The sequence below is a fragment of the Glutamicibacter sp. St.4D3 genome, from assembly GCF_059728615.1.
Genome location: NZ_AP039380.1, coordinates 1,543,578 through 1,770,204 on the forward strand (window position 1 = coordinate 1,543,578; position 226,627 = coordinate 1,770,204).

213 protein-coding genes, 2 tRNA genes, 1 other RNA gene and 2 pseudogenes (2 of these 218 only partly in view) are annotated in these 226,627 nt (G+C 66.6%); 99 read left to right on the forward strand and 119 right to left on the reverse strand.

The window, feature by feature from the left end; all coding sequences use genetic code 11:
- Nucleotides 1-301, reverse strand: partial view of a PAQR family membrane homeostasis protein TrhA gene (gene trhA, locus AC6I21_RS07030; RefSeq protein WP_346922073.1) — the beginning only. Its footprint begins 395 nt before the window's first position; 301 of the gene's 696 nt are visible here — the first part of the coding sequence; its start codon is at nt 299-301; the stop codon falls past the left edge of the window.
- Nucleotides 302-573: 272 nt separating this feature from the next.
- Between trhA and AC6I21_RS07035 the strand changes: the two genes are divergently transcribed.
- Entirely contained in the window at nt 574-1,227 is a 654-nt protein-coding gene (locus tag AC6I21_RS07035) for a hypothetical protein (RefSeq protein ID WP_346922074.1), read from the forward strand.
- Nucleotides 1,220-1,516 (forward strand): transcriptional regulator, encoded by a 297-nt coding sequence (locus tag AC6I21_RS07040; RefSeq protein WP_346922075.1) that lies wholly within the window; start codon nt 1,220-1,222, stop codon nt 1,514-1,516. The genes AC6I21_RS07035 and AC6I21_RS07040 overlap by 8 nt, the downstream gene beginning before the upstream one ends.
- Nucleotides 1,517-1,533: 17 nt before the next feature.
- Here the strand turns inward: AC6I21_RS07040 and AC6I21_RS07045 are convergent, their stop codons facing one another.
- Nucleotides 1,534-2,910 carry an RBBP9/YdeN family alpha/beta hydrolase gene (locus tag AC6I21_RS07045; RefSeq protein WP_346922076.1) on the reverse strand — a complete coding sequence of 459 codons (1,377 nt, stop codon included), beginning with the start codon at nt 2,908-2,910 and terminating at the stop codon, nt 1,534-1,536.
- Between the two features lie 242 nt (nt 2,911-3,152).
- Nucleotides 3,153-3,413, reverse strand: a complete 261-nt coding sequence (locus AC6I21_RS07050; protein WP_346922077.1) for a GlsB/YeaQ/YmgE family stress response membrane protein — start codon at nt 3,411-3,413, stop codon at nt 3,153-3,155.
- A 366-nt stretch (nt 3,414-3,779) separates the two neighbouring features.
- On the opposite strand from AC6I21_RS07050, the gene AC6I21_RS07055 reads away from it, so the two are divergent.
- From AC6I21_RS07055 to AC6I21_RS07075, 5 genes are all read left to right on the forward strand, one after another.
- Nucleotides 3,780-4,298 (forward strand): gluconokinase, encoded by a 519-nt coding sequence (locus tag AC6I21_RS07055; RefSeq protein WP_346922078.1) that lies wholly within the window; start codon nt 3,780-3,782, stop codon nt 4,296-4,298.
- Between the two features lie 190 nt (nt 4,299-4,488).
- Nucleotides 4,489-5,388, forward strand: coding sequence for an IS982 family transposase (locus tag AC6I21_RS07060; protein ID WP_396276687.1), 900 nt, complete (start codon nt 4,489-4,491; stop codon nt 5,386-5,388).
- Complete coding sequence (locus AC6I21_RS07065) at nt 5,378-6,820, forward strand: GntP family permease (RefSeq protein WP_497763333.1); 1,443 nt, start codon at nt 5,378-5,380, stop codon at nt 6,818-6,820. The genes AC6I21_RS07060 and AC6I21_RS07065 overlap by 11 nt, the downstream gene beginning before the upstream one ends.
- A 146-nt stretch (nt 6,821-6,966) precedes the next feature.
- Entirely contained in the window at nt 6,967-7,098 is a 132-nt protein-coding gene (locus AC6I21_RS07070; RefSeq protein WP_497763334.1) for a hypothetical protein, read from the forward strand.
- 46 nt (nt 7,099-7,144) lie between these two features.
- On the forward strand, nt 7,145-7,819 hold the full coding sequence (locus AC6I21_RS07075) for a phosphatase PAP2 family protein (RefSeq protein WP_497763335.1): 675 nt from the start codon (nt 7,145-7,147) through the stop codon (nt 7,817-7,819).
- Nucleotides 7,820-7,829: 10 nt separating this feature from the next.
- Here the strand turns inward: AC6I21_RS07075 and AC6I21_RS07080 are convergent, their stop codons facing one another.
- Nucleotides 7,830-8,561, reverse strand: a complete 732-nt coding sequence (locus tag AC6I21_RS07080; protein ID WP_497763336.1) for a FadR/GntR family transcriptional regulator — start codon at nt 8,559-8,561, stop codon at nt 7,830-7,832.
- Between the two features lie 203 nt (nt 8,562-8,764).
- On the opposite strand from AC6I21_RS07080, the gene gnd reads away from it, so the two are divergent.
- Nucleotides 8,765-10,204 carry an NADP-dependent phosphogluconate dehydrogenase gene (gnd, locus tag AC6I21_RS07085; protein WP_346922082.1) on the forward strand — a complete coding sequence of 480 codons (1,440 nt, stop codon included), beginning with the start codon at nt 8,765-8,767 and terminating at the stop codon, nt 10,202-10,204.
- 120 nt (nt 10,205-10,324) lie between these two features.
- Here the strand turns inward: gnd and AC6I21_RS07090 are convergent, their stop codons facing one another.
- A complete protein-coding gene (locus tag AC6I21_RS07090; protein WP_138173838.1) occupies nt 10,325-10,903 on the reverse strand; it encodes a TetR/AcrR family transcriptional regulator in 579 nt (192 codons plus the stop codon).
- A 168-nt stretch (nt 10,904-11,071) separates the two neighbouring features.
- Here AC6I21_RS07090 and AC6I21_RS07095 point away from each other — a divergent pair, with 168 nt between their 5' ends.
- On the forward strand, nt 11,072-12,082 hold the full coding sequence (locus AC6I21_RS07095; RefSeq protein ID WP_497763337.1) for an NADP-dependent oxidoreductase: 1,011 nt from the start codon (nt 11,072-11,074) through the stop codon (nt 12,080-12,082).
- Between the two features lie 92 nt (nt 12,083-12,174).
- Here AC6I21_RS07095 and AC6I21_RS07100 read toward each other — a convergent pair whose 3' ends face one another.
- The 5 genes from AC6I21_RS07100 to msrA all read right to left on the reverse strand — a co-directional run bounded on the left by AC6I21_RS07100 (nt 12,175) and on the right by msrA (nt 17,438).
- Entirely contained in the window at nt 12,175-12,669 is a 495-nt protein-coding gene (locus tag AC6I21_RS07100; RefSeq protein WP_497763338.1) for a GNAT family N-acetyltransferase, read from the reverse strand.
- Between the two features lie 2 nt (nt 12,670-12,671).
- On the reverse strand, nt 12,672-14,933 hold the full coding sequence (locus AC6I21_RS07105; protein ID WP_497763339.1) for an ATP-binding cassette domain-containing protein: 2,262 nt from the start codon (nt 14,931-14,933) through the stop codon (nt 12,672-12,674).
- A 144-nt stretch (nt 14,934-15,077) separates the two neighbouring features.
- Nucleotides 15,078-15,662, reverse strand: a complete 585-nt coding sequence (epsC, locus tag AC6I21_RS07110; protein WP_138173846.1) for a serine O-acetyltransferase EpsC — start codon at nt 15,660-15,662, stop codon at nt 15,078-15,080.
- Between the two features lie 150 nt (nt 15,663-15,812).
- Nucleotides 15,813-16,748, reverse strand: a complete 936-nt coding sequence (gene cysK, locus AC6I21_RS07115) for a cysteine synthase A (protein WP_138926182.1) — start codon at nt 16,746-16,748, stop codon at nt 15,813-15,815.
- A 159-nt stretch (nt 16,749-16,907) separates the two neighbouring features.
- A complete protein-coding gene (gene msrA, locus AC6I21_RS07120; protein ID WP_497763407.1) occupies nt 16,908-17,438 on the reverse strand; it encodes a peptide-methionine (S)-S-oxide reductase MsrA in 531 nt (176 codons plus the stop codon).
- A gap of 132 nt (nt 17,439-17,570) precedes the next feature.
- Between msrA and AC6I21_RS07125 the strand changes: the two genes are divergently transcribed.
- From AC6I21_RS07125 to AC6I21_RS07135, 3 genes are all read left to right on the forward strand, one after another.
- Entirely contained in the window at nt 17,571-18,533 is a 963-nt protein-coding gene (locus AC6I21_RS07125; RefSeq protein ID WP_497763340.1) for a Nif3-like dinuclear metal center hexameric protein, read from the forward strand.
- 58 nt (nt 18,534-18,591) lie between these two features.
- Nucleotides 18,592-18,978: a VOC family protein gene (locus AC6I21_RS07130; protein ID WP_497763341.1), complete on the forward strand. Its 387-nt coding sequence runs from the start codon at nt 18,592-18,594 to the stop codon at nt 18,976-18,978.
- Between the two features lie 161 nt (nt 18,979-19,139).
- Complete coding sequence (locus AC6I21_RS07135) at nt 19,140-19,481, forward strand: hypothetical protein (RefSeq protein ID WP_346922090.1); 342 nt, start codon at nt 19,140-19,142, stop codon at nt 19,479-19,481.
- Between the two features lie 10 nt (nt 19,482-19,491).
- Here the strand turns inward: AC6I21_RS07135 and AC6I21_RS07140 are convergent, their stop codons facing one another.
- On the reverse strand, nt 19,492-20,277 hold the full coding sequence (locus tag AC6I21_RS07140) for a YaaA family protein (protein ID WP_497763342.1): 786 nt from the start codon (nt 20,275-20,277) through the stop codon (nt 19,492-19,494).
- A gap of 142 nt (nt 20,278-20,419) precedes the next feature.
- Here AC6I21_RS07140 and rnpB point away from each other — a divergent pair.
- The 4 genes from rnpB (at nt 20,420) to pstS (ending at nt 24,575) form a co-directional block, all read left to right on the forward strand.
- Nucleotides 20,420-20,780, forward strand: an RNA gene (gene rnpB / locus AC6I21_RS07145) — RNase P RNA component class A.
- Nucleotides 20,781-21,011: 231 nt separating this feature from the next.
- Nucleotides 21,012-22,472 (forward strand): glyceraldehyde-3-phosphate dehydrogenase, encoded by a 1,461-nt coding sequence (locus tag AC6I21_RS07150; RefSeq protein ID WP_138173856.1) that lies wholly within the window; start codon nt 21,012-21,014, stop codon nt 22,470-22,472.
- A gap of 124 nt (nt 22,473-22,596) precedes the next feature.
- Nucleotides 22,597-23,187 carry a hypothetical protein gene (locus AC6I21_RS07155; RefSeq protein ID WP_497763343.1) on the forward strand — a complete coding sequence of 197 codons (591 nt, stop codon included), beginning with the start codon at nt 22,597-22,599 and terminating at the stop codon, nt 23,185-23,187.
- A gap of 239 nt (nt 23,188-23,426) precedes the next feature.
- Entirely contained in the window at nt 23,427-24,575 is a 1,149-nt protein-coding gene (gene pstS / locus AC6I21_RS07160) for a phosphate ABC transporter substrate-binding protein PstS (RefSeq protein WP_497763344.1), read from the forward strand.
- Nucleotides 24,576-24,677: 102 nt separating this feature from the next.
- Here the strand turns inward: pstS and def are convergent, their stop codons facing one another.
- The 4 genes from def to AC6I21_RS07180 all read right to left on the reverse strand — a co-directional run bounded on the left by def (nt 24,678) and on the right by AC6I21_RS07180 (nt 29,698).
- Nucleotides 24,678-25,250: a peptide deformylase gene (gene def / locus AC6I21_RS07165; RefSeq protein WP_343832981.1), complete on the reverse strand. Its 573-nt coding sequence runs from the start codon at nt 25,248-25,250 to the stop codon at nt 24,678-24,680.
- Between the two features lie 122 nt (nt 25,251-25,372).
- Nucleotides 25,373-25,759 carry a VOC family protein gene (locus tag AC6I21_RS07170; RefSeq protein ID WP_497763345.1) on the reverse strand — a complete coding sequence of 129 codons (387 nt, stop codon included), beginning with the start codon at nt 25,757-25,759 and terminating at the stop codon, nt 25,373-25,375.
- A gap of 9 nt (nt 25,760-25,768) precedes the next feature.
- Entirely contained in the window at nt 25,769-26,602 is an 834-nt protein-coding gene (locus AC6I21_RS07175) for an aldo/keto reductase (protein ID WP_497763346.1), read from the reverse strand.
- Between the two features lie 468 nt (nt 26,603-27,070).
- Complete coding sequence (locus AC6I21_RS07180; protein WP_497763347.1) at nt 27,071-29,698, reverse strand: LuxR C-terminal-related transcriptional regulator; 2,628 nt, start codon at nt 29,696-29,698, stop codon at nt 27,071-27,073.
- A gap of 492 nt (nt 29,699-30,190) precedes the next feature.
- Between AC6I21_RS07180 and AC6I21_RS07185 the strand changes: the two genes are divergently transcribed.
- Nucleotides 30,191-30,406, forward strand: a complete 216-nt coding sequence (locus tag AC6I21_RS07185; protein WP_054820942.1) for an HVA1 family protein — start codon at nt 30,191-30,193, stop codon at nt 30,404-30,406.
- A 10-nt stretch (nt 30,407-30,416) separates the two neighbouring features.
- Nucleotides 30,417-30,965 (forward strand): DUF488 domain-containing protein, encoded by a 549-nt coding sequence (locus AC6I21_RS07190; RefSeq protein WP_346922039.1) that lies wholly within the window; start codon nt 30,417-30,419, stop codon nt 30,963-30,965.
- Nucleotides 30,966-31,066: 101 nt separating this feature from the next.
- Here AC6I21_RS07190 and AC6I21_RS07195 read toward each other — a convergent pair.
- Nucleotides 31,067-31,510 (reverse strand): annotated as a pseudogene (locus tag AC6I21_RS07195) (YdhK family protein); the annotation flags it as partial.
- 423 nt (nt 31,511-31,933) lie between these two features.
- Here AC6I21_RS07195 and AC6I21_RS07200 point away from each other — a divergent pair.
- From AC6I21_RS07200 to AC6I21_RS07210, 3 genes are all read left to right on the forward strand, one after another.
- Nucleotides 31,934-32,509 (forward strand): dihydrofolate reductase family protein, encoded by a 576-nt coding sequence (locus AC6I21_RS07200; RefSeq protein WP_497763348.1) that lies wholly within the window; start codon nt 31,934-31,936, stop codon nt 32,507-32,509.
- Between the two features lie 120 nt (nt 32,510-32,629).
- Nucleotides 32,630-33,043 carry a nuclear transport factor 2 family protein gene (locus tag AC6I21_RS07205; RefSeq protein ID WP_497763349.1) on the forward strand — a complete coding sequence of 138 codons (414 nt, stop codon included), beginning with the start codon at nt 32,630-32,632 and terminating at the stop codon, nt 33,041-33,043.
- A gap of 65 nt (nt 33,044-33,108) precedes the next feature.
- Nucleotides 33,109-33,273, forward strand: a complete 165-nt coding sequence (locus tag AC6I21_RS07210; protein WP_497763350.1) for a hypothetical protein — start codon at nt 33,109-33,111, stop codon at nt 33,271-33,273.
- Between the two features lie 31 nt (nt 33,274-33,304).
- Here AC6I21_RS07210 and AC6I21_RS07215 read toward each other — a convergent pair whose 3' ends face one another.
- Both AC6I21_RS07215 and AC6I21_RS07220 read right to left on the reverse strand, forming a co-directional pair.
- A complete protein-coding gene (locus tag AC6I21_RS07215; protein ID WP_497763351.1) occupies nt 33,305-33,742 on the reverse strand; it encodes a winged helix-turn-helix transcriptional regulator in 438 nt (145 codons plus the stop codon).
- A gap of 3 nt (nt 33,743-33,745) precedes the next feature.
- Nucleotides 33,746-34,489 carry an alpha/beta hydrolase gene (locus tag AC6I21_RS07220; RefSeq protein ID WP_497763352.1) on the reverse strand — a complete coding sequence of 248 codons (744 nt, stop codon included), beginning with the start codon at nt 34,487-34,489 and terminating at the stop codon, nt 33,746-33,748.
- A gap of 285 nt (nt 34,490-34,774) precedes the next feature.
- Here AC6I21_RS07220 and AC6I21_RS07225 point away from each other — a divergent pair, with 285 nt between their 5' ends.
- Together AC6I21_RS07225 and AC6I21_RS07230 are read left to right on the forward strand one after the other, a co-directional pair.
- Nucleotides 34,775-35,167 carry an MmcQ/YjbR family DNA-binding protein gene (locus tag AC6I21_RS07225; protein WP_497763353.1) on the forward strand — a complete coding sequence of 131 codons (393 nt, stop codon included), beginning with the start codon at nt 34,775-34,777 and terminating at the stop codon, nt 35,165-35,167.
- Nucleotides 35,164-35,538: an MmcQ/YjbR family DNA-binding protein gene (locus AC6I21_RS07230; protein WP_497763354.1), complete on the forward strand. Its 375-nt coding sequence runs from the start codon at nt 35,164-35,166 to the stop codon at nt 35,536-35,538. Before AC6I21_RS07225 ends, AC6I21_RS07230 begins: the two co-directional genes overlap by 4 nt.
- Nucleotides 35,539-35,762: 224 nt before the next feature.
- Here AC6I21_RS07230 and AC6I21_RS07235 read toward each other — a convergent pair.
- Both AC6I21_RS07235 and orn read right to left on the reverse strand, forming a co-directional pair.
- Nucleotides 35,763-35,838: transfer RNA gene (locus AC6I21_RS07235), tRNA-His, on the reverse strand.
- 158 nt (nt 35,839-35,996) lie between these two features.
- On the reverse strand, nt 35,997-36,599 hold the full coding sequence (gene orn / locus AC6I21_RS07240) for an oligoribonuclease (RefSeq protein WP_497763355.1): 603 nt from the start codon (nt 36,597-36,599) through the stop codon (nt 35,997-35,999).
- A 216-nt stretch (nt 36,600-36,815) separates the two neighbouring features.
- Between orn and mptB (AC6I21_RS07245) the strand changes: the two genes are divergently transcribed.
- The 6 genes from mptB (AC6I21_RS07245) to AC6I21_RS07270 all read left to right on the forward strand — a co-directional run bounded on the left by mptB (AC6I21_RS07245) (nt 36,816) and on the right by AC6I21_RS07270 (nt 45,006).
- Nucleotides 36,816-38,345, forward strand: coding sequence for a polyprenol phosphomannose-dependent alpha 1,6 mannosyltransferase MptB (gene mptB, locus AC6I21_RS07245; RefSeq protein WP_497763356.1), 1,530 nt, complete (start codon nt 36,816-36,818; stop codon nt 38,343-38,345).
- Nucleotides 38,315-39,838, forward strand: a complete 1,524-nt coding sequence (gene mptB / locus AC6I21_RS07250; RefSeq protein ID WP_497763357.1) for a polyprenol phosphomannose-dependent alpha 1,6 mannosyltransferase MptB — start codon at nt 38,315-38,317, stop codon at nt 39,836-39,838. Before mptB (AC6I21_RS07245) ends, mptB (AC6I21_RS07250) begins: the two co-directional genes overlap by 31 nt.
- Nucleotides 39,839-39,935: 97 nt before the next feature.
- Complete coding sequence (locus AC6I21_RS07255) at nt 39,936-41,030, forward strand: VanZ family protein (protein WP_497763358.1); 1,095 nt, start codon at nt 39,936-39,938, stop codon at nt 41,028-41,030.
- A gap of 183 nt (nt 41,031-41,213) precedes the next feature.
- Nucleotides 41,214-42,002 carry a DUF2637 domain-containing protein gene (locus AC6I21_RS07260; protein WP_138926188.1) on the forward strand — a complete coding sequence of 263 codons (789 nt, stop codon included), beginning with the start codon at nt 41,214-41,216 and terminating at the stop codon, nt 42,000-42,002.
- Nucleotides 42,003-42,147: 145 nt separating this feature from the next.
- Nucleotides 42,148-43,239 (forward strand): GTP pyrophosphokinase, encoded by a 1,092-nt coding sequence (locus AC6I21_RS07265; protein WP_138173900.1) that lies wholly within the window; start codon nt 42,148-42,150, stop codon nt 43,237-43,239.
- Nucleotides 43,240-43,404: 165 nt separating this feature from the next.
- Complete coding sequence (locus AC6I21_RS07270) at nt 43,405-45,006, forward strand: ABC-F family ATP-binding cassette domain-containing protein (protein ID WP_138173902.1); 1,602 nt, start codon at nt 43,405-43,407, stop codon at nt 45,004-45,006.
- Nucleotides 45,007-45,396: 390 nt separating this feature from the next.
- Here AC6I21_RS07270 and AC6I21_RS07275 read toward each other — a convergent pair whose 3' ends face one another.
- The 3 genes from AC6I21_RS07275 to AC6I21_RS07285 are packed head-to-tail and all read right to left on the reverse strand — an operon-like array spanning nt 45,397 to nt 47,041.
- Complete coding sequence (locus AC6I21_RS07275; protein ID WP_138173904.1) at nt 45,397-46,317, reverse strand: SURF1 family cytochrome oxidase biogenesis protein; 921 nt, start codon at nt 46,315-46,317, stop codon at nt 45,397-45,399.
- A gap of 10 nt (nt 46,318-46,327) precedes the next feature.
- Complete coding sequence (locus AC6I21_RS07280) at nt 46,328-46,567, reverse strand: acetone carboxylase (protein WP_138173906.1); 240 nt, start codon at nt 46,565-46,567, stop codon at nt 46,328-46,330.
- Nucleotides 46,568-47,041 (reverse strand): DUF3099 domain-containing protein, encoded by a 474-nt coding sequence (locus AC6I21_RS07285; protein WP_138173908.1) that lies wholly within the window; start codon nt 47,039-47,041, stop codon nt 46,568-46,570.
- 217 nt (nt 47,042-47,258) lie between these two features.
- Between AC6I21_RS07285 and fabG the strand changes: the two genes are divergently transcribed.
- The gene (gene fabG, locus AC6I21_RS07290; RefSeq protein ID WP_249354241.1) at nt 47,259-47,981 is read left to right on the forward strand and encodes a 3-oxoacyl-ACP reductase FabG; all 723 of its coding nucleotides are present in this window, start codon (nt 47,259-47,261) and stop codon (nt 47,979-47,981) included.
- An 86-nt stretch (nt 47,982-48,067) separates the two neighbouring features.
- A complete protein-coding gene (locus AC6I21_RS07295) occupies nt 48,068-48,817 on the forward strand; it encodes an SDR family oxidoreductase (RefSeq protein ID WP_138173911.1) in 750 nt (249 codons plus the stop codon).
- 156 nt (nt 48,818-48,973) lie between these two features.
- Here the strand turns inward: AC6I21_RS07295 and AC6I21_RS07300 are convergent, their stop codons facing one another.
- Nucleotides 48,974-50,689 (reverse strand): VanW family protein, encoded by a 1,716-nt coding sequence (locus tag AC6I21_RS07300; RefSeq protein ID WP_497763359.1) that lies wholly within the window; start codon nt 50,687-50,689, stop codon nt 48,974-48,976.
- 213 nt (nt 50,690-50,902) lie between these two features.
- On the reverse strand, nt 50,903-51,877 hold the full coding sequence (gene serB, locus AC6I21_RS07305) for a phosphoserine phosphatase SerB (RefSeq protein ID WP_497763360.1): 975 nt from the start codon (nt 51,875-51,877) through the stop codon (nt 50,903-50,905).
- Nucleotides 51,878-51,988: 111 nt separating this feature from the next.
- Here serB and AC6I21_RS07310 point away from each other — a divergent pair, with 111 nt between their 5' ends.
- The 8 genes from AC6I21_RS07310 to AC6I21_RS07345 all read left to right on the forward strand — a co-directional run bounded on the left by AC6I21_RS07310 (nt 51,989) and on the right by AC6I21_RS07345 (nt 58,540).
- Nucleotides 51,989-52,774, forward strand: a complete 786-nt coding sequence (locus AC6I21_RS07310) for an ABC transporter ATP-binding protein (protein ID WP_346922057.1) — start codon at nt 51,989-51,991, stop codon at nt 52,772-52,774.
- 15 nt (nt 52,775-52,789) lie between these two features.
- Nucleotides 52,790-53,599: a sulfite exporter TauE/SafE family protein gene (locus AC6I21_RS07315; RefSeq protein WP_171021110.1), complete on the forward strand. Its 810-nt coding sequence runs from the start codon at nt 52,790-52,792 to the stop codon at nt 53,597-53,599.
- A complete protein-coding gene (locus AC6I21_RS07320; protein WP_446754620.1) occupies nt 53,592-54,428 on the forward strand; it encodes a TrmH family RNA methyltransferase in 837 nt (278 codons plus the stop codon). The genes AC6I21_RS07315 and AC6I21_RS07320 overlap by 8 nt, the downstream gene beginning before the upstream one ends.
- Before the next feature lie 131 nt (nt 54,429-54,559).
- Nucleotides 54,560-54,817: a type B 50S ribosomal protein L31 gene (locus AC6I21_RS07325; RefSeq protein ID WP_138173919.1), complete on the forward strand. Its 258-nt coding sequence runs from the start codon at nt 54,560-54,562 to the stop codon at nt 54,815-54,817.
- A gap of 169 nt (nt 54,818-54,986) precedes the next feature.
- A complete protein-coding gene (lplAB, locus tag AC6I21_RS07330) occupies nt 54,987-56,096 on the forward strand; it encodes a lipoate-protein ligase LplAB (RefSeq protein WP_396278517.1) in 1,110 nt (369 codons plus the stop codon).
- Nucleotides 56,096-56,416: a hypothetical protein gene (locus AC6I21_RS07335; protein WP_497763361.1), complete on the forward strand. Its 321-nt coding sequence runs from the start codon at nt 56,096-56,098 to the stop codon at nt 56,414-56,416. The genes lplAB and AC6I21_RS07335 overlap by 1 nt, the downstream gene beginning before the upstream one ends.
- Nucleotides 56,413-56,742, forward strand: a complete 330-nt coding sequence (locus AC6I21_RS07340) for a hypothetical protein (RefSeq protein ID WP_497763362.1) — start codon at nt 56,413-56,415, stop codon at nt 56,740-56,742. Before AC6I21_RS07335 ends, AC6I21_RS07340 begins: the two co-directional genes overlap by 4 nt.
- A 109-nt stretch (nt 56,743-56,851) precedes the next feature.
- Nucleotides 56,852-58,540 (forward strand): HNH endonuclease, encoded by a 1,689-nt coding sequence (locus AC6I21_RS07345; RefSeq protein WP_497763363.1) that lies wholly within the window; start codon nt 56,852-56,854, stop codon nt 58,538-58,540.
- Nucleotides 58,541-58,622: 82 nt separating this feature from the next.
- Here the strand turns inward: AC6I21_RS07345 and pepN are convergent, their stop codons facing one another.
- The gene (gene pepN / locus AC6I21_RS07350; protein ID WP_497763364.1) at nt 58,623-61,268 is read right to left on the reverse strand and encodes an aminopeptidase N; all 2,646 of its coding nucleotides are present in this window, start codon (nt 61,266-61,268) and stop codon (nt 58,623-58,625) included.
- Nucleotides 61,269-61,427: 159 nt separating this feature from the next.
- On the opposite strand from pepN, the gene AC6I21_RS07355 reads away from it, so the two are divergent.
- Entirely contained in the window at nt 61,428-61,871 is a 444-nt protein-coding gene (locus AC6I21_RS07355) for a VOC family protein (RefSeq protein ID WP_138173931.1), read from the forward strand.
- 130 nt (nt 61,872-62,001) lie between these two features.
- Here the strand turns inward: AC6I21_RS07355 and AC6I21_RS07360 are convergent, their stop codons facing one another.
- Together AC6I21_RS07360 and AC6I21_RS07365 are read right to left on the reverse strand one after the other, a co-directional pair.
- Nucleotides 62,002-64,068, reverse strand: coding sequence for an acyl-CoA dehydrogenase family protein (locus tag AC6I21_RS07360; RefSeq protein WP_497763365.1), 2,067 nt, complete (start codon nt 64,066-64,068; stop codon nt 62,002-62,004).
- Nucleotides 64,037-64,726, reverse strand: a complete 690-nt coding sequence (locus AC6I21_RS07365) for a TetR/AcrR family transcriptional regulator (protein ID WP_346922549.1) — start codon at nt 64,724-64,726, stop codon at nt 64,037-64,039. The genes AC6I21_RS07360 and AC6I21_RS07365 overlap by 32 nt, the downstream gene beginning before the upstream one ends.
- Nucleotides 64,727-64,799: 73 nt before the next feature.
- Here AC6I21_RS07365 and AC6I21_RS07370 point away from each other — a divergent pair, with 73 nt between their 5' ends.
- Genes AC6I21_RS07370 through AC6I21_RS07380 form a run of 3 tightly spaced genes read left to right on the forward strand, consistent with a single transcriptional unit; the run spans nt 64,800 to nt 68,291 of the window.
- Nucleotides 64,800-66,095 (forward strand): acetyl-CoA C-acetyltransferase, encoded by a 1,296-nt coding sequence (locus tag AC6I21_RS07370; RefSeq protein ID WP_497763366.1) that lies wholly within the window; start codon nt 64,800-64,802, stop codon nt 66,093-66,095.
- Entirely contained in the window at nt 66,095-67,432 is a 1,338-nt protein-coding gene (locus AC6I21_RS07375; protein WP_497763367.1) for a 3-oxoacyl-ACP reductase, read from the forward strand. Before AC6I21_RS07370 ends, AC6I21_RS07375 begins: the two co-directional genes overlap by 1 nt.
- Before the next feature lies 1 nt (nt 67,433).
- A complete protein-coding gene (locus AC6I21_RS07380) occupies nt 67,434-68,291 on the forward strand; it encodes a MaoC family dehydratase (RefSeq protein ID WP_497763368.1) in 858 nt (285 codons plus the stop codon).
- 89 nt (nt 68,292-68,380) lie between these two features.
- Here the strand turns inward: AC6I21_RS07380 and AC6I21_RS07385 are convergent, their stop codons facing one another.
- Nucleotides 68,381-69,589, reverse strand: a complete 1,209-nt coding sequence (locus AC6I21_RS07385; protein ID WP_497763369.1) for a glycosyltransferase — start codon at nt 69,587-69,589, stop codon at nt 68,381-68,383.
- Between the two features lie 157 nt (nt 69,590-69,746).
- On the opposite strand from AC6I21_RS07385, the gene AC6I21_RS07390 reads away from it, so the two are divergent.
- Nucleotides 69,747-70,946: an IS1249 family transposase gene (locus tag AC6I21_RS07390; RefSeq protein ID WP_497762869.1), complete on the forward strand. Its 1,200-nt coding sequence runs from the start codon at nt 69,747-69,749 to the stop codon at nt 70,944-70,946.
- 108 nt (nt 70,947-71,054) lie between these two features.
- Here AC6I21_RS07390 and AC6I21_RS07395 read toward each other — a convergent pair.
- From AC6I21_RS07395 to AC6I21_RS07405, 3 genes are all read right to left on the reverse strand, one after another.
- Nucleotides 71,055-71,139: transfer RNA gene (locus AC6I21_RS07395), tRNA-Leu, on the reverse strand.
- Nucleotides 71,140-71,354: 215 nt separating this feature from the next.
- Nucleotides 71,355-72,023 (reverse strand): NADPH-dependent F420 reductase, encoded by a 669-nt coding sequence (locus AC6I21_RS07400; RefSeq protein WP_497763370.1) that lies wholly within the window; start codon nt 72,021-72,023, stop codon nt 71,355-71,357.
- Nucleotides 72,024-72,191: 168 nt separating this feature from the next.
- Entirely contained in the window at nt 72,192-73,493 is a 1,302-nt protein-coding gene (locus AC6I21_RS07405; RefSeq protein WP_497763371.1) for an Nramp family divalent metal transporter, read from the reverse strand.
- Between the two features lie 421 nt (nt 73,494-73,914).
- Here AC6I21_RS07405 and nrdF point away from each other — a divergent pair, with 421 nt between their 5' ends.
- From nrdF to AC6I21_RS07420, 3 genes are all read left to right on the forward strand, one after another.
- A complete protein-coding gene (nrdF, locus tag AC6I21_RS07410) occupies nt 73,915-75,021 on the forward strand; it encodes a class 1b ribonucleoside-diphosphate reductase subunit beta (RefSeq protein WP_497763372.1) in 1,107 nt (368 codons plus the stop codon).
- A gap of 202 nt (nt 75,022-75,223) precedes the next feature.
- Nucleotides 75,224-76,540, forward strand: a complete 1,317-nt coding sequence (locus tag AC6I21_RS07415; RefSeq protein ID WP_360029147.1) for a M20/M25/M40 family metallo-hydrolase — start codon at nt 75,224-75,226, stop codon at nt 76,538-76,540.
- Between the two features lie 29 nt (nt 76,541-76,569).
- Nucleotides 76,570-77,706 (forward strand): acyl-CoA dehydrogenase family protein, encoded by a 1,137-nt coding sequence (locus AC6I21_RS07420; protein WP_497763373.1) that lies wholly within the window; start codon nt 76,570-76,572, stop codon nt 77,704-77,706.
- Here the strand turns inward: AC6I21_RS07420 and AC6I21_RS07425 are convergent.
- A complete protein-coding gene (locus tag AC6I21_RS07425) occupies nt 77,683-77,937 on the reverse strand; it encodes a DUF5703 family protein (RefSeq protein ID WP_343830686.1) in 255 nt (84 codons plus the stop codon). The genes AC6I21_RS07420 and AC6I21_RS07425 overlap by 24 nt on opposite strands.
- Before the next feature lie 45 nt (nt 77,938-77,982).
- On the opposite strand from AC6I21_RS07425, the gene AC6I21_RS07430 reads away from it, so the two are divergent.
- The 3 genes from AC6I21_RS07430 to mshC all read left to right on the forward strand — a co-directional run bounded on the left by AC6I21_RS07430 (nt 77,983) and on the right by mshC (nt 80,545).
- Nucleotides 77,983-78,192, forward strand: a complete 210-nt coding sequence (locus tag AC6I21_RS07430; protein WP_054821622.1) for a hypothetical protein — start codon at nt 77,983-77,985, stop codon at nt 78,190-78,192.
- A 79-nt stretch (nt 78,193-78,271) separates the two neighbouring features.
- Nucleotides 78,272-79,096: an undecaprenyl-diphosphate phosphatase gene (locus AC6I21_RS07435; RefSeq protein WP_138926200.1), complete on the forward strand. Its 825-nt coding sequence runs from the start codon at nt 78,272-78,274 to the stop codon at nt 79,094-79,096.
- A gap of 186 nt (nt 79,097-79,282) precedes the next feature.
- Nucleotides 79,283-80,545, forward strand: coding sequence for a cysteine--1-D-myo-inosityl 2-amino-2-deoxy-alpha-D-glucopyranoside ligase (gene mshC / locus AC6I21_RS07440; protein ID WP_497763374.1), 1,263 nt, complete (start codon nt 79,283-79,285; stop codon nt 80,543-80,545).
- A 21-nt stretch (nt 80,546-80,566) separates the two neighbouring features.
- Here mshC and AC6I21_RS07445 read toward each other — a convergent pair whose 3' ends face one another.
- Nucleotides 80,567-81,472, reverse strand: a complete 906-nt coding sequence (locus tag AC6I21_RS07445; protein ID WP_346921581.1) for a proteasome assembly chaperone family protein — start codon at nt 81,470-81,472, stop codon at nt 80,567-80,569.
- A 256-nt stretch (nt 81,473-81,728) separates the two neighbouring features.
- On the opposite strand from AC6I21_RS07445, the gene AC6I21_RS07450 reads away from it, so the two are divergent.
- From AC6I21_RS07450 to AC6I21_RS07525, 16 genes are all read left to right on the forward strand, one after another.
- Nucleotides 81,729-82,442: an HAD family hydrolase gene (locus AC6I21_RS07450; protein WP_497763375.1), complete on the forward strand. Its 714-nt coding sequence runs from the start codon at nt 81,729-81,731 to the stop codon at nt 82,440-82,442.
- Nucleotides 82,439-83,560 (forward strand): site-2 protease family protein, encoded by a 1,122-nt coding sequence (locus AC6I21_RS07455; RefSeq protein ID WP_343830678.1) that lies wholly within the window; start codon nt 82,439-82,441, stop codon nt 83,558-83,560. Before AC6I21_RS07450 ends, AC6I21_RS07455 begins: the two co-directional genes overlap by 4 nt.
- Nucleotides 83,561-83,661: 101 nt before the next feature.
- Nucleotides 83,662-84,672 carry a tRNA (adenine-N1)-methyltransferase gene (locus AC6I21_RS07460; protein ID WP_138174265.1) on the forward strand — a complete coding sequence of 337 codons (1,011 nt, stop codon included), beginning with the start codon at nt 83,662-83,664 and terminating at the stop codon, nt 84,670-84,672.
- A gap of 127 nt (nt 84,673-84,799) precedes the next feature.
- On the forward strand, nt 84,800-86,479 hold the full coding sequence (gene arc / locus AC6I21_RS07465; RefSeq protein ID WP_421015501.1) for a proteasome ATPase: 1,680 nt from the start codon (nt 84,800-84,802) through the stop codon (nt 86,477-86,479).
- Complete coding sequence (dop, locus tag AC6I21_RS07470) at nt 86,476-88,101, forward strand: depupylase/deamidase Dop (protein WP_497763376.1); 1,626 nt, start codon at nt 86,476-86,478, stop codon at nt 88,099-88,101. Before arc ends, dop begins: the two co-directional genes overlap by 4 nt.
- A gap of 119 nt (nt 88,102-88,220) precedes the next feature.
- The gene (locus tag AC6I21_RS07475; protein WP_138173967.1) at nt 88,221-88,406 is read left to right on the forward strand and encodes a ubiquitin-like protein Pup; all 186 of its coding nucleotides are present in this window, start codon (nt 88,221-88,223) and stop codon (nt 88,404-88,406) included.
- 91 nt (nt 88,407-88,497) lie between these two features.
- Nucleotides 88,498-89,871: a Pup--protein ligase gene (gene pafA / locus AC6I21_RS07480; RefSeq protein ID WP_497763377.1), complete on the forward strand. Its 1,374-nt coding sequence runs from the start codon at nt 88,498-88,500 to the stop codon at nt 89,869-89,871.
- A gap of 138 nt (nt 89,872-90,009) precedes the next feature.
- Nucleotides 90,010-90,939, forward strand: a complete 930-nt coding sequence (locus tag AC6I21_RS07485) for an FKBP-type peptidyl-prolyl cis-trans isomerase (RefSeq protein WP_497763378.1) — start codon at nt 90,010-90,012, stop codon at nt 90,937-90,939.
- A 36-nt stretch (nt 90,940-90,975) separates the two neighbouring features.
- Nucleotides 90,976-91,371, forward strand: coding sequence for an FKBP-type peptidyl-prolyl cis-trans isomerase (locus AC6I21_RS07490; protein ID WP_138173973.1), 396 nt, complete (start codon nt 90,976-90,978; stop codon nt 91,369-91,371).
- 95 nt (nt 91,372-91,466) lie between these two features.
- Nucleotides 91,467-93,479: a helix-turn-helix transcriptional regulator gene (locus tag AC6I21_RS07495; RefSeq protein WP_497763379.1), complete on the forward strand. Its 2,013-nt coding sequence runs from the start codon at nt 91,467-91,469 to the stop codon at nt 93,477-93,479.
- A complete protein-coding gene (locus AC6I21_RS07500) occupies nt 93,480-93,839 on the forward strand; it encodes a hypothetical protein (protein ID WP_138173977.1) in 360 nt (119 codons plus the stop codon).
- A 35-nt stretch (nt 93,840-93,874) separates the two neighbouring features.
- Nucleotides 93,875-94,093 carry a Sec-independent protein translocase subunit TatA gene (tatA, locus tag AC6I21_RS07505; protein ID WP_054821780.1) on the forward strand — a complete coding sequence of 73 codons (219 nt, stop codon included), beginning with the start codon at nt 93,875-93,877 and terminating at the stop codon, nt 94,091-94,093.
- A gap of 74 nt (nt 94,094-94,167) precedes the next feature.
- Entirely contained in the window at nt 94,168-94,926 is a 759-nt protein-coding gene (gene tatC / locus AC6I21_RS07510; protein WP_497763408.1) for a twin-arginine translocase subunit TatC, read from the forward strand.
- Nucleotides 94,927-94,964: 38 nt separating this feature from the next.
- Nucleotides 94,965-97,742 (forward strand): DEAD/DEAH box helicase, encoded by a 2,778-nt coding sequence (locus AC6I21_RS07515; protein WP_246049828.1) that lies wholly within the window; start codon nt 94,965-94,967, stop codon nt 97,740-97,742.
- 33 nt (nt 97,743-97,775) lie between these two features.
- The gene (locus AC6I21_RS07520; RefSeq protein WP_497763380.1) at nt 97,776-99,377 is read left to right on the forward strand and encodes an amidohydrolase; all 1,602 of its coding nucleotides are present in this window, start codon (nt 97,776-97,778) and stop codon (nt 99,375-99,377) included.
- Nucleotides 99,378-99,746: 369 nt separating this feature from the next.
- The gene (locus AC6I21_RS07525) at nt 99,747-100,481 is read left to right on the forward strand and encodes a polyprenol monophosphomannose synthase (RefSeq protein WP_497763381.1); all 735 of its coding nucleotides are present in this window, start codon (nt 99,747-99,749) and stop codon (nt 100,479-100,481) included.
- Between the two features lie 192 nt (nt 100,482-100,673).
- Here the strand turns inward: AC6I21_RS07525 and AC6I21_RS07530 are convergent, their stop codons facing one another.
- From AC6I21_RS07530 to zapE, 6 genes are all read right to left on the reverse strand, one after another.
- Entirely contained in the window at nt 100,674-101,021 is a 348-nt protein-coding gene (locus AC6I21_RS07530) for an RNA polymerase-binding protein RbpA (RefSeq protein ID WP_054821413.1), read from the reverse strand.
- 171 nt (nt 101,022-101,192) lie between these two features.
- Entirely contained in the window at nt 101,193-102,116 is a 924-nt protein-coding gene (locus tag AC6I21_RS07535) for an SPFH domain-containing protein (RefSeq protein ID WP_138926210.1), read from the reverse strand.
- Between the two features lie 114 nt (nt 102,117-102,230).
- On the reverse strand, nt 102,231-102,701 hold the full coding sequence (locus AC6I21_RS07540; protein WP_054821414.1) for an NfeD family protein: 471 nt from the start codon (nt 102,699-102,701) through the stop codon (nt 102,231-102,233).
- Nucleotides 102,702-102,819: 118 nt separating this feature from the next.
- Complete coding sequence (locus AC6I21_RS07545; protein WP_497763382.1) at nt 102,820-103,656, reverse strand: putative RNA methyltransferase; 837 nt, start codon at nt 103,654-103,656, stop codon at nt 102,820-102,822.
- Entirely contained in the window at nt 103,656-104,297 is a 642-nt protein-coding gene (locus AC6I21_RS07550) for a peptide deformylase (RefSeq protein ID WP_497763383.1), read from the reverse strand. Before AC6I21_RS07550 ends, AC6I21_RS07545 begins: the two co-directional genes overlap by 1 nt.
- Before the next feature lie 5 nt (nt 104,298-104,302).
- A complete protein-coding gene (gene zapE, locus AC6I21_RS07555; protein ID WP_497763384.1) occupies nt 104,303-105,301 on the reverse strand; it encodes a cell division protein ZapE in 999 nt (332 codons plus the stop codon).
- 375 nt (nt 105,302-105,676) lie between these two features.
- Between zapE and AC6I21_RS07560 the strand changes: the two genes are divergently transcribed.
- From AC6I21_RS07560 to AC6I21_RS07570, 3 genes are all read left to right on the forward strand, one after another.
- The gene (locus AC6I21_RS07560; RefSeq protein WP_497763409.1) at nt 105,677-106,036 is read left to right on the forward strand and encodes an ArsR/SmtB family transcription factor; all 360 of its coding nucleotides are present in this window, start codon (nt 105,677-105,679) and stop codon (nt 106,034-106,036) included.
- A 599-nt stretch (nt 106,037-106,635) separates the two neighbouring features.
- Complete coding sequence (locus tag AC6I21_RS07565; RefSeq protein WP_497763385.1) at nt 106,636-107,514, forward strand: class II glutamine amidotransferase; 879 nt, start codon at nt 106,636-106,638, stop codon at nt 107,512-107,514.
- 192 nt (nt 107,515-107,706) lie between these two features.
- A complete protein-coding gene (locus AC6I21_RS07570) occupies nt 107,707-108,087 on the forward strand; it encodes a DUF3054 domain-containing protein (RefSeq protein WP_343830652.1) in 381 nt (126 codons plus the stop codon).
- Here the strand turns inward: AC6I21_RS07570 and AC6I21_RS07575 are convergent.
- Together AC6I21_RS07575 and AC6I21_RS07580 are read right to left on the reverse strand one after the other, a co-directional pair.
- A complete protein-coding gene (locus AC6I21_RS07575; RefSeq protein ID WP_497763386.1) occupies nt 108,070-108,612 on the reverse strand; it encodes a hypothetical protein in 543 nt (180 codons plus the stop codon). The two genes, AC6I21_RS07570 and AC6I21_RS07575, sit on opposite strands and share 18 nt — an antisense overlap.
- The gene (locus AC6I21_RS07580) at nt 108,609-109,145 is read right to left on the reverse strand and encodes a hypothetical protein (protein ID WP_497763387.1); all 537 of its coding nucleotides are present in this window, start codon (nt 109,143-109,145) and stop codon (nt 108,609-108,611) included. The genes AC6I21_RS07575 and AC6I21_RS07580 overlap by 4 nt, the downstream gene beginning before the upstream one ends.
- A 222-nt stretch (nt 109,146-109,367) precedes the next feature.
- Between AC6I21_RS07580 and AC6I21_RS07585 the strand changes: the two genes are divergently transcribed.
- Complete coding sequence (locus tag AC6I21_RS07585) at nt 109,368-109,649, forward strand: Lrp/AsnC family transcriptional regulator (RefSeq protein WP_054820817.1); 282 nt, start codon at nt 109,368-109,370, stop codon at nt 109,647-109,649.
- Between the two features lie 97 nt (nt 109,650-109,746).
- Here AC6I21_RS07585 and trpD read toward each other — a convergent pair whose 3' ends face one another.
- On the reverse strand, nt 109,747-110,820 hold the full coding sequence (gene trpD / locus AC6I21_RS07590) for an anthranilate phosphoribosyltransferase (RefSeq protein ID WP_497763388.1): 1,074 nt from the start codon (nt 110,818-110,820) through the stop codon (nt 109,747-109,749).
- A gap of 288 nt (nt 110,821-111,108) precedes the next feature.
- Here trpD and ctaE point away from each other — a divergent pair, with 288 nt between their 5' ends.
- The 4 genes from ctaE to qcrB all read left to right on the forward strand — a co-directional run bounded on the left by ctaE (nt 111,109) and on the right by qcrB (nt 115,409).
- On the forward strand, nt 111,109-111,747 hold the full coding sequence (ctaE, locus tag AC6I21_RS07595; protein WP_138174001.1) for an aa3-type cytochrome oxidase subunit III: 639 nt from the start codon (nt 111,109-111,111) through the stop codon (nt 111,745-111,747).
- Between the two features lie 75 nt (nt 111,748-111,822).
- Nucleotides 111,823-112,614, forward strand: coding sequence for a cytochrome bc1 complex diheme cytochrome c subunit (qcrC, locus tag AC6I21_RS07600; protein ID WP_138174003.1), 792 nt, complete (start codon nt 111,823-111,825; stop codon nt 112,612-112,614).
- Nucleotides 112,615-112,683: 69 nt separating this feature from the next.
- On the forward strand, nt 112,684-113,733 hold the full coding sequence (gene qcrA, locus AC6I21_RS07605) for a cytochrome bc1 complex Rieske iron-sulfur subunit (RefSeq protein WP_138174005.1): 1,050 nt from the start codon (nt 112,684-112,686) through the stop codon (nt 113,731-113,733).
- Between the two features lie 2 nt (nt 113,734-113,735).
- A complete protein-coding gene (qcrB, locus tag AC6I21_RS07610) occupies nt 113,736-115,409 on the forward strand; it encodes a cytochrome bc1 complex cytochrome b subunit (RefSeq protein WP_138926220.1) in 1,674 nt (557 codons plus the stop codon).
- Nucleotides 115,410-115,653: 244 nt separating this feature from the next.
- Here qcrB and AC6I21_RS07615 read toward each other — a convergent pair whose 3' ends face one another.
- The 7 genes from AC6I21_RS07615 to AC6I21_RS07645 form a co-directional block, all read right to left on the reverse strand.
- Nucleotides 115,654-116,373 carry a hypothetical protein gene (locus tag AC6I21_RS07615; RefSeq protein WP_497763389.1) on the reverse strand — a complete coding sequence of 240 codons (720 nt, stop codon included), beginning with the start codon at nt 116,371-116,373 and terminating at the stop codon, nt 115,654-115,656.
- A gap of 105 nt (nt 116,374-116,478) precedes the next feature.
- A complete protein-coding gene (locus AC6I21_RS07620) occupies nt 116,479-117,261 on the reverse strand; it encodes a GntR family transcriptional regulator (protein ID WP_138174011.1) in 783 nt (260 codons plus the stop codon).
- A gap of 129 nt (nt 117,262-117,390) precedes the next feature.
- Nucleotides 117,391-117,792, reverse strand: a complete 402-nt coding sequence (locus tag AC6I21_RS07625) for a cytochrome c oxidase subunit 4 (protein ID WP_054820881.1) — start codon at nt 117,790-117,792, stop codon at nt 117,391-117,393.
- A 2-nt stretch (nt 117,793-117,794) separates the two neighbouring features.
- A complete protein-coding gene (gene ctaD / locus AC6I21_RS07630) occupies nt 117,795-119,513 on the reverse strand; it encodes an aa3-type cytochrome oxidase subunit I (RefSeq protein WP_054820880.1) in 1,719 nt (572 codons plus the stop codon).
- 6 nt (nt 119,514-119,519) lie between these two features.
- Nucleotides 119,520-120,410, reverse strand: coding sequence for an aa3-type cytochrome oxidase subunit II (ctaC, locus tag AC6I21_RS07635; protein ID WP_138174273.1), 891 nt, complete (start codon nt 120,408-120,410; stop codon nt 119,520-119,522).
- A gap of 213 nt (nt 120,411-120,623) precedes the next feature.
- Nucleotides 120,624-120,998 carry a HesB/IscA family protein gene (locus AC6I21_RS07640; protein ID WP_054820879.1) on the reverse strand — a complete coding sequence of 125 codons (375 nt, stop codon included), beginning with the start codon at nt 120,996-120,998 and terminating at the stop codon, nt 120,624-120,626.
- 150 nt (nt 120,999-121,148) lie between these two features.
- Nucleotides 121,149-122,558, reverse strand: coding sequence for a dipeptidase (locus AC6I21_RS07645; protein WP_497763390.1), 1,410 nt, complete (start codon nt 122,556-122,558; stop codon nt 121,149-121,151).
- A gap of 72 nt (nt 122,559-122,630) precedes the next feature.
- Between AC6I21_RS07645 and AC6I21_RS07650 the strand changes: the two genes are divergently transcribed.
- Nucleotides 122,631-123,218 (forward strand): DUF3043 domain-containing protein, encoded by a 588-nt coding sequence (locus AC6I21_RS07650; protein WP_138174015.1) that lies wholly within the window; start codon nt 122,631-122,633, stop codon nt 123,216-123,218.
- A gap of 340 nt (nt 123,219-123,558) precedes the next feature.
- Here the strand turns inward: AC6I21_RS07650 and AC6I21_RS07655 are convergent, their stop codons facing one another.
- Nucleotides 123,559-124,623: a quinone-dependent dihydroorotate dehydrogenase gene (locus AC6I21_RS07655; RefSeq protein ID WP_396278554.1), complete on the reverse strand. Its 1,065-nt coding sequence runs from the start codon at nt 124,621-124,623 to the stop codon at nt 123,559-123,561.
- Between the two features lie 62 nt (nt 124,624-124,685).
- Between AC6I21_RS07655 and AC6I21_RS07660 the strand changes: the two genes are divergently transcribed.
- Complete coding sequence (locus tag AC6I21_RS07660) at nt 124,686-125,720, forward strand: alpha/beta hydrolase (protein WP_497763391.1); 1,035 nt, start codon at nt 124,686-124,688, stop codon at nt 125,718-125,720.
- 36 nt (nt 125,721-125,756) lie between these two features.
- On the opposite strand, the gene AC6I21_RS07665 is transcribed toward AC6I21_RS07660, so the two are convergent.
- The 7 genes from AC6I21_RS07665 to AC6I21_RS07695 form a co-directional block, all read right to left on the reverse strand.
- Nucleotides 125,757-126,584 (reverse strand): isoprenyl transferase, encoded by an 828-nt coding sequence (locus AC6I21_RS07665; RefSeq protein ID WP_497763392.1) that lies wholly within the window; start codon nt 126,582-126,584, stop codon nt 125,757-125,759.
- Complete coding sequence (gene recO, locus AC6I21_RS07670) at nt 126,581-127,330, reverse strand: DNA repair protein RecO (RefSeq protein WP_138174023.1); 750 nt, start codon at nt 127,328-127,330, stop codon at nt 126,581-126,583. Before recO ends, AC6I21_RS07665 begins: the two co-directional genes overlap by 4 nt.
- 139 nt (nt 127,331-127,469) lie before the next feature.
- Nucleotides 127,470-129,212 (reverse strand): 2-isopropylmalate synthase, encoded by a 1,743-nt coding sequence (gene leuA, locus AC6I21_RS07675; protein ID WP_497763393.1) that lies wholly within the window; start codon nt 129,210-129,212, stop codon nt 127,470-127,472.
- A gap of 307 nt (nt 129,213-129,519) precedes the next feature.
- On the reverse strand, nt 129,520-130,482 hold the full coding sequence (era, locus tag AC6I21_RS07680) for a GTPase Era (RefSeq protein WP_138174027.1): 963 nt from the start codon (nt 130,480-130,482) through the stop codon (nt 129,520-129,522).
- Nucleotides 130,469-131,764 (reverse strand): hemolysin family protein, encoded by a 1,296-nt coding sequence (locus AC6I21_RS07685; RefSeq protein WP_138174029.1) that lies wholly within the window; start codon nt 131,762-131,764, stop codon nt 130,469-130,471. Before AC6I21_RS07685 ends, era begins: the two co-directional genes overlap by 14 nt.
- A 3-nt stretch (nt 131,765-131,767) precedes the next feature.
- On the reverse strand, nt 131,768-132,241 hold the full coding sequence (gene ybeY, locus AC6I21_RS07690; RefSeq protein ID WP_054821529.1) for an rRNA maturation RNase YbeY: 474 nt from the start codon (nt 132,239-132,241) through the stop codon (nt 131,768-131,770).
- 46 nt (nt 132,242-132,287) lie between these two features.
- Complete coding sequence (locus tag AC6I21_RS07695; protein ID WP_249354253.1) at nt 132,288-133,292, reverse strand: PhoH family protein; 1,005 nt, start codon at nt 133,290-133,292, stop codon at nt 132,288-132,290.
- 293 nt (nt 133,293-133,585) lie between these two features.
- Between AC6I21_RS07695 and AC6I21_RS07700 the strand changes: the two genes are divergently transcribed.
- Nucleotides 133,586-134,503, forward strand: a complete 918-nt coding sequence (locus AC6I21_RS07700) for a GerMN domain-containing protein (RefSeq protein ID WP_138174035.1) — start codon at nt 133,586-133,588, stop codon at nt 134,501-134,503.
- Nucleotides 134,504-134,628: 125 nt separating this feature from the next.
- Here AC6I21_RS07700 and AC6I21_RS07705 read toward each other — a convergent pair whose 3' ends face one another.
- The 3 genes from AC6I21_RS07705 to hrcA are packed head-to-tail and all read right to left on the reverse strand — an operon-like array spanning nt 134,629 to nt 137,608.
- Entirely contained in the window at nt 134,629-135,414 is a 786-nt protein-coding gene (locus AC6I21_RS07705; RefSeq protein WP_497762106.1) for a 16S rRNA (uracil(1498)-N(3))-methyltransferase, read from the reverse strand.
- A 3-nt stretch (nt 135,415-135,417) separates the two neighbouring features.
- Entirely contained in the window at nt 135,418-136,542 is a 1,125-nt protein-coding gene (gene dnaJ, locus AC6I21_RS07710) for a molecular chaperone DnaJ (RefSeq protein WP_138926232.1), read from the reverse strand.
- Nucleotides 136,543-136,594: 52 nt separating this feature from the next.
- Nucleotides 136,595-137,608, reverse strand: coding sequence for a heat-inducible transcriptional repressor HrcA (hrcA, locus tag AC6I21_RS07715; RefSeq protein ID WP_138926233.1), 1,014 nt, complete (start codon nt 137,606-137,608; stop codon nt 136,595-136,597).
- A 129-nt stretch (nt 137,609-137,737) separates the two neighbouring features.
- On the opposite strand from hrcA, the gene AC6I21_RS07720 reads away from it, so the two are divergent.
- Complete coding sequence (locus AC6I21_RS07720; RefSeq protein ID WP_497762107.1) at nt 137,738-138,619, forward strand: DUF3097 domain-containing protein; 882 nt, start codon at nt 137,738-137,740, stop codon at nt 138,617-138,619.
- Nucleotides 138,620-138,761: 142 nt separating this feature from the next.
- Nucleotides 138,762-139,109: a DUF4870 domain-containing protein gene (locus AC6I21_RS07725; RefSeq protein ID WP_246049456.1), complete on the forward strand. Its 348-nt coding sequence runs from the start codon at nt 138,762-138,764 to the stop codon at nt 139,107-139,109.
- A 119-nt stretch (nt 139,110-139,228) separates the two neighbouring features.
- Here the strand turns inward: AC6I21_RS07725 and hemW are convergent, their stop codons facing one another.
- Entirely contained in the window at nt 139,229-140,458 is a 1,230-nt protein-coding gene (gene hemW, locus AC6I21_RS07730) for a radical SAM family heme chaperone HemW (protein ID WP_497762108.1), read from the reverse strand.
- On the reverse strand, nt 140,459-142,303 hold the full coding sequence (gene lepA, locus AC6I21_RS07735) for a translation elongation factor 4 (RefSeq protein ID WP_138174045.1): 1,845 nt from the start codon (nt 142,301-142,303) through the stop codon (nt 140,459-140,461).
- Between the two features lie 112 nt (nt 142,304-142,415).
- On the opposite strand from lepA, the gene AC6I21_RS07740 reads away from it, so the two are divergent.
- Both AC6I21_RS07740 and rpsT read left to right on the forward strand, forming a co-directional pair.
- On the forward strand, nt 142,416-142,973 hold the full coding sequence (locus AC6I21_RS07740) for a type II toxin-antitoxin system PemK/MazF family toxin (protein ID WP_497762109.1): 558 nt from the start codon (nt 142,416-142,418) through the stop codon (nt 142,971-142,973).
- Nucleotides 142,974-143,142: 169 nt separating this feature from the next.
- The gene (gene rpsT, locus AC6I21_RS07745; RefSeq protein ID WP_054821409.1) at nt 143,143-143,403 is read left to right on the forward strand and encodes a 30S ribosomal protein S20; all 261 of its coding nucleotides are present in this window, start codon (nt 143,143-143,145) and stop codon (nt 143,401-143,403) included.
- A 142-nt stretch (nt 143,404-143,545) separates the two neighbouring features.
- Here rpsT and holA read toward each other — a convergent pair whose 3' ends face one another.
- From holA to AC6I21_RS07785, 8 genes are all read right to left on the reverse strand, one after another.
- Complete coding sequence (holA, locus tag AC6I21_RS07750) at nt 143,546-144,532, reverse strand: DNA polymerase III subunit delta (RefSeq protein WP_138174049.1); 987 nt, start codon at nt 144,530-144,532, stop codon at nt 143,546-143,548.
- A gap of 37 nt (nt 144,533-144,569) precedes the next feature.
- Nucleotides 144,570-146,834, reverse strand: coding sequence for a ComEC/Rec2 family competence protein (locus AC6I21_RS07755; RefSeq protein ID WP_497762110.1), 2,265 nt, complete (start codon nt 146,832-146,834; stop codon nt 144,570-144,572).
- Nucleotides 146,831-147,619, reverse strand: a complete 789-nt coding sequence (locus AC6I21_RS07760; protein WP_497762111.1) for a ComEA family DNA-binding protein — start codon at nt 147,617-147,619, stop codon at nt 146,831-146,833. Before AC6I21_RS07760 ends, AC6I21_RS07755 begins: the two co-directional genes overlap by 4 nt.
- Before the next feature lie 33 nt (nt 147,620-147,652).
- The gene (locus AC6I21_RS07765) at nt 147,653-148,597 is read right to left on the reverse strand and encodes a DegV family protein (protein ID WP_138926238.1); all 945 of its coding nucleotides are present in this window, start codon (nt 148,595-148,597) and stop codon (nt 147,653-147,655) included.
- Between the two features lie 10 nt (nt 148,598-148,607).
- A complete protein-coding gene (leuS, locus tag AC6I21_RS07770; protein WP_497762112.1) occupies nt 148,608-151,097 on the reverse strand; it encodes a leucine--tRNA ligase in 2,490 nt (829 codons plus the stop codon).
- Nucleotides 151,098-151,398: 301 nt separating this feature from the next.
- Nucleotides 151,399-152,922, reverse strand: a complete 1,524-nt coding sequence (glpK, locus tag AC6I21_RS07775) for a glycerol kinase GlpK (RefSeq protein ID WP_497762113.1) — start codon at nt 152,920-152,922, stop codon at nt 151,399-151,401.
- Nucleotides 152,923-153,076: 154 nt separating this feature from the next.
- Entirely contained in the window at nt 153,077-153,808 is a 732-nt protein-coding gene (locus AC6I21_RS07780; protein ID WP_497762114.1) for an MIP/aquaporin family protein, read from the reverse strand.
- Between the two features lie 48 nt (nt 153,809-153,856).
- Nucleotides 153,857-155,536, reverse strand: coding sequence for a glycerol-3-phosphate dehydrogenase/oxidase (locus AC6I21_RS07785; RefSeq protein ID WP_138927203.1), 1,680 nt, complete (start codon nt 155,534-155,536; stop codon nt 153,857-153,859).
- A 109-nt stretch (nt 155,537-155,645) separates the two neighbouring features.
- Here AC6I21_RS07785 and AC6I21_RS07790 point away from each other — a divergent pair, with 109 nt between their 5' ends.
- A complete protein-coding gene (locus tag AC6I21_RS07790; RefSeq protein ID WP_497762115.1) occupies nt 155,646-156,653 on the forward strand; it encodes a sugar-binding transcriptional regulator in 1,008 nt (335 codons plus the stop codon).
- A gap of 9 nt (nt 156,654-156,662) precedes the next feature.
- Nucleotides 156,663-157,529: an alpha/beta fold hydrolase gene (locus AC6I21_RS07795; RefSeq protein WP_497762116.1), complete on the forward strand. Its 867-nt coding sequence runs from the start codon at nt 156,663-156,665 to the stop codon at nt 157,527-157,529.
- 28 nt (nt 157,530-157,557) lie between these two features.
- Here the strand turns inward: AC6I21_RS07795 and AC6I21_RS07800 are convergent, their stop codons facing one another.
- The 27 genes from AC6I21_RS07800 to AC6I21_RS07930 form a co-directional block, all read right to left on the reverse strand.
- Entirely contained in the window at nt 157,558-159,522 is a 1,965-nt protein-coding gene (locus AC6I21_RS07800) for a primosomal protein N' family DNA-binding protein (protein ID WP_497762117.1), read from the reverse strand.
- 12 nt (nt 159,523-159,534) lie between these two features.
- Nucleotides 159,535-160,740, reverse strand: coding sequence for a methionine adenosyltransferase (gene metK / locus AC6I21_RS07805; RefSeq protein ID WP_138926242.1), 1,206 nt, complete (start codon nt 160,738-160,740; stop codon nt 159,535-159,537).
- 101 nt (nt 160,741-160,841) lie between these two features.
- Entirely contained in the window at nt 160,842-162,044 is a 1,203-nt protein-coding gene (gene coaBC, locus AC6I21_RS07810; protein ID WP_497762118.1) for a bifunctional phosphopantothenoylcysteine decarboxylase/phosphopantothenate--cysteine ligase CoaBC, read from the reverse strand.
- Between the two features lie 99 nt (nt 162,045-162,143).
- Nucleotides 162,144-162,401: a DNA-directed RNA polymerase subunit omega gene (gene rpoZ, locus AC6I21_RS07815; protein WP_054821784.1), complete on the reverse strand. Its 258-nt coding sequence runs from the start codon at nt 162,399-162,401 to the stop codon at nt 162,144-162,146.
- A 10-nt stretch (nt 162,402-162,411) separates the two neighbouring features.
- Nucleotides 162,412-162,975 carry a guanylate kinase gene (gene gmk, locus AC6I21_RS07820; protein ID WP_054821783.1) on the reverse strand — a complete coding sequence of 188 codons (564 nt, stop codon included), beginning with the start codon at nt 162,973-162,975 and terminating at the stop codon, nt 162,412-162,414.
- A gap of 3 nt (nt 162,976-162,978) precedes the next feature.
- Complete coding sequence (gene mihF, locus AC6I21_RS07825; protein ID WP_054821782.1) at nt 162,979-163,314, reverse strand: integration host factor, actinobacterial type; 336 nt, start codon at nt 163,312-163,314, stop codon at nt 162,979-162,981.
- A gap of 133 nt (nt 163,315-163,447) precedes the next feature.
- The gene (gene pyrF, locus AC6I21_RS07830; RefSeq protein WP_497762119.1) at nt 163,448-164,281 is read right to left on the reverse strand and encodes an orotidine-5'-phosphate decarboxylase; all 834 of its coding nucleotides are present in this window, start codon (nt 164,279-164,281) and stop codon (nt 163,448-163,450) included.
- A 37-nt stretch (nt 164,282-164,318) separates the two neighbouring features.
- Complete coding sequence (carB, locus tag AC6I21_RS07835; RefSeq protein ID WP_497762120.1) at nt 164,319-167,597, reverse strand: carbamoyl-phosphate synthase large subunit; 3,279 nt, start codon at nt 167,595-167,597, stop codon at nt 164,319-164,321.
- Nucleotides 167,597-168,766 (reverse strand): glutamine-hydrolyzing carbamoyl-phosphate synthase small subunit, encoded by a 1,170-nt coding sequence (gene carA / locus AC6I21_RS07840; RefSeq protein ID WP_343830588.1) that lies wholly within the window; start codon nt 168,764-168,766, stop codon nt 167,597-167,599. The genes carB and carA overlap by 1 nt, the downstream gene beginning before the upstream one ends.
- Nucleotides 168,766-169,278 (reverse strand): PH-like domain-containing protein, encoded by a 513-nt coding sequence (locus AC6I21_RS07845; protein ID WP_249354255.1) that lies wholly within the window; start codon nt 169,276-169,278, stop codon nt 168,766-168,768. Before AC6I21_RS07845 ends, carA begins: the two co-directional genes overlap by 1 nt.
- A complete protein-coding gene (locus AC6I21_RS07850) occupies nt 169,275-170,576 on the reverse strand; it encodes a dihydroorotase (protein ID WP_497762121.1) in 1,302 nt (433 codons plus the stop codon). Before AC6I21_RS07850 ends, AC6I21_RS07845 begins: the two co-directional genes overlap by 4 nt.
- Nucleotides 170,577-170,580: 4 nt before the next feature.
- Complete coding sequence (locus AC6I21_RS07855) at nt 170,581-171,552, reverse strand: aspartate carbamoyltransferase catalytic subunit (protein ID WP_138174073.1); 972 nt, start codon at nt 171,550-171,552, stop codon at nt 170,581-170,583.
- Entirely contained in the window at nt 171,549-172,121 is a 573-nt protein-coding gene (gene pyrR / locus AC6I21_RS07860; protein WP_138174075.1) for a bifunctional pyr operon transcriptional regulator/uracil phosphoribosyltransferase PyrR, read from the reverse strand. The genes AC6I21_RS07855 and pyrR overlap by 4 nt, the downstream gene beginning before the upstream one ends.
- Before the next feature lie 379 nt (nt 172,122-172,500).
- A complete protein-coding gene (gene nusB, locus AC6I21_RS07865) occupies nt 172,501-172,911 on the reverse strand; it encodes a transcription antitermination factor NusB (RefSeq protein ID WP_138926247.1) in 411 nt (136 codons plus the stop codon).
- Nucleotides 172,911-173,471 (reverse strand): elongation factor P, encoded by a 561-nt coding sequence (efp, locus tag AC6I21_RS07870; RefSeq protein ID WP_138174079.1) that lies wholly within the window; start codon nt 173,469-173,471, stop codon nt 172,911-172,913. The genes nusB and efp overlap by 1 nt, the downstream gene beginning before the upstream one ends.
- Nucleotides 173,472-173,562: 91 nt before the next feature.
- Entirely contained in the window at nt 173,563-174,105 is a 543-nt protein-coding gene (locus tag AC6I21_RS07875) for a tetratricopeptide repeat protein (RefSeq protein WP_138926248.1), read from the reverse strand.
- A gap of 3 nt (nt 174,106-174,108) precedes the next feature.
- A complete protein-coding gene (gene aroB, locus AC6I21_RS07880) occupies nt 174,109-175,200 on the reverse strand; it encodes a 3-dehydroquinate synthase (protein ID WP_138926249.1) in 1,092 nt (363 codons plus the stop codon).
- Nucleotides 175,201-175,261: 61 nt separating this feature from the next.
- Complete coding sequence (locus AC6I21_RS07885; protein WP_346922489.1) at nt 175,262-175,759, reverse strand: shikimate kinase; 498 nt, start codon at nt 175,757-175,759, stop codon at nt 175,262-175,264.
- Nucleotides 175,760-176,959, reverse strand: a complete 1,200-nt coding sequence (gene aroC, locus AC6I21_RS07890; RefSeq protein ID WP_497762122.1) for a chorismate synthase — start codon at nt 176,957-176,959, stop codon at nt 175,760-175,762.
- 29 nt (nt 176,960-176,988) lie between these two features.
- On the reverse strand, nt 176,989-177,801 hold the full coding sequence (locus tag AC6I21_RS07895; protein WP_497762123.1) for a shikimate dehydrogenase family protein: 813 nt from the start codon (nt 177,799-177,801) through the stop codon (nt 176,989-176,991).
- Nucleotides 177,802-177,852: 51 nt separating this feature from the next.
- Nucleotides 177,853-179,277, reverse strand: a complete 1,425-nt coding sequence (gene mltG / locus AC6I21_RS07900) for an endolytic transglycosylase MltG (RefSeq protein ID WP_497762124.1) — start codon at nt 179,275-179,277, stop codon at nt 177,853-177,855.
- Between the two features lie 35 nt (nt 179,278-179,312).
- Nucleotides 179,313-179,864, reverse strand: a complete 552-nt coding sequence (ruvX, locus tag AC6I21_RS07905) for a Holliday junction resolvase RuvX (protein WP_497762125.1) — start codon at nt 179,862-179,864, stop codon at nt 179,313-179,315.
- On the reverse strand, nt 179,857-182,547 hold the full coding sequence (alaS, locus tag AC6I21_RS07910; protein ID WP_497762126.1) for an alanine--tRNA ligase: 2,691 nt from the start codon (nt 182,545-182,547) through the stop codon (nt 179,857-179,859). Before alaS ends, ruvX begins: the two co-directional genes overlap by 8 nt.
- Nucleotides 182,544-182,777, reverse strand: coding sequence for a hypothetical protein (locus AC6I21_RS07915; RefSeq protein WP_054821640.1), 234 nt, complete (start codon nt 182,775-182,777; stop codon nt 182,544-182,546). The genes alaS and AC6I21_RS07915 overlap by 4 nt, the downstream gene beginning before the upstream one ends.
- Nucleotides 182,778-182,786: 9 nt before the next feature.
- On the reverse strand, nt 182,787-183,158 hold the full coding sequence (locus tag AC6I21_RS07920; RefSeq protein ID WP_054821639.1) for a DUF948 domain-containing protein: 372 nt from the start codon (nt 183,156-183,158) through the stop codon (nt 182,787-182,789).
- Between the two features lie 133 nt (nt 183,159-183,291).
- Nucleotides 183,292-183,915 (reverse strand): 30S ribosomal protein S4, encoded by a 624-nt coding sequence (rpsD, locus tag AC6I21_RS07925; protein WP_138174096.1) that lies wholly within the window; start codon nt 183,913-183,915, stop codon nt 183,292-183,294.
- 257 nt (nt 183,916-184,172) lie between these two features.
- The gene (locus tag AC6I21_RS07930) at nt 184,173-185,465 is read right to left on the reverse strand and encodes a replication-associated recombination protein A (RefSeq protein ID WP_425545594.1); all 1,293 of its coding nucleotides are present in this window, start codon (nt 185,463-185,465) and stop codon (nt 184,173-184,175) included.
- A gap of 219 nt (nt 185,466-185,684) precedes the next feature.
- On the opposite strand from AC6I21_RS07930, the gene dtd reads away from it, so the two are divergent.
- Nucleotides 185,685-186,122 carry a D-aminoacyl-tRNA deacylase gene (gene dtd / locus AC6I21_RS07935; RefSeq protein ID WP_346922284.1) on the forward strand — a complete coding sequence of 146 codons (438 nt, stop codon included), beginning with the start codon at nt 185,685-185,687 and terminating at the stop codon, nt 186,120-186,122.
- 241 nt (nt 186,123-186,363) lie between these two features.
- Nucleotides 186,364-188,178, forward strand: a complete 1,815-nt coding sequence (locus tag AC6I21_RS07940) for an HNH endonuclease signature motif containing protein (protein ID WP_497762127.1) — start codon at nt 186,364-186,366, stop codon at nt 188,176-188,178.
- Between the two features lie 72 nt (nt 188,179-188,250).
- Here the strand turns inward: AC6I21_RS07940 and AC6I21_RS07945 are convergent, their stop codons facing one another.
- The 4 genes from AC6I21_RS07945 to hisS form a co-directional block, all read right to left on the reverse strand.
- A complete protein-coding gene (locus tag AC6I21_RS07945) occupies nt 188,251-188,619 on the reverse strand; it encodes a PadR family transcriptional regulator (protein WP_497762128.1) in 369 nt (122 codons plus the stop codon).
- Nucleotides 188,612-189,769: a hypothetical protein gene (locus AC6I21_RS07950; protein ID WP_497762129.1), complete on the reverse strand. Its 1,158-nt coding sequence runs from the start codon at nt 189,767-189,769 to the stop codon at nt 188,612-188,614. The genes AC6I21_RS07945 and AC6I21_RS07950 overlap by 8 nt, the downstream gene beginning before the upstream one ends.
- Before the next feature lie 168 nt (nt 189,770-189,937).
- The gene (gene aspS / locus AC6I21_RS07955) at nt 189,938-191,740 is read right to left on the reverse strand and encodes an aspartate--tRNA ligase (protein WP_497762130.1); all 1,803 of its coding nucleotides are present in this window, start codon (nt 191,738-191,740) and stop codon (nt 189,938-189,940) included.
- 110 nt (nt 191,741-191,850) lie between these two features.
- The gene (hisS, locus tag AC6I21_RS07960) at nt 191,851-193,179 is read right to left on the reverse strand and encodes a histidine--tRNA ligase (protein WP_497762131.1); all 1,329 of its coding nucleotides are present in this window, start codon (nt 193,177-193,179) and stop codon (nt 191,851-191,853) included.
- Between the two features lie 142 nt (nt 193,180-193,321).
- Here hisS and AC6I21_RS07965 point away from each other — a divergent pair, with 142 nt between their 5' ends.
- On the forward strand, nt 193,322-194,764 hold the full coding sequence (locus AC6I21_RS07965) for a DUF349 domain-containing protein (RefSeq protein WP_497762132.1): 1,443 nt from the start codon (nt 193,322-193,324) through the stop codon (nt 194,762-194,764).
- 162 nt (nt 194,765-194,926) lie between these two features.
- Entirely contained in the window at nt 194,927-195,532 is a 606-nt protein-coding gene (locus AC6I21_RS07970) for a hypothetical protein (RefSeq protein WP_497762133.1), read from the forward strand.
- Nucleotides 195,533-195,572: 40 nt separating this feature from the next.
- On the opposite strand, the gene AC6I21_RS07975 is transcribed toward AC6I21_RS07970, so the two are convergent.
- From AC6I21_RS07975 to pdxT, 9 genes are all read right to left on the reverse strand, one after another.
- Nucleotides 195,573-197,837 carry a RelA/SpoT family protein gene (locus AC6I21_RS07975; protein WP_497762134.1) on the reverse strand — a complete coding sequence of 755 codons (2,265 nt, stop codon included), beginning with the start codon at nt 197,835-197,837 and terminating at the stop codon, nt 195,573-195,575.
- Nucleotides 197,838-198,064: 227 nt separating this feature from the next.
- Nucleotides 198,065-199,036, reverse strand: a complete 972-nt coding sequence (secF, locus tag AC6I21_RS07980; protein ID WP_343830545.1) for a protein translocase subunit SecF — start codon at nt 199,034-199,036, stop codon at nt 198,065-198,067.
- Nucleotides 199,029-200,726: a protein translocase subunit SecD gene (gene secD / locus AC6I21_RS07985; protein WP_421013656.1), complete on the reverse strand. Its 1,698-nt coding sequence runs from the start codon at nt 200,724-200,726 to the stop codon at nt 199,029-199,031. The genes secF and secD overlap by 8 nt, the downstream gene beginning before the upstream one ends.
- Before the next feature lie 58 nt (nt 200,727-200,784).
- The gene (yajC, locus tag AC6I21_RS07990) at nt 200,785-201,165 is read right to left on the reverse strand and encodes a preprotein translocase subunit YajC (RefSeq protein ID WP_175419361.1); all 381 of its coding nucleotides are present in this window, start codon (nt 201,163-201,165) and stop codon (nt 200,785-200,787) included.
- Nucleotides 201,166-201,304: 139 nt separating this feature from the next.
- Nucleotides 201,305-202,354 carry a Holliday junction branch migration DNA helicase RuvB gene (ruvB, locus tag AC6I21_RS07995; RefSeq protein WP_497762135.1) on the reverse strand — a complete coding sequence of 350 codons (1,050 nt, stop codon included), beginning with the start codon at nt 202,352-202,354 and terminating at the stop codon, nt 201,305-201,307.
- A gap of 21 nt (nt 202,355-202,375) precedes the next feature.
- Nucleotides 202,376-202,996 (reverse strand): Holliday junction branch migration protein RuvA, encoded by a 621-nt coding sequence (ruvA, locus tag AC6I21_RS08000; RefSeq protein WP_138174128.1) that lies wholly within the window; start codon nt 202,994-202,996, stop codon nt 202,376-202,378.
- Between the two features lie 61 nt (nt 202,997-203,057).
- Nucleotides 203,058-203,654: a crossover junction endodeoxyribonuclease RuvC gene (gene ruvC / locus AC6I21_RS08005; protein ID WP_138174130.1), complete on the reverse strand. Its 597-nt coding sequence runs from the start codon at nt 203,652-203,654 to the stop codon at nt 203,058-203,060.
- A gap of 14 nt (nt 203,655-203,668) precedes the next feature.
- Nucleotides 203,669-204,427: a YebC/PmpR family DNA-binding transcriptional regulator gene (locus tag AC6I21_RS08010; protein WP_138174132.1), complete on the reverse strand. Its 759-nt coding sequence runs from the start codon at nt 204,425-204,427 to the stop codon at nt 203,669-203,671.
- A gap of 4 nt (nt 204,428-204,431) precedes the next feature.
- Entirely contained in the window at nt 204,432-205,043 is a 612-nt protein-coding gene (gene pdxT, locus AC6I21_RS08015) for a pyridoxal 5'-phosphate synthase glutaminase subunit PdxT (protein WP_138174134.1), read from the reverse strand.
- Between the two features lie 239 nt (nt 205,044-205,282).
- Between pdxT and AC6I21_RS08020 the strand changes: the two genes are divergently transcribed.
- On the forward strand, nt 205,283-206,125 hold the full coding sequence (locus AC6I21_RS08020) for an aldo/keto reductase (protein WP_343830538.1): 843 nt from the start codon (nt 205,283-205,285) through the stop codon (nt 206,123-206,125).
- Between the two features lie 132 nt (nt 206,126-206,257).
- Here the strand turns inward: AC6I21_RS08020 and AC6I21_RS08025 are convergent, their stop codons facing one another.
- Nucleotides 206,258-207,427, reverse strand: a complete 1,170-nt coding sequence (locus AC6I21_RS08025) for a CapA family protein (RefSeq protein WP_497762136.1) — start codon at nt 207,425-207,427, stop codon at nt 206,258-206,260.
- A gap of 104 nt (nt 207,428-207,531) precedes the next feature.
- Here AC6I21_RS08025 and AC6I21_RS08030 point away from each other — a divergent pair, with 104 nt between their 5' ends.
- Together AC6I21_RS08030 and AC6I21_RS08035 are read left to right on the forward strand one after the other, a co-directional pair.
- Nucleotides 207,532-209,529, forward strand: a complete 1,998-nt coding sequence (locus AC6I21_RS08030; RefSeq protein ID WP_497762137.1) for a M3 family metallopeptidase — start codon at nt 207,532-207,534, stop codon at nt 209,527-209,529.
- 2 nt (nt 209,530-209,531) lie between these two features.
- A complete protein-coding gene (locus AC6I21_RS08035) occupies nt 209,532-210,293 on the forward strand; it encodes a GNAT family N-acetyltransferase (protein ID WP_054820871.1) in 762 nt (253 codons plus the stop codon).
- Between the two features lie 54 nt (nt 210,294-210,347).
- Here the strand turns inward: AC6I21_RS08035 and AC6I21_RS08040 are convergent, their stop codons facing one another.
- Nucleotides 210,348-210,905 (reverse strand): dihydrofolate reductase family protein, encoded by a 558-nt coding sequence (locus AC6I21_RS08040; protein ID WP_497762138.1) that lies wholly within the window; start codon nt 210,903-210,905, stop codon nt 210,348-210,350.
- A gap of 182 nt (nt 210,906-211,087) precedes the next feature.
- Here AC6I21_RS08040 and AC6I21_RS08045 point away from each other — a divergent pair, with 182 nt between their 5' ends.
- From AC6I21_RS08045 to AC6I21_RS08055, 3 genes are all read left to right on the forward strand, one after another.
- Nucleotides 211,088-211,984 (forward strand): alpha/beta fold hydrolase, encoded by an 897-nt coding sequence (locus AC6I21_RS08045; RefSeq protein ID WP_497762139.1) that lies wholly within the window; start codon nt 211,088-211,090, stop codon nt 211,982-211,984.
- An 832-nt stretch (nt 211,985-212,816) separates the two neighbouring features.
- Nucleotides 212,817-213,050: a DUF2188 domain-containing protein gene (locus tag AC6I21_RS08050; RefSeq protein ID WP_497762140.1), complete on the forward strand. Its 234-nt coding sequence runs from the start codon at nt 212,817-212,819 to the stop codon at nt 213,048-213,050.
- On the forward strand, nt 213,047-213,784 hold the full coding sequence (locus tag AC6I21_RS08055) for an 8-oxoguanine DNA glycosylase OGG fold protein (RefSeq protein WP_497762141.1): 738 nt from the start codon (nt 213,047-213,049) through the stop codon (nt 213,782-213,784). Before AC6I21_RS08050 ends, AC6I21_RS08055 begins: the two co-directional genes overlap by 4 nt.
- A gap of 107 nt (nt 213,785-213,891) precedes the next feature.
- Here AC6I21_RS08055 and pdxS read toward each other — a convergent pair whose 3' ends face one another.
- From pdxS to AC6I21_RS08075, 4 genes are all read right to left on the reverse strand, one after another.
- Entirely contained in the window at nt 213,892-214,800 is a 909-nt protein-coding gene (pdxS, locus tag AC6I21_RS08060; RefSeq protein ID WP_138174148.1) for a pyridoxal 5'-phosphate synthase lyase subunit PdxS, read from the reverse strand.
- Nucleotides 214,801-215,154: 354 nt separating this feature from the next.
- On the reverse strand, nt 215,155-215,712 hold the full coding sequence (locus AC6I21_RS08065) for an HIT family protein (protein ID WP_138926276.1): 558 nt from the start codon (nt 215,710-215,712) through the stop codon (nt 215,155-215,157).
- Nucleotides 215,713-215,829: 117 nt separating this feature from the next.
- A complete protein-coding gene (gene thrS, locus AC6I21_RS08070; RefSeq protein ID WP_497762142.1) occupies nt 215,830-217,842 on the reverse strand; it encodes a threonine--tRNA ligase in 2,013 nt (670 codons plus the stop codon).
- A 108-nt stretch (nt 217,843-217,950) separates the two neighbouring features.
- Nucleotides 217,951-218,598, reverse strand: a complete 648-nt coding sequence (locus tag AC6I21_RS08075) for an ArsR/SmtB family transcription factor (RefSeq protein ID WP_343830527.1) — start codon at nt 218,596-218,598, stop codon at nt 217,951-217,953.
- Nucleotides 218,599-218,677: 79 nt separating this feature from the next.
- Here AC6I21_RS08075 and AC6I21_RS08080 point away from each other — a divergent pair.
- The 4 genes and pseudogenes from AC6I21_RS08080 to AC6I21_RS08095 form a co-directional block, all read left to right on the forward strand.
- Nucleotides 218,678-219,295 (forward strand): annotated as a pseudogene (locus AC6I21_RS08080) (hypothetical protein); the annotation flags it as partial.
- A 175-nt stretch (nt 219,296-219,470) separates the two neighbouring features.
- Nucleotides 219,471-220,157, forward strand: coding sequence for an MFS transporter (locus tag AC6I21_RS08085; protein WP_497762143.1), 687 nt, complete (start codon nt 219,471-219,473; stop codon nt 220,155-220,157).
- A gap of 192 nt (nt 220,158-220,349) precedes the next feature.
- Nucleotides 220,350-220,790 (forward strand): VOC family protein, encoded by a 441-nt coding sequence (locus tag AC6I21_RS08090; RefSeq protein ID WP_497762144.1) that lies wholly within the window; start codon nt 220,350-220,352, stop codon nt 220,788-220,790.
- A gap of 111 nt (nt 220,791-220,901) precedes the next feature.
- Entirely contained in the window at nt 220,902-221,588 is a 687-nt protein-coding gene (locus AC6I21_RS08095; RefSeq protein ID WP_346922159.1) for an HAD family hydrolase, read from the forward strand.
- 42 nt (nt 221,589-221,630) lie between these two features.
- On the opposite strand, the gene AC6I21_RS08100 is transcribed toward AC6I21_RS08095, so the two are convergent.
- Both AC6I21_RS08100 and AC6I21_RS08105 read right to left on the reverse strand, forming a co-directional pair.
- Nucleotides 221,631-225,074 (reverse strand): DNA polymerase III subunit alpha, encoded by a 3,444-nt coding sequence (locus AC6I21_RS08100; protein ID WP_497762145.1) that lies wholly within the window; start codon nt 225,072-225,074, stop codon nt 221,631-221,633.
- Nucleotides 225,075-225,183: 109 nt separating this feature from the next.
- A complete protein-coding gene (locus tag AC6I21_RS08105) occupies nt 225,184-225,498 on the reverse strand; it encodes a hypothetical protein (protein ID WP_497762146.1) in 315 nt (104 codons plus the stop codon).
- 183 nt (nt 225,499-225,681) lie between these two features.
- On the opposite strand from AC6I21_RS08105, the gene AC6I21_RS08110 reads away from it, so the two are divergent.
- Both AC6I21_RS08110 and AC6I21_RS08115 read left to right on the forward strand, forming a co-directional pair.
- The gene (locus AC6I21_RS08110) at nt 225,682-226,122 is read left to right on the forward strand and encodes a hypothetical protein (RefSeq protein WP_497762147.1); all 441 of its coding nucleotides are present in this window, start codon (nt 225,682-225,684) and stop codon (nt 226,120-226,122) included.
- Nucleotides 226,123-226,301: 179 nt separating this feature from the next.
- A protein-coding gene (locus AC6I21_RS08115; protein WP_497762148.1) for an S-(hydroxymethyl)mycothiol dehydrogenase crosses the window boundary here: on the forward strand, nt 226,302-226,627 show its start. Its footprint extends 760 nt past the window's final position; only the first 326 of its 1,086 coding nucleotides appear in the window; the start codon lies at nt 226,302-226,304; its stop codon lies off the right edge, out of view.

Here is a 226,627-nt window from a genome sequence, read left to right on the forward strand (position 1 = left end):
AGATGTTCGCGTGGTCCGCCCGGCGCAGCCACGCGGTCTGCCGGGCACTCCAGTTCCCGCGGTGGTAGATCGCCGAGGTGCCAAAGAGCAGGATCGAGGTCAGGGCGAAGACCGCGGCGGTCCATTCCGCCGCCGTCCCATTGGCCAGCAACACCAGCAGCAGCCCCATGATGATGGACAGCGGCGTGGTCCAGGCGTGCAGGGTGCCCCGCCACCGGGTGCGTTCGGTGCCGAAGACCGGTCGTGGGATGCCAGAGGGCGTGGGAAGTGGGTGGTTGGCATGCGAGGACTGGGCGCTCATGATCACTCCTTGACGGGCCGGGGCGGAAGGCCGAAACCCTACGGTTGAGTATATTTCACCGGTCTGTGAGCGCACAGTGTGCGTCTTTGACGAACGCCGGGCGGCAAGCCGTGGGGCAGCGCCTGCCCACCCCTTCCGCCGGGAACGCTTCGGTGCTATCTTTAACTTTGTAATGCAAAGTGCTTGCCACTGGAAAGTCAGAAGTTTGTGAAAGGGACTCCGGCTTGGCAGCGCGCCGCGTATTTCGACACCCAGCAAGGGAATGGTTCACCATGGACGCCAACGAGAGCCACCTGGAACCCGCCGCCATCCTGCGCGGCATTGATGAACTAAGCGCCAGTACCCAACGGGCCATGGGCCCGAACACCAGCCTGCTCTACCTGTTGTGGGGAGCGGTGTGGCTGCTGGGGTTTCTGGCCTTCTACCTGGCCTTCATCCCGGGCGCCGAGCCGTTGTTGCCGCTGTGGCTGGCGGCCCTGGTCACCGGGATCCTGGTGGCCGGCGCCATCGTGTTCTCCGCGGTCCACTCCGCCCGCAGGGCCCAGGGCACCCGCGGACCGAGCATGATCCAGGGCGCCGTCTACGGCAACTGCTTCGCCCTGAGCTTTATCCTGGCTGGTCTGCTGGGATGGCGCCTGGCGGCCGCGGGGCTGGATGCGGCGGGGCTGGCCTCCTACGCCCTGGCCGCCGCCTGCCTGGTGATCGGTTCACTGGCCGCGGTCGGGGCGTTGATCTGGAACGACAGGGCGCAGCTGGTCACCGGTGGCTGGATTCTGCTGGTGGGTTTGCTCTCCCTGGCCCTGCCGTCCCCGCACCACCTGTTGGTCGGTGCCCTCGGCGGGCTGGGCATGATGCTGATCGGCGTGCTCCTGGCCGCCCGTCCGGCACTGGTGTCTGGTCCGGTGCTGCGGGTGGGCCATGTCTGAGCTGGACCCGGTGATCCACGCCCAGGCGCGACTGCGCACCATGACGGTGTTGAACACGCTGGGCGTGGGGGACACCATCGCCTTTCCCCGCCTGCAGGAACTGCTGCAGATGACCTCCGGCAACCTGGCCACCCACCTGCGCAAGCTGGAAGGCAGCGGTTATGTGAGCGTGGAGAAGGTCCTGGAGGGGCGAAGCCCGGTGACGTACATCGGGTTGAGCCAGGAGGGCCGCAGTGCGTTCGCCACCTACAAGCGGCAACTGCGCAAGCTCCTGGGATCCACCGGCTGATGCGTTCGGGGGAACGTTCAGTCCCTGAGGCCGGTGAGGGGGAGCAGGTCCTGGAGCAGGGCATAGAACTGGTCGTTGTTGAAGTAGGCGCCGTGGCTGCGGGGAAACGCCACCCCGTTATCCACCTGGTGGTCGCTGGCCTTCGCGCCGAACAGCCCGGCACTGCGGTAGGCCAGGAAGTCTCGATCGTCGTAGATGAAATGGGTGGGCGGGAAATCCGCGGGCAGCTGGTAGTCGGGGGCAAAACGCCCGGCAGGCAGCGCATCGAGCTCAAAAAGCAGCCCCGATGCCGAGCCCACCGCGATGAGTTGTTTCACCTGGGGCAGGGGTTCGCCCAGGAGCAGGTCCATTACTGCCACGGCGCCCAGACTGTGGGCAATGATGATGAGGTCCTGGTCCCCGATGTCCAAGATTTGCCGGCGGATGAATTGACGCAGGTCCTCGCCGCGCGCCAGGTATTTCAGTACGTCTCCCACGGCGGGAGCCGCCTCCTGGGTCAGCTGCACTCGACGCTTGGCCGCCCACCGGGTGGCGAAGCCCAGCACCAATTCCAGCAGGGCGCTGGTCACGGTGGACTCGCTGTGCTCGGCCAGTTCCCGGGCCAGCAGTACCGCTGCTGCCTGCCCCTCAATGGCCCGGCGGTGCTCCCCGTCCACCGCCGCATAGCTGCCCAGCTGCCCATCGCGGTGCCGCAGGGCCAGTGCGGTGAATGCTCGGGCCAGCCCCTGGGCGTGTTCGGCGGCCGAGAGCGCGGCCCGGCCAAAACGGCTGAAGGAGTCACTGGCCACCAGTTCGGTGGCTGCCGCCAGTGCCGTGGACTCCAAACCGGCATCGCGCAGCGATCGGCTTAGCTCGGTATCCGGTTCCAGCCCGGCACCCAGCAGCCGCGCCAAGTCACCTGGGTCCCGGGATTCGCCGCGGCGCGATCCCGTACCGGGTTCTGGTGAGGTGCCGGGTTGCGTGCCGTCCTGGTGGCGGTGGGAGAGCGCCTCCAGCTCCAGCAGGGGATCGGAGTCCAACAGCTCCCACAACTGGACATGCAATTGCCGCGGATCATGGACCACCCCGTCCTGGTCTGCCAGGGCTTGCGCCGTCGCCGACTTCCGCTGCGCCAACGCCTGAACCAGCAGTGAGCCAAACGCCGGTTCCATTCGCGTCGAGGCGTTCGTCAGGCTCTCGGAGGTGGCTGTTTCCAGGGATGGAGTATCGGGTTCGGCTCCGGGCACGGATATCCCGCCGGCCAGGAGGTTGGCGCCCACGGCATCGCCCCAACGGCAGGCATGCAGCGTGTACCCCGGACGCATCCGGTTCAAGTGGGCAGAGAGCTTGGCGAAGTAGTCATCGATTCCGGCGCAGCGCACGCCCATGCCGGGGATAAACAGAACGCTGGTCATCTCACCGCCCCTTCACCTGCGCGATGGTGGCGCAGGAGTGCGCCGTCTGCCCATTCTAGGAGCTGGGCCGAGGGTGGTGAAGGGTCGCGGTGTCCGAGCGTCGAGGGTCGGGAAGGGGCGGTCTCGTCTGCCGGGAAAGGCCGCGCTTAACGCGCGAGACCCGCCGCTTCCGAAAAGTATCCGGAAACGGCGGGCCAGCGGACCTAGGACCCTAACGGGCCGAGGCCAAGCAAGTGAGGCGGTTAGGCCCTCTTGCGGGTCAGTAGACCCCAGATGACCAAGACGACCAGGGCACCGCCAATGGCGAGTAGCCACGTGGACAACGACCAGAATTCGTTGATGCCCACTCCGAAAACGGCAGAGCCGATCCAGCCGCCGACGATGGCGCCTACGACGCCGAGCAGCAGCGTGACGAGCCAGCCGCCACCTTGTTCACCTGGCTTGATCGCCTTGGCGATGGCGCCGGCAATCAATCCCAATACGATCCATCCAAGAAATCCCATGGTTCACCCCACTGGTCTGAATGTTTGTAGTGGTCGGTTTTGATCCAGTTAGTGGTGAGACTACGTGCTCATTCTCCGAAGTCAAAGCACTTCTTGGGAAACGTTCAGCATCTTTTTGTGCCGCGCCGGATCCTTCAAATCTTGAACCTGTAGTTGAAGGTTAATAATCAGTTCTCCGGCCATTCAAACCCCTAGTGAAACTCGGGTTAGACCATAAAGTCCGTAGTTGCTGAAAACCAGCTGGTCTCCGTCACTGCCGGTGATGCTTGACACCCCTGCGGGCCGGGCCTAGTCTGAATAAATCAGATTTAAGACGTGAGTTTTTGACTTAAGTCTGACATTAGTGGAACACAACGGAGTGAAGAGATGACACAGCAGGTCATGCCCATGGTCATTATGGGCGTATCCGGATGCGGCAAGTCGACCATCGGCGAACTTCTGGCCCAGCGACTGGGCGTGGAATTCATCGACGGGGACGGCCTGCACCCCAAGTCCAACAAGGACAAAATGGGTGCCGGGATCCCGCTGACCGACACCGACCGCGCACCCTGGCTGGAAATCATCGGCCAGCGCCTGGCCGAACGCGACGCCAACGGCCAGCCGGTCATCATCGCCTGCTCGGCGTTGAAGCGCTCCTACCGGGACGCGATCCGCGCGCACGAGCCGGAAACCCGTTTCATTCACCTGGTCGGGGGCAAGGAACTGATCCGCGGGCGCATGGACGCGCGCGACCATGAATTCATGCCCTCCTCGCTGCTGACCAGCCAGCTGACCACGCTGGAAGTTCCCAACCCCGATGAACACGCCATCAGCGTGGACATCAACCAAACCCCCCAGCAAATCGTTGCCTACATCCTGGGCGAACTGGGCCTGGATAACCGCTAGCCGGCGCTGGCCCACCCTGCGGGGTCGACGAGTCGACCCCTTTTTACCAACCATTGATCAAGGACGACAATGAACACTGACCTAGATGAGTAAGTCCTAAATCCGTATAGGTACGAAAAGGCCTCCTGAACAGAAAGAATCTGTTCAGGAGGCCTTTTAATGCTTAGCGGAGAGTGTTAAGAGTTATGGTGTGAACAAAAACCTAAACACTCTCCTGACAACACTCTACGTGTTCATCACTGACCATGTCATCCCGAACCTGCCCACCGGACCACGGCGGGGACGACCCCAGCTACTCAGCGACGCGGAGCTGCTCTGCCTGGCCGTGGCCCAGCACCTGCTTCATGCAGACTCCTCAGAGACCCGGTGGATCCGGTACGCCCGCACCCACCTGAAGTCGATGTTCCCAAATATCCCGCAGCAATCCGGATACAACAAGCGCATCCGCGCCGCTGCCCCGCTGATCGCCCACACCCTGACAACGCTGGCTCAAGACGTTCCCACCTGGCATGATGTTCTGCGACTTTTGGACTCCACCCCGGTACCGTGTGGTCAGTCCCGCGAAACAGTCAAACGCTCAGACCTGGCCGGGCAGGCCGGGTACGGGTACTGCGCTTCGCACTCCAGGTACTTCTGGGGCTTACGGCTCTACCTACTCTGCACGCCCGAGGGAATGCCAGTGGTCTGGGGCCTGGCCAACCCGAAAATCGGCGAACGCGAAGCCATCGCAGCGATGTTGGAAGCCAGCAGTGACCTGGTCGCCGATGGGCAGGTAATCCTGGCGGACAAGGGCTTCGCCGGCAAGGAGTTTGAAACATTCATCACCGCAGATCTCAAAGCTCACCTGCTACGCCCGGACCGGAAGGACGAGACACCCCGATTCGGGGACTTCGGAGGGATTCGTCAGTGGGTTGAGTCCGTCTTTGACACCCTCAAAGGCCAACTCGGCCTGGAACGTCATGGGGCGCGTACTCTGGGCGGTGTCATGGCCCGTGTTGCGTCCAAGCTACTAGCCATGGCGGCCGGGATCTGGCACAACTGGAAAATAGACGCACCCCGCAAACGCTCATTGACCGCGTATGACCACTGAACACACGGGACAACCATTAGGAATTAATCATCTAGTCCTGAATTGGACGCTGAGTACCCCGGCGCTGCTGGGTCTGGCGGTGGCGGCCATCGCCCTGCTGCTGGTGCTGATCATCCGCTTCCGCGTCCACGCGTTCATCGCGCTGGTGCTCACCAGCCTGCTGACCGCCGTGGCCGCAGGCATCCCGGCCGGTGAAATCATCGGCACACTGACCTCCGGCTTCGGCGGCACCCTGGCCAGTGTGGCCCTGCTGGTGGGCCTGGGCGCGATGCTCGGGCGCATGCTGGAAACCAGTGGCGGCGCCCAGATCATGACCACCTGGCTGATCGACCGCTTCGGTGAGAAGCGCGCCCCGCTGGCGTTGTCGGTCGCCTCGCTGCTGTTCGGCTTCCCGATCTTCTTCGACGCCGGCCTGGTCGTCATGTTGCCGATCATCTTCACCGTCGCCCGCCGTCTGGGCGGCTCGCTGCTGTTCTACGCGGTGCCCGCGGCGACCGCGTTCTCGGTCATGCACATCTTCGTGCCCCCGCACCCGGGCCCGGTGGCCGCCTCCGGCCTGCTGAACGCGAACGTCGGGCTGGTGCTGCTGCTCGGCCTGCTCGTGGCGATCCCGACCTGGTTCTTCGCCGGTCACCTGTACGGCAAGTTCGTGGGCAAGCGCTTCAACGTGGCCGTGCCGGACATCCTGAACGCGGCGCTGGGTGCGCAGGACAAGGACGACTTCAAGTCCTCCCCGTCGGTGGGCACCGTCTTCAGCCTGCTGCTGCTGCCGCTGGTGCTGATCTTCCTGAACACCGGGCTGAACATGCTGGGCACCGCCGGCGTGGTGGACCCCGAGGCGATGTGGGTGCAGTGGCTGCGCCTGCTGGGTGAAACCCCGGTCGCGCTGATGATCTCGGTGCTGCTGGCCATGTACCTGCTGGGCTTCCGCAAGAAAAAGGACAAGACCCTGATCGAGACCGTCGTGGACTCGGCGTTGGGCCCGGTGTGCTCGATCATCCTGATCACCGGCGCCGGCGGCATGTTCGGCGGCGTGCTGCGCGCCAGCGGCATCGGCAACGCGATCGCCGACTCGCTGGAGCAGGTGGGCATGCCGCTGATCGTGGCCGGCTTCCTGATCGCCGCCGTGGTGCGCCTGGCCCAGGGTTCGGCCACCGTGGCCTTGACCACCGCCGCGGCCATCGTGCAGCCGGCCGTGCTGGACAGCGCGGACCTGAGCGCCTTCCAGGTCGCCACCATCGTGCTGGCGCTGGCCGCCGGCTCGGTGTTCGCCGGCCACGTGAACGACTCCGGCTTCTGGCTGGTCTCGCGCTTCTTCCAGATGGACGTGCCCACCACCTTGAAGGTGTGGACCGTGGGCCAGGCCCTGGTCGGTGGCGTAGGCTTCATCTTCGCGATGGTGCTCTACGGCGTGGCGACCATGCTCGCCTAGCAACACCACGCCCCGTTTCTGACGGCCGGTTCCAGCGCAACAGCGGTTGCACCGGGACCGGCCGCCGGCGTTAAGGCCCCGCGCCGGGTTTTCTACCGGATGCTGGCGCTGGGCATCCTGCTCGGGCACTGCCCGGAATGCTGGCCTTGGGATTGATGCTCGTGCCGCTGGTGTTCGCCGGGCTGCTTGGCGCCACCTGCGCCATGGGGCCAATCGTCGCGCCCACGATCGCCCGGATCCTGCAGCGGGAGTGGCGTGCCGTCTGCCCGCACTGCTGACCGGCGGGCCGCCCGGGGCAGGCCCGACTCCGTATACTCGTGATCCATGAGTTCGAAGCATCCCCACCTGTCACTGCCGGCCCTGAAGCCAACCCTGCTGATGCTGCTCCTGCTGGCGACGGCCGGCTTCGCCTCCTATGTCTTCAGGGAACCCATCTACCGTGGCGTCTCCGGGGCGGCCGCGCAGTTTCCGGCGCTGGGGCAGGTGGCCGCGGTGATCACCGAGCCGGGGCTGGTGGCCCTGGTGGTGCTCACCGGTTCGGTGGCGCTCTGGGGCTGGGCAAGGGATCGGGCGGCCTTCTGGCGCCTGGCCGGATCCGGGATTGGGGTCATCCTGGCCTATGCGGCCAGTGAGGGGATCAAGCTGCTGGTGGCCGAGGAGCGCCCCTGCCGGACCCTGGAAGTGGTCACGGTGCTGGCGTGCCCGGAGGCCGGTTCCTGGTCCTGGCCCTCAAACCATTCGGTGATCGCCGCGGCCTTCGCCACCGCCTGCGTGATGGCGGTGCCGCGCCTCTTGTGGATCGTGGCCCCGGCCGCGGGGCTGATTGCGCTCTCCCGGGTCGCGGTCGGCGCCCACTACCTGCATGACGTGCTGGCCGGACTGGCGCTCGGGGTGCTGGTGGTGCTGGTGTGCCTGGTGCTGCTGCGGCCACTGATCGAACGCGTCGCGCCACCGGCCGAACTGCGCGAAACCCAACCCGTCGCGGTGGCCGAGCGCTAGGGCAGTACAGCTAGCGGGGACCGGACGGGTCGATGAACAGCCGTTCCTGCCCGGCCCAGATCCCGCAGATCTCGCTGTGGGTGCGGCGCATGATGTTCTCCATGTTCTGGCGCGCGGCCAGCGCATCGTGGTTGGACACCGCGTCGGCGACCGCCTGGTGCCAGGCCAGGGCCTCCTCGTGCGGGCGTTCGGGCATCAGGCCCAGGTCGGTGCGCCCGCGCAGGGTCTCACCGATCGGGATGGCCAGGTTCGCGAACATTTCATTTCCGGAGGCGGCCAGCAGCACCGCGTGGAAGCGGATGTCCAGTTCCAAAAAGCGGCGCAGGTCCCCGATCCGGCCGTAGTGGTTCATCTGCGCCGAAAGCGTCATCAGCTCCTCGCGGAACTCGGCCGGGGAGTACTGGGCGGCCAGCTCGGCGGCCATCGGCTCCACGGAGATGCGCAGCTCGGTCAGCGAGCGCAGCTGCACGCCCTGCTGGTTGCTGGCCAGGCGCCAGCGGATCACCAGTGAATCAAACGGGTTCCACTTGCTCGGGCCCTGCACCCGGATGCCCACCCGCTTGGTGCTGGTCACCAAACCGCACTGGGCGAGCACGCGCACGGCCTCGCGGATCACCGAGCGTGAAACCTTCAGCTGCTGCTCCAGGTCGGCGGCAAGCAGGATCGTGTCCGCGGGGATGAAGCCGCTGACAATTCGTGAGCCGAGGTGCTCCACCACGTGGGCATGCAGACTGGTAGCCATTGCCTCATCATATCCAAGCGATGCCCCCAAAACGCCCACCTCAGGACACCCCAAGGCAAATAAATCAGATTTAAGTGGGCGTTGCCTCTGGGTATTGACCCGCCCGAGCGGTAGAATCAAAAACGTCACGAAGCCGTGCGGGCACGGAAGGTGCCCGGCGATGACGGCGCACCTTTCCGGTTACATATTGGAGAAATGATTTTATGCCTGCACAGATTGGCGTCACAGGTCTGGCCGTGATGGGCGCAAACCTCGCCCGGAACTTCGCCCGCAACGGATACACCGTTGCCCTGCACAACCGCTCGATCGGCAAGACCGATGCGCTGCTGGAGGCGCACGGTGACGAAGGCCAGTTCATCCGCACCGAAACCCTCGAAGAGCTGGTGGCCAATCTGGAAACCCCTCGCCGGGTGATGATCATGGTCAAGGCCGGCGCCCCGGTCGACTCGGTCATCGACCAGCTGGTGCCGCTGCTGGATGAGGATGACATCATCATCGACGGCGGCAACTCCCACTACACCGACACCCGCCGCCGCGAAGCCGCGCTGGCCGAAAAGGGCCTGCACTTCGTGGGCGTTGGCGTCTCCGGCGGTGAGGAAGGCGCCCTGCTGGGCCCCTCGATCATGCCCGGCGGCTCCAAGCAGTCCTACCAGGCCCTGGGCCCGATGCTGGAGAAGATCGCGGCCAAGGCCGATGACGGCACCCCGTGCTGCGCCTGGATCTCCACCGACGGTGCCGGGCACTTCGTGAAGATGGTGCACAACGGCATCGAATACGCCGACATGCAGGTCATCGGCGAAGCCTACGACCTGATGCGCCACGCCGCTGGCATCGAACCGGCCGAGCAGGCCAAGATCTTCGCCGACTGGAACCAGGGCGAGCTTTCCAGCTTCCTGATTGAAATCACTGCCGAGGTCCTCGGGCACACCGATGCCGCCACCGGCAAGCCGCTGGTGGATGTCATCCAGGACTCCGCCGGGCAGAAGGGCACCGGACGCTGGACCGTGCAGTCCGGCCTGGACATGGGCTCCCCGGTCTCGGCCATCGCCGAATCCGTCTTCGCCCGCTCGCTGTCCTCGCAGCGCGAAATCCGCGCCGTGGGCCAGGAAGTGCTCCAGGGGCACACCGCCGAGGTGAACCTGCCGGAGAACTTCGTCGAGGACGTGCGCCAGGCGCTGTTCGCCTCCAAGCTGGTCTCCTACGCCCAGGGCCTGGACATGCTCACCTCCGCCGCCGGCGAATACGGCTGGGAGCTGAAGCTGGACGAGATCGCCGGGCTGTGGCGTGAAGGCTGCATCATCCGCGCCGCCCTGCTCAAGGACATCATGGCCGCCTACAAGGGCGAAACCAGCCCGGCGAACCTGCTGTTCACCCCGGCCTTCACCGAGGCGATCGGCAAGGCCGTTCCGGCCTGGCGCCGCGTGGTGGCCGTGGCCGCCCAGCTGGGTATCCCGGCCCCGGTGTTCTCCTCCTCGCTGGCCTACTACGACGGCCTGCGCCGCGACCGCCTGCCGGCCGCGTTGACCCAGGGCCTGCGTGACTTCTTCGGTGCGCACACCTACCGCCGCACCGACAAGGAAGGCACCTTCCACACCCTGTGGAGCGGGGACCGCACCGAGATCTCCGCCGAGGACACCCACTAGGAAGCCTCTGCCGCACCCGTGCGGGAAACGGAATCGGCCGTGGCCTGGAAAGTCGAGCGATTTTCCAGGCCACGGCCTTTTTCATGTCCACGGGTGGGGGTGCCCCCGGGCGCCGGAGGGTCAGGAGTCGAGCAATTCCACCCCGTTGCGCAGCAGCTGCGCCGCTTCGCCCGGAACAATCCGGGCCAGGGCGAAGGCGGCCACCACCAGGCCGGTGAGCGTCTCGGCGAGCACCTCCTGGCGGTGCGCCGCGGCGGCGGGCAGGGCCGCCTGCACGCCGCGGGCCAGCGCCGCATGCAATTCACTGCGGTAGCTGGCAATGATTTCGGCGACCTGTTCATCGCTGGCGATCGGGGCGTTGGCCGAATTAATCAGCAGGCACCCATTCGCCGCGGTAACCGAGCCCGGGTTGGCGAAGGTCTCGGCTAGGTCCCCAAGGTAGGTCCTCAGCGCGCTTGGCTGCACGCTGGGTTCACGCAGCGGACGCAGGCGTGGGCGCACAATCTCCTCCAGATAGCTGTCCACGGCGGCGGCGAACAACCCGCGCTTGGAGCCAAAGGAGTTGTAGATGCTGGAGCGGCTGAGTCCGGTGGCCTGCTCAAGCTCGGGAATGGAGGCCGCCTCATAGCCGCGCGACCAGAACACGGCGCGGGCCTGCTGCGCCACCCGGGTCCGGTCAAAGGCTAGTGTTCTGGCCATCACGTTCCTCCAGTCTTTTCGTAACGACCATTCCAGTATATATTGGAATGACCGTTACAAATAGTGGTGGCGGGTGTGACGAGCAAGCTCACCTTGGCTCCGAGTCATCCGCCGGTTGATAAACCGCCACTCGACCTGCAATCTCCGCGACGAAAGGTTCACCATCCCATGACCGACTTCAAGACCACCGAAATCCGTCTTGCCTCCCGCCCCACCGGCTGGCCCAGTGAAGAGAACTTTGACTTCGCCACCGTCGAGAATCCGCCCCTGGGGGAGAACCAGGTGCGCGTGCGCAACGAGTTCATCTCCGTGGACCCCTATATGCGTGGGCGCATGAGCAATGCCCGCTCCTACGTGGCCCCCTACGAGGTGGGCGAGCGCATCACCGGCGGGGCCGTGGGCCGGGTCGTTGAATCCACCTCCGATGAACTGCCCGAGGGCAGCCTGGTCACCCACCAGCACGGCTGGTCCGACGGCATCCAGGCCGACGCGAAGACCTTCAAGAAGGTGCCCGAGATCGACGGGGTGCCGAACTCGGTGCGACTGCACATCCTGGGCATGACCGGGATGACCGCCTTCGTGGGCCTGAAGGAGATCGCCGGGCTGAAGGAAGGCGAGACCGTATTCATCTCCGGCGCCGCCGGCGCGGTGGGCACCGCCGCCGGACAAATCGCCAAGCTGATGGGCGCCAAGCGGGTCATCGGTTCGGCCGGCAGCCCCGAGAAGATCAAGCTGCTGACCGAAAAGTACGGCTACGACGCGGCCTTCAACTACAAGGACGGGGATGTCCGCGGCCAGCTGGCCGAGGCCGCCCCGGAAGGCATCGACGTGTTCTACGACAACGTCGGGGGCGAGCACCTGGAGGCGGCACTGGCCCAATTCAACGACGGGGGACGGGCCGCGCTGTGCGGCGCGATTTCCAGCTACAACTCCACCGAGGCGCCCGCGGGACCGAAGAACATGTCAAACATGGTCACCCGCGGACTGAAGATGCAGGGCTTCACCCTGGGCAACTACCTGTACGCCGCCGGTGACTTCAACGAACAGATGAGCCAGTGGTTCGCCGACGGGAAGATCGTCTACGACGAGACCATCGTGGACGACATCGAGAACACCGTGGATGCCTTCGTGAACATGATGAAGGGCGCGAACATCGGCAAGATGCTGGTGCGCATCTAGCCACCCCTCCCGCCAGCGTTCGGGCGCCGAGCAAAGGTGGGGGAGCCGGGTCTCTTAGGCCGGTTCCCCCACCTTTGGTGGTTAACCGTTTTCTAGCGCACCATCCGCAGATCGGTGATCCCCGGGATGTGGGGATCCTGGATCCCCACGCCGTCCAGTTCGAAGCCGTGCTTGCGATAGAACGCGATCGCCCGCGCGTTCTCATCGGCCACCCACAACAGGGCCGGTTCGCTGCCCAGGGCCGCCTCGAGCAGCTCCCGGCCCACACCCTGCCGGTATTCGCTGGCCAGCACATAGAGGCTGAACAATTGCAGCCCCCGCACGGGATCGGACCCCTCGGCCGGCAGCGGGGTCCCGGCGAGCGCGAATCCCACAATGCGTCCCTGGCGTTCGGCCACCACGCGGCGCAGGGCGGGGTCCTCATCGGCGAGCAGGCGGTCCCACAGGGCGCGCCGCCCCTCGGCGTGGGCCTGGGTGAAGAAGCCGCTGGGCAGCAGGTGCCCGTAGGCCTGTTTCCAGGTGGTCACGTGCAGTGCCGCCAGCTCGGCCGCATCGTCAGGGGCCGGGGTGCGCAGCGTGAAGTCCATGCTCAGCTGCCCACGTAGCGGGCCAGGTGCTCACCGGTGAGGGTTTCCGCTTCGGTCAGCTGGCGCGGGGTGCCTTCAAAGACAATGCTTCCGCCCTCGTGCCCGGCGCCGGGGCCCAGGTCGATGACCCAGTCGGCGTGGGCGATGACGGCCAGGTGGTGTTCGATCACGATGACCGTGTTGCCCTCGTCCACCATCTGATCCAGCAGGGCCAGCAGCTTGTCCACGTCCGCCATGTGCAGCCCGGTGGTGGGTTCATCCAGCACATAGGTGCCGGCCCCCTTGCCCAGGTTGATGGCCAGCTTCAGGCGTTGGCGTTCCCCGCCGGAGAGCGTGTTCAGCGGCTGGCCGAGCTTCAGGTAGCCCAAGCCCACCTGTTTCAGCCGTTGCAGCATGGCCTTGGCCTTGGGGACCTTCAGCTGCTGATGGGCCTGTTCGATGCTCAGCTCGAGCACCTCGGTGATGTTCAGCCCGTCCAGCCGGTAGTCCAGCACCTGGGCGGTGTAGCGCTTGCCCTCGCAGACCTCGCACAGCAGCGGCACCCCGGCCATGGAGACCAGGTCGGTGTAGGTGTAGCCCACCCCGTTGCAGTTCGGGCAGGCGCCCTCGGAGTTCGCGCTGAACAGCGCGGCCTTGACGTCGTTGGCCTTGGCGAATGCGGCACGGATCGGATCCAGCACCCCGGTGTAGGTGGCCGGGTTCGAACGCCGGGAGCCGCGGATCGCTGACTGGTCCACCACCGCCACGTCCTCGCGCTTGGAAATCGTGGTGTGGATCAATGTGGACTTGCCGGACCCGGCGACCCCGGTCACCGCGCACAGCACCCCGCGGGGGATGTCCACGTCCACGTTCTTCAGGTTGTGGGTGTTCGCCCCGCGGATCTGCAGCGGGTCCCGGCCCGGGCGCACCTGCTGCTTCAGCGGCACGGTGGCGGAGAAGTGCTGGCCGGTGAGGGTGTCGCTGGCCAGCAGCCCGGGCACATCCCCGGCGTAGGTGACCTGCCCGCCGTGGATGCCGGCCCCCGGGCCCAGGTCGATGACGTGGTCGGCGATCTTGATGACCTCCGGCTTGTGCTCCACCACCAGCACCGTGTTGCCCTTGTCGCGCAGGTCCGCCAGCAGGTGGTTCATCCGCTGGATGTCGTGCGGGTGCAGGCCCACCGTGGGTTCATCAAAGACGTAGGTGACATCGGACAGGGCACTGCCCAGATGGCGGATCATCTTCACCCGCTGCGCCTCCCCGCCGGACAGGGTGCCGGCGGGACGGTCCAGGGAGATGTAGCCCAACCCGATCTGCACCATGGATTGCAGCACGGCCTTCAGGTTGCCCAGCAGGGGAGCGGCGTCGGGGATCTGCAGCTGATCCAGGACCGGGATCAAATCCGAGACCTGCAGGGCGCTTAGCTGCGCGATCCCGTACCCGTCGATCTTCGAGGCCCGGGCCTTTTCACCCAGCCGGGCACCGCCGCAGACACTGCACGCGGCGGTGGTGGAGATCCGCGCGATCCAATCGCGGATGTGCGCCTGCTTGATCTCCCGCCCGGAGTGGATGTAGTTGTTCTTGATCCGGGTGATCAGCCCGGAGTAGCTCATGTTCGCCCCGTTCAGCTTCACCTTGCCCGGCTCCTCGTAGAGCAGCCGCTCCAGCATCGGTGCGGGCATGTCCTTGAGCTTCACATCCAGGTCCGCCTCGGTGCCGGCGGTCAGGGTCTGCCACAGCCAGGCGCCGGGGGCGAAGTTCGGGGCGTTGATCGCCCCCTCGTTCAGGGTCTTGTCCCAGTCCAGCAGCTCGTCCAGGTCAATGCTCGCCTCGGTGCCGAACCCCTCGCAGGCGCTGCACGCCCCCTCGCCCAGGTTGAAGGAGTACGCCCCGGCCCCGCCGGCGCTGGGAGTGGAGTAGCGGGAGTAGAGCACGCGCAGCAGCGAGTAGGCGTCGGTGGCGGTGCCCACCGTGGAGCGGGAGTTGGCGCCCATGCGTTCCTGGTCCACCACGATCGCCGCGGTCAGGTTCTGCAGCACCTCCACGTCCGGGCGGGGCATGGAGGGCATGAACGTCTGGATGAACGCGGTATAGGTTTCGTTGATCAGCCGCTGCGATTCGGCGGCGATGGTGCCGAAGACCAGGGAGGACTTGCCCGAGCCGGAGACCCCGGTGAAGGCGGTGATCCGGCGCTTGGGAATGTCGGCGTCCACGCCCTGCAGGTTGTTCTCCCGCGCCTGGCGCACACGGATCATGTCATGGGTGTCTGCTGCATGCTGGCTCATGGACTTCAGCTTACTGAATCGTCGGGCCCGTCGACTTCTTGATTCCTGCCCGTCTGCCACCGGTGTTGCTGACCAGGGGCCGTAACGCAGGCAGGGGCCCGCGGCACCGGGACGGTGCTGCGGGCCCCTGGGGCGGGTAGGGAGCTAAATCCACATGGCAGGGTCAATGTACTCGGCCGGGTCCACCGCCGGCTTGCGCTCCTCCGGGGAACGCGGGCGGTTGCGCGCCGGGATGCCGGTGACAATCGAACCGGCCGGGGCGTCCTTGACCACCACGGCGTTGGCGCCCACCGCCGAATCGTCCCCGATCACGATCGGGCCCAGGATCTTCGCCCCGGCCCCGACCACCACCCGGTTGCCGATGGTCGGGTGGCGCTTGACCTTGGCCAGTGAACGCCCGCCCAGGGTCACCCCGTGGTAGAGCATCACATCGTCGCCCACCTCGGCGGTTTCACCGATCACCACCCCCATGCCGTGGTCGATGAAGAAGCGCCGCCCGATCGTGGCTCCGGGGTGGATCTCAATGCCGGTGACTGCCCGGTTCAGCTGCGAGAGCATCCGCGCGGCAAAGCGCAGGGACGGGTTCTGCCACATCCGGTGCGCGATCCGGTGCATCCAGATCGCGTGCAGCCCCGAGGCGGCGAAGAAGTTCTCGGTGTCGCTGCGCGTGGCCGGGTCGTGGGTGCGGGCAGTGGCCAGGTCTTCCCGTAGCCGGGAGATAAAACTCATGTGTTCACCTTAGGGGTCAAGGGCTGGCGACGTGCCATCGTGGGTCCCATTACGGGAGGTCACACGACAAATCGGCGCGCCGGGGCGGGTCTATCCAGTCCAACCGCACGGCACGCCGATTTATTCGCCAGCCATCACAATCCGCGGAAACTAGCCGCGGATGTCGTCAAAGAGCAGGGTCGAGATGTAGCGTTCGCCGAAGTCCGGGACCACCGCCACGATCAGCTTGCCGGCGTTCTCCTCACGGGCGGCCACCTGCAGGGCGCCCCACACGGCGGCGCCGGCGGAGATGCCGCCCAGGATCCCTTCCTTCACGCCCAGCGCGCGGGCCACGGAGACCGATTCCTCGATCGGGGCGTCCAGCACCTCGTCGTACAGTTCGGTGTCCAGCACCTCGGGGATGAAGTTTGCGCCCAGGCCCTGGATCTTGTGCGGGCCGGGCTTGCCGCCGTTGAGGATCGGGGAGTCCTTGGGCTCCACCGCCACGATCTTCACCTCGGCGTTCTTTTCCTTCAGGTAGCGTCCGGCGCCGGTGATGGTGCCGCCGGTGCCGATGCCGGAAACCAGCACGTCCACCTTGCCCTCGGTGTCTTCCCAGATTTCCGGGCCGGTGGTGTCGTGGTGGATCTTCGGGTTGGCCTCATTGGCGAACTGCTGGGCCCAGATCGCGTTCTCGGTGGTGGCCACGATCTCCTTGGCCTTCTCCACCGCGCCGCGCATGCCGTCGGCGCCCGGGGTGAGCACGATCTCGGCGCCGAAGGCGCGCAGCATCACGCGGCGCTCGGTGCTCATGGTCTCGGGCATGGTCAGCACCACCTTGTAGCCGCGGGCCGCGCCGACCATGGCCAGGGCGATGCCGGTGTTCCCGGAGGTGCCCTCCACGATGGTGCCCCCGGGCTTCAGCGCGCCCGAGGCCTCGGCGGCGTCCACAATCGCCACACCGATGCGGTCCTTGACCGAGTTGGCCGGGTTGTAGAACTCCAGCTTCACCGCAACGTTGCCCGGCAGCCCCTCATCCAGCCGGTTGAGCTTCACCAGCGGGGTTCCGCCGACGACCTCGGTGACGTTGTTGTAGATTTTGCCCATCGTGTTGGTTCCTTCACTGTATCGGTTGGCTGTGATCGCTAGCTTGCTCCGGGCCCGCGCACGGATCCGGAAGAACGAGTTGTGCTTCGGCCCGCCCCTTGCGCTCAAGGGCACGGTGCCGAGAAAAGCTTTCCCTCTCTAGGGTAGTTCTCGCGCCAATTACGACTCGTTGTTAAGCCACGAACCGTAATATTTCTTTACCTTTGCCAGCTTTGGGTCGATTATGACCCGGCAATACCCGGCCTGCGAGTACTGGGTGTAATAGTCCTGGTGGATGTCCTCGGCCACCCAGAAGTCGGCCGGCTGCTCCATGGTGGTCACGATAGGATCCGGGTAGAGCTCGGCGAACTTCGCGATCGCCCGCTCATAGTCCTGGCGCTGGGCGTCATCCAGCGGGAACATGGCGCTGCGGTACTGGGTGCCCACATCGTAGCCCTGCCGATTCAGGGTGGTCGGGTCGTGCAGGGTGAAGAACATGTCCAGGATGACCTCGGCCGGCACCACGGACTCGTCGAAGGTCACCGCCACGGCCTCGGCGTGACCGGTCATCCCGGTGCACACCTGGTGGTAGTCCGGGTGGGAGGTGTTCCCGCCGGTGTAGCCGGAGATCACCGAATGCACCCCGCGGGTGCGCTGGTAGACGGCGTCAAGACACCAGAAGCAGCCGCCGGCCAGCACGAAGGTGCGCAGCGTACGGCCATCAATCTCACTGGTCGGCTCGAAATGATGGGCTTGGGTTTTGGTTTGTGAACTCACATCCATAGCCAACACCACGGCGTTGCATTCTGTTCCCGTTCCCGGCCCACCGCGTAGGCTAGAGGTATGCAGAGCAAGGTGAACAACCCGGTCGGCGATGCGCGCAAGACCGAGGCAACAAAGCAGGATCAGGCTGCGAAGAACCCCGAATCCCCGGCCGTGGCCGGCGGTGCGGCAGCCGCGGGCGCCGAGTCTGCCGTGCCCAGCGTGGGCACCGTGCTGGAGGCCGCCGAGGAGCTGTGGCCGCAGTCGCTGGCCGAGGACTGGGACGCCGTGGGCCTGGTCGCCGGGCGCACCACCGCCAGCGTCAAGAAGGTCGTCTTCGCGGTGGATCCCACCCTTCAGGTCATCGAGGACGCGATCGAGCGCGGCGCGGACCTGCTGATCACCCACCACCCGCTGCTGCTCAAGCCGGTCAACCAGGTCGCCGGCACCAGCTTCAAGGGCGAGGCCATCACCCGGCTGATCGAATCCGGGTGTGCGCTGCTGACCGCCCACACCAACGCGGACAGCGCCATCGGGGGAGTGAACGACGCCCTGGCCGACGCGTTTGGGCTCAGCGACTGCGTGCCGCTGGTCGTCTCGAAGGACGGGCTGCCCGAGGAGGGCCTCGGCCGGGTCGGCTACCTGGAAAAGACCATGACCCTGCAGGACTTCGCCGAACGGGTCTACACCGTGCTGCCGGCCGTGGCCGGCGGGGTGCGGGTGGCCGGGGACCGCAACGCCATCGTGCGCAAGATCGCGCTGTGCGGCGGAGCCGGGGACTCGCTGTTCGAAGCGGTGCGCTCCCATGACGCCGACGTGTACGTCACCGCCGATTTGCGTCACCACCCGGCCAGCGAGGCCCGCGAAGCGGCCGGGGATTCGCATCCCTACCTGGTTGACGTCTCCCACTTCGCCTCGGAGTGGGTGTGGCTCTCCGCCGCGGCCCGCGCCTTGCAGAACGTGTTACGGGACCTGGGCTTTGCCATCGAGGTGGAAGTCTCCCAAATCAACACCGACCCGTGGGACTTCGTGCTCACGCCGTAGGGTGTGGCAAGCTTTTCGAAACCCCTGATTCCCTTTCCCTCGACGAGCTGGAGCACCCGTGCTGCATCACCTGGAGTTGTGGGTCGCGGACCTTCAGCAGTCAACGGCCAGCCTGGGATGGCTGCTGCAGCGACTGGGCTGCACCGTGCTGGACGAGTGGGCGCACGGGGTGAGCTACGGCCGGGACGGGTTCTACATCGTGGTGGAGTCCGGGCCGGACGTGCTTCCCGGCCGGCACCAGCGGTGCGCTGCGGGGATGAACCATCTGGCGTTGAGCGTTTCGGCCGCCGAGTTCGATCAGGTCACCGAGGATGCGCTGAAACACGGATTCACGCTGCTCTTCGCCGACCGGCACCCGTTCGCCGGTGGCAGCGAGCACCGCGCCGCCTATCTGGAGGACGCGGAGGGCTTCGAAGTCGAACTCGTGGCACAGGACCCGCAGTAGATGCCCGCTGGGCGGCGGCATGGCCATGGAAGCCAAACAGCGCCCGAACAGGGAAACATCCCTTGTCAGACGGCGCCAAGTGGCCTAGGTTGAAGGTCAACGAAATTCGGCGCCGCACGCAGGCGGTGCCGAATGAACGCACCGGCAGGGGGCATTCAACGATGAAGGCAATCCACAAGAAGCTCATCGTCGTGGGACTGGGGGCCGTGGTGCTCGGGATCCTGCTTAGCGTCATTGCCCCGGTCATCTTCCAGCCGGTTGCGCTTAACATTGGCCCGAACAGCAATGACCCGCTGATCACCTACACGTTGGGCGCGATCCTCTTGTTCGCCCAGTCGTTCCTGACCCCGTTTGGCGCCACGCTGACCGCGATCGGAGTGGCGCTGCACTGGATGGGGCGCCAGGAGGCCACCGACAAGCAGTCGACTCATGAGGCGGGTGCGGAGCCTGAACCCATTCGGCGGGATGCCGTGCGTCCCAGCGATTCCGACGAGCTGCAGTAGTTCGGCCGGGCTACACCCCGGCGGTCGCCTTCGCCGGGGACGTGAACTGGTGGTCCTCGGCCAGCACGATGTTCAGGGCCAGCCCCTTCTTGTCCTCCGATAGGGTCGCGTCCCACCGGGTGTTCGCCAAATCCAGCAGCTCCTGCGCGTTGGCCGGCTCGCTTTCCTGTTCCACCAGGAAGCGGGCGACCTCACCGCGGGTGTGCTTGGCGAAGTGCGACACTACCTTCGGCGTCCCGTTGCGCAGCTGGAAAACGTTGACCGCCACGCTGTTGCCGTTGGACGGCTTATAGGCGGCAGCGTAGGTGCTCGAGCGCGCATCCACGATCAGCTGATCCCCAGCGTGCGCGTCCAGCACCGGGGTCAGGCGCTTTTTCCACCAGCTGGCCAGCTTGCCCACCGGCTCGAGCTTCACGCCCATCGAGAGCCGGTAGGGCGGGATCCGGTCGGCGAAACCCACGGCACCCCACAGCGCAGAGACCACCACGATGGACTCATCGGCCCGCCGCTGCGCGGCGGCATCCAGCGTGGAATACCCCAGGGCCTCGAAGAGCACGCCGGAGTACACGTCATGGGCCTGCGCCGCCGGTTCACGGTGCAGGGTGATGTTGCGTGCCACTTCCTCGGCCAGCGATGCCCCGACGCCCAGCACCTGCATGGCGTCCTCGGCGGCCGACACCGTGCGCAGCGCCGCCAGCACCTCACCGCGCGCCTCGCCCAGCTGGGGGAAGGAGAGCGCGGACATCTCAAATGGGTCACCGCTCGCGTGGGCGGTCTTACCTTCGGAAGGGGGCAACAGAATCAGCACGCCTTCCAGCGTACTAGCAGTCCACGCCCCAACGCCCATCGGGTGAAGGCATCCTGCAAGCGCCATGATCCCTTTCGGCAACCGGCTGATTGCCGTCGTTGCCGGGGCAGCGCGTAGAATGAAGGGCGAATGGGATGACCAGGCGACCGCGTGCCGCATCAGCGGCCCGAGGAACGTCCGGGCTCCACAGAACAGGGTGGTGGGTAACGCCCACTCGGGGTAACCCGCAGGCCAGTGCCACAGAAAGTAAACCGCCAGGTCTTCCTGGTAAGGGTGAAAGGGTGGTGTAAGAGACCACCAGCGTCCCGGGTGACCGGGACGGCTAGGTAAACCCCACTCGGAGCAAGGTCAGACAGACTGCGTCATGAGGGCTGTTCGCCCCAGCAGTTGGGTGGACCGCTAGAGGCTGTCGGCAACGGCAGCCGTAGATAGATGGTCGTCGCCGCCTCATGCAGGCGGAACAGAACCCGGCGTATCGGTCATCCCATTCACCATCCTCCTGCCTCCACCCTGATGCGGTTTTTTCCGAGCGCTGCCCTCCGGCTGGGTGACAGGTCTCACAGGGTCACATTCCGCACCGGTTCACCAAACGTTTATGATGGATGTGTATTCAACGGGGAATGATCCTGAAACCCCGTGCCACCGTAAATGCAATGGTGCTTCTCACGGTGCCAACCGACTTTGAGGATCCGGAAGTCGGCTGAAATTGGAAGGGATTTTCTGTGACCCAGCAGTCTGTCGTTGCCCAGGAAGATTGGAGCGGGCGCGAAGAGCTCGCCGAGGCCATGATTCCGTTGATCGGACGTCTTTACCGCAAGAACAATGTGGTGACCTCCATCTACGGCCGCAAGCTGATCAACCAGTCCGCCATTGACATCATCAAGGCCCACCGCCTGGTGCGTCGCATTGATGGCGAAGAGCTGGCTCTGACCGCGACCATGCCGATCCTCGAAGCCATTGATGAGCTGAACGTGGGGGCCGTGTCCGTTGACCTGGGCCGCCTGAACAAGAAGTTCACCGAATCCGGCGCCACCGACCTGAAGTCCTTCCTGAGCGAGGAACTAGGCGAGAAGGTCGGCCAGGCCGGCGCCACCGACGCCGAGCCGCAGGACGTCGTCCTCTACGGCTTTGGCCGCATCGGCCGCCTGCTGGCCCGCATCCTGATTGAACGCGGCGGCTACGGGCTGCGCCTGCGCGCCATCGTGGTGCGCAAGGGCGCCGAGAACGACCTGCAGAAGCGCGCCAGCCTGCTGCGCCGCGACTCGGTGCACGGCAAGTTCGACGGCTCGATCACCGTGGACGAGGAAAACAACACCATCCTGGCCAACGGCACCCTGATCCAGGTCATCTACTCGAATGACCCGGCCTCGGTGGACTACACCGAGTACGGCATCGACAACGCCATCGTGGTGGACAACACCGGCCGCTGGCGCGACGAGGAGGGCCTGGGCCAGCACCTGAAGGCCAAGGGCGTCTCCCGCGTGCTGCTCACCGCCCCGGGCAAGGGCGATGTGAAGAACATCGTGCACGGCATCAACGATTCGTGGATCGGCGCCGAGGACACCATCCTCTCGGCCGCCTCCTGCACCACCAACGCCATCACCCCGGTGCTCAAGGCCCTGAACGACAAGTTCGGCGTCGAGCACGGCCACGTCGAAACCGTTCACTCGTTCACCAACGACCAGAACCTGATCGACAACTTCCACAAGGGAGAGCGCCGCGGCCGCTCCGCAGCGCTGAACATGGTCATCACCGAGACCGGGGCCGCCAAGGCCGTGGCCAAGGCGCTGCCGGAGTTCGCCGGCAAGCTGACCGGCAACGCCATCCGCGTCCCCACCCCGGATGTGTCCATGGCAATCCTGAACCTGAACCTGGAGCAGGAGACCACCAAGGACGAGCTGAACGCGTACCTGCGTGAGACCTCGCTGACCAGCGACCTGCACAAGCAGATCGACTACATCGACTCCCCGGAAGTGGTGTCCACCGACTTCGTCGGCTCCCGCCGCGCCGGCATTGTCGACGGGCTGGCCACCATCGTCTCGGGCAAGAACGCCGTCGTCTACGTCTGGTACGACAACGAGTTCGGCTACTCCTGCCAGGTGGTGCGCGTGATCGAGAGCATCGCCGGCACCCACCCGGTCGCCGTTCCGGCGCTGAAGGCCGAGGCCGTCGCCGCCCAGTAGCACCGGCAGCAAACCCAACCACCGGGCGCCAGGAACGCATTGTTGCGTACTTGGCGCCCGGTGGTGCGTTTAATCACCAGTGATCAGCGACAATTTTTTGACGGTACTTGTTAGGCTCGGAAATATGAAAGCAGTTGCCGCAGACACCCGAAAGCGTATCCTTCCCCTGGTGGCAGTGCTCGCGTTGAGCCTGGCCGGCATGACCGCCTGCTCCGCGCAGCCCAACGACGCCAGCGCGTCCCAGGCTCCCTCCAGCCCGGCAGCCAGCAGCGAAGCGGCGCCGAGCACCCAGGCCGAGTCGACCCCCAGCACCGAAGCCAGCGCCAGCACTAAGACCAGCGCCCCGGCCAGCGAAACCGCTGCCGCTGCCGATGAGGCGAAGCTGAGCCTGACCAAGGAGAAGCCGCGCGGGGTCATCGCCGACACCGACTTCAAGGATGTGAAGGCCTCCGAGCAGAGCGGCAAGCTGATTGTCGCCGACGGCGGCTGCCTGCACCTGAAGGACAAGGGCGAGCCGACCCTGCTGCTCCTGCCGGAACAGGCCGAGGTCCTGAACCGCCAGCGCCCCGGCGTTGAGCTGGATGGCACCACCCACTACGTGGGCCAGCCGGTGACCATTACCGGTGAACTGGCCGAACTGACCGACGCCCAGGAAAAGGCCGTTCAGCAGTGCCACCCGCACGGCAAGGTGCTGCAGGTCCAGTCCATGAAGTAGGCGCCAAAAACAGCGCATCCACCGCGACCGCCGGAACCGGGCCGAAAAAGCCTGGTTCCGGCGGTCGCTGTCATTGACCCCAAAACGCTGCCGTACAGGTCACTGCGGGAACAGGGGTGGCGTGCATCTCCCCGGCGCTGTAGGGGCCGTGGCTAAGTGGCCGACGCCCAGCAGGGTTGCCTAGGATTGAGGATGGCCACAGTGAGGGCCGACTTTCCCCCAACCCAGGAGTTCCACCCATGCCAGGTACGTCCGCACCTGACCCGGTCCGCACCCACCGCCGCCCCGCACTGGCCGTAACCAGTGTGCTCGCGCTGAGCACGCTGGTGCTCACCGGCTGCGGGAATGACTACCCGCTGGGTGAAGAACAGCGCAAGGCCGCCGAGCAGAACACCTCCTCCCTGGCCGGAACCATCACCGGGGGCGGCTCCACCGCACAGAACGCGGCCATGAACGCCTGGACCACCGGGTTCTCCACCCTGCACCCCAAGGTGCAGGTGCAGTACGCCTCGGTGGGCTCCGGCGCCGGGCGCGCCGGCCTGCTGGCCGGCGGCACCGAATTCGCCGGCTCGGACGCGTACCTGAAGGATGAGGAGGAAGCCGAGTCGCGGGCCACCTGCGGCCCGCAGGGCGCCATCAACATCCCGGCCTACATTTCCCCGATCACCGTGGCCTTCAACCTGCCCGGGGTGCAGAGCCTGAACCTGGACGCGCCCACGGTGGCACGGATCTTCAACGGGCAGATCACCAGCTGGCAGGATGAGGCCATCGCCAAGCTGAACCCGGGGGTGAAGATCCCGGACGTGCCGATGACCGTGGTGGTGCGTTCGGATGACTCGGGCACCACCGAGAACTTCACCGAGTACCTGCACGAGGCCTCACCCCAGCAGTGGAAGAGCGACCCGAGCGGATCCTGGCCCTCGGGCACCCGGGTGGAACAGGCCCAGGGCAACTCCGGGGTGGTCACCACGGTGACCCGCACCGAGGGCGCCATCACCTACGCGGATGACTCGCTGGTCGATGATTCGCTGGGCAAGGCGGCCATCGGCTCGGGGGACACGTTTGTTGAGGTCAGCGGCGAGGCGGCCGCCCGTGCCGTGGAGGAGGCCGAACGGGTCGAGGGCCGCGGCGAGCACGACATCTCCCTGGCACTGGACCGCACCACCACTGCGCAGGGCGCCTACCCGCTGGTGATGGTCTCCTACTTCATCCTGTGCTCCAGCTACACCGACGCCAAGCAGCTGGAACTGGTCAAGACGTTCGCCGACTACGTGGTCAGCGACGAGGGCCAGCAGGTGGCGGCGGAGTCGGCCAAGAGCGCCCCGATGCCCAAGAACCTGGCCGGCCAGGCCCGCGACGCGGTCGCCTCGATCACGCTGCGCGACTAGACCTGCCGGACGGCGCCCAGGCACCACCGCAATGACAAGGACCGGGGTCCGTGAAGCACGAACTTCACGGACCCCGGTCCTTGCCGGGTTTGCCTGGTGGGCCTAGTGGCCGAACGGGTCCGCGTCGGTGCCCGGCAGCCAGGTGATGCCCGGGGTGCCCCAGCCCAGCGACTTCTTCGCCTTCAGCCAGCGCTTGTCCCACTTGGGAACCAGCTTGTCCACGTACAGCAGCCCGTCCAGGTGGTCGAACTCGTGCTGCATGATGCGGGCAAACCAGCCGTGGGCCTCGAAGGAGACCGGCTTGCCGAACTCGTCCACGCCCTCCACCTTCGCGTAGTCCGCGCGCTTGAGCGGGAAGGAGAGCCCGGGCACCGACAGGCATCCCTCGGACTCCTCATCCACATCCGGGGCCGCCTGGGAAACCTTGGACAGGGTCAGCTTCGGGTTGATCAGCACCCCGCGCTCCGGGGCGGTGTCCTGGTCCGCGTAGATGTAGGTGAAGATCCGCAGCCCGATGCCGATCTGCGGGGCGGCCAGGCCTACCCCGTGGGCGGCGTCCATGGTGGTGTGCATGTCGGCCACGAGCTCGCGCAACTCGTCGTCGAAGACGGTCACTTCCGCGGCGCGCTGATGAAGTACGGGTTCCCCGTAGACGGTGATTTGCCGGATGGGCACTGGTTCGGGTCCTTCCAAGATCCAGTCATTGACTTCTCCATAATTCCACGCCTGCCCCGCCCAGGCCACTTGGGTGGCGGCGCCGGCGGGCAAATGTGAGCGGGACGTCACCCCCGGTGGCACTACAGGTAGGCCGGGGCCAGCAGCTCCAGGTGGTTGCCGAACGGGTCCTGGACGAAGAAGCGCTCGTAGCCTTCGAAGCTGTGCCGTTCGGACCAGTCCACCTGGACCTCGGCCTGCTCCAGGGTGTGGGCCAGCAGCGCCAGCTCCTCCCGGTCTGCCAGGCGCAGCCCGGTGTGTCCGCTGCCTTCGGGCACCGGGGCGCCGACCTCCAGGTGGATTTCGGCGGTGATCAACCCCTGGTCGTCGAAGCAGCAGAACCACAGCTGCCCGTCACGGGCCCGGGCGGGGCGTTCGACTTCCTCCAGCCCCAGCAGCTCGGCGTAAAAATGGCGGGCGGTGTCTTCCAACCCGGCGGGCATGGCCAGCTGGATATGGTGCAGTCTCATGTATGGTCCCTAGATGACTTCCAGCGGCACCGGTGAGGTCGGGGCCGGGAAGGCGGCGTCGATGCGGGCCAGGTGCTCGTCGTTCAGCCGCAGGCTGCCGGCCTCCGCGTTTTGCCGCACATGCTCGATGCTGCTGGCCTTGGGCAGCGCGATCACGCTGCCCGAACGGATCGCCCAGGCGATCAGCACCTGGGCGACGCTAGCCCCCAGTTCCTGGGCAATGGCGTTCAGTGTGGGGTCGGACAGCATCTCGCCCTGCTCCAGGGGCGAGTAGGCCATGACCGGCACCGGCGGCTTCATGGACAGCTGCTGCGGGATCAGGTCGAATTCGATGCCGCGGCGGGAGGGGTTGTACAGCACCTGGTTTACCGCCGGGTGCCCGGGCAGGTAGGACAGTTCCTCCGGGTCAAAGTTGCTCACGCCCCAGGCCCCGATCAGTCCGCGGTCCTTGAGCTGTTCAAAGGCCTCCACGGTGTCTTCCAGCGGGTGCGCCCCGGGCCAGTGCAGCAGGTAGAGATCGATCCAGTCGGTGCCCAGGCGCTCCAGCGAGCGCTCGCAGGCGGTGATGGTGCCCTGCCGCGAGGCGTTGGAGGGCAGGACCTTGTCGACGAGGAAGACTTCATCGCGCACCGGCGCAATCGCTTCCCCGACCAGGTCCTCACTGCGCCCATCGCCGTACATTTCCGCGGTGTCCACCAGTGACAGGCCCAGTTCAATGCCGGTGCGCAGCGTGGCGATTTCCTTCTCCCGTGCCGCGGGATCATCTCCCATGAACCACGTGCCCTGGCCAATGGCCGGAACCGCATCCCCATGAGCGAGTTGTACCAAAGTATGGTGTTCCATGTCATACACCCTAGGCGAGGAGTCGTGTCCTGCCCGGTATTTGTTGGCCTCATCAACGGCGTTGGCGGCGAATTCCTAGCAAAATCGGCGTTTGTTAACAACAGCGCGCTGCCGCGTGCGGGTCGGCGCAGAACAGGGATCCGGGGGTAAAGTCGGCGCAACGAGAAAAGCCAGCATCTGTGAATGCTGGCTTTTCCCGGTATCGGCCGAAGTCGTTCTGCGCGTCATCGACGCGAGCGAGAAGACCGTGGCTAACTTACTCAATTGACCAAATGGCACGCCCCCCAAAGCGTCCAAGTGCCCCGTTGGCCAATTGACCATAGCTTATTGAGTGCCAAGGACATTTGGAGGGGTACTAAGTAGTGCTTTCGGAATTTTTAGGTAGTACTGCGTAGACGAATACCTGGCCTGTCCGACAGGGTTTGGACGAAAACCGGCCAACGGCGCGGATACTGCGCCAGGCACCGCTCAGGTGGCGCTATCCCAGTAGCTCGTGACAGCCTGCGAGGCCCGGTTCGGCTGGGCCGGTTGCGCCGCACCATGTTGGAAGCCGTCGGGGTTGCTGCCGTCATGGTCAATGAGCTGGCGCCGGTCGCGGATTCCCAGCTTGGCGTAGGCCCGCTGCAGGTGGCCCTCCACGGTGCGCGGGGAGAGGTACAGTGCGGTGGCGATTTGCGTGTTGCTTTCACCCTGGGCGGCTCGCACGCAGGCGGCGTACTCGCGTTCGCTTAGCAGGGCGGAATCCACCCGGGCCCGTCCCAGACGCGGGGAGTTCACATTGGCCAGCGGTCCGGCGATCTCGGCGCAGCGGCTGAGCAGGTGGGAGGCCCGCGCCCGTTTCCCGGCGGCCCGGGCCAGTTCGGAGCCGTGGTTGGCCAGCTCCGCGGCGTACAGCAGGCGCCCTTGCCGCACGTGGTTGTCAATCAGCTCATCCAGCTGCGGGCCCAGGTTCTCCAGTGCGGTGCCGTAACCGGCCAGTGTGGTGGCCAACGTACCTTCCACGGTGGCGGCCAGGGAACTGAACTGTTCGGTCTGCTCGGTCAGCCGCAACCGCCAGGCGTCATGCAGCAGCCGCACCTGCTGCATTTTCAGCCCGCGTTCCTCGGCCTGGGTGAGCAGCCGTGAGAGGTAGTACCGGGCCGCAGCGGTGCCCTCGCTGCGCAGTACTGCCGCCAGTAGTGCCCGTTCAGCCTCCAGGCGCAGTGGCTGTCCATCAAAACGGGCTGCGCGGGCCTGTTGCAGGAAGTGCCGTGCCTGTTCGGTGTTCCCCAGCAGGGAGGCGGCCCGGGAGCGCAATGCCCAGACAATTGAGGCGGCGTTCAGCGGGTCGTTGAGCTCGGCCAGGGACAGCGCCTGGTCCAGTGCCACCGCGGCGACCTGCGCGTTGCCGGTCTCCAGGTTCCAGGCACCCTTCCAAATCAGCTGGTCCAGGTGGTGGGCGGAGCTGGAGTCGTCCTGGATCCGGGTGATGCGCGAACGCAGCTGCTGGGACCCGTTGCCTTCGGCCAACAGGACCGGGTGCAGCGCCGAGAACATGGTGCGCCGGCCACAGGCGCCGGTGTGTGCCCACACCGGCGAGGCGAATACCTGGGTGAACAGCTCTCGGGCCCGTACCGCCTGCCCCTGATAGGCCAGCAGGAGTCCGTAGCGGGCGAGGCAGGCCAGGCGAAGATCCGCGTGGATCCGCTGGTCCTCGAATGCCGCCAACAGGCTGACCGGGTCCACCGGCTGGTCCTGCAGGCTCAGCAGCACCAGACGCTGGGCCTCCACATCCGGCGGATCCCCGGGGCGCGGCTGCAGCAGGTCTAACGCCAGCTGCGGGGTGGGGCCATGGTGGTGAATGTAGGCGGCCGCCTGACGGATTGGCGCCGCATGCTGATCCAACCAGGGGGATAGGGTCTCCAGGCCCTGATTTGCCGTACCGGTCTCGAACTGGGCCACGGCCCGGGCGGCGGCCAACAGGGTGCGGGTCTCCGCGCCCACCTGCTCCTGGGAACCCAGTTGCTCGGTCAGCGCCACCACGATGTCATACCGGTAATTCGCCCCAGCCCGCAGTACGGGCCGCAACAGCTCATCTGCCGGCAGCGGACATCCGACCCGCTGACGCAGCAGGGCCAGGTTGATTTCCAGCTCCCCGGTATGCGCCCCATTCGAGATCACCGGGCCCAGCGCCTGCAGATGCTGGCCCAGCCGGTGACGGCCCAGCAGGCCAACAACGGCCTCGGCCGGGATCCCGGCAGTCAAGTCGACCAAGGGGGTGGCGGGTGAGTCGTCATGGGAAGGCTCGGCATCCAGGACCCGCGCGAGTCCGGTATCGATGGCCCGGTCCAGCACCTCGGTGCCCAGCACCTCCCCGGCCCACTGCAGCGGCAATTGACCGGTAATGGCCAGGCGCTCCACCAGTTCGCGCATGGGAGGGGACTCGGCACCCAGCCGGGCGTGGACCAGATCGCTGATCCGCGTCCCATTGGGTTTCCACTCCGGGTGCAGGCTCCAGTACCCGCCTACAAAGCGCACCGCGTGCTCGTCCTGCGCGTCATAGAGCAACTCACGCAGCTGCAGGGGCTTGCCGCCAGAGACATGCAGTAAGGTGCACACGGTACTTTCGTTGACCGGGCCGCCAAGCACCTCCTCGGTGAGGAACCGTGCGTCCTCACGATTCATTGGTGCCATCTCCAGCCGCCAGGAGCTGTGCATGCTGGCCAATTGGGCCAGGCAAATGGGCAGCTGACGCAGTTGGGTGGTCGCCACCACCAGGTGCACCTGACCCGAGAGGGCCAGTTGTGCAAGGACGGCGGCGCTTTGCTCATCGACCTGCTCGGCTCGATCCAGCAGGATCCACATGGGTGAGTGGGAAGAGAACCCGGTGATGGCGGCAATCATTCGCATCGGATGCCCCGCCGCTTCCCGCGTCTGCGGGATCTGCGAACACAGGCTGGACAGGACAGCGAACTCAACATGGGCCAAGCCAGAAGCGCCGGTAATCCAATAGAACTTCTGTCCCAGCGCCCGCAGCAGACGCAAGGCGAAAGTGGTGCGCCCACTGCCGGGCTTGCCGATCACAAAGACCGTTTTGCCCTCCTGCAGTCTTTGCACGCCTTCGCGCATCGCAGTGTGACGGGATGGCAATAGAGCCGGCAGGGGAGCGGAGGGGCCAGTCATGGGCGCAAGGACTTTCAGTGCGGAGCGGGTAAAGGGGGCTGGGGAAGAGAGCTAATCCGGCACTCGCCGCGCATCACGCAGCACGGCCCAAGAGGGGCTGGGGCAATGCGCGGTGTCCATAACCCCAGTGTCGCACCGTGCGCGTTTTTGCGATAGCCCCGCGTCAGGGCGAACAGATGGCGCAGATATTCGAAATACGCTCTTGGAAGGACGGGGAATGCAACAACACCAAAACACCGATTCGAATACGTGTTCTAATCGAAGGATCCCCCCTGCTCCCGCTGGCCTAAATCGCACACGGTAACGCAGCGCTCGCCGAGAGCCGTCAAGACCAGTGATCCATCTAGCGGACGCCCAGTCGCTGGAACCGCAGGCCGCACGGCGTTACGCTACGGTCAGAAGCACGATCTTTAGAAAGGAAGCGTCATGAGCCACAAATTCTCCGTCGGAGACCACGTGTCCTGGAACTCCGAGGCGGGACGCGTCACCGGCAAGATCACCAAGGTCCACACCAGCGACTTCACCTACAAGGGGCACAACCGCCGCGCCAGTGACGACGAGCCCCAGTATGAAATCAAGAGCGACAAAACAGACCACATTGCCGCGCACAAGGGCAGCGCCCTACGCAAGCTGGAGAAGTGAGTAGCGGGCAGTGAGTAAGGCAACGGTCTACACCATCGGTCACTCAACCCACGACATCGACGAATTCCTGGCAATGCTCAAGGAACAACACGTCACAGTCCTCGTGGACGTGCGCCGCCTGCCCGGCTCCAACCGCTACCCGCAATACAACCAAGATGAACTGCAGTCCGCGCTCGCCGACGCCGGAATCGACTATCGCTGGATGCAGTCGCTCACCGGCCGCCGACCCGTGAGCCGGACTGTGCCATTTGAAACCAACGCCTGGTGGCAGAACCGCAGTTTCCACAATTACGCCGATTACGCGTTGGGTGAGGACTTTAACCAAGGCCTGGGGGAGTTGGCTGAACTGTCCAAGGAGCAGATCCCGGCGGTGATGTGTTCCGAAGCCGTCTGGTGGCGCTGCCATCGGCGCATCATCGCGGACCACCTGCTGGCCCGCAAGTTCCCGGTGCACCACATCATGGGACCTGGCGAGGTGAAGGACGCCGAACTCAGTTCCGGCGCGCGCATTGAAGGCAGGGAGCCCGAGGTGACATATCCCGCCACTGCCGCCGAATAGGGGCCGAGGGCAAAGCCGCGTCGGCCGCCCAAAGGGGCGGCCGACGCAGCTGCGCTGATGTGTGACACGCGGCGTCTTTAAGCCAATTCACGAGGTTGCGCCTACTGGGCAGGTTGGATCTCACTTTCCGTGACCCACTTGTGGTTCGTCATGTTCATTCCGTCTGCTTCGTAATCCACCATGTAAACCGTCTCGTCGCTCGAATGAGCGATGGTGGCTTTCGCACCGCGCATTCCGTTCATGTGCTCAGCCAGCAGGGTTACTTCGCTGCCGTCCGCGAAGCGGCCGGATCCTGCATTCTCCAGCTCTTCCTGCACTACCCAGCGGTGGTCTTCGACCTCGTCGCCACCGTCGAGTGGCGTGTAGTTCACCGAATACGTAAACGTCTCGAAGGCGCCAGAGATGGTTGCCTGCGCGCCGCTCATGCCCATCATGTGGTCCGCCGTCAGGGTGACCTCTGTCCCGACCGGGTAGGTCGGGTTCCGCGCTTCCTTGATGCCCACCGGGGCCGGTCCGCCGTCCATCGGGTGTTCCATCTGTGAGTGGTCCATAGTCCACACCTTTCTCTGGTTGTTCCCTCTGTCAATGCCGACGCTATACCCCTAGGGGGTATGGATCAAGTTTGGTGATCTGCGCCCAGGAGCCGATGGAGAAGGTGAGAAGTTCCAGGAAGTCCCTGTCGGCCGAACTGAGATTCGCGGAGAAGGCGAGAGCCGACCCCGCTGAAGCCGTCACGGAATTCTAGGGGCCGTGTTGCCCGGGGTCGCAGCCAGAGTGAATCGCGTCTGGAAGCTGTTGACCAACCGGAGCGGTGGCTGGAAACTCCCGTGAATTGTCACCCCGCTATGGACACGGTGCAGGGGTGATGGGATTCTTTTGCCGTTCAATAGCCGTCCGGGTGTTCCAGCTTTGAGGATTATCTGTGCGCCAAGCGGTTCCGTTCACAGGCCAGTCAAGAGGCATCCGTCATGAGCGAACAGACAGCCGGGCAGCCGCTGCGCTATTCCATCAACCTCACCCTAGACGGGTGCATTGACCACCGAGTGGGGGTGCCGGACGAGGAACTACACGCGCACTCGGCCCAAACCATTGCCAAGGCAGACGCGCTGATCTTCGGCCGGGTTACCTACCAACTCATGGAGAGTACTTGGCGGGCCTCGCCGACGGCACCACAAATGCCACTGTGGACGAAACCTTTCGCGCAAACCATTGATCAGGCCAAAAAGTACGTGGTCTCCAGCACGCTGGAACACGTGGACTGGAACGCGGAACTGCTCGCCGGGGACCTTCAAATAGCAATCAGGGGGCTAAAGCGTCAGCCCGGCAGGGGCCTCTACGTTGGGGGAGTGCAGTTGCCACTGGCTCTGGCCGAATTTGGGCTGATTGACGAATATGAATTCATAATTCAGCCGCGGGTGGTCGGGCACGGGCCCGCGCTGTTTGCAGGGCTCTCGCAGCACGTGGAACTGGAGCTGGTGGGCCACAAGGAGTTTTCCTCGGGTGCCATCGCGTTGCAGTATGTTCCCCGGTCCGCGGCCGTTTAGCGGCGTCGAATTCCAAGAGCGCTGTGCAACGTCTGCAGGTCCAAAAACGACGGAGCGCGAACCAAGTACAAGCTGACGGCTTGCGCGTTAACGAGCCATGGCTAAGAGGGAAGGAGATTAATGATGGATAGCGGACATAGGGAGGAGACTCCAGGGGTCGATCGTGAACTGACGAGCTTCATCCATCGATGGGCGGAAGCAATAGTCACCAATGACGTGAGTCGAATGGAATCATTCACAACGGCGAACTGGATTCTCATCGACCGGCCAGGAGTGATTTCCCGCGATTCTTTTCATAATGCCGTGGCAACCGGCCGCCTTCGCCACGACAGCATGAGTCATGAAGTCCTGGGCATTGACCGGTATGGATCAATCGCCGTGATTCGAACTCGTGGCCGGAATTCAGGGCTGTTCCAGGGCCATCCGATTAAGGCAGATGAGTGGACCACCAATATTGTGCTCAAGGAAGCAGGAGGATGGAAGTGTTTCTTGACGCAACTGACGCCCACAGGCACCGGGGCGGCCGAGGAATGAGATACCGAAAAATCTGCTGCAGACGAAGTGGGCTGGCCCATTGATGCTGCAGAACAACGATTGTCGTGAACCTCAGCGTGGACAAAATGCCGACGCTGAACAAGTTTGCGCCCGAGCTGGTGTCACTGGGCGAACTGCGCAAAACTCGTGGGCATGCAGGCCAACCTTTGCGAAGCGACGAAGCATTCTTGGGCGATGCCGTTATCGCAGGGGTTCCTGCCGTCCTCTAGTAGAACGTTCGCACGTCTTGCGGGTTGACACTCAGGTTCTGGCCTTTTTCTCTGTCCGATGTTCAGCTCGCAGGGAGTCCATGACGTTCCGCCATGACGCCGGCAGGTCGTAGGCGAGCTCCCGGACGACGTCGGTTTTCTCCTCGTCCGCAGGACAATGCTGCGCCCCCCACTGCCCGACGGTGGCGATGATCGGAACGAGGTCGATGCCCTTTTCCGTCAATGTGTATTTGGCTTTTTGCCGGTGAGTTGGATCGTCGACGCGGATGAGGCCCCCCGTCGCTGTGAGTCGTTCAAGGCGATCGGCGAGGATGCTACTGGTGATTTTCTCTTCCGATCCGCGCAGAAGTTCGCGGAAGTGCCGGCGCCCAGCGAAGATGATGTCGCGCAGGATGAGCAGCGTCCACCGGTCGCCGAGGACTTCTACTGCGAGATTGATGGGGCAGCCGGAACGGTCCGTTGTCGCCATGATCTACCTTTCTTCCTGGCTGTAGTGCTCGACTTCTTCAGCGATAAGGTCAACGACCTCGTTCGGCCGTGACAGCATGGGCCAGCGCCCACTCACGAAGTGCTTATAGCGCCATCGGCCTTGGGAGTGGTCGATGGCCTGACTCGACGTCTGGCTCTTCTCCTGTGAAAGGACCACAGAGGTCGTTGGTTGTCCTGCAGTGTCCTTCGTCAGCCGTGCAGGGTCGATGACGGTGTACCCCGGATGCGGCGTGAAGCTCTCGGCCAGACGGTTTCGGTCGGTGGCCGTGAGGTCTCGCTCATAGTCCAGCATGTGCCGTTCGGGAGGCAACCACAGGTTTCCCGCCTCGATGATCGCCTGGCGCTCCTGGTTGCGCGCCGACTCCGAGTCGCCCCAGCCATCGAGCAGTGAACGTCCGTCCGTTGGCATGAAGCCGCCGAAGTGAACAAGCCCGGCTACCTGGTCACCAAGCCGGTCAGCGACCTGGGCCGTAACCATTGACGAATAGGAGTGAGACACCAGCACCACCGGTGCGCCCATCCGCTGGATGTGGGTGGTGAGCTGATTGACGTGATCTTCCAGGTGGACCTCGGCGATGGAGGCGTGCGCCTGACCCGCTTCGAGTCCAAGCAGGGTCACGGCTTGCGCTTCAAGGCCCCTGCGACGCAGAAAGCTGGCCGTCGGTTCCCAGGCCGAGGCTCCACTCCACGCGCCGGGCACCAGGACTATTGCGGGATGAGTTTTCATCTCAAACCCGCGCTATCTGATCGGCTTTTGCGAGCAGTTTAAGGCTAGGGGATCCGATCGTGAAACACAACCAGAATTTTCACTAGTTTTCTCAGGAGCGCTTCGCCAGCTAGTGCGCACCGAGTTAGGCCGCTATCTCGGGCCGCTGTTGCCCGTCCGCGCGGGTGGAGTCATCGGGAGGAGTGCCATTTTTCGGGTTCAGATCCGCATGAACAACGCCACGCCGTGCGCGTTTCTCCGCTCTGGATAGAGTGGAATCGTCGTCGATCGGCAAGGAGGAAGCACATGGACGGTGAGATGATCCAGCGGTTGGCCGCAGCGCGTACCGAGGAATTGCCGGGGACCGGTGTCAGCTGGCCGTTCGGCCCGGACTGGGATGTATTCAAGGTGCGCGATCGGGTATTCATGCTGCAGACGAGGATCACGGGCGAGCCGATCGTGATCCTCAAGGCCTGGCCAGCGGACGGTGCAGCGCTGCGCGAGGCCTACCAGGAGATCACGCCGGGCTATCACATGAACAAGAAGCACTGGATCACCCTGAATCCCGGTGAGAAGATTGACGCCCAGCTGGTCGAGGATCTGGTCACGGAGTCCTACCTGCTGGTGCTGGAGCAGAATGTGCCGAAGAGCCGGTGGCCGGTAGACCCCTCTACGTTCGGAAAGGGCACAGGACAATGAGCCTGAGCGGAAAACAGATCCAGCACATCGCGGCCGAGGTCGCCAAGCGGCTGCCGGGTACGAGCAGCGGGTATCCGTTCACCGAGCATCTGGAGGTGTGGAAGGTTGCCGGAAAGGTCTTCATGATCATCACCGAAGATGAGCCGGAGCTTGAAATCATCACCGTCAAGACCGCCCCGGATCACGGGGACAAGCTGCGGCGAGATCATGCTTCGATCGGTCGCGGTCACTACCTCAACAAGCAGCATTGGATTTCCGTTGCCAGTGGCGAGACCATCACCCGCTCGCTGGTGGAACAGCTCGTGGAGGACTCCTATGACCTCGCGAAACATCAAGCGCCGGTGAAAGACCGGCCCAAGGATGACGTATAGCAGCCGGCATCACGAGGGGAAGCGGGTTGCATCGACGTGAGCCGACGCCTGGGCAGCCCGACGTTCCATGGCGTGACAACAGCAATCTGGGAACGTGGCGTTCAGTGTGATCGTCCACCGGGAGCTGTCGACGACCAGGGTGACCTGGGTAGAGATCGACTTGAATGAGAACGAGGTGCGAACCTCGATTGCTTTCACAATCTGAAGTTCACACCTCGGCTACTTGGGGTGAGTAACGGGGCTTGAACCCGCGACCTTCTGGACCACAACCAGACGCTCTACCAACTGAGCTATACCCACCATATTCATTTTTTGTTTCCAGACTAGTCAGAAGGCTTTTGCTTCCTGATTTCGTACCGGGCAACGAGAATTATCATACACACAATCGGCTGGTGAATGCCAACTCGGAAAGCATCGGTTTCGCTGTGTTGTCGATCACCAGCCGATCGGGGGAGCCGCTACCTGCCCTGCGCGGCCGATCCGCTCACCTGGCGGGCCACCTTCGCGGCTTCGACCGAGGTCGGGCCGGGGGAGGGGACCATGATGGTGCCGCGGTAGTACTTCAGCTCGTCGATGGAGTCCTGGATGTCACCCAGCGCCCGGTGGTTGCCGGTCTTCACCGGGGCGTTGTAGTGCGCCTTGATGTACCAGCGCCGGGCGAGCTCCTTGATGGTGGACACGTCGATGACCCGGTAGTGCAGGTGGTCGATGACCGCGGGCATGTCCCGGGCCAGGAAGTTCTTGTCCATGCCCACCGAGTTGCCGCCCAGTAGGGCCTTCTTCGGTTCGGGCACCCGGGCGGTGATGTACTCCAGCACCAGCTTCTGGGCTTCGTCCATGTCCATCCCGCCGGCCAGCTCCGGCAGCAGACCGCTGGCGATGTGCATGTCGCGCACGAAGTCGTCCATCTGCTCCAGGGCCGCGTCATCCGGCTTGATCACCACGCTCATGCCCTCATCAAGCACGTTCAGTTCCGCGTCGGTGATCAGCACCGCCACCTCGATCAGCGCGTCGGTTTCCAGGTTCAGCCCGGTCATCTCGCAGTCGATCCATACAATCATTTCTGAGTTACTAGCCACGGGATCCAATCTACCGCCGTTGTGCGGTGAACATCGCACACGCGGGGCGGGTTGCCGCGGTGTCACGCCCGGAATTTGGCGGCCCCGGTGCTAAAATCGACAGAGATTTTCCAGCTCTGCACTAGGTTCGCCCCGGGCCTGCAACGGCGGCCCGATGCCGCGGCAGGGCGTCGCCCTGTCATGAACCCACGAGGTGTAATGGTGTCCACTAACCAGCCAGAGGTCCTGGAGCACAAGCCGGCCACCGGCGTGCCGCGCACCCTGGTCAGCGGCCTGATCGGCTCCACCCTGGTGCTCTTCGGCTCCTTTGGGGTCGGCTGGCTGGCCAGCGTCTCGCCGCTGAACCAGGACCCGTTCTTCATCATGATGCGCACCGAGACGTTCTGGGTGATCACCTCCGTGATCCTGTTGACCCTGGGCTGCTGGGTGCTGGTGCGCGCCTGGTGGCGGCTGGGGCAGAAGCTTGCGGGCTGGCACGAGGGCTCGCTGGCCGTGGTGCGCAAGGCCGTGCTGCTGTGGAGCGCCCCGCTGCTGGTGAGCATCCCGATCATGTCCCGCGACGTGTTCGCCTACATCGGCCAGGGCCGGCTGGTGATGGCCGGGCAGGACCCGTACAGCGACGGGATCTCCTCGGTGAGCAACTGGTTCCAGCTGGGCACCGACACCATGTGGGCGGAGGACGGCACCCCGTACGGGCCGCTGTACCTGTTGATCGAATACCTGGTGGTCGCCGCCGTGGGGCATTCCACGGACCTGTCGATCCTGGCCTTCAGGCTGATCGCGTTCCTCGGGGTCATCCTGTGCCTGTACTACCTGCCGAAGCTGGCCCGGCTGCACAAGGTCGACGGCGCGAAGGCGACCTGGGTGACCGTGGCCAACCCGCTGTTCCTGCTGAACTTCGTGGCCAGCGCGCACAACGACTCGCTGATGGTGGGCCTGGCCGTCATGGCCGTCTACCTGGCCTGCCAACGCAGGGGCGTGCTGGCGGTCATCGTGCTGACCGCCTCGATCGGGGTCAAGCCGATCACCCTGGTGCTGCTGCCGTTCATCGGCCTGCTGTGGGCCGGGCCGGAGGCGAAGTGGCCCAAGCGGATCCTGTACTGGTTCTACTCCGGCATGCTGCTGCTGGCGCTGATGACGCTGCTCGGCTTCCTCAACGGCTACTGGTTCGGCTGGCTGAAGGTCATGCTGTTCACCGGTACCGGGTATTCGATCTTCTCCCCGCTGGGCATCGTGATCATGCTGCTAAGCGGCGCGGTCTCCGCGTTCGGGCTGTCCACCGAGTGGATCCTGCCGGTGATCAAGCTGCTGGGCCGGCTGCTGGGGGTGGCGCTGGCGATGGTGGTGATCTTCCGCGGCAAGTACAGCCACCTGGTCCAGCGCCTGGCCATCGGCTTCTCCGCCATCGTGGTGCTCTCCCCGGTGATCCACCCCTGGTACCTGTTGTGGCTGCTGCCGTTCTTCGCGGCCACCGGGATCCGGGATGACTGGCAGATGCTGTGGGTGCACCTGACGGTGCTGTACTTCATCGCCTACCAGGCCGCCGACCAGCTGTTCATCTGGCAGTTCCTGGCCGAGGAGCTGGTGCCCGGGGTCCGGTTCATCTCCTGGGGCGTGTCCATCGCCGCGATCGCCTGGCTGCTGCTGGTGGACCGGCACACCCGCACGATCCTGCCCGGGCTGCTGAAGCAGACCCCGTGGCTGGCCAAGTTCACCCGTACCGCATGAGCGCCCCGGTGGTCCGCGCCCCGGCCCCGCCCAGCCTGCGCGCGCTGCGCTGGCACGGGGTGGGCGCCTCGGTGCTGATCACCGTGGCCAGCTGGGGGATCGGCTGGTTCCCGCGCAACCAGCATTCGCCGCTGGCCCGCACCGGCTTCTTCATCCAGTTCCGCACCGAGCTGATCGGGGTGCTGGCCTGCATGCTCATCATGGCGGTGGGGCTGGTGTGGCTCACCCGCTGCTGGCTGCTGCTGCGTCCCAGGGTGGAAAACCAGGGGCAGCTGCCCGGGCGATCGCTGGCCGGGCTGGTGGCCAGCTGGGGTGCCCCGCTGCTGGCCAGCTTCCCGATCCTCTCCCGGGATGTGTACTCCTATCTGGCCCAGGGCCGGATGCTGCAGGCGGGCAAGTCCCCGTACTCCGAGGGGATCTCGGCGCTGCCGGGCTGGTTTGACGGCGGCTCGGACGGCCTGTGGGCCCAGTCGCCCTCACCCTACGGGGTGCTGTTCCTGGTGGTGGCCCGGCTGATCTACGTCATCTCCGGCGGCATCCCGGAAATCGGGGTGGGGCTGCTGCGCCTGCTGGCGGTGGCCGGGGTGGCCGGCTGCTATTGGGCGACCGGGTGGCTGGCGCGCAGGCTCGGGGTGAACCCGCACTGGGCGCTGTGGGTGATCGTGGCCAACCCGCTGTTCCTGCTGACCATGATCGGCGGGGTGCACAATGATGCGCTGATGATCGCCGCGACCTTCTGGGCGTTCGGCCTGGCCCAGGGCCGGCGGATCATCGCCTCCACGTTCGCGCTGGCGGTGGCGGTGAGCATCAAGCCGATCGTGCTGGTGCTGCTGCCCTTCCTGGGACTGATGATGCTCGGGCGCAGCGCCGGGCTGCGCGAACGGATCGCGGTGTGGTGGCGCACCACGCTGGCCATTGCCGGGTGGCTCACGCTCTTCGGGGCGCTGACCGGACTCTGGTTCGGCTGGCTGCCGGCGATGCTGACCTCCGGTGCCGCCGCGTTCCCCTACGCCCCGGTGGGCCTGCTGGGCACCCTGTTCGGGCTGCTGGCCTCGCTGTTTGGCGCGGACGCCTCGGTGGTGGCCCAGGTGGTGTTCACCCTGGCCCGGCTGTTCTCCGTCTACCTGGTCGCGCGCCTGGCCCTAGCCAGGAACATCAGCGACCCGCTGCGCCTGGGCGCCTGGGCGCTGTCCGCGGTGGTGCTGCTGGCCCCGATCATCCAGCCCTGGTACATCCTGTGGCTCTTTGCCCTGTTCTTCATTTCCCAGCAGGTGTCCTGGACCAGCGAGAAGCTGATGATCGGGCTGAGCATGCTGATCACCCTGGCCGTGTTCGTCGACCAGATCTCCATCGAGCAATGGCATCCGGTGTGGCTGCTGCGGATCCTGGCCGCGCTGCTGGGGGTGGGCCTGCTGGCCTCGATGCTGCGCTGGGACCGCCAGGTGCGCCAGGTCGGGCAGCAGCTGGACGCCTGCCGCATCCCGCGCAGCTAAGAGAACCGGCGCCCGTGGACTAAAGAGCGCCAATTCACACCGGGTTTTGCTCCCGCCCCGACGGCAAATCGTTTTACCCTTGGGTATGCAAAGGATTATGGACCTGTTGTGGCCCGGGGCGATGGCACTGCTGATAGCGGGGCTGTTCGTGGCGACCGCAGGCATCTTCCTGTTGGCGCTGCAGTACCACAAGCACGGGCGCCTGTCCTGGCGCAGAACCATCACCAGCTCGGTGGTGGTGCTCTACGTCTTCGGGCTGCTGAGCTACACCATGCTGCCGATGCCCGAGACCCGCGACGCGTTCTGCCGGCCCGGGGTCGCCCAAACCCAGCTCGAGCCGTTCCACTTCTTCCAGGACTTCAACCTGGCCTGGGAGGGCGGACGCCGCGCGTTCCTGACCAGTTTTGAACTGTGGCAGGTGCTGTTCAATGTCCTGCTGTTCATCCCGGTGGGGATCCTGGCGATCCGCTGGGCGCGGCAGAACGTGTTCACCGGCACCCTGATCGGCTTCACCCTCTCCCTGGCCATCGAGGCCACCCAGTACACCGGCATCTGGGGGATCTACACCTGCGCCTACCGGGTGGCGGATGTCGATGACCTGATCGTGAACACCTTTGGGGCGTTCCTTGGCACGCTGCTGGCCTACCTGCCGGTCTTTGCCTTCCTCTCCGGGCCGAGCGAACGCGACGGGCAGTACGCCCCGGCCCGGGCGGTCACCCGCTCCCGCCGGGCGCTGGCGAACCTGTTCGACCTGGCGTTCATGTCAGCCCTGGTGATGGCCGTGTCCCTGGTGCTGGAGGTCGCCGAACGCCTGGGGGTGCACACCGCGCGCATCGACTACCTGCAGGACCTGCTCTCCATTGCCGCGGTGCTGCTGGTGGTGATCATCCCGTCCCTGGCGCCGGGGCGGGCCACCCTGGGACAACGCTGCGCCTGGTTCGAAGTGCGTGCCCTGAGCGGAGGGCCGGCCGGCACCGGGCGGGCGCTGGCCCGGGTGCTGCTGGGCCTGGGCGGGATCTACCTGTTCCAGTCGATCATGGCCATCGTGCCCGAGGGGAACCTGTTCCAGCTGCTTGCCCTGCCGCTGGTGCCCTACATCTGGTTCTCGGTGATCTGGCTGGCCTTTGACCGTTCGGCCCGCGGCGTCTCCGCCCGGGCCTCGGGCACCCGCTTCACCGACCGCCGCGCCTGATCCGCCCACTGCTGCGCGGCCGGGTGCCGGAGCGCTAAAATGGCTGGTGGCGCCGCCAACTCGCAAACCCTGGCGCCACCATTTTTCCCCATCTCATCCCCATGCAGCTCACTCACCCCGCCACGCGGTGTTCCCCCGGCGAGCTGCCGAGCACAGTTAGGCCTGCCATCCCGCATGGATCCCATGGATAACCAGCCCGAAATCCCCAACGAGCCGCACCGTGCCGTCTTGCGCACCGCTGTGGGCGCCACGGTGCTCATCGCGGTGGGCGCGTTCGTGCTCTCCTTCGCCGCCCTGACCGACCTGGCCACCCGTTCGGGCATCGACCCGAAGCTGTCCTGGATCTGGCCGATCATCATCGACGGCATGATCGTGGCCGCCACCGTGGCGATCGTTGCGCTGAACGGCTTCCCGCGCAAGGCCATGATCTACCCGTGGGCGCTGCTGTTCTTCGGCGCCATCGTCTCCACCGCGGCGAACTCCACCCACGCGATCCTGACCGTGGACTCGATCTCCAACGGCGTGCCGCCGCTGGTTTCCGCGCTGGTCGCCGCGATGCCGCCGGTGGTGCTGCTGGCCATCACCCACCTGACCGTGCACATGTACCAGAAGAAGTCCGAGGCGGCGAAGCTGCGCGAGGCCTACGAGCGTGACGTGGAGGCCGAGAACGCCGAGAAGTACGGGGTGGCCTACGATGATGGCTACCAGGCGGCGATGAGCGATGCGCAGAACGCCGAGGCCGAGCGCCTGGGCGAGCTGGAGCAGGAGCACCAGGACGCGCTGGCCCGCGCCCGGGCCGAGGCGATCGCCGAAGCCAAACGCAACCAGGCCAAGGCCGCCGCCGCGCAGGCCAAGACCGCCCAGGCCTCGGCCAACGGCAAGCCTGCGCCGGGTTCGGTGGCCACCGCGACCGCCGTGGATGAAAAGGCTCCGCTGTACGACGACCTGGCCCAGCGCCTGAACCGTTCCTAGCGCACCGGTGCCGGTGTCATCCGCCCGGCATCCGGCGTCATCGGATTCGCTGAAGTGTCCACCTGGCCAAGTAGACTCGCACCAGCACCACCGCGCGCACTACGGCGCCGTGGTGTGCAGTGACGGAACGACAGGGGAGCAGCCAATGAGCGAACAGGAGCCAGCCGCCAACGATTTCGCTGAACAGATCGACGAGTCGGTGCGGCGCTATGCCAAGGTGCGCCCGGCACTGCAGCAGGTGCTGGACACCATGCTCGGACGCATCCGCAACCTGTTCGAGGCCTCGGAGGAGGCCCAGCCGCTGTTCATCACCGGGCGGGTGAAATCGGTGCCCTCCTTCCGCGCCAAGGCCTCCCGCCAGCTGCAGGAGGACGCCGAGAGCGATCCGGTGCTGGAGTTCCCCAACCCGCTGCGTGAGATCCACGACATGGTCGGCATCCGCATCATCGTGAAGCTGCCCCACGAAATCCAGCAGGTCGCGAACATGATCAAGGCCCAGCGCGCCGCCTTTGACTGCCGCAGCGACCGGGAGAAGGACATCGGCTCGGTGGAGTCCGGCACCTACGGATACTCCTCCCGCCACCTGCTGCTCAAGACCCGCAACGAACCCAGCGTCCGCCGCTTCCAGGAGCAGCTGGGCAAGCCGGTGGTCCCCAGCGGCAACTTCACCTTCGAGGTGCAGATCCGCACCATCCTGCAGCACGCCTGGAGCGAGGTGGAACACGACATCCGCTTCAAGAACTCCGGCCAGGGGGTGTGGAGCCCGCAGCTGGACCGCCAATTCACCGCCACCGCCGCCATGCTGGAAACCGTGGAGAACTACTTCACCGACATCGACGAGCTGTACAACACGCTCAACGCCTACCAGGACCGGGACGGGCTGGGCGGCCAGGAGCTGAACAGCGACCGGATCGGGCAGATCTGGCAGACCCTGCTGCCGCACGTGGACCGCAAGCGCGATGACGACTGGTCCTGGGCGGCCGAGCTGCTCGGGGCGCACGGCATCACCCGGACCTGGCAGCTGGCCGAGCTGCTGGACCCGAACGTGGTCACCGAGGTGCGTTCGGCCCTGGACCACCGCTACTCGCCGGGGCCGGACCGGTTGCTGGATGACATGCTGCTGTGGCGCTTCGGTGCGGCGCACATCGACAAGACCAGCGGCAACGACGAACGCCGCGAATCCTCGCTGCGCCGGCGCCTGGTGCAGATGAACGACTACCGCAACCAGCGCAGCTAGGCCGAACACCACCCTGCCAACACCCGTCCCGAAACCTTCGGGGCGGGTGTTAGCTTATGCACTTTGGCACCACTGGCGGGCCCGAACCCCGGTAGACTGGATAAGTTGCCCGAAATCTGCTCGCCGGGCAACAGAACCAGGCAACCTTCGAAAGGGGTTCACCAGATGATTTCCGTGGCCAACCTTGAGCTGCGCGTCGGCGCCAGGCTGCTGATGGACGAGGTGAACTTCCGCATCGACAAGGGCGACAAGATCGGTCTGGTAGGCCGCAACGGCGCCGGGAAGACCACCATGACCAAGGTGCTGGCCGGTGAATCCCAGCCCACCGCCGGGGAAGTGAGCTCCCGCGGCTCCATCGGCTACCTGCCCCAGGACCCGCGCACCCCGGACATGGAGCAGCTGGCCCGCGACCGCATCCTCTCGGCCCGCGGCCTGGACAAGATCATCAACAAGCTGGCCCGCACCCGCGCCGAAATGGCCAGCGAGGATCCGAACATCGCCGCGAAGGCGATGCGCCGCTACGACCGGCTGGACGCCGAGTTCATTGCCGGGGGCGGGTACGCGGCCGAATCCGAGGCCGCGGCGATCTGTTCGAACCTCGATCTGCCCGACCGCATCCTGGACCAGCCGCTGCGCACCCTCTCCGGCGGCCAGCGCCGCCGTGTCGAGCTGGCCCGGATCCTGTACTCGGATGCCGAAACCCTGCTGCTGGACGAGCCGACCAACCACCTGGACGCCGACTCGATCAGCTGGCTGCGCGACTTTTTGAAGAACTACTCCGGCGGCGTGCTGATGATCTCCCACGACACCGGGCTGCTGGAAGCCACCGTGAACAAGGTGCTCTACCTGGATGCGAACCGCGGCACCGTAGACGTGTACAACATGGGCTGGAAGCGCTACCTGGTGCAGCGCGAAACCGATGAGCACACCCGCCGCCGGGAACGGGCCAACGTGGAGAAGAAGGCCAGCGCGCTGCTGGCCCAGGCCAACAAGATGAAGGCCCGCGCCTCGGGCGCCTCCGCCGCCCAGTCCATGCTCAAGCGCGTGGACCGCATGCTTTCGGGGCTGGAGGAGGAGCGCGCCGCCGACAAGGTCGCCGCCCTGCGCTTCCCGGACCCGGCCCCGTGCGGCAAGACCCCGCTGATGGCCGAGGGCCTGTCCAAGTCCTACGGCTCGCTGGAAATCTTCACCGACGTTTCCCTCGCCATCGACCGCGGCTCCAAGGTCGTGATCCTGGGGCTGAACGGTGCCGGCAAGACCACCCTGCTGCGCATGCTGGCCGGGGTCTCCGAACCGGACACCGGCGAAATCCAGCCCGGCCACGGCCTGAAGATCGGCTACTTTGCCCAGGAACACGACACCCTGGATCCGGAGAAGACGGTGCTGGAGAACATGCGCCGCACCGCGCCGAGTGAACTGGGGGACGCGGACGTGCGTTCAATCCTCGGTTCCTTCCTGTTCGTGGGCGATGACGTGCACAAGCCGGCCGGGGTGCTCTCCGGTGGTGAGAAGACCCGCCTGGCCCTGGCCACCATCGTGGCCTCCAGCGCGAACGTGCTGCTGCTCGATGAGCCGACGAACAACCTGGACCCGGCCTCGCGCGCCGAGGTGCTCGGCGCGCTGTCGAATTTCTCCGGCGCGGTGGTCATGGTCTCCCACGACGAGGGGGCGGTGGCGGCGCTGAACCCCGAGCGCGTGGTCATCCTGCCCGATGGGGATGAGGACCTGTACAGCGAGGACTACCTGGAACTGGTCTCGCTGACCTAGGCTCCAGCACAGTCAGGTTTTTCCCGGCCATCCGGGTACGAGAAAACCGCCCGATCCACCGGTGTGGGTCGGGCGGTTTTCTGCCTGCCCGCCGGGTCTGTGGCGGGGGAAAGATTGGTGTCGGGACCGGCGCTGCTCAGTTTATCGTGGGTTACCGGCCGCAGATATCCGGGGCTCCTCACATCAGATAAACGGAGCGCCGTAGGCCTTGAGAGCCACCTGTGAGATCTGGACGATCCCGACACCTTCAGCATACGAGAGATCCGGGAAAAGTCCATAGCAACCGGTATCTTGTATCGCGCCTAGAGTTGGGCGAGCCCCTACGAACGCCGCCGGTCCGTTTGTGATGTTCACGAACAGACCGGCGGCGGTCGGTAGGCAGGGGCGGATCTAGCCGCGCTGCCCGGCGTCCTGGTTGTGGGCCGGGTCCTGGCCCTGGTCCAGCATCGCGTCCTCCACCGCCTCATCGGTCAGCGAACCGTCACGGCGATACTTCTTGGTCTGCTTGGCACGGATCTTGCGCACCTTGTGGATCGGCTCATCAAAGCCGGCGGCGCGGGCCTCGGCCAGTTCCTCGGCGTCCTCCCGGTTCAGCTTCTTCTGCTGGCGGGCGGCGTACCAGAAGCCGACGAATGCCAGCACGCCGAAGGCGAACCACTGGTAGGAGTAGGACAGGTGCGGGCCCTCATCGGTGTCCGGCGGATCCAGCTGCATGGGCGCGGTGGCCGGGGCCGGGTCCTCGGTGTACATGATCCCGTAGGCGCCCTCGGCGATCGGGTAGCCCAGCTGCTGGGCGTAGTTCGGCAGGTTCACGGTGGCCAGCTGGCCCTCGGGGGCCGTGCGGTCCAGGGTCGGCTCGCCGGGCTTCAGGCGCACCTGGACCGAGACGGTGCCGGTCGGGGGAGCGGGCACCTCATCGGGCCACCCGCCGCGCTCATCGCCAATGGGAAGGAACCCGCGGTCCACGATCACCGTCTTGCCCTGCGTGGTGCGGAAGGGGACCAGCACCTCGTAGCCCGGGCGTCCGGACTTGATGCGATTGCGCACAATCCGGGTGTCATCGCTCAGGTACTGGCCTTGCAGGGCCACGGTGGTCCACTTCTTGTCCTCGGGCAGCTGATCGAACAGCGCCATGGCCTCCTTGGAGCCGCTGGCCGGGGCGAAGTAGTTCTCGTTCACGTGGGAGATCTCGGTGAGCACCTCGGCGCGGCGATCCATCTGCCAGCGCCCCAGGAACACGCAGGCGGTCGCGAACACGCACACCAGCAGCAACCAGCCGATCCAGCGGGTACTGGCCAAAAAACGATACATGGGGTGCGATCTACTCCTTCACCGGATCCACCGGCTGGGTTTCCTTGTACAAGAGCCGCTGGCGCAGGTAGTCCTCCAGCCAGTCGCGGTGCTGGGGGCAGGCCAACCAGACCTTGCGGCGTTCGGGGGTGTGGATCTTGGGGTTGTTCCACAGGATCTTGAATTCGGCCGGCTGCCGGCAGCCCTTGCGGCTGCAGATCAGTTCCCGTGGTCCTTCAGGTCCACCGCCAAGCGAGGACAGCAGATCCATCTAGTTCCCTTCCCGTTGCTCGTTTTCTGGTTTTCCCGCGGCGCCCTTATCCGGCTCCTCGGAGTCATCGGCCGCGTCCGCCCAGGTGCCCTCGATGGTTTCCCCGGCGGCGCTGGGCTCCGGCGGTTCGGGCTGCGCCTGTTCCTCATCCGGCTGCTGCCAAACCCCGGCGGGAAGCTGGCTGGCGTCCCGGTCGGTGAAGAACTCGGCCGGCGGCTGGCGCTTGGTCACGTCCGCGCCCCGGTTGGCGATCACCACCGCAATATAGGGAAGCACCACCGCCCCCACCAGCAGGATCCACTGCAGCGGACCGTGGGTGAAGAACGCGGCAATGAAGCACAGCACGCGGATGGTCATGGAGATCGTGTACTTGCGCACGCGCGAATTATGGTCCACGGTGTGCGACTCGTGGGCCTCGGTAATCCGGTGAACAGGCACCGCATTGTTGGGGCGATGCGGGTGGGTGTGCGTCATGACCTCAGGTTTAGCTTCCTGCAGAATATTCCGTAGCCATTGTCTCACCGAAACGGGGCTTAAGCGTAATTTCTACCCTGCGTCGAACTAAGAATACCCACTGGTAGGCAATAGGATGACAGGTGAGAGAATTTTCGTCGCCACGTGCGCGCCGCCAACCCCCACCGCAGCCCGGTGGAGTGCCGTGCGCCGTCGAGCCAAGGAATTGGAGAGAAGATTGAGCACTGAGACCCCGACCGGGCGCAGCGTCCTGGTCACCGGTGGAAACCGCGGCATCGGCCTGCAGATCGCCCGCGCCTTTGAGGCCAACGGCGACAAGGTGGCCATCACCTACCGCAGCGGCCAGGTGCCCGAGGGCCTGCTGGGCGTGAAGGCCGACGTGACCGACGCCGCGTCCATCGACGCCGCGTTCACCGAGGTGGAGGCCGCCCACGGCCCGGTTCAGGTGCTGATCGCCAACGCCGGGGTCACCAAGGACACCCTGCTGCTGCGCATGGGCGAGGAGGAATTCACCTCGGTCATCGACACCAACCTCACCGGTGCCTTCCGGGTCATCAAGCGCGCCTCCAAGGGCATGCTGCGCAAGAAGTACGGGCGCATCGTGCTGATCTCCTCCGTGGTGGGCCTCTACGGCTCCCCGGGCCAGATCAATTACGCCGCCTCCAAGGCCGGGCTGGTGGGCATCGCCCGCTCGCTGACCCGCGAACTGGGATCGCGCAACATCACCGCGAACGTGGTCGCCCCCGGGTTCATCAACACCGACATGACCGCCGCGCTGCCCGAGGCCACCCAGAAGGACTATCTCTCCTCCATCCCGGCCGGACGCTTCGCCGAGGCCGAGGAGGTGGCCAAGGTGGTGCGCTGGGTCGCCAGCGATGAGGCCGCCTACATTTCCGGGGCGGTCATCCCGGTCGACGGCGGCCTGGGCATGGGCCACTAGCCACCGCCCCAGAAGAACTTGGCGGCCGGCGCCCTGCCGGCGGCGGCCGCCACCCACAGATTCAGCAACATCAAGGAGTAAAGACTTTGAGCGACTACAAGGGCGCAATCGTCACCGGTTCCTCGCGCGGCATCGGATCGGTCACCGCACAGATCCTGGCCGAGAAGGGGATCGGCGTGGTGGTCAACTACCGTTCCAAAGCCCCGCGGGCGAACAAGATCGTCGCCGGCATCCAGGAGAAGGGCGGCCGCGCGGTCGCCGTGGGCGCCGACCTGACCACCGTGGAGGGTCCGGCTGCGCTGGTGGACGCCGCGGTGGAGAACTTCGGCTCGCTGGACGTGCTGGTGCTCAACGCCTCGGGCGGCATGGAAACGAACATGGGGGAGAACTACGCGCTGCGCCTGAACCGCGACGCGCAGGTGGCCATGCTCACCGCCGCCCTGCCCAAGATGTCCGCCGGCGCCCGCGTCGTGTTCGTCACCAGCCACCAGGCGCACTTCATCCACGAGGTCTCCACCATGGACGCCTACGACGCGGTGGCCAAGTCCAAGCGCGCCGGTGAGGATGCGCTGCGCGAGATGATCCCGCAGCTGAGCGAGAAGGGCATCAGCCTGGTGGTGGTCTCCGGGGACATGATCGAGGGCACCATCACCGCCACCCTGCTCAACCGCATGGAGCCCGGCGCCATCGACGCGCGCCGCGAGGCCGCCGGCAAGCTGTACTCCGTGGAGGAGTTCGGCGCGGAGGTGGCCAAGATGGTCTTCGCAGACGTGGAAACCGGGCACACCGAACTGGTCGGCGGCGCCGGGGACTTCTTGAAGGCCTCGGGCCAGTAGGCGCCGTCCAACGCGTTCACCCCGGTCCCGCCAGCTGGCGGGGCCGGGGTGAACACTGTAACCGGCAGGTCCAATCCCGGTCCGGAGATTAACGGCCGCGGGCCCGGAAGGAAGCGTGAAGGCTTCCTTCCGGGCCCGCGGTGCGCCGGCAGGTGGTTACGGCTTCTTGCCGCACACCACCTTGTGCCAGGGCGCGTAGGTCCAGCTGGTCACATCCGGCGGCAGAGTCTTCGAGCCGTCAATGCTGGTGCGGTTGCGGGTGATCGAGATGCTGAAGCCCTTCTTGCCCCCGCTTTCGGAGACGCACTTTTCCGCATCGTTGTACTTGGTCTCCGGGTTGGTGAAGCTGTGCTTGCCCGAGCTGGACTCGCTCACCTTCCAGTACTTGGTGCTCCACAGCCGGGTGTGCACCGCGTCGGGGGAGACCCAGGCCTCGATCATCACGCCGTAGGGGGTGTTGTTCTTCCACTTCATGTCCACCTGGCCCTCCCACAGGGTGGCCTCGCGGCCGGCCGGGTAGCGTTCAAACCAGCGCGAGTGCGGCTTGTGGGTGATGTCGTCGTAGCCGGCCAGGAAGCCGACGTTGTACATCTGGGTGGAGATCTGCGACAGCCCGCCGCCCACCGCCTCGGTGGAGAAGCCGTTTTCCACCACGCCGGAGCTGTAGTATCCGTTGGCCACGGTGATCGGGCCCAGCGCCTCCAGCAACGAGAAGGTCTCACCGGGCTTGACCACCACGCCGGTCAGCCGCTTCGCGCCGGCCTTCAGGTTCTTGGTGCGCACCGTGTCGCTGGCCGGGTACGGGGTGGAGAATTCAACGATCTCCTCCTTGATGCCCAGCTTCTTGGCATCCTCCGTGGTGAAGTCCGCCTCCTTGGTTTCCATCCGCACCTCGGCGGTGCGCGAATCCCCGGTCCCGGCGGCGAGCACCTTGGCGCCCAGATCCTTGGTTTCCAGGGCCATTCCCGGCGTGGATTCGATGATTTTCGGCTTGCCGCCGGAGAAGACAATCTTCGCGTCCTTCGCGGTGCTGCTCAGCTCCGAGTTCTTCGTCGCGGCCTTGTACAGCGCCTGGTCATCAAGCACCAGCTGCGGCTGCTGCTCGTCGTTGACGGAGTACTTCGCGGCGGAGGCGATCGAGGCCGGGGAGAGCTCGACCTGCTTCTCCCCGTTGCTCAGCGTCACCGGGGCGGAGAGCAGCTTGGCCACGGTCTCATCGTGGAAGGCCTGCAGCTGCTCAGCCGAGACGGCCGGTTCGGTGACCTCGGCCGAAAGCGGGATCTCTTCCCCGTCCAGCTTCCACTCATCCTGCACGGTGTGCGCCGAATCCTCCACGTCCAGCTGCACGCCGCTGACCGGGGAGACGACCTTCGCCTTGGCGCCCTCGAACTCGATGGTGCCCTCGGCAACCTCGGCATCCGCCTTCTTGGCCAGCTGCTCCAGTTCACCGGTCAGCTTCGCCTCATCGACGGTGGTCACCGGTTCGGCCTGGTAGGAGCCGGTCAGCCGCTGCCAGAGCTTGCCCGGGTTCAGCTCGTATCCGGTCAGCTGCGCCACGGTGGCGTCCACGTCCAGCCCGAGCCCGGCCGCGGCCGGGTCCAGCTGGTAGTCCTTGGCGTTCACGGTGACGTCGATGGGCTCCTCGGCCCGCGGGGCCAGCTGCTCCTGCAGGGTGGCCCGGGCCTCGTCCTGGCTCAGGGAGCCGATCGCGATCCCGGAGACCGTGGTGTTGGCCGGGATCTGCGAGCTGATCCACGCGGCCCCGCCGAAGTAGGCTCCGGCCACGGCCACCACCGCGCACCCGCTGATGATCCATGGCTTGGCGCTGGATTTGCGCTGCTTGGCTGAATCGCCGGAATCCGGTTCGCTCATCTGCACTGGTCTTAGACTCTTTCGCACGACATTGGGTCAGGCGCCGCCGCCGGGTTGCCTCCCGCCGTCGGGGAGGGTGCCGGTGCGCGCCACCAGAAATCCTATCGGTTAGACCAACACGAAAACGTGCTAAGGCCCGCTTGCCAGCGAATCGTTATCTAGTTGTTGGATTTGGGTGAAGATGCGCTTAACATTTCCCCGGTTGGCCTTGAGCTACTCGGCGGCGGCCGGGGTATCCAGGGCCGGGTGGTCGAACACCGAGCCCTCTTCCACCGCACTGCCCAGCAACAGGTCCGCGATGACCTCCAGGTCCGGGAAGTCCAGCTTCACCGCCGCGTGCTCGCGCAGCGCCGGCTTGGCGTTGAACGCCACCCCGAGCCCGGCCGCGCCCAGCAGGTCCAGGTCGTTGGCCCCGTCCCCGGCGGCGATGGTGGCCGTGAGCGGGATCTGGTTGCGTTCGGCCCATTCGCGCAGCATCGCCTCCTTGGTGGAGCGGTCCACGATCTGCCCGTGCACCGTGCCATCCAGCACCCCGTCGACGATGCCCAGCGTGTTGGCCAGCGCGTAGTCCAGGTTCAAGTCCTTGGCCAGCGGATCCAGGATCTGCTGGAACCCTCCGGAGACCACCCCTACCAGGTGCCCGGCCGCGTGGAAGCGCTCGATCAGGTGCCGCGCCCCGCGCGAGTACTCGATGCGCGCCCCGACCTCCTCCAGTACGCTTTCGGGCAGGCCCTTCAGGGTCGCCACGCGCTGGATGAGGGAGGCGGCGAAATCCAGTTCGCCGCGCATCGCCGCCTCGGTGACGGCGGCCACCTCCGCCTCCCGTCCGGCGTGGGCGGCCAGCAGCTCGATGACCTCCTGGCGGATCAGGGTGGAATCCACGTCCATCACCAGCAGCAGGCGTTCGGCCTGGACCAGCTGATCCGGCGCGACGGCCAGGCACGCGTCCTGCGCCTGCAGGGCGCCGGTGGCCAGGTATCCGGCGAAGAACCGCTCCACCTTCTGCCGGAAGCCGGCCGCCTCCTGCTCCACGTGGGTGCGCACGATCAAACGCTGGTTGTTGGAGAACACCGGCAGCTCTTCCGGCGGGGCGCTGAGCAGCCCGGCGGCGCCGGCGGCGGCAAGCAGCGCCTCAAAACGCTGGCGGGGCAGGGCGGGACGGGAAATCAGGGCAAAGGTTGCAGGCATGGCACCATTTTCGGCCCCGCAACGCCCCGGTGCCAAAAATGACGGGACGTATTGCGCGGCACCGGGCCGATGATTTAGGCAAAACGCACGGAAAAGTTTAGGGTTTTATCCATGAGCCAAGTCCTATCTTTCAACGATGTCAGCGTGGTGCGCGGACGCAAGGAACTGCTGTCGGGCATCAACTGGAAAGTTTCCGAAGGCCAGCGCTGGGTCGTATTGGGACCCAACGGCGCGGGCAAGTCCACGCTGATGAACCTCGCCGCGGCGCGCATGCACCCGACCCGCGGCACCGTGGGGATCCTGGATGAAACCCTGGGGCGGGTGGACGTGTTCGAGCTGCGCCCGCGCATCGGGCTGAGCTCCACCCTGATCGCCAACCAGATCCCGGCCCACGAGACCGCGTTGAACGTCGTGCTCACCGCCGCCTACGGCTACACCGGGCGCTGGCGGGAGCGGTACGAGAAGATGGATGAGCGCCGCGCCTTCGCCCTGCTGCACGAGTGGGGGATGAGCACGTTCATGAACCAGCCCTTCGGCAAGCTCTCCGAGGGGGAGCGCAAGCGGGTGCTGATCGCCCGCGCGCTGATGACCGACCCGGAGCTGCTGATCCTGGATGAGCCCTCGGCCGGGCTGGACGTGGCCGGGCGCGAGGACCTGGTGTACCGGATGAGCCAGCTGGCCGCCGACGAGGAGGCCCCCACCCTGGTGCTGGTCACCCACCACCTGGAGGAAATCCCGCCGGGCTTCACCCATGCGCTGCTGATGAACTCGGGCAAGATCGTCGCCGCCGGCACCATGGCCGAGACGATGACCGAGGAAAAGCTCTCGGCCGCCTACGGGATGGAGCTGGCCGTACGGGTGGAGGGCGGACGCTACAGCGCGTTCGCCCGCCGCTAGGATCCGCGGGGGCTGATGTTGCTCGATTTCTGGCAGGAGATCCTTGTCTTTTTGGGCGGGCTGTGGGCCGGGACCATCAACACGGTGGTCGGCTCCGGCACCCTGGTGACCTTCCCGATCCTGGTCGCCCTGGGCGTCGCCCCGGTCAACGCGGTGGTCTCCAACGCGATGGGCCTGGTCGCCGGCGGGTTCTCCGGGGCCTGGGGGTACCGCCGGGAGGCGGCCACCGTCAAGCGCACGCTGCTGAAGTTGGTGCCGCTGTCCATCATCGGCGGGCTGATCGGCTCCCTGCTGCTGCTGAACCTGCCCGAATCGGTGTTCGGGGTCGTCGCCCCGGTGCTGCTGGCCGCGGCCCTGGTGCTGGTGATCTTCCAGCCAAAGCTGGCCGCCTGGGCCAAGACCCGCCAGGCCGCCCGCGGCGGTACCGACCCGGACGCCGCCGACCAGGCGCGCATCCCGGCGATCCTGTACGTGCTGGTGTTCCTGATCGGCGTGTACGGCGGGTACTTCACCGCCGCGCAGGGCGTGCTGCTGATGGCCGTGTTCGGCGTGTTCCTGCAGGCCTCGCTGCAGCAGTCCAACGCCATCAAGGTGATCCTCTCCCTGCTGGTGAACATCATCGCCGCCTGCATGTATCTGATCATCGCCCCCGAACGCATCCAGTGGATCGTGGTGCTGCTGATCGCCGTCGGCTCGCTGATCGGCGGGTTCATCGGCGCGAAGATCGGACGCAAGCTCTCCCCGCTGTGGCTTCGCGCGGTGATCGTGGTGCTGGGGCTCATCGCCCTGGCCAACATGCTGCTCAAGCTGGTCAACGGTGGCTGAGCCGCACTACGCCCACCGGGTGATCGAGATCCGCGACCTGCACGGGGACCGGCGCCTGGATGACTACCTGAAGCTGAGCGAGGCGAACCTGCGGATGCGCAGCGACATCGCCAACGGGATCTACATCGCCGAAAGCACCATGGTGGTCCAGCGCGCGATCTCGGTGGGGCATGTGCCGCGCAGCTTCCTGCTGGCCCGCAAATACCTGCCCCAGCTGGAGGCCGAGTTCGCCCGCTACCCCGACGCCCCGATCTTTGTGGGCGAGGACGCCGAACTGGAGGCGCTGACCGGCTTCCACCTGCACCGCGGCGCCCTGGCCGCCATGCAGCGCCCGGCCCCGCTGGAACTGGATGCGGTGCTGGAAAAGTCCTCGCGGATCGCGATCCTGGAGGACATCGCCGATCACTCCAACCTCGGCGCCATGCTGCGTTCGGCGGCCGGGCTCGGCGTGGATGCGGTGCTGCTGACCCCAAACTGCGTGGACCCGCTCTACCGGCGCAGCGTGCGCGTGTCCATGGGCACGGCGCTGACCATCGACTGGGTGCGCCTTGGCACCTGGCCGGCGGACCTGGAGCGGGTGCGTGAGCACGGCTACCGCATCCTGGCGATGGAGTTGACCGAGGACGCGACCCCGCTGGATGAGCTGGTGCCGCAGCCGGGGGAGAAGATCGCGATGATCCTGGGCAACGAGGGCCGCGGAGTGCGTCCCGAAACCCTGCAGGCGGTGGACCAGAGCGTGATCATCCCGATGGCCCGGCAGGTCGCCTCCCTGAATGTGGCCGCCGCCAGCGCCGTCGCGTTCTGGCAATTGTGCCGCGGACCACGCTAGGCGGTTCGCCGAACACGCTCCCGGTGCGATAGGATGGACTGTCTGTGTGCGCACGCGTGCGTGGACACCATTTTTCCGAGTACGTTGCCGCTGGCAAAATCCAGGGGCAGATAACCAAAGGGTATAAAAGCATGAAGGCTGACATCCATCCGAAGTACAACTACGTTGTGTTCAACGACCTCGCATCGGGCGAGAAGTTCCTGACCCGTTCGACCGTTGGCAGCTCCAAGACCATCACCTGGGAGGACGGCAACGAGTACCCGGTCATCGACGTCGAAATCTCGGCCGCTTCGCACCCGTTCTACACCGGCAAGCAGCGCATCATGGACACCGCTGGCCGCGTCGAGCGCTTCAACGCCCGCTTCAAGGGCTTCGGCGGCAAGAAGTAGGCTGCAACGCCCACACCGCTTCAACCACGGCGGGCAGCCCCGGTTTATTACCGGGACTGCCCGCCGCGGCATTTAACGCCCCACCGGCCTTCCCGCTTCCGGCCCGGTGTGCCGAACCAGTCGCCGACGGCCACGGAAGAGGGCCCGGCGCAGCGGATAGGATGAAGTCATGACGCAACAAGGGCACGAAACGCAGCACGCAGATTCCACCGAAGCGCTCCAGTACCAGCACCACGGCGAGTACAAGGTCGTGGGCGGCAAGCTGGTCATCGCCGACCTGGACAGCGCCGACGGGGTCATCACCGCCTCCAACATCAACGGGGACTTCTTCCTGGAACCCGACGAGGCGCTGGAGGACCTGAACCGGGCGCTGATCGGGCTGCCCACCGACGCCACGCACTCCACCATCCGCGAGGCCGTGGTCAGCGGACTGCGCGAGGGCGCCGAAATGATTGGCTTCGACGCCGAGGCCGTGGCCCGCGTGGTGCGCCGCGCCCTGGGCCACGCCACCACCTGGGCGGACCACGACTGGCAGGTCATCGCCCCCACCACCATCCCGATCACCGAGCAGGTCGCCCTGGATGAGGTGCTCGCCCGCCAGGTCGCCGCCGGCACCCGCCCGCCGACCCTGCGCTTCTGGGACTGGAACGAGGCCGCGGTGGTCATCGGCTCCTTCCAGTCCCTGTCCAACGAGGTCGACGCGCAGGCCGCCGCCCACCACGGGGTGAAGGTGGTGCGCCGCATCTCCGGCGGCGGGGCGATGTTCATGGAGGCCGGCAACTGCATCACCTACTCGCTCTACGCCCCCGAATCCCTGGTCGACGGGATGAGCTTCGCCGACTCCTACCCGTACCTGGACCAGTGGGTCATGGACGCGCTGCAGAAGCTGGGCGTGCAGGCCTACTACAAGCCGCTGAATGACATCGCCACCGACCAGGGCAAGATCGGCGGCGCCGCGCAGAAGCGCCTGGCCCGCGGCGGCATGCTGCACCACGTGACCATGAGCTACGACATCGACGCGCAGAAGATGGTCGAGGTGCTGCGCATCGGCCGGGAGAAGATCTCCGACAAGGGCATCACCAGCGCCGTCAAGCGCGTGGACCCGCTCAAGAGTCAAACCCAGCTGGCCCGCGATGAGGTCATCCGCACCATGATGGAGACCTTCACCGGCCACTACCAGGCCACCGAGGCCGCCTTGGATGAGGACAGCCGCCAGGCCGCACGCGAGCTGGCCGCCGCGAAGTTCGCCACCGACGCCTGGACCGCCCGGGTGCCCTAATGCCCACGACCCAGCCCACCGGTCCGGACGAAACCAACCTGCTGCTGCACGGCAGCGGGGTGGTCCGCCGTCTCGGGCTGGGGGAGCGGCCACCCTACCTTGAGGTGGATGCCGGTGCCTCGGGCTACCGGGTGGTTCCGGGTACCCAGGAGCTCTTTGAGGCGCTGTGCCAGCTGCCGGCCAGCGCCCTGCTCGGCCGCCGCCTGGTCTTCGGCGGCTACCTGCGCCAGGATTCGACGCCGCCACAGGTCACGGCCCTGCAGCTGGGAATCACGCCGCAATTACCCACCGACAATGATCCCGCACCGGAGAAGCCATGATCAGTGACGTGGGCCGGGTGACCGGCTGCCGGGTGCAAGGGCACAACAACATCACCGAACTGCTGCTGCAGGCGCCGGTGCCCAAACCAGATGTCCATCTTGACGCGGTCCGGCACTACGTGCTGCAGTTCTTCACCGATCAGCCCGATGAGCTGGTGGAGCTGTTCGACCAGCTGCGGGGCCTGGATGCCTACTTCCACGGCCACGCCTCGTTCGCCCACGTACCCCAGGCCGGGACCGTTGTTGAAGTAGCGGTCCTGGACTGGGGCCTGACCCCGGCCAGCCTGCTCACATTCCACCAAACTGCCGCCAGGAGCGTGCCGTAAGGGCCACGAGCCCGACCTGAGCGTCGAACCGACTCGAAAATCTTTTCGAACTTTCCCCATCTGGTTGTGGTCGGGGTCATAGTGTCGGTGGGGGTTGGGATGATGGGGTATGGGCAGAAAAGAGATCTTCGATTCCGGGGATGACGTCCACCGGTTACCGATCCTGCCCAGCGGTTTTCGGGACCACTGGGGCATCGACGGGGTGCTGCACGCCGGGATCGATTACAAGATTGCGTGCCAGCCCCTGTCTTCGGCCGTGACCGATGAGTTGCTGGCGGCCGCGCCGGGGTCTCCCGGTGAGGTGTTGGAGCGGTTGGGAACGGTGGGGCGGCTGCGTTCGATGCTCGATGCCGTTGAGGCGGTGTTGCTGGCCGAGGGGCTGGAGTTGTCGTATTTGCAGGACCGGCAGAAGGACATTACTGATCCGCTGCAGTTGGCCAGTATCCAGAAGTATGGGGTGAAGCCGGGCTCGGAGCAGGTGATCCGGCAGAATTTCGTGGCCGAGGCGTCCTTGGCCACCCGCACCACCGAGTACTCGACCAATGCCCGCCTGTTGGTGGCCGAGGGGTTGCGCCAGTTGTGTCCGCGCACCTTGGAGGCGTTGCTGCAGGGGCAGATCACTACCCGCAGCGCGATCACGGTGATTCGTTCCAGTCAGGATCTGCAGCCGGAGCAGGTGGGGCAGTTGGAGCAGAACCTGTTGCCGGTGGCCCGGCGGGATACTGATGCGCAGGTGAGTAAGCGGGCGAAGAAGCTGCGCACCCGGATGTTGCCCGAGGCCCCGGCCATCCGGCGTGAACGTCGGGTGGAGGAGCGCTATGTGCGGTGGTGGGCCGAGCCTGATGGGATGGCCGCGTTGCAGGCGTGCCTGCCGGCGGAGGACATCATGGCGATCATGAAGAACATCACCGCACACGCCAATGAGCACCGGGAGCCGGATGAGCAGCGCAGCGACGCGCAGCTGCATGCCGATGTTTTCCGGGACGTGTTGATCCAGGGGTGGCCGGAGAAGCCCGGGCCGGGGGTGCGGGTGAAGCTGCACGTGTTGTTGCCGGCCGTGGAGTTGTTGGCCGCCCCGGGGACCGCGTTGGCCGAGTTGCAGGGGTACGGGCCGATTCCGGCTCCGGTGGCGTTGGCGTTGGCCCGGCACGCCCCGTCCTTTGCCCGGGTACTTACCGATCCGTGGGACGGGGCACCGATCGATGTGGGCCGTACCCGGTACCGGCCCCCGGCGGCGTTGCAGGAGTTGGTGCAGTTGCGTGATGAGCATTGCCAGTTCCCTGGTTGCCGGCGCCCGGCGGAGCGGTGCGAGATCGATCATGTCAAGGACTGGGCCAAGGGCGGGGCGACCACCCGGGATAACACCAAATTGTTGTGTACCCGGCATCAGATGTTCAAACACGCGTTGCGGTGGCAGAGCCAGTTCCTGCCGGATGGGTCGGTGCGGTGGGAATCCCCGAACGGGTTGGTGCACTTTTCTGATCCGGGCAGTCTGACCACCGTGAATGGTCGCTCCAACTACACGATGAGCGCTCCTTCGCGGGAGGCGGTGTATGTGGATGAGAAGCTGCGTGAGGTGTTGGCGTTGCATGAGATACCGCCGGGCGCCCCGGGGTATTGGCATGATCCCAGCGACCCGGATCTGACCTCGCAGATCCCCGGGGACCCGCCACCGGGGGCCGTGAACCGGGCACCACACGGCCCACCGGGCAACGCCCCCGACCGGCCGGGCGATGACCCGGAACCGCCGGATGCCACCTTGCCCTGGCATGGCGGGGATGAGCTGGAACCTGGCTAATCCCATCGGTCCATGGTGCGCCTTCGGCCTGTGGCCGCCCCACCCCCGGGACGGCCACAGGCTCCGGCACTAGCCGTTCGCGTTACTTGGTCTGACGCGAAAGCTTCTGGGCATCCAGTGAACGCTGCAGCTCGGCACGCTCCTCGAGCAGGATCCGGCGCAGGGCCCGTGGTGCTTCGGTATTCTTCTCCAGCCATTCGGTGACCGCCTTGAGGGCCGGGTTGTCGTCCGGCTCCTCGCTCAACTCCTGAGAGCGGGGGAACAGCCCGCGGATCACCCGGGTGGAGAACTCCATGCTCATGGAATCGAACACCTCGGAGATCTGCGGCCAGTAGCGTTCCTCAAACCCGGCCAGCAGCTCACGCGAACCGATCGTAAAGCCCTCGGCCGTGGCGCTGAGTGCATCGTTGGACAACTCGCCGTCCTGGTCACGGGCTTGGAGCACTTGGGCGAAGGCCTGCTCCTTGACTTCGGAAACGGGGCGGGCCGCCAGTGCGGTACGCACCGCGTTCTGGGCGACCGAGGTCGCGTTGGCGTCCAGTGCGGCGCGCATGCGCACCTCGTCGGACTCGTCCAGGCCCCGGGCCGCAGCCAGCGCCTGCCAGCTCAACCACTGCAGCTGCTCATCGACCTTGACCCCGTACTGGTTCGGCTCGGAGGCCAGGAATGCGTCGACAACATCCTCAGCCACCCCGGCGCGGGCCAACCGGGCCAGGGTGCGGGCCGTGGTGGTCTGGTTGTCGCTGCCCGCCTCCAGCTGGGTCAGCCAGCCGGTGAGTGCGGTCGCCGCCTTCTGGCGGGCGTCCTCACGCAGGGGCGGGGCCAGGTAGCGGTTGACCGAGGTGAGCAGCTGGTCCATCAGCACCGCGAACACCCCGGCATCCTCGACGGTCGCCGCATGCTGCAGCAGCGCGGCGACGTAGTCCTGCGCGGCCAGGCGGGCACCGCGCACCGCATCCCACAGCGAGGCCCAGCAGGTGGCGCGCGGCAGTGAGGCGTTTAGGCCGCCCAGGTGCTGGAGCAGGTTCTGCTGGGAGCGCTCATCAAATTCGATGATGGCGTAGGTTTCATCCCCGTCATTGGGCAACAGCACCGCAGGGGCCGGGCGGCCGACCAGGAACTCCAGCTCCACCCGTTCACCGTTCAGTTCCACGCGCTGGCTGTCCTGGCGCACCAGCCGGCCCTCTTCCAGTTCATAGCTGCCCACGGTGAGCACGTGCGGGCGCAGGATCGGCTCCCCGGAGACCGGGTCGGTGCCCCGCTGGACAAGCGCGGCCGAACGGACCACGTTCTGGGCGTCCAGCTCTAGCTCGACCCCGAGGTGTGGCACGCCGCTGGTGCGCAGCCAGGCGTCGGCCCAGTCGCCCATGTTCCGGCCACTGGCCTGCTCGAGCGCGGCCAGGAAGTCATCCAGGGAGGTGTTGGCGTACTCGTGCTTCACGAAGTAGGCGCGGGCGGCGTCACGGAACGCCTCATCGCCAACGAACGCGGCCAGCTGCTTGAGCACGCTGGCGCCCTTGGCGTAGGTGATGCCGTCGAAGTTCTGGTCCGCCGCCTGCAGATCGGTGATGTCCGCAACGATCGGGTGCGTGGTGGGCATCTGGTCGGCCACGTACGCCCAGGCCTTGCGACGGGCGGCGAAGGTGGTCCAGGCGGTGGCGAAGTCGGTGGCCTGGTCGTTGGCCAGGGTGCCGATGTAGTCGGCGAAGGATTCCTTCAGCCACAGATCGTCCCACCACTTCATGGTGACCAGGTCGCCGAACCACATGTGCGCCATCTCGTGCATGATCGTGTTCGCGCGCTGTTCGTGCTGCGCCTCGGTGGCGTGGGAGGTGAAGACGCAGCGTTCGGTGAAGGTGACCAGGCCCGGGTTCTCCATGGCTCCCAGATTGTATTCGGGCACGAACGCCGAGTCGTACTTGCCCCACGGGTAGGGGTAGTCGAACAGTTCGTGGAAGTAGGTCAAGCCCTGCTTGGTGACCTTGAGGATCTCTTCGGCGTCGAAGTCCTCGGCCAGGGAGGCGCGGCAGCTGGCGGCCAGTTCGATCCGCAGCGGTTCGCCGGAGGAGAGCATCACGGTGTGCTCGTCACGCACCACGTGGTAGGGCCCGGCCAGCACGGTGGTGATGTAGCTGGAAATCGGGGGAGTGGGGGCGAAGGTAACGGTCTTGGTGCCGTCCTCGTGCAGGTTCTGCGATTCGGCCGGCTGGTTGCTGGCCAGGTGCCAGTCCTCCGGCCCGCGCACGATGAAGCGGTAGGAGGTCTTCAAGTCAGGCTGCTCAAAGCAGGCGAAGACGCGGCGGGCGTCGGCCGGCTCGAACTGGGTATACAGGTAGGTCTGCCCGTCCTGCGGATCCACGAAGCGGTGCATGCCCTCACCGGAGCGCGAGTACAGTGCGCGTCCGGTGATTACCACGGTGTTCACGGCCTGGATGTCCAGGTCCTGAAGATAGATCCGCGCGTCCACAACGGCCTCGTCCACGGCGATCATGGTGCCGTTGACGTTGATCTCCTCCACGGTGTCGTGGATGAAGTCGATGAAGGTCTGCGGGTGCTTGGAGGTGAAGCGCAGCGTGGTCACCGACCGGTAGCTGCCCTGGTTGGGATCGGTGGCGTTGCTGACATCCAGTTCGACGTCGGCGGAGTGCCAGATGATGTTCTGGGCCCGCCAGGCGGCTTCGTCCCGGGTCAGGTTTTCATTCGGTGCATAGCGTTCAAGAGTGTCCACCACCCCAGCTTAGCTGTGAAACGTTTCCTTGATAATGTGCGGGCCGTGATTATGTCCGCCGTTTTCCGCGGCCGCGGATCGGGTGGCTGTGAAGCCAGTGCAAAGGCACGGGAACCTGCATAGCATGGGCCTGCACCACCAACAGTCAGGAGCCCAGACATGCCACGCATCCTCAAGCTCGACCATGTGGGAATCACCGTCGCCGACCTGGAGACGGCCACTGATTTCTTCCTAGGACTCGGCCTGGAAGTGGCCGGACGCCATGACGGGCTGGAGGGCGAATTCCTGGATACGGTGTGCGGACTGCACAATGCCCGCACCCGCATCGTGATGCTGAACGTGCCCGGCACGGAGCAGCAGATCGAGCTCTCCAGCTTCATCCGCCCCGGCCACGGACCCGGGCAGCCGGAGGCGATGGCCACCGAAGTCGGGCTGCGCAGCCTGGCGTTCGTGGTCGATGACCTGCCGGCCCTGGTCGACCAGCTGCGCTCCGCTGGCTACGGCCTGGTCGGCGGGATCGGCGAATACGAGGGGGTGTGGCGCATGGCCTACGTGCGCGGCCCGGAAGGCATCATCGTCGCCCTGGCCCAGCGCCTGGACTGAACGGTACCCCTGCGGCAGCCGGCCTGGACACACTTTTTGGGGTACAGCCCAGCCCCGGACCGCCGGTATTCAGACAGCTGCCGCGGCCCGGGGCTGGGCGTGTGGGGCGGAACGGGTCCGCCCCGTCGAGTTAGGCCTTGACCTTCTTCAGCGACTTCTCGCTGACCGGCGCGTCATTGCTGGCGCGCAGCTTGCGGAAGTAGTCGCGGGCCTCGTCCTGGCGTTCGGCCTCCACGCCGGAGGCGATCTCCGCGCGCAGGTGCTCCTGGGTGTAGCCAAACGCGTCGACCAGGTCCTGGGCGTGCGGGCGCAGGCGGGCCAGCAGGCGGTTGATGTACTCCGGCAGGGTGCGGGCCCGCTGCATCGACAGGCGGCCGTGGGCCAGGTACCAGCCCAGGTCATCCTCGACGACGGTCAGGGCGAACACGTCGCGCAACCAGGTGAGCACCTCGCGGGTGTTCTCGTCCTTGGTCTTCTCCAGCGCCCGGGTGAAGGCCTCCCAGCGCAGCAGCTCGGCGTGGGCGCGGGCCGCCTGGATCAGCATGTCCTGGTTCTCGTTGAACTTGGCCGCGGTGCGGGCCTTGTCCTTCCCGGCGCTGCGCAGGTTCCCGGCCACCTCGGCGACCATGGCGTTGACCCGGTCGGCCAGCAGCTCGCGCTGGTTGGCCGGGTCCTTGAAGAAGTTCGCGCTCTTGCGTTCGTCGCTGACGTCGGCGAAGGCCTGGGCCACCGAACGCAGCCCGGTGCGGTGGTAGGCGGTGGAGCCGACCTGCTTGGCGACGTAGCGGGCGACGGCGCCGGTGTCCAGCTTGCGGAACTCGGCGGCGTAGTCGGTCAGCAGGCGCTTGCCGACCAGCTGCAGCAGCACGTTGTTGTCGCCCTCGAAGGTGACGTAGACATCCAGGTCGCTGTATAGCTGGTTGAAGCGGTTCTTGGCCATGTAGCCCGAGCCGCCGCAGGCCTCGCGGGCCTCCTGGATGGTGTCCAGCGCATCCCAGGTGCTCAGGGACTTCAGCCCGGCGGCCAGGGTTTCCAGGTCCTGGCGGTCCTCGTCGCTGTCCGCGCGCCCGGAGAAGACCTCGTCGAACTTGGTCAGCAGCTCATCGTGGGCGAAGGATGCGGCGTAGGTGCGGGCCAGGCGCGGCAGCAGGCGGCGCTGGTGGCGCTGGTAGTCCAGGATGGTGGTTTCCTCGGTGTCCGAGGTGCTGGTGAACTGGCGGCGCTGGTTCGCGTAGGTGATGGCGATCTGCAGGGCGATCTTCGCCGCGCTGGTTGCGGCCCCGTCCAGCGAGACCCGGCCCTGGACCAGGGTGCCGAGCATGGTGAAGAAGCGTCGGCCCGGGGAGGCGATCGGGGAGCTGTAGGTGCCGTCGGCGGCCACATCCCCGTAGCGGTTAAGCAGGTTGGTGCGCGGGACGCGCACGTGGGTGAAGTGCAGGCGGCCGTTGTCGATGCCGTTCAGTCCGCCCTTCAACCCGTCGTCCTCACCGCCCACGCCTTCCAGGAAGTTGCCCTGCTCGTCGCGGATCGGCACGTAGAAGCAGTGCACCCCGTGGTTCACGCCCTTGGTGATCAGCTGCGCGAAGACGGTGGCGTCCTTGCCGTGCAGCGCGGCGTTGCCCAGGAATTCCTTCCAGGCGGCCTTGAACGGGGTGTGGATGACGAATTCCTCGGTCTGCGGGTCATAGGTGGCGGTGGTGGCCACGTTGGCCACATCCGATCCGTGGCCGATCTCGGTCATCGCGAAGGCGCCCGGGACGCTGAAGTCCAGGATGCCCGGCAGCCACTTCTTGTGGTGCTCCTCGGTGCCCAGGTGCAGCACCGCCCCGCCGAACAGGCCCCACTGCACGCCCGCCTTGATCTGCAGCGAGGGGTCGGCCGCGACCAGTTCCTCGAAGGCGGCCAGCGAGCCGCCGTGGTCGTCGTTGCCCCCGAACTCGGCGGGGAAGGCGCGCTGCACGGCGCGTTCATTGGTCAGCACGTGCAGCTGGGAGAGCACGCGTTCGCGGTGCTCGTCCATGCCCAGCGAGGGGTCGCGCTGCAGCTCGGGGCGTGCGGCGCGGGCTCGCGAGTCCTTGCGGACCTGTGCCCAGGTTCCCAGCAGCTGCTCGGAAAGGGCGGTGACATCAATGCGGTTCGGGTTCATGGTGTACCTTTCTGGCAGCCTAGGCGCCGGTGTGGGGTGATGCGATTCCATGGGTGAGCCAGGTGCACAGGGCATCGGCAAGTTCTTCCAGGGTGGGTCGGTGTTCGTCGCGCGGCTGGCGCAGCCACAGTTCCCCGGCGGAGCGGACCATGCCCAGCGCCGCGCGTGGCCACAGTGCCACGGGGCTGCCGCTCGGTCCGGGGTCCGGGGAGTGCTTGGCGTAGTAGTCGGCCACGCGTTCGGTCATGATCCGGGTGATTTCCTCGAAGAAGGCGTTGAGCACCCCGGTGGATCCGGGGGCCTGCTCGTTCGGGGCGGTGAGCACGTCGGTGGACTGGGCGGTGACGAAGAAGTAGAGGTTCGGGCTGGATTCGGCCAGCTGCAGGTAGGCGGTGACCATGGCGTGCAGGGCACCGAGTTCGGCCTCCTGCGCCAATCCCGCGGCGAGCACCTTGGCGTGGAAGTCGCCGATGATGACTTCGCTCAAGGCCTGGCGCAGCCCCTCCTTGTCACCGAAGTACCGGTAGTACACCGGCTTGCTGGTGTTCCCGTGCGCGGCGATGTCATCCATCGAGGCCTGCGGGCCCAGGTGGTGGATCGCCTTGCGGGCCATGCTCAGCAGTTCCAGGCGGCGTTCGGTGCGGTGGCGTTCCCACCGCGCCGCGCGGCCGTCCTGGGTGGTGCTGGTGCTCCCTGAGATGTTGTTCACGTTACTTACAGTATCATGTACTCTTGGTTATAGTAATACCTGTCACAGCAGTCAGATCTCCAGGAGAATCTCAATGGCTTCAGAATCCGTCCGCCCGGCCGTGATCATTGGCGGCAACCGCATCCCCTTCGCCCGCTCGAACACCAAGTACGCGCAAGCCTCCAACCAGGACATGTTCACCGCCGCCCTTGACGGGCTGGTGGCCCGCTTCGGGCTGCAGGGCCAGCGGATCGGCTCGGTCGCCGGCGGCGCGGTGCTCAAGCACTCCAAGGACTTCAACCTGATCCGCGAATGCGTGCTGGGCTCCGCCCTGGATCCCAGCACCCCGGCCTACGACGTGCAGATGGCCTGCGCCACCGGCATGGAGGCCATCGGCTCGCTGGCCAACAAGATCAAGCTCGGCCAGCTCGACTCGGCCATCGGCGGCGGCGTGGACACCACCAGCGACGCGCCGATCGCGGTCTCCGAGGGGCTGCGCCAGGTGCTGCTGGAGCTCTCCCGCGCCCGCACCACCAAGGCCAAGCTCTCCGCGCTGTCCAAGCTGCGCCCGGCCCACCTGGCCCCGAACGCCCCGGGCACCGGGGAGCCGCGCACCGGGCTGTCGATGGGCGAGCACCAGGCCAAGACCACCCACGCCTGGGGCATCACCCGCCAGGCGCAGGATGAGCTGGCCCTGGCCAGCCACCAGAACCTGGCCGCCGCCTACGAGCGCGGGTTCTTCGATGACCTGATGACCAGCTTCAACGGCCTTAGCCGGGACAACAACCTGCGCCCGGACTCCAGCCTGGAAAAGCTGGGCAGCCTGAAGCCGGCCTTCGGCAAGTCGCTGGGCGATGAGGCGACCATGACCGCGGGCAACTCCACCCCGCTGACCGACGGGGCCTCCACGGTGCTCTTGGGCAGCGAGGAATACGCCAAGACCAACAACCTGCCGATGCTGGCGAACTTCGTGGACTCCGAGGCCGGCGCGGTGGACTTCGTGCACGGTGCGGAGGGCCTACTGATGGCCCCGGCCTACGCGGTCGCCCGGATCCTGAAGCGCAACAACCTGACCCTGCAGGACTTTGACTTCTACGAAATCCACGAGGCGTTCGCCGGCACCGTGCTCTCCACGCTGGCGGCGTGGGAGGACGAGGAATTCTGCCGCGAAAAGCTCGGCCTGGATGCCCCGCTGGGCGCCATCGACCGCAGTAAGCTGAACGTCAACGGGTCCTCGCTGGCCGCCGGCCACCCGTTCGCCGCCACCGGCGGACGAATCGTGGCGACGCTGGCCAAGATGCTGCATGAGAAGGGCTCGGGACGTGGACTGATCTCCGTGTGCGCCGCCGGCGGGCAGGGAGTCGTAGCGATTTTGGAGGCACGCAACTAATGGCAGACAAGTACCTGGAACTGGTCAACACCGGTTTTACCCGCACCCTGGCCAAGAAGCTGGGCCTACCGCAACCGGCCCGGCTGCGCCGCTGGTCCACCCAGACCCCGCTGCTGCCCGGCCCGCTGCTGATCCTGGGCGATTCGCCCACCGCCCAGCAGCTGGCCGACACCCTGGTGCAGTGGGGACTGGATGTGCGCCGCCACGACGCCGGGGGAGCGAAGCTGGGCGGGCTGATCCTGCTGCTCGATGAGCTCACCCACCCCGATCAGCTCTCCCCGCTGATGCTCAAGGCCGGCGCCGAGGTGCGCCAGCTGGTGCCCGGCGCCCGGGTGGTCTCCTTCTCCCGCCGCGCGCGGGCCGAGGATGAGCCGGCCGTGGCCGCCGTGCGCCAGGGCATTGACGGCACCATCCGCTCGCTGGGCCGCGAACTGCGCAATGGCGCCACCGCCAACGGCATCCTGCTGGCCGGGGACGCGACCCTGGCAAGCCCCAGCTCGCTGGCGGCCCTGCACTTCTTCCTCTCCGGGCGCAGCGCCTACGTGGACGGCCAGTTCCTGGAGGTCACCGGCAACGAAGGCGAACTGCCCGAAAGCTTCGACGCGCCGCTGGCCGGAAAGGTCGCGGTGGTCACCGGCGCGGCCCGCGGCATCGGCGCGGCGATCGCCCGCACCCTGGCCCGGGACGGGGCCGCGGTCGTGGTGGTCGACATGCCCGGGGCCGGGGATGCGCTGAGCAAGGTCGCCAACGAGGTCGGCGGCACCGCCCTGCAGCTGGATGTCACCGCCCAGGACGCCGGGCAGCGGATCATCGAACACGCCCGCCAGCGCCACGGCCGGCTGGACCTGGTGGTGCACAACGCCGGGATCACCCGGGACAAGCTGCTGGCCAACATGGACGCCTCCCGCTGGGATTCGGTCATCGCGGTGAACATCGCCTCCCAGCTGCGGATGAACGAGCAGCTGCTGGCCGCGGACCTGCCCGGGCTGCGCGTGGTGTCCCTGGCCTCCACTTCCGGGATCGCCGGCAACCGCGGGCAGACGAACTACGCCGCCTCCAAGGGCGGGGTGATCGGCATGGTGCGCGCCAGCGCCGCGGACTTCGCCGCCCACGGCGGGACCATCAACGCGGTGGCCCCCGGATTCATTGAAACCGACATGACCGCCAAGATCCCGCTGGGCACCCGCACCGTGGCCCGCATGGTGATGCCCTCGCTGATGCAGGGCGGGCTGCCGCTGGACGTGGCCGAGACCATCGGCTTCCTCTCCTGGGACGCGTGCGCCGCGATCAACGGGCAGACCCTGCGCGTGTGCGGCCAGTCGCTGGTGGGGGCCTGAGATGGGTATCGAAATCGTTGACCAGCTGCCCACCATGGGCCAGGTCTACGCCCGGACGGTCAAGACCCTGGGGCGCAAGGCCAAGAACCCGGTGCTGCCCGAGCTGACCCTGGTCAAGCACGGGGCGCAGGCCGATGCACAGAAGCTGGCCGAATTCCGCCGCGCCGTGGGCGCGCGCATGAACGGCCAGCTGCCCAGCCTCTACGTGCATTCGCTGGCCTTCCCGCTGGCGATGTCCCTGATGGTGCGCGAAGACTTCCCGCTGCCGCTGCTGGGGATGATCCACCTGACCAACGAGGTCACCGTGCGCCGCCCGCTGGCCGACGCGGAGGCGTTCGACGTGGCGGTCAACGCCGAGCAGCTGGCCAAGCACGCCAAGGGCGCGACCTGCGACCTGGTGGTGCGCATCTCCACCGAGGGCGAGGAGCGGATGGTGCTGCGCAGCACCTTCCTGTCCAAGGGCGTGAAGCTCGATGGCCCGAAGCCGGAGAAGGACGCGCGCTCGGACTTCCACCCCCCGCAGGCTACCGCCGTGTGGAAGCTGGGGGCGGACACCGGCCGGGCCTGGGCCGCGGTGGCCGGGGACTACAACCCGATCCACCTGTCCAAGGTGTCGGCCAAGGTGCTGGGCATGCCCCGGGCCATCGCCCACGGCATCTACCTGGCGGCGCGCGCGCTGGCGGAGATTGAACCGGTGGGCGTGGGCTACGAATGGGAGATCGAGTTCAAGACCCCGGTGCTGCTGCCGGGCACCGTGCACCTGGCCTATGAGCAGGAGGGCCGGGACTACGAGGTGACCGCCTGGAACCCGCGCAAGCTCAAGCCCAATTTCGAGCTGGAGCTGGAACTGCTGGATTAGCCTTACCCCGCGGGAACGTCGACGGCGGCCGGAACACGCTTTGGTGCTCCGGCCGCCGTTCGTGTTGGTTCGCCCTGTTCCTCCCGTCGCTAGGCCGTGGCCGCCTGCCCGGCCCGGCGGTAGGCCTGTAGCGACTGCTGCGCGGCATGCTGCCAGGTGAACCGGGCACTGTGCGCCAGCGCCGCGGCGCGGGCGGAGGCCAGCAGCTGCGGATCCCGGGCCAGGGTGAGCAGTTGCCGCGCCCACGCCTCGGGCTCCGGTTCGGGGATGAGCCAGCCCGAGACGCCGTCGGCCACCGAATAGTTCAGGCCCCCGACCCGGTTGGCGATCACCGGCGTGCCGCAGGCCTGGGCCTCGGCGGCCACCAGCCCGAACGTCTCGGACAGTGAGGGCACGGCCACCAGGTCCGCGGCGGCGAACGCCGCGGCCAGTTCGCGCGGCGGCAGCGGTCCGGCCAGGTGCACCACCGCATCCAGCGCAAGCCGGGTCGCGATGGCCCGCGGATCATAGTCGTCCGCACCGGAGCGTGCCCCGTACAGCTCGGCGGTGATCCGCACGCCCGGGTCCAGCTGCCGGGCCCTGGCGATGGCCTGCAGCAGCAGGTGGGCGCCCTTCAGCCGCTGCATCCTGCCGGCGTAGACCACGTGCAGGTCGCTGCCCCGGGCGGGTTTGCTCCGCGCGCGGCCGGCGTCGGACCCGGCATGCGGCGGGTGGAAGACCTTGTGCTCCACCCCGGGCAGCACCACGTCCAGCTTGTCCTGCGGCACCCGGTAGTGCCGGCGCAGCTGTTCGGCCTCCACCGGCGTGTTGGCAATGACGCGCTGGGCGGCGGCCAGCAGGTGCCGTTCACCTTCCTTGCGTGCGGCCGGTTCGGCGATCCCGGATTCGGCTTCCTTCGCCGCCGCCGAGGTGTGCAGGCTGACCACCAGCGGGATGTGCCAGGCGGTGGCCAGTTCCAGCCCCAGCATCCCGGAGAGCCAGTAGTGGGCGTGGATCACGTCCACCGGCAGGTCGCGAAAATGCTCCCGCAGGGCCCCGGCGGCCTCATCGATCAGGCCATACAGCCCGTCCTTGGAAACCCGCCGTCCTGGAGCCACCTGCAGTTCGTGCATCCACACCCGATCCTTGACCTGCTCGGTGCGCGTGGGCTCAGCGCTGCGGGTCACCAGGTGCACGTCGTGGCCCAGTTCGGACAGCGCGTAGGCCAGGTTGCGGATGTAGACGTTCATTCCTCCCGCGTCCCCGGCCCCGGGCTGCTCCATGGGGGAGGTGTGCAGGGAAAGCATGGCGATGCGCATGGGAAAGTTCCTGGAAGAGGTCGGCGGCAGGGGCGACTTGATGCTATCAATCAGGCCGCGCCACGCCCTAGGAATGCAAAATCCCGGCCTATAGGCAATAAAGTGTGTCTGAAAACCTGGTCCTGCCCCGGAAAGCCGGGACAGGATCAAGGTTCACATGGGTATTCAATCCATAAGTGTGAAGCTTACTGGACAATCCCATACTTGTATTATCTGCCATTCACCCATGAAAAAGAACGGCACGACATCCAAAGGAACCCAACGCTGGCGATGCAAGAACTGCAATTCGAGCACCACTTTCCAGCGAGCTGACACCACAGCTCGCAACCAACTCACTGGCTTCGTCGGTTGGCTCATGAGCAAGCTTTCTCAAGCCGAATTCGGCGGAGGCACTGGCCGGACTTTCCGCTACCAGACCGCTTGGTGCTGGAACGTCGAACCCTATTTACCGCGAACTGGTGAAGTTTTCAATGAAGTCCAAGTCGACGGTATCTATATCCGTCCAGGCTGGTGCCTGCTGATCGCTATCGCTAACGGAAGCGTTATCGGATGGCAGTGGTGCGACCGTGAAAAAGCCGTGGCATGGATCGCTTTGTTGGAGCATTTTCCCGAGCCGAAAGTCGTGCTGACTGATGGCGGATCAGGACTGATGAAAGCGTTGAAAAAGCTCTGGCCTAATGTGAAGATCCAACGCTGCTTGGTCCATATCCAGCGCAACGTTCGCACCTACCTGACGATGAATCCTCGGTTGCAGGCTGGTAAATCGCTGCGGCGTCTAAGCTTGAAACTCACGAAAATCCAGACGCAGGAAGCCGCGACAGAATGGATGGCCGCTTTCGCTGCCTGGCATGCAGAGAACCAGAACCTGATCAATGAGAAGACCTACGCTGCTGACTGGCCCGGTGCCAGACCGCAAGGTGTTCATGGCACCCGGAAGTGGTGGTACACCCATGAACGGCTACGAAGCGCCTACGAGTCCATGAGGAAAGCAATGCAGCGCGGTCACTTGTTCACGTACTTGAACAAGGACCTAAAAGGTCTGGGGATCAACGCGACGACGAACATGATTGAAGGCGCGGTGAACTCCGGGATCCGAGCCATGATCTTTCATCATCGCGGGATGCCGGTCGAGCATCGAAGACGAGCATGCGAGTGGTTCTGCTGGACGCACACCGATGAGGCGAATCGCCCTGCGTTGGGAGAGCTTTTACGGCCGGAGCACTTCTCTCCAGAAGCAAAGAAGGCAGCTGAGCAAGTGTCAGATGACGAGCCAATCGGCCCGGAGCTTTATGGCACCGGCGCTAGTACCGAAGATGGACAGTTCATCAGAAGAGGCTGGATTCGAAACAGCTACTAGTCACTGGTCTTGAAGGTGTCTGGCCTTGGAACACGCCCGGGCCAGACACACTTTATTGCCTATAGCCCAAATCCCCGGCTGGCCGAAGCCAACCGGGGATCTCCTGCGTGCGCGAAGGGGGACTTGAACCCCCACCCTCTAAACGAGGACTAGCACCTCAAGCTAGCGCGTCTACCTATTCCGCCACCCGCGCAGGTACTCGTTGTCTGCGTTGTTATCGCAAGCAACGAAGTAAAACTTTAGCACCAGTTTAAGCCGATTTCCAATTCGGCCCAAGCGCCGGCGAAACCTGCGCCATTCCGCGCCAAAAGGCGGACTGATCACGGCAAAGCATGTCACTGTCTTACTCCGGGTGCCAAGGATCACACTCTAGCCCCTGCGCGCTGTCCGGCTCAGGATTCGCGCTTCTCAATTGTCCGGCAGCAGCCGGGACAGCTCTTGGGCGCCGAGCACTTCGTTGAAGATCGGACCGTCCGGCTCCATGCCGCGCCCCTGGCCGAGGCTGGCCAGGATCACCGGCTCAAAACCCAGGGCGTCGATGAGCCTGGCGACCACGGCCGCCTCCCGGCGGTGGTCCGAGGCCACCGCCAGGCCCCGGCGCTGGCTCTGCTTGCGCCGCCCGCTGGTGTCCAGGTCCCAGTGGCTGATGTGGTTCAACGCCTTCACCACCCGGGTGCTCGCGAAGTGTGCGGCAATCGCCTCGGAGCTGGAGAGCCCGGCCTCCAGTGCGCGCTGGAACCAGTCCGGCAGCGGCTCGTCTTCCCAGCGGTTGGTGGCGTCCACCAGGATGGTTCCGGCCAGGGTATTCGGGTCCACCTCGTCCAGTTCCTCCTGCGGCACCATGAGCACCACCAGATCCACCCCGTCGGCAATCTGCTCGGCCGGCACGGCCGTGGCCTGCGGGGCGTATTGCGCCAGGTGGTACTTCAGCATGCGCGGTGGCCGGGAAGCGGCGATGTTCACGCCGATGCCGGCCGAGGCGGCCGCCCTGGCCAGGGAGGTCCCGGCCCTTCCGGCGCCCAGCACGCCGATGCGTGTGCTGGGCGCCCCTGATTCCCCCGTGGGCTTCTCGCTCATCAGGCCTCCTTCACTGCGGGTGGATAATTCCTGTCCTCCAGCATCCCATCACACGCGCGGGCGCTCGTGCCCATTGGGCGGTGGTGGAGCAATGTGAATGAAGCATACTGCCCCGCACCGGCAGCGGTGCGGGGCAGTGTGGAATCGGTGGCCATCGCCCCGGAAGCGCTAGCCGCCAAAGACCGGCGCCAGGGCCTTGACCAGTTCGTTGACTCCCAGGGCCAGGAACAGGGCAGCGGTGATGCCCAGCGCAATGTTCGTGTGCCACTTGTTGCGCCACTGCTCCGGAGTGCGTTTGCCGTTGAGCAGACCCAGCAGGGTCAAGGCCAGGAACGGCATGAACAGCGAACCGAGCACACCATAGGCCAGGATCAGCGCGATCGGGCGGTCCAACAGGAACAGCAGCATCGGCGGGAAGGTCAGCCACAGCACATAGAACCTGAAGTACTTGCCGCCCACGCGGGTGTCCTCGTGTCCCGATCCCTTGCCGCGGATGTTGCCCCAGAAGTCGGCGAACATCAGCGAGACGCCGTTCCACACGCCGATGATCGAGGAGAAGGACGCGGCCCAGAAGCCGACCAGGAATCCGATGCCCACCACGTCGCCGTAGCGTTCCTGCAGCACGTCGGTCAGGTCCAGCAGCCCGGCGTCACCGGCGGAGAGCGCCACCCCGGCCGAACGCACCACCTCGGCGCCGACCACCAGCATGGCGATCACGAAGATGCCGGTGATCACGTACGCCATCGAGTTGTCGATCCGCATCACGCGCATCCACTTCGGGGTGTACCAGCCCTTTTCGCGCAGCCAGTAGCCGTAGGCGGCCAGGGTGATGGTGCCGCCCACGCCGCCGGCCAGGGCCAGGGTGTAGACCACGCCGCCCTCGGGGATCATCGGGACCAGCCCGACGAACATCTGCGGAACGTTCGGCACCGCAATGATCGCCAGACCCACCACGGTGATGAACATCAGGCCCACCAGCACGGCGGTGACCTTCTCAAAGAACGCGTAATGCCCGAACCACACCATGGCAAAGCCGGCCAGTCCCATGAAGATCGCCCAGATCTTCAAGTCCACGGCCGGGAACAGCGCCGCCAACGGCATCGCCGCGGAGCTCATGGCCGTCGCCCCGTACACAAAACCCCAGATGACGATGTAGGGCCCGAAGTACCAGGTGGTCCACCTGCCCAGGGAGCGCCAGCCCTCGAAGATGGTCTTGCCGGTGGCCAGGGTGAATCGTCCGGCACCCTCGACCAGGATGATCTTCAGGATCACACCGAGCACCACCGCCCACAGCAGTGCATAGCCGTAGCGGCTGCCGGCCACGAGGGTGGCGACCATGTCCGCGGCGCCCACACCGGTGGCGGCCACCACCAGGCCGGGGCCGACGATCTTCCATTTCGGGGGCGCACCGGAGTCCAGCCCGGTCTCCCGGTCCCGCTCGGGGATCGCCGGTTGATTCTCTTCGGACATGACGTCATCAATCCTTAGTCGTCGTGAACATCGTCAGCTCCGGCTGGTGCCCCGACACCTGCGGCGCAGGCCAGGGCGGCAGATCAGCCGATGGTTCAAACCTAGTGTGTGAGACACCGCACAACCAGTATTCGTGACTCCGAATCCCGGCGTGCCGTCCCGCCCTCGTGGCGGAAGCATGTCGAAGGCAAAATGTGATCCTTGCGGCATCGGTTCCGGGCATCCGGACACGGGTTCCCGCGGAGGCCGCGCCGGGGCGCGTCAGGAGTTTCGCGCAACGACCGCGCGGGGCACGGGCGGGCATTTTGTTTGGCGGCCGATTGGGTAAGGTGGGGGACAGGAACACCGGGCGCCCGAACGAACCACGACGGAGCGCAACAGCAGGTGGGCCACCCCAAGCTTCAAAGTCTGGCGACCGTCAATGCGACGCGCCCGCAACCACCGCAGCAGCCCGGCGCGCCGGGCACGGCTGCCCCCCCAGGCGTTGCGCCTGGGCCGAAGACCAAGGCATGCCCGAAGGCATGCAACCCACACCGTGACACAGGGAGAGAGCCAAGTGAGCGTTGCCACCACCCCGATCAAGGCGATCAACTGGAACCGCATCGAGGATGAGAAGGACGTGGAAATCTGGAACCGCGTCACCGCCAACTTCTGGCTGCCCGAGAAGGTGCCGCTGTCCAATGACATCCAGTCCTGGGCGACCCTGAGCGGCGGGGAGAAGCAGATGACCATGCGCGTGCTCACCGGGCTGACCTACCTGGACACGCTGCAGGGCACCATCGGCGCCGTCTCGCTGATCCCGGATGCGCTGACCCCGCACGAGGAAGCGGTTTACACGAACTTCGCGTTCATGGAATCCGTGCACGCCAAGAGCTACTCCTCGATCTTCTCCACCCTGTGCTCCTCGCGCGAAATCGATGAGGCCTTCCGCTGGTCGGAGGAAAACCACGAGCTGCAGAACAAGGGCAACATCGTCCGCTCGTACTACGACGGCACCAACCCCTACAAGAAGAAGATCGCCTCCACCATGCTGGAGTCCTTCCTGTTCTACTCCGGGTTCTACACCCCGCTGCGCTGGGCCACCATGTCCAAGCTGACCAACAGTGCCGACCTGATCCGCCTGATCATCCGCGACGAGGCCATCCACGGCTACTACATTGGGCTGAAGAACCAGCGTGCCATGGACCAGAACCAGCTGCCGCAGGCCGAACGCGATGAGCTGAAGAACTTCACCTTCGAACTGCTGCACGAGCTGTACGAAAACGAGGTCAAGTACACCCACGACCTGTACGACGACATCGGCTGGAGCGAGGATGTCATCAAGTTCCTGCACTACAACGGCAACAAGGCGCTGATGAATCTGGGCTACGAGGCCATGTTCCCGGCCGAGCTGACCAACGTCTCCCCGGCGATCCTGGCCTCCCTGAACCCGGGCTCGGATGAGAACCACGACTTCTTCTCCGGGTCGGGCTCCTCCTACGTCATCGGCAAGGCCGAAGCCACCGAAGACGAGGACTGGGGCTGGTAACAGCACCTTGCCCCTCCCGGGCCGCCGGCTTCGCCGCGCGGACCCCGGATGAATCCTCGGCGCGGCGGGTCACCATTTGTGGTGGCCCGCCGCGCCGAGGACGTTAACACCGGCGCGCGGGCGAAAGCCGCGCTTTCGGATTAGGCTGGGAACAAGTCAGCGCACCGCAGCGCAAAACCCAGCATCACAAGGGAGATTGGCCATGCCCAAGGATCCGGCCCTGGAACGGCTTGAAGCCGAAACCGTTGAGTTCTGCCGTGAACTGATCCGCATCGACACCACCAACTACGGTGGCAACAAGGGCCAGGGCGAGCTGCAGGCCGCCCAGTACGTCGCCGAACTGCTGCGCGAGGTGGGCCTGGACGCCAAGATCTACGAATCGGCTCCCGGCCGAGCCAACGTCGTGGCTCGACTGGCCGGCAGCGACCCGGACCTGCCGGCGCTGGTGGTGCACGGGCACCTGGACGTGGTGCCGGCCATCGCCGAGGACTGGAGCGTGGACCCCTTTGCCGCCGAGCTGATCGACGGGATGATCTGGGGCCGCGGGGCGGTGGACATGAAGAACATGGACGCCATGATCATCGCGGTGATCCGCCACATGGTGCGCGAGCGGATCACCCCGCGCCGCGACCTGGTCATCGCGTTCTTCGCCGACGAGGAGGCCGGCGGTGATTACGGGGCCGGGTGGATGGTGACGCACCATCCCGAACTGTTTGCCGGGGCCACCGAGGCGATCAGCGAGGTCGGGGGGTTCTCGGTGGACATCAATGGCCAGCGGGCCTACATGCTGCAGACCGCGGAAAAGGGCATCGCCTGGTCCCGGCTCACCGCCCACGGCACCGCCGGACACGGCTCCCAGCTGAACCCGCAGAACGCGGTTACCGAGCTGGCCGCCGCCGTGGCCCGCATCGGATCCCACCGGTGGCCGCTGTCCTACACGCCCACCACCCGGGCGCTGCTGCAGCGGATCGGGGAACTAAGCGGCCTGGGCTTCGATGAAGCCGATCCGGCCCCGCTGCTGCGGGCCATGGGCAACGTTTCCCGCTTTGTCGGGGCCACCTTGCAAAACACCGCGAACCCGACCGCACTGTCCGCCGGGTACAAGCACAACGTCATCCCCGGACAGGCCGAGGCGCTGATCGACGCCCGCACCCTGCCCGGGCAACACGAACAGACCCTGGCCACGCTGCGCGAACTGGCCGGGCAGAACGTCCAGCTGCACGTCGACCACGAACAATCCTCCCTGGAGGTCTCCTTCTCCGGGGAACTGGTGGATTCAATGGGCACCGCGCTGCTGGCCGAGGACCCGGACGCGGTGGTGCTGCCCTACATGCTCTCGGGCGGCACCGACAACAAGTGGCTGGCCACCCTGGGCATCACCGGCTACGGGTTCGCACCGCTGCAGCTGCCGCCCGAACTGGACTTCACCGGCATGTTCCACGGCGTGGATGAACGCGTGCCGGTCAGCGCCCTGCACTTCGGCTCCCGGGTGCTCGCCCGGCTGCTGAGCACCTACTAGAGCACGCCCACCCACGAAAGGACACACCAGTGGAGATCACCGAGGCACTGCCCGAGGAACTGCTCGAGCGTTTCCGCGCCCGCGCCGCCGACTACGATGAGCGCAACACGTTCTGCACCGAGGACTTTGCGGAACTGAGCGACCGCGGGTACCTGAAGGCGCTGCTGCCGGTGGAGCGCGGCGGCTACGGCTGGGGGCTGAGCGAGCTGGCCCTGGCCCAGCGCCGGCTGGCCACCGCCGCCCCGGCCACGGCGCTGGCGGTGAACATGCACCACGTGTGGGCCGGGGTCGCCCAGCTGCTGGCCGCGCGCGGGGACCAGCGCCTGGCGATGGTGCAGGACTGGATCGCCGAGGGTGAGGTGATGGCCTTCGGGATCAGCGAGCCGGGCAATGACGCGGTGCTCTTCGATTCAAAGACCACCGCCGAGGAGCGCGGGGACGGCTCGGTGGCGTTCACCGGCACGAAGATCTTCACCTCCCTGGCCCCGGCCTTCACCCGGCTGGGCGTCTTCGGCAAGAACGCCGAAGGGCAGCTGGTGCACGGGTTCGTGGCCCGCGGCGAGGGGGTCGAGTCGCTGAACGACTGGAACACCCTGGGCATGCGCGCCAGCCAGTCGCACACCACCAAGCTGTCCGGGGCCGTCGCCCCGGCGCAGTGGGTGCACACCCGCCTGGCCGCGGGCCCGAACCCGGACGCCCTGGTGTTCGGGATCTTCGCCTCGTTCCTGACCCTGACCGCCAGCGTCTACGTAGGCCTGGCCGAGCGCGGGCTGCAGCTGGGCACCGCGGCCCTCCAGCGCCGGGTGCACCAGGACGGGCAGGCCTACACCCAGGATGTGCGCGCCCGCTCGATCCTGGCCGAGGCCGGAATGCGCATGCTCACCCTGGATGCGCTGCAGCGCCAGGTCGCCGGGGACCTGGACGCCCTGGTGGACCACGGGCCGCAGTGGTTCCCGAAGCTGGTCACCCTGCGCACCAGGGCGGGGGACTGGGCGCGGGAGAACATCCAAGACGCCGGACAGCTGATCGGCGGGGGCGGCTACTTCCGGGGCAGCGAGTTTGAGCGGCTCTACCGGGACGTGCAGGCCAGCTGGTACCACCCGTCCAATGCCGCCTCGGCGGCGAACACCGTGGCCAGCTGGCTAGTGGGACCGCTGGAAGACTGAGCCCTCCAGGGTGCCGGTCACCCGCATCACCCGCCGGCGCAGCCAGTATTTGAAGGCCCCGCCCTCGTAGCGGCAGGTGCGCACCAGCTCCCACTTGCCGTTCTCGGCGTGCTCCTTCAGGGCCGCGCGGGCCAGCTGCTTGGGCTCCCCGGGGAACGAGGTGATCACCAGGTACTCGAAGCGGTCATCCGCGGGCTGGTGCAATGGTGCCTTGATCCGTTCCTGAATCATCAAACCCCCTACCGTGCCGGTCTATTCGGCTGTAGCGTGTGTGCCATGAGCGTCGATCCCAACTATGCCTTGCAGGTCTTCATCGCCCGCCTGGAAAACCACCTGGAGGTCATCTCCACCAGCCGCGGCGCCACCGACGCGACGGTGGACGCCGCCTTTGGTGCGTTGGCCGATGCCTTCGAGGCGTACGACGATGCTTTGTACGACAAGTATGGCGAGTTGTTGCCGTTTACGATACCCAATGACGAGTCGTGACTACGACCACGGGCGGATTTTTGGGGACCCCGGTGTTTTCGGCAGGGGTTTGGCCTGGGACTTGAAGTAGTGTCGAGGGGTGAATTGGTTTGAAGCAGCGTTCCTGGGTCTGATCCAGGGACTTACCGAGTTCCTGCCCATCTCCTCATCGGCCCACCTGCGCATCGTGGGAGAATTCCTGCCCAACGCGCAGGACCCGGGGGCGGCGTTTACCGCCATCACCCAGCTGGGCACCGAGACCGCGGTCATCGCGTTCTTCTGGCGTGACATTGTGCGCATCATCGGCGCCTGGTGCAAGGCGCTGGTTGGCAAGATCCCGCATTCGGATCCGGACGCGAAGATGGGCTGGCTGATCATCCTCGGCTCGATCCCGATCGGCGTGCTGGGCCTGCTGCTGGAGGACTACATTGACACGAACTTCCGTTCGTTGTGGATCGTGGCCACCATGCTGGTGGTCTTTGGCCTGTTCCTGGCCGCCGCCGACCACTACGGCAAGCAGGTCCGCCCCCTGGAGCAGCTGACCTTCAAGCACGGCATCCTCTACGGCTTCGCCCAGGCGATGGCCCTGATCCCGGGCGTCTCGCGCTCCGGCGGCACCATCACCGCCGGCCTGCTGATGGGCTACACCCGCGAGGCCGCCGCCCGCTACTCCTTCCTGCTGGCCATCCCGGCCGTCTACCTCTCCGGGCTGTACAAGCTGTTCAAGTCCTTCTCCGAGCCGATGGTCTACTCCATGGCCGAGACCGGGCTGGCGACCCTGATCGCGTTCGTGGTCGGCTTCGTCATTGTGGGCTGGTTCCTGAAGTTCGTCTCCACCCACTCCTACATGGTCTTCGTCTGGTACCGCATTGCCCTGGGCCTGGCCCTGTTCATCCTGCTGGGCATGGGGCTGATCAGCGCCTAGCCGGAGCCTGCTCGTGCCCCACCCCGGCCCCGGTCAATTATTTGGCCGGGGCCGGGAATATCTGAACCACATGGTGACTTGGCACTTATAGAGAAACTTTGGTGATGCCCGGCCCGGCAGTTGGCGCGGGGCCGGGGCGTCACCGTTGATCGCGCACTTTTGCGCCGTTTGAAAGGACACCCCTGCGTGCACGCTTGGACCAGCCCGGAAGTACCGCACCTGGTGGGCAGCGCCCCGATCCTGGAGCTCTTCGACACCGCCACCGGCAAACAGCGTCCCACCGCCCCGGCCGAGAAGGCCAACGCCCCGGCCAGCATGTACGTCTGTGGGATCACCCCCTACGACGCCACCCACATGGGGCACGCCGCCACCTACGTGACCTTCGATCTGCTGCACCGCACCTGGCTGGATAACGGGCGCAAGGTCACCTACACGCAGAACGTCACCGACGTGGATGACCCGCTGCTCGAGCGCGCCGCCCAGCGCGGGCTGGACTGGCGCCAGCTGGCGCAGGAGCAGACCGACCTGTTCCGCGCCGACATGGAGGCGCTGAACGTGATCGCGCCGGACCACTACCTGGGCGCGGTGGAAACCATCGACCTGCTGATCCCGTACATCGAGGACTTCCTGGACAAGGGCCTGGCCTACCGGGTCCCGGCCGGGGCGGACGGGGTGGAGGGGGATGTCTACTTCGACACCCTCGCCGCCCAGAACGAGGCCTGGCAGCTGGGCACCGTCAGCGGCTACGGGCGCGAACTGATGGAGCAGCTCTCGGCCGAACGCGGCGGGGACCCGCAGCGTGAAGGCAAGCGCGATCCGCTGGACCCGCTGCTGTGGCGTGCCGCCCGTGAGGGGGAGCCCTCCTGGGATGGGGGCACCCTGGGCGCAGGCCGCCCGGGCTGGCACATTGAGTGTTCGATCATTGCCCGCTCCACCCTGCCGGCCCCGTTCACCGTGCAGGGCGGGGGCAGCGACCTGATCTTCCCGCACCACGAATTCTCCGCCGCCCATGCCTCGGCCGCCGACGGCAAGCCGCTGGCCGAACTGTACGTGCACACCGGAATGGTGGGCCTGGACGGGCAAAAGATGAGCAAGTCCCTGGGCAACCTGGTGCTGGTCTCCAAGCTGCGTGAGGCCGGGGTGGAGCCCGTGGCGATCCGCACCGTGCTGCTGGGCCAGCACTACCGCACCGACTGGTTCTGGACCGACGAACTGCTCCAGCAGGCCCAGGCCCGGGTGCAGCGTTGGCGTTCCCGGATCGAAGGGGCCGGGCTGGCCGAGGCGACCGCGCTGATGACCCGCATCCGCTCCCGGATGGCCGATGACCTGAACTCGCCGGCCGCCCTGCAGGCCATCGACCAGTGGGCCGAGGCCGGCGCCGAGGGCTCCGGGGAGGGCTCGGAAGTGATCCGTCGCGGACTGGATGCCCTCTTGGGGCTCAAGCTCTAGGGCCGAGGCCTGGGGCTGCCGCTAGATCTCAAAGTCGGGGCCGCTGCCGCCGTAGCCGCGGTCCCGCCGTTTGAGGTAGCGCTCAAACTCACGGGCGATCGATTCCCCGCTGGCTTCCGGAAGCTCGCTGGCATCGGTCGCCCGTTCCAGTTGCTGCACATAGGTGGCGACCTCCGGATCCGCGGAGGCCAGCTCATCGACCCCACGCTGCCAGGCCAGTGCGTCATCGCGCAGCTGGTCGGCGGGGAAGTGGGTGGCCAGCAGCTCCTCGAGCACCTCCACCAGGGCCAGCTGCACCTTCGGGCTGGGCGCCTGGGCCACGTAGTGCGGCTGCTGCGCCCACACCGACAGGCTCGGGGTGCCCAGCCGTTCAAAGATCATTCCCAGCACCGCCGGGATGCCGGTGGGCCCCTCATACTTCGACGCCCCGATCGACAGGTGCTCCTGCAGCAGCGGGTCATCGGAGTTCACCAGCACCGGCACCGGGCGGGTGTGCGGCACATCGGCCAGCAGCGAGCCGACGCTCAGGCAGGCCGCCACCCGGTGCGGGGAGGTGAGCTGATGCAGTTCCCGGCAGAACGCCTGCCAGCGGTAGGTCGGTTCCACCCCGAGCGCCACCAGCAGGTCCGCCGGGGCCTGGGGCAGTTCGATGCGGTACACATCGGTTTGCGGCCACTGGATGCTGCGCACCCCGTCCTCGCGGCTGACCTGCGGGCGGGTGAACTGGTAGTCGTAGTACTCGTCCTCGCCCACGGTGCCCAGGTATTCGGGTTCGGCCGTGTTCAGGATCAGGCGCACCGCGTCGCTGGCGGCGCTTCCGGCGTCGTTCCAGCCCTCGAACGCGCACACCAGCACGCTGTTGCGCCCCTGCTGGCCGCCGCGCGCGGCGAAGCCGGTCAACGTTGGACGTGGATTCTGCGTGCTCATCTGCGCTCCCTGCCTGTGCTCCGGCCCGCTTTGCCGGCCGGTCGGCGTCCTTCGCCACCCGCCTGCCGTTGCCCGCAGCGGGTACTGCCGAGTCTTCCACCCCGGCCCCGTGCAGGGCAACGCTGCAACGCCGGTTCGGCGCGCGGCGGCCGAAGCCGCCGGGCCGGGTGATCTTGCTCGCCCGTCGTGCCGCGCACCTGGGCGTTCGCCGGTCGGGGCGGGCCGGGATCCGGCGCGGTTCACGTAGAATCAAGACATGCCTAGCCACAACGAGCACGCCCCGCTCCCGCGCCGCGACCACCGCATCCAGGCGGTGCTGTGGGACATGGACGGCACGGTGATCGACACCGAGCCGTACTGGATGGCCGCCGAACGGCGCCTGGTGCTGGCCCACGGCGGGACCTGGAGCCAGGCCCAGTCCGAGGCGCTGGTCGGCGCCGCCCTGCCCACCGCCGCCCGGGTGCTGCAGCAGGCCGGGGTCCAGCTGGGCGTGCGGCAGATCATTGACGAGCTCTCCGCCGAGGTGATCAGTGGGCTGCGCCGCGAACTGATCTGGCGTCCCGGGGCGCTGGAGCTGCTCCAGCAGTTCTCCGCCGCCGGGATCCCGCAGGCGCTGGTGACCATGAGCGAACGCAGCATCGTGCAGGACTTCCTCGCCCAGCTGCCCGAAGCGTACTTCGACGTCACCGTCACCGGGGACGAGGTGGAGCACGGCAAGCCGGACCCGGAACCGTACCTGCGCGGGCTGCAGCTGCTGGGCGAGAAATTCGAGACTTCCCTGGACCCGGCCCAGTGCGTGGGCCTGGAGGATTCACTGCCGGGCATTACCGCGGCCAGCGCCGCCGGGCTGTTCGCGGTGCTGGTACCCAACGCCACCGACCCCGGCCAGGGGCCGTGGTGGCGCAGCGAATCGCTGCGGCAGCTGTCCATTGAACAACTGAACACCTGGTTGGAGCAGATCAACGCGTGAGCGAACTGAACGAGAAATCGCCCGGGCTCCGGCTGGGCAGGATCGCCGGGGTCCCGGTCTACCTTGCCTACTCCTGGTTCTTCATCACCGTCGTGATCACGGTGATCTTCGGCATGCAGCTGCAGCGCACCGCCTGGATCCCGGCCACCACCGCCTACCTGCTGGGGTTCATCTGCTCGCTGATGATCGCCCTGGCCGTGCTGATCCATGAGCTGGCCCACGCCATGGTGGCCCGCTACTTCAAATGGCCCAACTCCCACATCGTGCTGACCCTGTGGGGCGGGCACACCCAGTTCGGCTCCTTCCAGGCCACCCCGGGCGCCTCCCTGCTGGTGGCGCTGGCCGGGCCGGTGAGCAACTTCGTGATCGCCGGGATCGGCTGGGTCGCGGCCACCATCTTCGAACCGACGTTCATGATCGGGGCGATCCTGAACTTCGTGATCTACGCGAACCTGCTGCTGGGCATCTTCAACATCCTGCCCGGCCTGCCGCTGGACGGCGGGCGGCTGGTCGAATCGGCCGTGTGGAAGGCCACCGGCAGCCAGGACCGCGGCACCATCGTGGCGGCCTGGGTGGGCCGGGCGATCGCCGTGGGCATCGTGCTGTGGTTCGCCGTCATCCCGCTGGTCATGGGCCGCGCGCTGGAGACCACCACCCTGGTGATCGGGGTGATGGTGGCGCTGTTCATGTGGCAGGCCACCAGCGCGCTGATCGCCCACGCCAAGCTGCGCCTGCGCCTGCCCGGGGTGAAGGCCGGGAACCTGATGAGCCCGGCCAGCGGGATGCTCAGCACGGTGAGCGTCGCCGACGTGCGCCGGCGCCTGGCCGCCCGCGGCGGACAGATCGTGCTGGTGGACCCGCACGGGATGCCGATCGCGGTCGTCGACGAGGGCGCGCTGAGCGCGGTGCCCGAACACGCCGGGCCCACCACCCCGGCCACCGCGGTCAGCCGCGCGCTGGGACAGGGGGCGGTGATCGCCCAGGACTCGGACGGGGACACCCTGATCCACTACCTGGCCACCGTGGAAACCGCCGAATACGCGGTGATCAGCGAGGAAGGGTACATCGTCGGGGTGCTGCACCAGGAACAGATCCTGCGCGCCCTGAACGTGCGCTGACCCGCCCACCCACAATTTTTCGCCCGCACACCGGGCACATCAACCCTGTAGACAGCATCAGCCAGAAGGAAGCCAATTTCGTGAGCCAGAACCAAGCCAGCATGCCCCACGGGGCCGCCGCCCGCCGCGGACCGTTTCGGGTCGGGGACCGGGTGCAGCTGACCGATGAGAAGCGCCGCATCAACACCATCACCCTGGAGGCCGGCGGGCAGTTCCACTCGCACAAGGGCATCCTGGAACATGATGCGATCATCGGGCTGCCCGACGGGTCGGTCATCGAGAACGTGGAGGGCTACCGCTACCAGCTGCTGCGCCCGCTGGCGAAGGACTACGTGCTGTCCATGCCGCGCGGGGCGGCGGTGATCTACCCGAAGGACGCCGCGCAGATCGTGCAGTTCGGGGACATCTTCCCCGGAGCCCGCGTCGTGGAGGCCGGGGTGGGTTCCGGGGCCCTGTCGATCTCGCTGCTGCGCGCCATCGGGGACACCGGGTTCCTGCACTCCTTTGAACGCCGGGAGGAGTTCGCCGAGATTGCCCGCGGGAACGTGGACACCGTCTTTGGCGGCGAGCACCCGGCCTGGCAGATCTCCATCGGGGACTTCCAGGACAAGGTGGTCGAACTGGAGGAGCCGGGCAGCGTGGACCGGGTGGTGCTGGACATGCTCAGCCCCTGGGAATGTCTGGACGCGGTCGCCACCGTGCTGGCCCCCGGCGGGGTGTGGACCAACTACGTGGCCACCGTGACCCAGATGTCCCGGGTGGTCGAGGCGATCCGCGCCTCCGGGCAGTTCACCGAACCCGAATGCTTTGAAACCCTGGTGCGCGGCTGGCACGTGGACGGGCTGGCGGTGCGCCCGGACCACCGGATGGTGGCGCACACCGCGTTTCTGATCACCGCCCGCCGGCTGGCCGATGACTCCCAGGGCATCCCGAAGGCCAAGCGGGTGAAGGAGCACAACTTCGCCGCCGAGGACGTCTCGGCCTGGACCAGAGACCACGACGAATCCGAATGGACGCCCGAAGCCCTGGGGGAGCGCGGGGTCTCGGACAAGAAGCTGCGCCGGGCCGCACGTGATGCAACTCGCCCTGCACGGGTGCGTGAACAGGAGTAGATTCCAGTATGTGGGCAACATTCGCTCATCGGATTACGGTGCGGCGTACTTGCTCCGTAGGATGACCTAAGACGGGAAACCCATTAATGGGCCAGCTGACCGTTGCCGATGCCGTGGGAGGGATCAAGTGTCCGAGCACAATGACCAGGAACTGACCGAACGACTGTCCATGACCGAACGCCAGGTCAACGTGTTGCGGGACAAGAACCGCAACCTGGACCGGCAGCTGGCCACGCTCAGCGGCAACAACCAGCGCCTGGTGGCCATGCTCGAACGCACCCGCGAACAGATCGTGGACCTGAAGTCGGCCCTGGAAAAGGACGGGGACACCCCCTTCAGCCACGGCACCATCCTGGCCAAGCACCCGCGCCAGCACCCCGAGGCGGGCACCGGGATCGAATCCACCGCCGTGCAGTCCGCGGACATTTCCCAGGGCGGGCGGCGCCTGCGGGTGGGCATCAGCCCGCTGCTGGACTTTGAGAAACTGCACGTGGGCCAGCAGGTGCTGCTGAACGAGGCGATGGTGATCGTCGCCGCCCTGGGCTACGAGCACACCGGGGAACTGGTGACCATCAAGGAAATCCTGGAGCACCACCAGGTCGTGGTGATGGCGCGCGCCGATGACCAGCGGGTGGTGGAACTGGCCCAGCCGCTGCGCCAGGAGCACCTGCGGGTGGGGGACCAGCTCACCCTGGACCCGCGCACCGGGCTGGCCATGAGCCGGGTGCAGCTGACCGACATGCAGTCCCTGGTGCTGGAGGAAGTCCCGGACATCTCCTACTCCGACATCGGCGGGCTGAGCAACCAGATCGAGGCGATCCAGGACGCGGTGGAGCTGCCCTTCAGCCATCCGGAGCTGTACCGCGAACACGGGCTGAGCGCCCCGAAGGGCATCCTGCTCTACGGGCCTCCCGGGTGCGGCAAGACCCTGATCGCCAAGGCGGTCGCCCACTCGCTGGCCGCCCGCGCCGCCGCGAAGTCCGGGCGCACCGAGGCCCGCAGCTACTTCCTGAACATCAAGGGCCCGGAGCTGCTGGACAAGTACGTGGGCGAAACCGAACGCCACATCCGCCTGATCTTCGCCCGCGCCCGGGAAAAGGCGCTGCACGGAGACCCGGTGGTGGTGTTCTTCGACGAAATGGACTCGCTGTTCCGCACCCGCGGCACCGGGGTGTCCTCCGATGTGGAGACCACCATTGTCCCGCAGCTGCTGGCCGAGATCGACGGCGTGGAGCGGCTGGACAATGTGATCGTGATCGGCGCGTCAAACCGTGAGGACATGATCGACCCGGCGATCCTGCGCCCGGGCCGGCTGGATGTGAAGATCAAGATCCGCCGCCCCACCGCCGAGGGTGCCGCGGAGATCTTCGGCAAGTACCTGACCACCGACCTGCCGCTGCACGAATCCGAGGTCGCCGCCGACGGCGGGGACGCGCAGGCCACCGTGCAGCGGATGATCCACGGCACCGTGGCGGACATGTTCGCCACCGACGCCTCCAACCAGTACCTGGAGGTCACCTACGTCAACGGGGACACCGAGATCCTGTACTTCAAGGACTTCGCCTCCGGAGCGGTGATCCGCAACGTGGTGGACCGGGCCAAGAAGCGGGCCATCAAGGCGCTGCTGACCACCGGGGAACGCGGGCTGAAGATGGAGTACCTGCTGGCCGCGGTGCGTGAGGAGTTCGCCGAACACGAGGACATGCCCAACACCACCAACCCGGATGACTGGGCCCGGATCTCCGGGCGCAAGGGGGAGAAGATCAGCCACATCCGCTCCCTGGTCGACGCGCGGGGTGCCCAGTGAGCGCCCGGCGGCTGGTCGGGCTGGAGACCGAGTACGGGGTCATCCGCCCGGGCATGCCCAAGGCCAACGCCACCGTGCTCTCCGCACAGATCGTGGACGGCTACGCCCAGCTGGTGCGCCACGGGGACGCGGCCCGGCGCGCCGCCCGCTGGGACTACAGCGACGAAACCCCGCTGCGTGATGCGCGCGGCTACACCATCAGCCGCGAGCAGGCCCACCCCAGCCAGCTGACCGACGTGGAACCGACCGTGGAGGAGACCAAGGTCTGGGACGCGGAGTCCATCGCCCTGGACGGCGGGGATGCGCGCATCGGGCGCACCCTGTACCAGGAGGCCGAGTCCACCGACGTGGTGATGAACATGGTGCTGGGCAACGGCGCCCGGCTCTACGTGGACCACGCCCACCCCGAATACTCCAGCCCGGAGGTCACCACCCCGCGCGACGCGGTACTCTACGACCAGGCCGGGGACGAGGTGGTGCGCCTGGCCGCCGCCCACGCCGCCCAGCGCGGCGGCGGGGAACTGCTGCTGTACAAGAACAACACCGACAACAAGTCCGTCTCCTACGGGGCGCACGAGAACTACCTGGTGCCCCGCGAAATCGACTTCGCCCGCCTGGTCGAGGGCCTGACCCCGTTCTTCGCCAGCCGCCAGATCATCTGCGGCGCCGGACGGGTGGGCCGCGGCCAGCTCGGTGGGGGCGCCGGCTTCCAGATCTCCCAGCGCGCGGACTTCTTCGAGGCCGAGGTCGGGCTGGAAACCACCATCAACCGCCCGATCATCAACACCCGGGATGAACCGCACGCCAACTGGGAGAAGTACCGCCGACTGCACGTGATCATCGGGGACGCGAACCTGGGCCAGGTCTCCACCCTGCTGCGGGTGGGCACCACCAACCTGGTGCTCTCGCTGATCGAGGCCGGCCAGGCACCGGACCTGGAGCTGGCCGACCCGGTGGGCGCGCTGCAGGCAATCAGCCACGACACCTCGCTGCGCACCGCCGTGCGGCTGCGCGGGGGCGCGCGCCTGAGCGCCATCGAGATCCAGCAGCGCTACCTGGACGCCGCCGAGGCCTACTGCGCCGAACGCGGGATCACCGATGAGCACACCACCGAGATCCTCACCCGCTGGCGTGAAACCCTGCAGGTGCTGGCCACTGACCCGGCCAAGGCCGCACGTACCGTGGACTGGGTGGCCAAGCAGCAGCTGATCACCGGGTTCGCCGCCCGGCACGGGGTGGGCCTGGATGACCCGAAGGTGGCGCTGATGGATCTGCAGTGGGCTGACCTGCGCAAGGACAAGGGCCTGTACTACCGGCTGGCCGCGCGCGGGATGATGGAGACCCTGTACAGCCAGGACCAGATCGCCGCGGCGGTTTCTGAACCGCCGGCGGACACCCGTGCGTTCTTGCGCGGCAAGGTGCTGCAGCACTATGCGGACCACGTAATCGCCGCCAACTGGGATGCGCTGTCCCTGTCCATGCCCGGGGCCCGGCGCGTGCGGCGGATCCCGCTGCCCGAGCCGCTGCGCGGCACCCGCGCCGAGGTGGGCCAGCTGTTCGAGGCCGAGCTGGAGATTTCGCAGTTCCTTAGTGAGCTGGCCAAGCAGCACCCGGTCGGCTGACAATGGCAGCAAGCGCCCACCGGCACGGTGCGGCCCACAATTTCATAAGCAGAACGGCTGTCCCGTCAGCGGCCCACCGACCCGCCGGCGCCACCAGCCACCACGAAGAAGGAGTAAGCATGAGCCAGGAAAGCATTTCCCCGCGCAGCAACCGCCAGGAACAGGAACAGCAGGTCGAGCAGGCCCTGACCCACACCCAGGGCACCGAAGCCGGGGTGGATGACCTGCTTGACGAGATCGACTCGGTGCTGGAGACCAACGCCGAGGAATTCGTGCGCGGCTTCGTCCAAAAGGGCGGCCAGTAGGCCCAGCCCGCCTTCACCCGCGACGGGCAGTGGCCTGGCGCACCACCAACTTTGACTCAGGGCTGTGCCGGCAGCCGGAAGGGACCAGCACGTGGACCGCAGGATCTTTGGGATCGAAACCGAGTACGGGCTCAGCTACGTCCCGCTGGACGGGCGGCGGCTGACCCCGGAGGACGCGGCCCGGCACCTGTTCAAGCCGGTGGTGGACTGGGGACGTTCCTCCAACGTGTTCCTGGGCAACGGCTCCCGGCTCTACCTGGACGTGGGCTCCCACCCCGAGTACGCCACCGCGGAATGCGACCAGCTGCCCCAGCTGATCGCCCACGACCGGGCCGGGGAGGCGATCCTGCTGGACCTGGTCGAGCAGGCGGAGGAGGACCTGGCCGACGCCGGGCACCAGGGCAAGCTCTACCTGTTCAAGAACAACGTCGACTCGGCCGGCAACTCCTACGGCTGCCACGAGAACTACATGATCTCCCGGCGCACCGAATTCAAGCGGCTGGCCGACATGCTCATCCCGTTCCTGGTCACCCGGCAGATGCTCACCGGCGCCGGGCACCTGGTGGAGGTGGACGGGCAGACCCGCTTCGTCTTCTCCCAGCGCGCCGACCACGTCTGGGAGGGCGTCTCCTCGGCGACCACCCGCTCCCGGCCGATCATCAACACCCGCGACGAACCGCACGCGGACGCCGAACTCTACCGCCGGCTGCACGTGATCGTGGGGGACTCCTCGATGAGCGAGACCACCCAGCTGCTGAAGGTCGGGGCGACCGACCTGGTGCTGCGGATGATCGAATCCGGGGAGATCTACCACGATCTGCGCCTGGAGAACCCGATCCGCTCCATCCGCCAGGTCTCCCACGACTTCACCGGGCAGACCGTGGTGCGCTTGATGGGCGGGGACGAACCCACCGCCCTGCAGATCCAGTGGCAGCTGCTGGAGACCGTGCAGAACTTCCTGGACCGCCACGGCGCCCACCACGAGCTGGTCCCGCGCATCATGGAACTGTGGGAACGCACCCTCACCGCCGTGCAGGAGCAGGACTTCTCACTCATCGACGCCGACATCGACTGGGCGATCAAGCACAAGCTGCTCACCGGGTACGCGGCCAAGCACAACCTGGGCATGGATTCGCACCGGATCGCCCAACTGAACCTGACCTACCACGACATCGACCCGGCCCGCGGGCTCTTCCACCTGCTGGCGAAGCGCGGGATGGCCAGCACCGTGGTCTCCAACGAGCAGATCCGCCACGCGGTCAACCACCCGCCGCAGACCACCCGCGCGGCGATCCGCGCCAAGTTCGTCAATGCCGCCCGGGCCACCGGCCGGCGCTACTCCACCGACTGGGTGCACATGAAATACGAGGAGGGACCCGGGGGAGTGGTGCTGTGCAAGGACCCGTTCGCCACCGAAGATCCGCGGGTCGATGAGCTGATCGAGCTGATGCGCCAGCCGGTCTAGGTGCCGCGCATCGCCGGTTTAGCCAGCGGGGAATTAGAATTTTCACAGATTCCCGCATTAATCTGGAAAAAGTCCTCCCGCCGCGCCACCGGCTTGCGGCGGGCTGCAAACGATGAACCTGCTACGAAAGTAGAATCTGTGCGCAAAGTCCTGGCAGTATGTGTCACCGCCTCCGTGCTCGCCCTCACCGCCTGCGGTGCCGGCTCCAGCACCTCGCTGGACTCGATCGAGGTGAAGCCCGGGGCGGACGCCAACAGCGAACCGTCGGTGAAGATCGACGCCCCGCTGCTGACCGAGAAGTCCGAGGCCCAGGTGCTGGTCGAAGGCGAGGGGAACGAAATCTCCGAGGGCCAGACCATCAAGCTGAAGTCCGGCATCTACAAAAACATCGACGGGATGAAGGTCGATGAGAACTTCACCGGCGAAGCGGTGCCGATGAAGGTCGACGACACCATGAAGCAGCAGATGCCCGAACTGTACGACACCCTGATCGGTTCCAAGGTCGGCTCCTGGATCGCCTACACCACCGTGGAGGGCAACCCGAAGTCCGACGGCAGCGTCTCCGAGCCGGAGGACGGCGCCCGCGCCGAACGCATCATCGTGATGAACGTCGAGTCGGCCAGCGACCCAAGCACCGTGCTGGAGCAGTCCAAGGTCAAGGAGCTGAAGGACGCCAAGCAGCTGCCGAGCGTGGACACCAACGAGAAGGAACCGAAGATCAGCATCCCGAAGGACACCCAGGCTCCGCAGGGCCTGGCCGTGGACGTGCTGGAGGAGGGCAAGGGCGCGCAAGCCACCGAGAACTCCGACGTGGAGGTCAAGTACCACGGTGTCACCTGGGCCGACGGGAAGAAGTTCGACGGCAACTTCGACAGCGAAGACACCGCCAAGTTCAACCTCTCCCAGGTCATCTCCGGCTGGACCAAGGGCCTGAGCGGACAGAAGGAAGGCTCCAAGCTGCTGCTCAGCGTCCCCTCGGACATGGCCTACGGCGACAACGCCACCCAGGGTCCCTCCGGCCCGCTGGTGTTCTACGTAGAATTGACCAAGGTCTCCAACGCCGAATAACCTCGGCCCATCATCACCCACAGAAAGGCGACACGCATGTCGTTTGGCGAACGCAACTACGATCGCAGCAAGCCGGAAATCGATTTCCCGGGCACCGAGGCGCCCACCGAACTGGTCATCACCGACCTGATCGAGGGCACCGGTGCGGAAGTCACCCCGGGCACCACCGTGCAGGCCCACTACGTGGGCGTGGCCTGGTCCACCGGTGAGGAATTCGACGCCTCCTGGAACCGCGGCTCCACCCTGGACTTCCCGGTCGGCGTGGGCATGGTCATCCAGGGCTGGGACCAGGGCCTGCTGGGCATGAAGGTCGGCGGACGCCGCCGCCTGGAGATCCCCTCCGAGCTGGCCTACGGCGCGGCCGGCGCCCCCGGGGCCATCGGCCCGAACGAGGCACTGATCTTCGTCGTGGACCTGATGGGCATCAAGTAGCCGCAGGTCACACCCGCACAGCTGGCCCCGATCCGTCGGGGCCAGCGGTGCTTAACCTGCACGAAACCCCCACCCGGATTGGCTATTGTAGGCACGTGAGCACAAAGCAGAGCGAAGGGCCCAGCAGGGCCGAACGGCTGACCAGCCTGATCTACGCGCTGTCCACCAGCCAGCGCAAATGGACCGCCGAACGCATCGGCGACTACCTGAACCCGGGCGGGAACCCCGAGGCCCGGGAAAAGGCGATCGAACGGGCCAAGGACGAGATCCGCAACGAATTCGGGCTGCGCCTGGTCACCGAGGACTACGACGGGGTGCTGCACTACCGCATCGACACCACCGACTGGTACCTGCCGCCGATCTCCTTCAGCGCCGCCGAGAGCGCGCTGATCGCCCTGGCCGCCACGCTGTGGAAGGACTCCAAGCTGCAGGCCCTGGCCCGCAGCGCCACCGAACGGCTCACCGGCGCCCAGCCCAGCACCGAGGACATCGCCCCGTACCTGGGCTCCTACCTGCCGCGGCTGTCGATGGACGACCCGAACTTCAAGGCCTGCGCGCTGGCCGTGTTCAACCGCAAGAGCGTGCACTTCACCTACCGGGACGCCGGCGGCCAGCACAGCGAACGCACCGTGGACGTGTGGGGGATCGGCCAGCGCTACGGGCAGTGGTACTTCACCGGGTATGACCACACCCGCAACGAGCGCCGGGTCTTCCGCCTCTCGCGCATCACCGGCAGCTTCACGCTTTCCACCCTGCCCAAGGGCAGCACCTACCATCCGCGCCCCGAAGGGTTCTCAATGTCCCAGGTGCTGCAGGACTTCGACCTGCAGCACCACGCCGAACTGGCCACGGTGCGCATCCACGCCGAGGCGGCGCTGCCGCTGCGTGCCCGGGCCCTGGAAACCACGCCAGCCGAACCCGGCACCCCCGGGGACACCCTGGTGATCGCCTACGCCGACCAGGAGGCGTTCGCCACCGAACTGGCCGGCTACGGGCCGCACCTGAGCGTGCTCGGCCCGCAGGCGCTGGCCGAACAGGTGGCTAGCCTGCTGGAGCAGGCCCGCACCATGCAGCGCCAGGCGGCCGAACGCTACGCCGGGCTTGAGGTGAAATACCAGCCGCGGCGCTCCACCGGGCGCGGCACCACCGCCCAGCAGGTGATGCGCAACATCGACATGATCCAGTACGTGGTCGCTCAGGGCGGGGCCACGGTAGCCGAACTGGCCGAACGCTACGAGCTCAGCCCGGCCAAGGTGCGCCAGGAGCTGGCGCTGATCATGATGTGCGGGGTCCCCGGCGGGCAGCACGATGAACTGATCAACGTCAACGACGGGGACCTGGACACCGACTGGGTCTCCATCTCCAACGCGGCGCTGCTGGCCGAACCGCAGAAGCTGGCCCCCATGGAGGCGGTGGCGGTCCTGGGCGGGCTAAACGCGCTGGCCAGCATCCCGAACTTTGAACACCGCGCCACCCTGGACTCGGCACTGGCCAAGCTCAATGAGGCGGTCGCCCGCTTCGAGGGGTGGAACGGGGCGCTGGGCTTTGCGCTGAACCAGGTGCGCGAGCAGGACGCGGATGCGCTGCTGGCCCGGGCGGTGCGCGAGCACCAGGTGGTGCGCATCGACTACTACTCGCTCTCCTCGGGCAGCCACCACGAACGCGACATCGAACCAATCCGCTTCGTGGAGGACGGGCAGCGGCGCTACCTGCGCGCCTGGTGCCGCACCCGGAAAAAGATCCTGACCTTCCGGCTGGACCGGATCCTGGCGGCCAACACCACCGGGGAGCACTTCACCCTGGGCCGGCGCCATGAGGACAGCGGCCAACCGCAGCTGCGCTACGCGGCCACCGAGCAGGATCCGCAGGTGGAACTGTTCATCGACCAGAGCCGGGTGGCGCAGATCGAGGCGTACCAGCCCGACGCCTGGTCGAAGAAGATCGACGGCGGCTACCTGGCGAAGGTGCGTTTCTCACACTACTCGGTGCTCGCCCCGCTGGTGGCCCGCCATGGGGGTAGGATTGCTGTGGTCGCTCCCGCCGAGGCCGTGGACTACGTCAACACCTGGCTGGGTGCCGAACGCAACACGAATGAGGATGATTCATAGATGCTTCCCTGGTGGTTCTGGGTCCTGTTGTGGACCGTGCTGATCCTGGCCACGCTGCTGGCCGCCATCGTGGCCGGCTTCCGCCTCTTCCGCCGCGGCATGAGCGTCATGCAAAGCCTGGGCGACGCCGCGGACAAGCTCTCCTCCGATATGGCACAACCCGGCACCGTGGTGGACTACACCCCGCGCCCGCGCACCTACCCCAGCGGCACCGATGCGACCCACGGGGATCCGCATCAGATCCGGCAGCTGAAGGAGACGGGCAAGGCCGAGCGCGTTGAGGCCCGCCGCGCCGCCCGGGTGGCCCGCCGTGACGCCCGGAACCAGCGCCAGAACGTGTACGACGTACACCTGTTCTGACGTAGACTTAAAGGCAACAAAAGAAGGGAAATCCCATGGGTGGATTACAGGGATGGCACCTGGTCATCATCATCGTCTTGGCACTGCTGCTCTTTGGCGCCCCGAAGCTTCCGGGCATGGCCCGTTCGATGGGTCAGTCGCTGCGGATCTTCAAGTCCGAGGTGCGCAAGATGAAGGACGATGACGACGCCAAGAACGAAACCATCGACGGCGAATTCGTCGACCCCAAGAACGACGAGAAGAAGAACTCCTAACACTCATCTCTGTGGCTAAACAACCAGATACCAGCGGGCGGAAGAAACGGCGGCCCAAGGACCCCGAAGGCCGGATGGCGCTGCGGGAGCACCTGGCCGAAGCACGCAACCGCCTGTTCAAGGCGCTGATCGCGCTGGCCCTGGCCACCGTCGCCGGGTTCTTCTTCTACGACGAGGTCCTGGACCTGCTGTTCACCCCGGTCCTGGCCGCCGGCGGCTCGGTGAACTACGCGGCGGTGATGTCGCCCTTCGACATCATGCTCAAGGTCTCGCTGTTCATCGGCCTGGTCCTCTCCTCACCGGTGTGGCTCTACCAGCTGTGGGCGTTCATCGTCCCGGGACTGAAGAAGAACGAACGCCGCCTCGGGTACTCCTTCGCCGCCGCCGCGGTGCCGCTGTTTTTGGGCGGGGTCGCGATGGCCTATTACGTGCTGCCCTTCGCCCTGCAGTTCTTCGTCGGCCTGGCCCCGGAAAACTCGGAGATGCTGCTGACGATCGACAACTATCTGCCGTTCATCTTCCGGCTGCTGCTGGCCTTCGGGCTGGCCATGCTGGTGCCGGTGCTGATGGTGGGGTTGAACATGGTCGGCGTGCTGCCGGCCCGGCTGATCCTGAAGAACTGGCGCATCACCGTCTTCCTGATCGCCCTGGTCGCCGCGATGGCCGCCCCCGGCGGCGATGCGATCACCATGTTCGCCCTGGCCGGCCCGCTATTCCTCACCTTCGCGGCAGCCACCCTGATCTGTTACCTCAACGACCGCAAACGCTCCAAGAAACTTGCCGAGCAGGAAGCCGAGAATGAACGGCTGACTCGCGGGGAACGTCTGGAGTAGAGTCGGCCAACCCCCAACCTAGGAGACACCGAGTCAAAGTGAGCACCCCAGCCGAACGCTACCAGCAGGCCAAGGCCCGGGCAGTTGAGCGCGGCACCCTGATGCCCGACTTCCGTGCCAGCCTCGGATTCGACCTGGACCCGTTCCAGGAGCAGGGCTGCCAGTCGGTCGCCCAGGGCAAGGGGGTGCTGGTGGCCGCCCCCACCGGGGCCGGCAAGACGGTGGTCGGTGAGTTCGCGATCTTCCAGGCCCTGGCCCAAGGCCGCAAGGCCTTCTACACCACCCCCATCAAGGCGCTGAGCAACCAGAAGTACTCGGACCTGGTCAAGGTGCACGGGGCGCGCAATGTGGGCCTGCTGACGGGGGACACCTCCATCAACTCCGAAGCCCAGGTGGTGGTGATGACCACCGAGGTGCTGCGCAACATGCTCTACGCCGACTCACGCACCCTGGACGGGCTGGGCTACGTGGTGATGGACGAGGTGCACTACCTGGCCGACAAGTTCCGCGGGGCCGTGTGGGAGGAAGTGATCCTGCACCTGCCGCAGAACGTGCAGATCATTTCCCTCTCCGCCACCGTCTCCAACGCCGAGGAATTCGGCGGCTGGCTGGACACCGTGCGCGGGGACACCGACATCATCGTCTCCGAACACCGTCCGATCCCGCTGTTCCAGCACGTCATGGTCGGCACCAAGCTGATGGACCTGTTCGCCGAGGACGTCTCCTTCGACCAGACCGCCGGGCAGCAGTCCCGCGCGGCGGTGAACCCGGACCTGCGCAAGCTCACCCGGCCCTTCCGTCCCGGCGGGCGCGGACGCCGGGGCGGCTCGCGGGACCGCTACACCCCGCCGCATCCCGAGGCGGCCCGCGCCACCCGCCCGCAGAGCATCATCGCCCTGGACCGGGCCGCGCTGCTGCCGGCGATCTTCTTCATCTTCTCCCGCAAGGGCTGCGACAACGCCGTGCACCAGTGCGCGATGGCGGACCTGCGCCTGACCACGGACGCGGAAGCCGCGGAGATCGCCGAGGCGCTGGAGGAAGTCGCCTACCGGATCCCCTCCGATGACCTGGAGGTGCTCGAGTTCTGGTCCTGGCGGGACGCGATGATGCGCGGGTACGCCGCCCACCACGCCGGGCTGCTGCCGATCTTCAAGGAAATCGTCGAGGACCTGTTTGCCCGCGGCCTGCTCAAGGTCGTCTTCGCCACCGAGACCCTGGCCCTGGGCATCAACATGCCGGCCCGTTCGGTGGTGCTGGAAAAGCTGGTGAAGTTCAACGGTGAAGCACACGTGCAGATCAGCGCCGGGGAGTACACCCAGCTCACCGGGCGGGCCGGACGGCGCGGCATCGACATCGAGGGCCACTCCATCGTGATGTGGAACCCGGAGGTGGAACCCGAGGCGCTGGCCGGTTTGGCCTCCAAGCGCACCTACCCGCTGAACTCCAGCTTCCGCCCCACCTACAACATGTCCACCAACCTGCTCGCCCAGTTCGGCCGGGAACAGACCCGCCGGATCCTGGAGTCCTCCTTCGCCCAGTACCAGGCCGACCGCTCCGTGGTGGGTCTGGCCCGCCAGGTGCAGTCCCGCGAGGAATCCCTGGCCGGCTACCAGAAGGCCATGCAGTGCCACCTGGGGGATTTCCAGGAATACAGTGCGCTGCGCCGCAAGCTGAGCGCGGCGGAGAAGAACTTCTCCCGCAACCGCCAGCACGAACGCCGTTCGGCGGCGGAGAAGTCCATGCAGGCGGTGATCCGCGGGGACGTGGTGGACCTGCCTGGCTCGCGGCGCTTTGGCCGGGCCGTCATCGTGGAGGTGGACACCTCGCTCTACGACCCGCGGCACACCGTGCTCACCGAGGAAGGCCGGCTGCGCCGGCTCTCCGTGGAGGACCTGCGCGGTCCATTGGAGATCGTCTCGCGGATCAAGGTGCCCAAGGCGTTCACCGGCAAGTCGCCCAAGGAACGCAAGGACCTGGCCGCGGCGCTGCGCAACGCCATCCACGAGCACCGGCCCCCGCGCAAGGACGCGGCCGGGTTCGACTACGCCGGCAGCGACAACTTCGAACGCGAGGTGGAGGGGCTGCGCCGCCAGCTGCAGGACCACCCCTGCCACCACTGCTCGGACCGTGAGGAGCACGCCCGCTGGGCCGAACGCTACTGGAAGCTGAAGAAGGAAACCGACCGGCTGCGCCGGCAGATCTCCGGACGCACCAACACCATCGCCAAGCAGTTCGACAAGGTCTTCGCGGTGCTCGAGCACTTCGGCTACATCGCCCCGCAGGCCGAGGACGACGAACCGGTCATCACCGATGCCGGGCGCCGGCTGCGCCGCATCTACGGCGAACGCGACCTGCTGACCAGCCGGGTGCTGGAAACCGGGGCGCTGAACTCGCTGAACGCCGAGGAGCTGTGCGCCGTCACCGCCGCCCTGGTCTACCAGGCCCGGCGCGACTATGACCGCCCGGACCCGAAGATGCCCACCGAACGGGTGGCCGGGGTGTGGGAGCTGATGGTCAAGTCCTGGGCGCAGCTTTCGGACGTGGAGGAGGCCAAGGGCCTGGAACCCACCGCCCCGCCGGAGTCCGGGCTGATCTGGCCGATGTACAAGTGGGCACGCGGCGCCACCTTGAACACCTGCCTGCGCGGGGCGGATCTGGCCCCCGGGGACTTCGTGCGCTGGGCCAAGCAGGTCATCGACACCCTGGACCAGCTGGCCAAGAACCCTGACCTGCCCACCAGGCTGTCCAAGAACGCGCGCAAGGCCGTGGACCTGGTCAAGCGCGGAGTGGTGGCCTACTCGAATGTATTGGATTAGCACCTACAGGTGCGGATTGAGGACTAGGAATTCATGGCACTGACCCTGTACCGCAACGGATCGATCTACTCGTCGGCCGACCCGTTCGCCACCGCAATGATGATCGACGGGAACACCGTCGCCTGGATCGGCGGCGAGGAAGCCGCCGACCGCCAGGCCGAACGCGCCGATGAGGTCATCGACCTTGAGGGCGGGCTCGTTACCCCGGCCTTCGTGGACTCCCACACCCACCTGGCGGATTTGGGGGCCGTGCTGGCCGGTGAGGACCTCAGCGCCGGCCGCAGCCCCGAGGACCTGGTTGCGCGGCTGCGGGAGCTGGCCGGGGCAACTGAGGGGCAGATCATCACCGCCCACGGCTGGGACGAAACCCGCTGGGCCACCGGGCAGCTGCCCGCCACCGAGCAGCTGGAGGCCGCGGCCGGCGGCAAGGGCTACTACCTGACCCGCATCGACAAGCACAGCGCCCTGGTCAACCAGCGGCTGCTGGAGCTGCTGCAGCTCAAGGACATCACCCCTGGCCTGGTGCACGGCGCCGAACGCGATAAGATCGCCGCCGCCCTGGACGCCGACCCGGCCCGGGTGTCCGCCCACCAGCGCCGGGCACTGGAGCACTACGCCTCCCGCGGCTTCGCGGTGGTCGTGGAAATGGCCGCCGAACACCTGGGCGGCAAGCCGGCGCTGAAGGCGCTGCTGGCAGAGGATGACCCGCAGCTGCCCGAGGTCTACGCCTACTGGGGCCAGGCGGTCAGCGGCGCGGATGAGGCCCGCGCGCTGGCGGACGAATTCGATTCGCCGCGGCTGCTGGGCCTGGGCGGGGACCTGAAGGTGGACGGCTCGCTGGGCAGCCGCAGCGCGGCCCTGCGCGAGGACTACGCCGACGCGCCGGGTGAGCGCGGCACCCTGTTCCTGGAACCGGAGCAAATCGCCGCCCACCTGGTTGCCTGCAGCGAAACCAACACCCAGGCCGGTTTCCACGTCATCGGCGACGCCGCGCTGGACACCGTGCTGGACGGGTTCGACCTGGCCGCCGAACGCATCGGCGTGGCCCGGCTGCAGGCCGGCCGGCACCGCCTGGAGCACGCCGAAATGGTGGATGAGGCCAGCCGCCAGCGCCTGCTGGTCTACTCGATCACCGTGTCCATGCAGCCGCGCTTTGACGAGTACTGGGGCGCGGAGCACGGCATGTACCGTCAGCGCCTGGGGGAGCGGGCCGGGCAGATGAACAACCTGGCCGCGATGCTCTCCGCCGGGGTGCCGGTGGTGCTCGGCTCGGACGCCCCGGTCACCGAGGTGGATGGCTGGGCGACCGTGCGGGCGGCGATGCGGCTGAACCAGCCGGCCGGGCGGATCTCGGCCCGGGCCGCGTTCCTGGCCCAGACCCGTTCCGCCTACCGCGCCATGGGCCAGGCCAGCCCGTACACCGGGCAGCTGGTGATCGGCGCCCCGGCCACCTTCGCGGTGTGGAGCGCCTCCGAACTGGCCGTGCAGACCCCCGATGAGCGCATCTCCTCCTGGTCCACCGATGCCCGGGCCGGCACCCCGCTGCTGCCGGTCATCGACGAGCAGATCCCCGAATGCCTGCGCACCGTGCGGGCCGGAATCACCCTGTTCGACGCGCTGCCGGTACGCTCCTAGCACCGCGCCCCAAGCCCCCGGAAAGGCAACTGCCAGGAAGCGCTGATTGCATGTGTGACTTGGCGCAAGTTTGTGTATCCAGTAGTCACCGGATGGTTGACACAACCGGTGGGTAGGGGACTAGGCTGGTGATCAGCGCCACGCCGCGGGCCGCTTTCCGGGCCCCTGCGGCGTAGCACATCAAGTTGATCCCCGGTGACCTTAGATAACATTCCCTGCCGTGCGGCGGGGGATAGGGCCGAAGTCACCGGGGATCAACTGTGTCACAACGCGGTTGAGCGCTGCCCGGGTGACTATAATTTGAATTTGGACTAATTCCCCCGGACCGAGCTGGCGGGGATGCCAAGCAGAATTCGAGAAAGGTGCCGCGTGCGCGTCATTACGATCATCCCCACGTACAACGAGCTGGAGTCACTGCCCCTGACGGTGGGACGACTGCGCAAGGCCGTGCCGGACGCCGACGTGCTCATTGCCGACGACAACTCGCCCGACGGCACCGGCGAGCTGGCCGACAAGATGGCGGCCGAGGACAGCCAGATCCACGTCATGCACCGCAAGGGCAAGGAAGGGCTGGGCGCGGCCTACATCGCCGGCTTCCGCTGGGCCCTGGAGCGCGACTACGACGTCATCGTGGAAATGGACGCGGACGGCTCGCACATGCCCGAACAGCTGCCCCGCCTGCTGCAGGCCAGCGCCGAGTGCGCCGACCTGGTGATCGGTTCGCGCTGGGTCAAGGGCGGGGAAGTGGTCAACTGGCCGCTCTCGCGCAAGATCATCTCCCGTGGCGGCAGCTTCTACTCGCGCACCCTGCTGGGCCTGCCGCTGAAGGACATCACCGCAGGCTACCGCGCCTTCAAACGCGAAACCCTGGAGGCCATCGACTTCGACGCGATCGAATCGCGCGGCTACGGCTTCCAGGTGGATATGACCTTCCGCGTGGCGATGCTGGGCATGCGCATCGTCGAGGTCCCGGTGACATTCGTGGAACGCGAGCTGGGGGATTCGAAGATGAGCGGAAACATCGTGGTTGAGGCGATGCTGAACGTCACCCGCTGGGGCCTGTCTGCCCGCTGGAAGAAGCTGACCGGCAAGCTGCAGAAGTAGCCGCTGCGGCGCTTTGCCGCCAAGAACAGGACGCCGCGCGTTCGGGCCCACCGGCCCGGGTGCGCGGCGTTTTCCTTTCCCCGCCGGCCCTGGGCCTTAGGCGGAACACGGCGCCAGAGACGCAAAAGGTGAGGCTGCCCTCCCCGTGGGGAAGGGCAGCCTCACCGTGTGCTTGTGGCGGAAGGACGCGTCCTAGACCGCTTCGCCGCGCGAGGCGCGCAGCTGGGTCAGGCGGTCGGCCAGGATCTTTTCCAGTTCCTCTTCCGAACGGCGCTCCAGCAGCATGTCCCAGTGGGTACGAACCGGCTTCTCGTTGGTCGGCTCGGCCTCCTTGGCTTCGCCGTGCACCAGCTTGGCTTCCTTGCCGGCCTTGGTCAGCCAGGTGGCCGGGATGTCGGCTTCAGCGGCAAACACCACGAAGACGCGTTCGCCGTCCTCGCTCTGGTATTCCACGCGCTGGCGTGCAGCCGGCTCTACACCTGCCTCAGATTCCATGCTCTGTGCGCCCAGGCGCATGCCTCGTAGGCTGCGATCGCTCATGTTACTCCTTACGAGAGGTCTTCGTGTACGCTACACATTCCAACGGTCGGTGTGGCCAAAAGATTCCCCGCTCCAGTGGCCGGCACCCAAAATAACCATTATACGTGCCAACGGCGGGACCCGTTTCCGGATCCCGCCGTTGGGGACTGAATCATAGGGCGGAACCGGGTATTAGACGCCCGTGGAGCCCGAGTCGTTCTTCCGAGCCGAGTCGGATACGCCGCCCAGCGCGCCGCCGATGCCCTTCAGGGCCTCGGTGACCTCGCTGGGGATGACCCACAGCGTGTTCGAGGTACCTTCGGCCAGCTTCGGCAGGGTCTGCAGGTACTGGTAGGCCAGCAGCTCCTGGTCCGGGCGTCCGGCGTGAATCGCGTCGAACACCTTCTGGATTGCCTGGGCTTCACCGTCGGCGCGCAGGATCGAGGCCTGGGCGTCACCCTCGGCCTTGAGGATGGCGGCCTGGCGTTCACCTTCGGCGGTGAGGATGTCGGACTGCTTGGTGCCCTCGGCGGTGAGGATCGCGGCGCGGCGGTCACGTTCGGCGCGCATCTGCTTCTCCATCGAGTCCTGGATCGAGATCGGTGGGTCGATGGCCTTCAGCTCGACGCGGGAGACGCGGATGCCCCATTTGCCGGTGGCCTCATCCAGCACCCCGCGCAGCTGGCCGTTGATCTGGTCGCGGCTGGTCAGCGCCTCTTCCAGGTTCAGCCCGCCGACCACGTTACGCAGCGTGGTGGTGGTCAGCTGCTCAACGGCCTGGATGTAGTTGGCGATCTCATAGGTCGCCGCGCGCGGCTCGGTGATCTGGAAGTAGACCACGGTGTCGATGGAGACCACCAGGTTGTCCTCGGTGATCACCGGCTGGGGCGGGAAGGAGACAACCTGTTCACGCAGATCCAGCAGCGGCAGCAGTCGGTCAACAAAGGGGATCAGGATCGTCAGCCCGGGATTCAGGGTGCGGTTGTACTTGCCCAGGCGCTCGACGATGCCGGCGCGGGCCTGGGGTACGATGCGCACGCTGCGCAGCAGCACGACGATCACGAAGATCGCCAGAACCACGAGCACGATTATCAGCCCAAGTGAATTGGACTCCATGGGTACTCACTTTCTTGGTGCGTTGATGATTTGGTCTTTGGTCTGCTCCCTGGCCGGCGGGTTTGCCGTGGCCGCGCATCCGGTCAAGGGGCGCACCGGGGGAGCTGACGGGTGTTAAAGGTCGGCCTCGGGCTTCAGCTTCAAATAGGCGGTCGCCCCTTCGATGCGGCTGACGACGGCATAGCTGCCGGGATCCATGCTCGGCTGGTCCACGTCGGTGCGGGCCGTCCAGACCTCGCCGACGATCTTGGCGCGCCCGGAGATCCGGGAGACCGGTTCGAGCACCAGTGCGTCCTGGCCGATCAACCGGTCAATGTTCGTGCGGAACCCCTCCGGCGCCTTGCGCAAATGCCTGATGGCAATCGGGCGCACCAGCAAAACCATTGCCAGTGACACCAGACCGAACACCACCACCTGCAGCCAGCCCGGGCCGCCCGCCAGGGCCACGGCCAATCCGCCGAGCGAACCAACGCCGAGCATGATGAAATACAGGTCCAGTGACAGCATCTCCACGATCGCCAACAGCAGGAACACCGCGAGCCAGATGACCCAGGCGTTGCTAAGAACCCATTGCGCTGTACTCAATGCCTCATACCTTCGTTTACGAGTTCAGCCGCCCCGACAATCCGGTCGGCTTTGCCTCCATTCTGCCGCATACGCCACTGGATGTCGGTAGTCACTTAGGGGGATATTTGGTTTCGCACTATCCGAATGAGTAAATGCCGAAGGCGGCGGTGACCCGGCGCGGACCCAGGCGCTCGACGGTGGCGGCCAGCGCCTGTTCATCCAGGTGATGCCCGGCCGGCCCCATGAACGCCAGGTTGTACAGCGCCATGGGGTCCAGTTCCATGGGGTAGCTCAGCTCCCGCGAGTCGAGCAGCTCCAGCCCGGCGCCAGCGAACCGGGCCACCAGCTGCTCTTCCTTATCCGGGGCGATTCCCAGCATCTGCAGCTCCTGGCGGATCTCCTGCAGGTGTGTGGGCAGGGCGGTGACCACCACGCAGGTGCCACCGGAGGAGAGGACCCGGCGGAACTCGGCCGGGTTGTGCGGGGCGAAGCAGTTGAGCACCACCTGGCGCGAGGCATCCGCTGTGGGTAGGGTGCGCCACACATCCCACACCAGCGCCGTGGTGGAAGGCAGTTTTGCGGCACGGCGCATCGCATAGCGGGAAATGTCCAGCGCCACCGCATCCACGGCACGCGAGCCCGCGGCGCGCAGCAGCTGGCCCAGGTAGTAGCCGGTGCCGGCCCCGGCATCCAGCAGGTGCAGCGGCGCCCGATCCTCCGGCAGCCTGGCGGCGGCGATGATGGCCTCGGCCAGCGGCAGGTAGTGTCCGGCCTCGAGGAAGGCCGCCCGGGCGGCGACCATTGGCGCAGAGTCCTCAACGAAGTTCGTGCCCTTGCCGGTCAGGAAGTTGAAGTACCCCTGCTTGGCGGCATCAAAACGGTGCCCGTTTTCGCAGCGCAGGCTCGGGCGTGGGTCAGCGAACCGCTCCAGGGGAAACTGGCACAGCGGGCAACGCAAAGTCGTGGATGGCATCAGAACCCCAGCAGGCTGCGCGCCTGGTCCAGGTCGAACCCCGGGTAGCGGAAGGCCTCGGAGGCACAGACCAGGGAGCGGGTCTCGGCCCGGTCAATGTAGACCGTGCCGCGCAGGTGATCGATCTCGTGCTGCACGATGCGCGCCTGCCAGCCGGAGAAGTCGCGTTCCTGCGGGTTGCCGTCACGGTCCAGGTAGCTGGCGTGCACGGCGGTGGGGCGGCTGACTACGGCCTGGAAACCGCTGAAGGACAGGCACCCTTCGTAGAACGCCGCCTGGCGTGCGCCGATCGGGGTATAGCCCGGATTGATGAACTCCAGGTAGTCCAGGGGCTCGCGCTCCCGCTCGCGGGCGGCGTCGGCGTCGATTGGATACCGGTCCTCCAGCACGGCCAGCTGCAGCGGAATGCCCAGCTGCACGGCCGCCAACCCGACACCGGGGGCAGCGTGCATGGTGTGGCGCATGACCAGCAGCAGTTCGTTCAGGATCGGCGCATCCAATTGGCCGTCGTAGGGCAGCGCCGGCTGGCGCAGGGCCGGGTGGCCCAACTGCACGATGGGCGCCACGTTCTGCTGCGCGTGCTGCAGCACCTGCTCGACGATCTGCCCCAACTTCTCCGGGCCGAGTTCGCTATAGTCCATGGTTCCTAGTATTTCCGATGCCCAGCCGCTGCGGAAACCGGCAGCTGGGCCAGGCGGGAGAGCAGCCGGTCGCGTTCGATGCCCTGCAGGGCCTGGCCCAGACGCTGCAGGTTATCCGCGCAGTACAGGTGCACTTCGCGGTTCTGGTCGTAAAGCACGTCGATCAGGTTCGCGAATCGGCGCTGCTCATCCATGGGCATGTCCGCCACCGCGGGAATGTCGGTGATGATCCAGTGTTCGAAGCGACGGCTCATCTCCAGGTAGTCACGGGTGTTGCGGCGGGTGCGGCACAGCTGGTCAAAGGACGTGCGCAGCCCGGTGCCCTGCATGTACACCGGTTCGATCTCGTCGTAGCCAACGCGAAGAGTGGTTCGCGGGGTGGTCGGGGCCGGGGGAGTAGCCCCAACGTTCAGGCTTCCGGCCCGGTAGCCGCCGGCCGCCGAGGCGGTCGTGGGCACCGTGCGGTAGTCCAGCCGGTGATCCAGTTCGTGAACCAGGAAGCTGCTGCGCACAACGGCAATGGTGGGCTCGATCAGATGGTGGAAATACGGGTCATCCAAGAGGAATTCCGGTGCGTAGTTCGAGGTGGTGATCAGCCTGATCCGGTGTTCCTGGCAGTAGCCGACCAGCCGCGCCATGAACATCGCGTCCCCGGGCTCAACACAATGGAACTCATCGAAGCACAGGACCTCCAAACCCGACAGCTCGCGCTGCAGACCGCGCATGAAGATTGGTCCCTTGGGGCCGGTTTCCGAAGCACCGGCCCGGCTGACCGCATCAAAGAATTCGTGGAAATGCATCCGTGCGCTGCTGGCTGGATCCAGGGTCTGCATCAGGGCGTCCAGGATCATGGTTTTTCCGCGCCCGGGTGGGCCGTAGATGTAGCAGCCGGTCGGTGCCGTCTCGTTGGCCCCCGGGTCCAACAGCCGGGATAGCGCCCCCATTAGCTCCATCTGGGATTCATCTGGGGTAATGGCCTGGCGTTCCAGGAAGTGGGTGAGCATTTGTTGGCGTTCGGTGCAACTAATTCTTCCCAGGGCTGTCGGGGCTTCAGAGGCATGCATTCCACCAGTTTGCCAGCAGCTTCTGGCCACTCAAATCAGACCCGTGCTCCCATGCAGTGCTCCGCGGCGCCCAGTCGCTTGCTACCCAGTAGTGATAAACCTAAAAACACAGGTCAAAGTGCGTTTCGTCGTGGAAGAATGGTTTTACCTCAGGGGAGTGGGCGGCACTATTGCTCGCTGGTGTGCCGCAGATCATTTGCTGACGACCCCTCGCCATATCGTGGGCTGGTGCCCATAATGGGTAGCACCAGGGCGTGCATGGAACCGGTATCGGTTCCATGGAACTGCGGTGGATGTTCGGGGAGAGTGAGTGAAATGACCGACTATGCCGTAACACCTGCTCGTGATGTGATCATATCCAACGAGCTGCTGGAGATGTCGATGACGGTGCTGAAAACGTTGGCTGACCCGGCTCGGCTGCAGATGCTGTGGGCGTTGTCGTCATCCGATCACACCCTGTCGGAACTGTCGCAGTTTGTGGGTGTCCGTCCATCGGTGGCCAGCCAGCTGCTCTCACGCCTGCGAACCAAAGGTGTGCTTCAGACGCGTAAGGAAGGTCGGCACATGGTCTATTCCATGAGCGACGAGCGGCTCAAGCAGTTCATCGCGCAGACGCTGAACTTCGCGGACTACCGGCTCGACGTGGCAAATGCGGAACCCGAGGATGAGGACTAAAGGCAGAACCCAGGCAGCATCATCCCAGCGCAGGAACCTGCCGACCCAAGGCCCGGATACGGGTGCCACTACCCCGATAATCCCCAGTTCCATAAAGAGCCGATAATCTACATTATGTAAAGTAGAGGATTTCAGAATGCCTTTGGGGGCTCCCCTTGGTGACCTCTTGTCGCCTGCCACGTGCTCCCATTACGTGGCACCAATCGGTCATCGGGTAACCCGGCTTAGACACCTTCGGTGCGCTTGCTGACGATCAACCGGATTCATTGCACAGCGATATGGCGCATGATGCGTTGGTCTCGGCTTCGCATGCGGGCACGAGAATGCCCAGGGTCACGAACTGACGAGCGCGCACCGAAGAGGTCAATGACAGTGCGTGGGAACATCGGCACCTTGCGTTCGCTGGTGCCGCGGGTTCCAGGGGCCGCTCCCCTGGCCATTTCGCGATCCCAGCCGTGTCCAGAAGCCATCTTCCGGATTCACGTGCATGCAGAAGATGAAAGGAAACTGATAGGAAATCGGCCATCCTTGAATATCCCCGTCTGATCCCTCCATGGTGGAGAAAGTGTTCAATTCAATGGGGAACTTAAGGTAGGAACATGTGCCGTTTGTTCGGGATGCACGCAGGTAACGATCGAGCGAGGGCAACCTTCTGGCTGCTGCACGCGGCAAATAGCCTGGCGATTCAAAGCCATTATGAACCGGATGGCACCGGGGTGGGCACGTTTGACGCGTCGGGGCATGCCATCGTGAACAAGCAGCCGCTCACGGCCTGGAAGGACCGTGAGTTCGCGCAGGAAGCGAAGAACCTGAAGAGCGAGACGTTCCTGGCCCATGTCCGATATGCCAGCACGGGCGCGCATACGCAGATCAATACGCACCCGTTTGAGGAAGACAATCGGCTTTTTGCGCACAATGGGATTGTCGAGGGCCTGCAGGCCCTCGATGAGCGCCTGGGCGAACTGGGCACGGAGTCGCTGGTGCGCGGCCAAACCGACAGTGAACGGGTCTTTGCATTGATTACTGCCGAGATCCGCAGGGCAAATGGCGATATACGCGTCGGGATCAAGGCGGCCCTGGGCTGGATCGCCGAGAATCTGCCCGTGTACAGCCTGAACATGATTCTGACCACGGCAGATGAATTGTGGGCAGTGCGCTATCCCGAGACCCACGATCTCTATGTCCTGGACCGAACTTCCCAGAGCAGCGGTGAGGACCACGCCCTGGTGGCCGACAGCCGTCGAATTCGGACGCACAGCCCTGAACTGGCTGACCGTCATGTGGTCATAGTCGCCACCGAGAAGATGACCGACCATGCTGACTGGCGGCTGCTTGAATCTGGCGAACTGATCCGGGTCGGTGAAGACCTGCGGGTTTCCAGCGAGGTCATCTTTGATGAACCTCCGCGGCACCTGCTGAAGCTGGAACACCTGGATCAAAAGGCGGCAGCCTCGCAACATCCACCGAAGACTGCTTAACAGCTCTGGTGCAGGGTGATTGGGTGCCGCTGACGGTGCCTCGCTAGCGAGGATGTCAGGGGCTGCGCCAGGAAGAACCGGTCCCACTCCCCTGGTTGCAATGTGCATGAGTGGTTGCAATGTGCATGAGCTAACACGGTGGCGGTGTGTGCGCGGACAGGCAGGGCGTGGCGGGCGACCTAAGATGGAGGCATGACTGCCAAAGTTCGCTCATGGCCATGGTGGGTTCTGCTTGATGTGGTTCTCGTCGTTATTTTTGCCGCCTTGGGGCGCCGCTCGCACGAGCACTCGCTGTCCGTGGCGGGTATCGCCGAGACGGCCGCGCCTTTTGTGCTGGCCTACCTGGCCATGACGCTGATTTCCCGTCCTTGGCTTACTATCAACCGCATTTGGCCTACCGGCGTTCTGGTCTGGGTTGGCACCGTGGCTCTTGGCATTGCCCTGCGGCTTGCCTTTGGCTCGACCGCTGCGGTGCCGTTCATCATTGTTGCCGCCGTAGTCCTTGGCGTCTTCCTGATCGGCCGTCGCCTGTTGACCCGCCTGCTGACTCGTAGCTCAGCCGAGCAGCATTAGGCCCAACCCGTAGGCCCCGGCCGCACACAGGGTGCTGCTGAAGGTTCCAAGAATGAACTGCTCGGCCGCGTTGTGGTCTTTCAGTTCCGAGAACCGGCCCAAGCCCTTGATCGCCAAGATGACGGCAATGCCCTCAGGCCAGTTGGCCCAGAGGGTACAGACGAAGGCCGTGCGCTCGAGCAGGCCGATCCACAGTCCGCCGCGCAGGGGCGACTCCCCCGCCGGCGACTTGGTTTTCCGTGCCTGGTGATTGGCCGCCAGATGAAAGACCAGCTCCGTGTAGGGGCTCCCGATTGCCACGGCGAAGACAACCGAGGCGGTGACGACCAGAACAAAGGGCACTGCCGCGGCATCGGGATCATGCATCGCGATCACCGCAACGATGGCCGCTGCCAGCGCAATGGCGAAGGAGAGCACCGTCAGGCCAACCTTCAGCGGCGTGGGACGCTTTGCCGGCTTGAGCAGATGCGTGCCGGCGGCAACCACGGTGGAGGCCAGCATGAGAAGGAAGGCCGCCCAGGTCATGACTTCTCCCCCGGCTCAATCAGCTTGCCCAGGGCCTTCGCCGATTCGAGCATCATGCGATTGGTTTCAAACCACAGGCTCGACGCCAGGCGCATGGACACCGCCTGCTGGGTGATCCCCAATTCCTTGGCCACCTCGCTCTGGGTCATCCCCCGGTCCATTAACAGGCCGGCTTCCCAGGAGGTGCTGCGGCGCTTGGCGACGATGCTGGCCGTCAGCTGCAGCTCCGCCTCGAGCCGCTCCGTCTCTGGATGGGCGGAGCTCACCGCGATGCTCCCGGCTGCTCGCTTGGCGCGTTCCACCGCATCCCGGGCGTGTTCAAAGGCCGGGCCGCGCCCGGCCCGTGTCTCCTTCGGCAAGGGCAGTTCCACCTCGCCAAACCCCACTCCCACGCTCCACTCCCCTGAGGCTGCGAGCATGACTGCCAGGTGTACCGCTTCGCCGGCGTGATCCAGGACGCCCTGAACCTCGTCGCCGGCGGTACGCTGGAACGGACGCAGCGGTCCGACGGTGGAGTTGGCGTTTTCGATCAAGTGCTCAACCTTGTCCTCGCTTTTGCGGGAACCGCGCTGATCAACGGTCAAAACAATCATGCCACAAGGTTACAACTTTGTAATCGAACGCACAAGTCTATAGATTTGTGCGACCGGTCATTTACTGGGGGGCGCCCGAATGAGGTCGATCACGCCCGTGGATTAGACTTAATCTAGGTTCCCGGCCGCTTTGGCCTTCCGCATCACTCCAGAGAGGTACTCATGGTCACCGCGTTCGTCATGATCCAGACAGCCACGGACAGCATCCCCGAATGCGCACAGCAGATCTCGGAGATCGAGGGGATCAGCGAGGTGTATTCGGTAGCCGGTGACTGGGACTTGATCGCCATTGCCCGGGTGCGGCGGCATGACGATCTGGCCACAGTCATCCCCAATGAGCTGTCCAAGGTTCCCGGAGTTCGCGCTACCCAGACCCACATTGCCTTCCGCGCCTACTCCAGCCATGACCTGGAAGCGGCCTTCTCGCTGGGACTGGACGACTAGCGCTCTCCTCCACGACAGACGCGCAAGGCGTCTGCATCAGCCCCAGGGCTTGTGCAGACGCCTTGCGCGTTTTGGTTTCCGGTGGTTCAGGGAGCAGCTAGCGGCTGCTCTGCTTTGCGTTCTGGTTGGCCTCAGCCCACCGCTGTAGGGCCTGCGCCGCAGCGCCGCTGTCAATTGACTGCTCGGCCCGGCGCATGGCCGCGGAAATCCGCTCATTGAAGCTGCCCTCGGCTTGCTCGTCGTAGGCGACGATTCCCACCGCTGCATTCAATACGACGGTGTCCCGCACCGGGCCAGCGGCGCCGTTGAGGACCTCGTGCACAACCCGGGCGTTGTGTACGGCATCGGCCCCGCGCAGCTGATCCAGCGTGGTGCGCTCAATGCCCACCTCGCTGGCATCGAACATGAACTCCTGGACCTTGCCCTGACGCACTTCCCAGACGCGGTTCGATGCCGTGGTGGTCATTTCATCCAGCCCGTCCTCGCCGCGGAACACCAGGCCGCGAGCTCCCCTGGCCGCCAGCACGCCGGCCATGATCGGCGCCATGCGCAGATCCGAGCAGCCGATCGCGGAAGCCGAGGGCAGTGCCGGATTGGTCAGCGGTCCCAGGAAGTTGAAGGCAGTGGGGATGCGCAGCTCGCGGCGGGCCACGGCCACGTGGCGCATGGAGGGGTGGAAGAGGTTCGCGAAGCAGAAGGCGATGCCGGACTGTTCGTACACCCAGGGCAGGCGCTCCACCGGAACATCCAGTTTCACCCCCAGGACCTCGAGCACGTCGGCCGATCCGGAAGATGAGGAGGAAGCCCGGTTGCCGTGCTTGACCATCTTCACCCCGGCACCGGAGCACACCAGGGTGGCCATGGTGGAAATGTTCACCGTGTTCTGCCGGTCTCCCCCGGTGCCCACAATGTCTAGGGTTTGTCCCTCGATGTGAATCTTGCGGGCATTGGCCACCATGGAGTCGACCAGGCCGGTCAATTCGGCGATGGTTTCACCCTTGGAGCGCAGGGCCACCAGGAAGCCGGCGATCTGCACATCGGTGGCGTTGCCGGACATGATTTCATTCATCGCCCAGGCGGCCTCATCGCGCTGCAAATCCCGGCCGCTGATCAGGGCGGAAAGCAAGCTCGGCCAAGTGGGGAACTTTTGGGAAGACTGGGTCGTTGACACGAGTACAAGCTTAATGAGGAAGCGCGCCGGGCTGCCACTTCATTGCGTCGCATGAGTCACACCAAAAGCCCAGAATTCCGGGCAAAATAGCGGATAATTAAGGAACAATCACGTTGCTTAAGTCCTGCAACACGGCCCCCGGCGCGACACGGCTCTACAAATTGTAGAAACAGTTTCTCGGCTACTTCCGCGAGTTTCCGGGCTTGTGGCCGAGGTGTGGTGCAAAAAACCACTGTCACGTGCCTTTTGCATTGGTATCTTCGGTCCGTTTAGAGACATAATGACAGTGTGACAACTGCGACTCATGCCCCAAATACACCGGTGCCAAGTGCACCGAACCGCCCCAATATGGCGTCGGTGGGAACGATGGTGTGGCTCTCCAGCGAGCTCATGTTCTTCGCCGCCCTCTTCGCCATGTACTTCAGCCTGCGCGCTGCCGCGCCAGAGCTCTGGGCGAATGAAACTGCCAAACTCAACGTGCCTTTCGCGCTGACCAACACCTTGATTCTTGTTGCCAGCTCGTTCACCTGCCAGATGGGTGTCTTCCGCGCCGAGGAGTTCAAGGCCCGCCGTTCCGGTGGCGTCTTCAACTTCAAGGAGTGGGGAATGATTGAATGGTTCATCCTGACCTTCATCATGGGATCCATCTTCGTCTCGGTCCAGGCATATGAATACGCCATGCTCGTTCACGAGGGTGTGGCTATGAGCTCGAACTCCTACGCTTCGGCCTTCTACATCACCACCGGCTTCCACGGCTTGCACGTGCTCGGTGGCCTGATTGCGTTCCTGCTGATCATCAGCCGTGCGATGCTGGCCAAGAAGTTCGGCCACTTCGAGGCGACTGGCGGAATCGTCGTGTCCTACTACTGGCACTTCGTTGACGTCGTGTGGATCGCCCTGTTCGCGATCATCTACTTCCTGAAGTAGGCAACTAACAATCATCAGTTGCCTCCATAGAAGTAGGGCAACACCACACCAAGAAATAAGTGAGGAACCAGCAAAGTGAAGGCTCTTTCGAAAAAGCGCCGCCACCCGCTCGCCGCTGTGGCTCTGCTGTTGTTTGGTCTGCTGGTCACCGGCAGCCTCTACACTGCAGCGGGCAGCATCAACGAAGCAAAGGCGGCCACCGCGACCGCTTCGGCTGCAGACATCCAGGAAGGCCAGAAGCTGTTCGTTGCGAACTGCGCGACCTGCCACGGGATGAACGCCGAAGGCACTGACTCTGGACCGACCCTGATCGGCGTGGGCGCAGCCTCCGTTGACTTCCAGGTGGGCACCGGCCGCATGCCGATGCAGATGCAGGGCCCGCAGGCCCAGATCAAGCCGGTCCAGTTCAATGACGAGCAGATTTCGCAGCTCGCAGCCTACGTGGCCAGCCTGGGTGCCGGCCCGGCGATCCCGGACGAAGAGTACCTGGACACCGAGAAGGGTGACGCTGCCCATGGCGGTACCGTCTTCCGCGTCAACTGCGCCATGTGCCACAACGCTGCGGCAGCCGGTGGTGCTCTGACCCGCGGTAAGTTCGCACCAACCCTGGCCGGTGTCTCTGAAAAGCACATTTACGAAGCGATGGTTACCGGACCGCAGAACATGCCGGTCTTCAACGATTCGAACATCACCCCCGAAGAGAAGCGTGACGTCATCACCTTCCTGAAGACCATTGAAGCCAACGGCACTGCCGGTGGCGCCGCCCTGGGTGGCCTTGGTCCGGTGGCTGAGGGTCTGTTCGTTTGGACCGCCGGATTGGGCATCATCATCGGCTTCGCCGTTTGGTTGACCTCGCGTCCTTCCTAAGACGCCCACGGCTTCGGCCGACCCCATCACTACGTACATTAAATTCTTGAGAGAAGGATGAGAGACAACATGGGCAACCATAGTCACGGGAGTCCCGAAGACTCGGGCACCGTTGCTAAGGCTGACGATGTGGCTCAGGATCGGTTCCCGGATCCGGGTCTACCACCGCACCGTCCGCGCATCGCAGACCGCGACCCGCGCCAAGCCAAGCGACACGAGCGCCAAGTAGCGCTGCTATTCATTATCTCCATCATCGGAACCGTGCTGTTCTTCGTGGCCTACTTCGTGCTGGGCCACCTGGGCGACATGACCTTCGCCGAACTGCGCGTGCAGAACGCCATGCTCGGCCTGGGCACCACCTTCGCGATGCTGGGCATCGGTGTGGGCATCGTTCACTGGGCCCGTACCCTGATGCCGGACCACGAGCTGGTCGAAGAGCGTCACGAAATCCGTTCCGAGGAGGACCGCCAGGACGCCGCCGAGATCGTTGACACGATCCTGGAAGAGTCCGGCATCAAGCGCCGCCCGCTGATTCGCAACACCCTGATCGGTGCGCTGGCACTGGCCCCGATCCCGGCGATCTTCTACATGCGCGACCTGGAGCGCTCGGGCAAGACCGCCCACCAGATGGTCGACCAGCTGCGCCACACCATGTGGGACACCGGCGTCCGTCTGACCCGCGACCCCTCCGGCACCCCGATCAAGGCCTCCGACGTGCAGATCGGCTCCGCCCTGCACGTGATTCCCGAAGGCCTGAACGACGCCGAGCAGCCGCTGAACGAGAAGGCCAAGGCCGTTGTGCTGGTCATGCGCATGGATCCGGCCGAGATGCAGATCTCGGAAGGCCGCGAGGACTGGCACGTGGATGGCATCGTCGCCTACTCGAAGATCTGCACCCACGTGGGCTGCCCGATCGCGCTGTACGAACAGCACACCCACCACCTGCTGTGCCCGTGCCACCAGTCGACCTTCGACCTGACCCAGGAATGCAAGGTCATCTTCGGCCCGGCCGGTCACGCACTTCCGCAGCTGCCGATCATGGTTGACTCCGAAGGCTACCTGGTAGCCCGCAGTGACTTCCACGAGCCGGTTGGCCCGAGCTACTGGGAGCGTGGTTAGTCATGTCAACGAACGCTGAGTTCACTGCCAAGACCCGCACCGGCCGCATCACCAACTTCGTGGATTCCCGCGTGGGTGGTTCGGCCATCGTCAAGGAATTCGGCCGCAAGGTCTTCCCTGACCACTGGTCATTCATGTTCGGTGAAGTCGCCCTGTACACCTTCGTACTGCTGGTGCTTTCCGGAACGTTCCTGACCTTCTTCTTCGATCCGTCGATGACCCACATCGTCTACAACGGCTCCTACGTGCCGCTGAAGGGCACCGGGATGTCGGTGGCCATGCAGTCCACCATGGACATCTCCTTCGATGTGCGCGGCGGCCTGTTCATGCGACAGATCCACCACTGGTCCGCGCTGCTGTTCGTGGCCTCGGTTTCGGTGCACATGCTGCGCGTGTTCTTCACCGGTGCGTTCCGTCGCCCGCGCGAACTGAACTGGGTCGTCGGCTGTGTGCTGTTGATCCTGGGCCTGGCTGCCGGCTTCACCGGCTACTCGCTGCCCGATGACCTGCTCTCCGGTAACGGTCTGCGCATCATCGACGGCGTGATCAAGGCGCTGCCGATCGTTGGTACCTACATCTCGATGTTCTTCTTCGGTGGCGAGTTCCCGGGCGAGGATGTCATCCCGCGCCTGTACTCGCTGCACATCATGGTCGTGCCGGCGCTGATCATCATGATGGTGGTTATCCACCTGTTCATGGTTGTCACCCACAAGCACACCCAGTACCCCGGCCCGGGCCGCACCAACAACAACGTTGTCGGCTTCCCGGTTGGCCCGGTGTACGCTGCCAAGGCTGGTGGATTCTTCTTCATCATCTTCGGCATCGTGGCCTTCATCGCAGGCTTCTTCCAGATCAACGCGATCTGGAACTACGGTCCGTACGACCCCTCCCCGGTGTCGGCCGGTACCCAGCCTGACTGGTACATCGGTTTCGTTGACGGCGCCCTGCGTCTGATGCCCGGCGTGCTTGGCAACTTCTCGTTCGAATGGGTCATTCCGTTCCCATGGGGCGACAACACCCTGGTGCTCTCGGTGCTGCTGCCGGCCCTGGTTCCGGCAGGCATCCTGTTCGCGGTCATGTTCACCTGGCCGTGGATCGAACGCTGGGTCACCAAGGACAACCGCGAGCACCACGTGCTGGACCGTCCGCGCAACGCGCCGTTCCGCACCGCCGTGGGCATGGCCGGTGTGGTCTGGTACTGCACCATGTGGGCCGCTGCGTCCTCGGACCTGATGGCCACCCACTTCCATGTGTCGCTGAACGACGTGACCTACTGGCTGCGCGTGCTGTTCATCGTGGGACCGTTCGTCGCGTTCTTCGTGACCCGCCGCATCTGCCTCTCGCTACAGCGCAAGGACCGGGAAACCGTCCTGCACGGCCGCGAGACCGGCACCATCCAGATGTCGCCGGAGGGCGGCTTCGCGGAGAAGCATGAGGAGCTGGATGCGTACACCCTGTACCATCTGACCAACTTCGAGGACCGCAAGTTCATTCCGGCCGAGCCGGATGCTGCAGGACACATCTCCCGCCAGGAGAAGCGTCGTGCGAAGTGGTCGAAGTTCTTCTTCGAAGATCGCGTCGCCCCTGTCACCCCGAAGGAGCTGGAAGCAGCACACGCTGCCCACGGCCACCATGAGGTCGAAGGTGCAACCGACAGCGCATCCATCGAGAAGTAAGCTCGAAACGCATTAGTCACATCTAAAACGGTGGGACCCGCAGCCAGCGGGTCCCACCGTTTTCGTTTAACCACTGGCCGCTACCCCGCCATGGCGCACCCAAGGCCAGCGCTTGGCGGCGGCTCAGCAAGCCGCCGGCCCGCCGCACGCCGATCCCCCTGCGCGAACCGGTGCGGGCCACTGCGCGGAAACCGGTGCGCTGGCCACCGACACCGCTGCTGGCACCACGGTGTGGGAAAAGCCTCTACTCCGCTCCGCCAGCGGTATCGTCCCGACCCGTCAGGCGCTCACTGAGATGATCCAACGCCAGCGCGACCTGCCCTGGATCCCGCAAAAATCCCAGATGCCCCAGCTGCAGTCGCTGCGCGGGCCACCCGGCTGACACCGCCCGCTCCCAGTCCCCAAGATAACCATCGCTCAGCAGAAGATATCCAGCCGCCGCCTGCGCGCTCCAGCCTGCGGGCAGGGGAAGACGTTCATCCACGTAGGAGGCCGCCACGCGTGGACAGCGCTCATCCAGCTGCGCGAAGTCCGCATCACTGTTCACCAGGGCCCGCACGCTCTCCCGCGGCCACCAGCGCGACCAGCGCGGTAGCAGGCCTGCCTCCGCCCTGCCCCGCAGGGGCTCTCCCAGTGACGCGGGCACCAGCGCCAGGCAGCGGCCGTCAAACAGCGGCAAAATGGCATCCAGGAAGATGGCTGGGGTTCCAGGAAAACGGTCCAGCAGGGAGGGTAGATAGGCGCCCGCGTTGGAGTGGGCGATCACGACCACGGGATCCGCCCCAACCTTGCCACGGAGGCCATCCAACGCCGCTGAGTACTGTTCAAGCGCCTCTTTGGCCCCTTCGCCGGGATCAGTGCCCTGAACCTCCACTTGATGTTCTCGGCCCGTCAGCTGTTCGGCCAGGGGCAGCAGGGCGCTCGGTTGCAGAAAGATGCTCGAGAGCAGCAGAAGGCGTGCCATGGCGCTGAGATTATCAGCTGCGGCAACGAGATGTACACGGCGGTTCCCCCTAGAACCCCCGCCAGGGGCTTGAAGGCGCTTGCACGCCGGCCGGGAGGGGGAACCCTAGAACGAGGTGGAATAACGCGGCGTGCGGGTCCCCAGGCGCTGCAGCGGTACGAAGAGCTTGTAGCGGTCCGAACGGTAGAGCGAGACCGAGTAATCGGCCAGGCGTTCGCCGATGTAGGCGTAGCGGGTGATCTGCAGCAGCGGAAACCCGTCTTCCACGGCCAGCAGTTGGGCCTGTGCGGGGCTGGCGGCCGTGCTCTCGACCTGATCCTCGCCCCACTCCAAGAGGATGCCGTAGCGCTCATGCAGTGTTTGGTAGAGCTTCGAGGGTGGCTGCCCGTCGACGAAACCGGGGACCAGGTCGGCCGGCATGTAGTTCTCGTCCAGGCTCATGGGGGTCCCGTCCGCCAGCAGCAGGCGCTTGAAGCGCACCACGGGTGTCCCCTCGTCGACCATCAGCTGGCTGGCCAGGTGGGCGGACGCCTTGATTTCGTCGAACTTCAGCACGTGCGCGTCCGGGACCATGCCGCGGCGCATCATGTCCTCGCTGTAGGAGTGCAGACGGACCCGCAGGTCCATTTTCTCCGGAACCACGAACGTGCCGATCCCGACGACGCGTTTGAGCACCTGTTCGTCCACCAGCGCGTCGATGGCCTGACGGATGGTTTTGCGCGCCACCCCAAAGTGCTCGGCCAGTTCACGTTCCGGCGGCAGCTTGAAGCCCGGCTCGCACGACTCCCGGGCGTGGGTCTTGAGGATGCGTCGGATCTGCCGGTACTTGCTCTCGCTCGATTCTGGGTCGAGGCGGGCCGTGACGGCCGGCTGCGGCGCGTAGCGCATGGCCAGCTCCTTCCACTGGGTCTTCTCCCATTAAACGCCATCCCGGAGGCCTGGCGACAACGCCCCTACGCTCGGGTTAACTGAGAAAGGGCGACGAGTTCGAAAACTCGTCGCCCTTTCTCAGTTTACTTAGTGAGCGTGCTTGCCACGGCTGAATTCGTTGACCCAGCCGACCACGCCGATGATGGCCAGGCCAGCACCGATGTAGAAGACCCACCAGCCAACGGCCAGACCCAGGAAGCTGATACCAGCTGCCGAGGCCAGAACCAGCGGCCACCAGCTCCACGGTGCGAACAGGCCGATGTCGCCTGCGTTCTCGTGGATCTCGCCGTCAACACGGTCCTCGGGACGGATGCCGACGTTCTTGGCGGTCATCTTCAGGTACCAGCCGACCATGCCGGACATGGCGGCGAGCATCAGCAGGGCCAGCATGCCAACCCATTCTTCCCAGTTGACCATGTAGCCGTAAACGATGGCTACCGGAGTGAAGAAGAAGATTCCGCCCATGAAGAGCCAGGATTCAATTTTCATTCTTACTTGTCCTTCTGGTCAGCCGGGCCGAAGATCTTCGCGACCGGGTTTTCCGGAGTAGCACGTCCGTTCAGTTCCGGGTGGTGCAGGTCCAGGGCCGGACGCTCAGAGCGGATCCGCGGGATCGAGTGGAAGTTGTGACGCGGCGGCGGGCAGGAAGTTGCCCATTCCAGCGATGCGCCGAAGCCCCACGGATCATCAACGGTGACCTTCTTGGCCTGACGGTGGGTGATCCAAACGTTCCAGAAGAACGGGATCATCGAGATGCCAAGGACGAAGGAGAACACGGTGGAAACCTGGTTCATCATGGTGAACCCGTCTTCCGGCATGTAGTCGGCGTAGCGACGCGGCATGCCGATGACGCCCAGCCAGTGCTGGATCAGGAAGGTGCCGTGGAAGCCGATGAACAGCAACCAGAAGTGGATCTTGCCCAGGCGCTCGTTGAGCATGTGCCCGGTCCACTTTGGCCACCAGAAGTAGAAGCCGGCGAACATGGCGAACACAACGGTACCGAAGACCACGTAGTGGAAGTGTGCCACCACGAAGTAGGTGTCAGACACGTGGAAGTCCAGGGCCGGAGCCGAGAGGATAATACCGGTCAGACCACCGAACAGGAAGGTCACCAGGAAGCCGATGCTCCACAGCATCGGGGTTTCGAAGGTGATCGAACCGCGCCACATGGTCCCGATCCAGTTGAAGAACTTCACGCCGGTCGGAACCGCGATCAGCATGGTCATGAAGCCGAAGAACGGAAGCATGACGGCACCGGTCACGTACATGTGGTGAGCCCACACCGAAACCGAGAGGGCGGCAATGGCGATGGTCGCGAAGACCAGGCCCTTGTAGCCGAAGATCGGCTTGCGGCTGAAGACCGGGAAGATCTCCGAAACGATGCCGAAGAACGGCAGCGCGATGATGTACACCTCGGGGTGACCGAAGAACCAGAACAGGTGCTGCCAGAGCACCGCTCCCCCGTTATCCGGATCAAAGATGTGTGCACCCAGACGACGGTCGGCACCCAGTGCGAACAGCGCAGCTGCCAGCGGCGGGAAGGCCATCAGGATCAGGATCGAGGTGATCAGGGTGTTCCAGGTGAAGATCGACATGCGCCACATGGTCATGCCAGGTGCGCGCAGGCAGATGATGGTGGTAATGAAGTTCACTGCACCCAGGATGGTGCCGAAGCCGGACAGTGCCAGACCGAAGACCCACAGGTCACCACCGACGCCCGGAGAGAACGTGGTGTTGGACAGCGGTGCGTAAGCGAACCAACCGAAGCTAGCGGCGCCCTGAGGAGTCAGGTAGCCGGCCAGGGCAATGGTCGAACCCAGCGAGAAGAACCAAAACGCCAGGGCGTTCAGGCGAGGGAACGCCACGTCGGGCGAACCAATCTGCAGGGGCATCATCACGTTCGCGAAGCCCGCGAACAGCGGGGTGGCGAACATCAGCAGCATCACGGTGCCGTGCATGGTGAACAGCTGGTTGTACTGTTCCTTGGTCTGCACGATCTGCATGCCCGGCTCAAAGAGCTCGGCACGGATCAGCAGTGCCATCACACCACCGATGCAGAAGAACACAAACGAAGAAATGAGGTACATGTACCCAATCTTCTTGTGGTCCGTGCTGGTGATGTAGTCAACGAAGATGCGTCCCTTTGACCTCGGGACGACGGCCGAGTTGATGCTCTTCACATCATCGGTCGCGTATTCAAAAGTTGTCATGACCGGTTACTCTCCTTCCCCTTGTCCTTCGTGCTCGACGACCACGGAGTTAACCTTGTTCGGCTGACGGTCATATTCCTCGCCGAGGTGTCCGTCTTCCAGCTTCGCCATCTGGGCCTTGAATTCGGCCTCGCTGACGACCTTGACGTTGAACAGCATCTCGGAGTGGTACTCGCCGCAAAGCTCGGCGCACTTACCGTCGAAGGTGCCCTCAACCTGCGGGGTGAGGTACATGTAGTTGGTGCGGCCCGGAATCATGTCCAGCTTCTGCACGAACGCCGGCACCCAGAACGAGTGGATGACGTCGCGGCTGTTCAGTTCCAGGGTGACAGTCTTGTTGACCGGCAGGTACAGGGTCGGCAGGGTCTCCTGGGCGCCGGCCGAGCCGTCCTCGTTCAGGTGAGCCTGCTTGCCAGCGAAGTACTTCTCCTGGCCGTCGTACGAGTAGTTGAAGTCCCAGGCCCACTGCTTGGCGCGGACGTCGACGACAACTTCGGAATCGACCTTGGTGTTGATTGCCTTTTCAACGTTGTTGTTGAAGCTAAAGAAGACCAACACCAGAACCAGCGGAATGGCGGTGTAGAAAATCTCGATTGGCAGGTTGTAGCTGATCTGACGCGGGTAGCCAGTATCGGACTTACGGCGGCGGTAGGCCACGACACACCAGAGCATCAAGCCCCAGGTCAAAACACCGATCACGGTCACAGCGATCCACGAGTTAACCCATAGATCCTGAATCATCCCGGTGTGGTTGGTGGTGTCACGCTCCACGTTCGGGAGCCAACCGCGCTTTACCTCCGCTGAACATCCCGTCAACAGCAGTGCGCCAGTACCTACCAAAGCCATGACTTTGGCTTTGGCAGATCCGCGACTGCCGGTTCGGTCTTGCGAACTCACAGACGGCCCTTCCTCTTTGTTGGTGCAGAATGTGTGGTCTTCGTAGGTCATCCCGCGTTTACGAGTGTGTCCCGTGAGCTGGCCCACGAAGCGAAACATAGTTTTACTACTTAATGTAGAGCTTACCCTCTCAAGCCCCTGAATGCAGAAAAACACCTCTGTTCCAACGAAAGTTTCTTAAACGTTTGAACAGAGGTGTTAGTTCCCGCTGATTTAGTGGAAAGAGTCCCCGCAGGCACAGGATCCGCCAGCCGACGGGTTGTCGATGGTGAAGCCCTGCTTCGAGATGGTGTCCTCGAAGTCGATGGAGGCGCCATTGAGATATGGGACACTCATCTTGTCGACGATCACTTCCACGCCGTCGAACTCGCGCACGTGGTCCCCGTCGAGCATGCGCTCATCGAAGTACAGCTGGTAGATCAGGCCCGAGCAGCCCCCGGGCTGCACGGCGATGCGCAGACGCAGGTCGTCGCGGCCTTCCTGGTCCAGAAGTGAGCGCACCTTTTCGGCGGCCACGTCGCTGAGGTTCACCTCGTGGGTCGGCAACTCGGTGGCGTCGCCCTTGACATCATTTGCTGGTGCAGTCATGTTTCTCCTCCCATACTGCAGTGGTGCGCCCTGCCCCGGTTCGTGGGGTGAAGATGTGCACCTCTCCTCTAGTTTCTATCGTACGACTCATCTGGGAATTCGCACCCATGTTTGTTTCACACTATGAGCCGATTCATAGCCGGACGGAGTCTACAGCCCTTCGCTGTCCAGCCGGGCCAGCAGCAGCGCCTCGGCGACGATCGCGTTCTTGAAGTCCCCCAGGTGCAGCGACTCGTTGGCCGAGTGGGCCCGCGAGTCCGGATCCTCCACGCCGGTCACAAGAATTTGAGCTTGTGGGAAGACCTCGAGCAGGTCGGCGATGAATGGGATGGATCCGCCCAAACCCATGCTCACCGGTTCGGTCCCCCAAGCTTGGGCCAGGGCCCACTGCGCCTTTTCGTTCGCCGCCGCATGCAGGTCCGCCTGGTAGGCGCTGCCCGCCTCGGTGGCGGTGAAGGTGACTTCGGCTCCGCGCACGTCCTGGGCCAGGATATGCTCCTCCAGCGCCTTCAGCGCCGCTGCCGAGTCCTGCCCGGGTGCCAGTCGCATCGACACCTTGAACCGCGTGCGCGGGATCAGGGTATTGGAGGAATGGTCAACGCTGGGCATATCCATTCCAATGACGCTCAGCGCCGGTTTATTCCACAGCCGGTCGGTGATCTTGCCGGTTCCGGCCAGGGACACGGAGTCCAGCAGGCCCGAATCGGCGCGGAACTGCTCCTCGGAGTAGTCCACGTCGGCGTGGTCGTTGGAGACGAGCCCGGGTACGGCAACGGCCCCGTTCTCATCGTGCAACGTGGAGATCAGCTTGGCGGCCAGCAACGGGGCGTCGAGCACCGGCCCGCCGAACATGCCCGAGTGCACGGCGTGCGTCATGGACCGAACCTCGATCTCGGCGGCAGCCATGCCGCGCAGCGAGGAGGTCAGCGCCGGGGTGCCCACGGCCCAGTTCGAGGAATCGGCCACGATGATCACATCGGCTGCCAGCTTGTCCTGGTGCGCCTCCAGGAAGTTGCGGAACGACGGGGAGCCGGCCTCTTCCTCACCCTCGAAGAAGAAGGTCACCCCGACACCGAAGTCGGCGACCCGGTCCAGCACGGCGCGCAGCGCGGCAACGTGCACCATGATGCCGGCCTTGTCATCCGCGGCGCCACGGCCAAAGAGCCGGTCCCCGACACGGGTGGCCTCAAAGGCCGGGGTGTTCCAGTCCGCTGGGTCTCCGGGGGGCTGTACGTCGTGGTGGGCGTAGAGCAGGATGGTGGGCTTGCCGGGTTTGGCTGGGCGGCGGGCCACCACCGCCGGGCTGCCCATGGTTCCCTCATCGGTGGGTTCGCGCAGGATCTCCACGCTGTCCACCCCGATGGCCTCCACCAGTGCGGCCACGGCCTGGGCGCTCTGCTCCAGGTTTGCCGGATCGAAGGATTCCCAGGCGATGCCGGGGATTGCCACCAGCTCGGTCAGTTCGGTGAGGATCTTCTCGAAGTTGGCCTCGACGTGCTCGCGCAGGCCGGCGATGTCCACCCCGTGGGCGGCCGCTGCGGCCGAAGTGTTACTAGTCATGCTTCCAAGCCTAACAACCGATCAAGTCCGGCCAATGTCACGTCACAGCCGCGGAACCGATAGGATGGGCGGGTGTTTGGACGTAAGAAGGAAGAACCTCAGCCCCCGCAAGAGCAGGCCCCAGAGACGCTGGCCTCGCCCGATGGCCGCAAGAGCGGCCCGACCCCGAAGCGCAGCCAGCAGCAGGCACGCCACCAGCGTCCGCTGGTGCCCAATGACCGCAAGCAGGCCAAGGAGATGGAGCGCAAGCGCCGCATCGAGGCTCAGCAGCGACTGCGTATCGCCAATGAAACCGGTGATGAGCGCTATCTGATGCCGCGTGACAAGGGTCCGCAGAAGCGTTTTGCCCGCGACTTCATCGACTCGCGCTGGATGTTCAGCGAGTTCATGATGTTCATCATCCTGCTGTTCCTGGTCGCCTCCCTGGTGTTCAGCCAGAACCTGACACTGCAGGTCTACGTGCAGTTCGGCCTGTACATCGTGTTGGGTGTGGTGATCATCGAAGGAATCCTCACCGGATGGCTGCTCAAGCGCGAGCTGGTCAAGCGCTTTGGCAAGCTCGAGCGCGGTGTCCGACTCTACGCCTTCATGCGCGGCATGCAGTTCCGCAAGCTGCGCCTGCCCAAGCCGCAGGTCAAGCGCGGTGCGAAGCTGAGCTGATCCAAGCACTCAGACATTAAAACAAGGAGGGTTCCTAGTGGAACCCTCCTTGTTTTTTGGCTTCGGGGCGAGGGTTATGCCCACCTTGTGCCTCCGGCCTAGGACTGCCCGGTGAACACGCGTTTTATGCACAAATCCACAGCGTTGTATCGCTCGATACAAACCGCAAGCTTTGTGCACGGCCTGAGCTCGGTATCGCTGCTCCCACGAGGACTACCGATAATCGGCCTCAGGCGCCTAGGCGGTATCCGGGCACAAGAAAAGGCGGGTGCCCGCTGGCACCCGCCGTCATCTTCAACTCGGCTGGCCGTATCTGGGTACGGCGAGCTGGTGAGAACTCCTAGAGCATCTGCGCCAGTTCCCGGTTGATGTTCCGGGCCCAGAACGGTCCTTCATACAGGAACGCCGTGTATCCCTGCACCAGGTCCGCTCCGGCATCCAGACGCTGCTTGACGTCCTTCGCATCGCTCACCCCACCCACGGAGATGATCGCCATTTCGGCGGGCACCAGTTCGCGCAGCTGGCGCAGCACCTGCAGGGAGCGTTCCTTCAGCGGGGCACCGGACAGTCCCCCGGCCCCAATGTCCTCGACGCGCGCCGAGTCACTGACCAGCCCCTCGCGACCGATGGTGGTGTTCGTGGCAATGATGCCGTCCAGTTCCAGTTCAATGGCCAGGCGTGCCACATCGGCCACGTCCTCGTCGCTGAGGTCCGGGGCGATCTTCACCAGCAACGGCACGTGCCGGCCGGCCACCGCATCGGCCTTGGCCCCCACCTGCTCCAGCAGCGGACGCAGGGAATCCACGCTCTGCAGCAAACGCAGCCCCGGGGTGTTCGGGCTGGAGACGTTCACCACCAGGTAGTCGGCGTGGTTCGCCAGCTGGCGGGTGGATTCCAGATAGTCGCCGACCGCGTCCTCCAGTTCGACCAGCTTGGTCTTGCCGATGTTCACGCCAACGACCGGACGGTGCCGGCGGTAATCGGCCTTCAGCTGCTGCCGGGCGGTGGCCACCCGGGCGGCGACGACCTCGGCGCCCTCGTTGTTGAATCCCATCCGGTTGATCACCGCGCGGTCCTCCACCAGGCGGAAGAGCCGCGGGGTCGGATTGCCCGGCTGGGCCTGACCGGTGACGGTGCCGATCTCCACGTGCCCGAACCCGATGTCGCTCAGCGCCAGGATGCCGGTGGCGCCCTTGTCGAAGCCGGCGGCCAGGCCAAAGGGCGAAGGGAAGTCGATGCCCATCACCGTGCGGCGCAGCTTCGGGTCGGGAGCAAAGAACTTGCGGGTCAGCTTGCTCAATCCGACACGCTGCGCCAGCTTGATGGCGTCAAAGGCGAAGTGGTGGGCCTTCTCCGGATCCATCTTGGTGAAGACGTGCTTGAAAACCAGGGGGTAAATGCGCATGGTTTCAATTTTCGCCGCTGGCCAGTGCGCTTGCCAAATTCTTTACCGGTTAGGCTGGTGCCATGAGCGGTCTGTACGGTATTCCATCAAGCCAGTGGCCGGATTTCTTGACCAGCACGGATCCCGGCGGTTGGGCCGCCGACCCGTTGGGCGAGGGCTTTGAGCACACCACCTTGAACCTAGGCGTTGATGGGGAGGGCCCGGTGTTGGGCACTTTGGTCCGCTATGTGCCGAAGCAGCCGCCCCCGGGCAATCCGGAAGAACGCGGCATCCTGCTCAGCGTCCATGGCTGGAGCGACTACTTCTACAACCGCGAGCTGGCCGAATTCTGGCGGGCCGCCGGCTACCGTTTCTACGCCCTGGACCTGCGCCGCTATGGGCGCAGCCTGCGCAGCGAGCACCAGCGTCCCGGCTATGTGGAGCACCTGGCCGAATACCACCAGGAGCTGGACGCGGCCGCGGATCTGCTCACGGCCGAGCACCCGGGGCTGCCGCTGCTGGTGCAGGGCCATTCCCTGGGCGGGCTGATCATCAGCCTCTGGGCCCAGCAGTCCACCGCCAGGCTGGCCGGGCTGGTGCTCAACGCCCCGTGGCTGGAATTCCAGGGCACCCAGTTCCTGCGGATACCGGCCCAGGGGCTGATGGAGGCGATGGCCCGGCGCTCCCCCACACGCACCCTGCACCTGCCCGAACTGGACCACTACTGGCTCTCGCTCTCCCAGGACGGGCACGGGGAATGGGACATCCACCCGCTGTGGCGTCCCCGGCACGCGTTCCGTCCCACCGTGGGCTGGATGCGCACGGTGCTCGAGGCGCACGCGAAGGTGGCCAAGGGGCTGGACCTGGAGCTGCCGGTGCTGGTGCTCACCAGCGCCCAGTCGCACTTCGGGGCCAGCTATGATCCGCTGATGCAGCGCACCGATTCGGTGGTGGACGTGAATCTGGTGCGCCAGCGCAGCCTGAAGCTGGGCAGCTTCGTCACCAATGCGATCATCACCGACGCGATGCACGACGTGTTCACCTCATCCGCCGGGCCGCGCGCCGAATCCTATGCGAAGGTCCGGCGGTGGCTGCACCTGCTGCAGGGCGCAAGCTAGCCGGCGCCGCGCCAGTTTTCCCCTGGCGGAGTGCGCTTAGCTGTGGGCCGGTGCGGCCTCGGGCTGGGGCTTGTCCACCGCGCCACCGTAGCGGCGGTCGCGTTGCGCGTACTGTTCGACGGCCTTGAACAAGGTGGTGCGGTCCACATCCGGCCACAGCTCGTCCAGGAACACCATTTCGGCGTACGCCGACTGCCAGAGCAAAAAGTTGCTGGTGCGCTGCTCCCCGGAGGTGCGCATGAACAAATCCACATCCGGCAGTTCCGGGGCGTGCAGGTAGCGGCCAATGGTTTTCTCGCTGATCCCGGAGGGCTTCAGCCGTCCGGCCTGCACGTCCTGGGCCATCAGGGTCATGGCGTCGGCCAGTTCGGCCCGTCCCCCATAGTTCACGCACATGGTCAGCTGGCAGCCCAGGTTGTCTTTGGTGAGTTCCTCGGCGGCCTTCAGCTCGTTGATCACGCTCTTCCACAGCCGCGGTTCACGCCCGGACCAGCGGATGCGCACGCCCCAGGAGTTCAGGGTGTCGCGCTGGCGGCGCAGCACGTCGCGGGAGAAGCCCATCAAGAAGCGCACTTCCTCGGGGCTGCGCTTCCAGTTTTCGGTGGAGAACGCGTACACCGAGACGTACTTGATCCCCAGCTGCACGGCCCCGGCCATCACATCCAGCAGCGCGGCTTCCCCCGCCCGGTGTCCCTCGGTGCGCGGCAGCCCGCGCTGGTTCGCCCACCGGCCGTTGCCGTCCATCACGATCGCCACGTGCTGGGGCAGCACGGCGGCCGGGATGGAGGGCACCTGCGGATTCTGGGGGTGCGCATAGGGGCTGACCGGGCCGCGCTGGCAGGTGATCGGGGCGAGCTTCTTCATGTTCTCTCCACATGGCGTAGGGACTTCACGGCACGTTCCAGGTGCCACTGCAGGTAGTTGGCTACGATCTTGGCGCCCTGGTCGCGCGCCTTGGGCCCGGCGGTGGCCACCGTGTCCCAGTCCCCGGTCAGCAGCGCCTGCAGGTAGCTGACGGTGACCGGGTGCGGGGAGGTGGAGCCCGGCGGGCGGCAGGCCGGGCAGACCACGCCGCCCAGCTGGATGTTCAGCGCCGAATGCGGACCGGGCTCACCGCAGCGCACGCAGTCGGTGAAGGAGGGGGCCCAGCCTGCCACGGACAGGGCGCGCAGGAGGTAGGAGTCCAAAATCGGCCCGGGGTCCACGCTGCCGCGGGCCAGCAGCGCGATCGCCCCGTGCAGCAGCCGGTACTGGCGCATCGTGGAGTCGGCGTCCGCCTCCAGCAGCCGTTCGGCGGTTTCCACCATCGCGGTAGCCACCGTGTAGGCGGAGTAGTCGCCGACCAGTTTTTGCCCGTAGGGGTGGCGCAGCTGGGCCTGGGAGATGATGTCCAGGCTGCGGCCCATCACCACCTGGGCGTCGACCTCCATGAACGGTTCCAGGGTGGCGCCCATCCGCGAGGAGGTGCGCCGCACCCCCTTGGCCACGGCCCGAACCAGCCCGTTGGGGGTGATCAGGGTGATGATGCGGTCGGACTCGCCAAGCTTGTGGGTACGCAGAACAATGCCGCGGGTGCGGTAACTGCGTGATGCGAATCCAGATCTTGCCACACCCCCAATTATCGCACTTTTGCACCGCACCCGCGCACCACGGCTCGCCTGCCCGGGGCTGGGGCCACACGGCACGGCGCCCCGCAGCGTTGCACGCTGCGGGGCGCCGGGTTGGTGGTGGTGCCGTTGGCCGGCGGGGCTACTGGGCGTCGCGGATGGCGCGGTTCACTGCGGAGACCACGGCCTTCAGCGAGGCGATGGTGGTGTTCGCGTCCATGCCCACACCCCACAGGATCCGGTCCCCGACCGCGCATTCAACGTAGGCGGCCGCCTGGGCGTTGCCGCCCTCGCTCAGTGCGTGCTCGGTGTAGTCCAGCACCCGCAAATCCACCCCGTCCTCGTTGAGCATCTTCACCAGTGCGGAGATCGGGCCGGTGCCTTCGGCGCTGCGCTCCTGGGCGGCGCCGTCCACCAGCAGCTTGGTGTGCAGCACGAAGCTGCCGTCCTCCGCGGATTCGGCGGTTGCCGAGGCGATCTTGTAGTACCCCCAGGGCTTGAGGCCATTGCCCTCGGCCACCGGCAGGTACTCGTCCTGGAAAACCTGCCAGATGGTCTGCGAGGAGACTTCCCCGCCCTCGGAATCGGTCTTCTTCTGGATCACCCCGGAGAATTCGATCTGGGCGCGGCGCGGCAGGTCCAGGTTGTAGTCGTTCTTCAGCAGGTAGGAGACCCCGCCCTTGCCGGACTGGGAGTTCACCCGGATCACGGCCTCGTAGCTGCGCCCGATGTCCTTGGGGTCCACCGGCAGGTAAGGTACCGCCCAGACCAGGTCGTTGATGTCCTTGCCCTGGGCGGCGGCCTTGGCGTCCATCGCCTCCAGGCCCTTCTTGATGGCGTCCTGGTGGGAGCCGGAGAACGCGGTGAACACCAGGTCCCCGCCGTACGGGCTGCGCTCGGGCACCGGCAGCTGGTTGCAGTACTCCACGGTGCGTCGGATGTGGTCCATGTCGGAGAAGTCGATCTGCGGGTCCACGCCCTGGCCGAACATGTTCATGCCCAGGGTGATCAGGTCCACGTTGCCGGTGCGCTCCCCGTTGCCGAACAGGCAGCCCTCGATGCGGTCCGCGCCGGCCAGATAGCCCAGCTCCGCGGCGGCCACCCCCGTGCCGCGGTCGTTGTGCGGGTGCAGGGAGAGGATGATCGACTCCCGGTTGGCCAGGTTGCGGTGCATCCACTCGATCGAGTCGGCGTACACGTTCGGGGTGGCCATCTCCACGGTGGCCGGAAGGTTCAGGATCACCTTGTTCTGCGGGCTGGCCTCCAGCACCTCGGCCACCGCCTCGCAGATGCGCTTGGCGAACTCGAGCTCGGTGCCGGTGTAGGACTCCGGGGAGTATTCGTAGGTGATCTTGGTGCCGCCAAGCTGCTCCTCATACTTCTTGCACAGCCGCGCACCCTGCACCGCGATGTCCACGATGCCGTCCTCGTCCTGGCGGAACACCACTTCGCGCTGCAGGATCGAGGTGGAGTTGTACAGATGCACGATCGCCTGCTTGGCGCCCTCCAGCGCCTGGTAGGTGCGCTCGATCAGGTGTTCCCGGGACTGGGTGAGCACCTGGATGGTCACATCCTCGGGGATGCGGTCCTGTTCGATGAGCTGGCGCACGAAGTCGAAGTCGGTCTGCGAGGCCGAGGGGAAGCCCACCTCGATCTCCTTGAAGCCCATCTGCACCAGCAGGTCGAACATCTTGTGCTTGCGCTCGGGGCTCATCGGGTCGATCAGCGCCTGGTTGCCGTCGCGCAGATCCACCGCGCACCAGCGCGGGGCCTTGGTGATGTACTTGTCTGGCCAGGTGCGATCGGGCAGGTTGACCTCGATCTGGTCCTGGAAGGGAACATACTTGTGGATTGGCATGTTCGAAGGCTTTTGCATGTTCTGCATTTCGGTATCCCCTGGACAATTGGTGGTTGTTTGTATGGGGCCGGATGAGGGCGAACTCCGCGACGAGGGGTCGGCCGTGGGACCACTAGCGGTCCGTTGGATCCTCGCAGCGGCTAAGTAGCAGTAGTAGCTCGAAATGCATTTTTCAAACATAGCACCGCCGGTGGGATGCGACGCAGTTGTTGCACGTTTGTGTCACATTCCGGACGCCGGGCCCTGGACCGCACCTTTCCCGGACATGGCACAACCCCTGCCCGACCAGGTCGGACAGGGGTTGTTCGCCGGCGCGGCAGCCCGTGGCGGCGGGCTAGAAGCCGAGGCGGCCCAGCTGCTTCGGGTCGCGCTGCCAGTCCTTGGCCACCTTCACGTGCAGGTCCAGGTACACCTTGGTGCCCAGCAGCTTCTCGATCCCCTGCCGGGCGCGGGTGCCGACCTCACGCAGCCGGGCGCCGCCCTTGCCAATCACGATCGCCTTCTGGCTGGGCCGCTCCACGTACAGGCTCACGTGGATGTCCACCAGCGGGTTCTCCTTCGAACGTCCCTCGCGCGGAGCCATCTCCTCGACGACCACGGCCAGCGAGTGCGGCAGCTCATCGCGCACCCCCTCCAGGGCGGCTTCGCGCACCAGCTCGGCGACCATCACGCTCTCCGGCTCATCGGTCAGCTCCCCGTCCGGGTACAGCGGCGGGCCCAGCGGCAGCTGTTCGACCAGCACGTTGGCCACCTGCTCCACCTGGAAGTCCTTCACGGCGCTGACCGGGATGATCGCGGCGAACCCGTCGGGCCCGAAGTTTTCGTTGCCCAGCTCCGTGACCGCGATCAGCTGGGCGGCCAGGGTCTCGCGGTCCACCAGGTCGGCCTTGGTGACCAGGGCGACGATGGGCTTGCGCTTGAGCTGGGCGAGCTGGCTGGCGATAAAGCGGTCCCCGGGGCCGATCTTCTCGTTGGCCGGCAGACAGAAGCCGATCGCGTCGACCTCGGAGAGGGTCTCGGCGACCAAATCGTTCAGCCGCTGCCCCAGCAGGGTGCGCGGGCGGTGCAGCCCGGGGGTGTCCACCAGGATCAGCTGCGCGTCGGGGCGGTGCACGATCCCGCGGATGGTGTGCCGGGTGGTCTGCGGCTTGGCGGAGGTGATCGCGATCTTCTGCCCCACCAGGGCGTTGGTCAGCGTGGACTTGCCGGCGTTGGGCCGGCCCACGAAGGAGGTGAAGCCCGAACGGAAGTCCTCGGGCCAGCTGCCGGAGGCGGGAAGGTTGTTAGTCTCTGCCATTGGGTGATTCCTCTATGGTTTCTCTCTGGTCGGAAGCGCCGTGGTGCAGGCGCTCTACATGAATTTTGCCCACGCGGTTGCGCCGCCCGGACAGGGAGACGACTTCCAGGCGCAGCCCGTGGATCTCGGCCACCGAGCCGAGCACCGGCACCGATTCCAGGGCCTTGGAGATCAGCCCGCCCACGGTGTCCACGTCCTCCTCCTCGATGTCCATGTCGAAGAAGTCGGCCACGTCGTCGATCGAGGTGCCGGCCTGGGCGGTCAGCGTGCCGTCCGGGTTTTCCACCACGTCCGGGCGGGAGCGGTCGTATTCGTCGTCGATCTCCCCCACGATCTCCTCCAGCAGGTCCTCCAGGGTGATCAGCCCGGCGGTGCCGCCGTACTCGTCGACCACGATGGCCAGGTGGATGGACTCCTGCTGCAGTTCCTGCATCAGCTCGGCCGCGTTCTTCGATTCGGGCACGAAGCGCACCTTGCGGGCCAGTTCGCCCAGCGATTCGGCGCGCTGCAGCCCGTGCACCTCGCGGATCACGTCCTTGAGGTAGATGATCCCGCGGATGTCATCGGCGTCCTCCCCGGCCAGCGGGATGCGGGAGAAGCCCGAGGCCATGAACAAGTCCAGGGCCCGGTGGATGGTGGTGTCCGCGTCGAAGTAGACCATGTCGGTGCGCGGGACCATCACCGAGCGCACATTGGTTTCCTCCAGGTCCATCACCGAGGAGATCAGCTCCGCCGATTCCTCCTCCAGGTCCGCGCCCTCGCTGGCCCGGTCCACGATGTCACGCAGCCGGTCCTTGTCCAGGTAGGTGTCCTCATGGCTGGAGCCCGAGGGGGCCAGCGCCTTGCCGATGGAGGCCAGCCAGTTGGTCACCGGGCCCAGCAGCACGCGCAGCAGGCGCACCAGCGGGGCGGTGCTGCGCACCACGGAGGCCGCGTTCGCCCGCCCGTAGCGGCGCGGGGAGACCGAGACCAGCACGAAGCCCAGCCCCGCCATGGTGATGGTGGCCAGCAGCCCGGCCAGCCAGATGTTGTGGATAAAGCGGGAGAAGACCAGGGCGATGGCCACCGCGGAGGCGGTTTCGAACCACATCCGCCAGAAGCGGATGGACTGGGCGTGGGATTCGCTGTCGTCCAGGATCCGGGTCAGCGCCTTGGAGTTCGAGTCGTTGCGCAGTTTTTCCGCCGTGTGGCGGGAGAGGGCATAAAAGGCCGAATCCGCTGCCGTGAGAACCGCCGCGCAGGCGAGGAAGATCAGGGCAGCGATCACTAAAACGGTGCTCACCGGCTACTCCACGGTCTCCTTCGGGGCCGGGCGGCCCAGGAAGGATTCCAGCAGCTTGCGCTGCAGGCCGAACATCTCGGCGCGTTCGGCCTCCTCGTCGTGGTCGAAGCCCATCAGGTGCAGCAGGCCGTGGGTGGTCAGCAGCAGCACCTCGTCCTGGACGCTGTGCCCGCCGGCGGCGGCCTGTTCGGCGGCCACGGCCGGGCAGATCACCACATCTCCCAGGATCCCGCTCTCGGCCGGGGTGTTGGCGCTGCCCGGACGCAGCTCGTCCATCGGGAAGCTCATCACGTCGGTGGGCCCTTCCAGGTCCATCCACTCGACGTGCAGCTGGCTCATGGCCTCCTCGTCGACGAACACCACCGAGACCTCGGTGCTGGGGTGCAGGTACATGGTCTCCAGCACAAAGCGCGCCAGCTTCTCCACGGCCTGCAGGTCGACCTGCGCTTCGGTTTCGTTATTGACTTCGATGCTCATCTATTGCTGCTCACTGGTTCCTGGAGGCTAAATCGGTGGGCGGGGTTCACTTGCCACGCCGTTCACGATGCGGCTGGCGCTGGGCGGCGTCCCAGCGGTCGTAGGCCGAGACGATGTCGGAGATCAGCCGGTGGCGGACCACGTCGGTGGCGTCCAGGCGGCAGATGCTGATGTCGTCGATGTCCTTGAGGACCTCGGTGACCAGGCGCAGCCCGGAGACCGCGTTGCCCGGCAGGTCCACCTGGGTGATGTCCCCGGTGACCACCATCTTCGAGCCGAAGCCCAGGCGGGTGAGGAACATCTTCATCTGCTCCGCGGTGGTGTTCTGCGCCTCGTCCAGGATCACGAACGCGTCGTTCAGGGTGCGTCCGCGCATGTACGCCAGCGGGGCGACCTCGATGGTGCCGGCCTCCAGCAGTCGCGGGATCGACTCGGGGTCCACCATGTCGTGCAGCGCATCGTAGAGCGGGCGCAGGTACGGGTCGATCTTCTCGGAGAGGGTGCCGGGCAAAAAGCCCAGCTTCTCCCCGGCCTCCACGGCCGGGCGGGTGAGGATGATCCGGTTGACCTGCTTGTCCTGCAGCGCGGCGACCGCCTTGGCCATGGCCAGGAACGTCTTGCCGGTGCCGGCCGGGCCGATGCCGAAGGTGATGGTGGAGTCGTCGATCGCGTCCACGTAGGACTTCTGGTTCACCGTCTTGGGGCGGATCGACTTGCCGCGCCCGGAGAGGATCTTCAACCCCAGCACATTGGAGGCGGACTGCTCCCCGTTGCCCGAGACCATCTTGATGATCTGCTCGATGGTCTCCACGCTCATGCGCGAGCCGCGGCCGGCCAGTTGCCGGGCCTCCTCCAGCACCCGCTGGGCGCGGCGCACCTGGCCGGGTTCACCCAGCAGGGTCAGCCGGGAATCGGCGGGGCGCAGTTCCAGCGACGGGTAGGCTCCGGTCAGGATCCGCAGCAGCTCGTCATTGGGTCCCAGAGTGGAGATCATATGCTCGGGATTGTCGAAGGTGACGGTCAGGGATGCGCGTTCGGCTTCGGATGGCATCCGATCTTTTTCTACCTGCATACGGTGTTGTGGGCCCCTTAGGCGTAAACGAGAAAATGTTGCACCTTCCAGTCTAGCGAGCGAAGGCTGTTTTGGGGCATGTGCCGTGGGATAAATCCCCAAATCTACCCCTCACTTTGGATGCTGAAGGTATAGATTTGGTTACAGATCGCTATCCTGTACGGTTTTTCGCCCTTTAGCCCAGTTGGGTATGGCATTGTGTTGAACCGTCAGCTACAAATGTTACTGGTGAGTTCCACGTCACAGGTGGGCCATGTGGATAGGTGTATTGATTGCCTCTAGGAAAGTTTTCGCGGCGCGCAACAGCGGCGGCCCTGGCCCTTGGCCTGGCCGTCGCCGTGGGCTGTGGGGCGAGCACCGGCAATGAGGAACACCGCATGCCCGACACCTCGAACAGCGCCCACCAGGACCTGCCCAGCGCCTCGGGCTCGGTGGAAACCCCCTCGGACAAGGAACTGATCCCGGTCTACTGGCTGCAGGCCGATAATGACGGGGTCTACCTGTACCGCGAGTACGCGCGGGCCAAGGCCAGCGGGGACCCGGTCACCGACGCCATCAGCTACATGCTCAACGACAAGCCGGCCAAGGACGGGTGGTTCACCTACCTGAAGCCCAGCACCGACATCGGGGTGTCGATCAGCTCCGAGAACGTGATCACCCTGGACCTGCCGAAGAAGGTCTTTGGCGCCCACCTGGATGAGGGCCTGGCCCAGCGCAGCATCCAGCAGCTGGTGTTCACCGCCACCGCCGCGGCCGCCAACGCCGGGGTACTGAACGGCAGCCAGCCGCCGAAGCTGCGCCTGCTGGTGGACGGGGCCGCGAACGCCACCGTGTTCGACGACTACCGCCTGGAGAGCGAATACGAACGCAACTCCAGCTTCATGGCCCCGATCTGGATCATCGACCCGCAGAACTCCAGCCAGTTCGCCGCCGGGAAGGTCAAGCTCAACGCCCGATCCGTCGCCTTCAGCGACGGGCTGTACTACCGGGTGGAGCGCAAGAACACGGCCGGGGACTGGCAGCCGGTGGACGAGGCCCAACGGGTAAAGGCCACCGAGCTGGATGAGGACGGGGCGCTCAGCCGCGAGCTGGCGCTCTCCCCCGGCGAATACCGGGTGACCCTGTGGGGCCAGAACAACGGTTCGGGCGCGAAGATCGCGCGCACCACCAGCATGTTCAACGTCAGCTAACCGGGCAGCCAAAGAACCGGGCCTCAAAGCCCCCGCGAACCACGCTTAACCACGAACCCGGCCACCACCGGCAGACGCGAAATCGCGTCCACCGGCGATGGCCGGGTGAAGTTTTTCCAAGCCCCCTACAGGTCCCCGAGCAGGTGACGGACCAGCACCAGGGCGGCCGGGCCGGCGGTGGAGGCCCGCAGCACATGCTGGCCCAGAACCACCGCCCGGGCACCGGCGGCGGTGAGCACCGCCAGTTCCCCGTCGCTGATCCCGCCTTCGGGTCCCACGATCAGGCACACGCCCGGCGCCGTGCGGCCCGCCGATCCGGCGGCGGCCTTCCAGTCCCCCACGATGCGCTCCAGCGGCACGGTGGCCGCCTCGTGCAGCACCAAGACCAGGTGCCCATCGGCGGTCCGGGCCGAGACCTCCTCGGCCAGCTGCCGCGTGGTGAGCATCGGGTGCAGCACCGGCTCATAGCTGCGCCGGGACTGCTTCTGGGCGCTGCGCACCTGGGAGCGCCACTTCTCCAGCGCCTTCTGCGCCTTGGCGGCGTTCCAGCGCACGATGGAGCGTTCGGCCTGCCAGGGACGCACCGCGCTGACACCCAGCTCCACGCTGGCCTCCACCGCCTGCAGGTCCCGGTCCCCCTTGGCCAGCGCCTGGATCAGGGTGACCGGGTGACCCGGCGGGGCTTCGTCCACGACCTCCAGGACGGTGACGTGCAGCGCCTGCCTGTCCCCGTCCTGCACCTCGACCACCAGCCGGCGGCCGTGGCCATCGAGCAGGTCCAGGTGCTCACCGGGCTTGACCCGCTTCACGTTCAGCGCGTGGTGCGCCTCGGAGCCCTGGATGGAGAGCCGGTCACCGGCAGCGACCTGGGCGGCCTGCTGCCGGTCGATGACGAAGCTGTGGTTGCTCATGGCCTAACGCTGGCCCAACTTGTCGCGCAGCCGGGCGAACATGCCCCCGGCGTGCTCCACCTGTCCGGCCGCCATTTCCTCCCCGCGCAGCTTGGCCAGCTGCTCGAGCAGGTCGCGCTGGGCGGCGTCGAGCTTCGTGGGGGTTTCCACGCTCAGATGCACGATGATGTCCCCGCGCTTGCCCCCGCGCAGCCGCGGCACGCCCAACCCCGGCAGGGTCACGGTGTGCCCCTCCTGGGCCCCGGGCTCCACCTGGATCGACTGTTCACCGTCGAAGGTCTCCAGCTTCAGCTCGCAGCCCAGGGCGGCGGCGGTCATCGGGATGCTCATCTTGGCGTGCAGGTCGTTGTTCGCCCGTTCGAAGATCTTGTGGCGGCGCACCTCGATCTCCACGAACAGGTCGCCGTTCGGCCCCCCGCCCGGCCCGGCCTCGCCCTGGTCACGCAGCTGGATGCGGGTGCCGCTGGCCACCCCGGCGGGGATGTTCAGCTGCTTGGAGACCCGTTCGCGCACCCGCCCGTCCCCGTTGCACTCCAGGCAGGGGTCCGGGATGGTAGTGCCGTGGCCGCGGCAGGCGGCGCAGGTTTCCACGGTCATCATCTGGCCCAGGAACGAGCGCACCGGGCGCTGCACCTGGCCGGCGCCGTGGCAGATGGAGCAGGTGACCGGGCTGGTGCCCTCGCGGGTGCCCTCACCATGGCAGGTCTTGCAGGTGACCGCGGTTTCCATCTCCAGCGGGTACACGGTGCCCTTGACCGCGTCCTCCAGGTCGATGGTCACGGTGATCAGTGCGTCGCGTCCACGCTGGGTGCGCGGGATCGGGCCCTGGCCCTGTCCGCCGCCGCCGAAGAACTGCTCGAAGATGTCCCCGAACCCGCCGAAGCCGCCGGCCCCGCCAAAGCCCTGGTGGCCGTTGCCGTTCTCATCCCCGGTGGCGTCGTAGTTGGCGCGCTTGGTCTCATCCGAAAGGACCTCGTAGGCGCGGGTGACCAGCTTGAACTGCTCCGCAGCGTCCTGCCCGGGATTCACATCCGGGTGCAGTTTGCGGGCCATCTTGCGGTAGGCGCTCTTAATCTGTTGTTGCGTGGCGTCCTTCGCGACACCCAGCGTCTCGTAATGCGAGCTCACGTTTCTCGCGTGTCCTTTCCTAACCGTTGGTCAAAGTCTGTGCCGGCGAGTCTCAGTTCGCCAGGATTCGGGACAGGTAGCGTGCCACGGCGCGCACCGAGGCCATCGAGGAGGGGTAGTTCATCCGGGTCGGGCCCAGCACCCCGAGCTTGTTGCGGGCATCGCTGCCGTAGCTGGTGGCCACCACCGCCGCCTCGGACAGCTCCCCGATATGGGTTTCGGTGCCGATGCTCACCGACAGGCCGCGCGAATCGGCTTCCAGTTCGGAAAACAGCTTCAACAGCACCACCTGCTCCTCCAGCGCCTCAAGCACCGGGGTGATGCTCAGCGGGAAGTCTCCCCCGGCACGGGCCAGGTTCGCGGTTCCCGCCATCACGATACGCTGTTCGGTGGCCGAATGCGCCATTTCGCGCAGGGCCGCAAGGATTTCTCCCAGCAGGTCCTGGTCCTGGCCCGGGATTTCCACGCTGTGGGTGGAGAGCAGCACGGACAGCTCGGAAAGCTGGTACCCGGCCAGCGCCTCCAGCAGCGTGTTCTTCAGCCCGGCCAGCGACTCGTCGGTGAACGGCGCGGCGGTGCTCAGCACGCGCTGGTCCACGCTGCCGTTGGAGGCAATGAGCACCAGCAGGAACTGGTGCCGACTGAGTCCCACCAGCTCGATGTGCCGCAGCGCGGCCGTGTCGTACTGCGGCACCTGGATCATCGCGACCTGGTTGGTCAGCTTCGCCAGCAGCCGCACGGTGCTGTGCAGCATCTCCTCCAGATCCTGGGAGGTGTCCATGATCCGGTTGATCGCCTCGCGTTCGGCGCGCGATAGCGGCTTGATCTCACCGATCTCGTCGACGAACCGGCGGTAGCCCTTTTCGGTGGGCACCCTCCCGGAAGAGGTATGCGGGGCGACGATCAGTCCTTCGTCCTCCAGCGCGGCCATGTCGTTGCGGATGGTGGCCGCCGAGACCCCCAAATCGTGCCGATCCAGCAGGGTCTTGGAGCCCACCGGCTCGCGGGATTGGACATAATCCTCCACGATGGCGCGCAGCACATCCAGGCGCCGCAATTCGCTCACTGTCACACCACCTTCCATGCCTCACGGCATTTAGCACTCTACGTCCTCAAGTGCCAAGTCTAGTACGTTCAGCGCTTGCTAGCATTGGAATCTGGTTCGTATTCGGTCACAGCGAAAGGGCTGCATTCAGTGAGCAACTACCCGTGGGGCGCCATGGATCTGGGCACCCCCGCTCCCAAGAAACTGCGTCAGGTTCCGGTGGAGCGCGGGCTTCTGCTGGAGGATGTGGCCTCCGGCTGGGTTGGTGAGCTGGTGCGCACCGAGAAGTCCGGGGGCATGCGGGTCATTGTCCTGGAGGACCGCCATGGACGCACCAAGTCCTTCCAGAGCGGCTTCGGCTTCCTGCTGGAGGGAGAGCCGGTGGAGCTGGTCGAGCCGCGCGCCCAGGCCCAGGCCGAAAGCACCCTGCGTTCCTCCTCCGGGTCCCGCGCGGTGACCGGGCAGAAGGCGCGCACCGCCCGGGCCAGCCGCATCTGGGTGGAGGGCAAGCACGACGCCGAGCTGGTGGAGAAGGTGTGGGGCCATGACCTGCGCGTCGAGGGCATCGTGGTTGAACCGTTGCACGGCGTGGACGATCTGGCCGCGGCCATCCGGGACTTCGACCCCTCCCCACAGCGCCGCCTGGGGATCCTGGTCGACCACCTGATTTCCGGGACGAAGGAGGAACTCATCGTGCAGCAGGCGATGGCCACGCCCGGCGCGCAGGGCAACGTGCTGATCCTGGGCCACCCCTACGTGGACATCTGGCAGGCGGTGAAGCCCGAGGTGCTGGGCATCACCGCGTGGCCGGTGATCCCCAAGGGCACCGACTGGAAAACCGGGGTGCTGCGCAGCTTCGGCTGGCCGCACCACAGCGCCGCCGACATCGGATTGGGCTGGCAGCGGATCCTGTCGAAGGTTGAATACTATTCGCAGCTGCAGCCCGAACTGCTGGGCAAGGTCGAGCACCTGATCGATTTCCTCACCACCGAAGATTACGGTTTCCTAACAATCGGTGAATCGCAGGGTTAGTTCCGCGAGTCGAGCTTCCGAAGCGGTCCCGGTGGCTAGACTCGAGGCAGTAACCACACTTCAGACATTGCAAGGAAATTCGACAGTGCCATCTCGCCAGACTGAGTCTTCACCGGAGAACTCACGCTTTGAGGGTTCGCAGGTGACCGCTTTGCCACTGAGCCCCACCGAGGATCGGCAATGGGCGATGCTCGCTCACTTCGGCAGCATCCTGGGGTGCATCCCCTCGGCCATCATCTACGCGGTGTACCGTGACCGCGGTCCGTTCACCGCGCAGGAATCCAAGGAAGCGTTCAACTTCACCTTCCCGCTCACGGTCCTGGCCATCCTGCTAAACCTGCTGAGCCTGATCCCGTTCATCGGCTGGCTGTTCGCCGTGGTCGGTGTGGCGCTGTGGGTGTTCATGACGCTGATGGGTGCCCGCGCCGGCATCCAGGTCAACAAGGGACGCCCCTTCCGCTACCCACTGAACCTGCGGCTGATGAAGTAGCCGGGCCTGGCCTGCGTCACAGAACCAAGGACAATCCCCGAAGCCCACCGCTGATGAAGATCAGGCGGTGGGCTTCGGACGTTTTGGCGGGCCGGTGGCGGCGGGCCAAGGTCTGCGAATTAGAAGTTCAGCAGTTCGCGCACCACCAGGTCGGCCAGCAGGCGACCGCGCTGGGTCAGCACGATCCGCCCGGCGAAGGCCTGGCGCGGATCGATCAGCTCATCGGCGATCAGCCCGGCCACGGCCCGGCGCCCGGTTTCGTCCAGTTCGGAGATCGGCATGCCGGTGTCCAGCCGGGTCAGCAGCATCGTGCGCTCAAGCTGCACCGCCTCGGCGTCCGGGAATTCGCGTCCGGCCCCCGGGGAGATCCCGGCGTCGATCCGCTGCTGGTAGGCGGCCGGGTGCTTCACGTTCCACCAGCGCAGCCCGCCAATGTGCGAGTGCGCCCCGGGCCCGGCACCCCACCAGTCCCCGCCCTGCCAGTAGGCCAGGTTGTGGCGGCAGGCATGCTCGCGGCCGCGGGCCCAGTTGCTCACCTCGTACCAGTTGTAGCCGGCGGCGGCGAACATCTGATCGGCCAGCTGGTACTTCTCGGCGTGGTCGTCATCGTCGATGTCCGGCACCACCCCGCGGCGGATCTGCGCGGCCAGCTTCGTGCCCTGTTCGATGATCAGCGCGTAGGCGCTGATGTGGTCCGGTTCGTAGCTCAGGGCCGCCTCGACGCTGGTGCGCCAGTCGGCGACCGACTCCCCCGGCGTCCCGTAGATCAAGTCCACGCTGACATCCAGTCCGGCCGCCCGCGCCCAGCTCACCGCCTCGGGAACCCGTTCGGGGTTGTGGGTGCGGTCCAGGACCTTGAGCACGTGCGGCACCGCGGACTGCATGCCGAAGGAGACCCGGGTGAACCCGGCCGCGGCCAGTTCCTCAAGGCTTTCGGGGCTCACCGAATCCGGGTTCGCCTCGGTGGTGACCTCCGCGCCCTGGGCCAGGGAGAAGTTCTCCTTGATCCGCCCCAGCACGCTGGCCAGGTCGCTGGCCGGCAGCAGGGTCGGGGTGCCGCCGCCGAAGAACACGGTGTCGATCGGCCGGGCCGGCACCGAGGAGGCCTCCAGCACCTGGCGGGAGAAATCAATCTCCCGGCCCACGGTGGCCGCGTAGGACTCCTGCGTCGCCCCGGAGCCCAGCTCCTTGGCGGTGTAGGTGTTGAAGTCGCAGTAGCCGCAGCGGACCGTGCAGAAGGGAATGTGGACGTAAAAGGACATGGTCCGCCCCTCGGCACCGTGCACACACGCTGCCGGGAGCAGACCATCGGCCGGAGCCGGATCCCCGTCCGGAAGGACTGCGGGCATCTACTTCTTTTTCGGTTCGTCGGTGGACAGTGCGGCGATGAAGGCCTCCTGCGGCACCTCGACGCGCCCGACCATCTTCATGCGCTTCTTGCCTTCCTTCTGCTTTTCCAGCAGCTTGCGCTTGCGGCTGATGTCGCCGCCGTAGCACTTGGCCAGCACGTCCTTGCGGATGGCGCGGATGTTCTCACGCGCGATGATGCGCGAGCCGATGGCCGCCTGGATGGGCACCTCGAACTGCTGGCGCGGAATCAGTTCGCGCAGCTTGGAGGTCATCATGGTGCCGTAGGAGTAGGCCTTGTCGCGGTGGGTGATGGCGCTGAACGCGTCCACCTGCTCGCCCTGCAGCAGGATGTCGACCTTCACCAGGTCCGCGACCTGCTCCCCGTCGGCCTTCCAGTCCAGCGACGCGTAGCCGCGGGTGCGGGACTTGAGGTGGTCGAAGAAGTCGAACACGATCTCGGCCAGCGGCAGCCAGTAGCGCATTTCCACGCGGTCCTCGGAGAGGTAGTCCATCCCGCGCATGGTGCCGCGCCGGTTCTGGCACAGCTCCATGATCGCGCCGATGAACTCACTCGGGGCCAGGATGGTGGCGGCCACCATCGGCTCGTGCACCTCCAGGATCTTGCCCTCGGGGAACTCGGAGGGGTTGGTGACGGTGATCAGCTGCTTGTCCTCACCCATCACCTCGTACACTACGTTCGGGGCGGTGGAGATCAGATCCAGGTTGAATTCGCTCTCCAGGCGCTGGCGGGTGATTTCCAGGTGCAGCAGGCCCAGGAAGCCCACGCGGAAGCCGAAGCCCAGGGCCACGGAGGTTTCCGGTTCGTAGACCAGCGCGGCGTCGTTCAGCTGCAGCTTGTCCAGCGCATCACGCAGCGCCGGGTAGTCCGACCCGTCGATCGGGTACAACCCGGAGAACACCATCGGCTTGGGTTCCTCGTAGCCGCCCAGGGATTCGGCGGCCGGCTTGGCCGCGTTGGTGACGGTGTCACCGACCTTGGACTGGCGCACATCCTTCACGCCGGTGATCAGGTAGCCGACCTCGCCCACGCCCAGGCCCTTGGTGGGGATCGGGTTCGGGGAGGACACCCCGATTTCCAGCAGTTCGTGGTTGGTGCCGGTGGACATCATCTGCACGCGTTCACGCGGCTTCAGGTTGCCGTCCACCACCCGCACGTAGGTGACCACGCCGCGGTAGGTGTCGTAGACCGAGTCGAAGATCATGGCGCGGGCCGGGGCGTCGGCCTGGCCCACCGGCGAGGGCAGCTGCTTGATCACTTCATCCAGCAGCGCCTCGACGCCCTCACCGGTCTTGCCCGAAACCTTCAGCACCTCATCGGGCTCGCACCCGATCAGGCCCGCCAGCTCCTCGGCGTACTTCTCCGGCTGGGCGTTGGGCAAATCGATCTTGTTCAGCACCGGGATGATCGTCAGGTCGCCCTCGATGGCCAGGTACAGGTTCGCCAGCGTCTGGGCCTCAATGCCCTGCGCGGCATCCACCAGCAGGATCGCGCCCTCACAGGCGGCCAGCGAGCGGGAGACCTCATAGGTGAAGTCGACGTGCCCGGGGGTGTCGATCATGTTCAGCGCGTACGAGGTGCCCTCGACTTCCCAGGGCATGCGCACGGCCTGGGACTTGATGGTGATGCCGCGTTCGCGTTCAATGTCCATCCGGTCCAGGTACTGGGCTTTCATGTCGCGCGCGGCGACCACGCCGGTCAGCTGCAGCATGCGGTCGGCCAGGGTGGACTTGCCGTGGTCGATGTGCGCGATGATGCAGAAGTTGCGGATCAGCGACGGATCGGTCGCGGCGGGCACCGGCGCGGTGCGGGCCAAGGGAGACACCTAAACAGACCTCACTAAGTAACGTAGAGAACAGGTGGATTTCGTCCCTATTCTGTCATGATTCACCCCAAACCGCGCTATTGCGCGCCCGCCCGCTGGTAGTTTGTGCTTCATGGCATTGAATGCGCGAAAGATCTTTTCCCTGCTGAACCGCGTGGTGCGCGAGGTTTCCCGCTACCAGTCCGCCTCCCGTTCCCGGCAGGCCCACTCCCCGCGGCCACATCCGGCTTCCGGGCAGAACCCTGCTCCCCGCCCGGCCGGCTCCGCGGTGCACGGCGGGGTCTACCCCGGGGACTACACCGCAGCGGTGGCGGTGAACTACAACCCCAGTCTGAACGGTGAGCCGGATCCCGGAGAGATCGTCTGGGGCTGGGTGCCCTACGAGGAGGACCACTCCCAGGGCAAGGACCGCCCGGTGCTGCTGGTGGGCCGTGACGGCAAGTGGCTGCTGGGGCTGATGCTCACCTCGAAGGACAACACCAACGGGACCCACCGCAACGATGACTATCTCGACATCGGCAGCGGCAGCTGGGACGCGCAGGGCCGGCCCAGCGAGGTGAAGCTGGACCGGGTGATCCGCATGGATCCGTCCACGGTGCGCCGCGAAGGCGCGGTGCTGGACAAACGGCGCTTCGACCTTGTCGTAAGTCACCTGAACCGGCGGCGCTAGGGGTTCGGCCCGGCCGGTGGATTCTGGTAGTGTTAATTGCTGTGTGTCGCGCAGGTTGGGCGACACGCCCCCTTCGGGTCGCCATAGGTGCCCCACACCGCTCAGTCGATGGCCTGGAGGATGAACCCTCTACCGACCGTATAAAACGATAAACGAGAGAGTTTATTAAGTGGCTAATATCAAGTCCCAGAAGAAGCGCAACCTGACCAACGAAAAGGCTCGCGTCCGCAACGTCGCAGTCCGCTCCGAGGTCAAGACCCTGATCCGCAAGGTCAACGAAGCCGTCGTGGCCGGTGACAAGGAGAAGGCAACCGAGGCGCTGCAGGCCGCCGGCCGCAAGCTGGATAAGGCCGTTAGCAAGGGTGTTCTGCACAAGAACAACGCTGCTAACCGCAAGTCGGCCATTGCCAAGAAGGTTAACGCCCTCTAAGCACTAGCAAGCTTCTCAAGGACCCGGGTTCCCGCAAGGGGCCCGGGTTCTTGTGGTTTAACCGGCAGGCCCCCGCCCCGCACCGCCGTGCCGGGATCCGCCGAAGACGGCGGGGCAGCACCACTTAGGAACGTGTGGGTGCTCAGCGCGGGGACTTCTCGGCGATGAACAGCACCGCCTGCTCCAGTGCGTACGCCGGGGCCCGTCCCCCGCCCTTGACCATGCGGTCGGTCAGGGCGACCTTCTCGATGCAGTCGGCCAGGTCCTTGCGCTTCCAGCCGCGGGCCTGCTGCTGGGCGGACTGCACCTGCCAGGGGGCCATGCCCAGTTCCCCGGCCAGTTTCGCCGCCGGCTCGTTCACTCCCAGCACCTTGGCCAGCTGGCGCACCTTCATGGCCAGCGTCGCCACCACCGGGATCGGGTCGGTGCCGGTGTCCAGGGCGTGACGCAGCGTCGCCAGCGCCTGCTCGGCGTCCCCGGCGATGGCCGCGTCGGCGACCTTGAACGCGGTGGCCTCCACCCGTCCGCCGTAGTAGCGGTCGACCACCTCCTGGTCCACGGTGCCGGTGGTGTCGGCGATCAGCTGGTGGCAGGAGGCCCCCAGCTCGGCCAGGGAGGAGCCGACCGCGGCGACCAGGGCCTTGACCGCGTCGTTGGTGATGCGCCGCTTGGCGGCCTTGAATTCATTGGTGACGAAGTCGATCTTGTCCGCATCGCGCTTCAGCGGCTGGCAGTCAACCACCACCGCCCCGGCCTGCTTCAGGGCATCGATCAGCTTCTTGCCGCGCTGACCCGAGTGGTGCATGATCAGCACGTTCTCCGGTGCGATGTCCTTCAGGTAGGCCAGCGCGTCGCGCAGGAACACCTCGTTCATGGAGGCCAGGTCCGTGATCTCCACCAGGTTCGCCGAGGCGAACAGGGAGGAGCTGGTGGCCATCAGCAGTTCGCCGGGCTCATAGCTGGAGGCCGAGAGCCGGGTGACCTCGATCCCCTCGCGCTGGGCGGCCTGCTGGCGCAGCGTGTCAAAGGCCCGGGAGGCCAGGTACTCGTCGGGGCCCGAAAGCAGGATCAGCGGCTGGGGGGTCAAGTCGCGCCAGGAGATACCGGCGGATTTGGGGGCGCGTGCCATCAGGCTCCTTCACGGGGACGAACTACCAGCTACGATCCTATCGAACCGGGACCCCGATCCGGGTGGCGGTGGCCCGCCCGTGGGCAAATGTGATGGTTACCGTCCCCTGCTGGTCGGTGCGCAGCACCTGGGCGCCGACCAGCTTCGCCGCTTCCAGGATCTGCGGGTGCGGGTGACCGTAGCTGTTGCCGGCACCGACCGGGATCAGCAGCAGTTTCGGGTGCAGCCGCTCGATCAGTTCGCTGCCGCCGTTGCGCGCCCCGTGGTGGGAGGCCTTCAACACGCTGATGCCCTGTGGTGGGTTCGGCGTCAGCAGCCGGGACATCGCCTCGGATTCCATGTCCCCGGCGGTGAAGAAGGAAACCGGCCCGCCCGGGGCCTGGAAGTCAACGCGCAGCACCAGGGAGGTGTCATTCACCGACGCGCCGCGCAGCAGGCCCGGTTCCGGGCCCAGCACGGTGAAGCTGACCGAGCCTTCCTGCTGCTGCTCGCCGGGCTGCAGCACGCGCAGCGGGGCCTGCACCGCGCTGCGGAACCCGGCCGAGACGAGCACCTCTCCCACCTCGATGGCCTGCAGCACCTCGGGCAGCGCGCCCATGTGGTCCTCATGGGCGTGGGTGATGAAGACCTTCTCCAGATGCCTGACCCCCAGGGTGTCCAGGCACTGCAGCACCCCGGAACCTGGATTACCGGTATCGATCAGCCACCCGCCCTGCCCGCCGGTGTTGATCACCAGTGCGTCCCCCTGCCCCACATCGCACATTGCCAGGTTCCACTCCGGCGCGCTGGGCCGCACCAGCAGCGTGGCCGGCAACACCAGGGCGCACAGGACCAGCACCACCGCGCCCAACAGCGCCCGCACCCCGTGGCGCAGCCACGGCACCTGCGCATGCGCCAGCAGCAGGATCGATGCACAGAGCACCAGCGTGATCACCACCGCCAGCAGCACCCCGCCGGTCCCCTGCGGCCAGGGCCGCTGCGCCCCGGGCCAGCCGGCCGCCCAGCCCGCCAGCCCGCCAATCCCCCACGCCGGCAGCCCCGGCACCCACACCAGCCAACCGGCCAGGACGGGAAGCGCCGGGGCCAGCAGCACGCACAGCATCCCGCTCACGGTGATCAGCGGGACCAACGGGGTGATCAGCAGGTTCAGGGGGATGGAGTAGAGGCTGAAATGCTCGGACAGGGCAATGACCACGGGCAGGCAGGTCAGCTGGGCGGCCGTGCAGATCGCGATGGGCTCGGCCAGCAGTTTCGGTACCCGGCGCGCCAGCACCTCGGTGATCGGCGGGGTGAACACCACGATGCCCAGGGTCGCCAGCACCGAGAGCAGGAACGCCGGTTCCCCGGCCAGTGACGGGTCAGCGAACAACAGCAGGGTTCCGGTCAGGCACAGGATGCCCAGGCTCGCCCGGCCCCGGCCGACATACAGGCTGAGCGCGGCGAGGCCGCCCATCACCGCGGCGCGCAGCACACTGGGTTCGGGCCCCACGAACCCGGAAAAGAGCAGCAGCGCACCACCCAGGCCCAGCAGCGCCAGCCAGCGCGGCGCCCCGAGCCCGCGCAGCACCAACAGCACAAGACCGGCAATGATGGCACAGTTCGAGCCGCTGACCGCGGTCAGGTGGCTGAGCCCGGTCTGCTTCATCGCGGTGCTCAGGGCATCATCCTGCAGGGAACGGTCCCCGTAGAGCATGCCCGGCAGCAGTGCCCGTGCCGGTTCGGGCAGCCGGTCCAGGGTGTGCACGAACCGCAGTTTCAGCCGTTCGGCCGGCCCGTGCGGGGCGCGGCCGTGCCCGGTGGAGGGGCTGTTGACGCTGGCGAAATACTGGATGCCGGTGCGCGACCCGGAGGCCTCCAGGCGCATCAGCGACTCGTAGCCGGCCACGGCCCGGGGCAGCGGAACCGTGCTGGTCGCGTACACCTGGATCGGGCAGTGGTGCCAGGTTCCGTCCTGCCAGTACCGTTGGATCTGCGCCCGGCCCTTCAGTGCGCCGTCCTGGCCGGTGCGCGGAGTCTCGCTGAACGTCCACATCACCCGGTAGCTTTGCGTCCCATGTTCGGGCAGCTGACAGTGCGCCCGGCCCTGGTCGCTGACGATCACCGCGGTGGCCGCCAACAGCGTCAGCAGCAGTGCGGTGAACCAGGGCGCGGAGTACCGCGGGTCGTGGCGGCGGCGGGCGGCCAGCACGAACAGCACGGCGATCATTCCCAGCAGCGGGACCAACACCCAGCGTTGCGGGGCGAACCAGGCGGTCGCCCACGCCCCGCCCAGCATCCACAGTCCCCGGAAGTCGGTGTTCACGGCGCCTGCACCAGTTCCCGCAGCTTGCCCATCAGCACCGGACCGATCCCGGAAACCTGCTCGAGTTCCTCGACGGAGTTGAACGGCCCGTTTGCCTCCCTAAAGTCGATGATCCGTCCGGCCAGTGCCGGTCCGATGCCCGGCAACTGCATCAGGGTCTCGGCGTCGGCCTGGTTGATGGGGATCTTCCCGCCCGGGGCGCCGGGGGCACTGCGGGCACCGCCTGCCGCGGCTCCCGACGGCGTAGCGGAGGTGGTGACGGTGCCGCCGGTGCCTGGTCCAGCGGATGGTGGCTGGGCCGCCGGGGAGAATCCCGGCGGGTCGTCCTTGTGCGGCAGCAGCACCTGCTGCCCGTCGCTGACCGGAGATGCCAGGTTCAGCAGTTCGGGCCGGGCCCCGGGGCTCATCCCGCCGGCCGCCTCGATGGCGTCCACGATCCGTGCCCCGCCCGGCAGGCGGTACACCCCGGGGCTGCGCACCGCCCCGACCACGTGTACGACCACCCCATCCCCCGTGGCGGGGCCAGCCTCGGTGGAGGCCGGCCCGCTGCTGCCCGGTTCGGGTGCCGTGCCCTGCCCCGGCGCCGGCGGGTCCGGGCCCGGCTGCCCGGTGGTGGTCTGCACGGTGCCCAGCGTCTGGTTGGGATCCGGGGGCGCGAACAGGATGGACAGCGCGATCCAGCCGATGACGGCCACCACCAGGGTGATGGCCGCGGCCCGGGACACGGCGAAGCGGACCCTGGAGGGGCGCGGGGAGCGCTGAGGAAAGAAGTTGTGCCGGCCCATGCCAGCCAGTGTGGGTGCTGCCCGGCGGCCCGGCTACTGCGGTTCGTCCGCTTGTGGATGCTCCGGGGCTGGCGGGTAGTGCGGGGCCACGCAGACGGCGAGCACCCCCACCCCGGTGTGGGCGGCCAGCACCGCCGGCAGCGGTTCCAGGGCCACCGGGTGATCGGTGAGCTCGGCGACCTCGCGGGCCAGTTCCTCGGCCGGGTCCTGCGCTCCGAAGTGCATGATTCCCACTTCCACGTCGGCCCCCGCCTGCCGGGCCTGCTCGGCCACCTGGCGCCCGAGCGCCACCAGCCGGCTTTGGGCGCGCGGGAAGGTGCGCGGCTTCTCCACCGGGTGGATCGCCCCGTCCTGGATGGCCAGGATCGGCTTGACGCTGAGCAGGTTGCCCACCACCCCGGACAGGGTGCTGATCCGCCCGCCGCGGCGCAGCTGGTCCAGGCTGGGCACCGCGAAGAATACGGAGTTGTCCTTCGCGGCGCGGGCAATGTCCAGCAGCTCATCCAGCCCCGCCCCGGCGGCGCGGGCGGTGAGCATGCGGCGCACGGCGAACCCCAGCGGCAGGGCGACGGTGCGTGAATCCACCACGGTGACCGGCACCTGGACCTGCCCGGCGGCCAGCCGCGCGGATTCGTGGGTGCCCGAGAGCCCGGCGGAAAGGTGCACGGAGATGATGGCTTCGCAGCCGGCCTCGGCCAGCTGCCGGTAGGCGCGCATGAACTGCCCCGGCGCAGGACGGGAGGTGCGCACCGCCTGGCCCATGGCCAGCCCCATCACCAGCGCGTCGGTGTCATCCCCGCACACCACGTCGTCGATGATCACCGGGATGGTGAGCATCTCAAAGTCCGGGTGCTCCAGCCATGGCCCGCCCAGGCAGGCGGAGGAGTCGGTGACGATCCCGATCCGGGCGGCGGGCGCCGGACGGGGACGGCGTTTGGCAAACCACCGTCCCCGCGCGGCGCTGGGGCGTTCACTCATGTGCCCGACCCTACGGTGCCGGCACCACGTTGACCAGCTTCGGGGCGCGCACGATGACCTTCAGCGGCGCCTTGCCATCCAGCAGGCGCACCACGTTCTCGTGGGCCAGGGCCGCGGCTTCCAGCTCCGCCTCGCTGATGTCCACCGACACCTCCAGGCGGGCGCGGACCTTGCCCTTGACCTGGACGACCGCGGTGATGGTGTCATCCACCAGCAGGGCCTCATCCACGGTGGGCCAGGCGCTGTTGGCCACGCTCGGCTCGTAGCCCAGCGCCGCCCACATGTCCTCGGCCGTGTAAGGGGCGAACAGGGAGAGCAGCTGGGCGACCACGCCGATGGCCTCGCGCACCGCCGGGTCGGCGGCGCCGGCCCCGGTGTCGATGGTCTTGCGGGTGGCGTTGACCAGTTCCATGGTCTTGGCGATCACCACGTTGAACTTGTGCCCGTCCAGCAGCTGGGCCGCCTCGTGCACGGTGCGGTGGGTGACCTGGCGCAGCGCCGTGTCCCCGGTGGTGTAGTCCACGCCCGGGGCGCTGGCCACATCCTGGGCCAGGCGCCAGGCGCGGGCCAGGAACTTCTGCGAACCGGACGGGGAGACGTCGGCCCAGTCCACGTCGTCCTCCGGCGGGGAGGCGAAGACCATGGTCAGACGCACCGCGTCCACCCCGTACTCATCGAGCTGTTCGCCCAGGTCCACGCCGTTGCCCAGCGACTTGCTCATCGCCTTGCCGCCGTTGAGGACCTGGCCCTGGTTCAGCAGGGCGCTGAAGGGCTCGGTCGCGTCGATCAGCCCCAGGTCGTGGATGACCTTGGTGAAGAAGCGCGAGTAGAGCAGGTGCAGGATCGCGTGCTCCACCCCGCCCACGTACTGCCCGACCGGCATCCAGTCGCGCACCGCCTTCGGGTCGAACGGGCCCTGGGTGTAGTCCGGGGAGACGAAGCGCAGGAAGTACCAGGAGGAGTCCACGAAGGTGTCCATGGTGTCGGTGTCCCGCTTGGCGTGCCCGCCGCAGCTCGGGCAGGCCACGTTGACCCAGTCCGCGGCCGCGGCCAGCGGGCTGGTGCCCTTCGGGGCCAGTTCCTCGCCGCGCAGGTTCTCCGGCAGGCGCACCGGCAGCTGGTCATCGGGCACCGGAACCTCACCGCACTGCGGGCAGTGGATGATCGGGATCGGGGTGCCCCAGAAGCGCTGGCGGGAGAGCAGCCAGTCACGCAGGCGGAAGTTCACGGTGTGCTCGCCCGTGCCGGCGGCCTCGACGATTTCGATGGCCTTGGCGATGGCGGCCTGCTTGTCCAGCCCGTCCAGCTGCCCGGAGTTCACCAGCTTCCCGTCCCCGGAGGTGGCGGTCCTGGACACGGTCGGGTCTTCCTCCCCGGTGTCCACGACCACGCGCACCGGCAGGTCGAAGGCCAGGGCGAACTCCAGGTCGCGCTGGTCGTGGGCTGGCACGGCCATGATCGCGCCGGTGCCGTAGTCGGAGAGCACGTAGTCCGCCGCCCAGATCGGCAGCTTCTCCCCGGAGAGCGGGTTGATGCCGTAGCGGCCCAGGAACACCCCGGTCTTTTCGCGTTCGGTGCTCTGGCGCTCAATTTCGGACAGGTGGTTGACCTGCTCCTGGTAGTCGGCCAGCGCCTGGCGCTGCTCGTCGGTGACCAGTTCCCCGGCCAGGTCCGCGTCCGCGGCCACCACCATGAACGTTGCCCCGTACAGGGTGTCCGGGCGGGTGGTGAACACGGTGACGTCCTTGGCCGGCTTGTCCCCGGCCGCCTCGATGCTGAAGGCGACCTCGGCGCCCTCGGAGCGTCCGATCCAGTTCTTCTGCATCAGCAGCACCCGCTCGGGCCAGTGGCCCTTGAGGTCTTCCATGTCCTGCAGCAGGCGGTCGGCGTAGTCGGTGATCTTGAAGTACCACTGGTTCAGCGACTTCTTGGTCACCTGGGTGCCGCAGCGTTCGCAGGCGCCGTTGACGACCTGTTCGTTGGCCAGCACGGTCTGGTCCTTCGGGCACCAGTTCACCGGGTGGTTCTTGCGGTAGGCCAGGCCCTTTTCGTAGAAGCGGTTAAACAGCCACTGGGTCCAGCGGTAGTATTCCGGGTCCGAGGTGTGCAGCCGGCGCGACCAGTCCGCGGAGATGGCGTAGCGCTTGAAGCTGGCGGCCTGGGTCTCGATGTTCTTGTAGGTCCATTCGGCCGGGTGCGCGTTGCGCTTGATGGCCGCGTTCTCGGCCGGCAGCCCGAAGGAGTCCCAGCCGATCGGGTGCATCACGTCGTAGCCCTTGAGCTTCCAGTAGCGGGCGACCACATCCCCCATCGCGAACGCCTCGGCGTGGCCCATGTGCAGGTCCCCGGAGGGGTAGGGGAACATGTCTAGGACATAGCGACGCTCGGCCGAACCGTCATCCTTGGGCTTGAAGACCTCTAGGTCTTCCCACACCTTGGCCCAGTTGGCCTCCATGGCACGAAAGTCGTAGGTTTTCGTCTCGTTCGTCGATGATGTCACTTAGCTCGTCTCACAAACATGCTCTGAATTGTTGGTCTCTCCCAGACACGCAAAGACCCCCGCAGCTGGCGTCGGGGGCGGCACCTTAGAGTAGGTGAAACTGGGAATACATATCACGATTCTACCGTACCGGCACCGGGTGGTGCCGCATCGGTGACGGGGTCCGATCCGCGGCCGGAACAGGCGCGCCACGGCACGCGCTTTGGGGCCGGTTAAACTGCCGCGCACCCCAGGCGTGGGCCTGGGGTGCGCGGCGCGCGGTGCCCGCGCCGCGGTGTGGCGGTGCGGGCGCCTGACCGGCTTAGACGTGCCGGGTGTCCTCGTCGACCCAGTCGAAGGTGCGGGTGACCGCCTTCTTCCACAGGCGCAGCTTGCGTTCGCGCTCCTCGGGGTCCAGGTTCGGCTCCCAGCGCTTGTCCTCGGACCAGTTCGACTCCAGCTCGCCCAGGTCCTTCCAGTAGCCCACGGCCAGCCCGGCCGCGTAGGCGGCACCCAGGGCCGTGGTTTCGGTGACCTTCGGACGCACCACCGGCACCCCGAGGATGTCGGCCTGGAACTGCATCAGGTTCTCGTTGGCGACCATCCCGCCATCGACCTTCAGCTCGGTCAGCGGGTCCGCGGCGTCGGCGTTCACCGCGTCCAGCACCTCACGGGTCTGGAAGGCGGTGGACTCCAGGGCTGCGCGGGCCAGGTGGTGCTTGTTCGCGTAGCGGGTCAGGCCCACGATCGCCCCACGGGCCTCGGAGCGCCAGTAGGGGGCGAACAGCCCGGAGAACGCCGGGACAATGTAGACCCCGCCGTTGTCCTCGACCTGGGCGGCCAGATCCTCGATCTCGGCGCTGGTGGCGATCATCCCGATGCTGTCGCGCAGCCACTGCACCAGCGAGCCGGCCACCGCGATGGAGCCTTCCAGCGCGTACACCGGCTCGGCGTCGCCCAGCTGGTAGGCCATGGTGGTCAGCAGCCCGTTGGAGGACTTGACGATCTCATTGCCGGTGTTGAAGATCAGGAAGCAGCCGGTGCCGTAGGTGTTCTTCGCCGAGCCGGGGGTGAAGGCGGCCTGCCCGAAGGTGGCGGCCTGCTGGTCGCCCAGGATGCCGGCCACCGGGGTTTCGCGCAGCAGCTGGTTGGTGTGCACGGTGCCGTAGACCTCGGAGGAGGAGCGGATCTCGGGCAGCATCGAGGCCGGGACCCCGAAGTCGGCAAGGATCTGCTCATCCCAGGCGCGGGTGCGCAGGTCCATGAACAGGGTGCGTGAGGCGTTGGTGACGTCGGTGACGTGCACGCCGCCGTCGGTGCCGCCGGTCAGGTTCCACAGCACCCAGGTGTCGGTGGTGCCAAAGAGCAGGTCCCCGGCCTCGGCGCGCTGGCGGGCGTTGTCCACGTTGTCCAGGATCCACTTGATCTTGGTGCCGGCGAAGTAGGTGGCCAGGGGCAGGCCGACCTTGTCCTTGTAGCGCTCCACTCCCCCGTCGGCGGCCAGGTCGTCGACGATCTGCTGGGTGCGGGTGTCCTGCCAGACGATCGCGTTGTACACCGGCTCACCGGTGTTCTTGTCCCACACCACGGTGGTTTCACGCTGGTTGGTGATGCCCACCGCCTCGATGTCGTGGCGGGTCAGGTTCGCCTTGGACAGGGCCTGGCCGATCACTTCGCGCACGTTGTTCCAGATTTCGGTGGCGTCGTGCTCCACCCATCCGGCCTGCGGGAAGATCTGCTCGTGTTCCAGCTGGCCCACGGAGATGACCTCACCGGCGTGGTTGAACACGATCGCCCGGGAACTGGTGGTTCCCTGGTCAATGGCGATGACGTACTTCGAGCTCATGGTTCACTCTCTTTTCGCTAAAAAAACTACGTTGTTCTTTCCTCGATGCCCGGCCCCCTCGGGTGAGGGGGCCGGGCAGTGGGGTCACGGCCGCGGCCGGTGCGGGCACCTGCCTGAGACCAGCTTGTGCGATCCCCGCTAATAGCTCAAGGTTCTAGAACAGCGCGGCGGCACCAAGACCGCCCAGGACACCGCCGATGAGCGGTCCGGCAACCGGGACCCAGGAGTAGGCCCAGTCCGATGATCCCTTGCCCGGGATCGGCAGCAGGGCGTGCGCCAGGCGCGGACCGAGGTCACGCGCCTGGTTGATCGCGTACCCGGTGGGTCCGCCCAGCGAGGCGCCGATGGCTACCACGATCAGCGCGACGGCCAGCGGGCCCAACCCGTGGGGGGTCTTGCCGAAGCCGTTGATCACGAACACCAGCACGAAGGTGGCGATGATCTCGGTGACCATGTTCCAGGGGTAGGAGCGGATGGCCCCTCCGGTGGCGAAGACGCCCAGCTTGCTGCCGCCGTCGATGGGTTCATCGAAGTGCTTCTTGTAGGCCAGCCAGGTGCCCACGGCGCCGAGCACGGCACCGATCATCTGGGCGGCGAAGTACAGCAGCATGTTCGCCACGGTCTTGTCCACGCCCGGTGCCAGCTCGGTGGCATCGGCGTTGACCATCAAACCGACGGTGACCGCCGGGTTCAGGTGGGCGCCGGAAGCGGCGGCCACCCAGACACCGGCGAAGACCGCCAGTCCCCAACCGAAACAGATCGTCAGCCAGCCCGCGGCGTGGCCCAACGTCCCCTTCAGATTCACATTGGCCACCACGCCGGTGCCCAATAGCAGCAGAATGAATGTGCCGGTGAGTTCGGCAAGAAATATATTCGGAGTCAACACTGACCTTCCTGGGGTGGATGCCGGCGGCCCACTGCCGCCGGCCACTGATTAGGTGAGAATCACCTCGTGGTGGGTTCGCAGCACCGAGAGCGCATGATTGATCTCGGCGTCGGTTTGGGCCCCATCCCAGCCCATGGGCACGGCGAGGCTGCTTGCCACCTCGTGCACCAATTCATTGGTCACCAGGCCGCGGAAGGCCAGGTTGGTGCGGCGGATGAACACGTCGATCAGGCGACCGACCTGCTCCTGCTCGGCCAGGTAGGCCAGCTCCTCGTGGGAGAGCTGGTCGCTGTGCTCCAGCAGGTGCTCATCCTCGCCCACGATGTCCAGCACCGCGTCGGCGCGGGTGCCGTAGCGTTCGAGCAGCACGCGCAGCCGTTCGCGTCCGGCCCGGTGCTCGCGGGCGGCGTACCAGGCATCCAGTTCGCCCTCGTTCATCGGGAAGTTCCGTCCGCCGCCGATCGGCACCCCGACGGTGCTCTGGCGCTGCTCGGCGCGCAGGAAGTTCAGCACCTTGCCGCCCAGGTTCTCACCCAGCGCGCGGAAGGTGGTCCACTTCCCGCCGATCAGCGAGAGCATCATGGTCTTGTCGGTCAGGCGGGTTTCCTTCACCTGGTAGTCGCGCGAGACGAACCCGGGGGCGGTGTCATCGTGGTTCGGCAGCGGGCGCACCCCGGAGAAGCGGTAGACGATGTCCTGGCGGTCGACCTTGATGTTCGGGAAGACGTGGTGGATCAGTTCGAAGAAGTAGTCCACTTCCTCCTCGGTGCACACCGCCGGTTCACGCATGTCGTGCTCCAGGTCGGTGGTGCCCACCAGCACGCGGCCAAGCATCGGGTAGATCAGCACGATGCGCCCGTCTTCGTGTTCGAAGAAGATTTCCCGGCCCCCGGTGGCGGCCAGCAGCTCGGGGTGGTCCAGCACGATGTGCGAGCCCTTGGTGCCGCCGGTCCACTTGGTCTCCCGGCCCAGGTCCTCGTTGGTCAGGTCCACCCAGGCGCCGGTGGCGTTCACGAGCACGTCGGCCTCGAACTCGAACTGCTCCCCGCTCAGCTCGTCGCGCAGCTGCGCCTTGCCGTCCTTGAAGCCGGTCAGCGAGGTGTAGTTGGTGGCGCGGGCCTGCGGATTGGCGGCCAGCCCGTCGCGCAGCACGTCCAGGGTCAGGCGCTCGGGGTTGTGCACCGAGGCGTCAAAGTAGGTGGCGGTGTACTTCACGTCCTGGCGCAGCGCCGGCAGGTCCTTGCGCGCGTTGCGTCCGGCCTTGAAGCTGTGCCACGGGGTGTTGCGTCCGCCGATGCCGGCGAACACGTCGTACATGATCAGCCCGGCCTTGATCAGCGCCGCACCGCGTTCGGTGGGCTTGCCCGACTTGTGGGTCAGGAAGCGCATCGGGGCGGAGAGGATGCCGGAGAAGGTGGAGAAGATCGGGATGGTGGTCTGCAGCGGCTTGACGTAGTGGGGGGCGATCTGCAGCAGCGAGTTGCGTTCCTGCACGGACTCGTGCACCAGGCGGAACTCACCGTTTTCCAGGTAGCGGATGCCGCCGTGGATCATGTGCGAGCTGGCGCCGGAGGCGCCCTGGCTGTAGTCCCCGCGCTCGATCAGCGCAACGTCGATTCCCTGCATGGCAAGGTAGCGGAACGTCGCCACCCCGTTGATGCCTCCGCCGACCACCAGTACCTGCGCATTCGGCCGTTGGCGCAGTAGTTTCAGCTGGTCCCGTTGCACGGTCACCGCCCCCTTGTATCTCAACCTTTGGTCTTTATACGGTTAGTCTTGTCACGCAGGAACAAACAGGTCAAATGATTTGCACAAGTGTGCGAAAAAGGTGGTTTCGATGCAGGAATCGGTGCGCGGCACGGCACGGGCCCGGCCCAAATCTGACACATCCGTGCAAGTGGACCCAAAGTCCCGTGATGCCCTGCGGGCCGCGCACCTGTATTACGTGCAGGACATGAAGATGGAGAGCATCGCCCGGGAGCTGGGCACCTCGCGCTCCACCGTCTCCCGCCTGCTCTCCTTCGCCAAGCGCACCGGCATGGTCTCGGTGGAGATCAACCCGGCGGCCAACATGTCGGTGATGGCCGCCGCCCAGCTCTCGGACCTGTACGGGATCTCGGTGCAGGTGGTGCCCACCGACGGATCCCTGGATGACACCCAGGTGCTGCAGCGGGTCTCCGCGCACGCCGCCTACGTGCTGGGCAACATGGTCTCCTCCTCCATGACCGTGGGGGTGGCGTGGGGTTCGACGATGCAGGCGCTCTCCGCGGCGCTGGGCAGCCACCCCACCCATGACACGGTGATCGTGCAGCTGAACGGGGCGGCGAACCCGAACACCAGCGGGGTCGGCTACGCCAGCGAGATCCTCACCCGCTTCGGCCAGGCGTTCACCGCCCGGGTCGAGCAGTTCCCGGTCCCGGCGTTCTTTGACCGCGCCGCCACCCGGGAGGCGATGTGGCAGGAGACCTCGGTGCGCCGGGTGCTGAAGGTGCAAAGCGAAATGAACCTGGCGGTCTTCTCCCTGGGCGCGGCCAACGCCGCGGTCGCCTCCCAGGTGTACCGCGGCGGCTACCTCAGCGAGGCGGAGAACGCCCAGCTGCGCGAGATCGGGGTGGTCGGGGACGTGGCCACCGTGTTCTTCGACGCCGCCGGGCGCAGCCAGGACATTGAGATCAACAACCGCTCCACCGGCCCCAGCCTGGCCGCGCTGCGCGCGGTGCCGCGCCGGTTGTGCGTGGTGGCCGGACGCAGCAAGATTCCGGCGGTGCGCGGGGCTTTGGCCGGTGGCTTAATCACCGACCTGATCATCGATGAGGGAGCGGCCCTGGCCCTGCTCGGTGGGTAGCATTAACCCATGCGCCTTCGTGATGAACTGATCTCCACCCACCACCATCGGCACTCCACCATGAAGGTCTTCACCTACCCGTCCAGCACCGACACCCCGGCCGGGGTGATCCTGGCGGTGCACGGCTTCCGCGGGGACCACCACGGCCTGGCCCGGATCACCGAGCTGCTGCCCGAGTACACGTTCATCGTCCCGGACCTGCCCGGGTTCGGGGCCTCCAGCCCCATGGACACCGAACACGACGTGGAAGGCTACGCCCGGGTGCTCGATGACTTGGCCAGCGAGCTGCAGCTGGGCGGGCACGTGATCCTGCTGGGGCATTCCTTCGGCTCCCTGGTGGCCGCGAAGCTGGCCACGCTGCGGGTCTTTTCCTCGCTGCTCCTGCTCAACCCGATCTCCGAGCCGCCCCTGGAGTCCTCCCAGCGGGTGATCGCCGCCGGCGCCGGGCTCTTCTACGAGGCCTGCGCGAAGCTGCCGGCCGGGGTGGGTGAGCGGATCCTGCGCTCGGGGCTGATCACCGATGCGATGAGCTGGTTCATGACCAAGAGCCGGGATCCGCAGCTGCGCCGCTATGTGCGGGACCAGCACCGCGCCTACTTCTCCGGCTTCCACAATCGCCAAACCCTCTCCCAGGCCTACCGGGCCTCGATCAGCCATACGGTGCAGCAGTGGGCACCGCGGATCGCCGAACCGGTGCTGATGGTCGGCGGGGAGGACGATGAGATGGGCAGCCCCGACACCCAGGAGCAGCTGCGCGCCAGCTTCCCGCAGGCGGTGCTGGTGATGCTGGAGAACGTGGGACACCTGATCCACTACGAAAAGCCGGAGGAGACCGCCTGGGCAATCCGCGAATTCCTCGCCGGGCGGCTGCGCTAACCGCGCCGGCGCACAGGCTGCGCGGGGTTTAGAGCACCTCATCCGGGTCCACCCGGACGGTGACCAGCGGGTCCTTCGCCGCGGACATGCTCGCGCGCAGGCCCCGCAGCGCGGCGGTCACCGCCGGGCCCTGGGCGTAGGAGAAGAACAGCACGTAGCGGTGTTCGCGGGTCTGCTCATCAATGCTTGGCCCGTGCACGGTCACCGGCAGCTGCAGCTGCCCAATGAAGCGTTCGGCGCCCGGACCGGTGACGATCGCCGAGCGCACCGCCGGGGGCAGGCCGATCTCATGGCGTTCGGCCAGCTCGCGTTCGGCAAAGCCGGCCGGGTCCCACCGCACCAGCGCGTTGCCGGCCGGGCTCGGGTTGCCGGTGAGCACCACCACCCCGTCGGGCCGGGCCAGCGCGGCGGCGGTGAACCAGCGGCTGATCACCTCCTCGGCGTTGCGCAGGGAATCGTGGGCCAGCATCTTATCCGCATCCAGCAGCAGCACCGCCCCGTAGCCTGCGGCGGCGACCGGCTCCACCCCGGGGGTGGCGACCACCAGGGCCGGCTTGTCCGGGACCTGGCGCACCGGCTTGGCGCCGGTGGAGGAGATCACCGGCACCTTCGCGAACGCCTGGCCCAGCTCCTCGGCGGTGCGTTCGGCTCCGATCGATACCGCCCGCAGCCGAGGCGAGCCGCAGTTCGCGCAGCGGTGGTCGCGGTAGTAGGTGCCGCACCAGCGGCAGTTGACCGCGCCTCCGGCCCCGCCCAGCTGCAGCGGGCCCTGGCAGTGGGGGCAGCGGGCGAAGCTGCGGCAGTCCTGGCAGGCCAGCGCCGGCATGAACCCGGTGCGGGCCACCTGCACCAGCACCGGCGCGCTTTCCAGGGCCTGGCTGGCCTCCCGCCAGGCCAGCGACGGGATGCGGGCGCGGGCCAGTACCGGGTCCCGCTCGAGCTCAAAGTCGGTGGTGGTCGCCGCGACCCGGGCCACCTGGCGGCGCAGCAGGTCGCGCGGCAGCTTCAGCTCCTGCGCCCAGCCGGTGTCCACCAGGCGCTGGGCCTCCACGGAGCGCGACGGGGAGGCGATCAGTAGCGAACACCCGGTGTGCTGGCTGCGCAGCAGCGCCACCTCCCGGCTGTGCTGGTAGGGGGCGCGCAGTTCGCGGTGGGACTGGTCCCCGTCCTGCCACAGGATCACCAGCTCCAGGTCCGGGATGTGGCACAGCGCCGCGGAGCGGGTGCCGATCACCACCGGCACTTGCCCGCAAATGGCGCGCAGGAAGTTGCGGTAGCGCGGGGTGGGCCCGTCCTCGGCCTGCAGCCGGGCATAGAACTCGGGCCCGATCGTCTCATCCAGGTAGGTGCCCAGCCGCTCCAGGTCGGCCGCGTCCGGCACGATCACCAGCACCCGCTTGCCGCGCTGCAGCACCGGGCGGGCTGCATCGAGCAGGAAGCCGGGCCAGGAGCCGGGGAAGTTCGGCACCCAGGTGGCCACCGCCCGGTGCAGGCTGCCCTCGCCCCAGTCGCTGAGCGCCTGCGCTCCCCCGGTGTAGTGGGAGAGCTGGTTCACCGGCACCGCGGGCAGGGTGAGCTGCCCGGCGGCCAGGGCGTCGGCGGCCAGGTCCTCCTTCTCCACCCGCGCCGCGCGCGGGGGCACGGCCTGGCGCACGACGTCCCACAGCGTGCCGGCGTAGCGTTCGGCCACCAGTTCGGCGGTGGCCAGCACCTCGGGGTAGAGCACCCGGGTTTCGGAGATGAGCTTGCCCAGTTCCCGCACCTTGAACCCGGGGTCCGCGTCCGGGATCAGCTCGGTGATGAACCCGTCCAGCTGGCGCCCGCCAAAGGGCACCTTGACCCGCATCCCGGGCTGCACCCTGTCGCGCAGCGAGGCCGGCACGCTGTAGTCAAAGGGCCGGTCCAGGTGCGGGACGGGGGAATCAATCAGCACCCGGGCCAGCAGCGGTATGCGCTGCGGTTCGGGTGCTGATATCAGGGCTTCTTGTTCCACGGGGCCTGCGGGCTACGCGTTGAACCAGGAGCGCAGCGCATCCACCTTGTCGGTGCGCTCCCAGGTGAAGTCCATGTCGTCGCGGCCGAAGTGGCCGTGCGCGGCGGTCTTCTGGTAGATCGGGCGCTTCAGGTCCAGGTCCTCGATGATGCCCAGCGGGCGCAGGTCGAAGATCTCGCGGATGGCCCGGGTGATTTCGGCCGGATCCACGGTCTCGGTGCCGAAGGTTTCCACGTACAGGCCCACCGGGGTGGCCACGCCGATGGCGTAGGCGACCTGGACCTCGGCGCGCCGGGCCAGGCCCGCGGCGACGATGTTCTTGGCCACCCAGCGCATCGCGTACGCGGCGGAGCGGTCCACCTTGGACGGGTCCTTGCCGGAGAACGCGCCGCCGCCGTGGCGGGCGAAGCCGCCGTAGGTGTCCACGATGATCTTGCGTCCGGTCAGCCCGGCGTCCCCGACCGGCCCGCCGATGATGAAGGGCCCGGAGGGGTTCAGGATGATCTCGGTGTTGGAGGTGTCCAGCCCGGACTTGGAGATCACCGGGGTGACCACCTCCTCCAGCAGGTCGGCCTTCAGGGTTTCCAGCTCGTATTCGGCCGCGTGCTGGCTGGAGACGACCACGGTGTCGATCGACACCGGCTTGTCCCCGTCGTAGCCGATGGTCACCTGGGTCTTGCCGTCGGGGCGCAGCAGCGGCAGCCGGGCGTTCTTGCGCACCTGGGTGAGCCGCTCGGAGAGGCGGTGGGCCAGGAAGATCGGGGTGGGCATCAGCGACTCGGTTTCATCCGAGGCGTAGCCGAACATCAGCCCCTGGTCCCCGGCGCCCTGCATGTCGCGCGGGTCCTTGGCGGTGCCCTGGCGGGACTCCAGGGAGTTGAACACCCCGTCGTGGATTTCCTGGGACTGCTGGCCGATGGAGACCGACACCCCGCAGCGGGCCCCGTCAAAGCCGTTGGCCGAGGAGTCGTAGCCGATGTCCAGGATGGTGCGGCGCACGATCTCCGGGATTTCCACGTACCCGTTGGTGGTCACCTCGCCGGCCACGTGGACCAGCCCGGTGGTGGTCAGGGTTTCCACCGCCACCTTCGAGTTCGGGTCCTGGGCGAGCATGGCGTCCAGGATGGCGTCGGAGATCTGGTCGCAGATCTTGTCCGGGTGTCCCTCGGTCACTGATTCCGAGGTAAACAGGCGTAGTTCAGGGGTTGTTGAAGTCACCTTGTTACTCTATCTGGTCGTGTCGACCCTTTGTCCTTCGTTGCGTCCTTGGGTGAATGGCTGTGACATGGTCCTGGTCACCATGTGACGGGCCGATGACGCTATATTGCGCCGGCCAGCTGTTCGATGACGCGCCGCGCCACCTCCAGCTTGCTACCGGCTGCGGAAACCGCCTCGCGCCCGTCGGCGAACAGGATCGTGGCCTCGTTCGTCTCCGCGCCAAACGTCTTGCTCTGCCCGACCTCGTTGACCACCAGCATCTCGCAGCCCTTCTTGGCCAGTTTGGCCCGGCCGTAGTCCAGCACGCTGCCCTGCTCGTCCCCGGTTTCGGCGGCGAAGCCGACCACGGTGCGCGGCAGCGTCTGGTCCTGGGCGCGGGCGGCGACCAGTTCGGCCAGGATGTCCGGGTTGCGCACCAGTTCGATCACCGGTGCCGAATGCTCGTCGCGCTTCTTGATCTTGGCCGCCTCCACGCTGGCCGGGCGGAAGTCGGCGACCGCCGCGTTCATGATCAGCGCGTCCTTGCCCGGGGCGTGGGCGAACACCGCCTCGCGCAGCTCCAGCGCGCTGGAGGCGTGCACCACCTGCACCCCGTGCGGGGCGGGGACCTCCAGGTGGGTGGCGATCAGGGTGACGTTCGCCCCGGCGTCGCGGGCCGCGGCCGCCAGCGCCACGCCCTGGCGGCCCGAGGAGCGGTTGCCCAGGAAGCGGACCGGGTCCAGCGGTTCGCGGGTGCCCCCGGCGGTGATCAGCACGCTGCGCCCGGCCAGCAGCGGCTCGCCCAGGTGCACCTGCAGCGCCTGGAAGATCTCCTCCGGCTCGGGCAGGCGGCCCGGGCCGCTGTCCTTGCCGGTCAGCCGCCCCACGGCCGGGTCGATCACGTGCACCCCGCGCTGGCGCAGCGTGGCGACGTTGGCCACGGTCGCCGGGTGCTGCCACATTTCCGTGTGCATGGCCGGGGCCATCACCACCGGGGCGCGGGTGGCCAGCAGGGTGCCGGTGAGCAGGTCGTTGGCGATCCCGGCGGCCGCCTTGGCCAGCAGGTCGGCGGTGGCCGGAACGACGACCACCAGGTCGGCCTCCTGGCCCAGGCGCACGTGGTTCACGGTGTCCACCGCGTCGAACACGTTCGAGGTAACCGGGTTGCCGCTGAGGGCCTCAAAGGTGGCGTTGCCCACGAACTGGGCGACGTTGCCGGTGGGAATCACATCGACGTGGTGCCCGGCCTCGCGCAGCAGGCGCAGCAGCAGGACGGACTTGTAGGCGGCGATCCCGGCGGAGACCCCGAGCACGATTCTCTTCAACTTCTACCTCACAATGTGGGACTGGGTGGCGGCCTGCGGGCTTAAACAGCGAATGGCGCCACCGGTGCTAACTGGGGCGCCATCCGTTGAAGTGTTGACTTACTCGGCGTCGGCCGGGGTGACCTTCAGCAGGCCCTCGTTCAGTTCACGCAGGGCGATGGTCAGCGGCTTCTCGTTGAGCTTGGTTTCCACCAGTGGCCCAACGTACTCGAACAGGCCTTCGTTCAGCTGCGCGTAGTAGGCGTTGATCTGGCGGGCGCGCTTGGCCGAATTCAGCACCAGCGCGTACTTGGACTCATCGGTCTTCAGCAACGAGTCGATTGAAGGGTTGATGATTCCTTCAAGGTTTTCGGTCACAGGACTCCCCTTATTTTTCGTCTAGCCCCATGAGGGACACAAGCTCTTCGGCGGCCCGCGACACACTGTCATTGACAATGGTCACGTCGAATTCCGGTTCGGCCGCAAGTTCCAGTTTAGCGGTTTCCAGCCGGCGCTGCTGTTCCTCGCTCGATTCGGTGCCGCGGCCCACAAGCCGGCGCACCAGTTCATCCCAGGAGGGCGGGGCCAGGAACACGAATTGTGCCTCCGGCATCGACTCCTTGACCTGGCGTGCGCCCTGCAGGTCGATTTCCAGCAGCACCTTCTTGCCCTCGGCCACGGCCTGTTCCACGGTGGAGCGGATGGTGCCGTAGCTGTTCTGCCCGTGCACGACCGCCCATTCAAGCATTTGGCCGGATTCGACCAGCTCCCCAAAGCGCTTGGGCCCAACGAAGTAGTAGTGGACCCCTTCCACCTCCCCCGGACGCGGATCGCGGGTGGTGGCCGAAACCGACAACCAGACCTGCGGATAGTTCTCACGGATGTAGGTGGAGACGGTGCCCTTGCCTACGGCCGTGGGGCCGGCCAGAACCGTTACCGACGCTGGGGTCATTTACTACGCTTTCGTCTTGGGCGGAGATTGCTTGAAGTGTTCAGTGATCGCCACCCGCTGCTTGCGTCCCAGGCCGCGCAGGCGGCGGGACGGGGAGATCCCCAGGCGTTCGAGCAGGTTCGCGGCGCGGACCTCGCCGACGCCGGGCACTGATTCGAGCAGATCCATCACACGCATGCGACCGACTGCCTCATCTTCGTACACCAAGTCTAGTACCTCAGTGATGGAGATTTTTCCGCTACTGAACTGGGACTTGATCTCAGCCCGACGGGTGCGGGCGGCCAGGGCCTTGGCACGGGCGCGGATCCGGTCTTCGTCTGAAAGTTCTCGCAGTACCATCGTTCAGCCATCCTTCATCAGTTGTGGACTAAGGCCATGTTGTGAACATAACCACCAAACGCGGCATTTGCAAGAGTAATCGCGCTGTGGCTACTAGAAACCTTAGTAGCCACAGCGCGATCCGACTACTTTACTAACCGGCGGCGAGCAGTTCGTCGCGTACCATGCGGGCCTTGTCCCGCAGCGCCTGGACCCCGGGTCCGGCGCGCAGGATGTCCCGGCTGCTGCTGGCCAGCACCTGGCGGTGGCTGCTGGCGAAGCTGTTGGCAAGATCACCCGCGGTGGCGCCCTGCGCCCCAAGCCCGGGGGTCAAAAGCGCCGCCTTCGTCGCGGACAGGTCGATGCCCAGCCGCTGCGGGGCATCCCCGACGGTGGCGCCGATGACCAGGCCCACATGGCCCAGGTCCGCGGCGTGCGCGTTCTCCTGCGCGACCGCGTCGATGATCCGCTTGGCCACCGAGGCCGCTCCCCCCACGTGCTGCACGCTTTGGCCCTCCGGGTTGGAGGTCAGCCCGAGCACGAACACCCCGCGCCCGGTCCGCCCGGCCAGGTCGATGGCCGGGCTCAGCGACTCGTAGCCCAGGTAGGGGCTGAGGGTCACCGCGTCGGCGGCCAGCGGCGAACCGTCGGCCAGCCAGGCGTTGGCGTAGGCGGCCATCGTGGAGCCGATGTCCCCGCGCTTGGCGTCGGCCAGGGTCAGCACCCCGGCATCGCGCGCCGCGGCCAGGGTTTCCTCCAGGGCCGCGAAGCCGGCCGAGCCGAAGCGCTCGTACAACGCCACCTGCGGCTTGAGGATCGCCGCGGTGCCGGCGACCGCCTCGATGACGCCCAGCGAGAAGCGGCGCACCGCGTCGGCGCTGTCATCCAGCCCCCAGGAGGCCAGCAGGCTGGGGTGCGGGTCGATGCCCACGCACAACGGCCCGTTCGCCTCCATCGCCACCCGCAGCCGGTTGCCGAAATGATCCATTTCGGTGTTCCCGGCCGTGGCGTGTCCCGCCCCGGCGCTAGCCACGGCCGCCTGCCGAGACCAGGTCCGGGTGCTCCTGCAGGCTGGTCACATCCCAGCTGTAGTGGCGCAGCGCGTCGATGGCCTGCACCGCGGCACCGAACTCGGCCACGGTGGTGATGATCGGGGTGCCCACGCTGGTGGCCGCCGCACGGATCTCGTAGCCGTCCCCGCGCGCCTCCGAACCCGAGGGGGTGTTCAGGATCAGCCCGATCTGGCCCTCGGTGATCATGTCCACAATGGTTTCCCCGCCCTCATGGACCTTGTTGACCACGGTGGTGGGGATCCCGTTGCGGCGCAGCACCTGAGCGGTGCCGCCGGTGGAGACGATCTCAAACCCGTTGTCGGACAGGTGCTTGACCGGCAGCACGATCGAGCGCTTGTCCCGGTTGGTGACCGAGACGAACACCTTCCCGGCGGTGGGCAGCGGGTTGTTCGCCGCGGCCTGGGACTTGGCGAAGGCGGTGTCAAAGTACTTGTCGATGCCCATCACCTCGCCGGTGGAGCGCATTTCCGGTCCGAGCAGCGAGTCGACGACCTTGCCCTGCGGGGTGCGGAAGCGGCTGAAGGGCAGCACGGCCTCCTTCACCGCCACCGGGGCGGTTTCCGGCAGGTGGGTGCCATCGCCCTGGGCCGGCAGGATGTCCCCGCGCAGCTGGGCAATGCTGCGGCCCACCCCGATCATCGCCGCGGCCTTGGCCAGCTGCACGCCGGTGGCCTTGGAGGTGAACGGCACGGTGCGCGACGCGCGCGGGTTCGCCTCGATGACGTAAAGGATGTCCCCGGCCAGCGCGAACTGGATGTTGATCAGCCCGCGCACGCCCACGCCCTCGGCGATCGCGCGGGTCGCGGCGGCCACCTTTTCACGCACGTCGTGGCCCAGGGTGATGGGCGGCAGCACGCAGGCCGAGTCGCCGGAGTGGATGCCGGCCTCCTCGATGTGCTCCATGATCCCGCCCATGTACAGTTCGGTGCCGTCAAACAGCGCGTCCACGTCGATCTCGATCGCGTCCTCCAGGAAGCGGTCCACCAGCACCGGGTGGTCCACGGTGATCTCGGTGGCGTTCTCGATGTAGCGCGAGAGGTTCGCCTCGTCGTAGACGATCTCCATGCCGCGCCCGCCCAGCACGTAGCTGGGGCGCACCAGCACCGGGTAGCCGATCTCGTCGGCGATCCGCTTGGCGTCCTTGAAGGACACGGCGGTGCCGTTCTTCGGGGCCACCAGCCCGGCGGCGTCCAGCACCTGCTGGAACGCGCCGCGGTGCTCGGCCAGGTCGATCGCCTCCGGGGAGGTGCCCAGGATCGGCACCCCGGCGGCCTTCAGCTCGGCGGCCAGCTTCAGCGGGGTCTGCCCGCCCAGCTGCACGAACACGCCCAGCACGCCGCCTGAGGCCTGTTCGGCGTGGATGATCTCCAGCACGTCCTCCAGGCTCAGCGGTTCGAAGTACAGCCGGTCGGAGATGTCGTAGTCGGTGGAGACGGTCTCCGGGTTGCAGTTGACCATCACGGTCTCGTACCCGGCCTCGCGCAGCGCCATCACCGCGTGCACGCACGAGTAGTCGAACTCGATGCCCTGCCCGATCCGGTTCGGGCCCGAGCCCAGGATGATCACCGAGGGCTTCTCATGGGCCGGCACCTCGGTTTCCTGGTCGTAGGAGGAGTACAGGTAGGGGGTGTACGCCTCGAACTCGGCCGCGCAGGTGTCCACGGTCTTGTAGACCGGGCGGATCTCCAGCGCGTGGCGCACCCCGCGCACCACGGCCTCGGCGTTGCCGGTGAGCTTGGCGATCTGCGCGTCGGAGAACCCGTGGCGCTTGGCCTCGCGCAGCATCTGCTCATCCAGGTTCGCCGACGCGGCGATCATCGCCGCGGTCTCGTTGATCAGCGCCAGCTGGTCCAGGAACCACGGGTCGATGCCGGTGGACTCATAGAGCCGCTCGATCGACACCCCGGAGAGCAGGGCGCGCTGCACCAGGGCCAGGCGCTCGGTGGAGCCGACCTTGATCTGCTCCAGCACGTGCGGGATCTGCTCCTGCTCCAGCGGCTCGAAGGACAGCTCCGCGCCCTTCTGCTCCAGGGAGCGCAGCGCCTTTTGCAGTGCCTCGGTGAAGTTGCGTCCCAGGCTCATCGCCTCGCCCACCGACTTCATGGTGGTGGTCAGCGTGGCGTCGGCGGCCGGGAACTTCTCAAAGGCGAAGCGCGGGACCTTGACCACCACGTAGTCCAGGGCCGGTTCGAAGGAGGCCGGGGTCTTCTTGGTGATGTCGTTCTGGATCTCATCCAGGGTGTAGCCCAGGGAGACCTTGGTGGCGATCTTGGCGATCGCGAACCCGGTGGCCTTGGAGGCCAGCGCGGAGGAGCGCGAGACGCGCGGGTTCATTTCGATCACGACCACCCGCCCGGTGTCCGGTTCGATGGCGAACTGGATGTTGCACCCACCGGTGTCCACGCCCACCTCGCGGATCACCGCGATGGAGATGTCGCGCAGTTTCTGGTATTCGCGGTCGGTCAGTGTCATCGCCGGGGCGACGGTGATCGAGTCGCCGGTGTGCACGCCCACCGGGTCGAAGTTCTCGATGGAGCACACGACCACGACGTTGTCGTTCTTGTCGCGCATCATCTCCAGCTCGTATTCCTTCCACCCCAGGATGGACTCCTCCAGGAGCACCTCGGTGGTCGGCGAGTACTGCAGGCCCGCCCCGGCGATGCGGCGCAGGTCCTCCGCGTTGTAGGCCATGCCCGAACCGAGCCCGCCCATGGTGAAGGAGGGGCGCACCACGACCGGGTACTTCAGCTCCTCGACGGCGGCGAAGGCCTCCTCCATGGAGTGCACGATGATGGACTTGGCCGATTCGGCGCCGCAGCGCTCCACCACGCCCTTGAACTTCTCGCGGTCCTCACCCAGCTCGATGGCCTCGATGTTCGCGCCGATCAGCTCCACGTCGTACTTTTGAAGCACGCCGTTCTTGTCCAGCGCGATCGCGGTGTTCAGCGCGGTCTGCCCGCCCAGGGTCGGCAGCACCGCGTCCGGGCGCTCCTTGGCGATGATCTGCTCGACCACCTCGGGGGTGATCGGCTCCACGTAGGTGGCGTCGGCGAACTGCGGGTCGGTCATGATGGTGGCCGGGTTGGAGTTGACCAGGATGACCCGCAGGCCCTCCTCCTTCAGCACGCGCAGCGCCTGGGTGCCGGAGTAGTCGAATTCCGCCGCCTGGCCGATGACGATGGGGCCGGAACCGATGACGAGAACTGATTTCAGATCGGTGCGCTTTGGCATTACTTGTTGTCCTTATCTGCGGTGCTGTCCAGCACGTCGGCGAAACGGTCGAAGAGGTTGGCGGCGTCGTGCGGCCCGGAGGCGGCCTCCGGGTGGTACTGCACGGAGAAGGCCGGGATGTCCAGGCAGCGCAGCCCCTCCACCACCTGGTCGTTCAGCGAGAAGTGGGAGACCTCCACCTGGCCGAAGCGCTCCACCGGGGCGGTGAAACTGCCCTGCAGCGGGGCCTGGACGGCGAAGCCGTGGTTCTGGCTGGTGATTTCCACCTTGCCGGTGTCCTTGACCATCACCGGCTGGTTGATGCCGCGGTGCCCGAAGCGCAGCTTGTAGGTGTCCAGCCCCAGCGCCCGGCCCAGGATCTGATTGCCGAAGCAGATCCCGAAGTACGGGATGCCAGCGTCCAGCACCTGGCGCACCAGTTCGATCTGCTCGGTGGCGGTGGCCGGATCGCCCGGGCCGTTGGAGAAGAACACGCCCGAGGCGCCCGAGGCCTTGATGTCCTCAAGGGTCGCGTCGTGGGGCAGCACGTGCACGCGCATGCCGCGTTCGGCCAGGCGCACCGGGGTCATCGCCTTGATGCCCAGGTCGATCGCGGCCACGGTGTGGCGTACTTCCCCGCTCCAGCCGTGGTCGGCCGGTTCCACGAAGTAGGGTTCGTCCACCGAGACCTCGGCGGAGATCTTGCGTCCGGCCATCGCCGGCTGGTCCTTGACCTGCTCCACCAGCTCCTGAACCGGGCGGGCGGCGGCCGCACCGGAGAAGATCCCGGCCTTCATGGCCCCGGCCTCACGCAGGTGGCGGGTCAGCGCGCGGGTGTCGATGCGTTCGATGCCCACCACGTCGTGGGCGACCAGGTCCTCTTCCAGGGTGCGCACGCTGCGCCAGTTGCTGGGGCGGCGCGAGCCTTCGCGCACCACGTAGCCGGCGGCCCAGATGCGGGTGGATTCGGGGTCCTCGTCGTTCACGCCGGTGTTGCCGATGTGCGGGAAGGTCTGCACCACGATCTGGTGGGCGTAGGACGGGTCGGTCAGGGTTTCCTGGTAGCCGGTCATGCCGGTGGTGAATACCGCTTCACCCAGGGTGGTGCCGACCTTGCCGTAGGCGCGGCCGGGGAAGACGGTGCCGTCCTCCAGGACCAGCACTGCGTCGGGGGTGCTTTGAGTGTTCACTAGTTTGTCTCCTGATCTGCCGCATCGTCCAAGTGCGATGCCAGCATCTGATAAATCTTTGCGTTGTCCGCGTGGTAGCGGGGGCGGAAGCCGGTGTCGAAGTCGAAGTCGTCCTTGACCCACCCGGTGATCACCAGGCCGTTGTCCTCCACGAACTTCCCGGCCATCCCCGAGGCCCGGTTCACCCGGGTCAGCGCCGCGAAGGGCACGTGCACCGCGCGGGCCCCGGCCCGCATGAAGTGCACCCCGCGCTCACCGATCACCAGGTCCGCGTTGGTGCGCACGCCCAGCTGGTGCACGGCGATCCGGTCCAGCCAGTCCTCCCCGCGGGTGGTGGCCACGTACATGCCCTCGAAGCGGGCGACCTCGGTGTCGGCAAAGTCCTGGAATGGGGCCGGCACGCCGGACTGTCGTCGCTTGCGGTTGCGCCAGCCCACCGCGATGAGCAGCAGCAGCACCAGGATGATGCCCAGCGTCCAGGCGATCGGGACGAAGTACGGGCTGTCGATCACTGGGCCACCCGGGCGCTGGCCAGGGCGCCGTCCAGGACCGTGGGGTGGCCGTGGAAGAAGGTGGCGCGCACCGCGCCGGGCAGCTGCATGCCGGCGAACGGGGAGTTGCGGCCCTTGGTCTCCATGGCGTAGGGGTCCACCGTCCAGCGGGCCTCGGGGTCCACCAGCACCAGGTTGGCGGGCTCGCCCTCGGCGACCGGGCGGCCCTGGTCCTCCAGCCGGCCCAGGCGGGCCGCGGCGCCGGAGGTGATCCGCGCGACATCCGGCCAGCCGATCAGCCCGGTGTCCACCAGGGTGTGCTGCACGATGGACAGGGCGGTTTCCAGCCCGGTCATGCCCATCGCGGCGGCCCCCCATTCGCAGTCCTTGGATTCGGCCGGGTGCGGGGCGTGGTCGGTGCCGATCATGTCGATGGTGCCATCGGCCACCCCGGCGCGCAGCGCCATGACGTCCGTTTCGCGGCGCAGCGGCGGGTTGACCTTGTAGACCGGGTCGAAGCTGCGCACCTTCTCATCGGTGAGCAGCAGGTGGTGCGGGGTGACCTCCGCGGTGACCTGGATGCCGCGGGCCTTGGCCCAGCGGATGATTTCCACGCTGCCGGCGGTGGAGACGTGGCACACGTGCAGGCGGGCTCCGACGTGTTCGGCCAGCAGCACGTCGCGGGCGATGATCGACTCCTCCGCCACGGCCGGCCAGCCGGCCAGGCCGAGCACGGCCGAGACTTCGCCCTCGTTCATCTGGGCGCCCTCGGTCAGCCGCGGTTCCTGGGCGTGCTGGGCGATCACCCCGTCGAAGGCCTTGACGTATTCCAGGGCCCGGCGCATCAGCAGCGGGTCAAACACGCAGATCCCGTCATCGGAGAACATGCGCACCTTCGCCCGGGAGTCGGCCATCGCGCCGATCTCGCTCAGCTGCTTGCCGGCCAGCCCGACGGTGACTGCCCCGACCGGGCGCACGTCCACCCAGCCGGCCTTGCGGCCCAGCTCATAGACCTGCTCCACCACGCCGGCCGTATCGGCGACCGGGATGGAGTTGGCCATGGCGTGCACCGCGGTGAACCCGCCCTTGGCGGCGGCGCGGGTGCCGGTTTCCACGGTCTCGGCGTCCTCCCGGCCCGGCTCACGCAGATGGGTGTGCGGGTCGACCAGGCCCGGCAGCAGGATCTGGCCGGAGGCGTCGATGACGGTGGCGTCCCCGGCCTGCAGGCCCTGGCCGATCTGTGCGATCGTCCCGTCGGAGACCAGCACGTCGGCGGTGTCCCCGCCCAGAATGCTGGCGTTGTGAATCAGATACTTCATGGACCTAGCTTTCCTTGATCAAGTCGCCGGAGAGGAGCATGTAGAGGCTGGCCATGCGCACGGCCACGCCGTTGGTCACCTGGTCCAGCACGGTGGAGCGTGGGGAGTCGGCGGCGGCCGAGGAGATTTCCAGGCCGCGGTTCATCGGGCCCGGGTGCATGATCAGCGTTTCCTCGCCGGAGGCGTCCAGCGCCTTCAGCCGGGCGTCGTCCAGGCCCCAGTAGCGGGAGTATTCACGCGGGTTCGGGAAGTAGGCGGCATGCATCCGCTCCCCCTGCACGCGCAGCATCATCAGCGCGTCCACCCCGGAGGCGATGACCTCGTCCAGGTCATAGCTGATGGTGCACGGCCAGGCGTCGGCCCCCACCGGCAGCAGGGTGGGCGGGGCGACCATGGTCACCTCGGCGCCCAGGGAGTTCAGCAGCCACAGGTTCGAGCGGGCCACCCGGGAGTGCAGGATGTCCCCGACGATGGCGACCTTCAGCCCGTCCAGGCCCTTGCCGTGCGGGGCGGTGCCCTCGCGCAGGCTGACCTGGCGGCGCAGCGTGAACGCGTCCAGCAGCGCCTGGGTGGGGTGTTCGTGCATGCCGTCCCCGGCGTTGACGATCGGCAGCCCGATCCAGTCGGTGGCCGCCAGGCGAGCCGGTGCACCCGAGTCGGGGTGCCGGATCACCACGGCGTCGGCGCCGATGGCCAGCAGGGTTTGGGCGGTGTCCTTCAGCGATTCACCCTTGGACACGGAGGAGCCCTTGGCGGAGAAGTTGATCACGTCCGCGCTCAGGCGCTTGGCGGCTGCCTCGAAGGAGATGCGGGTGCGGGTGGAGTCCTCGAAGAAGAGGTTCACCACGGTGCGTCCGCGCAGCGCCGGCAGCTTCTTGACTTCCCGGGTGCCGAACTCGCGCATTTCCTCGGCGATGTCCAGGATCCGGATGGCTTCTTCGCGGGTGACGTCCGCGGTGGAGATCAGGTGTTTCATGCGCCGGCCTCGATGATCACTTCGTTGTCCTGGTCGGTTTCCGCCAGGTGCACGCGCACCTTTTCGCTCTTGGCGGTGGGCAGGTTCTTGCCCACGTGGTCGGCGCGGATCGGCAGTTCGCGGTGCCCGCGGTCCACCAGCACGGCCAGGCGCACGATGCGGGGGCGGCCCCAGTCGGACAGGGCGTCCAAGGCGGCGCGGATGGTGCGTCCGGAGTAGAGCACGTCATCGACCAGCACCACGACCTTGTCGTCGATCCCGCCAGCGGGCAGCCGCGTGGGTGCCGGGGTGCGGGTGGTGGAGGTGCGCAGGTCATCGCGGTACATGGTGATGTCCAGCTGCCCGACCAGCGATTCGGGGTTGATGGCGCCGGAGGTGGTGGCGGCGATGCGTTCGGCCAGGCGCTGGGCCAGCGGATAGCCGCGGCGCGGGATGCCCAGCAGCACCAGGTCCTCGGTGCCCTTGTTGGCCTCAATGATTTCAAAGGCGATGCGCGTCAGCACGCGTTCGATGTCGTCCGAGGACAGCACCGTGCGGGCGCCAGGCGTTGCCGGCGATTTCTCGCTCATGCGTTGCATCTCTCCCTTCTCCGCCTCACGGGACGGTTCTTAAAGGAATATTGCTCCTATGAAATTATCACGTCCCGGCACCACTTCCCCACCGAAAAGCTATACATGACCATGAATGATGCGTTAGTTCGCTCACAAGCGGCGTCGTTGACGCTGCCTCCGCGCGCGCCGCAGCGTCACTTCCTGCCCGCGACGCGGTTGCAGGCAGCCACAATGTTCACTTGGCCACACTGCGCGCCACCGCCGAAACATTGCGCCGCATAGTACGGCGAGGGGCCGGCACCGCGGCCACCGGGACGTGGCCGAAAGGGAGGTTAAACGCCGCAAGCCGGAACCACGAATCGGGTTCCGGCTTGCGCGGGGACAGGCAGGGTGAGGATCAGTCGACCAGGGTGTCCTTGATTTGCTGGATGCGGCCGAGCACGCCGTTGACGAATTCCGGGGAATCGTCGGTGGACAGCTCACGCACGTTGGCCACGGCCTCGGCGACGGCGACGGCGTCGGGCACGTCGTCGTTGTACAGCAGTTCCCACACGCCGATGCGCAGGGCGATGCGGTCCACCGACGGCATGCGTTCCAGGGTCCAGCCGCGCACGTAGCTTTCCAGGATCTCATCGATGCGCTGCTGCTGGGCGGTGACGCCCTCGATGATCTGGATGGAGTACTCGTTGATCACGATCTCGGAGTTCTCCCGGCGTCCGACGGCCACGGCCAGCGGCTCGGCGCCGCGTTGTTCGGCTTCGAAGAGGAATTCCAGGGCCCGGCGCCGGGCCTTGGCACGGGCACTCACTAGGAGACACGTCCCAGGTAGTCACCGTTGCGGGTATCGACCTTGACCTTGGTGTTCTGCTCGACGAACAGCGGCACCTGGATGATCTTGCCGGTTTCCAGGGTGGCCGGCTTGGTGCCTGCCGAGGAGCGGTCGCCCTGCAGGCCCGGCTCGGTGTAGGTGATTTCCAGGATGACCGACGGCGGCATTTCCACGTACAGCGGGTTGCCGTCATACATGGCGATGGTCAGTTCCTGGTTTTCCAGCATGTAGTCGGCGGCGTCGCCCACGGTGGCGCCGGAGACGGTGACCTGGTCGTAGTCGTCCAGGTTCATGAAGACGTAGTCTTCCCCGTCCTGGTAGAGGTACTGGTAGTCGCGGCGGTCAACGTTGGCGGTTTCGATCTTCGCCCCGGCGTTGTAGGTCTTGTCCTGGACGCGTCCGGTGACGACGTTGCGCATCTTGGTGCGCACGAACGCCCCACCCTTGCCCGGCTTCACGTGCTGGAAGTCAATGATGGTCCACAGCTGGCCGTCAATCTTGATGACCTGACCGTTTTTGATGTCAGTCGTATCTGCCACGAGTCCTCAATCCTCATATTCAGCCGGCTCACGCCGGCCCTTTGTCAAAAAACCATGTCCTAGTCTAGCGCATCGATCCGCCGGCGCCGTGTTAGGCGCTGGCCTGCAGGCGCTGTTCGGCCATTTGCAGGCAGATGCGCGAGGCGTCCACCAGGTGCCTGGGCGCGTTGATCGCCTGACGCTGCTCCAGGGCCAGGGTGAAGCGGGTCACCGCCGCACGGTAGTCCCGGGTTTCGTAGAACGCCATGCCCAAATGGTGCTGCATCAGCGGCTCGTACTCGGTGTCGGCGAACTCCTCGGCCAGCTTGCGCAGCCGGTTGATGGCCCGCTGGGTGTCCCCCTGCATGCGGGTCAGCTCGGTGTCCAGCACCCGCAGGTGCGCGTTCATCGGGTCCAGCAGGCGCTGCTCGGTGATCATCTCCCCCGCCTGGGCCAGTTCGCCGCGGGCCAGGTGGATGACCACCTGGTCGGTGGGCGAACCGACCTGCATGGAGCGTTCCGCGGCGGCCTCATCGGCCACGTAGGCGCGCATCGTTTCGGGGTTGATCAGGATTCCGTCAATGGAGGTGTCCACACCTTCACGGTTGACGGAGGCGACTTCGAAGGACACCGCGTTGTGTCGTGCCTCAGTCATTTCTTACTCACCAATCTCCTGGTAGGCCGCGAACAACAACGAGTTATCCGGAACTTCATAGATCCGCGGCTTGCCAATATCTTCCAGGACCACGAAGCGCAGCTGGTCGCCTCGGGCCTTCTTGTCCCGCTTCATCCCGTCCAGCAGCGACGCCCAGCGGTCGTTGCGGTAGGTGGTGGGCAGTCCCAGCGAGGATAGGATCGCGGCGTGGCGTTCGGCCACCGCATCCGGGGTGTAGCCCACCGAGCGTCCCAGTTCCGCGGCGAAGCACAGGCCAATGGACACCGCCGCGCCGTGGCGCATCTGGTAGCGTTCGGCCAGCTCGATGGCATGGCCCAGGGTGTGCCCGTAGTTCAGGTATTCGCGCTCCCCGGATTCCTTCAGGTCCCGGGAGACCACATCGACCTTCACCGCGATGGTGCGTTCGATGATTTCACGCAGCCGCTCGCTGGTGGGATCCATGGCCTCTTCGGGGTTTTCCTCGATGAGCTCCAGGATCCGCTCGTCCTTGATGAAACCGCACTTGACCGCTTCGGCCAGCCCGGTCACCAGTTCGTGCTTCGGCAAGGTGGCCAGGGCGTCCAGGTCCACCAGCACGCCGGCCGGCGGGTGGAAGGAGCCGACCAGGTTCTTGCCCTCGGCGGTGTTGATGCCGGTCTTGCCGCCCACGGCGGCGTCCACCATGCCCAGCACGGAGGTGGGCACGTGCACGACCTTCACCCCGCGCAGCCAGGTGGCGGCCACGAAGCCGGCCACGTCCGAGACGGCGCCGCCGCCCACGGAGATTACCGCATCCGAGCGGGTGAAGTCGTTCTTGCCCAGGACCTCCCAGCAGAAGGCGGCGACCTGGATGTGCTTGCCTTCCTCGGCGTCCGGGATTTCGGCGGTGATCGCCGAGTAACCCTTGGTATCGAGTTCATCCTTGACCAGGTCCCCGGTGGTGCGCAGGGCCCGCGGGTGGATGATCAAAATCTTCTTGACACTTGGTCCAAGCAGTTCGGGAAGCTGTCCCAGCAAACCATTACCGACCAGAACCGGATAGTTCTGCTCCGGTGATGCTCCGGTGACCTGAAGTGTGGTGGGTGCTAAAGGCATCCGTAGAGATCCTCCTGTGGTGCTGATCTTTCCAGAGTACGCGCGGGATTCGCGAATAGCCCTATCTCGTGGCACTAATCACATGGCCCTGGATCAGCGCGACCAGCTCGTTCACGCTCTTGCCCTCGACCGTGACGGTCAGGTCCGCCAGGTCCTCGTAGATGTCCCGGCGCGCGGCAAACAGCTGCCGCCAGCGCTGCAGCACCCCGTCCTCGCCGGCCAGCAGCGGACGGTCCTGGCTGCGGGCCAGGCGCCGGGCGGCGGTGTCCTCATCCATCTGCAGGTAGACCACGGTGCCGCGGCGCAGCACCTCCCGGTTTTCCGGGCGCAGCACCGCTCCCCCGCCGGTGGCCAGCACCCCGGCCTGGGTGGCGCGCAGGGTCGCCACCTCCAGGTCGCGGAAGTGCTCTTCGCCGTGCTCGGCGAAGATCTGCGGGATCGAGCCGTGGCTCATCACGATCACTTCGTCGGTGTCCAGGAACGTGGTGTCCAGGGCCTTGGCCAGCGCCTTGCCCACGGTGGACTTGCCGCTGGCCATCGGCCCGATCAGGTAGATCATCTAGACCCCGGTGGATTCCAGGTTCTCGGGGATCGCGGCCAGGTAGCTGGCGATGTTCCGCTTGGTCTCGGCCACCGAGTCCCCGCCGAACTTCTCCAGCACCGCCTGGGCCAGCACCAGGGCGACCATCGCCTCGGCGACGACCCCGGCCGCCGGCACCGCGCACACGTCCGAACGCTGGTGGTGGGCCTTGGTGTCCTCACCGGTGGCGGTGTCCACGGTGCGCAGCGCGCGCGGGACGGTGGCGATCGGCTTCATGGCCGCGCGCACGCGCAGCACCTCGCCGATGGACATGCCCCCCTCGATCCCGCCGGCCCGGTTGGTGGCCCGCTCGATGCGCCCGTCGGCGGCATGCTGGATCTCGTCGTGGGCGGCCGAGCCGCGCCGGGCGGCGGTGGCGAAGCCGTCGCCGACCTCCACCCCCTTGATCGCCTGGATGCCCATCAGCGCCCCGGCCAGCCGGGCGTCCAGCCGGCGGTCCCAGTGCACGTAGGAGCCCAGGCCCGGGGGCAGGTTGTAGGCCAGCACCTCCACGACCCCGCCCAGGGTTTCCCCGGCCTTGTGGGCGTCGTCGACCTCGGCGACCATGGCGGCGGAGGTTTCGGCGTCAAAGCAGCGCAGCGGATCCGCGTCCAGCGCCTGGACGTCGGCCCGGGTGGGCAGCGCGGCGTCGTCGGGGACTGCGGCGGTGCCCACGGCGGTGGTGTGCGCGACCAGTTCGATGCCCAGCTCGGCCAGGAACGCGTCGGCCACCGAGCCCAGGGCGACGCGGGCCGCGGTTTCCCGGGCGCTGGCGCGCTCGAGCACCGGGCGGGCGTCGTCGAACCCGTACTTCTGCATGCCGGTGAAGTCGGCGTGGCCCGGGCGCGGGCGGGTCAGCGGCGCATTGCGGGCCAGGGACTCCAGTTCGCTGGGATCCACCGGGTCCGCGTTCATCACGCGTTCCCACTTGGGCCATTCGGTGTTGCCGATTTCAATGGCGATCGGTCCGCCCTGGGTGGCGCCGTGGCGCACCCCGCCCAGGAAGCTGACCTGGTCCTTTTCAAACTTCATGCGGGCCCCGCGGCCATAGCCAAGCCGTCGGCGCGCCAGCGCCGAACGGACGAGCTCACTGTCCACCGGGACCCCGGCGGGTAGACCTTCAAGAATTCCAACGAGTGCCGGGCCGTGCGATTCGCCCGCGGTTAACCAACGCAACATGCACTACATTTTGCCATGTGCCGGCGCTTTTACCGACCTCGATGAAGCGCCACGGCCGCAAACATGGTGTTTGTGACATTTTCGCGCTCTTCCTGCGCCAGGTCCAGCCCGGTGAACAGGCGCACCTGCTCCACCGCCTGGTGCACCAGCATCGCCAGCCCGTTGATGACCGGCCCCCGCCAGGCGGCGGCCAGGGCGGAGGGCCACGGGTCGTAGGCCACATCCAGCAGGGTTCCGGTGCCCGCGCCCAGGGTGGGCACCCAGCCGTCGGCGGCGGAGGGGGGCAGGGTGGAAACCACCACCGGGTCCCCGGTGATCTCCCGCACCGGGCTGACCTCGGCGGCCATGCCCAGCGCGGCGGCCAGGGCGGTGACCCGCCCGGCGCGGGCCGGATCGCGCACCACGAAGCGCACCCGTTCGGCGCCCATCTGGTGCAGCGCCTGCACGGCGGCCAGTGCCGTGTTCCCGGCCCCCAGGATGGTGCCGGTGCCGGTGTGCCCGATCCCGGCGTCGGCGAAGGCCCGCACGATCCCGTACACGTCGGTGTTCTGCCCGTGCAGGGTCCCGTCCGGGTGCACCACGATGGTGTTCAGCGCCCCGGTGGTGGTGACCAGGTCGGTGACGCTGTCCATGTGGCCGATGAACACGTCCTTCAGCGGCATGGTGACCGAGCAGCCGGCCCAGCCGCCGGCGCGCAGCCCGGCGGCGAAGTCCGGCGCGTCGGCCGGGTCCAGTTCCAGGCGCTGGTAGTCCAGGTCCACGCCGAGCAGCCGGTAGGCGGCGCGGTGCAGCTGCGGGGACTTGGAGTGGCTGATGGGCTTGCCCAGGACTGCGGCCTTCACGGTTACCTCACTGTCGGTGGCTTGCGCGTTGTTCTTCGGTGGCGATGGAGCCTAGCACTGCCCCGGGTTGGCCTGGCACCAGTCACGGAACTCCTGCTGGTAGCGCTGGTGCTCCTGGTAGGTGCGGGCGAACTTGGTTTCCCCGGTGGCGATGTTCACCGTCACCCAGTAGTAGAAGTCGTTCTCCTGCGGGTTCACGGCCGCGGCGATCGCCGAGTCGGCCGGGGAGCCGATCGGGGTGGGCGGCAGCCCGCGGTGCACGTAGGTGTTGTACGGGTTGGACTTATCGGCCTTCTCCTGCTTGGAGAACTGCAGGGTGTAGCGGTCCAGCCCGTAGATCACCGCGGAGTCCACCTGCAGCAGCCCGTGGGTCTGGTCGTTCTGCTCGGACAGCCGGTTGTTCAGTGCGCCGGCGACCACCGCGTAGTCCTTCGGCTGGGCTTCGGCCTGCAGGATCGAGGCGATCTTCAGCACCCGGTAGCCCTGGGCCGGGTCGTTCACCCCGTGCTCGGCCAGGGTGGCGGTGGTGGAGTCCACCAGCTGGCGCAGCACCTCTTCGGCGCTGGTGTCCAGGGCGAAGCGGTATTCGCCCGGGTGCAGGTAGCCCTCCAGGTTCTTCGCCTCCCTGGGCAGCCCGAAGCGTTCGGTGTCGTTGGCCAGCTCGGTCAGTTCCTTCAGCTCCAGCCCCGAGCCCTTGGCAATTTCCTCCAGGGCCGCGTTCAGGCGCATGTTCTGCTTCAGGCCCACGTAGAAGACCTTGTCCGGGCGGTTGTCCACCATCAGGTCCACGGCCTCGGCGGCCGGCAGCTGCTTTTGCAGCACATAGGTGCCCGGGTGGATGACCTTGTTCCCGGCCGCGGAGGCGTCCATGGCCTTGACGAACAGCTTGTCGTCGGAGACGACGTCCAGCTCCTCGAGCTTGCGGGAGATGATCCCCACGCCCCAGCCGTCCTCCACGACGAATTCAACCTGCGCCCCGCCGGGGCCGGGATAGTCATCGGGGTTGAACGCCTTGTAGATGCCGCGCACGGTGAACCCGGCGCCGGCCACGACCAGCGCGAAGATCAGCACGGTGGCGGCCATCACCAGGTTGCGCCGGCGCTTGCTGCGCTGGCGCCGGGCGCGGACCTGGGATTCGGGTTCCTCCTGGTACAGGTGCGCGGCCGCGACCGGCGCGCTGATCCCGGCGGCCGGCTCCCCGGCCGGCTGCGCGTCGTCCCGGCGCACGTGGTGCCCGTGGTGGGGGCTCTGCCACGGCGCCGGCTCGGCGGCGTCGAACTGGGTGGTGTTCGCCGCGGCCAGGGCCAGCTCGTCGGCGGAGGTGTGTTCCTCGCTCAGGGCGGGGGCGGGCAGGGAGGCGCCGATGATTTCCGGCTGCCCCGGGGTCGGCAGCCCGCCGTGGGCGCCGTCCAGGAACCGCTGGTGCAGTTCCTGGCGTGCCTGGCGTTGTGCTTCCCGTCGAGATTCGTCTCGCATTGGGCTCTCTCCTGCGTCGGATGGGGGCTGGGGCATCAGCGGATGACGACCCGGCTGGCCTGGATGGGCACCTGGTTGTGCTTGCGGTCCAGGACCTGTTGCAGTATTTCCACGGCGGCCGCCTGGTCCACCACCTCGCGGTGGCTGCGGGACTTGCGTCCGGCCTCATGCAGCGCCCGGTGCGCGCTGACCGTGCTCAGCCGTTCGTCGATCAGCCACACGCCGAGTTCGATCCCCGCCTCATGGGCCTCCTCGGCCAGCGAGATGGCGTAGTCACGGGCCATTTTCGTGGATTCGGTGGCGTTGCCGGACAGCGACTTCGGCTCCCCAATGTACACGTCGGTAACTTGGCGATCAAGCACCATTTTCAGCAGGATCCGCCGATCCGAGTTCTTCTTCACATCCCGGCGCAGCGTGGACACCGGCAGCGCCAGCCCGGAATCGGCCTGCGCGACGGCCACCCCCACCCGGGCCGCGCCCACGTCCACGCCCAGCAGCGCGCCGGGGCAGGCCCCCGCCGGTTTCCCGGCGGGGGCCTGCTGGCCGGCGGCGTGCCCCGGCTCGGGCACCTGGTGCGGATCAGGCATTGGCCACGGCCGAACGGATCGCCTCCAGGGCCGGGCCGATCTTCGACGCGTCCTTGCCCCCGCCCTGGGCCATGTCGTCCTTGCCGCCGCCACCGCCGCCAAGCACCCCGGTCGCGGTGCGCACCAGCGCGCCGGCCTTGTGCCCGGCCGCGCGGGCGGCCTCATTCGTGGCGGCCAGCACCAGCGGGCGTCCGCCGGCCACGCCGATCAGCACGATCACCGCCGGCTCGCTGCCCAGCTTGCCGCGCAGATCCAGGGCCAGGGTGCGCAGCGCATCGGCCGAATCCACGGCGCCGGTGTCGTGGGCCAGCAGCTTCACGCCGCCCACCTGCTGCACCGAGTCCAGCAGCCCCTGCGCCTGGGCCAGCAGCGCGGCGGCCTTCAGCTCGGAGATCTGCTTCTCGGCGGCCTTCAGCTTCGCCACGGTCTCGTTCACGCGCTCGGTGACCTGCCCGGAGGGCACCTTGAACATCGTGGACAGCTCGTTGACCAGGGCGCGCTCGGCGGCCCCGTGCTTGAACGCCTCCATGCCCACCAGCGCCTCGACGCGGCGGTTGCCCGAACCGACCGAGGCCTCCGAAAGCAGGGTCAGCTGCCCGATGGTGGCGGTGGAGCCCACGTGGGTGCCGCCGCACAGTTCGCGCGACCAGTCCCCGTTCATCTCCACCACGCGCACCTGGTTGCCGTACTTCTCCCCGAACAGCCCGATCGCGCCGCGGGCCTTGGCCTCGGACAGGGCCATCTCGTTGGTGATCACGTTGTGGTTGGCCAGGATCGCCAGGTTCACCACTTCCTCGATCTCCAGGCGGGCCTCGGCCGAAAGCTGCTCGGCCCAGGAGAAGTCAAAGCGCAGGTAGCCGGCCTTGTTGAACGACCCGGCCTGGGTGGCCTCCTGGCCCAGCAGCTGGCGCAGCGCGGCGTGCACCAGGTGGGTGGCCGAGTGGGCCTGCTCCCCGGAGTGGCGGCGGACCGCATCGACCTGGGTGCGCACCAGCGCCTCGGCCGGCAGCTCGCCCTCGCGCACCACGGCCTTGTGCACGTTCAGGCCCTTGAGCGGGGCCTGCACGTCGGTGACCTCCAGCACGAAGCCGTCACCGGTGATCAGCCCCACGTCCCCGGCCTGGCCGCCGGCCTCGGCGTAGAACGGGGTCTCATCGAGCACCAGGTCGATCTGCTGGCCCTGCTCGGCGAACGGCACCAGCTGCCCGTCGCGCACGATCCCGCGGATCTTGGATTCACCCTCCAGGGTGTCGTAGCCGGTGAAGTGCACCGAACCGGCCTCGGCCAGCTTGTTGTACAGCGACAAATCCGCGTGCCCGGACTTCTTGGCCTTCGCGTCCTTCTGCGCGCGGGTGCGCTGTTCGCTCATCAGCTCGCGGAAACGGGACTCGTCCACGGCCAGCCCGGCCTCGGAGGCGATCTCCAGGGTCAGGTCGATCGGGAAGCCGTAGGTGTCGTGCAGCGCGAACGCCTCGTCCCCGGACAGGTTGGCGCCCTCGGCCTTGGCGTGGGCCAGGGCCTCATCCAGCCGGGTGGTGCCCGAGGCGATGGTGCGGCGGAAGGCGCGCTCCTCGGCGTAGGCGATCCGGGCGATGCGCTCGAAGTCGGCCTCCACCTCCGGGTAGACGCCCTTCATCGCGTCGCGGGAGACCGGCAGCAGCTGGGGCAGCACCTCGGATTCGACGCCCATCAGGCGCATGGCGCGCACGGCGCGGCGGATCAGGCGGCGCAGCACGTAGCCGCGGCCCTCGTTGCCGGGGGTGACCCCGTCGGAGATCAGCATCAGGGCGCTGCGGATGTGGTCGGCGATCATGCGCAGGCGCACGTCGTTGGCGTGGTTCGGGTCCGCCGGGTCCTCGGTGGAGGTGTAGCGCACCTGGGCCAGGGCGGCGGCGCGGTCCAGCACCGGGCGCACCTGGTCGGTCTCGTACATGTTCTCCACGCCCTGCAGGATCATCGCCAGGCGCTCCAGGCCCAGCCCGGTGTCGATGTTGCGCTTGGGCAGCTCACCGGCCACGTCGAAGTCGGTCTTCGAGCGCACCGCTGAAAGCCGGTACTGCATGAACACCAGGTTCCAGATCTCGATGTAGCGGGTCTCGTCGACCGCCGGGCCGCCCTCCATGCCGTATTCGGGGCCGCGGTCGTAGTAGATCTCCGAGCAGGGGCCGCCGGGGCCGGGCTGGCCGGTGTTCCAGTAGTTGTCTTCCTTGCCGGTGCCCACGACCCGCTCGCGCGGCAGGCCGATCTTCTCTTCCCAGATGCGCCGGGCTTCCTCGTCGCGCTCCTCGCCGTCCTCGTAGACGGTGACCCACAGCCGCTGCGGGTCCAGCCCGTAGCCGCCCTCGGCGACCGGGTTGGTCAGCAGCTCCCAGGCGAAGGTGATCGCCTCTTCCTTGAAGTAGTCCCCGAAGGAGAAGTTGCCGCACATCTGGAAGAAGGTGCCGTGGCGCACGGTCTTGCCGACCTCTTCGATGTCCGCGGTGCGGATGCACTTCTGCACGGAAGTGGCCCGGCTGTAGGGCGGTTCCTCCACGGCGGTCAGGTAGGGGATGAACGGGACCATGCCGGCCACCGTGAACAGCAGTGACGGGTCGGTGGAGACCAGCGAGGCGCTGGGAACCGCGGTGTGACCCTTCGAAACGAAAAAGTCGATCCAGCGGCGGGCAATTTCCTGCGTTTTCATCGTGCTGAGGACGATCCCTTCATAGTGTTCTCTTCCACGCCCAACGCGGAGCGCAGTTCCTGTTCGCGGCTGTGCATGCCCTCACGGAAGGCGGCGGCCACATCCGCGATGTTGTCGGCGTACTTGCCCACCTGCCGGTTCAGCGCGCTGCCGGAGGAGATGTCGGTGTACTTCCGGGTGGCCAGGATGCCCACGCCGACACCAATGGCGACCCACATCAGCTTCTTCATGCCTGACTCCTAACGGCTGCGGCGGCCGGTGCCGCGCGGCTTGGTGTTCATCGCCGCCTTCACCCCGGAGGTGAAGGCGGCGACCTTGATCAGCGGCTTGCCCAGGGTGGCGGCCGCCAGCGAGGACAGCGCCGAGGCGTTCGCGGTGGCGTCCGAAACGTTGGAGGTGATCGCGTCGACCTTCTTCAGCTGGTCGTTCGTGGTGGCCACGGTGTTGGCCACTTCCCCGATCAGCGGGGTGGTGCCGTCGGACAGGTCCTTGATCGAGTCGCGCAGCTCATCGAAAACCTTTCCCAACTTGATGATGGGGACCGCCAGCAACGCCACCAGGATGGCGAAGACGCCGGCGGCGATGAGACCTGCAATATCCGAACCCGACATGAGCTTCCTCTTCTGCTGTTGTTCTTCGGTGCCAGTCCACCTTATCGAACCGATTGGCCGAACAGGTAGTTAAGGACCGATGGCCCGCAACCGTGGACGGTTGCGGGCCATCGGCGCACACGTGGCGGGTGGCCTAGCGTGCGTAGTACTCGACCACGAGGTTCTCTTCGCAGGTCACCGGGATCTCCGAGCGCTCGGGCAGGCGCACGTAGGTGGCCTGCAGCGACTCCAGCTTCACGTCCAGGTAGCCCGGAACGGCCGGCAGCACCTGTGCGTGCTCGCCAGCGGCGGCCATCTGGAACGGAACCATCTTCTCGCTCTTCTCGTGAACGTGGATCACCTGACCCGGCTTCACCTTGAACGAGGGGCGGTCCACACGCTGGCCGTTGACCATGATGTGGCGGTGCACGACCAGCTGGCGGGCCTGCTGGATGGTGCGGGCGAAGCCGGCACGCAGCACCAGGGCGTCCAGGCGGGACTCGAGCAGGGCCAGCAGGTTGCCGCCGGTCTCCCCGCCAAGGCGCTTGGCTTCCTTGAAGGCGTTGAGCATCTGGACTTCGCGGATGCCGTACTGGGCGCGCAGACGCTGCTTCTCGCGCAGACGCACTGCGTAGTCGCTGTCCTGCTTCTTGCGGGCACGACCATGCTGACCGGGGCCGTACGGACGGCGCTCCATGTACTTCTCAGCCTTCGGGGTCAGTGCAATGCCAAGTGCGCGCGACAGGCGCACGGTACGGCGGGCACGGGCGTTAGCCATAAATGTGTCCTCTTCTGTTTAGCGACGGATGGTAACTGGCCTCCAGGGTGGAGAGTGGTGGGGCGTCGCGTCCCGGTGAGCACTGCAACCACGCCCGAGGGCGCGGCTTGCCAGCCAAGGATCAACTTTACACCCTTCACCCCGGCCCGCGGGCATCGCGGCGGATCGGGCCGGCGGGGTGTAAGCAAGCTCGCATCCGAGCGTGGTCGGGACGCGGTTGGACTGTGGATGCGGGGTTCGGTGGGCTCCGGGCCGGTTCAGCGCTTGCCGCGGATGATCGCCCGCAGCCGGGCCAGCCGGTCGGCGATCGGCTTCTCCGCGCCGTTGGCGGTGGGCGTGTAGTAGTTCACCCCGGCCAGGTCATCGGGGGCGTACTGCTGGGTGGCGATCGAATGCGGGGCGTCGTGGGAGTAGATGTAACCCACCCCGTGCCCCAGCGCCTTGGCCCCCGGGTAGTGGGCGTCGCGCAGGTGGTCGGGCACCTTCGCGCCCTTGCCGGCCTGCACGTCGGCCAGCGCCTGGTTGATGGCCAGGTAGGAGGCGTTGGACTTCGGTGCGGTGGCCAGGTGCACGGTCGCCTGCCCGAGCATGATCCGCGCCTCGGGCATCCCGGTCAGCTGCACCGACTGGGCGGCGGCCACCGCCAGCGGCAGCGCGGTGGGATCGGCCATCCCGATGTCCTCGCTGGCGCTGATCATCAGCCGCCGGGCGATGAAGCGCGGGTCCTCCCCCGCATGCAGCATCCGGGCCAGGTAGTGCAGCGCCGCGTCCACGTCCGAGCCGCGGATCGACTTGATGAACGCGCTGATGATGTCGTAGTGCTGGTCCCCGTCCCGGTCGTAGCGGGCCACCGCCTGGTCCATGGCCAGGTGCACGTGCCCCTCCTCGATCACCACCGGCGGCTGCGGGTTCGGCCCGGCCGCGTTCCAGGCCACCGCTGCGGCCGCCTCCAGCACGGTCAGCGCGCGGCGGGCATCGCCCTGGGCCAGGCGCACGATCGTCTCCCGCTGCTCATCGGGCAGCGCCACCTCATCGTTGAACCCGCGCTCATCGGCCACCGCGCGGGTGAGCAGGGCGGTGATGTCCCCTTCCTCCAGCGGACGCAGGGTCAGCAGCAGCGAGCGCGAAAGCAGCGGGGAAATCACCGAGAACGACGGGTTTTCGGTGGTCGCGGCCACCAGCACCACCTGGCGGTTCTCCACCCCGGGCAGCAGCGCATCCTGCTGGGCCTTGTTGAAGCGGTGGATCTCATCGAGGAACAGGACCGTGGTCATCCCGCGCAGGTCCCGGTCGTCCTTGGCCTGCTCCATCACCCGGCGCACATCCTTCACCCCGGCGGTGATCGCCGAAAGCTCCACGAACTTGCGGTCCGTGGCCCGGGCGATCACGTGCGCGATGGTGGTCTTGCCGATCCCCGGCGGGCCGTAGAGGATCACGCTGGCCGGACCGGAGGGCCCGGTGGACGGCGACTCGGCCAGCTGGCGCAGCGGGGAGCCGGGACCGAGCAGGTGCTGCTGGCCGACCAGCTCATCCAGGGTGCGCGGGCGCATCCGCACCGCCAGTGGGGGCCGCGGGCGTTTGACCGGTTCATCGTTCAGCCCATCGAGCAAATCGTTCACCACTCCACCCTACCGATACTCTGGTACGGGCAGCCACCGGGGCCCACCCGCCCCGGCCGCCGCGGATCACCCGCGCGGCCTGCCCGCAGCTCAGCCGCGGAATCAGCGGTGGAACCAGCCGCCAGAAGCAATACCAAGCGAAGGGACAGTATGCGCGCCGTTGTGCAGGTAGCCAGCCAGGCCAAGGTCGAGGTGGAGGGGACGGTGGTCGGTGAACTGGGCGCCCCGGGACTGGTGGTGCTGCTGGGCATCACCCACGAGGACGACCAGGCCACCGCGCGCAAGGTCGCCGAGAAAATCTACCGGCTGCGCATCCTGGAGGGGGAAACCAGCGCCGAATCCCAGAACGCGCCACTGCTGGTGATCAGCCAGTTCACGCTCTACGGCTCGGTGCGCAAGGGCCGGCGCCCATCCTGGACGCAGGCCGCCGGCGGGGCGCACAGCGAACCGCTGTACAACTACTTCGTCTCCTACCTGCGCGAGCTGGGCGCAGAGGTCGCCACCGGGCGCTTCGGGGCGATGATGGAGGTTTCGCTGACCAACTCCGGTCCGGTGACCCTGCTGGTGGATTCTGCCGACCTGCCCTAACCTCCGGCTCCCGGCACTGCCCGGGCCATGTCCAGGCCTTGTCCGTGCAGCGCTGCACGGGCCGTGCGGGGCCAGGCCTGCTCGACCGACTCCAGAGGTCGGGCTCGTGTGGGCGGGTACCCAGGAACGGACTCATTGGACGGGCACTCGTGGGTGGGTAGGCGGGGGACCCCACAAATAGTTATCCACAATTTTCAGGCCGCCACCCCACAGCGTGCCCGCAGCGGGCACGCTGGGAGGCATGAACACGCAATCACTGGCCACGGCGCTTGCCACGCTGCGCCGCGCCTCCACCGAGCTGGGTAGCCGGCTCTCGGCAGGCATGATCCTGGAACTGGGTCGCCTGTGCCTTGCGCTGTTCACCGCCCTGGGCCGTCTGGTGCACTGCCACCACGATCCGCGCCTGGTGCTGGCCCACGCCAAGCTCGTTGAACAGTTCGCCTGGCTGATCCACGGCGAGCAGCTGGAAGTGGCGCTGGACGCCGAACTGGCCGGCGCGCACTCGCTGACTTTGCAGGAGTACGATGCCCTGGCCGCGGGCACCACCAACTTCCAGTCCCCGGCCCAACGGGTGCGCGGGCGCACCTGCTACAAGGACACCGCGAACCTGCTGGCCGCGTGGCTGAACATCGACTATCACGAGGCGGCCGGACGCATCGCCGACGCCCACCGGCTGGTGGGGCGGCGGACCATGGAGGGCACCCGCTGCAATCCGCGCTTCGAACGGCTGGCCGGGGTGTACCGCGACCCATCGATCGACCGGCGGCAGGTGGCGCAGGCAGCCCGCGCCCTGGACAGGCTTGAGGCCCCCGATGAAATCTTCAACGGGGTGGATACCACACTGACCGCCACCGCCCAGGACGGGCTGCTGCTCGAGGAGCATGCGGCCGCGATCCTGCGCGCTGAGGAGCAGCGCACCGCGAAGAAGAAGCTCGGCGCCCTGGTCGCCGAGTACCGGGAAGCCAACGGGGAGAACATCCCACCGGAGCTGGGCCTGTTTGTGCGGCCCACCCGCCACGGGGTGCAGGAGTTTGTGATCCGCGCCGTGGGAGCGGACGCCGAACGCATTCGCTCGCTGATCGCGCAGGCCGATAACTGGCGCACCCAGGCCGGAACCGCGGCCCGTATCGCCGCCGACGGCGCCGCCGCGCAGGCCAGCGGCACCGGTTCGGCCAAGGACCGGGGCATGACGGGGAAGGAACTGGATTCCGGCAACCAGCCGGAACCATCGGCCCCCGGTGGCCCCAGCGAGGCGAAAGGCAGTGCAGCATCCCCGGCGGCCACACCAGCCAATGGGTCAACCGGAGCGGACGGGGCACCGGATCCTGCTCCCCTGGTCCCGGATCCGGACTGGCTGCGCACCGACCAGCCACCGCCGCAGTGGGCCGTTGACCCCGACGCCGGTCCCCCAGCTGCAAGCGATCCGACTCAAGCTCCCCCGGCGCCGGCAGCAGCCCAAACACCAGAATCGGACTTCACGGCGCCGGAGGTCAGCGCCGCACGCCGCCGACTGAACGCCCTGGTGGCCCTGCTGTCGCAAAACATGGACGGAACCGGCAAGACCAAGACCGTCACCCCCGAAGTGGTGGTGCATCTGGACTATGACAGCCTGCTGAATCTGGCTCAAGCCAAGGGCGTCACCGCCCACGGCCAGCGGATCGGGGCCACGGAACTGCGGCTCCTGTTGTGCCAGGCACGGCTGATCCCGATGATGTTCAACTCCCTGGGGCAGGTGCTGGACGTTGGCAGATCCCAAAGGCTGTACAACACGGTGCAGCGCAAGATCATCATCGCCAGGGACGGGGGCTGCATTGTGCCCGGATGCACGGTGCCCCCGGAACTGGTGGAAGCCCACCACTACGAGGATGGGGGCTGGGCCGGAGGCTGTCCGACCAGTGTGGACAAGGGCGCCGGCGCCTGCAAGGGACACCACGCCGATGTGCATGCCGGATTGTTCAAGATCATCCGGTACAAGGGACTGCCCCATGTGCTGTATCCCAAGCACATAGATCCGTTGCAGATTCCGCGGCGCAACACCTATTGGAAGGCCGCCTAAGCCGGCGTTCAGCGTCCCCTCGGGCCGGTCACCAAGCCCCGCGCATCAGGCATCTATGGATCGGCCAGCCGCTCAGCCTGGCTGCCCCTGTTGCTGCGCACGGTGTGTCTCTGGTACCTGCACCACGACGATGCGGGTCAGGCGGTCGAAGGCCAGCAGGTAGTGCGCCAGCGCTTCGCGTCCCCGGTCGGTCAGCTCGTAGACCTTGCGGCCGGGCCCACCGCTGCCTTCCTCCCAGGAAGCCGCAACCTCCCCGCGCTCCTCGAGCTTGGCCAACGCCGGATACAGGGTGGCTCCCTTGACCGGATCCAGGCCACGCTGCTGCAGCGCCTTGCCCAGCGCGTAGCCGTGGCGTCGGCCCTGCTGCAGCTCGCTCAGCAGCAGCAGGGGCAGGACAGCGCGTTGCCAGGAGCCCGGCAGCTGGGGGCGCACCTCAGTCATCGTGCCCGCCCAGTGCTCGTTCCTGGGCGGCGGCGTCCTGGCGTCGCCGCCTCGCAATGCTGGCAATGGCCTGCTGGCGGCGGTGCGGCATCAGGTCGCGCAGCATCAGGATCAACAGCATCAGCCAGGCGGCGCTCATGACCCAGGTGCCAAAGCCGGGCCCCTCATCGAGCCACGTGGTGAGGATGATCCAGCCGTAGAACACCAGCGTCACGATCAGTGCCAGGCTGCGCAGCCGCAGCTGCCGGACGATCGAGGGCCGGCACGTGGCTGCCAGGATCGTGGCGTAGCCGGCGACCGGCCCAAATTCCCGCCGCGCTCCGCCCTCGGCACGCGTGCTCAGTGGCGGCTCGTCCTTACCCTCGGCATCCTGCTGCTGTTGCAGGTGGGCGCGCAGCTGCGCCACTTCGGCGCGTGCCTGGGCGCGGGTGAAGAGGTAGCGTCCGCGCAGGATTCGCTCCAGGGCGGTGAACCACTGCTCGTCGCCGAGCACCGGATCGTCCTGTGCCACCGGTTCGCGCCGCGGCAGCACGGCGGTGAGCACGATCATTCCGGCCGCCCCGAGGCCCACTACCAGGTTCGCCACGGGAAGGACCCGCTCGGTGTCCAGCGCCGAGACCAGCCAGCCAAAGGCCACCAGGGCGATCGCCGCACCGGTCCAGCAGGCGGCGGCGGTGCGCAGCCTGCCCATCCGGAAACTGATCCACCCCCACAAGCCGAGCGCCGCACACCACGGGACAACCAGGAAGCACAAGCCCTGCCACAGCTGCCAACTGTGGTTCAGCCATCCGTCGCGGAACCCCAGGAACACCGCGGCCAGCACGAACAGCCCGAAGCACAGGTAGGAGATGATCCGCAGCAGCTGGCTCCCCCGGAAGATCGGCAGGTCGCGTTCCAGGCGCTGGGTCTGATCCAGCAGGCTCGCAGCCCGCTGCTGCCCGAACCGGTTCGGTTCCCCCAGCAGCACCGCTGGGTCCTCACCGCTGTCGCGCACGGCCTGCAGCTGGCGCTCCAGCTCCGCGGCGGCCTGCGTGTCATCCAACCCGCCCCACACCAGCCGGAAGTGGAACTGGCCGACCCAGTCGCGGTAGCCCGCGGGCCATTGCTCCAGCACCACATCGCTGGCGGTGCGTCGAATCTTGCGGGCCACGGGCATCCTCCCTCAGTAGGTCAAGTTCCAACCTAGTTGATAATTCGGAGTATGGCCAGCCCTCCACCGGAAGCCGGCGGGCAGGTGCGGGGACAGGAAAACCCGGGGCGGGTGCCGGTTCCCTGCTGGAACCGGCACCCGCCCCGGGTCATTGTCTGGCGCGCGGTGCTACTTCGTGGCGTCGGGCTCCTCGGACTTCTTCTTCTCCGGCTTGGCCTCCGGCTTGAAGTCAATACCGGCTTCCTTGCGCTGCTGCGCGGTGATCGGGGCCGGGGCGGCGGTCAGCGGGTCGAAGCCGCCACCGGTCTTCGGGAAGGCGATGACGTCGCGGATCGACTCCGAACCGGTCAGCAGCTGCAGCACGCGGTCCCAGCCGAAGGCGATGCCGCCGTGCGGCGGGGCGCCGTACTTGAAGCCCTCCAGCAGGAAGCCGAACTGGGTCTGCGCCTGCTCCTGGGAAACGCCCATGACCTTGAAGACGCGTTCCTGCACCTCGCGGTCGTGGATACGGATCGAACCGCCGCCGATCTCGTTGCCGTTGCAGACGATGTCGTAGGCGTAGGACAGGGCCGAACCCGGGTCGGTGTCGAAGGTGTCCATGAACTCGGGCTTCGGGCTGGTGAAGGCGTGGTGCACCGCAGTCCAGGCACCGGCGCCCACGGCCACATCCCCGGAGGCCACGGCGGCGGAGGCCGGCTCGAACATCGGCGCGTCCACGACCCACACGAACGCCCAGTCCCCGTCCTTGATCAGGCCGGTGCGGTGACCGATTTCCACGCGCACCGCGCCGAGCAGGGCGCGCGCTTCGGCCTTGTCCCCGGCGGAGAAGAAGATGCAGTCCCCGGCCTTCGCGCCGGTGGCCTCGGCCAGGCCCGCCTTCTCCTCATCGGACAGGTTCTTGGCCACCGGGCCGGCCAGCTCCCCGTCTTCCTTGATCAGCACGTAGGCCAGGCCCTTGGCGCCGCGCTGCTTGGCGAATTCCTGCCAGGCATCCAGGGTGCGGCGCGGCTGGGAGGCCCCGCCGGGCATGACCACGGCGCCGACGTAGTCCGCCTGGAACACCTTGAAGCTGGTGTTGGCGAAGTACTCGGTCATCTCGCTCAGCTCCAGGCCGAAACGCAGGTCCGGCTTGTCGCTGCCGTACTTGGCCATCGCCTCGGCGTAGGACATGCGGCGGATCGGGGTCGGGATCTGCACGTCGATCAGCGCCCACAGTTCCTTGACCAGCGCCTCACCCAGCGCGATGATGTCGTCTTCCTCGACGAACGAGGCCTCGATGTCCAGCTGGGTGAACTCCGGCTGGCGGTCCGCGCGGAAGTCCTCATCGCGGTAGCAGCGGGCGATCTGGTAGTACTTCTCAAAGCCGCCGACCTGCAGCAGCTGCTTGAACAGCTGCGGGGACTGCGGCAGGGCGTACCAGCTGCCCGGGGACAGGCGGGCCGGGACCACGAAGTCGCGGGCGCCTTCCGGGGTGGAGCGGGTCAGCGTCGGGGTTTCGATCTCCACATAGCCCTGGTCGTGCAGCAGGTTGCGGGCGATCCGGTTCGCTTCCGAACGCAGGCGCAGCGCCTTGGCCGGGCCCGGGCGGCGCAGGTCAAGGTAGCGGTGGCGCAGACGCGCCTCCTCGCCGACCTCGACGTGCTCGTCGATCTGGAACGGCAGCGGCGCGGAGGTGTTCAGCACCTCAACCTCATCGGCCAGGACTTCGATCTCACCGGTCGGGATGGCCGGGTTCTCATTGCCCTCGGGGCGGCGTTCGACCTTACCGGTCACCTTCAGCACGAACTCATTGCGCAGCGGGTGGAAGTCCTCCTCGTCGCGCACCACGACCTGGGCGATGCCCGAGGCGTCGCGCAGATCCAGGAACGCGACACCGCCGTGATCGCGACGACGTGCGACCCAGCCGGTGAGGGTGACCTGCTGTCCAATGTGCTCGGCGCTTAGTTCGCCCAGCTGATGAGTGCGTAGCACTACGGTCCTTTCAGTCGAAAAAGGGGAAATCCTGTGAGGCAGGGTGGCAGGCGGGGATAGTGCCGCCAGCCACCCGTGGGGTTTTCTACGTGTGAGTTTAGTGCACGGCGCTAGCTGACAACATTTGTCAGGTCCTCGGCCGGCGGGGTCCAGGTGGCCGGGTCGGCGCTGAGCTGCTCGCCGGAGCGGATGTCCTTCACCTCGTGGGTGCCATCGGCGTGGGTGAACCACACGAAGGGAATCCCGCGGCGATCAGCGTACTTGATCTGCTTGCCGAACTTTTCGGCGCTGGCCGCCACCTCGCAGGCGATCCCGCGCTCACGCAGCGCCGCGGCCACGTCCTGGGCCTGGTGCCACGCCTCATCGTTGGCCAAGGTCACATAAACCACCGACGGCACCGAGCGGGCCGCAGTGACCAGCTCCTCGGCCAGGATGCGCGAAACCAGGCGGGTCACCCCGATGGACAGGCCCACCCCCGGGTAGGTCTTCTTGCCCTTGGAGGCCAGCGACTCGTAGCGTCCGCCGGAGCAGATCGAGCCCAGGGACTCGTGGCCCACCAGCACGGTCTCGTACACGGTGCCGGTGTAGTAATCCAGGCCGCGGGCGATGGACAGGTCGGCGACGACGTTGCCCGGGGCGCGCTTGGAGGCGGCGGCAATCACCTGGGAGAGCTCGTCCAGCCCGGTTTCCAGCAGTTCGTGCTCCACACCCAGGGCGCGCACCTGCTCAACGAAGGAGGTGTCCGAGGTGCAGATCCCGGCCAGGTCCAGGGCGGCCTGCGCCTGGGCCGCGGTGGTGCCCACCTCGGTGGTCAGGATTTCGGCGACCTTCTCGGCCCCGATCTTCTCCAGCTTGTCGATTGCCCGCAGCACCGCGTCCGGATCCTCCAGGCCCAGGCCGCGGTAGAAGCCCTCGGCCAGCTTGCGGTTGTTCACCCGCAGCCGGAAGTCCCCGATCGGCAGTGCGGAGAGGGCATCGGCGATCGTCAGCGCCAGCTCCACGTCGTAGCTGAACGGCAGCGACCCGTCGCCGACCACGTCGATGTCCGCCTGGGTGAACTCGCGGAAGCGTCCGTCCTGCGGGCGTTCCCCGCGCCAGACCTTCTGCATCTGGTAGCGGCGGAACGGGAAGGCCAGGTGCCCGGCGTTCTCCACCACGTAGCGGGCGAAGGGCACGGTCAAGTCGAAGTGCAGGGCCAGCGCGTTGGGGTCGTTCTTCTCCTCCTCCGGGTCCGCGGCCAGGCGGGAGAGGCCGTAGACCTCCTTGTCGATCTCGCCCTTGCGCAGCAGCTGCGCCCGGGTTTCGACCGCACGGGTCTCGATGTTCGCAAAACCGTGCAGTTCGAAGACCCGGCGCAGGGTGTCCAGCACATGCTGTTCAACCACGCGTTCGGCGGGAAGCCATTCGGGAAAACCGGACAATGAGGCCTTGCGTGCCATGAAACTCCTTAGTTCGTTTGCGGCCAAGTCCTATTTTAGGCCGCAATAGAACAGAATACTGCGCGTATCCGCTTACAAAGAAAGCGGGGCCACGGGTAGAGTTACTAGAAGCAAGTGCTCAGTTAGTGAAAGAGTTTCAGCGGTGACCACCAGTCAGAAATCCGACGACAACCAGATAACCCCGACCCCGCAGGCCGTGGCACCCGCCGCGAAGCCTGTCGGTGCGCCCGCGGCCAAGCCTGTCGGCGCACCCGCGGCCAAGCCTGTCGGCGCACCCGCGGCCAAGCCCGCCGTAGCCCCGGCGGCCCCGGCCCCGGCCGACCACTCCACTCCCCTGGATGAGGCGCGCAAGTTTGCCCGCGTCACCGAGGACGGCCACGTGTTCGTCATCATCGACGGCACCGAACATCCGGTGGGCCAGTACCCGGATGCCACCGAGGATGAGGCGCTGGCCTACTTCGTGCGCAAGTACGACGACGTGGTCTCGCAGATGATGCTGCTCGAGCAGCGGGTCGCGGCCAAGGCGCCCAGCGGCGACATGGCCAAGACCATCGACTCCATCGCCGCCCTGGTCTCCGAACGCGCCATGGTCGGCGACATCGCCGCCCTGGAGACCCGCATGGAAACCCTGCGCACCGCCGTGGAGTCCCTGGGCAAGGAGCAGCGCCGCGCCACCGAGCAGGCCCGGGCCGAGCAGCAGAAGATCCGTGAGGGCATCGTCGTGCAGGCCGAGGAGCTGGCGGGGAAGAACCCGGAGCAGATCCAGTGGAAGACCGCCTCGCAGACCATGAACGGCCTGTTCGACGCCTGGAAGGAAGCCCAGCGCTCCTCCGTGCGCCTGCCGCGCTCCACCGAGGACGCGCTGTGGAAGCGCTTCCGTGCCGCCCGCACCACCTTTGACCGCCACCGCCGCGCCTACTTCTCGCAGCTTGATGCGCAGAACGCCGAGGCGAAGAAGGTCAAGGAAGCGCTGATCGAGCGCGCCGAGGCGCTGCAGAATTCCACCGACTGGGCCGGCACCGCCGCCGAGTACCGCAAGCTGATGGACGAGTGGAAGAAGTCGCGCCGGGCCTCGCGCAAGGACGATGACGCACTGTGGGGCCGCTTCCGCGCCGCGCAGGACGTGTTCTTCCAGGCCCGTGCCGAGCAGAACGCGAAGGTCGACGCCAGTTTCCGGGAGAACCTGGTGGTCAAGGAGGCGCTGCTGGAGGAAGCCCGCGCGCTGCTGCCGATCAAGGACCTGAACGCCGCGAAGAAGTCCCTGGAATCCATCCGCGACCGCTGGGAAGCCGCCGGCAAGGTGCCGCGCGGGGACCTGCAACGGGTGGAGGCGGCGCTGCGCCACGTGGAGGACGCGGTGCGCAATGCCGAGGACGAGCAGTGGCGCCGTTCCAACCCGGAAACCAAGGCCCGTTCCAACTCGATGCTCTCCCAGCTGCAGGACACCATCGCCCAGCTGGAGGAGGACCTGGAGCAGGCCAAGAAGAAGGGCAACGAGAAGAAGATCGCCGCGGCCCAGGAGGCGCTGGACGCCCGCCGCATGTGGCTGAACACCCTGGAGAAGTCGGCCGCCGACTTCCAGTAGGCCGCCAACCGCCTTGAACCGCCCACCGCAGGCAGCACCTGCGGTGGGCGGTTCGCGTTTACTCCCCTGGTTCTTTCCGCCGCATTGCGCTGGCTTGCACTCGTAATCCACAGCCGGGCACTTCACCTGCCACAGCGGCGGGCAATCTGTTTCAGTAGCAGCATGGAAAAAACTACTAGGCAGCGCCCCGCGGCGCTGCGCATCCCCGAAGACCTGTTCGTTATCGGCCAGCCCTTTACCCGCAACGAGCTGGGGGCGATGGTCTCACGCGGCTACCTGCGCGAAACCCTGCCCGGGCACTACCTGGATGTCAGCCACCGCTACGACGCGAGCGTTCGGGCGCAGATCGCCCACTTTGTCGCCGGGCGGCGGCTGCGGCCCGGGGAGGTGTTCTGCCGCTCCGCGGCCGGGTGGATCCATGGCCTGGTTCCCTCCCCGTCCAGCATGGGCATCAGCAGCCCGGTCTACCGCCGGCCCGTGCCCTCCAGTTTCGGGTTGCCCTATGAGTTCATGCAACTGCAGCTGGAGCCCGATGAGGTGCTGGTGCGCGGCCCGGTCCCGGTGACCAGCCTGCTGCGCACCGTGTGCGACATGGCCTGCCACGACCCGCTGCCGATCGTGGTCGATGCGCTGGATCGCATCCAGCGCCTGCAGGACCCGTACCTGCACCTTCAGGCGGTGCTGCAGCGCCTGAACCGGATGCCGGGCAGTTCCCCGGTGCAGCGCGGGCTGCGCCTGGTGGAGTCGATGCAGCCCCAGGCCGCCTGAGGACTGGGGTGTGGGCTGCGGCGGACCGTAGCGGGGCCCCTTAGCGCCGGGAGCTGGCGGTGGTGCGGTACACGTCGTACACCCCGTCGATGCGCCGCACCTGGTTCAGCACGTGGGTGAGGAACTTCGGGTCGCCCATTTCGAAGGAGAAGCGGGAGATCGCCACCCGCTCCCGCGTGGTCTGCACGCTGGCCGAGAGGATGCTCAGGTGGTTTTCGGCCAGGATCCGGGTGACGTCGGAAAGCAGCGACTTGCGGTCCAGCGCCTCCACGATGATCTCCACCCGGAACACCCCCGAATGCTTATCCGCCCAGGACACCGCCACGATCCGGTCGGTCTGCTCCTTCAGCTGCGCCAGGTTCAGGCAGTCGGCGCGGTGCACGGAGATCCCCGAGCCGCGGGTGACGAACCCGGTGATCTCATCCGGCGGCACCGGTGAGCAGCAGCGGGCCAGCTTGACCAGCACATCGCCCAGCCCCTCGACCACCACGCCGGCATCGTTCCCGGTGGTGGGTTTGGAGACCACGGGGGCGACCGGGGCCTCCTCCTCCACCTGCTCGGACTCCGGCGGGCCGATCAGCGCGGTGAGGTGCTCGATGACGTTCTGGGCGCTGGTGTGCCCGTCACCCACCGACTGGTAGAGCGCCGAGATGTCCTGGTGGTGCAGCCCGGTGGCCACCGCGGTGAGCAGCTCGTGGGTCATCATCTTCTGCAGCGGCAGCTGGTTGCGCCGCAGCTCCTTGGTCAGCAGCTCCTTGCCCTTTTCGATGGCCTCCTCACGCCGTTCCTTGGAGAAGAACTGGCGGATCTTGGCCTTGGCGCGGGCGGACTGCACGAAGTTCTGCCAGTCCTGGGAGGGTCCGGCCCCCTCGGCCTTGGAGGTGAACACCTCCACCACGTCACCCTGCTTCAGCTCGGTGTGCAGCGGCACGAGTTTGCCGTTGACCCGGGAGCCGATGGTGCGGTGCCCGACGTCGGTGTGCACCGAGTAGGCGAAGTCCACCGGGGTGGAGCCGGCCGGCAGCGACATGATGTCGCCCTTGGGGGTGAAGACGTAGACCTCGTTGGAGGAGATCGAATAGCGCAGCCCGTCCAGGAACTCCTCGGAGTCCTCGGTGTCGGCCTGCCATTCCATGAGCGAACGCAGCCAGTCCATGTTCTGCTCGGGTGAGAGCGCGGAGTTGTCGGCGTTGCCGTGCTTGTACTGGAAGTGGGCGGCCACACCGTATTCGGCGCGCACGTGCATCTGGTGGGTGCGGATCTGGATCTCCACCGGCTTGCCGTCCGGGCCCATCACCGTGGTGTGCAGCGACTGGTAGAGGTTCAGCTTGGGCATCGCGATGTAGTCCTTGAAGCGGCCCGGCAGCGGGTTCCACTCGGTGTGCACCACGCCCAGCGCCCCATAGCAGTCCTTGACCGAGTCCACCAGGATGCGCACGCCCATCAGGTCGTGGATGTCATCGAAGTCCTTGCCGCGCACGATCATCTTCTGGTAGATCGAGTAGTAGTGCTTCGGACGGCCCGAGACCTCGGCCTGGATGCCCTGGGTGGTCAGCTCGTTGGCCAGCATGGCGCGCACGTTGCCCAGGTACTTCTCCCGCTCCGGGGTGCGGTCCCCCACCATCCGCACGATCTCCTGGTACACCTTGGGGTGCAGCGCGGCGAAGGAGAGGTCCTCCAGCTCCCACTTCACGGTGTTCATGCCCAGCCGGTGGGCCAGCGGGGCGAAGATCTCCAGGGTTTCCTTCGCCTTGCGCGAGCTGGACTCCGGGGAGACGTAGCGCCAGGTGCGCGCGTTGTGCAGCCGGTCCGCCAGCTTGATCAGCAGCACCCGGATGTCGCGGGACATGGCGATGACCATCTTGCGCACCGTCTCGGCCGGGGCGGCCTCCCCATAGGTGACCTTGTCCAGCTTGGTGACCCCGTCGACCAGCATCGCGATTTCCTCGGAGAAGTCCTTGGTGACCTGCTCCAGGGAGTAGTCGGTGTCCTCCACCGTGTCGTGCAGCAGCGCCGCGGCCAGGATCGCCCCGGTCATGCCCATTTCGGCCAGGATGGTGGCCACCGCCACCGGGTGGGTGATGTACGGGTCCCCGCTCTTGCGCTTCTGGCCCTCGTGGTATTTCTCGGCGACCTGGTAGGCGCGCACCAGCAGGTCCAGGTCCGCCTTGGGGTGCTTGGACTTGACCGTGCGCAGCAGCGGTTCCAGGGTCGGTGAGGTGTTCGCGGTGGTGCCCCGGCCCGGGAAGCGCACCAGACGTGAGATGGAACGTCGCCTTGAATTGTTGAGGTTAGCTGATGCCATGCCCAACTCCTTCCCGTCCGGTAGCGGCCCTGCCCGGGAAGCGTCCGGCCGGCAGGTGGTTAACCGCGAGTGCGCCAGTGCGAGGTCTTGCACCGGCGTGACACGTTGTGCTTAATCCATTGTTTATAGCACGTTCGCGCGGTGACAACTAATTATGCTCCCCTTGCCTGGAAACGCGAAACGCCGTCGATTCACGCGAATCGACGGCGTTTCTTACGGGTGCGGGGTTAGCGGGAGGCCAGCACCCGTTCGCGCTGGGCGATGACTTCGGGCTCGTTGCGCCGCAGCCAGGAGTACATCGGGGCCTGCACGAACAGCGTGGACAGCGCCGAGACGATCAGGCCGATGAACAGCGCCAGCGACAGGTCCTTGAGCGTACCGGCACCCAGCAGGTAGGAGCCGATGAACAGGATCGCCGCGACCGGCAGCACCGCCACCACCGAGGTGTTGATCGAACGCACCAGGGTCTGGTTCACCGCCAGGTTCACCAGCTCGTTGAAGGTGCGCTGGTCCTCCTTGGCGAAGTTCAGCGTGTTTTCCCTAACCTTGTCGAAGACCACCACCGTGTCATAGAGGCAGTAGCTCATGATGGTCAGGAAGCCGATGATCGCGCTCGGGGTAATCTCAAAACCGGAGAGCCCGTAGATCCCGGCGGTCACCACGATCACGGTCATCAGCCCGATCACCGCGGCGATCGACATCTTCCAGGTGCGGAAGTACGCGGCCATCAGCAGCGTCACCAGCACCACGAACGCGACCAGCCCGAACAGGGCCTGGCGTGAGACGTCCTGGCCCCAGGTGGGGCCGATGAACGTGCTGGTCACGTGGTCCGCGTTCACCCCGTAGGCCTCGGCCAGCTGCCCGCCGATGGCCAGGGTCTGGTCATCGCTGAGCCGGTCGGTCTGCACCCGGATGGTGCCCGGGGCGATGTTGGTGACCGTCGCCTCCTGGCCCGGGACGGCGGCGGAGACCGCGTCCTCCCCGAGCTTCACGTCGGTGTTCTGCACCGCCGAGACGGTGAACTCCGAACCACCGCGGAAATCGATGCCCAAGTTGAACCCGCCCTTGACCACGGGCACCAGGATGGAGAGCACCATCAGCACGGCGGCGATGGAGAACCACAGCTTGCGCTTGGCCACGAACGGGTAGGAGCGCTTGCCGGTGTAGAGTTCGTTGCCCCATTGAGCGAGCTTATTCATTGTTCTCCTCCCGGTTCGCTTCGGCGGCCCGGCGTTCGGCGATCGTCATCCTGCGGGTGGCCTCGGCGGCGGCCTTGGTGTTCTTCTTGCCGCGCGCCGTGGTGACGTTCTCGTTGAACCGGCGGACCTGCCCGGCCCCGCGGTACAGCGGCACCGCGCCCAGCAGCGACGGGTCCAGCCCGGACCAGCGGTGGCCCTCGGCGAAGAACTTGGTGCGCGAGAGCACCACCAGCAGCGGGTGGGTCAGCCCGTAGACGATGATCAGGTCGATCACCGCGGTCAGGCCCAGGGTGAACGCGAAGCCGCGCACGTTGCCCACCGCCACGATGTACAGCACCACCGCGGCCAGCAGGTTCACGGCCTTGGAGACCAGGATGGTGCGCCGGGCCCGCCCCCAGCCCACGTCGATGGCCCCGGCCAGCGGACGGCCCTCGCGCAGCTCATCGCGCACGCGTTCGAAGTAGACGATGAACGAGTCGGCGATCAAGCCGATCGCCACGATCAGGCCGGCGACGCCGGCCAGCGAGAGCCGGTAGTTCATCGTCCAGCCCAGCAGCAGCAGCGCCAGGTAGGTCAGCACACCGGAGGCCAGCAGCGACAGGATGGTGACCAGGCCCAGGGCGCGGTACTGGAAGAGCGAGTAGATGAACACCAGCACCAGGCCGATGACGCCGGCGATCAACCCGCCGCGCAGCTGATCGGCGCCCAGGGTGGCGGAGATCTGCTGCTCTGACTGGATCTCGAAGCTGATTGGCAGTGCGCCGTATTTTAGCTGCTCAGCCAGCGCCTGGGCGGACTCCTCGGTGAAGCCGCCGGTGATCTGCGGGCGCCCGTCGCTGATGACGGCGTTGGTGGTCGGCGCGGAGATCACGGTGCCATCCAGCACGATCGCGAACTGGTTGCGCGAACCCTGCAGCGAGACCAGACGCTGGGTGGTGTCCGAGAAGGTCTTGGTGCCTTCGCTGTTGAACTCGATGACCACGGCCCAGTCGCCGGTCACCGCGCCCTGTGCGCCGCGGGTCATCTGCGCGTAGGCGTCGGAGATGTCCTGGCCGGGGATTTCCACCGGGCCCAGAATGTACTTCGCGCCCATCCGGGGGTCGCACGAAATCATCGGCTCATCCGGGTCGTGGGTAGTCGATTCGCGCTTGTCCAGCTCGCTGGGGCAGTCGTAGGCCTCGAAGTCCTTGTAGAGCTGCGGGCTGATCCAGTTGGTGTCCGAGGCGTTCTCCGGCTTGCCCTCGGGCTTGGGGATCTCCGCCTCCGGGGTGCGTTCTTCCTTCGGGGTGGCCTCGAAGGCGCCGGTGATCAGCACCGGGCGGAACTCCATGTTGGCCGAGGCCTGGATCAGTTCGCGGGTCTTGGTGTCCGGCACGCCGGGCATCGAGACGACCACGTTGCTGCCGGACTGGGTGGTGATCTCCGCTTCGGAGACGCCGCTGCCGTCCACGCGCTGGCGGATGATCTCCACCGCCTGCTCCAGCTGGTCCTGGTCGATGCTTTCATCGCCCTGGACCCGCGGGGCCAGGATCATCTGGGTGCCGCCTTCCAGGTCCAGTGCGAGTTTGGGGGCGAAGCTGGTCTTGCCGGTGGCGACGCCGGCGACAAGGATGCCGGTGGCGATGATCGTCAACGCCAGCAGCCAGATCAACGCCCGGTGCGCCTGTTTTACAGGTCCAATTGATGACATCTAGAGTGCTTTCTCATCGAGGAGACTTCGGTGAGCCCACAAAACGGGGCCAAGGGGATTAGGCGTTGCGCTCGTCCTTGCCCTCGTCGTCCAGGCGACGCAGGGTCTCTTCCGCGGTCTCGGTGCCGGCGGCCGGGGCCTCGGTCTGCACCTCGGGCTCGATGAACTGGGCGATGGCCTGGCGGTGCACGGTCAGCACGGTGCCCGGGGCGACCTCCAGCTCAACCCGGTCCTGCTCGTCGATGCGCACCACGGTGCCGAAGATCCCGGAGTTGGTCATCACCTTGGCGCCGGGAACGGTCTTCTCCTTCAGCGTCTCCTGCTGCTTGCTGACCTTTTTGCGTCCACGGATCATCATGATGATCAGCACGGCGAACAGTCCGACCATCAGGATCATCGAAGGGTTGAAACCGCCCGCGGCGGCCTGTGCAAACGTCACGGAGTACACGAATATACCTGCTAACAAATCGACAAAAAGAGCGTGTGGCCCGGCATCCCGCGGTTTCGCGGTCATGGCACGGGCCACTTCAGTCTAGTCGCTGAAGCCAGCGGGGTAACACATTTACGCCTGCAGAGGACTAATCCTCATCGGATTCATAGTTTTGCGCCCCGGCGAACAGGGCGTCCTTCGGCACGGCCAGGCCCAGGTGCTCCCAGGCTTCGGGCATTGCGATGCGTCCGCGCGGGGTGCGTCCCATCAGTCCCTCACGCACCAGGTAGGGTTCTGCCACGGTTTCCACCGTTTCGGTTTCCTCCCCCACCGCGATCGCCAGGGTGGACAGGCCCACCGGTCCCCCGCCGAACTTCTGGCACAGGGCCTGCAGCACGGAGCGGTCCAGCCGGTCCAGGCCCTTGACGTCGACCTCGTACATGTCCAGTGCCGCGGCCGCGGCCCGCTGGTCGATCTGCTCCAGGCGGTTGACCAGCGCCCAGTCCCGCACCCGGCGCAGCAGCCGGTTGGCGATGCGCGGGGTGCCGCGCGAGCGGGAGGCGATTTCGGTGAACGCGGTGGAGGTGACGGCCAAATCCAGCATCATCGCCGAGCGGCGCAGCACCAGTTCCAGTTCGTCGACCGTGTAGAACTCCAGGTGCCCGGTGAACCCGAACCGATCACGCAGCGGCCCGGGCAGCAGCCCGGCGCGGGTGGTGGCCCCGACCAGGGTGAACGGCGGCAGCTCCAGCGGAATGGAGGTGGCCCCGGCCCCCTTGCCCACGATGATGTCCACGCGGAAGTCCTCCATGGCCATGTACAGCATTTCCTCGGCCGGGCGGGACATGCGGTGGATCTCGTCCAGGAACAGCACCTCCCCCTCTGTCAGCGAGGAGAGGATCGCGGCCAGATCCCCGGCGTGCTGGATGGCCGGGCCGGAGGAGATGCGCAGCGGGGCGTTCATTTCCGAGGCGATGATCATCGACAAGGTGGTCTTGCCCAGCCCCGGGGGGCCGGAGAGCAGCACGTGGTCGGCGGTGCGTTCGCGGATGCGGGCGGCCTCCAGCACCATGGACAGCTGCTGGCGCACCCGCGACTGGCCGACGAAGTCGTCGAAGTTGCGCGGGCGCAGTGCCGCCTCCAGGGTGCGTTCCTCGGCACCGCTGGAGGCGTCGGTGAGTTTGGTGGAATCGTTCACGCCATGTTCCTAGCTGTATTCCTATCGAGCGCGGGCGCCGGTGGACATGCTGCGCAGGGCCGCGCGCAGGATTTCGGGCACGTTGCCGGTTTCCACGATTTCCGGGGAGGCCTTAGCCAGCTTGCCCAGGGTGTTCTTGGCGTCCTTCTCGGTCCAGCCCAGACCGGTGAGCGCCTCGATGACCTGCGGTTCCCACACCCCGGCGGTGCCCGGTGCGGCGCCGTTGGCCGCGGCCGCGCCGGTGGGCACCAGTTTCCCGTTCAGCTCCAGCACGATCCGGCTGGCACCCTTGGGGCCGATGCCCGAGACCTTGGTGAACGCGGCGGTGTCCTTCGTGTTGGCCGCCACGCGCACCTGCTCGGGGCTGTGCACGGCCAGGATCGCCAATCCGGTGCGCGGGCCGATCCCGGACACGGAGGTGAGCACCTCGAAGACCTCGCGCTCCTCGGCCGAGGCGAAGCCGTAGAGGGTCATCGAGTCCTCACGGACCACCAGGGAGGTGTAGACGGTGGCCTGGCTGCCGACCTGCAGGCCCGAGAGCGTTTGGGGGGTGGCGTTGATGAGCATCCCGAACCCGTTGACGTTGATGACCGCGTTGTTCAGGGCCACGGCCTCAACCCGGCCGGACAGTGAGCTGATCATGCCACTCCTTTGCATACCTTGTCGACATCCCCAGCATATCGAAGATATGTACGAATATCGATTAGCGTCCGGTGCCGCGGCGCTTGGCCGAGGCCTCCGCGGCGATCCAGGCCTGCTGGGCGGTGGTCAGCTGGGTGGAGCCGACCCGCCCGGCGGAGGCCGAGGCGTTGGAGCCGACCGCCGCGCCGCGCCAGGCGTGGGCGATGGCCAGGGCCACCGCGTCCGCCGCGTCGGCGGGCTTGGGCGGGGAATCCAGCCGGCAGATCTTCGCGACCATCTTGCCCACCGAGTTCTTGTTCGCCTGCCCGCTGCCGGTGACCGCGGCCTTGACCTCGGTCGGGGTGTGCATCGCCACCGGGATCCCGCGCCGGGCGGCAGCGGTGATCACCACCCCGGAGGCCTGGGCGGTGCCGATCACGGTGGTCACGCTGACCGCGGAGAACACCCGCTCGATGGCCAGCACGTCCGGGCGGTGCTGTTCCAGCCAGGCGTCGATCGCCTCGGCGATCGTCAGCAGCCGGCGGTCCAGCGGGGTGCCCGGCGGGGTGCCGGCGACCGACACGTCCACCAAGGTGACCTTGCGGTTGGGTTCGACGTCGACCACGGCCAGCCCGCAACGGGTCAGGCCGGGGTCGATGCCGACTACGCGGAGCGTCAAGTGACTGCCGGCCCCTACTCGTCCTCGGCCAGGGCGGCCTGGACCTCGTCGGACAGGTCCGCGTTGGTGTACACGTTCTGCACGTCGTCCAGTTCCTCTAGGGCGTCGAACAGGCGCACGAACTTCTTCGCGGCCTCCACGTCCAGCTCCACCTTCATGGAGGGCAGGAACTCAACCTCGTCGGACTCGTACTCGATCTCGGCCTCGTCCAGGGCGGTGGCCACCGCACGCAGGTCCGCAGCCTCGGAGATCACCTCAAAGTTGCCGTCGGCCTCCTGCACCTCTTCGGCGCCGGCGTCCAGCACGGCCATCAGCACGTCGTCCTCGCTCAGCTCCCCGACCGGCAGGCGCACCACGCCCTTGCGGGAGAACAGGTAGTTCACGCTGCCCGGGTCGGCGATGGTCCCGCCGTTGCGGGTGATCGCCACGCGCACCTCGGAGGCGGCGCGGTTCTTGTTGTCGGTCAGGCATTCGACCAGCAGCGCCGAACCCTGCGGGCCGCGCGCTTCGTAGATGATCTCGGTGTAGTCGATGACCTCACCGGTCAGCCCGGCACCACGCTTGATGGCGCGGTCGATGTTGTCATTGGGCACGGAGTTCTTCTTGGCCTTGGAGACGGCCAGTTCCAGCGCCGGGTTGCCGGCGGGGTCGGGGCCACCAGTGCGGGCTGCAACTTCGATGCCCTTGATGTACTTGGCGAAGGCCTTGGCGCGCTTGGCGTCAATCGCGGCCTTCTTGTGCTTGGTGGTTGCCCATTTGGAGTGGCCTGCCATGGTGTTAAGCGTCTCCTTGCGTCATGTGGATGAAAAACTCGTGGATGGCATTGCTGCCGGTGACCTCGGGATGAAATGAGGTCGCCAATAAATTTTCCTGTCGTACCGCAACAATTCTATCGTGAACTGCCCGATTCTGGCCGGGGACGGTGGACAGGACCTGCACGGCGGGGCCGACCTGCACCGCTTCGGGGGCGCGGATGAACACCGCCTCGAAGCTGTGTCCGGCAAATTCCAGCACCGACTCGAAGGAGTCCACCTGGCGGCCAAACGCGTTGCGCCGCACCGTCATGTCGATCCCGCCAAAGCTGCGCTGCGCCTGCCCGGTGGCCGAGATGGCCGGGTTCTCGATCCGGTCGGCCAGCATGATCATCCCGGCGCAGGAGCCGTACACGGGCAGGCCGGAGGAAATCAGCGTCCGGATCGGCTCGGCCAGGCCGTAGTTGCGCGAGAGCCGGTCGATGACCGAGGACTCTCCGCCGGGGATGACCAGCCCGTCCAGGTGCTCCAGGTCCTGCGGGGTGCGCACCGGCAGCGCCGCGGCTCCCAGCCGGATCAGCGCCTGCAGGTGTTCGCGGAAATCGCCTTGCAGCGCCAGTACCCCAATGCGGGTCATCTGCCTGCCTTCCTGCGGTGGTGTGGTGCGCGCACCGGCGGGTGCGCGCACATCAGGTTAAGCCCGCGCCGGGGCGGCCGGCGTTTTTTCCTCGGCGTGTCGCACCGGGTTTCCGCCCCATCTGCCCTGCATTTCGGGGCGCTTGGGCGCCGGCTGGTTGCTGATTGGCGCGGGCCGGCAATCTTGGTAGGTTCGCAGGGACAGCTACGCCCAGGTGAGAAGAGCGGGGAGTTTTGACCATGACCGATGCCACGAACCATTCCACAACCCATTTCCAGCTGCCCGGCGACGTGATGATGCCGGCGATCGCCCTGGGCACCTACCCGATGCAGGGCGCGGAGGCCGCCCACGCGGTGGAGGGGGCGCTGCGGCTGGGCTACCGGCACGTGGACACCGCGGAGAACTACCACAACGAGGACGGGGTCGGCGAGGGGATCCGGCGCTCCGGGCTGCCGCGCGAGGAGGTGTTCATCACCACCAAGTTCAACAGGCAATGGCACAGCATCGACGGGGTGCGCCAGGCGTTCGAGAACTCGGTGCAGCGTCTGGGGGTGGACTACCTGGACCTGTTCCTGATCCATTGGCCCAACCCGGAGCAGGGCACGTTCGTGGAGGCGTTCGAGGGCCTGGCCCGGCTGCAGACCGAGGGGAAGGTGCGGGCGATCGGCGTGTCGAACTTCAAGCCCAAGCACCTGCAGCAGCTGTTCGACGCCGGCCTGGCCCCGGCGGTGAACCAGATCCAGCTGGACCCGGAGTACCGCAACCCGCAGGCCCAGCAGTTCCACCGGGAGCACGGGATCCGCACCGAGGCGTACACGCCGCTGGGACGCGGCGGCGCGTTTTTGCACAACCCGGCCCTGACCGAGCCGGCGCAGAAGTACGGCAAGACCCCGGCCCAGGTGACGCTGCGCTGGCACGTACAGCAGGGCATCGCCGCCGCCCCGAAGTCCGCGCACCCCCAGCGGCAGCAGCAGAACCTGGACATCTTCGACTTCGAGCTGACTGACGCGGAGATCGAGCGGATCAATTCGCTGGACACCGGCAAGCACGCCCGCCAGGATTCGGAGAGCTTCGGGCACTAGGGTCCACCAGGGCCCACCAACGCCCACCTGGGCCATGAGGGCCGACGAGGGCAACGCCGCGGTTCGAACAGTCCCCCGCCCGGTGAGTGCCGCTGGCGGGATGGGGCGCAGTTCCCTGGCGCCGCCGAGTTGCTACCTGGTGCCGGCCGGTTCCCAGGGCACCAGTCCGTCCTTGAACGCCCCGTAGGCGTCCACGGTCTTGGTGCTGCGTTCCCGGCTGGCTTCGGCCTGCCCGTCCCCCACGCACCGGCTGGCCTCGGCGACCTGGCACCAGCGCACCGGGTCCTCGGTCAAGAAGTGCGGCACCCAGGCCAGTTCGCTCACCGACCAGTCATCGTCCTGCTGCCGGGTGAACGTGGCCTTGACGCTGATGCCCTCCCGATTCAGCACGGTCGGGGTGGCGTGCTTGGCCACCGAGTTGCCCAGCCCATACACGATCCAGGTGCCCTTGTGCTTTTCGATGGGCAGCACCGAGTGGGTGTGGTGCATGTAGATGAAGTCGAACGCACCGGAGGCGGCCAACGCCCGGCCGAGCTTGCGCTGCTCGGCGGTGGGGCGGTTGGTGTACTCCGCGCCGTCGTGCACGGCGGCCACCACGACCTGCGCCCCCGCCTCGCGGGCATCCTTGGCCCGCTGGATCAGGGAAGCCGCGGAGATGTCGGTGTCCACCCGCCAGTCGGTGTCCGCGCTCATCCCGTTCAGCGAATAGGTGCCGGCGATGACCCCGAGCTTGACCCCGTCGACCTCCATGATCGGCGGGGCCTCGGCCTCCGCGGCGGTGCGGTAGGAGCCGGTGGAGAACATCCCGGCCTGCTCCAGGGTGTCGATGGTGCGCTTGACCCCGGCGGTGCCGGCGTCCACCGTGTGGTTGGTGGCGGTGGTGCACCCGTCATAGCCGACCTGTTTCAGGTCGGTGACGATCTGCGCCGGGACGGTGAACATCGGATAGCCGCTGTAGGGCGGAACCCCGATCGGGGTTTCCAGGTTGCACAGCGCCGCGTCCGCGTCCTGGATGTACGGCTCCAGCCCGGCCAGCAGCGGGGAGAAATCGTACTTTTGCCCTCCGGTGTTCGCCTCGCGCAGCAGCCGCGGGTGCAGCAGCACGTCGCCGGTCAACGCCAGGGAGAAGGACTGCGGTTCGGCGCTGGGCTCCGGCTCGGTTTCCTGCGGCGTCCCGGTTGCGGTGGTGGGGGCAGGCGCCGTGCCGGCACCGGAGGGGGCGGGGGTGCCGGGATCGGGAACGGTGGCGCAACCGGCCAGCAGGGCCGCGCCGGCCAGCAGGCTCAGGGCTCGAAGCTTCATGCCTCTTAGCGTACGCAATCAGCCAGGACGCCTTGGACCGCTTCGCGTAAATGCCCGCGAATGGGCGGTGAATATGACAACCTTTGATTATGGTGAACCCCCTCTTGCAACGCAGCGAACTGCCCTACCAGTGGCCTGACTTTTCCGCGCTGGGCGCCGACGACTACCTGGAGGCGGCCAGGATCGGCGCTACCGTCCAGATCGAGGAGATCGAGGTGATCCTGTCCAACGCGGACCCGGCAACCTTCGAGAACACCTTCCTGGCCCTGGAGCGCAGCGGGCAGATCCTGCGCCGGGCCCTGATGACCTACTTCAGCGTGCTCTCGGCCCACGGCACCGAGGAAATCCGTGCCGTCCAGCAGGAAATCACCGGACTCTACACCCGCCAAGAGGACGAGATCCAGCTCAACGGCCCCCTCTACGAACGGCTGAACCAGCTGGATGTTGAACAGCTGGAGGGTGAGGACCGGCGTCTGGCCACCGAAACCCTGACCCGCTTCCGGCTGGCCGGGGCCACCCTGTCCGGGACGGACAAGGAACGGCTCAAGCAGCTGAACGCCCAGATCTCCGATCTGTCCACCCGGTTCTCCGCCGCCGCCCTGGAGGCGCAGAACGCCCACGCCGTGCTGTTCGAGGACGCCGCCGAGCTGGCCGGGCTGGATGAGGCCGCGATCGCCGCCGCCCGGCAGGCGGCCACCGAGGCCGGACACGAGCAGGGGTACCTGATCCCGCTGCTCTCCCCCACCCAGCAGCCGGTGATGGCGCAGCTGCAACTCGCCGCCTCCCGGCGCAAGGTCTTTGAAGCCTCGCTCACCCGCGGGCTGGACACCCCCTACACCCTGGAACTGGCCCGGGACATGGCGGTGCTGCGTGCCGAGCGGGCCCAACTGCTGGGCTTTGCCACGCACGCGGACGCGGTGCTGGCCGACGCGACCGCATCGAGCACCGCCGCGGTCAGCGAGCGGCTGGCCGACCTGAGCGCGGCGGCCACCGCCAACGCCCGCCGCGAGGCCCAGGCCCTGGCCGAGGTCGCCGGGGTGGATCGCATCGACGCGTGGGACTGGAGCTACTACTCGCAGGCCGTGCTGCGCGAACGCTACGCGCTGGATTCGGCCGCGCTGCGCCCCTACTTTGAGCTGGAGCGGGTGCTGCGCGACGGCGTGTTCGCCACCGCCACGAAGCTGTACGGCATCACGTTCGCCGAACGCACCGATTTGCCGGCCTACCACCCGGACCTGCGGGTGTGGGAGGTTTCCAACGCCGACGGCAGCGCGCTGGGACTGTTCACCGGGGACTTCTTCGCCCGGGAGACGAAGAAGGGCGGGGCGTGGATGACCTCGCTGCGCGATGCGGCCAGCGACCTGGACGAGCTGCCGGTGGTGACCAACACGCTGAACATCACCAAGCCGGCCGCCGGGCAGCCGGCCCTGCTGACCCTGGATGAGACCCGCACCCTCTTCCACGAGTTCGGCCACGCGCTGCACGGGCTGTTCTCCAACGGCAAGTACGCCTCGCTCTCAGGCACCTCGGTGCCCCGCGACTTCGTCGAATTCCCCTCCCAGGTCAACGAAATGTGGGTGCTGCACCCGGAGGTGATCAGCAACTACGCCCGGCACCACGAAACCGGGCAGCCGCTGCCGGCGGAGCTGATCGAGAAGATCCGCGCCGCCGAGCAGTGGGGCGAGGGCTTTGCCACCACCGAGTACCTGGCCGCCAGTGTCCTGGACTGGGCCTGGCACACCCTGCCGGCCGGCCAGCAGGTGGGCGACCCGCAGGAATTTGAGCGCCAGGCGCTCACCAACGCCGGGTTCGACCCGGATTTGATCCCGCCGCGCTACCGCACCGGGTACTTCCAGCACATTTTCGCCAACGGCTACTCCGCCGGGTACTACTCCTACATCTGGAGCGAGGTGCTCGATGCCGACACCGTGGAGTGGTTCACCGAAAATGGCGGGCTCATGCGCGAAAATGGAGAGAGGTTCCGCGCCGAGCTGCTCAGCCGGGGAAACACGCGCGAACCGCTTGAATCCTACGAAAACTTCCGTGGCCGCGCCGCGCGGGTTGAGCCGCTGCTGCGCCGTCGAGGCTTGGTGAACGCATAAATATGACGACAATTGCTTCCGCCCAGGACGCTCTGACCCACTGGCACCAGGCGTTGGCCGTTGCCACCGGGGGAAAGATCTTTACCACCCATGGCTGTTCATGGGTGTGGCAGCCGGTGCGCAAGCGCCTGTTGCTGCTCTTCCCCGAACACCCTGAACCGGCGGGCCTGCGTCCGGGATTGGCCGAGGGGCGCCGGCTTGGTGCCCGCCGCGTGGAGGCCTGGCTGAATTCCGGGGCCCCGTCCGAGCACCTGCTCGACGCCGGGTTCACCGACAACGCGCAGGTCTCCTGGCACGCCGGCTACCTGGCAATCCCCCACGAACAATGGAAGGGCAAGATCCGCCTGGGTCCGAACGTACCCGAGGCCAGCGGCGCCGACGCCAAGGAACTGGAGGTAACCAGCCTGTGGCGGAACCTGGAAACCGGACTGAGCTCCGGGCACCCGGCGTTGCGCCGCATCGAACACGCGGTTGCGCGCACCGAGGAGAATGAGATCGTTGGCCGCGGTTTCGTCCAGCAGGGCCTGGAGGGCCAGCTGATGGTGCATTCGCTGGCGGTGGCGCCCAGCCACCAGCGCCAGGGGGTGGGCACCGCGCTGCTGCATGGGCTCTCCCGGTCGATGATCAACCCGCTGAACCCGATGGACGACACTGAACCGGTGGAGCTGCTGGCCGCCGCGACCCCGCGCAGCGCCGAGTTCTTCACCCACAACGGGTTGCGGCTGCTGGGCCGCGGTCGCCACCTGATCATGCGCAGCTGGTAACCAGCCTGGATGGCCTGCCGCGGGGCCCGATGCCACGCGGCAGACCAAGGCCCGCTAAGCGGAGCGGACCTCGTAGACGAGCCGCGCGAATGGGCCGGTCGGTTTCGCCTCAATGAGGCGCAACCGGTCGGCCTTGATGTTTCTGGGCAGCACCGGGGCGCCTGCGGCCAGGGCTGCCGGGGCAATGGTCAACGCGATCCGGTCCAGGGCGCCGGCATCGAAAAATTGTCCGGCCAGTTCCCCGCCCCCAAGCACCCAGATGTCCCCGCCGTTCGCGGCGGCCCGGATCTGCTCCAGGTGCTCCTGCACCGGGCCATTGACCAGCCGCACATCGGCGCCCTCGGGAATTGGCAGCTGACGGCTGGTGAAGACGAAGGTCGGCTTCTGCCCGTAGAGCTGTTGCCAGCGTTCGGGGTTCTCCAGCAGTTCCTCCTGCTCCAGCATCCACAGGTAGGTGCTTGATCCCTCGACGTGGACTGCCGCATCCGACGGGAACAGTGAGGGGTCCGGCTCCTGGGCACCAGGCACCTCAAAGAGCCACTGCAGGGAATGCTGACGGTCGGCTATATACCCGTTCAGGCTCATGGCCAGGTCGTAAATGATCGATGACATGTTCTCAGCGTAGACAGGCAGAGCGTTGACGGCCAACGGGGCCGAAGGAGCCGGCCGCGCGCGCCTGGAGGCATTAAATTGGGAGATCTTGAGCGGATTCTACTATTTTCGTAGTGGCTCGCGGCGTACACTTGGCCTACTACATCGCTTGCCGCCAAGGGAGGCGCGTCATGGCCCTGACAATGACATCCAGACCGGCCCTGCCGGAAGTTTCCGGGGTGGAGCACCAGTACGTGGATCTGCCTGACGGCCGAATGCATATCGCAAGCGCCGGGCACGGGCAGCCGGTACTGCTGCTCTCCGGGTTCGGACAGTCCTGGTGGGAATGGCGCGAGGTGATGCCGGCGCTGGCCGCGAACGACTACCAGGCGATTGCCCCGGATCTGCGGGGCGAAGGCTGGAGTGAGCTGCCCACCAAGTCAATGAACCGCACCCGGCGCGCCGAGGACATCCTGTTCCTGCTGGATCGGCTGGGTCTGGACCCAGTCAGGCTGGTCAGCCACGACCTGGGGGCCATCAGCGCGTATCATCTGACGCTGGATCACCCCGAACGCTTCTGCGCCCAGATTCTCTTCTCAGTTCCGCCGCCGCAGATGCGGTTCACCGCCGACCTGCTGCCGGGCATGCGGCATCTGTGGCACCAGGAAGTCCTGGCGATACCGGGCCTGGGGCCAGCCCTGCTGCGTGGAAACTACTTGCCGCGATGGCTGTTCTCGCATTTTGCTGCTCAGCCCTTGGCACCGGAAGCCGTTGAATTCTATGTCTCGCTGCTGCGTGATTCAGAATTCTCGCGGGGCAGCACTCCCCTGTGCCAGAGAATCGTGTTGCCCGAGCTGGCGCGGATTACCCGCGGGGCATACCGCCAGCAGCGCTTTGCCATGCCAACGCTCTTCGTGTTCGGCACCAAAGATGTCGGCTTCCCGCCGCACGTCGTCGACAAGCTCTTCGCGGATCCGAGCACGCTTGGTCGGGACGTACGTGTGGCGGCTGTTCCAAACGCCGGTCACTACGTGGTGGACGAGGCGCCCAACGCGACCATCAAACTCATCATGGACTTCTTCGGGGAACAGGCACCGTGAACCGTTGCCAAGCAGGCCCCCTTGGATATTTGCGGTGTTTACCCGCCGCATTCGGAGAGACCGTGAAGGAATCTGCCGTCTCGACATTGTCTCAATCGGGGCGAAGAACCTGGATTGTGTTAGGGTCGCCCCTAGCTGTCATCAGGTACACTCCCTGCACTCCGATCCTCTTCAAGTTTCCGGAGGGCAAAGCAGCCATAGTTCACATTCGGATCGCCATCATCGACGTCCTGGCGAGGAATGAAATCCTTCACCGAGAGTACGATGGTCGCAAATAGACCAATTTGATCCGTGAACAGCTATACCCCAGCCTGTCCTTGACTCTCTTGCTCTGGTTTATACCAACCGTATTTACGATGTTAAACCCTCGTATTGGTGCTTGAACTCACTCACCGCCTAGATCGCCAGCGATGGAATTCGAGCCAAAATCACGTATCTGTCCCGCGTACGAAGAGAAGATCAAGAACTACATGGGCGGTCCATGAAAGACGAAGAAGAATTCGAAGCTGTTCCCCTGTTTTAAAGAAGCAGATCGCTTTGAGATTTGGTTCAAAGTTCGTCGAAATCTCGTTGAACAGGTCAAATAGTGGATAGCGGCAGTTCCCGAGGAAATTGAAGAACTGCGAGCTCGTTCCGCATCGTGGTCGAGCATCAACCCATGGCTCAACGAAAGTAGTGAGGAACAGACGAGATCCGGTCGTGCAGCTCAAACACGGAGCCTATCCTCCATCGCCGGACCGTGACATCGTGGGGTGCGGGAATCCGCTGGAAAAGTCATAACGTCGGTGCCGGCGCATAAGCTGAGAGCACTTTCGAGACAGGAGCTTCACCTATGGCTGACTACGACGTTCAGTACGATAGGAGTTCGGGTGACTGGAGCGCTAAGCGCGCTGGAGCTTCTAAGGCTGCTGGCCGTTTCGGCACACAGGCAGCCGCTCACAACGCCGCACGGGGTTTTGCTGAACGAAGTGGAGGCGGCGAAGTTCGCGATCACCGAAAATCCAATAACATTATCAGAAACACCGACACTATCTGCAAGAAGGATCCGATCCCTCCCAAGGGGTGAGCGACCTGTCTTCAAGGAGCGTTCTCATAAACTTACCTGTAGTTCCCGAAACCTTGGCTGTTAGGCTTTCAGCCGAGATCCCGTCTCAACGCTCATTCGTTTGGAATCGTATTCCTTGGATGAAGGTCGGCAAGGATGTTCCGGAGATTTCGAAGTCACTGCATTCGCTTCCTGACGCACTCAATCGGGAGAGCACGCGGGAAACGGTGCAAATAAATCTTCAAAACGGTCAGGTACTCGCTGCATTCGTACCTGTGCTCATTTGGGGTGGCCCTGGCGGTTATGGACCCTTTCGTGCGCGTTCCATCCTGACTGGCGTACGGAATCGCTCCAATGCAGAGGCTCCCATCGATCCACTTGTCCAATTCAAACTTCGTGAGGCTGCAGCGACTGTCCGGACGGCAGGGCCAGAAGAGGCATTCCGGTTGATGAACAACGAAGGCAAAGTGAAGTACCTCGGCGGCGCCTTCTTCACAAAGTGGCTATCCTTCGCATCAATGGTCGACTCAACGGACGGCCCAATGGTCGCACCGATTCTCGACAAGCGCGTACGCGATTGGATCGCGCAAAACACTGCGCAGAACCAGACTATTGAGCTCTCCACCACTTCTACCGCCGACTATCGACGATATTTGGAACTCCTGGATGCTTGGGGCGGACCATTTGGTCGAACCCGTGTCCAGGTCGAACAGTCGATCTTCGACCTGACCAGAGACCGTCCTCCCGCAGACTGAGTGAGTGAAACGAGGCCTGCGCTGTTTAATTGGTCCGCCTCGCAATGCTTAAGCCCACGCTGTCGATTCCCGACAGCGTGGGCTTAAATTACATCGTTTTTCGGTGTTTACCAGCCGCGCTCGGAGAGGCGGTGCGGTACCGGCACGTCGGCGACATTGATGCCGACCATGGCCTCACCCAGGCCGCGAGAGATCTTGGCCAGTTCATCCGGGTTGTCGTAGAAGGTGGTGGCCTTCACGATGGCCTCGGCACGCTGAGCCGGGTTGCCGGACTTGAAGATTCCCGAGCCGACGAACACGCCGTCTGCGCCCAGCTGCATCATCATCGCGGCGTCGGCCGGGGTGGCGATGCCACCGGCGGTGAACAGCACGACCGGCAGCTTGCCGGTGGTGGCCACCTCCTTGACCAGGTCGTAGGGGGCCTGCAGCTCCTTGGCGGCCACGTACAGCTCGTCCTCCGGCAGCGCGCGCAGCTTGGCGATCTCGGTGCGGATCTTGCGCATGTGCCCGGTGGCGTTGGAGACATCGCCGGTGCCGGCCTCACCCTTGGAGCGGATCATGGCAGCGCCCTCGTTGATCCGGCGCAGCGCCTCCCCCAGGTTGGTGGCGCCGCAGACGAACGGCACGGTGAAGGGCCACTTGTCGATGTGGTTCTCGTAGTCGGCCGGGGACAGCACCTCGGACTCGTCGATGTAGTCAACACCTAGGGACTGCAGGATCTGCGCCTCGACGAAGTGGCCGATGCGGGCCTTGGCCATCACCGGGATCGAAACGGTTTCGATGATCCCGTCGATCATGTCCGGGTCGCTCATGCGCGAGACCCCGCCCTGGGCGCGGATGTCGGCCGGAACGCGTTCCAATGCCATGACGGCCACGGCGCCTGCGTCCTCGGCGATGCGGGCCTGCTCGGGGGTGACCACATCCATGATGACCCCGCCCTTGAGCATTTCGGCCATGCCGCGCTTCACGCGGTCCGAACCGGTCTGGGCCGACGGGGTCTGATCTGGGTTAGACATTCTGGCGTTTTCCTTTCCAACACTGAACGCACTTCTGAGCTACGCCAGTAATCGTAGGATGACGCGTAACATTTCCCTCCGGTGTTGCGTCACATTCGGCAACCCGTAGATTTATCTCCCGATTCGCCTAGGTGACGTAACAATTCACTCACGGAAAAAACGCAGGTCAGATTCGCTTTGCCGCCTAGCGCGGGAAAGGGCGCAGAAGCAAGTCGGGATCCCCTTCGCAGGTTCCGCAGGGCGTCGATCGTGCGCCGGAAACACCGCGGGCCCGGAACCGCCAACTGATGGTTGGTGGCTCCGGGCCCGCGGGTATGCGTTCGCGTGTGAGGCGGTCTGCGCGGCGCGCTGTGCCTAGACCTGGTCCCAGGCATTGGCGACCTCGCTGCGCACCTCGCCCAGGGTGGCGGAGATGGCCTTGGAGTTGGCGATGATCGGGAAGAAGTTCCCGTCCCCGCCCCAGCGCGGCACCACGTGCTGGTGCAGGTGCGCGCTGATGCCCGCTCCCCCGGCCAGGCCCTGGTTCATGCCCAGGTTGAAGCCCTTGGCGTTGGAGACCTGGCGCAGCACCCGCATCGAATGCTGGGCCAGGGCGCCCATTTCCGCGGTCTCCTCGGCGGTGATGTCATCGTAGTTCGGCACGTGGCGGTACGGGCAGATCAGCAGGTGCCCGGGGTTGTACGGGTAGAGGTTCAGCAGCACGAAGCAGCTCTGGCCGCGGTGCACGATCAGGGACTGCTCGTCGCTGCGGGTCGGGGCGGCGCAGAACGGGCAGTCATCCTTGTCCTGGAACTGGTGCTGTCCGCCCTTGACGTAGGCCATCCGGTAGGGGGTCCACAGCCGCTGGAACGAATCCGGCACCCCGGCCAGCTCGAAATCGTCGGTGACCTTTTCATCGTCCGGATACTGCATCCCGTGGGATCCCTTCCCTCACCCGGCCGGCAGCGCTGCCCGGGCGGCAGGCACGGTGACCTGCCAGCGCCCGGGCAACGTGGCCCGCACGGGTTGCGTGCGTGTTGAAACGGCGTGCTAGTTGTTGTTCTCGCGGTTGGCGATGGCGTTGACGATGCGGGAGACCGCCTCGTCGACGGACACCCCGTTGTCCTGGCTGCCGTCGCGGAAGCGGAAGGAGACCGCCCCGGCCTCGGCGTCCTCGCCGCCGGCGATGAGCACGAACGGGATCTTTTCCTTGGACGCGTTGCGGATCTTCTTCGGGAAGCGGTCCGAGGAGTCATCCAGTTCCACGCGCACGCCATGGGACTTCAGCTTGGCCACGACCTCACCCAGGTAGTCGTTGAACGCCTCGGCGACCGGGATTGCGCGCACCTGCACCGGCGCCAGCCAGGCCGGGAAGGCGCCGGCGTAGTGCTCGGTGAGCACGCCCAGGAAGCGTTCGATGGAGCCGAACTTCGCGGCGTGGATCATCACCGGTTCCTGGCGCGAGCCGTCGGCGGCCTGGTACTCCAGCCCGAAGCGGGCCGGCTGGTTGAAGTCGTACTGCACGGTGCCCATCTGCCAGGTGCGTCCGATGGCGTCCTTGGCCTGGACCGAGATCTTCGGTCCGTAGTAGGCCGCGCCGCCCGGGTCCGGGACCAGCTCGACGCCGGTGGCGGTGGCGACCTTCTCCAGCACGGCGGTCGCCTCGGCCCACTGCTCGTCGGAGCCGATGAACTTGTCGCTGTCATCGCGGGTGGACAGCTCCAGGTAGAAGTCCTCCATCCCGAAATCGCGCAGCAGCGAGAGCATGAAGTTCAGCAGGTGCTCGACCTCGGCCGGGGCCTGCTCCTTGGTGACGTAGGAGTGCGAGTCGTCCTGCGCGAAGCCGCGCACGCGGGTCAGCCCGTGCACCACGCCGGACTTCTCGTAGCGGTAGACGTGCCCGAACTCGAACAAACGCAGCGGCAGTTCGCGGTAGCTGCGTCCGCGGGAGCGGAAGATCAGGTTGTGCATCGGGCAGTTCATCGCCTTCAGGCGGTACTCCTGGCCCTGGCGGGTGATGTTGCCGTCCTCGTCGCGCTCCTCGTCGATCTGCAGCGGCGGGAACATGGTGTCGGCGTAGTACGGCAGGTGCCCGGAGGTGTGGAACAGCCCGTCCTTGGAGATGTGCGGGGTGCCCACGTACTGGAAGCCCTCTTCGATGTGGCGGTCGCGCACGTAGTCTTCCATCTCGCGCTTGATGATGCCGCCCTTGGGGTGGAAGACCGGCAGGCCCGAGCCCAGCTCATCGGGGAAGGAGAACAGGTCCAGTTCGGCGCCCAGCTTGCGGTGGTCGCGGCGCTCGGCCTCGGCCAGGCGCTCCTGGTAGGCCTTCAGGTCCTCCTTGGTCGGCCAGGCGGTGCCGTAGATGCGCTGCAGCTGCTTGTTCTTCTCGCTGCCCAGCCAGTAGGCGGCGGCCGAGCGGGTGAGCGCGAACGCGTTCTTGATCAGCTTGGTGTTCGGCAGGTGCGGGCCGCGGCACAGGTCCTTCCAGAGCGTTTCCCCGCTCTTGCGGTCCACGTTGTCGTAGATGGTGGTTTCCCCGGCGCCGACCTCCACCGAGACCCCTTCGCCAGTGGTGTCATCGGCGTCGGCCTTGGCCAGCAGCTCGCACTTGTAGGGCTCGTCGGCCATTTCGGCCTTGGCCTCCGCGGGGGTGACCACGCGGCGTTCGAAGCGCTGGTTCTGGTTGACGATCTTGAGCATCATCTTTTCCAGCTGCTTCAGGTCCTCAGGGGTGAAGGGCTCCTCCACGTCGAAGTCGAAGTAGAACCCGTCGGTGATGTAGGGCCCGATGCCCAGCTTGGCGTCGGGGCGCAGCTGCTGCACGGCCTGGGCCATCACGTGGGCGGTGGAGTGGCGCAGCACCTCCAGGCCTTCGGGATCGGCGATGGTCACGCGGGTGACGGTGGCGCCTTCGTGCAGTTCGCGGGACAGGTCGCGCAGTTCGCCGTCGACGTGCATGACCACCACGTCTTTTTGGTCGGCGTAGTACTGGGCACCGGTCGTCCCCGCGTCCACCTGTACCTGCTCGCCGTCGATGGTGAGAGTCAGCTGCTCGCTCATGAGATCGGGTTCTACCTTTCGTAACGAAAATGGCTTCATAGCTTGCGGCATACCTTGGCCACAGCCAGCCACGACCCAGTTTAGTTCAGCCGGCCTGCGGCGTCCTGCTCACTTCGGGGTTTGTGGCGAATCGGGGCCTTGATGTGACTTGTTCAACAGTTCATCGGCCGAGAGCAGGGCGGAGAAGTGCCACAGTTCGCGCGTCGGCTCGGGTTGGGCGCTTGGGATCCTGCCGGCCTTCAGATCCTGGCGGAAGGCCGGGATCAGCGCCTCGATGCGGCGCACCAGCTCATCGGCCTCGTCGCGGGTGAGCATCAGGTTGCTGGTGCTCAGCGTCGCCTTGGCCTCGATGTCGCCGTCGGAGGCGTAGTGCTGCTGGGCGTGGGCCAGGGCGGCGGCCAGGCGGCGCTGCTCGTCGTGGGCGATCTGGCCGAGGTAGGCGTTCATGGCGCTGGTGGATCCGGTGCCCGCGTGCTCGGCGGGTTCGCCGGTGGTGTAGGCATCCCCCGCCGGGCGCCAGACCCGGTCGCGTTTGTCGCGGGCCAGCTCCGGGGCCTCGGCGATCATCCCGGCCTTGGCCAGTTCGCGCAGGTGGAAGCTGATCTTGTTGGCGGCCACCCCCAGCGCCTCGGCCAGGTCGGCGGCGCGGGCCGATTCCATGGCGGCCAGCGTGTCGAAGATCTGCCGGCGCAGCGGGTTGGCCATGGCCTTGAGCATCGGGGTGGTCAGGGTGACGTTGCGGGGGGCCTCGCTCATGGCATCAGCATAGCAATCCCCCAAATAATATTGCGCAAATTCTATTGCGCAATATTATTTGCGAGCCTATGGTGGTGTCATGACCTCGACCCCAGCCCCGGCTGCCGGCACCACCGCCGGTGAGCCACTGCCCCCTTCCCCGGACCCCGGCGCGCGGCCCGGGACCGTGCGGGCGCCGGAGAACGCCGCGCCGGCCCTGCCGCCGCTGCGCCGCCAGGGCCCCTACCGCCACTGGTGGGCGGCGGACACCTCCGCCCTGCTGGCCGGATCGGTGTACCAGTTCGTGATCCCGCTGCTGCTGCTGGCCGTGACCGGCTCCCCCGCCCAGGCCGGACTGCTGGCCGCCCTGGGCATGGCCGCCCGGGTGGGGCTGACCCTGTGGGGCGGTTCCCTGGCCGACCGGATGAACCGGTCCACGCTGATCGTGCTCGGCGGGTTGACCGGGGCCGGGCTGACCGCCGCGCTGGGCCTGCTGGCCGCGGGCGAATCACTGGGCGTCGCGGCACTGTGCATCGGGCACATCGTGCTGGAACTGCGCGGCGGGCTCTTTGGCACCGCCACCAACGCGGCGCTGAAGGACGTGGTCCATCCGCTGCAGCTAGGCCGGGCGATGGCCGCGAACCAAGGCCGGGATGCGGCGCTGAGCCTGGGCGGGGCGCCGCTGGGCGGGCTGCTGCTGGGGCTCGGGGCCGGGCCGGCGCTTGGATTCGTCGCCGTGTTCCAGCTGCTCTCGGCCGGCTTCGGGCGGCTGATCGCCCCGAGTGTGAAGGCCGCCGAAGAGCACGCCGCCGCCGATCCGGCCCAGGCGCCCAGCACGCAGGGGGTGCTGGGGGGGTCTGCGCTGGTGCTTTGCCCGCCCACAGCTGCGGATCATGCTCTGGCTGATCGTGGCGGTGAACCTGGGCACGAACGGTTCGGTGACCACCCTGGTCTACGGGCTGCGCGACCGCGGGCAGTCCCCGGTGAGCATCGGGCTGGTCAGCGCCTGCATGGGGGTGGGGCTGCTGCTGGGGTCGGTGTTCGCCACCTGGCTGATCGACCGGGTGCCCACCGGGTGGCTCTCCTGCCTGTCGCTCAGCGCCCTGGGACTGTTCCTGGCGCTCATCTCCGCCCACGCCGGCCTGTGGTGGATCGGCGGGATGCTGGCGGCCGCGTTCGTGGGGGTGCCGGCCCTGAACGCGGCGGTTGGCGGCTACTTCATGGCGATCGCCCCGCGGGACATGGCCGGGCGGGCGAACGCGGTGATGCTGTTTATGGCGCTGCTGGCCATGCCGCTGGGGCCGCTGCTGGCCGGGGCCGGTGTGCAGCTGGCCGGGATGGCGCCCACGATTCGCTTCTTCGCCGCCATCGTGCTGCTGGCCGCCCTTGGCGCCTGGCTCAGCCCGCACATCCGCTCCATCCCCGGGCCCGAGCACTGGCAGCACTCGGGCCGGGACACCGCACCGACCGGCGCCTCGGCGAGCGCGAGGGCCAAGCGTCCTGCACGCGGTGGGCGGCCGGCGAGCGCCGCTGGGCGCGGACGCGGCCTGGAGCCCCATGGACAGTGGATCTACCTCTAGATCCCCAGGGGAGATGCCGGCACCGGGCCTCACCGGTGGATGTGCGCCACCGGGTTTGGTGCGCCGCTCCAGCGGCACTCCAGCGGCTTCTGGTCGCTAGCCGTCGGCAATGACGGGACCTTCGGTGCGGCCCTTCCCCGGCAGGGGTCAGTGGCTCTTCCGCCCCGGGGTTCGCTTGCCTACTGTGGGGGTATGAACAAGCCTGCCCCGCCAACCATCAGCGCCATTACCCTCGGGGTGCGTGATGTGGGTGTCTCCCTGAAGTTCTATACCGAGGGCCTGGGCTTTGAGCTGGTGCAGCCGGCCCATGAACAGATCGCGTTCGTGCGGGCCGGGCACGGGCTGATGCTGGCGCTGTGGGATGTGGCGCAAATGCCCAGCGAGTACGGGCAGGTGGGGCATTCGCGGTTGGCTCCCCCGGTGTCGCTGGGTCACAACGTGGGGTCGGACCGGGAGGTGGAGGCGCATTACCGGCGAGCGCTAAAGGCCGGGGCCAGCCCGATCAATGCCCCGGCGAAGCAGCCCTGGGGTGGGATGAGCGCCTGTGTGGCGGACCCGGACGGGTTCCGCTGGGACTTCGTGCACAACCCGACGTTCGTGGTGGAGGCCGACGGGCGGATCTCCGCGGTTTGAGCGGCAGCTGGCCTATGCTGGGGGTTTAGCCCCGTGTGCCCACCCCCGTGTCCACTGCCCTGCCTGGGCCTCCCGTGGGGGCGCGGGAGCACGGTTTTGCAGGAAGGACCCATGCCCTCCCACGTCTACTTCGACTTCTTTGGCACCCTGGTCGACTATGACCCCTCCATCCACCCGGCCGGGTACAACGCGCCGTTCGAGTTCGCGCGGCGGGCCGGGGCCGGGGTCAACGCCCGGGACTGTGACCGGCTGTGGGACCGGGCCTGGGCGGAGCTGGACGGGCAGGCCCAGCGCAGCGAACGTGAATGCTCAATGCAGCAGATCGCCACCCGCTACTGGCAGCTGCTCGGCGCCCCGGGGATTGCCGAGGGTGAGATCTCCCGCCTGGTCGAGGAGTACCTGCAGGCCTGGAGCGCGCGGATCGTCCCGGCGCCCGCGGTGGGCGAATGCCTGGCGCAGCTGAGCACCGCCGGGCATCACCTGGCGGTGGTCAGCAACACCCACCACCGCCCGCTGGTGCCCCGCCTGCTGGCCCGGTTCGGGCTGGATGAGCACATCAGCGACGTGTTCACCTCCATCGAGCTGGGCTGGCGCAAGCCCAATGCGCGGATCTTCCAGGCGGCGCTGGACCGGCATGGCATCACCCCGGCCGAGGCGGCGTTCGTCGGGGACAACTGGGTGGCGGACATCGAAGGTCCCCGCAGACTGGGGATGGCCGCGTTCTACGTGGGTCCGGCCACGGCCCGGCGTCCGGCCATCACCCTGGCGCAGCTGCCCAGGCTGCTGCGCCACAGCTAGGCGCCCGGTCCCCTTCGGGGGGATCGCCGGGCGGTCCCGCCCCTAGGCTCCGCGCTGGTCCAGCCCCTCGGCCTGCATGCGGCGGGCCAGCTGCCCCACGGTTTCGGTGACCGGTTCGGCCGGTCGCATCCCGCGGGCGCGGGGCCGCTGCGGGTCCTGCAGGTAGCCGGCCGGCGGCCAGGTGTCCGGCTGGTGCAGGTCCCAGGCGTTCAGGGCCTGCACGGAGATGCCGCGCGGGCCGGTGCGCCGGGTGGTGCCGTGGATCAGCAGCATCCGGGTGTTGAACAGCAGCGGGCCGGTGCGCTGCTGCACGTCGTCGAAGAAGGTCGCGTCGATGCAGCCGGTGCCGTCGTCCACCGAGATGAACACCACCCGCTTGCCCCCGCGCATCGGCGGGGTCTGGGTGGCCACGCGCACCCCGGCGACCAGCACCTCCGACCCGTTGCGCAGCTCCAGCAGCTCCACCGCCCGGGTCATCGGCAGGTGGGCCAGGGCCTGGTTGTAGGAGTCGATGAGGTGTTCGCTCACGTCCAGGTGCATCAGGTCCAGTTCGGTGCGCACCTTCTGGCTGGGGCTCAGCTCTGTGCCGGTGGCGCGGATCGGCTCCAGCTCCCCCAGCGGCAGGGCCAGCTGCCCGGGGCCGGGACGGTACTTGACCGGCAGGGTGCTGTGCGCCATGGACTGGGTGTGGGCGATGGTGTCGGCCCGGGTGGTGCCGGCCAGCAGGGAGTCGAACACCCCCAGCGCGGCCAGGTTCTGGTAGGTGCGCCGGGAAAGCCCCGCCCGGTGGCGCACATCGGCCAGCGACTCGTAGGGCTGGCCGGCGACCAGGCGCTGCACCTCGCGTTCGCTCATCTGGTGGATGTCGCGGAAGGCCAGGCGCACCCCGTACTGTCCGGGGCGCACCGTGCCGGCGGCGCGCGGAACCACCGGGGCGGTGCGCGCACCCCCGTCGTAGATGCGTTCGACCCGGTAGTGCCCGGTGGAGCGGTTCACATCCAGCGGCAGGATCGGGATGTTCATCCGCCGGGCCTCGGAGACCAGCAGCCGCTTGGGGTACATGCCCGGGTCGTGTTCCCAGATGCCGGCCAGGAACGCCTCGGGGTGATGCGCCTTCAGCCAGGCCGAATGGTAGGTGGGCACCGCGAACGCGGCCCCGTGCGCCTTGCAGAAGCCGAAGGAGCCGAACCCGGCCAGCACCGCCCACACCTCGTCGATGGTCTGCTGGCCGTAGCCGCGCTGGGTGGCCGCGGTGCGGAAGAAGCGTTCGACCTCCGGTTCGCGCTGCGGGTTACCCAGGTGGCGGCGGTAGACGTCGGCCATCCCCAGGTCGCAGCCGGTCATCACGTTCAGGATGCGCAGCACCTGTTCGTGGAAGACGGTCACCCCGTGGGTTTCGGCCAGCGCCGGCACCAGGTCCGGGTGCAGGTACTGGGCCGGGGCGAAGCCGTGGCGGTGCTCCAGGTAGGGCTTGACCATGTTCGACTGCATCGGCCCGGGCCGGAAGAGCGAGATGTCGATGATCAGGTCGTTGAATTCGCGCGGGGCCAGCTTGCCGATCAGTTCGCGCTGGCCCGGGGATTCGATCTGGAAGCAGCCCAGGGTGTGGGTGGAGCGGATCAGCTCGAAGGTGATCTCATCATCCAGGGGCACCTTGGTGAAGTCGATGTGCCCGTCCTGCTGGATGTACTCCTCGTTCCGGTGCCCGCCGGCGCGGGCCACGGCCTGCCGGTTGGGGTGCAGGCGCTTGATCTCCTCCAGGGTGTAGGCGATCGCCGACTGCATGCGCACCCCGAGCACGTCGAGCTTGATCAGCCCCATCAAATCCATGTCGTGCTTGTCGAACTGGCTCATCGGCAGCCCGATGCCCGAGGGCTGCACGGCGGTGCGTTCCAGCAGCGTGGCATCGGAGAGGATCACCCCGCACGGGTGCATGGAAATGTGCCGCGGCAGCCTGTCCAGCCGTTCGGTGACGTCCACCAGCTGGTCCAGCTGCCGGTTGCCGCTGATTCGCCCGGCCAGGGCCGCCAGTTCGGGTTTCTCGGCCAGCGCCTCGCGGAAGGAGGAGGCGGAAAAGCGCCACAGCTGCTTGGCGATCTCATCGACCTGCTCCTGCTCGATGCCCAGCGCCGCCCCGGCATCACGCACCGCACCGCGGGCGCGGTAGGCGTTTTGCATGCTCATCAGGCTCACCCGTTCGGCGCCGAAGGTGTCAAAGATCTTGTGGTAGATCTCGTGGCGGCGCGCGGATTCCACGTCGATGTCGATATCGGGCAGGGTGGTGCGGGTATCGGAGAGGAAGCGCTCAAAGACCAGGTCGTGCTGCAGCGGGTTGACGTGGCTGATGCCCAGCAGGAAGTTCACCAGCGAGGAGGCCCCGGAGCCGCGGGCCGAGACCCGCACCCCCATGTCGGTGATCAGCCGCACGGTCTCGGCGACGGTCAGGAAGTAGCCGGCGAACCCCAGCCGGGAGATCACCCCCAGCTCCAATTCCAGCCGGGACTCGATGACCCCTTGATCGGTGTGCGGCAGCATCCGGGGCACCGCGGCGTGCACCCGCTGGCGCAGCTGGTGCTGGGCGTCCCCGGTGATCCCGATGATCCGGTGCTCGGGGATCACCGGCCGCTTCCATCCCAGGTCCTGGCCGGGATCCAGGGCGGCCCAGGCGGCCACCTGCTCGGTGGCGTGCAGCAGCCGGGAAGCCCAGCCGCGCTCGGTGGCCCGGGCGATGTCCCCGGCCAGGCGGTGCATCTCCTGCGGGGTTTTCAGCCAGCCCTGCCCGGTGGGCTGCAGCTCCTCAAGCGCATCCAGGCTGTGCAGCACCCGGGCCGAATCCAGGATGTCGGCGGTGACCGCCCCGTCCGGGCCGGCATAGCGCACGGCATTGCTCAGCACCGGGGTGATGCCCAGCTCCCCGGCCAGGCGCACCAGCTTGCTGGCATGGCCCAGGCAGTAGCGCTGCCCCTCGGCCGAGAGGTGGGTGGTGACCTCCACGCGCAGCAGCCTGCCGGCCAGTTTCCGCCACTGGGCCAGCAGCTGGCGGGCGGCGGTGTAGTTGCGGGCCTCGATGGCCTTGCCCACCTCGGATTCCGCGCCCAGCAGCACCATCAGGTTGCCGCCGGCCAGGTGCTCGCGCAGCTGGGTGCGGTTCAGTCCCACGCTCTTGCGGTGGGTGTGCGCGGCGCTGACCGCCCGGCACAGGGCCGCGTACCCGGCGCCCCGGCTGTTGCCCCGCGCCAGCAGCAGGATGCGTCCACCGGCGCGTCCCTGCCGATCAAGAACCGCCAGGTTGACCCCCAGGATCGGCCTCAGCCCGTGCTCCAGGCAGGCGCCCACGTGCTTCACCGCGCCATAGAGCCCGTCCCGGTCGCACAACCCCAATGCCCAGGCACCATCGGTCTTGGCCTGGGCGGCCAGCAGCGCCGGGGTGTCGACCCCGTAGTGGGCGCTGTAGGCCGAGACGACGTTCAGGTGGGTGAAACTCATGGGCGGGCATTCCTTCGAAACTTTCCAGACCCCTATTAGAACAAAGTTTCGAACAGTTGGCACACGCCCTACTCAGCCGCCCCTCCGAAGGCGCCACCACCCCTAAGCGCTACGCGCTCAGCGGCAGCTCCTGGTGCACCCGGATCAATCGCCAGCGCGCCGATTGCGGGTCAAAGCTGACATCGATGGTCCGCCCCTGGCTGCGGGAGGAGCCCAGGGCGATCTGCAGCCGCCAAATCTCGTAGTCAACCACCCCGGCGCCGGTGCCGCGCGGAACCCGCATACCCTCGTCCCACCACTTGCGGCGCTCGAACCAGCGATGCGGTTCGGCCACCAGGCGATACTCATGCCCCTTCCAGCGCACCCGCAACGGCACCCCGGCCGGAGTGCACGCAACCTCGATCGCCTCGGTGAACACGCCCACGGTTGACTCCTAACTGCTGCTCCATCAATTGTATTCGAACACGTGTTCGATCAGTAGCGACAGTAGTCAGCGCCCCGGACAGTTTGGGTCGGCCGCCGAGGCTGGTCCGCAAACAGGAACTGTAGAGTCATGCTGAGACCGCGGCGGGCTCGCCGCCTGGAGCAGAACATTCGAAAGGCCCCCATGGGATTATTTGGACGCAAGAGCCGCACCGCGGCTGAGGAGCAACAGCAGCAGCAACTGGCCCAGGGTGAACCCCTGCACGGCGACGGCTACACGCTGCGCGCCACCGGGCAGCTGGGCGGGGTGAGGAAACGCACCCCCATCACCGTCATGGAGCTGAGCACCCAGAGTCTCACCGGCTGGTTCCACTTGGATGAGGCGCGCAGCTTCTTCACCGAACGCAGCGCCATCCTCGAATCCTGGAACAACAGCCCGGCGGAGCTCTATCTGGCGACCACCAAGGCGGCGGGCAATGGTTCCCCGGCCGCCGCTGCTCTAGCGGGCCTGGGCGAGGGCCAGGCGGCGCTGCTTCAGCCCACCGGCAGCGGGATGCAGGTTGTGCTGTTGCTGGAGCAGGGCGAACTGCAAAGGATCCGCGGCTGGATCGAGCAATTGCCCTAACCCTGCGCGCGGTCGTAACACTCTTACGCCCTGAACGGACAAGCACACCGCAGCTCTCGCGGCACTCCACGCCGGGACGCGGCAAACCTGGGCGCAATGGACACATCCTAGAAACCCGGGCGCGCGACCGATAGCATCGAGAAGACCTGCAACTTTTCAATCTAAGGGGACCAAAACACATGCCTCATAAGGTTAAAGCCGTTATTTCCCGCGTCAAGGATGCCCCTGTCGAGGTCGTGGACATCATCGTCCCGGATCCGGGGCCCGGTGAAGTCGTCGTCGACGTTCTGACCACCGGGGTGTGCCACACCGACCTGCACTACAAGTTGGGCGGGATTGGCGACGATTACCCGTACCTGCTGGGCCACGAATCCACTGCGGTGGTTTCCCAGATCGGGCAGAACGTTACCAACGTCAAGGTTGGCGACCGGGTCATCCTGAACTGGCGCGCGGTGTGCGGCCAGTGCCGCGCCTGCGAAAAGGGCGAACCGCAATACTGCTTCAA

What these genes read in the sequence shown, in the direction of transcription:
- AC6I21_RS07035 (WP_346922074.1), top strand. Translation starts at nt 574, where the DNA reads ATGGACGCCAACGAGAGCCACCTGGAACCCGCCGCCATCCTGCGCGGC.
- AC6I21_RS07040 (WP_346922075.1), top strand. Translation starts at nt 1,220, where the DNA reads ATGTCTGAGCTGGACCCGGTGATCCACGCCCAGGCGCGACTGCGCACC.
- AC6I21_RS07045 (WP_346922076.1), bottom strand. Translation starts at nt 2,910, where the DNA reads ATGACCAGCGTTCTGTTTATCCCCGGCATGGGCGTGCGCTGCGCCGGA.
- AC6I21_RS07050 (WP_346922077.1), bottom strand. Translation starts at nt 3,413, where the DNA reads ATGGGATTTCTTGGATGGATCGTATTGGGATTGATTGCCGGCGCCATC.
- AC6I21_RS07055 (WP_346922078.1), top strand. Translation starts at nt 3,780, where the DNA reads ATGACACAGCAGGTCATGCCCATGGTCATTATGGGCGTATCCGGATGC.
- AC6I21_RS07065 (WP_497763333.1), top strand. Translation starts at nt 5,378, where the DNA reads ATGACCACTGAACACACGGGACAACCATTAGGAATTAATCATCTAGTC.
- AC6I21_RS07075 (WP_497763335.1), top strand. Translation starts at nt 7,145, where the DNA reads ATGAGTTCGAAGCATCCCCACCTGTCACTGCCGGCCCTGAAGCCAACC.
- AC6I21_RS07080 (WP_497763336.1), bottom strand. Translation starts at nt 8,561, where the DNA reads ATGGCTACCAGTCTGCATGCCCACGTGGTGGAGCACCTCGGCTCACGA.
- gnd (WP_346922082.1), top strand. Translation starts at nt 8,765, where the DNA reads ATGCCTGCACAGATTGGCGTCACAGGTCTGGCCGTGATGGGCGCAAAC.
- AC6I21_RS07090 (WP_138173838.1), bottom strand. Translation starts at nt 10,903, where the DNA reads ATGGCCAGAACACTAGCCTTTGACCGGACCCGGGTGGCGCAGCAGGCC.
- AC6I21_RS07095 (WP_497763337.1), top strand. Translation starts at nt 11,072, where the DNA reads ATGACCGACTTCAAGACCACCGAAATCCGTCTTGCCTCCCGCCCCACC.
- AC6I21_RS07100 (WP_497763338.1), bottom strand. Translation starts at nt 12,669, where the DNA reads ATGGACTTCACGCTGCGCACCCCGGCCCCTGACGATGCGGCCGAGCTG.
- AC6I21_RS07105 (WP_497763339.1), bottom strand. Translation starts at nt 14,933, where the DNA reads ATGAGCCAGCATGCAGCAGACACCCATGACATGATCCGTGTGCGCCAG.
- epsC (WP_138173846.1), bottom strand. Translation starts at nt 15,662, where the DNA reads ATGAGTTTTATCTCCCGGCTACGGGAAGACCTGGCCACTGCCCGCACC.
- cysK (WP_138926182.1), bottom strand. Translation starts at nt 16,748, where the DNA reads ATGGGCAAAATCTACAACAACGTCACCGAGGTCGTCGGCGGAACCCCG.
- AC6I21_RS07125 (WP_497763340.1), top strand. Translation starts at nt 17,571, where the DNA reads ATGCAGAGCAAGGTGAACAACCCGGTCGGCGATGCGCGCAAGACCGAG.
- AC6I21_RS07135 (WP_346922090.1), top strand. Translation starts at nt 19,140, where the DNA reads ATGAAGGCAATCCACAAGAAGCTCATCGTCGTGGGACTGGGGGCCGTG.
- AC6I21_RS07155 (WP_497763343.1), top strand. Translation starts at nt 22,597, where the DNA reads ATGAAAGCAGTTGCCGCAGACACCCGAAAGCGTATCCTTCCCCTGGTG.
- pstS (WP_497763344.1), top strand. Translation starts at nt 23,427, where the DNA reads ATGCCAGGTACGTCCGCACCTGACCCGGTCCGCACCCACCGCCGCCCC.
- AC6I21_RS07170 (WP_497763345.1), bottom strand. Translation starts at nt 25,759, where the DNA reads ATGAGACTGCACCATATCCAGCTGGCCATGCCCGCCGGGTTGGAAGAC.
- AC6I21_RS07175 (WP_497763346.1), bottom strand. Translation starts at nt 26,602, where the DNA reads ATGGAACACCATACTTTGGTACAACTCGCTCATGGGGATGCGGTTCCG.
- AC6I21_RS07185 (WP_054820942.1), top strand. Translation starts at nt 30,191, where the DNA reads ATGAGCCACAAATTCTCCGTCGGAGACCACGTGTCCTGGAACTCCGAG.
- AC6I21_RS07200 (WP_497763348.1), top strand. Translation starts at nt 31,934, where the DNA reads ATGAGCGAACAGACAGCCGGGCAGCCGCTGCGCTATTCCATCAACCTC.
- AC6I21_RS07205 (WP_497763349.1), top strand. Translation starts at nt 32,630, where the DNA reads ATGATGGATAGCGGACATAGGGAGGAGACTCCAGGGGTCGATCGTGAA.
- AC6I21_RS07215 (WP_497763351.1), bottom strand. Translation starts at nt 33,742, where the DNA reads ATGGCGACAACGGACCGTTCCGGCTGCCCCATCAATCTCGCAGTAGAA.
- AC6I21_RS07220 (WP_497763352.1), bottom strand. Translation starts at nt 34,489, where the DNA reads ATGAAAACTCATCCCGCAATAGTCCTGGTGCCCGGCGCGTGGAGTGGA.
- AC6I21_RS07225 (WP_497763353.1), top strand. Translation starts at nt 34,775, where the DNA reads ATGGACGGTGAGATGATCCAGCGGTTGGCCGCAGCGCGTACCGAGGAA.
- AC6I21_RS07230 (WP_497763354.1), top strand. Translation starts at nt 35,164, where the DNA reads ATGAGCCTGAGCGGAAAACAGATCCAGCACATCGCGGCCGAGGTCGCC.
- orn (WP_497763355.1), bottom strand. Translation starts at nt 36,599, where the DNA reads ATGATTGTATGGATCGACTGCGAGATGACCGGGCTGAACCTGGAAACC.
- mptB (WP_497763356.1), top strand. Translation starts at nt 36,816, where the DNA reads ATGGTGTCCACTAACCAGCCAGAGGTCCTGGAGCACAAGCCGGCCACC.
- AC6I21_RS07255 (WP_497763358.1), top strand. Translation starts at nt 39,936, where the DNA reads ATGGACCTGTTGTGGCCCGGGGCGATGGCACTGCTGATAGCGGGGCTG.
- AC6I21_RS07260 (WP_138926188.1), top strand. Translation starts at nt 41,214, where the DNA reads ATGGATAACCAGCCCGAAATCCCCAACGAGCCGCACCGTGCCGTCTTG.
- AC6I21_RS07265 (WP_138173900.1), top strand. Translation starts at nt 42,148, where the DNA reads ATGAGCGAACAGGAGCCAGCCGCCAACGATTTCGCTGAACAGATCGAC.
- AC6I21_RS07270 (WP_138173902.1), top strand. Translation starts at nt 43,405, where the DNA reads ATGATTTCCGTGGCCAACCTTGAGCTGCGCGTCGGCGCCAGGCTGCTG.
- AC6I21_RS07275 (WP_138173904.1), bottom strand. Translation starts at nt 46,317, where the DNA reads ATGTATCGTTTTTTGGCCAGTACCCGCTGGATCGGCTGGTTGCTGCTG.
- AC6I21_RS07280 (WP_138173906.1), bottom strand. Translation starts at nt 46,567, where the DNA reads ATGGATCTGCTGTCCTCGCTTGGCGGTGGACCTGAAGGACCACGGGAA.
- AC6I21_RS07285 (WP_138173908.1), bottom strand. Translation starts at nt 47,041, where the DNA reads ATGACGCACACCCACCCGCATCGCCCCAACAATGCGGTGCCTGTTCAC.
- AC6I21_RS07300 (WP_497763359.1), bottom strand. Translation starts at nt 50,689, where the DNA reads ATGAGCGAACCGGATTCCGGCGATTCAGCCAAGCAGCGCAAATCCAGC.
- serB (WP_497763360.1), bottom strand. Translation starts at nt 51,877, where the DNA reads ATGCCTGCAACCTTTGCCCTGATTTCCCGTCCCGCCCTGCCCCGCCAG.
- AC6I21_RS07310 (WP_346922057.1), top strand. Translation starts at nt 51,989, where the DNA reads ATGAGCCAAGTCCTATCTTTCAACGATGTCAGCGTGGTGCGCGGACGC.
- AC6I21_RS07315 (WP_171021110.1), top strand. Translation starts at nt 52,790, where the DNA reads ATGTTGCTCGATTTCTGGCAGGAGATCCTTGTCTTTTTGGGCGGGCTG.
- AC6I21_RS07325 (WP_138173919.1), top strand. Translation starts at nt 54,560, where the DNA reads ATGAAGGCTGACATCCATCCGAAGTACAACTACGTTGTGTTCAACGAC.
- lplAB (WP_396278517.1), top strand. Translation starts at nt 54,987, where the DNA reads ATGACGCAACAAGGGCACGAAACGCAGCACGCAGATTCCACCGAAGCG.
- AC6I21_RS07335 (WP_497763361.1), top strand. Translation starts at nt 56,096, where the DNA reads ATGCCCACGACCCAGCCCACCGGTCCGGACGAAACCAACCTGCTGCTG.
- AC6I21_RS07340 (WP_497763362.1), top strand. Translation starts at nt 56,413, where the DNA reads ATGATCAGTGACGTGGGCCGGGTGACCGGCTGCCGGGTGCAAGGGCAC.
- AC6I21_RS07345 (WP_497763363.1), top strand. Translation starts at nt 56,852, where the DNA reads ATGGGCAGAAAAGAGATCTTCGATTCCGGGGATGACGTCCACCGGTTA.
- AC6I21_RS07355 (WP_138173931.1), top strand. Translation starts at nt 61,428, where the DNA reads ATGCCACGCATCCTCAAGCTCGACCATGTGGGAATCACCGTCGCCGAC.
- AC6I21_RS07360 (WP_497763365.1), bottom strand. Translation starts at nt 64,068, where the DNA reads ATGGAATCGCATCACCCCACACCGGCGCCTAGGCTGCCAGAAAGGTAC.
- AC6I21_RS07370 (WP_497763366.1), top strand. Translation starts at nt 64,800, where the DNA reads ATGGCTTCAGAATCCGTCCGCCCGGCCGTGATCATTGGCGGCAACCGC.
- AC6I21_RS07375 (WP_497763367.1), top strand. Translation starts at nt 66,095, where the DNA reads ATGGCAGACAAGTACCTGGAACTGGTCAACACCGGTTTTACCCGCACC.
- AC6I21_RS07380 (WP_497763368.1), top strand. Translation starts at nt 67,434, where the DNA reads ATGGGTATCGAAATCGTTGACCAGCTGCCCACCATGGGCCAGGTCTAC.
- AC6I21_RS07385 (WP_497763369.1), bottom strand. Translation starts at nt 69,589, where the DNA reads ATGCGCATCGCCATGCTTTCCCTGCACACCTCCCCCATGGAGCAGCCC.
- AC6I21_RS07390 (WP_497762869.1), top strand. Translation starts at nt 69,747, where the DNA reads ATGGGTATTCAATCCATAAGTGTGAAGCTTACTGGACAATCCCATACT.
- AC6I21_RS07400 (WP_497763370.1), bottom strand. Translation starts at nt 72,023, where the DNA reads ATGAGCGAGAAGCCCACGGGGGAATCAGGGGCGCCCAGCACACGCATC.
- AC6I21_RS07405 (WP_497763371.1), bottom strand. Translation starts at nt 73,493, where the DNA reads ATGTCCGAAGAGAATCAACCGGCGATCCCCGAGCGGGACCGGGAGACC.
- nrdF (WP_497763372.1), top strand. Translation starts at nt 73,915, where the DNA reads ATGCGACGCGCCCGCAACCACCGCAGCAGCCCGGCGCGCCGGGCACGG.
- AC6I21_RS07415 (WP_360029147.1), top strand. Translation starts at nt 75,224, where the DNA reads ATGCCCAAGGATCCGGCCCTGGAACGGCTTGAAGCCGAAACCGTTGAG.
- AC6I21_RS07425 (WP_343830686.1), bottom strand. Translation starts at nt 77,937, where the DNA reads ATGATTCAGGAACGGATCAAGGCACCATTGCACCAGCCCGCGGATGAC.
- AC6I21_RS07430 (WP_054821622.1), top strand. Translation starts at nt 77,983, where the DNA reads ATGAGCGTCGATCCCAACTATGCCTTGCAGGTCTTCATCGCCCGCCTG.
- AC6I21_RS07445 (WP_346921581.1), bottom strand. Translation starts at nt 81,472, where the DNA reads ATGAGCACGCAGAATCCACGTCCAACGTTGACCGGCTTCGCCGCGCGC.
- AC6I21_RS07450 (WP_497763375.1), top strand. Translation starts at nt 81,729, where the DNA reads ATGCCTAGCCACAACGAGCACGCCCCGCTCCCGCGCCGCGACCACCGC.
- AC6I21_RS07460 (WP_138174265.1), top strand. Translation starts at nt 83,662, where the DNA reads ATGCCCCACGGGGCCGCCGCCCGCCGCGGACCGTTTCGGGTCGGGGAC.
- AC6I21_RS07475 (WP_138173967.1), top strand. Translation starts at nt 88,221, where the DNA reads ATGAGCCAGGAAAGCATTTCCCCGCGCAGCAACCGCCAGGAACAGGAA.
- AC6I21_RS07490 (WP_138173973.1), top strand. Translation starts at nt 90,976, where the DNA reads ATGTCGTTTGGCGAACGCAACTACGATCGCAGCAAGCCGGAAATCGAT.
- AC6I21_RS07500 (WP_138173977.1), top strand. Translation starts at nt 93,480, where the DNA reads ATGCTTCCCTGGTGGTTCTGGGTCCTGTTGTGGACCGTGCTGATCCTG.
- tatA (WP_054821780.1), top strand. Translation starts at nt 93,875, where the DNA reads ATGGGTGGATTACAGGGATGGCACCTGGTCATCATCATCGTCTTGGCA.
- tatC (WP_497763408.1), top strand. Translation starts at nt 94,168, where the DNA reads ATGGCGCTGCGGGAGCACCTGGCCGAAGCACGCAACCGCCTGTTCAAG.
- AC6I21_RS07520 (WP_497763380.1), top strand. Translation starts at nt 97,776, where the DNA reads ATGGCACTGACCCTGTACCGCAACGGATCGATCTACTCGTCGGCCGAC.
- AC6I21_RS07530 (WP_054821413.1), bottom strand. Translation starts at nt 101,021, where the DNA reads ATGAGCGATCGCAGCCTACGAGGCATGCGCCTGGGCGCACAGAGCATG.
- AC6I21_RS07535 (WP_138926210.1), bottom strand. Translation starts at nt 102,116, where the DNA reads ATGGAGTCCAATTCACTTGGGCTGATAATCGTGCTCGTGGTTCTGGCG.
- AC6I21_RS07545 (WP_497763382.1), bottom strand. Translation starts at nt 103,656, where the DNA reads ATGCCATCCACGACTTTGCGTTGCCCGCTGTGCCAGTTTCCCCTGGAG.
- AC6I21_RS07550 (WP_497763383.1), bottom strand. Translation starts at nt 104,297, where the DNA reads ATGGACTATAGCGAACTCGGCCCGGAGAAGTTGGGGCAGATCGTCGAG.
- zapE (WP_497763384.1), bottom strand. Translation starts at nt 105,301, where the DNA reads ATGCTCACCCACTTCCTGGAACGCCAGGCCATTACCCCAGATGAATCC.
- AC6I21_RS07560 (WP_497763409.1), top strand. Translation starts at nt 105,677, where the DNA reads ATGACCGACTATGCCGTAACACCTGCTCGTGATGTGATCATATCCAAC.
- AC6I21_RS07565 (WP_497763385.1), top strand. Translation starts at nt 106,636, where the DNA reads ATGTGCCGTTTGTTCGGGATGCACGCAGGTAACGATCGAGCGAGGGCA.
- AC6I21_RS07570 (WP_343830652.1), top strand. Translation starts at nt 107,707, where the DNA reads ATGACTGCCAAAGTTCGCTCATGGCCATGGTGGGTTCTGCTTGATGTG.
- AC6I21_RS07575 (WP_497763386.1), bottom strand. Translation starts at nt 108,612, where the DNA reads ATGACCTGGGCGGCCTTCCTTCTCATGCTGGCCTCCACCGTGGTTGCC.
- AC6I21_RS07585 (WP_054820817.1), top strand. Translation starts at nt 109,368, where the DNA reads ATGGTCACCGCGTTCGTCATGATCCAGACAGCCACGGACAGCATCCCC.
- qcrA (WP_138174005.1), top strand. Translation starts at nt 112,684, where the DNA reads ATGGGCAACCATAGTCACGGGAGTCCCGAAGACTCGGGCACCGTTGCT.
- qcrB (WP_138926220.1), top strand. Translation starts at nt 113,736, where the DNA reads ATGTCAACGAACGCTGAGTTCACTGCCAAGACCCGCACCGGCCGCATC.
- AC6I21_RS07615 (WP_497763389.1), bottom strand. Translation starts at nt 116,373, where the DNA reads ATGGCACGCCTTCTGCTGCTCTCGAGCATCTTTCTGCAACCGAGCGCC.
- AC6I21_RS07620 (WP_138174011.1), bottom strand. Translation starts at nt 117,261, where the DNA reads ATGCGCTACGCGCCGCAGCCGGCCGTCACGGCCCGCCTCGACCCAGAA.
- AC6I21_RS07625 (WP_054820881.1), bottom strand. Translation starts at nt 117,792, where the DNA reads ATGAAAATTGAATCCTGGCTCTTCATGGGCGGAATCTTCTTCTTCACT.
- ctaD (WP_054820880.1), bottom strand. Translation starts at nt 119,513, where the DNA reads ATGACAACTTTTGAATACGCGACCGATGATGTGAAGAGCATCAACTCG.
- AC6I21_RS07640 (WP_054820879.1), bottom strand. Translation starts at nt 120,998, where the DNA reads ATGACTGCACCAGCAAATGATGTCAAGGGCGACGCCACCGAGTTGCCG.
- AC6I21_RS07645 (WP_497763390.1), bottom strand. Translation starts at nt 122,558, where the DNA reads ATGACTAGTAACACTTCGGCCGCAGCGGCCGCCCACGGGGTGGACATC.
- AC6I21_RS07655 (WP_396278554.1), bottom strand. Translation starts at nt 124,623, where the DNA reads ATGCGCATTTACCCCCTGGTTTTCAAGCACGTCTTCACCAAGATGGAT.
- AC6I21_RS07660 (WP_497763391.1), top strand. Translation starts at nt 124,686, where the DNA reads ATGAGCGGTCTGTACGGTATTCCATCAAGCCAGTGGCCGGATTTCTTG.
- AC6I21_RS07665 (WP_497763392.1), bottom strand. Translation starts at nt 126,584, where the DNA reads ATGAAGAAGCTCGCCCCGATCACCTGCCAGCGCGGCCCGGTCAGCCCC.
- leuA (WP_497763393.1), bottom strand. Translation starts at nt 129,212, where the DNA reads ATGCAGAACATGCAAAAGCCTTCGAACATGCCAATCCACAAGTATGTT.
- era (WP_138174027.1), bottom strand. Translation starts at nt 130,482, where the DNA reads ATGGCAGAGACTAACAACCTTCCCGCCTCCGGCAGCTGGCCCGAGGAC.
- ybeY (WP_054821529.1), bottom strand. Translation starts at nt 132,241, where the DNA reads ATGAGCATCGAAGTCAATAACGAAACCGAAGCGCAGGTCGACCTGCAG.
- AC6I21_RS07695 (WP_249354253.1), bottom strand. Translation starts at nt 133,292, where the DNA reads ATGCCATCCGAAGCCGAACGCGCATCCCTGACCGTCACCTTCGACAAT.
- AC6I21_RS07705 (WP_497762106.1), bottom strand. Translation starts at nt 135,414, where the DNA reads ATGAGCAACCACAGCTTCGTCATCGACCGGCAGCAGGCCGCCCAGGTC.
- hemW (WP_497762108.1), bottom strand. Translation starts at nt 140,458, where the DNA reads ATGCCCGCAGTCCTTCCGGACGGGGATCCGGCTCCGGCCGATGGTCTG.
- AC6I21_RS07740 (WP_497762109.1), top strand. Translation starts at nt 142,416, where the DNA reads ATGGCATTGAATGCGCGAAAGATCTTTTCCCTGCTGAACCGCGTGGTG.
- holA (WP_138174049.1), bottom strand. Translation starts at nt 144,532, where the DNA reads ATGGCACGCGCCCCCAAATCCGCCGGTATCTCCTGGCGCGACTTGACC.
- AC6I21_RS07760 (WP_497762111.1), bottom strand. Translation starts at nt 147,619, where the DNA reads ATGGGCCGGCACAACTTCTTTCCTCAGCGCTCCCCGCGCCCCTCCAGG.
- AC6I21_RS07765 (WP_138926238.1), bottom strand. Translation starts at nt 148,597, where the DNA reads ATGAGTGAACGCCCCAGCGCCGCGCGGGGACGGTGGTTTGCCAAACGC.
- glpK (WP_497762113.1), bottom strand. Translation starts at nt 152,922, where the DNA reads ATGAGCTCGAAGTACGTCATCGCCATTGACCAGGGAACCACCAGTTCC.
- AC6I21_RS07790 (WP_497762115.1), top strand. Translation starts at nt 155,646, where the DNA reads ATGCAGGAATCGGTGCGCGGCACGGCACGGGCCCGGCCCAAATCTGAC.
- AC6I21_RS07795 (WP_497762116.1), top strand. Translation starts at nt 156,663, where the DNA reads ATGCGCCTTCGTGATGAACTGATCTCCACCCACCACCATCGGCACTCC.
- gmk (WP_054821783.1), bottom strand. Translation starts at nt 162,975, where the DNA reads ATGACCCCAGCGTCGGTAACGGTTCTGGCCGGCCCCACGGCCGTAGGC.
- mihF (WP_054821782.1), bottom strand. Translation starts at nt 163,314, where the DNA reads ATGGTACTGCGAGAACTTTCAGACGAAGACCGGATCCGCGCCCGTGCC.
- pyrF (WP_497762119.1), bottom strand. Translation starts at nt 164,281, where the DNA reads ATGGATCATTTCGGCAACCGGCTGCGGGTGGCGATGGAGGCGAACGGG.
- carB (WP_497762120.1), bottom strand. Translation starts at nt 167,597, where the DNA reads ATGCCAAAGCGCACCGATCTGAAATCAGTTCTCGTCATCGGTTCCGGC.
- AC6I21_RS07850 (WP_497762121.1), bottom strand. Translation starts at nt 170,576, where the DNA reads ATGAAGTATCTGATTCACAACGCCAGCATTCTGGGCGGGGACACCGCC.
- AC6I21_RS07855 (WP_138174073.1), bottom strand. Translation starts at nt 171,552, where the DNA reads ATGAAACACCTGATCTCCACCGCGGACGTCACCCGCGAAGAAGCCATC.
- pyrR (WP_138174075.1), bottom strand. Translation starts at nt 172,121, where the DNA reads ATGAGCGAGAAATCGCCGGCAACGCCTGGCGCCCGCACGGTGCTGTCC.
- AC6I21_RS07875 (WP_138926248.1), bottom strand. Translation starts at nt 174,105, where the DNA reads ATGACTGAGGCACGACACAACGCGGTGTCCTTCGAAGTCGCCTCCGTC.
- aroB (WP_138926249.1), bottom strand. Translation starts at nt 175,200, where the DNA reads ATGCCTTTAGCACCCACCACACTTCAGGTCACCGGAGCATCACCGGAG.
- AC6I21_RS07885 (WP_346922489.1), bottom strand. Translation starts at nt 175,759, where the DNA reads ATGATCTACCTGATCGGGCCGATGGCCAGCGGCAAGTCCACCGTGGGC.
- aroC (WP_497762122.1), bottom strand. Translation starts at nt 176,959, where the DNA reads ATGTTGCGTTGGTTAACCGCGGGCGAATCGCACGGCCCGGCACTCGTT.
- mltG (WP_497762124.1), bottom strand. Translation starts at nt 179,277, where the DNA reads ATGCGAGACGAATCTCGACGGGAAGCACAACGCCAGGCACGCCAGGAA.
- ruvX (WP_497762125.1), bottom strand. Translation starts at nt 179,864, where the DNA reads ATGCCTGATCCGCACCAGGTGCCCGAGCCGGGGCACGCCGCCGGCCAG.
- alaS (WP_497762126.1), bottom strand. Translation starts at nt 182,547, where the DNA reads ATGAAAACGCAGGAAATTGCCCGCCGCTGGATCGACTTTTTCGTTTCG.
- AC6I21_RS07915 (WP_054821640.1), bottom strand. Translation starts at nt 182,777, where the DNA reads ATGAAGAAGCTGATGTGGGTCGCCATTGGTGTCGGCGTGGGCATCCTG.
- AC6I21_RS07920 (WP_054821639.1), bottom strand. Translation starts at nt 183,158, where the DNA reads ATGTCGGGTTCGGATATTGCAGGTCTCATCGCCGCCGGCGTCTTCGCC.
- rpsD (WP_138174096.1), bottom strand. Translation starts at nt 183,915, where the DNA reads ATGGCTAACGCCCGTGCCCGCCGTACCGTGCGCCTGTCGCGCGCACTT.
- AC6I21_RS07930 (WP_425545594.1), bottom strand. Translation starts at nt 185,465, where the DNA reads ATGCGCCCGCGCACCCTGGATGAGCTGGTCGGCCAGCAGCACCTGCTC.
- dtd (WP_346922284.1), top strand. Translation starts at nt 185,685, where the DNA reads ATGCGCGCCGTTGTGCAGGTAGCCAGCCAGGCCAAGGTCGAGGTGGAG.
- AC6I21_RS07940 (WP_497762127.1), top strand. Translation starts at nt 186,364, where the DNA reads ATGAACACGCAATCACTGGCCACGGCGCTTGCCACGCTGCGCCGCGCC.
- AC6I21_RS07945 (WP_497762128.1), bottom strand. Translation starts at nt 188,619, where the DNA reads ATGACTGAGGTGCGCCCCCAGCTGCCGGGCTCCTGGCAACGCGCTGTC.
- hisS (WP_497762131.1), bottom strand. Translation starts at nt 193,179, where the DNA reads ATGGCACGCAAGGCCTCATTGTCCGGTTTTCCCGAATGGCTTCCCGCC.
- AC6I21_RS07970 (WP_497762133.1), top strand. Translation starts at nt 194,927, where the DNA reads ATGGAAAAAACTACTAGGCAGCGCCCCGCGGCGCTGCGCATCCCCGAA.
- AC6I21_RS07975 (WP_497762134.1), bottom strand. Translation starts at nt 197,837, where the DNA reads ATGGCATCAGCTAACCTCAACAATTCAAGGCGACGTTCCATCTCACGT.
- secF (WP_343830545.1), bottom strand. Translation starts at nt 199,036, where the DNA reads ATGAATAAGCTCGCTCAATGGGGCAACGAACTCTACACCGGCAAGCGC.
- secD (WP_421013656.1), bottom strand. Translation starts at nt 200,726, where the DNA reads ATGTCATCAATTGGACCTGTAAAACAGGCGCACCGGGCGTTGATCTGG.
- ruvA (WP_138174128.1), bottom strand. Translation starts at nt 202,996, where the DNA reads ATGATCAGCTCACTGTCCGGCCGGGTTGAGGCCGTGGCCCTGAACAAC.
- AC6I21_RS08010 (WP_138174132.1), bottom strand. Translation starts at nt 204,427, where the DNA reads ATGGCAGGCCACTCCAAATGGGCAACCACCAAGCACAAGAAGGCCGCG.
- pdxT (WP_138174134.1), bottom strand. Translation starts at nt 205,043, where the DNA reads ATGACCCGCATTGGGGTACTGGCGCTGCAAGGCGATTTCCGCGAACAC.
- AC6I21_RS08020 (WP_343830538.1), top strand. Translation starts at nt 205,283, where the DNA reads ATGACCGATGCCACGAACCATTCCACAACCCATTTCCAGCTGCCCGGC.
- AC6I21_RS08025 (WP_497762136.1), bottom strand. Translation starts at nt 207,427, where the DNA reads ATGAAGCTTCGAGCCCTGAGCCTGCTGGCCGGCGCGGCCCTGCTGGCC.
- AC6I21_RS08035 (WP_054820871.1), top strand. Translation starts at nt 209,532, where the DNA reads ATGACGACAATTGCTTCCGCCCAGGACGCTCTGACCCACTGGCACCAG.
- AC6I21_RS08040 (WP_497762138.1), bottom strand. Translation starts at nt 210,905, where the DNA reads ATGTCATCGATCATTTACGACCTGGCCATGAGCCTGAACGGGTATATA.
- AC6I21_RS08045 (WP_497762139.1), top strand. Translation starts at nt 211,088, where the DNA reads ATGACATCCAGACCGGCCCTGCCGGAAGTTTCCGGGGTGGAGCACCAG.
- AC6I21_RS08050 (WP_497762140.1), top strand. Translation starts at nt 212,817, where the DNA reads ATGGCTGACTACGACGTTCAGTACGATAGGAGTTCGGGTGACTGGAGC.
- pdxS (WP_138174148.1), bottom strand. Translation starts at nt 214,800, where the DNA reads ATGTCTAACCCAGATCAGACCCCGTCGGCCCAGACCGGTTCGGACCGC.
- AC6I21_RS08065 (WP_138926276.1), bottom strand. Translation starts at nt 215,712, where the DNA reads ATGCAGTATCCGGACGATGAAAAGGTCACCGACGATTTCGAGCTGGCC.
- thrS (WP_497762142.1), bottom strand. Translation starts at nt 217,842, where the DNA reads ATGAGCGAGCAGCTGACTCTCACCATCGACGGCGAGCAGGTACAGGTG.
- AC6I21_RS08075 (WP_343830527.1), bottom strand. Translation starts at nt 218,598, where the DNA reads ATGAGCGAGGCCCCCCGCAACGTCACCCTGACCACCCCGATGCTCAAG.
- AC6I21_RS08085 (WP_497762143.1), top strand. Translation starts at nt 219,471, where the DNA reads ATGCTCTGGCTGATCGTGGCGGTGAACCTGGGCACGAACGGTTCGGTG.
- AC6I21_RS08090 (WP_497762144.1), top strand. Translation starts at nt 220,350, where the DNA reads ATGAACAAGCCTGCCCCGCCAACCATCAGCGCCATTACCCTCGGGGTG.
- AC6I21_RS08095 (WP_346922159.1), top strand. Translation starts at nt 220,902, where the DNA reads ATGCCCTCCCACGTCTACTTCGACTTCTTTGGCACCCTGGTCGACTAT.
- AC6I21_RS08100 (WP_497762145.1), bottom strand. Translation starts at nt 225,074, where the DNA reads ATGAGTTTCACCCACCTGAACGTCGTCTCGGCCTACAGCGCCCACTAC.
- AC6I21_RS08110 (WP_497762147.1), top strand. Translation starts at nt 225,682, where the DNA reads ATGGGATTATTTGGACGCAAGAGCCGCACCGCGGCTGAGGAGCAACAG.